Origin of the sequence: Polycladidibacter stylochi (genome assembly GCF_001562055.1) — a bacterium.
Classification (GTDB): Bacteria; Pseudomonadota; Alphaproteobacteria; order Rhizobiales; family Stappiaceae; genus Pseudovibrio; species Pseudovibrio stylochi.
Genome location: NZ_LLWE01000005.1, coordinates 1 through 230,686 on the forward strand (window position 1 = coordinate 1; position 230,686 = coordinate 230,686).

Below are 230,686 nucleotides of genomic sequence, written 5' to 3' on the forward strand. Positions count from 1 at the left end.
AACGATGTTGGACAAGCTCTGGATCCTTTTGGTGAAGAATCCAGCACTCAAACAGATTTAGTCACTCTCAGCAAATGTGTCGTGTACTGTGCATAAAAAGTAAAGGGCAGATTTGTTGTCTGCCCTTTTAAATACCAATACTGCCATTGGTGTTGCTGTATTTTAAAAGCCTATTCAAGCCTAAGCAGGTACAGCCAAAGAACTCCAATTGCCTGTTTCCATTTTGGCTGCCGCGATAACTGCTTGCGTTCTGCTCTCTACCCCCAATTTTTGTAGAATAGCTGAAACATGCGCTTTAACAGTTGCCTCGGAAACGGAAAGTTCGTAGGCAATTTGCTTGTTCAACAAGCCTTGCGAGAGCATCATAAGGACTCTGACTTGCTGTGGCGTTAGGCTGGCCAAACGCTGCGCCATTTTGGTGCCTTCGTCCTCTATTGATAAATCAATATCAGGCGGTGTCCAAACATCTCCAGACAAGACATGAGTGATAGCATCAAATATAACATCAACACCAAGTGATTTTGGAATGAAACCTGAAGCTCCAAATTCGATTGCACTTCGAATTGTTGTTGTATCTTCTGTTCCAGATACAACCACCACAGGCACACCAATATATTGCGCTCGCAAATACATGAGACCGGAAAAACCCCGCATTCCCGGCATCGAAAGATCAAGAAGTATTAAATCAACGTCATCATTTTTATCAAGTGCCTGCGTGACATCTTCAAGCGAAGCAGTCTCGATGATGGAAACGTTATCAAACATTTTTTCAATGGCTTGCCGCATTGCCCCCCGAAATAAGGGGTGATCGTCGGCGATAATGAAACGGTGGGCCGCGCTTTGCACGCTATGCTCCTCCTTTGTTGAGCCGTGTTGAGGCTTATAAGCCAGATATAATTACCAGCACCTCTTACATGGCAAGTTCACATCGCTGTTACGATGTTATCCTCCCCAGGATGTATAATGATTTGCTTACATCCCTTTCGTGTTAAACAATAGGCTGATGCAGCACTTTGACGCAAGAGCTTTGTTTTCGATAAAACCTTATTTTCTAACTTTTCTCCAAAGACTTACACAATTTCTTGCTAATTGCTGCGAAAATTTTCAGTTTCCTCTAAGCATTCTCAATAATTGACAAATATCAAAAATTTAAATTCAACGGATTACTCAAAGACACCTAGGCATTCATTAATATTTTACCGACAAATCACAGATTTATTACTAATAAACCTAAGACATAAAGTAAATTCAAATGATAATACGCAAATGCAATTTTGATTATCTTTGATTAAGAGCCCATTGCTACCAAAGAAATATTTCTTCTGTGAGCGGCGTGTCTGTGTTCTAGTAAATAAAGAGCCTGCCAAATACCAAGTGCCATTTTGCCTTTTACAATAGGGATTTGTAGAGAAACATTCGTAAGTGATGTTTTAATGTGAGCCGGCATATCATCTGGCCCTTCTTGATCGTGGAGCCAAGTATTATTCTCTGGTGCCAATCTGTCTAAGGCATTTTTGAGATCCACCATAACATTGGGATCGGTATTTTCTTGAATGGTTAAAGAGCATGATGTGTGACTAACGAATACGGTCAGCAACCCGGTGGTCAAATCTTGCTTTTTTAGCCAGCGCTCCACTTCATCCGTTAAGTTATACGCGCCTTGTCCAGTGGTATTGAAAGAAAAGCTCCAATGGTATTGTCTTAGCATTAGCCCCTCATTTTATTTATAGGTACTCTACGAAACAGTTGCCGACCTGCCAGTCCATCCACTCCAATTTAATATGTTAGGAGTAAATTCTCGTTTTGCTGCCAGTGTGCTAAACTCATGTATTGCCGGAGTACTGGAGTTATGCCTTATTCGCATCAAATCATCGATATCGATAATGCGACTCGACTAGAAACACTCGATTTCAACAGAAGTATTCGTTTGCAAATGCAAGCGCTACCAGACCAGTGGCAATTTGCGCCTAGTATATTGCGAGAAAGGCGGCTGGAAGGCAGCGGAGCCTTTCAAACTCCGCATTACGATAAGAATGCGAAAACACTTAGGATCTCTGGTAATACGCAGGATATGACACTTCGTTATATACAAAACAATAACACGAATACTAACAATAGCGTACTTATATATATACATGGTGGAGGGTTTGTTTTTGGCGCTGCTGACCTGCAAGATGATCAACTTAACCGGCTGAGCGCCAATGCTGGTGTTGATGTCGTGAGCGTTGACTACAGGCTTGCACCAGAACACCCCTACCCTGCTGGTGCGGATGATTGCGAAGCTGCCGTTCTTTGGGTTTTACAGGAGGGGGCAAGTCAATTTGGCTGGAAACGCTTTGCGTTAAGCGGGGACAGTGCCGGTGCAAACCTGGCATTGGTAACAGCTCTCAGACTGCGCAATGACAAGGCCCTATGCCCATTTGTTGCTTTGGTACTCAATTGTGGCTTTTTTGATCTTAACCTAACACCTTCAGCTCGTAATTGGGGCGATGACAAGCTGATAACCTCCTCGCGAGATTTGCGAATGTATGCAAATCATTATTTAGCGTTGGGAGGCGACCCGTATTTACCAGATACTTCGCCGCTTTATGCCAGGCTACATGAATTGCCGCCAACGCTTTTAACTGTGGGAACCGAGGACCCCTTGTTTGATGATAGCGTATTTTTAGCAAGCAGGTTGAAGGCTGCTGGCTCTCCCGTTTCACTTAATATTTATCCCCATGGGTGCCATCATTTCCAAAGTTTTAATCTAAAGCTTGCAAAGCTTAGTCACCAGAGGATAGATACATTCTTAAGAAACCAAATAAACTCGTCCCTCACCGGGCCGCAATAGCGCTTTGCGCCCTGTTTGGCTTGGCTGCAAGAAGGTAGAAAAATGGCACCGCTCGAGACACTCCTTTCGTTTGTAAACACTTGGGAATGTGATGAAAACGACCATCTCAATGTTCAGTACTACTTTGCTAAGTTTGATGAGGCAGATCGCCAGTTTCGGCAAATGACTGGATTCTCCGAGACGCTTGTCGGCTCTCGCCGTGTGCGACATGTGCGCTATCATGCTGAGTTACGTGCGGCAACACTTGTTAAAGTACGCTCTTATGCTGCTTTTGATGGGCCTCATATGTTTAGCGTTGTCCATGAAATGATCGAGGGCTCCACCGGAGAAATTGCTGCAACTGCAATTGACGGTTATACGCCAAATCCAAGTAGAGCTAAAACGCTCCGCGAACGATTTGAGAAGTTTGAAGCCAACTTGAGCGAACAGGCAACGCCTCGCACTATTAGTGCAAGTCCGTTCAGTGGCAAACCAACAATGGAAGAATTGCTTGGTAATGGTGCTGTTGTCACCAGCCGTGCCAGCGTTTTACCACGTCATCTGGATAGTGAATACCGGGCAGAAGATGCTTTCTACCTTTCCTGTATTAGCGATGCCTCTTCGCACGCCTGGGAACGCACCCCCATGACAATGGCCTGGCTCTATGAAAAAGATTATGGCCGTGTGGCGGTTGAGCAAAAGCTGACCACGCTGAGCCCATTAGCACTGGGTGATATGGTTGCAGTGGTGACCAGCTTTACTGGTGTTCAGGGGAATACTTTCAATCTGCGTCATCATATTTTCGAGACTAAAACCAATCGCTTAGTCGCTGTTTGTGACATGGTGGCACTGGCAATGGATCTGGAAAAACGTAGCATCGTGCCTTTGAGTGAAGAAACCAAGCAACAACTACATGCACTACAAAGCATGTAATTGTTGAATAGATGATTGAACATTTGAGGCCGCCCCAGATTATCAAGGGGCGGCCTCATATTAATTGGTTTAAACTTAGGTAAATATCGTTAAGTAGCTTAACTTGAGTTGGGACTATCTATGCAGCCCAATAGTGCGGCCTAGTCTTTCTTCTTCATTTCTGTAAAGCGCATAATCAACCAAATTGGTATAACGACCAACGCCCCTGCCAACAGGTATTCACCAGCCCATCTGATTGCATCAAAGCCTAAATTATAAATCCGTTGCACAAATTCAACTGCATTTTCTAAAAGATCAAAAGGCGTTAAATCAAGACTGCTGAGTATTATGCCAACCACAAACGAAAGCAAAAGCAAGCGAACGATAGCGCTTACCGGGCTTTCTCCTAAAAAACGGCGTAACCTATTATTGTCCATAGTAAATCCTCAAAGTATCCAGACTACTTCATATATAAGCGCTGTAGCACTTGTTTGAAGTGCCGCAAGCTGTTTTTACTTTTTCTTTTAATAATACTGTTCGTGCTCACCCATAAAAAATAATTGGTAATTTTGTAAGGATTACGACGCAAGGCGCAAGGTTTAGCTTTATCTCTTAGAGTTTCTAACGGGCGGATGAAACCATGCGGCTTCTCGTTTATGTTTTAAGTTTTTTAGTTGTTACAGTTTTCGGATACATGGCAGCTTCTTATTTTCTGCCGCAACGAGTAAGCAACCTGTTGCTCACCGGCTTATACTGGGCTTCTGGTGTCGAAAAAAAACAACTACAAACAGCTATTGGTCCGATTAATTATTTGGAAGGGGGCAGCGTAAAAAACTCTGGTGAAACAATTGTATTTGTTCATGGTCTTTTTGCACGCAAAGAAACCTGGTTGCACATGGCTTCTGCGTTTTCCAGCAAGTACCACATTGTTTTGATTGATCTACCGGGCTTTGGTGATAATCCGCTCTTGCCGGATACAGAATATACCTACCAAAATCAGCTTAAAAATCTCACAGTCGTGCTGGATCGCTTGAATGTGGAGCAGGCTCATATTGCTGCCAGTTCCATGGGAGGGCAGCTAGCTGGTATGCTGGCCGTTCAACAGCCGGCGCGCGTCCTCTCGCTTGCATTTATTGGCAGTCCGGCTGGTGTGCCGACACCCCAACCCAGTGACGCCGAAAACTACCTGAAACAAACAGGAAACTGGCCAATTCTTGCTGGCAATCAGGCGCAATATAAAGCTCGTAACGATTTCTTGCTTTATAAGGAGCCGTTTACTCCCGCTGCAATAGAAAATACATGGATGGCACTGGAGCTCAACCGCGCCGATAACCACAAGCGTATTTTAGAGCTTGTTGCCAGCCAGTTCACCGAGGAAAAACCTCTACTTCAAATAGCAGGTGATATTAAACAGCCCGTACATATTCAGTGGTGCCAGCAAGACCGTATATTCCATCCCTCAGGGGCCAAGCTCTTAAACGACGCTCTTCCAAGAAGTCAGCTCATCATGCTGCAAGAATGCGGACACTTGCCAATGCTCGATAAAGCTGAGGATTCCGCTGCAAGCTATATGGGATTTTTGGCAAATCTAAAAAACACAACTCATAAATAGTGCCTGCGAGTAATTTTGCTTCGCAGGCACGATTGATTTACACTCGCAAAACAGCATCACTTATTAAGCTGGTTGAGTGTGGGCTTTCTGTTCTATTTTGAAGTCGTACGTTCCTTCCGCGTTCATATCGACAACGTATGTCAAACGTTCTGCTACGTTGTTTTGCGCATCAAAGGTGAGAATGTGAGAGCGTGTACCATCAAGCTGGTTGGGATCAATATAGTTTGAAGAGCAAATAATAATCTGGTCGCCGGGCTGGCAGGTTCGCGCAGCAGCACCATTCAAAACGCAGCATTTACTGCCAGCTTCCCCAAAAATAACGTAGGTTGAAATACGTGCGCCGGAATTTTTGTTCCAAATATCAACAAACTCAAGCGGTAAAATGCCAACCAGTGCACAATGTTCTGGGTCCAGCGTAATGGAACCATGATAATTCAGGTTCGCATCCGTCACAGTAATGCCATGCAGCTTTGCATCGACTATTTTCTTCAACTTTTATCTCCATAATCCCGAATATAGGTACTGGTACGAATGAACTACTTAAAACTAACGGAAAGCTCAAGGAAAAGCTGAGCTGTAACGGCTACTAATTCGTATGAATAAAACAAAAAACCACGGAACCTCAGTCCCGTGGTCTGCTGTTGATGATTGTAATTCGCGGTGCGTTAAGCGGCTGCTTCTGCCACTCGTTTTACCGGCGGAAAGCGATCGTAAAACCGCTCATTCTTCTGCGCCATCTCCATCAGCAGCTTACACGGCTTGAACCGTTCACCATGCGCTGCCTCAAACTGTTGACACAGCGCAAGGAAAGCCTTGGTGCCCATACCATCAATGTAGGAAAGCGTACCGCCGGTGTAAGGGGCAAAGCCAAATCCGAGGATCGAGCCCACATCCGCTTCACGCACATCGGTTAGGCAGTTTTCTTCAAACACCCGCACGGTCTCCAGTGCCTGCATTACCAATAGTCGCTGCTTTAAGGTCTCAATGTCAAAAGTATCCGCAGCCTTTGGCGTGCCGGTAACCTCCGGAATTCCCGGCCACAAAGACTTTTCACGGCCCTTGTAATCATAGAAGCCCTTGGTGTTCTTGCGGCCAAAGCGTTCGCGGTTCAGTACCATTTCGTCAAGGATATCATCCAGCGCACTGCGTTCATAGGCATCGCCCATATCCTTGCGCGTAGCCGCGGTAATTTTGTAGGCCAAGTCCAGCGCCACTTCATCGGCAAGTGATAATGGCCCCACAGGCATGCCCGCCATTTTGCCGGCATTCTCCACCATGGCAGCTGGTACGCCGTCGCCCAGCATCAAGATGCCCTCTCGTACATAGGTCATAACCACGCGTGAAGTATAAAAACCGCGGCTGTCATTGACCACAATCGGCGTTTTCTTCACCTTCTTGATATAGTCCAATGCCACGGCCAGTGCTTTATCGCCGGTTTTCTCCCCCATAATCACTTCTACCAGCATCATTTTATCAACCGGAGAGAAGAAATGGATACCAATGAAGTTATCCGGCTGCTTGGAGGCCTTTGCAAGCGAGGTAATCGGCAGGCTGGAAGTGTTCGAGGCATAAATCGCGCCCGTCTTCATATGTGCCTCCGCTTGCTCGGTTACCTGACGCTTGATATCGCGGTCTTCAAACACCGCCTCGATCACCAAATCGCATTCACTAAGCGCGGCATAATCAGTGGTGGGCGCAATCAAGGAGAGCAAATTGTCTTTGGCCTCTATTGTGCTTTTGCCGCGCTTGATCGCCTTATCCATCAGAGTTTCGGAATGTGCTTTGCCCTTGTCGGCGGCCTCTTGCTCGCGGTCCAAAAGCACCACCTCAAGCCCCGCCTTGGCCGAAACAAACGCGATGCCCGCGCCCATAAAACCGGCCCCGAGAATGCCGATTTTCTTCAAGGAGCTTTCCGGAATTGCCGCTGGGCGGCGCGCGCCCTTGTTCAGCTCCTGCATGGAGACAAACAGCGAGCGGATCATCGCCGCCGCTTCCTTGCTCATCAGCACATTGGCAAAGTAACGGCTCTCCACTTGCAGGGCCAAATCCATTGGCAGTTGCAAACCCTCAACAACTGCATGTAACAGGCCGCGTGCGCCAGGGTAGTTGTCTTGTGTCTCGCGCCGGTAAATGGCGTTGGCCGCGGGCCAGAACTGGAAGCCAGAGGGCGAATACACCTTGCCAGTGGGGATTTTGAAACCCTTCTTGTCCCATGGCTTCACCGCATCCACACCTTCTGCCAGCAATGCTTTACCTGCAGCAATAAGACCGTCTTTTGTGTGCACACCATCAATCAAGTTCATGCGCTGGGCTTTTTTGGCATCCAGTGTCTGCCCTTGCAGCAGGAACGTCATACCTGCTTGCAAATCGCCCACCATGCGCATCACCCGCTGGGTGCCGCCTCCCCCGGGAAGAATGCCCACCTTGACCTCAGGTAGGCCCAATTTCAAATCATCCGTGGCAATGCGAGCATGGCAAGATAATGATAATTCAGTACCGCCGCCCATACAAACACCGTTAATCGCGGCCACAAACGGTTTTCCGCAGGTCTCCAGACGGCGGAATACTTGGCTCAGATAGCGCGAGCGCTCAAACAGCTCTTGCGTTGCCGCCTCATTGTCTTGCGCCTGTTTGGCATGAAAATCGGCTAAAAGCCTTTCCAGCATGGTCAGGTCCGCGCCACCGGAAAAGCCGGATTTACCGGAGACCAGCACCACGCCCTTAATGGCCTCATTGGCAGTAACGTTAGCCACTACCTTGTCCAGTTCCGCCATCACCTCCATGGTGAAAACATTCATCGAGCGCTTGGGGCTGTCCCAAGTCAGTGTTGCAAAGCCATCGGCATCGGTTGCAAGCGAGAAGTGTGTGTATGTCATTGCTGTGCTCCTTGCCTTAAACGCGCTCGATAATGGTGGCTGTGCCCATGCCAGCACCAATACACAAGGTCACCAGTGCGGTGGATTTATCCTGCCGCTCCAGCTCGTCCAGAACAGTCCCAAGGATCATAGCCCCCGTAGCTCCCAGCGGATGGCCCATGGCAATTGCCCCGCCGTTCACATTCACCGTGGCAGGGTCCAGCTCGAGCGCCTGCATGTAGCGCAGCACCACAGCGGAAAACGCCTCGTTAATTTCAATCAGATCAATATCGCCAAGGCTCATGCCGCTTTTGGCCAACAGCTTGTGGGTCACATCCACCGGCCCGGTCAGCATCAAGGCAGGATCAGAGCCAATATTGGCAAAGGCCTTGATGCGCGCCCGCGGCTTGAGCCCCGCCGCCGTCCCTGCGCTTTCATTGCCAATCAGCACGGCCGCTGCACCATCTACAATACCCGAGGAATTTCCCGCATGGTGCACATGGCAAACCTTTTCCAGCTCGGGGTGTGCGGCAATCCCCACCGCATCAAAACCACCCATCTGCCCCATCATCTCGAAGGAGGGGTTCAGCCCGGCCAATGATTGCATGTCGGTTTCAGGGCGCATGTGCTCGTCGCGTTCAAGTATGCGCAGCCCGTTCATATCCTTCACAGGTATAACGGAGCGGCCAAACCGCCCGTCTTTCCATGCCGCATCGGCCCGCTGCTGGCTCTGTATCGCATAGGCATCCACATCATCGCGGCTAAAGCCGTATTTGCTGGCAATCAGATCAGCCGAAACGCCTTGCGGCATAAAATAGGAAGGCACCGCCACTTGCGGCTCAATCGGCCATGCACCGCCAGAAGCACCAATGCCAACGCGGCTCATGCTCTCCACTCCGCCAGCAATCACCAGATCGTGTTGTCCGGCCATTACCTGCGCCGCACCGGTGTTCACCGCATCAAGGCCGGAGGCGCAAAAGCGGTTGATCTGCATGCCCGGTACCGAGGTGGCATAACCGGCTGCAAAAGTCGCCGCACGGGCGATATTGCCGCCCGCTTCGCCCACAGGGTCCACACAGCCCAGCACCACATCGTCCACAAGACCGGTATCCAGCCCGTTGCGATCACGCACCGCTTCCAGCGCAACAGCTGCAAGGCGCACGCTAGGCACCTCGTGCAGGGAACCGTCTTTTTTGCCACGCCCGCGCGGGGTGCGCACATGGTCGTAAATAAAGGCATCAGCCATCTATTCCTCCAATGATTAGCCAGCATCACTAATATATGAGTATATGATACCAAGGCCAATCGGCTATTACGTCAATTATTGAGGGGAAGCTGTTTAATGACAGTCCCCTCGAAGATCAAAAAGTGATCATAGAGTGAACAAAATAAGAATTAAGTGTTATCGCCGCATGAGGTGCAGCGGTTGCTTTGTTAAAACGCTTCTGCCTCAAGGCTCATCATAGTTTCACACCCGCTGGATATGCGGGCCAGATGGGCACTGGTTTCCGGCATGGTGCGCTCCATGAAGAATTTGCCAAGGGTGAGCTTGTTGTCCAGCCATTCGGCTTTGCCATTGGCACCAGCCTTGATCTGCTCTTTCGCCGTTACCACAATACGGCCCCACATGTAGCCAAGCGCCACCAGCCCCATTAGGTGCATATAGTCGGTCGAGGCAGCCCCGGCATTATCGGGGTTCTTCATGCCGTTTTGCATGAGCCACATGCTGGCGGCCTGCAAATCTTCCAGCCCTTTACGCAGTGGCTTCATGAAGCTGGTAAATTCTTCGCTCTCCTCATGCTCTTTCAAGAATTTATGTACTTCCTTAAAGAACGCCTGTACCGCACGCCCGCCATTGGCCGGTAATTTTCGGCCCACCAAATCCAGTGCCTGAATGCCGTTGGCACCCTCGTAGATCATGGCAATCCGCGCATCGCGCACAAACTGCTCCATGCCCCATTCGGCTATATAGCCATGCCCGCCATACATTTGTTGCGCCATAACGGCGTTATCAAAGCCCTTGTCGGTCAACACCCCTTTGATAACAGGGGTCAGCAGCGCCATAACATCTTCACTGGCTTGTTTTTGCGCCTCATCTTCGGCCACATGCGAAATATCGCCGTGTAATCCGGCCCAAATGGTCAGCGCCCGTGCCGCTTCATTAAACGAGCGAATGCTCATCAAAACCCGTCGCACATCGGGGTGGACAATAATCGGATCGGCGTTTTTTTCAGGCTCTTTAGCGCCAGTCAGTGCACGCCCTTGCAGCCGTTCACGCGCATAGGTTACGGCGTTTTGATAGGCCACCTCCGATTGGGATAGGCCCTGAATACCCACACCCAGCCGCGCTTCGTTCATCATGGTGAACATGGCACGCAAGCCCTTGTGCGCCTCTCCCACCAAAACGCCTTCAGCTCCATCATAATTCATCACGCAGGTAGAGTTGCCGTGAATGCCCATTTTCTCCTCAATTGAGCCACAAGAAACCCCGTTGGCATCGCCCAAATTCCCGTCCGCATCTACCTTGAATTTTGGGACAAGGAACAGCGAAATCCCCTTGGTGCCCTCAGGTGCGCCCTCGATACGTGCAAGTACAAGGTGCACGATATTTTCGGCCATGTCGTGCTCGCCGGCACTAATGAAGATTTTTGTTCCGGAAATTTTAAAGGTGCCATCGCCATTTGGTACGGCTTTGGTGCGCAGCAAGCCCAAATCCGTACCGCAATGTGGCTCGGTCAGGTTCATGGTGCCGGTCCATTCACCACGCGCCATTTTGGGAATGTAAATCTTCTGGCTGGCTTCATCCGCATGCATCATCAGCGCCGCCATTGCCCCCGCAGTGAGGCCGGGATACATGGCGAATGCCATATTGGCCGAGCACATATACTCGTTCAAAATGTTGGTCATCACCTGGGGCAGACCTTGTCCGCCAAGCGCTTCGGGAATGGAAAGACCACCCCAGCCGCCCTCTGAATAGGCTTGGTATACCGCTTTAAACCCTTCAGGTGTGCTCACACGGCCATCCTCATGGCGGGTACACCCTTGTGTATCGCCCACACGGTTTAACGGTTGCACCTGCTCCTCACAAAACTTGGCCCCCTCACGCAAAATCGCTTCCACCAAATCCGGCGTCGCCTCGCCAAAGCGCGGCAGGTTGGAGTACTTTTCATAGCCAAACACGTCGTTTAGCAAAAACAGCGTATCATCTACAGGTGCACTATATACCGGCATACCAACTCCCTTCCAAACAAAGCAGCGCTCCTCAACACCGCTTATCAATGCTTACGTTTACGCAAACGTCAACATCAATATAGGCATTATTCCCCATACTGGCAAGAGCAGCCATTCAACACCATTGTTTCAAAAATGGCTAAATTCTGCGATATTTTTATTAGTTAGTCGAAAGGCTGATTTTTCCTGACCCTAAGGTAGCAGCCAAGCCCACCAAGGAAACCCGAGACATCAAGGGGGGGAGATTGCTCGTTGTTTAGAGGGCATTGCGTTTGGGTGAGCTCAATCAAAACGGCAAGAATTGGCACCTATTCATAGGATAAGCGCATAGAGTGTAAATGAAAATGCACACTCCGCATGTGTCCTTAATTCTCAAATTTATTGCGAAGACAGGAAAGAAAAATAGCTAAAGAGAAAAACCCTTATGACAGCTTACAAGCGCTCAAGTAGGCACGCAAAGCCGCGTGCCAACAAGTTATTACTGTTAAACACCTTAAGAGGCGTCATCTTCGGCTTCTTTTTGTTTTAAAATGCCGGAAACAATATCAACTGTGCGCGAAAGCTCGCCAATGGCTTGGTCGATATCGCCGCGTTGCTTCTTCAAGGTGTTAATTTGGCCTTCAAACTTTGAAAGCGCAACACGGAGCTGCGTTACCTGCCCGTCGCGCAAGTCGTAAAGGTCTAACATCTCGCGAATTTCCGCCAGTGAAAAACCAACGTTCTTGCCCATCAAAACCAGTTTCAACCGTGCCCGGTCGCGCCGCGTGTAAAGGCGGTTTATGCCGTCACGCTTGGGATTTATCAGCCCCTTATCTTCGTAGAAGCGCAATGTGCGTAGCGTTAAGCCAAATTCCTTTGCCAAATCTCCAATGGAGAAATGCATTTTCTTGGTTGTGTCCGTTTCACTTCCCGCAACCTCCACAAGCTCGTCATTTATTTGCAGAGCTTCACTCATCAGACAAAACCTTCTTCCGTGTATTCTCAATTCGCCAGTATTATCTGGCAATCTGGTGGGCTATTTACATTAGACCCATGTTCTAAGCCGTTAATTTGCACTTTGCATTAAGGCAGAACTGTTCATTTATCATCACAACTAAGTGTAATTTTCTAAGTTCTAAGAGGGGAAACCTATCAAAAAAATAGCATAACACATAGGGTAAATGCATTTCGCAACGTCGTTTCTATGTAAACAAACCCACAAAAACTATTGCAAACGCGTGGATTATCGGGGTGCTTTGCATTTTCCTTCACCTTGGTTAACTCCCTGTTTACCGTAAGCAGTAAAAAAATAGCATAGGTTACATTAAAGCCGGTTTTGCGCGTTATGGGTGATTCGCTTTTGCGAGGGCATCACAGATACCAAAATGCAAGGCTGGCATGTCAAACGAGGTTCAAGGCATGTCCTGGAATACCAAAAGTAAATCAGATCGTGATGCCGAGCTCTTGCTCGATGCGCTGCGCCAAAGTGGTATTCCGGCAAACCAGATACTCAGCTTGCTGTCAAAAGCACCCCACAATGCAGCTGCGCAACAAGGGCTGGCAAATCTTGTAGATACGCATGAGCCAAGTTACCTTGCAGAACAAAATCCGCCAGAACCGCAAGAACAACTCATTCCGCAAGAGCAGCTGAGCCCAATGGAGCAGCTGCGTGCCTCCAGTAGCTCGTACCAGAGTGAAACAACCGAACAGCAGCTGGACGACGTGGCCAAAGCTCTTGGCCGGCTTATGGAGACGCAAGAGAGCACACAAACAGCCGAAGTCAACCGGGCGCAAAGCAGCGAAGAAACGCAATCTGCGCGCATTCACAATGTTTTGTCCGCACTCGAGAGTTTGGATAATCGCATTACATCGCTTGCCGATACACCGCAAACCGAGGCACCTTTGCAAAAACCGATCGACCCTTTGGCAAGGCGTTTGGCAGCACGCAAGCGCACGTTGGCAGAGCAGGCAAAACATCTTTCTGTTGTGGCCCCAAAGGATGCACCGGCACACCCGCAAGCTGAACTGCAAACAATGCACGCTTCACAAAACAATGTTGAAGATCAAATCTCCGCCTTGCGTTCGTTGTTGGCGCAAGAAGCAAGAAAAAATCAGCAAGGTCGTGAGGAAGTCAAGCACGATAACTGGGAAGGCCAGCAAAGCCGCTCAGAGCCTGCGCCAACAGATCCATTAGATACCGCATCACATGGTAGATTGACGGCTTTTGACAAAACAAGAGCAACGCCTGCAAGCGCGCTATTACACCAGCGGGAGCGTGACGACAATCCGGTACTGGTTCAACTGCAAAGCGAGCTGTCCGATGTGCGCCGCCAGTTGGGCCAGCATAATATGGATCAAGCGTTGCAGCAGGTCGAAAACAGTCATGCGCAGATCGTTGCCCGCTTGGAAAAAATGTCCAGCTCGCAAATAGATCAAACGTTGCTCAACACAGTGCAAAGCCGCCTGTTGGATTTGGAGGGGTATTTATCTGCCCTGCCGCGTATGGATCATATGCAAGCACTGGAAAACCGTTTGTTGCATATGGGCGAGCGCTTGGAGCTGGTCTTGCAGCAAGCTGGCCCTTCAGGGCTTGAGAATGTTCGTGCTGACATTGCCAACCTTAAGGAAGTCGTCAACCGCCTCGACCCCAGCCGCATGATTTCCGAGGTCGATCAGCGCATTCGTTTTCTCACCGCACGCATGAACGAGTTAGAGCACTTCACCGCCATGCAGCGCGATATTCAAGCCCGCTTGGGAGAAGTAGAAACACGTTTGCCCGACGCCCAAGCCATGTCGCGCCTCAATGAGCAAATGGATAACATTGCAAATTTGCTCGGCACTTCAGAAGGCACCCAAAACGGCGAGCTTTCACCGCTGGACCGTATCGAAGAGCACCTGCACGCCGTCACCACCCAGTTAACCCGCATCGAAACCACACCGCAGCCCATGCCGGATGTGGAATCGGCTGTCAATAAAATCGATAGGCGGCTGGACGAAATCTGCGATAAAGTCGGTTTTCTTGAGTTGCGCCTCATGAGCGCTCCGGAAAATGGTGAGGCAAGCCAAAAAAGTAATGCTGCACTGATCGCCTTGGAAGAAAAAGTCGTCGTACTTACGCAAAAGCTGGACCAGTCAATCGACACCAATCTGGGCGCACAGGCACTTAGCGAGCTACAAGGCGAAGTGGCAAGCTTGCGCGCGCAGCTGGGCACATTGGCCACACCGCAAGATATCGAAGAGAAAATTCAGCAGCTTGCATCCAGTGTGGCGCAGCCGCAAGCAATTACCGAAGGGGCTTCACTCGATAAGTTGCAAACTCTGGTTACGGATCTGGCAACCACGCTGGATACCACCAACGAGCATATGCTGAAGCTGGGTGTGCTGGATACCTCTGTTGCGCAAATGGGTGCAACCCTTTCAGAGCTGAACCAACAGGTCTCGGTGAATGCCCTGCTGCATCAAGATAACGCTCCAGCTCAATTGCAAGCATCTGCATTGGAACCTGTGGAATCGGCCATCGGCAATTTGCAGCAAGATTTGCACACCCTTATGGAAACCGCCAATAAGGATGAAGCTGCGAACCTTGATCGTTTGGAAGACGTTTTGGGCACCATTACCGAACGTCTGGATGCCTTGGAAAAACATCGCCCGGTTATTGGCTCAAGCCAACTTTCGAAAGATCACGAAAAAGTCACCAGCGATAGCCAGGTGCGCAATATCATTGCAGCACTCTCCAAAGCTGGCAAGAAACACTCCGATAACGCCGATGCCAGCCCTGAGCAAACGCATACGCACGAGAGTACGCCCGCAACGCAATATGCCCAACATGGCGCAGCTGAAACGCAGATGCAGGCGCAAGAGCAAGCGCAATTGCAAGATAAAAAGGCCGAGTTTATTGCTGCAGCGCGTAGGGCAGCACAAGCGGCAACGCAAGAAGTCCGCGAGCAGCAAGCGCAGCATAGTATCGAGCAACAACCTCAAGCCGAAAAGCCGCGTAGGCAGCGCCGCTTGCGCGACTACCTTCAGCAAGCCGAAGAAGAGAGGGCACAAGTTCGCCTTTCTGCTGCATCGCAAAACTATGGCGCACAAAGCACGCCGGCGTTGGAAGAGGAACCACTGGCGCTTGGTGAAGAGCAAATCCTAAAAGAACCGCAGCAGCCTTTGCACAATACAGCGCAAAGAACACGCCCGAATGACCCGCTCAAGACAGCCCGCGAAAATTTGCGCACAGCGCCGGAGCCGGAAGAGAAAAAGAAAACCGGCAAGCGTAAAGCTGTTCTACTGGCCGCAGCTGCCCTTATCATTACCATTGGGGCATTACAGTTCTTTAAAATGAACAGCGGCGATAAGAGTGATGCCGAATTGGCAATATCGCCCAATGCGCAGCCTGTAATTGAAGCCCCGCAAGAGCTGGCCACACCACAAGAGCAGGAGCCGGTGCGTGCTGTTCCGGCAACTGGCACAGTCCCTTTGGAAACCGCCCCGCAAACACAAAGCGATACTCCGGATAATTCAGTTGTTCCTGAAACCAGACGTAGCCCAACTTTACCCGCCAGTGGCGGCGCGGATACAATCAATGACGATCAGATTAATGAAGATGTGGTGAGCCAGAACAGTTTTTGGCAACAGCCAGGAGCATTCCAACCGCAACAATTACCTGCAGCCAATTTGGTTTTTGCCCGTAACGAGCCTGTGAGCACCATAAGCCCGCGTCATGTGAATGCCCTAACTGCGGTGGCAAAAGGCCCGCTCAGTGGCTTTTCCAATGGCCTAGCCTCAGCGCGGCCCGACTTGCTGGCAAGTGCCGATACTATGCCAAATACGCAGGCCACACCAAAACAGGCCGCAACGATTGAGGCGGATAGGCAAGCACGCCAGCAAACAACAGCCGTTCTTCAAGGCGCTGTGAAAGCCGCTACGCCTCGCCAACAGTTTGCCCTTTCGGATCTGCCAAAACAAATCGGTCCGGACACGCTGATAGTTGACGCACGTCAAGGTAACCCGGCGGCTTTGTTCGAGTTGGGCAAGCGCTACACCCAAGGACAGCGTGTTCCGGTGGACCTGAAAAAGGCGGCAAAATACTATTCTTTGGCCGCTAAGGCCGGTTTAGCGCCCGCCCAGTACCGTTATGCGAGCCTACTGGAAAAGGGCGAAGGGGTTCCAAAGAACCTCGCAGAAGCAATGAAATGGTATTTACTGGCAGCCGGACAGGGCAACGTGAAATCCATGCATAACTTGGCTGTGCTTTATGCCAGTGGCACTGGTACCGAACATGCTGGTATCCCTGATTATGTCAAGGCATCCAAGTGGTTCCGTTTATCCGCAAGCCACGGGGTTGCTGATAGCCAATACAATTTGGCTGTATTGTTGGCACGCGGTTTAGGCCAACCACAAGACCTGCAAGCCAGTTACAAGTGGTTTGCGCTTGCAGCTGCATCAGGTGATAATGATGCAAAAACAAAACGTGATGAGTTGGCGCAAGTGCTCACAAAGCAGCAACTTCAAGCCGCAAATGCAACAGTTTCTGTTTTCGTGCCCAAGAAGCCCGAGCAAACAGCAAACACAGTGCCTGTGGATAGCCGTTGGCAAATGGCCCGCAAACCGGCACTGCAAATGAGCACAATTGATATGGTCTATCAGGTGCAACAGCAATTGGCCTCAGGTGGTTACAGTCCTGGTCAGGCCGATGGTATGTTGGGGCCGAAAACCGTAAGGGCAATTCGCCAGTTTCAGCAGCAAATGGGCCTGCCTGAAACCGGAAAAATAGACAGTGCTTTACAAAAAGCGTTACAGCAAGAGCAACTATCACGAAAAAAGCTCGGTTAATTCCCAAGCAATGCATTGACAGGGGCATGGTTTTAGCGCTTAAAACGCCTAGATTATTCTAGGAGTCTCCTGTCAATGTCTCGGGCGGCATATTAGCAAATGCCCACGGCAGACAACGTGCAGGGTGTGCCATACCGTCCGCAACCATTGGTGTTATCTTGCAAATTTATCTACCCATTGCTGAAATACCCATAAATATGTTCATCATCTTCGGTATGGGCGGTACCGTAGGGTTTTTGTCTGGGTTATTTGGCATTGGCGGTGGCTTTCTCCTAACACCTTTACTTATCTTTTCCGGCATTCCCCCGGCAGTTGCCGTTGCAACCGTAACCACGCAGATTGTGGCCTCTTCCTCGTCCGGTGTCATTGCTTACTGGCGCAAGAACGCCATCGATTTTAAACTGGCTTCTGTGTTGTTGTGCTCGGGTGTCATTGGCTCCGCGCTTGGTGTTTGGCTGTTCGGTCTGTTGCAATCGCTTGGTCAGCTGGATCTGGTCATCTCGCTGTCTTACGTTACGTTTTTGGGTACGGTTGGCGCACTGATGTTGGCAGAATCACTCAAGGCCATTATGCGTCGCCGTTCTGGTGAAAAAAGCAGTACGCGTAAACCGGGTCACCATAGTTGGGTGCATGGCCTGCCTTTAAAAATGCGTTTTCGCCGTTCCAAGCTTTACGTCAGTGTTTTTCCGATTTTTGCCATCGGTTCTTCCATTGGCTTTCTCGGCTCAGTTCTGGGTATTGGCGGTGGCTTTATGATGGTGCCCGCCTTGATCTATCTTTTGCATGTGCCAACTTCGATCGTTATTGGCACCTCACTACTGCAAATTTTAGTAACAATGGCCGCGGCAACGGTCATGCACTCGATGAATACCCAAACCGTAGATATTGTATTGGCGCTCACCCTAATGGTTGGTGGGGTTATTGGGGCACAGCTTGGCGCGCGTATCGGGCAAAACCTGCGCGGTGAACATTTGCGCCTGCTTTTGGCCCTGCTGGTTCTTGGTGTGGGTGTTCGCTTCGCAGTAAATCTGGTTTTAAAGCCGGAAGATCGCTATTCAATTATTGCAAAAGCACCAAAGCAACAGCAGCAACACGAGCAAACCACAACGGTGCCTTTAAAAGCGCCATCCAAAGTACCTCTACAAAAAAAGCAGGACCAGGCTAGTTTTTTAAATCCTCGCCAAATTCTGCCTAATCAAGAGGCGTTGCTATGACAAGACGCCAACAGCAAAACGCCGCACAATGGCTTGTTGTATCCTTGGGCTGCTATTGGCTCATGGTGCTGTGTCTGACATCGGCTCAGGCTGAATCGCTTGTTTCAGCCATATCCTCACCAAGCGTGAGCATTACCTCAAACTTTACTGGAACCGACATTTTAGTGTTCGGCGAAGTTAACCGCGACAAAGCCTCGGTTCCGCGCGTAGGCAAACATGAACTTGTTGTTGTTGTCGAAGGCCCCAAAGAGCGTGTCGTCACTTGGCGTAAGGAACGTATTCTGGGGCTTTGGATCAATGCGAACTCTCGCACCTACACCAATGTACCGAGCTTTTACGCCGTTCATACAAGTGGTCCGCTCAGTGATATTGGAACAGAGGAAACCTTAAAACAACAGCGTATTGGCCTGCAAAACCTGCCATTGGCCCCGATCTATGAAAAAGGGCAGGATGTCAGCGAGCGCCAGCTTTTCAAATCAGCCTTAATTCGTAAAAAACAAGAGGCCGATTTATATGCGCAGCGCGAAGGGGCCATTACGTTTTTAAGCCCCACATTGTTTTCCACCACGGTGCCGTTACCCTCCAATATTGCGGTGGGTGAGTACACAATAACAACCTATTTGTATCACGGCAGTGCATTGCTCACCTCGCAAACGCAGCACCTGCATGTGGCAAAAACCGGCTTTGAGCAGCACACCTATGCGTTAGCCCATGAAAAACCGCTTCTCTATGGCTTGGTTGCTGTGTTGTTAGCCTTGTTTACCGGCTGGCTGGCAGGCATGATTTTCCGCAAGGATTAAGAGAAGCATATCCCAGTAACAATGGATGTCGCTTGAAGCTCAAGTTAAGCAAACAACAACGACTAAAGACGACTTGTTTTTTTAATAAAGCCGCATTTAACCCGAGTAGTCACAGCTCGCTTTGTCTCTTTAAACCATTAGGGGTGAGCTGTCGCTTGCCTGTTTATTTGAAATAAGCCCCAAAACGACCTTTTTCCTTTGCTTGCATTGCAAAAGAATCTACCCGTTTTTTAGTTCATCTTTTCACATGCGAACGATTATAAACGAGGATAATTAATAACGTTAGGGTATACAGATACCCCATATTAAAACACTGAAAAAATAGAGGTTTTGCGCAATCTGCCTTGGATAAATCCCAATAAAATGCATGCAGAATTATGTTTTTAAGCAAAAGCTGTTTCCTTTATTCTGCAGGACTGGCAAAATGCGCTTGCTCCGTTTTGGGGAGAGTTTGCGTAAGAGGCGATACAAATGAGTGAACACAGCGAAGCAGAGCAGTTTATTTCCGAGCTTTTTGAAAAATATGCCGACGGCTATGATGATTTCGACTGTGAAGCCATCATATCTTGCTTTGCCTTCCCGACTGTTATTTGGCAGGGGGATAAAGGGCATATCTTTGAAGATGCCGAAGAACTGGCAGAGAATATCGAAGCCCTGTTAGATGTTTTCGACGAAAATGGCGTTACAGAATCCCTTTACGAGTTGACCAACCAGCACATTAGCGGCAACGCTGCCTATGTCTCGCTTGACTGGCAACAGGAAGATGGCGAAGGTGAGCCGGTGTTTGATTTTACCTGTCATTACCAATTGGTCAAACAAGGCGGTCGCTGGGGCATCTGCTCAATCATCAACGAAACCGATTAAATAACGCGAGTGTGCCTGCATGCGGTATGAACCTCATGCGGGCGGAATGAATACTGTTTCATATTGCAAGTTGCATATAATGCAATTTATTAGGCTGATAAAAGCAAGCCATATTTATCTGGATTGATTGCTTTTGCAGTAAATTAAGACCAAAAAGAACCTGAACTCACACGTTTTGCATCACATATTCGCACAGGTTTAACATCCCGGTTTTTAGGGGTAGGCTTGCTGTCGCAAGAAGCCGTCACAAGCTCACATGCTTGTAATTATGAGCTAAGAGGCTAAACTAACGCCACATAAAAAGACGGGCGGGCGAAAAAGCAGCTACACCCACTAAGCGAAAACATTTCAGTTATTTAATGCTATTCTTCCGCGCATTATCTGTCGGAATCACACCCTTCAATTATCTGGAATACAATTTTTTAGAGTTAAACTGGATATGAAAATGACGGTACTTAAAATTTCAAAGCAAATACAATTAGTTACTCTCCTATCACTTATGCTGTTTTTTGTTGGTGGCCCATTGTATGCCTCGGACAGTGAATTAATAATCAAATTCCAAGATTCCGAACGCTATTCCCTGCATAAAGAGGGGAATAAATGGCTGCGTCTTGATAAAAGCACCGGCCTTACCGCCATCTGTCGCCAAGATGATTCTGTGCTGGTATGCCGGCCCAGCGCCGATGCAGCCAAAGCCTATGAGGACGAAATTTTACGCCTTCAAAACGAAAATACGATGCTACGTAACCGTTTAGAGCGAGTACGCCGCGCAGTTCGAGTTCCACAGACTCAAAAGTCATTATTGCCACAAGAAAAACTGGACCGCTTTAGCTCAGATGAAGCAGGTGAGACCGCGATTCAAGATCAGGAATTTGAGCGGGCATTAGATTTTACAGAAAAAGCCTTCCGCCGCTTTTATGACACCCTAAAAGATCTAGACGAGCTTGAAAAATAGAAAAGAATACTCATTGCATTTTTACCAAAATCATTTGTATATAGCCGCGTATTCATTGCGGTTAAGCGCCATATAGCGCGGCACACATTGAGTGCATGCCCTCCTCCAGCCAGTTTTACCAAGCCATTTTATGAGGAATTAATGAGTGACTACGATGGCGAGAATAATTCTACCCTTCCCGCTGCCCACCCCTTGAATACTACCCGTACGTCCTCCCCCACGCGCCGCGAATTTGTGGGCGTGATGGTGCCGATAACACTTGCCTATCTCTCGACCCCGCTACTAGGCTTGGTGGATACGGCAGTGATTGGCCAGCTGGATGATGCGGCAATGCTAGGCGGCTTGGCCGTGGGGGCGCTGATTTTCGATTTTATCGGGGCTTTGTTTTACTTTATGCGGGCCGGAACCACGGCATTAACGGCGCAAGCGGTTGGGGCGGGCAACGGCATTGAGGTGCGTTATGTACTGGTGCGGGCCCTGCTTATTGCTGGCGCGGCGGGGATAATTTGCCTGTTGGTGCAGTGGCCGGTTTTAAGCGCCGGACTATGGCTACTGGGGGGGAGCGATAGCGTGCAGGAAGCGGCGCGCAGCTATTTTAGCCTTCGTTTGTTATCCGCACCGTTTTTTCTGGCCAACTATGCCATATTGGGTTGGCTGCTGGGTCAAGGGCGGGCCAAGAGCGCCTTATTGCTCCAGACCCTCCTAAACGGGCTTAACACTGTATTAAGTATTGCGTTTGTGCTGGTTTTTGATTGGGAAATTACCGGCGTTGCCTTGGCGACTGTATTAAGCGAGGTGGTAACCTTGCTGTTTGGGCTGATGCTGGTAAGAGTAATACAGCCACATCGTATTCCCTTAAAATGGCCGCAAGTCTTGGAGCGTAAGAAAGTCGCCGCGTTGTTTTCGCTCAACCGCGATATTATGCTGCGCTCGTTAAGCATGCTGGTGGCCTTTGGCTTTTTCACCAACCGCAGTGCCGTGCAAGGCGAAGTTATATTGGCAGCCAATGCGGTACTTGACCGTTTTTTCCTGATAGGTGGCTATTTTCTCGATGGGGCGGCCTCGGCAACCGAGCAATTTGTCGGGCGGGCCATTGGCGCTAAAAACAAGGGGATGTTCAAGCGCTCGGTGCATTTGTCGCTGGAATGGGGTTTTATTCTCTCTGGAATTTTAACGGGCGTGTTTATTGTGTTTGGCGTGCCGATTATTCACCTGATGAGCGTGAATAGCGAGGTGCGTCTTGCCGGTGAGACCTATTTGTTATGGGCGGCCCTCACCCCGCTGGTTGGCAATCTGGCTTTCCAGATGGATGGCGTGTTCATTGGAGCGGCATGGTCGCGCGAGATGCGCAATATGATGTTGATCTCGACCACGCTGTTTATTGCTGCAGCGCTTGTTTTGCAGCCTTTGTTCGGCAACCACGGCCTATGGGCAGCGATGCTTTTGTTTTTGGCAATGCGCGGCGGTACCCTGAGCTGGCGCTGTTGGCACCGCACACGCTCGTTATTTACTTAAGCAACCGCGTATTTAGGAGAGCGGTTCATCGGCCCAAGCTTGCATGTTGCTGCCCACGGCCTCTTGCAGGCTGGACAGGCCGTTCTCGATGGTTTTATCAAGCAAATACTGGTTGATATCAGCGACCAAATCCGGCCCCTCGTAGACCATGGCCGAGTAAATTTGCAGCAAGTTCGCTCCGGCACAGATTTTCGTCCACGCGGTCTCGCCCGAGTGGATACCACCAACACCGATTATCGGCATGTCCGGCCCAACAAGGCGGCGCATTTTTGCCAGTACGATGGTGGAGAGGCGGAACAGGGGCTCGCCAGACAGACCGCCTGCCTCTTGCGCCTGCTTTTGGTCTTTTAGCGGCGGACGGGTAATGGTGGTGTTGGAGACGATAAGACCATCGACTTTGAGTTCGAGCGCCACCTGAGCGATATCTTGCAGCCCTTCCTCTGTGACATCCGGGGCGATTTTGAGCAATACCGGCACCTTGCGTTTGCCTTTTGCATGCTCTTCATCACGGGCGGTAAGAACGCGGCTCAACAGCTCGTGCAGCTGGTCTTTGGCTTGCAAATCGCGCAGGCCCGGCGTGTTGGGGGACGAGATATTAACGGCGAAGTAGTCGGCGACATCATTAAAGCGATGAATGCCTTTGACGTAATCGCCACTTCTGTCATCCGAAGTTTTATTGGCGCCGATATTTACGCCGAGAATACCATTGGTTTTGCCGAGTTTCTCCAAACGACGACGCACGACCATGTGGCCATCATTATTAAAACCATAACGGTTGATAACCGCGCGATCTTTGGTGAGGCGAAAGTTACGCGGGCGCTGGTTGCCCTGTTGCGGCTGCGGGGTAAGCGTGCCTACTTCTACATGGCCAAAACCGATTTTGAACAAGGTTTTGGGTACTTCGGCGTTTTTGTCAAAGCCTGCAGCCATACCCACCGGATTTTGAAAGGTTAAGTCACCCAGAGTATAACTAATTGCCTTGTCTTGAATTTGCTTAGGCCAAACGCCAAGGCCGGTACGCAGCATTTTAACGGTGACGGCATGGGAGACTTCGGGGTCGAGAATATGGAGAGATTTCAAGCCGACTTTGTTTAGAGTGCGCATTAACTTCATGAAATGATCTCCGGCAATTGGTGGGTGCCATGAGCAAGGTCATCGATTGGCTTAACCCACAAAACTTTGTTGAGCAATAAATCGGTATACAGGTGCGGGAATAATTCACCACCACGTGCTGGCTCCCACTTTAAATCGGCTTTATCGAATTCACCGGCTTCCACCGCAAACAACAGTAAATCCGTTTGCCCCTTGAAGTGTTTTTCCAAGGTGGCCATGAGCGTTTCTGCCGTTGAGAAGTGAATGAAACCGTCTTCAATATCTACTGGAGAACCTTTAAAGACGCCAAGGCTCTGGGCCTGATGCCACAATGAGCGGGGGGTGATCTTATAGACCAATGCCATGAGCTTACCTTTCAGCGGATACACGTGTCCAACTGAAAGCAGTCTCTTAACGAATGAATGGGCGTTATTGCAAGGGCCTTGTGAGCGAAATTGCATAAAAATGTTATTTTTGTGCAATTTGGTCTTTATGACGCAGTTCTTTGAGCCAATGTTTTAGTCATTTTTGTATTGGTAAACATATTCCATACACACATAAATCAATTACAGTAATAATTAAAGTATAAATTAGGCAAAATACAACAAACAACCAGATCTTTAAAATTTAATATTTCAAGTAAACCAGCTAATCACAAAATAACCATAGTAGTAAATTGATAAATTCGCAAACTTGCAAATAGATTTATTAAGCCAATCGCGGTCACTCATGGTAGGTGTTCGATGCAATATAAAACCGCAATCGCTGTGACAATTACGGGTAGTTTTGTACTTGGAGCGATTGCCGTTTCAGGCCACAATACGCCACAAGCTCTACGACCCAACACAGCGGTTGTTTTTGCACCTACCGCGTTGCCCTCAACCCCATATGTACCTGCAAAACAGTACAAATCAAGCCTTGCTACACCGCTTATGAGCCGCAAGGAAGAACGCGCTCTACGCCTGACACAAAGCCCAGAACAAGAGGGCGATGCTATTGACGAGAAATCTAGCGAACCACAGCAAGAGGGCGATATACCCGCGACATTCAGCATTGTACGCCCTGTGATAACATCTGGTGACACGATTGAGTTTTCTGGAAAAAAAGTTCAACTGGCATTTATCAGCGCACCCGGCCCCGCACTGGTTTGTGAAAAGGGCAATGGGGAAGCAAAACAACATTGGCCTTGCGGAATGGCTGCACGAACAGCACTGCGCGCGTTTGCAGGACGCTTTCGCCTTGAGTGTGAAAGTCTTCGCGGGTCAACCAAAACACAAATACTTGCCCGTTGTAAGAGAGGGCAAATTGACTTGGCCCACTGGCTGGTGGCGCAAGGTTGGGCACATGTTTTAGACAGCGCCTCACAAGACCTGCGGTATCTGGCGGTTAGCGCACACAAGAACAAGCGCGGAATTTGGAAAGAGGACATTCCGAATAGGCAGGATTTGGTGTCTGCCCGTTTAAACGATGTGGACCTCATTTACATGAGCGAAAAAGCCTATGCGCATCCTGCGCAGTTTAATTACCCGGCTAGACAAAAACTACCAAGCCTCACCAGCAGATTAGATGTACAAGCGCAAAAAGGCGCAGATGATTTGAGTGATCGGCGGGTTCGGGTCAGTTATGCGACAGCTTCCAGTTTCGAGTTCGGACAAGTTGAAGAGGCCCCGGAAAGGGCTCCTGTTCATGTGTTGCAAAGTCAAAAAAGATCAAACAAGCAAGCGCGTCAACAAAAACGGCAAAAGAAAGTTGTACGGCAGAATAGTAACTCGCTGTTTATGTTTAATTTAACCGGCTCTCCAGAAGAAAATCGCCGACAACGCAAGCGCCGCCTCGAGCAGCGTTTGCTGCGTTAGTGGTTGCTGCGTTTTCATCAGCCTTTTTGCATTTGCAAGCCCCCGCTTTTGTGAGCAAGACATCAAGACAAGGAAATTTCATGGCGGCTTTTATACTGGGACAATCAAAACGTTTCGGATTAATTCTTGTCTACGGACTATTAGCGCTCATTATGCTTTTCGGTATACCTGGCGCACATAGCCATTCAGTTTCTTTTCAACAATTGCTGTTTTTTGTGTTGGTTTTCGGGGTCATGCTTTGGTGTGCTTTCGGAGTTGTTCGTCAAGCGGATAAACTGGCTGTATTGCTTGGCGAACCATATGGCACCTTAATACTCACACTATCGGTCATTGGCATTGAAGTGTCGTTGATTGTTTCCATTATGTTGACAGGTGATAGCAATGCAGCCGTTGCCCGCGATACCATGACGGCTGTATTGAATATTGTACTTAACGGGATGGTGGGCCTTTCGCTGCTTATGGGAGGGCTTCGCCACGGCGAGCAGCCGTTTAACTCGCAAGGCGCACGATCGTTTCTCTCTGTTTTAATTCCCCTAGCGGTTTTTTCACTCATCTTACCGCGCTATACGCTTTCGACTGGCGATCCAACCTTGTCGCAGCAGCAGCAAGTGGCTTTTGCCATAATCATCATGGCGCTTTATGCGGTTTTTTTAGCTGTACAGACAATCAAGCATCGTAGCTTTTTTACCCAGCCACAACATTATAGCGGAATAGCGGCGAGCTTTGAGAGAAAACAATCGAACACTGAGCAGATGCCACAAAGTATCAACGAGACAACTGCACATGCCCAAAACCCGCAGACGAAGAAGCTGAGAAAGGTTTCCATGCACTCATTGATACTCATCGTATGCATGGTGCCAATTGTTTTGCTTTCAAAAAATCTTGCTGTGTTGGTAGACCTTGGGTTGACGCAATGGTCATTGCCCCCAGCACTTGGCGGTGTTGTGGTTGCACTGCTGGTCCTTAGCCCCGAAGGGCTGAGCAGCTTTCGTGCGGCTTTGGATAACCGCTTACAGCGCTCCGTCAACATATGCTTGGGGTCGGCCTTGGCGACTATTGGTTTAACGGTGCCTGCTGTGTTGTTGTGCGCCTGGGCCTATGACATGCGTATTGTTTTGGGGGTGGATGCCAACGATATGGTATTACTGCTGCTCACACTTGCCATTAGCACCATTACCTTTAGCAGTAGCCGCACCAATATGCTCAATGGTGCGGTACATCTGGTACTCTTTGCGGTGTATTTTGTACTGATATTTATGCCCTGAGGCGTTTACCGGTGGATAGATTATGGACCTTATTCGGCTTCATCCACCTCGTTACTCATCATCAGTTCGGCCACATGTGCTGCCCATGCCTTATTGCCCTCTGGGGATGCATGGATGCCATCGCGGCAAAAACCTTCGGGGCGAATGCCTGGCAGAACGGGCAAGTGGGTGGCTGTGCGCTCGTTGCACATGGTCGAGCCAACCTTATTGATGATCTGACGACGATAATAAAGAACATGCGCTAGATACTTGCTTAGTGCTGGAACGCGCTTGGGCGACATGACATTGGACCAGTAGATCCGCGCAGTCGGGTAGCGCGTGCGCAAGCCATAAAGCAGTCCACCAAAGCTTTTTTTAAAGGCCTTGGCTGTACGATAGTTTTTCAGATCGTTAAAGCCGATAGAAATGTAAATGTGGCTATAATTTTCATCGGGCAGATAAGGGAGTACATAATCGCAAATATCTTTTGAGGTGGCGCTATTGGCCCCTGCTGCACGCCATGTAACCGGTTTTTTGGTGCGCGTATTCAGCTCGATTGCCAGCTGGTTGGTCAGGCCGTTGCGTGTATGATCAAGACCGACACCGGCGACAGAGCTATCTCCTAGCACCAAGAGCTTTATTGGTGCCCCCTGCCCTTCTATATGACCCGAGATGGGGCCTTTGGCTGGTTTGAGCCGTATTTGACGCATGCGGGCTTTTAAGCCCTCTACAATGTAGACGGGAAAAAGTAACCAAGATTTAAACTGCCAAGAAAACATCATAGCCCCCTCAAATGAGGGGGCTAATCAATCACGGTTACAGCTCGCCTGCAAGTGCTTTTGCAATCAATGCGCGAGTTTCTTCGATACCATAAAGTGCTACGAATGAGCCAAAGCGTGGCCCCTTCTCTTGTCCTAACAGCACCTGATAGATAGCCGAGAAGAAGTTTTGTGCCACGCCTGGGCGACCATCCGGCCCTGGTTTCGCGGTGTTTTGATAGCGCTCGATATTGCGGCCAATATCATAGATCGCGTTTTGAATGTCCGCGCCATCGGTATCGGCGGGTAAATCTTTCAAAACCGCGTCCAGCTTTTGCAGCATGTCGCGTTCGACGTCGTCCGCCGGCTTGAACTGTTTGGTTGGTTTGACGAAATCGTCGTAGTAACGAATGGCGTAACCAACCAATTCGTCCAGCATTTTATGGGTTTGCGGAGTTGCACCGGCTGCATAGCGGGAGATGAACGACCACAACACTTCCTTACTATCCGCATTGGAAGCGGAGACAAGGTTGAGCAACATAGCAAACGGTACCGGCATTTCCTCACGTGGAGGATTGCCCGCATGAATATGCCACACCGGGTTCATGAGTTTCTGATCTGCCTTCATGCCCTCGAACTTGGTGAGGAACGTGCAATATTCATCTACCGCCTTCGGGATCACATCAAAGTAGAGTTTTTTCGCGGTTTTCGGCTTTTGGAAGTTGAATAGGGACAGGCTTTGCGGGGAAGCGTAAGTCAGCCACTCTTCCATGGTGAGGCCGTTACCTTTGGACTTAGAGATCTTTTGACCTTTTTCATCCAAGAACAGCTCGTAGTTAAAGCCTTCCGGTGCCGGCTTGCCCAGCGCTTTACAGATTTTGCCCGAGAGATTAACGGAATCGATCAGGTCTTTCCCTGCCATTTCGTAGTCAACACCCAGCGCATACCAACGCATGGCCCAATCGGCCTTCCATTGACATTTCACGTGACCGCCTGTGACCGGCAACTCAACATTCTCACCGGTTTCGGGGTCTTTATACGTAACAGTGCCTTTTTCGACGTTGCGATCGATCATCGGCACCTGAAGGACAACACCGGTGCGTGGGCACACAGGCAGGAACGGCGAATAAGTGGCCTGACGTTCCTCGCCCAAGGTTGGCAAGATGATTTTCATTACCTTGTCGTAGACTGCCAGCATACGCAGCAAGGCATCATCAAATCGGCCGGAGGTGTAGTATTCGGTTGCCGAAGCAAAGTCGTATTCGAAGCCAAAGCGGTCCAGGAACGCTTGTAGTTTTGCATTGTTGGACTGGGCAAAACCTTCGTATTCGCCAAACGGATCTGGCACACGGGTCAGTGGCTTGCCGATATATTGCGCCAACATTTCCTGATTTGGAACATTGGTGGGCACTTTACGAAAGCCGTCCATATCATCGGAAAAACAGATAAGTTTGGTGGCAATTTTATCTTCGCTCAGCAAACGGAACGCGGTGCGCACCATGGTGGTGCGGGCAACCTCGCCAAAGGTGCCCATGTGTGGCAGGCCGGAAGGACCGTAACCTGTTTCGAACACAATCGGGCCATCCTTGGGCGTTTTTTCCAAACGTTTGAGCAGTTTGCGAGCTTCTTCAAAGGGCCAGGCTTTAGAAACCTGTGCCGCCTCAATTAACTCTGGGTTGAGGTCAAGCTTTGGCAAACTGTTCGTATTCATGGTCTTTAACCATCCGGTTTATTAGAATTACTGTTTTGGTTTAAAGCTGCTGCGCTTATATAAAGGCAGGCAATGCAGCGAGCGGAACTTAAAGTTTTCCGGTTGGAACGTCAATCTTTGATATCAAACAGTTCAGCGCCAAATCAGTTTTGTTATCTTGCCTTCTTTATCTACTGACATGCTCTGGATTACACGCATTTCAGCGCTTACAAATATATTGCTTGTGCTATAGTTCTTCATGACCGAAGCTCAAAACAGGATTGCATTATGGATATCACATTAAGTGTTCACGAAGCCCTTATACACGTTATGGTTATGGTTTCGGCTTCTGACAGCACAATGACCGACCCTGAACTACGCACCATCGGCGAGGTTATCTCCGATTTGCCTGTTTTTAGCGGGTTTGATGATAAGAAACTGACCGGCATTACCGAAGATTGCGCCATGCGCATGGCTGCAGAAAACGGACTGCGTCATACACTAGAGTTAATTGCCCGTTCACTGCCTGTAAAGTTTCGTGATACCGCATATGCACTCGGGGTGGAAATTGCTGCAGCAGATTTGAATGTGAAGCAAGAAGAACTACGCATGCTGCAAATGCTGCGCGATACACTTGATTTGGACAAGCTCACAGTGGCGGCCATTGAGCGCGGCGCACAAGCGCGCTACCGTACACTTTAGTGCAAGCCATTGACTTATTACAGAGCGCTCTTCGCAAAGGCGTGGAGCGCTTTTTAGGTCGCTGGCCTACTTAAATTTCAAAGAAGCCCTCTAACTGCTTTAACCTTTTATATTGACGCGTATTCTAACCCGAAAACCGGCTTCCGCTTTTAGAGAAAACGCTCTAATTGACTGTGCGGCGGGCATCTGGCATATCGAGTGAAAAAGCAGGAATGTTCACTGTAAACTGCTCGCCTGTTTCGCTAATCATCGCATAGTTACCAGACATTATGCCCGAGGATGTGGTGAGTGGACAGCCCGAGGTATACTGGTAGGTTTCGCCCGGCTCAATAACCGGCTCTTCGCCAACCACACCAACACCGCGGATTTCTCTTTTGTGGCCATTAGCGTCAACGATAACCCAATGCCGCCGGCACAATTGGACTGCTTCGGGGCTCATGTTTTCAATATCCACCGTATAGGCCCAAAAATACTGATCTTCTGAAGGCTCGGATTCTTCAGAGAGGAAATGGGGCTCAACCGTTACCTTGATGGAGCGGGTGACTTGGCGGTACATTGAACGTCCTTTAATATTTGAGCCGAAGACAGACATGCCTTGTGAACCTGTTGCCATGACTGGCTAACCATTTGTTCGCTTCGAAACTTGCTGAATTACCATAATAATACGCGTGAGCGCCGATATATAGCAAGCAATAGCAAAGCACCAAGCAATAATATTATAATAGGCTGGAAACAAGCAAAACAATACAAACACCACTATTGTTTCAGCACCTTCGGTAAGACCTGCCAAATAGTAAAAGGATTTCTGCCCCTGACTACTCGTAGATAAATTGAGCTCTTTTGCCAAAATGGCAAAGGATAAAAACGCCGCACCATTGAGATAGAAACCTAATAATAGCGCGGCACCGGCAAACGCATTGTCTTGCGGATTGGCAATAATAAACGCAAACGGAATGAGACCATAAAACAGGAAGTCAAAAACAATATCGATAAAGCCACCCAAAGGGTGTGGTGCAGTTTGTTGCTGTTTTGCACGTATACGTGCCACGGGACCATCCAAGCCATCAGCAAGCCTGTTCAGTACGATAAGAATTAGTGCAAGCCAGAAAGTGTGCGTTGCTATGGATATTGAAGCAGCGACAGCCAAGCCCAACCCCAACAGCGAGAGTTGATTTGCAGTAATACGTCTTTGAACAAGCCGGTTTGCAACCACGTTTAAGGGACGGTCAATTATTGGTCGCAAGCGTGCATCAAACATTTTCGGTCCCCGATAGATCATGTTTAGCCGCAGATATGCTACGCGGTATTACCTGCCAATGGTAGTGGGGAATATGTACGGAAGCGTGGCTTGCTTTGCGCGACAATACGCAGCTATTTGACTATTATCGTGGAGAGCTTTGGTGCATTGCTTGACAGTTGCACCTGATTATATCATTTGTGAAAGCCGCAGGCGGGTGTAGCTCAATGGTAGAGCAGAAGCTTCCCAAGCTTAAGACGAGGGTTCGATTCCCTTCACCCGCTCCAATACCATTCAAACCATTCCTTCATTAATCCTTTGCATAGTTAGCATTTGCATGCGTTAGGGCTGCGCGGCTGTTCGCAACCGCGTTACCACAGCCCATCAATGATTAGAATAATTAATCTAACTATTGTAATATATTTACTATGAGTTTTAATGGATTTAGTATGTTAATCGCTTAAATTTTAGCTTTATCTTTATGTTTTTGAGAAAATATTATCCCAGTTGCTTTCTATTAGTGTTTTCATTTGACCAGCAATAATTAGTTGTATTAATCATTGGTGAATAACATTTAATGGACTAGCAAGTAATGAAACTTAAAAATCAATTTATTCAATTACTCATAATTAGTTTGTTTCTCGCTTCTTGTGGTGGCGGTGGCTCAGGTGGAAACAGCGGAACTGCAGGCAGTGGCGGAACCGCAGGTGGTGGGACCACAAGCCCCGGCCCTGTAGGTGGCGGAAGCACAGGTGGTGGCACTACAAGCCCCGGCCCTGCAGGTGGCGGAAGCACAAGTGGTGGCACGACAAGCCCAGGCTCTGTAGGTGGCGGAAGCACAGGTGGTGGGACCACAAGCGCCGGCCCTACTGGTGGCGGAAGCACAAGTAGTGGGACCACAAGCCCCGGCTCTGGGGGGGGGGGAACCGCAAGTGGTGGGACCACAAGTGGGGGAACTGGTGTCATAACTCCGCTGTTACGTGCACACGATGGCACGAGTAGTTATATCAGCGTTGATAGTGTAAGTGCCAGTGCGTTAAACGCGATTACTTCAGACAATGAGTTCCTTAAAGTTGACGATGGTAGACCTTACAGCCACTCGTTTATTCAGGAAAATATCCACTATGCGCACGCGCTTGGCCTCACTGGGAAAGGTAAGAAAATTGCCATACTTGACCCTGGCTTTAAAGAGGACCACCAAGAGCTTGCGGGCAAATCAGAGGTTAAGGGCAAGAATAGTCCTGAATCTCACGGTACGAGTGTGGCCGCTATCGCAGCAGGTAAAAAAGACGGGAAAGGTATGTTAGGTGCGGCTTATGATGCCGAACTTATTTTATTATCCAGCAAAAACAAGCTTACCGATCGCGTTCAATTCGCAATTGACTCTGGTGCTGTTGCCCAAAACAACTCATGGGGCTGGGTCAAGGCTGTTGATGGAAAAGAAGGGTATTACGACGAACTCCTCGCCAAAACGAACAGTGGCCTAACAAGCGGGGAAGCCTATGCAAGTTTAATCAACTTTAGCGACCCCAACCCGAATAAGACTGCTCTCAAATTCGCTGCAATTAACATTGAGAGCTACATCACAAAACTGCGCGAATTTTCGAAACAAGGGGTGATTATTTATGCGCACTCAAATGACGAAAACTTACGTGGTGCGGATTTAAATACCAGCTTACCTCTGTTTTTTGATGGAATTGAAGACAGTTTCATTGCTGTGGTCAATGCATCACCTACAAATAGTAAAGTTACTTGGGTTGATAATCCTGACGGTTCAAAAACCGGCTACCGTGACAGCCGCGTGATTGATGCGAATACAACGCTAAGGCGCCACTCCTCTAAATGTTGGCAAACAGCGCGTTACTGCATTACAGGTAATGGCAATGTAGTCACTGCCAACTGGGATCCCAAAAAACCAACCGTTTTAAATAATTACGCCGGAACTGGAGGTACTTCACACACAGCACCTCAGATAGCTGGAATTGTTGCAATTATGGCGCAAGCATTCCCAACACTGCGTCCTGAGGAGTGGGTTGACCGGATTCTAGCCTCGGCCAACAACCGGTTTAAGAACTTTGTGAAACTTGACTCCGTTGATTTTGGAAATGGCGTTAGTCACGCATATTCAGAGGAATTCGGCCACGGTTTTGTTGATGTAAAAGCCGCACTACTGCCTATTGGTAATGTTGGTTTGGTCCGCAGTGAAATTGCCCGGGGCGACCGGTTGGCCATTGAAAAAGCCAGCATACAAACAAGCGGTGGGCAAATGAATGCTCTTATCAGCCAACTGCGCGGTCAAAAAATGGCTGTATTTGATGCACTGGGAACGGATTTTTATGTTGATGCCATCGCATTACTGGCTGAAAAACAAGGAAAACCGTTAGGCGATAAGCTCGGCAGCTTCATGCAGAGCGCGAAAACGAAACAATCTACACCGCGCTTCAACAGCTTTGCCTTTGCAACCGCCTTGCCTGGTACTCAAGGCAGTAATTGGCAATACGGTGCGGGTGATGCACAAGATATTGCCATGGCCTTTGGCTTCTCTCAGGAGCGTTCAGTGCTCAGTGATGCACCACAAAGCATTTTGGCGTTAGCTGAGAATGGCATAGGTTTTGGAGCGAGTACCAAGCTCGAAAATGGACGTTTTGCCAGCTTTGCACTTAGCGATGCGAGCGTTGCCGGGCATGAAACTTTAGCACTTGGCTTTGCACGCTCATTTGACCTTGACGAAAGCAATAGTCTTTTTTCAGGGGCAAGTTTCAGCTTTTCAGGAAGCGCTGTACATGAGCGCGGCGACTTTCTTGGACTAACACAAGCCACTGACAGCCCGTTCACTTCAACGAGCGGTACATTTGGCGGTGCATTCAACTTGCCAATCGGGTCCTTACAATTTAATGCCAGTGCACAAATCAGTAGCGTTTATGGCCGCGGGAATAGTTTCCTTACACCTCATGGGGCAAGTGTTGCCAGCGCCTACGCGCTGTCGCTTTCCGGCAACGATGTTTTATTTGCAGGCGACAGGCTGAGTTTGAGCTTTACCCAGCCTCTCTATATTGAAAAAGGACAGGCTACTTTCAAAATGGCGGTTGGCCGCACGAAAGAAGGTAAGGTGCTGTTTAAAGACAAAGACTTATCGCTACGCGCTGAAGCACGGCAGTTTGATTTCGGCCTGAACTATCAGGCGGATTTAACTGATGCTACACTCGTGAAGTTTGGAGCGACTCTCAGCTTGAACGAAAGTTATGTGAGCGGAGCAACCGGGGGTGGTGCAATGGCAACATTGGTACACCGCTTTTAGAGTAAAGCACTCACCACTCAAAAGCCCCGCCAATTGCGGGGCTTTTCTTTCTTTCGCGATGCTGAACTATTGCAATTACGAGGTTAGGGACTGCACATTATCTATGGATGCGAGTATATCGTCGTTGGTTATTAGCCCAACAGGTGTCTCGTTTTCCATCACGACCAAAGGAGAAGCCATTTGCTTTTTAAGCGCAATCACTTCTTTTATTTTCGTGGTGGGCAGAACCTCATTTCTCGTTGTGTGATCAACAGCTGCTGTTGGCTGTATGGGGCTCATGATATCGCGCGCTTGTAAAACACAGAGCGGATTCATGTGGGCAACAAACGAACTTACATATTCGTCACAGGGAGATTGCACGATCTGCTGCGGACTTCCTATTTGTACCAGCCGACCACTTTCCATTATGGCAATTCGGTTGCCCAGTTTGGCTGCCTCGTCCAAATCATGGCTCACAAAAATAATGGTTTTGCTCAGCTTTTGCTGCAGTTCGAGTAGCTCATCTTGTAACCTTGCCCTAATGAGGGGATCGAGGGCTGAAAAGGGTTCATCCATTAACAGTAATGGGGCTTGGGTTGCTAGTGCACGCGCCAAACCTACGCGCTGCTGCATGCCCCCCGACAGCTCACTTATGTATTTATCACCCCAACCTTGCAGGCCCACAAGTTCGAGTTGTTCTTCAACCCTCTCGCGGCGTTGTTTCCTGCGCATTCCCGAAAGTTCCAGCGCTAGGGCGATATTATCGCGTACAGTACGCCATGGCAAAAGCCCAAACTGCTGAAACACCATTGCCACATGTTTGCGTCGCAGTTTTTTCAATGTTTGCGCCGAGCAAGTGGCTGGATTTATTTTTTTATCATTATAATGGACTTCGAGTGTTCCGCTTGTTGCTTTATTGAGACCATTGACGGCCCGCAATAAAGATGACTTGCCGGAGCCTGATAACCCCATAAGAACCAGAAGCTCGCCCTGCTCTACATTCAATGAAACATTGTGTACCGCCAGCAACGCCCCTGTTTTTTGGTGTATCTCCTCGCGGCTCAAGCCTTGTGCCAGTAATTCTTTCGCTTTGGCAATATCTCCGCCAAAGAGGATAGAAAGGTTTTCAATGGTTACCAGAGGCTGCGTCATTGGCCTGACTTTCTTTGTGGGCGACGAAAGAAACGGTCCAGTATTATTGCTATGAGAACAATGGAAATACCAACCTCAAAGCCCTTGGCTATATTAACAGTGTTGAGGGCACGCAGAGTGGGCACGCCAAGACCATCGGCACCCACAAGTGCAGAGATAACAACCATAGAAAGGGAAAGCATAATGGTTTGCGTTAAGCCTGCCATTATATTTGGCCGCGCATAGGGCAACTCGATTTTCCATAGGCGCTGCCAATACGTGGCTCCGAAGGCCTCACCTGCTTCCAAAAGTTGTTTTGGTGTTGAGGCAATACCCAATTGCGTTAAGCGTATGGATGCGGGCAATGCAAATACCACGGTTGAAATGAGCCCTGGAACCACACCAAGACCAAACAATATTAGCGTGGGAATAAGGTAAACAAATGTCGGTATGGTTTGCATTAAATCAAGTAGCGGCTGTACCCATGCGTAAAACCTTGGATGATGCGCACAGAAAATACCAGTAGGCACACCTATAAGCATACACACAAAGGTTGCACTCAAAATGAGGGCCAGCGTTTGCGTGGTTTCTTGCCAGTAACCCAGATTAATAATCAGCAAGAGGCTTAGAGCCACAAAAATAGTGAAGCGGATGGACCGGCGCACAATAAAAGCTAAAAGAGAAACGATAGCAACAAAAACAACCGGTGGCGGCGCTTGAAGTAACCACAATACATTATCAATTTGCTTCTCGATTGCTATTGATAGCGTATCAAAAAAAAGCGCCCCGTTATTGGTTAGCCAATCGACAACCCATTTTGCATAATCGCCAATGGGTAGTTTATGCTCGTATAGCCAGTCCACTTACTACCTCGGTTGTTACAGGCTCACTCGTTGTTAACGCGAACCTGCAACTCTGCTGGCAATGGCCAAGACCATTGCAATAATCAATTCAACTCATAGGTTGTTGAATATACACTTACCTACGACTTGCGGTTTCATTACATGCCAAGTGCTTTTTTGACAACCGGCAATGCATCTTCACCTGATTTTGTCTTAACACCACTTAACCATGATGACAGTTGTGCCTCGTTAGCCAAAATCCAGGTTTTTGCTGCTTTTTTGGGAGCTACCCCTTCGTTTAAAATGGCACCCATAATATGGTTTTCCATTGATAGCGAGAATTTAAGCTGCTTTAAAAAACGACCAATATTCGGACAATCTTGCGCCAAGCCCTTGCGAGTATTTGTGTATATATCTGCACCGCCGTAGTTGGGACCAAAAACATCATCACCACCACTTAAGTATTTTAACTCGAACTTGGAGTTCATCGGGTGAGGTTCCCAACCCAAAAAGACGATTGGCTTATTGCGACGCACCGCCCTTGCTACTTGCGAAAGCATGCCGGCTTCAGATGATTCCACCAGTTCAAAATCCGAGAGTGAAAACTTGCCTTCCTCAATCATTTGCAAGATCAGACGGTTGCCATCATTACCCGCTTCAACACCATATATTTTACCGGCTAACTGCTGCTTAAATTTTGCGATATCCGCAAAGCTGTGTAATCCGGCATCATATATATATTTGGGCACGGCCAGAGTGTATTTGGCCCCTTCCAAATTCTTTGTAATGGTCTCGACTGTGCCTTTTTGCCTATATGGGGCAATATCGGCTTCCATTGTTGGCATCCAGTTGCCCAAAAATACATCAATATCATTATTTGCTAATGAGGCGTAGGTAACAGGAACAGATAGCATTTTGGTTTCTGTTTGATAGCCCATTGATTCTAATAGGGTTGTGGCAATCGCGGTTGTTGCAGTTATATCTGTCCAGCCAACATCGGAAAACCGAACGGTTTGGCAACTCTTCGGTGTTTGTGCCAGTAATTGTTGACCTGAAGATAATAATAGAACTGCTGCGGCACAACAAAGCTGCCGAATACCTTTGGCTATACGCATTGCACACCCCTCCTTAATTGTATTTTTTGATGAATACATGTGTTATTCTTATGTAAATACGCATATTTCCTGCATAACTGGCCTTCAACATTACATATTATTCTTACCAGTAAAAGCAAACATGAACAACATATGCCGATAGAGAAAAGCAGTAGCACGTTAATTATGCTATTTCCATAGCATCATTACTTTAAAATGTTGGATATTTGCTTATTTTTTAATTGATTTTATTGATTGATCGTTCAATAAAAGGACAAATAACTTTAACGGAGCCGATTTATGCCACGTGTGGGCCAAGAAGAAGAACGACGTAAATCGATCATTAAAGCAACGATCGAAGCCATTCATGAAAACGGGTTTGCCAAAGTAACAATGGCACAAATTGCTCGAAAAGCAGGCGTTTCAACCGGGTTGCCTCATCATTATTTCGGCTCTAAAACCGGCCTATTTGACGCTACAATGGCCAGCTTACTCCATGAACTGGCTATTGAAATTCGCCGTAACTGCAGCCAGCTTCACAACCCGCAAGAGCGGATTATGATGCTGGTACGCTCCAATTTTTGTGAGGCGCAGTTCAAGCCAGCCGTAATTTCTGCATGGCTGGCTTTTTATGTGGAAGCAAACAGCAGCGCGACCACCAAGCGGTTGTTGCGCATTTACCAGCGTCGTCTCAGATCTAACTTAATGTATGAATATGGCCGCGTTTTGGTACATCGGGATGCGGAAAAGGCCGCATTAGGAACTGCTGCCATGATTGATGGTTTCTGGCTTCAGCAAGCGCTTCATAAAGATAAAACGCTTGAGAGCCGCGCTGAAACCCTAGTTGGTGATTATGTTGACCAGTGTTTTGCGCAACTACAGCATTTGCAACAGGAGGTAAAAGGCTGAAAATTATTCGATTGTTTTCTATAGGTCTCTCCCCTTAATCTACAAGGTATATTCGCTTGGGGATTAAACCTATGCATGATTACATTGATATTTATTGTGAGCGCATTAATGGTGACTTCTGGTCTGAACCCTTGAATGCCATTTCTAACCTATCTTTTATTATTGCCGCATTTTGGGGTATTTATTTGGCGCGGCGCAAAGGCGTTTATGCTTGGCCTGTATGGCTTGCTATTATTTTGAGCGGCCTTATCGGGGTTGGTTCGTTTTTATTCCATAGCTTCGCTAGTAGTGCAGCCGAACTCTCCGATGTCTTGCCTATTTGGACCTTTGTTGTTTGGTATGTGCTCTGTTGTTTCTTATATTTGGGAAACTACAAAATGAACATGAAGCTGATTGCCATACTCATGGGGGCGGGCATTGCCGGTATGGTATTATGGCTGCAACTATCCGGTGCCTTGACCACCAATGGCTATCACCATACGCATCATCCAGCAACTTTATTGAATGGCTCACAACAGTACTTACCTGCTGTTATTTCCCTTTACATTTTTGCCTTTGTTTGCTGGCGGAACTTTGCAAAACTCGCACCAAGCGTCATTACCGCTGCTCTGGTGTTTAGTGTTTCACTGGTTTTCCGGAGCATTGATTTACATAGCTGTTCACATGTTCCCATTGGCACTCATTTTGTTTGGCACTTGCTCAACGGGCTTATGATAGCGCTTTTATTGCATTCACTGGTGATAGCAGCCGCAGACCATTATAAAAAAGGAGCTGTAAATGGCACATAGCCAAGCTCAACCTGATGCCAATGATTTAAAGCGATTTGTTTGGGCGCAGCGGCCTTGTATAAGCAATGTGGAAAGCGAGCTTCGTGCCGGTTTGAAACAAAGCCATTGGATGTGGTTTATTTTTCCGCAATTACGCTCACTGGGGCGCACCCAAACCGCCCTTTATTTTGGTCTTGAAGATTTGCAGGAAGCCCAAAGCTACTATCGATACGACCCGCTTGGAACACGGCTGGTGCATTGTTTTACTCTTGTTCTTGAGCATTGGGACAAATCGGCTATCGAGATCATGGGCAAGGTTGATGCTAAAAAACTACGTTCATGTGCTAGCTTGTTTCATCTCGCGGTGCCCGAGCAACCGCTTTTTCGTCAATGCCTTGATGTTTTTTATGGCGGGGCACTTTGCGAGCGCACCCGAACAGTCCTTGAAGAAGGGGAAGGCTTGGCAACCTAAGCATTCACGTTAATCGTTCACAAAAGCTGTTATATTTTTACCAGTTTGGTTGATAGGCCGTGGGTAGTTTTGCGCCAATGGTGGGGCCTGAACAAGAACTCGAGCAAAGCCCAATAGCACGCTAATGATGTGATAGCCCAATAGAGCGGTATACTTAGAAAATCATAGGCTTTCACAGCAATACCGCGTTTGAGACCGCCTAGAAAAATAGAACTGGCCGCCCCCAGGTAGCCAACAGTGAAGCTGAGTATACCCAAATACAAAAGTGAGTTTTCCAATATATTTAAAGCGCTGCTATCATCCAGATAATATAGCATACCAGCTAAGGAGAGCATGAGCGGCATACCCAAAAGGCACAGTATTCCGCCGAGCATTTGTATTAGAAAAGCCAGCATATTGCGGGTTCCAAGCTGCTTTACAAGTGTTTTCGGTTCGCGCAAATGCACCATGAGTGTTTGCATCCAGCCCTTATGCCAGCGACAGCGCTGATTAAGCCAAGCCTTGATAGTAAGCGGCGCTTCTTCGTAGGTGCTGCTTGCCAGAGTTTGCAGGAAATAGCCTTTACGGGCAAAGCGAACGGCTAAATCAGCATCTTCTGTCACGTTATAAGCATCCCAACCACCGACATCCTCTAGGGCATCACGACGAAAGTGATTTGAAGTTCCTCCTAAGGGGAAAAATAATTTATGACGAGAGAGCCACGGCAACAAAACATCAAAAAGGGCTGCATATTCGAGCGAAAATTGACGCACCAGCCAGCTCTCATGCCAATGGTCGACATGCAAAGCTGCTTGTAGGCATGCGAGGCGTTTGTCTGCCTGCAAAAAGCACAGTGCCGCTTTTTTTAGTTGATCGGGTGCCGGACGGTCTTCGGCATCATAAATTGTAATTAACTGACCACGTGTATAGCGCAGCCCCACCCCAAGAGCACGCGGTTTGGTTCTTGGCTCTCCATTAGGTACAACTTTAATACGCATATGCTGCTGTTTTAGCTTCGACAAAGCTTTGAAAGTTTTCGTGTCGCTTTGCTCGAGTAGGAAAACAATGTCGAGTTTTTCGAGCGGATAGTCTAACTGCCCAAGCGCACGAACCAGCTGACCACAGACAAGATCTTCATTGTAAAGTGGTACCAACACCGAATAAGTGGGCAACTCATGGTTCTTCGGGAGTGTAGCCAGCTCGGGGAAATTGGCCGCATTTCGTTTTCGTCGCATAAACACAGCAGCTAGTTTCATGCAGCCCATCGCAATGGTAAACGCCTTAAGAAAAGCCAATAAAAAATAGCCCAAAGTAAAAACATTGGCGTAATTGAGCATAAGCAGCAATAGAGGCGAGAAGGCCAGAAGCGTTTTTTTTTGACTTTCGGAAATGTATAGGCCCGCACTTTCTTTTGGCGATGAAACAAGGCGTGAAAGACTGGCTTCATTTGCTATTATCAAATCACGTTGATAAGTGCTGGAAACGACGTAAAGCCTATGGTTGTTGGGCAGTTGATCAATCAAATGGGCAAGGTGTTTTAACTGTTCGCCAATGGGTGAAACAGTCCAGACGATGGTATTTGCACGATCAAGCACCGGACAGGCAATAAGCGAACCAATACGCTTACAGGTTGCTTTTTTGTGGCTACTTGTCAGCGCCTTGAAGTTTCCTGGCGCTGCATGGCGCAGTTTTAGGCGCGCTGCTAACACCCAAAAGTAAAGCTGTTCATCAATCAAATTTTGCGAAAAAACAACCGCCTGAATGCTTTTTCTTGACTGTTCAGACAGTTGACGGGCTGCTTCTATTTGCTCTGGCTGCAAGCCACACTGAAGTAAGACTTGTGCCTCAATAACCGAAGGTGATGATGCGGCAAGTATTTTTTGTGTTACCCAACCCGAACTATTTGTGAGGGGCGTTGTGCTCGTGAGTGGTTGTTTTGTTTTGTTAGCACCAGTTTTTTTAAGTGTTTTATTTAAAACCTGCACACTTAACTGGTGCGATACATTTTGGTGCTGCACAGAATTTATAAGTTTATCAATGAATTGACGTGGCCGATGGGGACGTTTGTAATTTGCCTGAGACGTTTTATTTGTATTCACTGATGTGAGGCGCACAGGGTGCCGCGCCTTAAAGGCATAGCTTTTAGCGTGGCGATTGCTTGTGTCCTCATTCACAATAGTTCTCCTAGTCATCAGGGAGATTGTTTAAGCCTTTGCAGTTCGCATCTAGCGTGAACATCTGTTTGCGACTCTGTTTTATTTGCCAATGTTATTATTGCCCTCACTGAGCAATCAATCCGCCAACCTCAATGAGGAATAATTGGGGTATGGGTTGGGCCGGTGCGACTTCTACAGGGTTGAAGTCGCACATAACCTATGAAGCACCTTGGTTATCGGGCCTTTTTGTTTCCTAAATAATTCGGAGTTCTATTCCTTTTGGAAAAGTGTCAGGTTAAAGCTGCTTGTAAACCAATTCGTCAGGCCATTGCTTTATGTTGCCCATCATTAGAGCTAGGTGATCAGCCCCTTGGCTTTCAGGAGCATGTGTTTTGTATAAATTTGTTATGGTCATTAGTTTTCTTGCTTTTATCTTGAGCGGCATAATACCTGTGGCAGCAGATCCCTTGCATGGACTTGATAAGAGCAAACAAACACCTGACACATTACAACAAGGCAAGAAAAGCAACCCCGAGCCCCAAAGCCGCAAGATTGAAACCCGTGGCTTTTTGGGGGAAGGACCCACCGATTTTGAGGTCCCTTCATTTTTCCCAGGACGACAGGCGCGCTCACGACTGGTCTCAAAACCAGAGAAAATACGTTTTCTGGCCAGTGATGATTTTCCGCCTTTCACTTTTCGCGATTCTGAAAAGCGGCTCATGGGATACAATGTGGATTTGGCACGGGCGATCTGCGAAAACTTGGAGGTTGCTTGCAGTTTACAGGTGTTGCCATTTGAAGAGCTCATTGGCGCTCTCGCCCGCGGTGAAGGCGATGCGATAATTGCCGGTGTCGCGATTAACAAAAAAACACTGGAACATTTGAGTTTCTCTGAGGTTTATATGCGTTTTCCGGGGCGGTTTGTGGCGCGAAAAGAGGAAACCTTGCCGCCTAACCCTCGGTTTTTAAAGGGCCAAAAGGTTGGCGTTGTAATCGGCTCGCGGCATGAAGCTTATTTAGAGACCTTCTTTCCAGAAACAGAAATTATCAAAGTCACTTCCGAGAGCGCATTAAAAGAAGCCCTACTGGAAAACAAGGTAAGCCGGATTTTCGGTGATGGTATGCGGTTGGCCTTTTGGCTGGATACGCCTGAAGCACAAGCATGCTGCCATTTTAATGGTGATGCATATATCGACCCTGAGTACTTAAACGGGGGCATGACTATTGCAGTGCAGAAAAAAGACAAACTCACATTGGATGCATTGAACCTTGCACTCTCGCGGTTACAAACCCATGGCGATTTGACCGATTTATATTTAAGATATTTCCCAATTAGTTTCTTTTAGTCGGTACTTTACCTAGTTTTTTAAAGGGAAGGAGCAGCTGGTGCCCCAGTGATTTGGAAGTTGCTTGGTCTATGTAACTCAAGCCTATGGTCATGTGCTGCTGGCCACCTTCCGGTGCGCTTTTATAGGTTGCGAATAACCGGTCCCAAATGGAAAGATTGAAACCGTAATTACTATCGGTTTCCTTCGCTTTTACAGAATGGTGTATCCTATGCATGTCGGGGGTCACAATAACCCAACGCAGCGGATTATCGATCCATTTCGGCAGTGCGATATTGGCATGATTAAACTGCGCGGCAGCGTTTAAGACAATTTCGAAAACAATCACACACCATGGGCTAAGTCCAAGTAGTGTGACAACAGCCACTTTCCATAGCATGGAAAGCATAATCTCCAATGGGTGAAAGCGAAAAGCTGTCGTGACATCAATTGCCTTATCGGCATGGTGCACACGGTGTAAACGCCATAATAACGGCAGCTTATGGCTCGCGAGATGTTGGAACCAAATTGCAAAATCTAATAGGAGTAAGCCTAGCGTAAATGCAACTAGCGGATTAAGCTCAAGCCATTGGAACAGTCCAAACTGCTGTTGTTGCGCCCAGATAGCTGCGGCAACTGCGACTATCGGCATGGTGTAACGCACACAAAGTGCCGATATAACAGTGAGGGAGAGGTTTGTTACCCACCGATTTGGGCGCTGCATGTCATCATGACGGCGGGGCCAAAGACGTTCGATAATGGCAAAAAGAACGAACGCCGCAGCGAAAAAAAACAAACGAATTAGCGGCTCGTTTTCCATTTGCTTCTCCTATTCACGTTAACGCTACGCTTTTATTGCGGGGACAACACTTAACCCATATAGAATTAGCTATGAACCTGCCTCGTTATATAGGCTAAAAGGGGGCATGATGGAATTATTATGGACTAACCCTAAGGATGAAGCTTGCGGAACCTTGGTGCTGGCACATGGTGCGGGTGCTGGACAGGTTTCCAGTTTCATGGAACGTTTTACAAAAGCAGCTTGCGCACAGGGCTTTCGTGTCGCCCGCTTTGAGTTTTCCTACATGGCAAAACGGCGTGAGAGCGGGAAAAAAGCACCGCCACCAAAGGCTGAAAAGCTGATTGGCGAGTATCAGCATGCTTTGCAAAGTGCCCTGACTGAAAGCGAAGGACCTTTACTGCTCGCCGGTAAATCCATGGGCGGACGTATTGCTGCTATGCTGGCCGGGGGCAACTCTTTGCCTAAGCGTGTGCAAGGTGTTGTGTGCCTTGGCTACCCGTTCCATCCGGTTGGCAAAAGCGAGCTTGAAGACTGGCGGTTGCCGCCACTTGCTGCCAGCAATCGCAAACTGTTGATTTTGCAAGGCGAACGCGACCAGTTTGGTAAGAAAGAAGAACTCGAAGGCGTTGAACTGCCCGAACAAGTAGAACTTTGCTATGTGAGTGATGGCAACCACGACTTTGCGCCACGCGGGGCTGTGCCTGCTACACTGGAGAGCAACATTCAGTTTGCTGCCGAGCAAAGCCGGCTGTTCTTTGATCGCCTTTTGGCAGAATAACAACTTTTAAATCCTACAAAAAGCCTGTCACCTCTCCCCCTTCTTCTAAAGGGACCGGAGATGCGGCAGGCTTTTTTGTTTTCTAGCTTTACAAGCAGACTTGATAGCTGCCCAACGAACCAAACGAGCGCTATTTAAAAACGTCTTTAGGATCGAGCTTGTAGGTTTTGCTACAAAAATCACAATTGATTTCAATAATCGGGTCTTGCTGGATTTCCTCGCGATCCTGCTGTGGCAACCCTTTCAACATATTTGTGATTTTCTCTTCAGAGCAGGTGCACTGGTCTTTCAGACTCTGGCTCTCGAATGCCGAAACACCATGTTCGTGGAATAAACGATAGAGTAATTCTTCAACGCTCAGCGCTGGATCTGTCAACTCATCATCTTTCACCGTATCGATGAGCGCGCGGGCTTCCATCCAAGCATCAGCCTCTTCACGCGTGGCTACACTTTGACCCTCTGGTGCATCGCCCGGGTGGATATCTTGCTGGCGCTGGCGATCCTCGGACTTTGGCAGGTATTGCACCATGACACCCCCTGCCCGCCAAGACTGAACGTTTTTACCGCTTTGCTCATCGCGGGTGATGAGCTGAGCCACTCCCAAACGCACGCGGGTTGGAATTTGCTCAGATTGCATGAAGTAGCTGTGGGCCACTTCTTCCAGCGACTTGCCATCCAGAACAACAACACCTTGATAGCGCGGGGTGTTGGCCCCTTGCTCGATGGTGAGCGCCAAATGGCCTTTTCCGAGCAAATCGCTAGGTCTGTAGTCTTTATTCGCTGTGATTTGTGCCAGTTTCTCACTGTCATAACGGGCTGTGGCACGCAGAGCATGGGGAGCATTGAAGTCCACCACCAAAACCGAGACCGCGCCATCGCTTTGGGCTTGCAAGGTCAAGCGGCCTTCGTTTTTGAGCGTACTGCCTAACAAAGAGGTGAGAGCAATTGCCTCTGCCAACAGCTTGTTGACCGCCTCGGGGTATTGATGGCGGAGCAACAGCGACGTTAATTCAGGACCCATTTTGACGACGCGCCCTCGAATATCAAGGGGTTCAACAGCAAAGGGAAGAACGGCGTCATCGCCTGCTGGTTTTGGATCAATCATTATGGGTCCTTTATTTTCATCGTTTTAGTCTTGCGGTAATACCCCCATACACCAAGCCATAATGCCCTTTTGTGCATGCAGGCGGTTTTCCGCTTCATCAAAGACCACCGATTGCGGGCCATCCATAACTTCATTGGTCACTTCTTCACCGCGATGGGCAGGTAAGCAGTGCATGAAAATCGCTTCCTTATCGGCCTGCGCCATCAGCTTTTCGTTCACTTGATAGGCAGCCAGCAAGTTATGGCGATAGGCGGCGTCTTTATCGCCCATCGAAACCCAGCAATCGGTTATGACTGCGTGGCTGTTTTCGACAGCGGCAAACGGGTCTTCAGTAACGTTGACTTTTGCACCAGCTTGACGGGTCTGGTCAACCCAGCTTTGCGGCACCGTCAACTCTTTTGGACTTGCAATGTTAATTTCAAAGTTGAATTTTGCCGCTGCCTGCATCCAAGAATACAAAACGTTGTTGCTATCGCCGACCCAAGACACGGTTTTACCAGAGATAGAACCGCGGTGCTCCTCATAGGTCATGATATCGGCCATAATCTGACAAGGATGCGAAAGCTTTGTTAGACCATTTATTACAGGGACTGTTGCGTATTCGGCCAGCTCTTTCACCTGATCATGATCTAGCATACGGATCATGATAAGATCGACAAAGCGCGATAATACACGGGCCGTATCGGCAATGGACTCGCCACGCCCTAACTGCATTTCACTGCCAGTTAACATCAGGGTTTCGCCGCCCAGTTCGCGCATGCCCACATCGAAGGAAATGCGGGTACGTGTGGAAGGTTGCTCAAAAATCATCGCCAGCACGTTACCTGCCAAAGGTCCCTGCCCTTTAAACACCCCTTTACGGTTTTGTTTAATCTGGCCAGCGCCGCGTAGAATTGTTTTGAGCTCGTTTGAGCTTAAATCGGAAATATCTAGAAAATTATTCTTCATTGTCTGGTCTTTACAATTAGCGGGCTGGGGCGGTTTGTGCTGTCTCAACCCGCTGCGCGGCTTTTTCGGCACATTCGATCAACTGGTCGATCTCATCATTGCTGATGGTCATTGGTGGCATAAAACGTAACACGTTTTCTCCGGCTGGAACCGGTAGTAGCCCTTCTTCGCGCATAGCATTTAAAACATCGGCTGCTGGTGCCTTACACTTGAGGCCAAGCATTAGCCCTTCACCGCGTAACTCTTCAAAGACTTGCGGATAAAGATCCGTCAGACGAGCAAGCTTTTGCTTGAGCAATAAACCTTTAGCCTGCACCTCTTCCAAGAAACCATCTTCGAGAATTTGTTCCAGTACTGCTTTACCAACGGCCATGGCCAGCAAGTTTCCACCAAAAGTGGTGCCATGGGTTCCGGCAATCATCGCCTTGGCAACGTCTTCGGTGGCGAGAAATGCCCCCACAGGAAAACCACCGCCAATACCCTTGGCAATGGCCATCACATCTGGTGTTACCCCTGCCCATTCGTGGGCGAAGAGTTTGCCCGTCCGACCAATACCGCATTGGATTTCATCAAATATCAACAGTACGCCTTTTTCATCACATAGCTGGCGTATTTGGCGCAGTTGCTCTAGTTTGAATGGCTTGATACCGCTTTCACCTTGAATGGGTTCTAACATCACCGCTGCGGTGTTTTCATCAATAGCCGCTTCTAGTGCTGTAAGATCGCCGAAAGGGACCTGCTTGAAACCACCGGCGACGGGGCCAAAGCCTTCCAGATACTTTTCTTGTCCACCAGCTGCGAGAGCTGCCAGCGTACGGCCATGAAACGCCCCTTCGAAGGTGATAATATCAACCCGCCCGGAGTCACCATTCGCGTAGTGATAGCGACGCGCGGTTTTGATTGCCCCTTCTGTGGCCTCGGTGCCTGAATTTGTAAAAAAGACTCTATCGGCAAAAGAATTATTGGTGAGGAGCTGCGCCAGATCCTCTTGCTCTTTAATCTGGTAGACATTGGAGACGTGCCATAGCTTTTCCGCCTGGCTTTGCAGTGCAGCAACCAATTTCGGGTGGGCATGGCCCAAACCGCAAACAGCAATACCTGAGGCGCAGTCGAGATATCGTCGGCCATCAGCCGCAATCAACCAGACACCTTCTCCACGCTCGAACGTTAGTTCCGAACGATTATAGGTCTGAAAGAGCGACGATGACGTCATAATTCTCAACTCCACTTAATATGGGGCAGCTTTGTACCCAAAAGAAAGGAGGCCGCACAAGCGGCCTTGAAACACAGGTATATAACCTAAAATTTCCTTGGATTGTCAATTAAATCCGTGAATATAACTTGAGCTTTCTTCCACAATAACTTTTGTCAATAAGTTCTATAAGCATCATGAATGAGATAAGTTTGAATAATTGAAATGATCAAATATAATTTTTCATTAAGGTAGGATAGGGATAACAAAACTCTGGGTCGTTTTACATTTGTTATATTTTCTTTATCTACCCTTATTTAGTTTAAATGAAATAATTACAACTAACAGTATAATTATTTTGACACTATTCATGGGAGTTATACCCTTTCCGCTATCAATTGAGGCGTAAAACACCGGCAATTCTGGGGAAAACCAGCCTCATCCCCATATGAGTCTTTTCATTGTATTGCCGCGCTGCTTGGGCATATAGTAGGGTCCTTGCTGACTTACATTATCTCGTAGTACTATCACTACGTATTGCCGAACTCTTCGTGGAAGTGGTTTTACTGCCGCAAAGTTACTGAGCTAATTATTTCGGGGGCCTTTATGAGTTGGACTGCTGAGCGTGTGGAGTTATTGACCAAACTGTGGGCTGAGGGCTTAAGCGCGAGCCAGATTGCTGCAGAACTCGGTAATGTTACTCGGAACGCTGTTATCGGCAAAGTTCACAGGCTTGGCTTATCTGGACGTGCAAAATCCGGCGGCAGTGGCGGCGCTGCTAAAGCACGAAAGCAAGCACCGGCCCCAACACCCGCTGCTAGTGTAACCACGACTACACGTGCAAGCGTTAGTGCTCCGACGGCCAGTATTGGCGAGCCTGCTCGCCAAGAAGCCGCTCCGATTAAGCGCATGGCACAGGCACCAGTTTCCGGTGCAACTGCCCTTAAAATCGAGCCTGAACTGCAAGAAAACGAAGAAATAGGCAACCTTCCAGCGCCAGAAATCTTTATTCCCGTTAATGAACGTGCATCAATTCTAACGCTGAATGAGCGCACTTGTAAGTGGCCCATTGGTGACCCCGGAAGCGATGATTTTTATTTCTGCGGCCGTCAATCAGATGGTGGTACACCCTATTGTGCACATCACCGGGCTATCGCTTATCAACCGGTAAATGACCGGCGAAGAGATCGCAAAGCTGCAAGCTAAGCTCACAGTATCCAGTGTGTTTAAGCCCGCGAAGTGCGGGCTTTTATTTTAATGTATTCAGCTAATTATTCGGCATTTACCCAGTATTTAGGCAAACTGGTCGTTAAAGGCGTAACCCGCACCACGTACTGTGCGAATTGGGTCACGCAAATTACCGCGGTTAATTGCTTTGCGTAAACGACCCACATGCACATCTACTGTGCGCTCATCGACATAAACATCATGTCCCCAAACGCCGTCTAATAGTTGTTCACGGGAGAAAACACGCCCTGGTGAGCTCATAAGAAACTCCAGTAACTTGAACTCTGTTGGGCCCAAGTGAATTTCCCGCCCCAAACGGCGCACACGATGGGTTTCCCTATCAAGTTCAATATCACCTGAATTAAGCCTTGTTGATACGGTTTCAGGTTTTGCTCGCCTCAAGATAGCGCGCACCCTTGCCATGAGCTCTGGAATTGAAAATGGCTTGACCACATAATCATCTGCACCAGTGGACAGCCCACGAATTCGCTCAGATTCTTCACCACGCGCCGTGAGCATGATCACCGGTATCAACTCGGTTTCAGACTTGGCACGTATGCGACGACACAGCTCAATACCAGAAATACCCGGTAGCATCCAATCGAGCAGTACTAAATCAGGCTGACTTTCCTTCAATCGTATTTCGGCGTCGTCACCTCGGGCACAAACTTCAACGTCGTAACCTTCGGATTCCAAATTATACTTTAACAGCAGGCTAAGGGGCTCTTCATCCTCAACAACTAAGACTTCTGGCATGTTATGCTCATTTGTTTAATAGTGCCGATGTTTTGCAAGCTTAACTGGCACTAAATTATTGTTTTCTGCAACTATTCTAATTAAGTGGCCTATTATTACTATTTACCGCTATTCAGAGATTTCAATTTCCTCAACCTTCGGGCGGTCCATTGGCAAATGATTACCTGAAACCATGTAGTAAATATTTTCCGCAATATTGGTGGCATGATCGCCAATACGCTCAATGTTTTTGGCACAGAACAAAAGGTGCGCACACATTGTGATATTGCGTGGGTCCTCCATCATATAGGTGAGAAGCTGGCGGAAAATCGAGTTATATAATGCATCAATTTCATTATCGCGATTGTGCACCAACGATACCACTTCCAAATCACCACTTGTGTAAGCATCAAGAACCGCTTTTAGCTGCTCTAGTGCTAAATCAGACATGTGCTCGACGCCAAGTGCCAATTGCTTACAGCTAAATGAACCTTCTATCGCCAGAGTGCGCTTGGAGATATTTTTGGCCATATCCCCAATACGTTCAAGATCGTTCGAGATACGCATGGCGGCTATAACCTCGCGCAGATCACTTGCCATAGGCTGACGGCGGGCAATTACAGAGATACATTGCTCTTCGAGCTGATTTTGCATTTCATCCAAGCGTTTGTCCGCTGCTATTGTTCGCCGGGCAAGCTCGCTATCGGCTCGTAGAAGACCGCTCACGCTGTCCTTTACCAAGGTTTCAGCCAAGCCCCCCATTTCAACAACACGAGCGGCCAGATCTTTCAGTTCTTCACCAAAGGAAGTAACGATATGATCTTTCATTTTTTTCTCCAAGTATTGTTGTTATTAGCCAAAACGACCGGTGATGTAGTCTTGCGTACGCTGGTCTTCCGGGTTGGTGAAAATGTCATTGGTAAAGCCTTCCTCCACCAAAATACCCATATGAAAGAACGCTGTACGCTGCGACACACGCGCTGCCTGCTGCATGGAGTGGGTGACGATTACGATCGTATACTTTTCGCGCAGCTCATCAATCAATTCTTCCACTTTTGCCGTAGCAATGGGATCAAGCGCTGAACAGGGCTCATCCATCAAGATGACCTCGGGAGAAACGGCAATGGCGCGGGCAATACACAAGCGCTGTTGCTGGCCACCAGACAGGCCTGTTCCCGGCTCATCCAAGCGATCTTTTACCTCGTTAAACAAACCGGCACGCTGTAAACTAGTGGCAACGATTTCCTCAAGCTCTGCTTTGTTTTTTGCCAGCCCATGGATACGTGGTCCATAAGCAACATTTTCAAAAATCGACTTGGGAAACGGGTTTGGTTTTTGGAAAACCATACCAACACGAGCACGCAACTCGACTACGTCAATTTTCGGGTCATAAATATCTTCGCTATCGAGCAGAATATCGCCGTCAACATGACAGATATCGATGGTATCATTCATACGGTTCAGACAACGAAGGAAGGTTGATTTTCCGCAGCCGGAAGGGCCGATAAGCGCTGTCACTTCGTTTTGCCGAATGTCCAAGTTTACATCAAACAGTGCTTGCTTGTTTCCATAGTGAACGCAGACATCTTTGCCTTGCATTTTCACCGGTTTGTTTTCTTGCATGTTAATGGCTGCCTGAGCTGTGGCCATGTGGGCACCTTTAATACCTGTTTTTTCTTCTAATACGTCCATAGTCATGAAGTTGCCTCCTGTTACCAGCGACGCTCGAAGCGTTTACGCAGGAAAATCGCAATGGCATTCATTGATACAAGGAATCCGAGCAGAACCATGATCGCTGCCGAGGTTTTTTGCTGGAATGCAGGTTCTGGAAAGTCCGCCCACATAAAGATTTGTACTGGCAAGACAGTTGACGGATCGACTGGCGATACAGGGATATCGACAATGAATGCCACCATGCCAATCATCAACAACGGTGCGGTTTCACCCAGAGCCTGTGCCATACCGATAATAGTACCTGTTAGAATACCTGGCATGGCCAATGGAAGGACATGATGAAATACCGCTTGTAGGCGCGATGCACCAACACCTAAAGCCGCCTCGCGTATTGAGGGGGGAACTGCTTGGATCGCAGCCCTTGAAGCGATGATGATGGTGGGCAATGTCATCAGTGCCAGCACCATACCGCCAACAACGGGTGCCGAACGGGGCAAGCCAAAGACATTAAGGAACACAGCAAGACCAAGTAGACCAAAAACAATAGACGGTACTGCCGCCAAGTTGTTAATGTTCACTTCAATCAGATGTGTCCAGCGATTTTTGGGGGCAAACTCTTCTAGGTAGATTGCAGCGGCAACACCGATAGGGAATGATAATGCCAAGGTGACCAGCATGGTCCAGAACGAGCCAACGACTGCGCCCCAAATACCTGCCATTTCCGGTTCACGGCTGGCTCCACTATTAAAGAATATGGAGTTCCAATGACTTTCGATCGCACCAGCCTGAACAAGATAATCGGTGTATGCTATTTCTTTATCTGAAAATTTGCGCTCTGCTTCCGGCAAAGTCAGCTCTTGAAGTTGCCACTGCCCCTGTGCAGCAGTTGTTTGCGCATTGAAGGGAACCAAAACCTCGCCCGTGACACTGGTTTCGGTTAACCTATTGATTTTAAGGGTACCGCCATTCACGATAACAAAAAATGATGGCAGCTCATGATTAAGTGTTTCTTCAAGCTGTTTGTTAGAAAAGTTATTCAGACGGTCCGAGTAAGCGGTGAGCTTAGCTTTTTGCTGCGATAGTGTGGCTATAACAGCATTGTGCGTAGACCTTAGCTTTTCCAGTTTTTGCGTTTCAATATCTTTGCGATCCAATGGTGCATTTTGCAAAGTGTTTTGTTGCCGCTCAACTCTGCTTGCCGCCAGTTTTTCCGAGTTTTGCAAGTTGTTGACACGGGTTTGAAGCGCGCTGCTTTGTTCTTTCAAATATGCTTCTAAACGACTAAGGGCAACTTTAAAGTCAGGGGCGGAAGATGACAGAGTAAACTCGTCACCATTAGAAATGAAGGATAATTCCCCGCCCGTCTTATGCGCCACACGATCCGTTATCAGGCCTTTGACATAAAGATCAGCGAAATCGGAGAGTGGGACCTCAATCTCACGGGTTTCGCCCAGCAATTCGGGATCAGCCAGGACTTGCCGTTGTAAAATGACATTGCTGCCACCTGAAACGAGGGCATAAAGCGTACGCCTGTTGTTGCGCGAGGCTGCAAATGGCGCTTCTGCTTTAAGAGCATCACGTATAATTTTGTTATAGCTGGCACCGGCCGGGTTTTGCGGGTCAACGCGGTTGGCCGTAAGATCAAGCGGCAGCTTTACATAGTTGTAGGTAAATGCTGGCAAACCACTTGATATAATTGTTGTCATCAGTGCGACCAAGCACAAGGCAGCGAGAGTAATTGCCGCAATGCCGTATGCCCTAAAACGCCATTCCACCCCATAACGTTTTTTCAAACGCTTACGCGCTGCGTCGGTTGTATGCACACGAGATGTATTCATCTCAGGATTCTCATGGGCAATATTAGTCATATTGTTCCCTATATTTTTTCACAACGCGAAGCGCAAAAATGTTGAGAGCAAGCGTGATACAGAACAGTAACAAGCCAAGTGCAAAGGCTGCCAGTGTTTTGGCGCTATCAAACTCCTGATCGCCTACCAGCAGAGTTACAATTTGCACTGTAACGGTGGTTACAGCCTCTAGCGGATTGATAGTCATGTTTGCAGCAAGACCGGCGGCCATAACAACGATCATGGTTTCGCCAATGGCACGAGAAATGGCCAATATCAGCGCAGAGACGATGCCGGGCAATGCAGAAGGCAACACCACTTTCATAATGGTTTCTGATTTGGTTGCTCCAAGGCCTGCAGAACCATCACGAAGGGCTTGAGGCACAGAATTAATCACATCATCTGAAAGAGAGGAGACAAACGGGATAATCATGATACCCATGACCAAACCCGCTGCCAGGGCGGATTCAGATGATACGGAAAGTCCCAAGCTCTCGCCCCACCCGCGAATGAAAGGTGCCACCACTAGCGCAGCAAAGAAGCCGTAAACAACAGTAGGTATACCAGCTAAAATTTCTAAAACTGGTTTTGCAGTAGCGCGAACTTTCGCACTCGCATAATCTGAAAGGTAAATGGCCGAAAGCAAGCCAATGGGCGCCGCAACGAAAATGGCGATTGCTGTAATGAGCAGCGTGCCAACAAGCAGGGGAATTGCACCAAAAATATGTGCATCCGTACTGGCGGCTTCTGCCCCTGCCCCTTCAAACGCGCTTTGCGGGGACCAGTGCATACCAAAGACAAAATCCAGCACCGGCACCTTACGAAAGAACATCAGGCTTTCAAATATCAAGGATAGAACAATGCCGATCGTTGTAAGAATTGCCACTGCGGAGCAGACCATCAAAAGGCCCATGACAGAGCGCTCAACGAAGTGGCGGGCACGCAATGCCGGGTGAATAGATTTATACCCCCAGTAGGCCCCAACCCCAACCATAATAGCAAGAACTAAGCTCTCAACGTATTGGGATGTTTGCTGAATGGAAGCGAAGTGGCGGGCAGCTTCTTCTTTTGCCGCATCTGTGAAGCCCACAATACCGCCGAAGGCGATTGCTTTTGCATCACGAATGAAGGCTTGCAGTTCCGGTTTCGAAAGAACCTCGGCAATATCGCCCATGCGCGAGAGCACGAGTTGCTCCATAATACCGGGCCAAACTAGCAACCATAAAATGATTGTAATAAAAGCTGGACCTGCAGTTAAAATTGCCAGATAGGCACCATGATAACCGGGTCTTGAATGCAGCTTTGAGGGATCTTCGCCTGCCACATGCACAGCCTTTGTACGGCCTAGTAAGTGTGCTGTGATGATTAGGACAAGAAGAATGGCGACGTATGTCCAAAACATTATGTTTGGCCCTTATTATACTGGCCCATCAGCCTTGGGGCATTTAGTAGATAACCGGCCCCTATTGAGGCCGGCTACTTCGTGGTAAATTCTGAAAATTAGAATTTAAGTGGTGTCAAAGCAGCTGAAGACTTAGCAACTTCTGTACGCTTTGCGGAAGGAAGTGGGATCAGGCCTTTATCAGCCAAGTATCCTTCATCACCCCATGTATCTTCGTTGGTGAACTCTGCAAGGTATTCAACAATACCAGGGATAACACCCACGTGCTCTTTCTTGATGTAGAAGTAGAGAGAGCGAGAAACAGGGTAAGAACCATTCGCAATAGCTTCAAATTCTGGTGCTACACCAGCAATTTGTGCACCCTGGATCTTGTCGGCATTTTGGTCAAGGAATGAGAAACCAAAGATACCAACAGCAGCTGGGTTTGCTTCAAGCTTTTGAACGATAAGGTTGTCGTTTTCACCAGCTTCGATGTAAGCGCCATCTTCACGGATTTCGTGACAAGCTTTCTTCTTCAGACCAAGCTCTGCAGCACCTGCCAACTTCTTACAACCGCCTTGCATTGCCAATTCAGCAAATGCATCGCGTGTGCCGGATGTTGGAGGAGGACCGAGTACTTCGATTTTAGAAGCTGGCAAGGATGGGTCAATATCTGACCATTTTTTGTAGGGGTTAGCTACAAGCTTGCCGTCAACTGGAACTTCTTTAGCCAAAGCCAAGAACACTTGATCAAGTGTCAGGTTCAACTTTTCTGCTTTTTTCGAATTGGCCAAAACGATACCATCGAAACCAACAGTTACTTCAACTGGTGTAACACCGTTTTCGTTACACTTAACCAGTTCTTTCTCTTTCATACGGCGAGAAGCATTTGTGATGTCTGGTGTCTTTTCACCAACGCCTTCACAGAAAAGCTTGATACCGCCACCAGAACCTGTGGATTCCACAACTGGTGTTTTGAAGCTTGTCTTCTGGCCAAATTGCTCAGCAACTGCTGTAGCAAATGGGAACACGGTAGAAGAACCAACAATCTGGATTTGGTCACGAGCCTGTGCAGAACCAGCTGCAATAGTGCCAACGAGAGCGAGCGCAGCAACGCTTGCGAGTGCCTTAATTTTCACCTGAAGTCTCCTCGGGAGTCTAGGTCACAAACAATACTAAACCCACAGTCTGTTCCCTGCGAGTTGCTGAAACCTAACCGGTTCACATCATTTTTATATGACGATTCAATTACAGTTTTGTGACAGTTTAAGACACTGATTTTATTGGATTTTTATAAGGATGTTCAAACGAATAAAATTATTTATGACGGGGAATTGTTACAGTAAAAGCAGCACCCTCGCCCGGCTGTGAGTCTATTTCCAGCTTGGCTTTATGGCGCGTAAGGATATGCTTTACTATGGCCAAGCCTAAACCTGTGCCTTTCATTTGCCGACTGGTTGCCACATCCACCCGGTAAAAGCGCTCTGTCAACCTTGGCAGGTGTTCTGGATCAATGCCTGGACCATAATCTTTGACCGTCACTTTAAAGGCTTCGTTAGCACCCGACATATCCTGATTATCCATATGAATATCTATGCGCTTGCCACTTGAGCCATATTTTAAAGCATTTTCTATCAAATTATTAAAAACCTGAACCAGTTCATCCCGTTCCCCTAATATCTCTTGGGGCCTTTCAGGGAGTTCAATGTTAATAGTAACGCCCAGCTCTTCGGCAACGGGCATTAAGGCGTCTACGCTATGTCTAATTATAGTTGGCAGGTCAGCTATGTGACTTGGCTGAACATGGGCGCGCATTTCTATTCGCGAGAGAGATAATAAGTCATCAATCAGCCGGCGCATACGCTCCGCCTGATCTAACATGATTTGCAGGAATTTTTCGCGTGCAGTGGCGTCATCACGTGCTGGTCCCATTATGGTTTCTATAAACCCTGTTAGGGAAGCAAGCGGCGTTCGCAGCTCATGACTGGCGTTGGCGACAAAATCTGCACGCATTCGCTCCAGTCGTTTTGTATCTGTTAAATCGCGAATGGTTACCAAAATTAGCCCCGGCCGCCCTCTTGGGACTGCCATATTGCCATGGCTAACAGACCAGAGCGGTGCAATGTGTGCTTCAAACCATTGCTCGGTTGGCACCTTTTCAGACCAATCAATAATCTCAGCTGGACCTGCATTGCTCACACGATCCAACGCCTCAAGCAATGAGGGCGCACGAATGCGAAATGAAAGAGGATCACCGGCTGTTACGTTGCCAAATAGTTTACGTGCAGCGTGATTGACATATTGTGTCGTGCCTCGGTAGTCCACCACAAAGCAAGGATGTGGCAGCGCGTTTACTGCAGACTTCATTCCCTTATCTACGATTTCATCCGCTTCTTTTCGGCTAACGCCTGAGGGGGGGCGTAACGTGGTGCGGGTTTTCATCCCCCCACCTATTATTAGTATAAAAAGAACTGCAAATGATGAGAAAGCTGCCCAAGTCGGGATGTTATAGGCAAAAGATAACACTAGGAAAATGAATGCAGCAACACCCAACACCAATCTGACATCTATAGATTTTCTATAGACTGTTCGCCTGTTTAACATACTGGCGAAGGATTCATGTGATTTGGATTTATCTACGTTATCTTCTAGCGACATAACTTGAGGATTGCCTATTGCTTGCCCTTAGCGGTGACTCTCGTTGAAATAAAAGGTAGCCGTGTTTTATCAACAGTTGCATGACAAATAAGCGACGAGTTGACAATTTTTGTTTTTTATCCCTTTTTTTTATCGGTCTGATTGGCAATCAACGACAGATAAGGTGAATAATTGTTAAGTTATAACAATAAGTTAAGAGAAATTAGTTATCTCGTTAACGAAAAGAGAATTGGTTAGCTACCTTACAAAAAGCGCCCATTATTTATCCTAGAACTTTCGGAGAATATAGATCTGAATAAACCGTTTCATGAGCTTTGCAAAAGAAAACCCGCCCCAAATGACGGGTCAACTGATTACGGTTCTCATGATTCTTGCGCTTCAAAAGCTTTTTGCAAGTGCTCAAGGCAGTAAGGCCATCCGGCAGGGGATTTCATAGCCTCAAGGTATTCTTGCCAGCCTTCTGCATGTTTTTGAAAATCCCTATGCTTAATCTGAATATGTGTTTTATTGGTATGCTCTTCGAATTCGACACAAACAGTAGAAGCATCATCCATGTTTTCAATGAGTAATCGCATAGGTGAGATTTGCCAGGCTATCGTTAATGAGTGCGCTGGCTGAACATCAATGACATGGCCCCATTTGAGACGGCGGCCATCCTCGATATCCTCATAGCATACACCGCCAGTTTCAAGTTCTATGCCAATTATGCCATCCTCGGAAAACCGGTAGGATTGCGGCCACCAAGCGTCAATTCTCTTCGTGAAAAAGGCAAAAACCTCTTGTATTGTGCCGTTTATTACTATGTCACTAATACAAAAATCTGTTGTTTTTTGGCTTTTTGTCTCTAATGTTGTCATATGCTCAAAGCTCAATAATAATTCATAATCGATACATCATATTATTCAGTATTGAGGTCGGATACAACCAATGAGTTTACTCGGGCAATCTTCGATTGTAAGCGTTGAAACTCGGTGCCAAGACACCTCATACAATCTATCCACCCAACAATCTGAGCTTATCTCATGCCCTCGCCTTAATTGGCCAGTGCAGAATGCTTTTGTTGCCATCGGCGGGTGAGAATGCCGTACCTTGGCGCAAACAACATGGCCAATACTTGCAGGGCACCTGCAGTTACTGCGATCATTCCAGCCGCAGAAACTGAAAAATCATAGCCCAACCATAATGGACCAAATGCTGCAAGGATGTAACCGCCAACTCCACTAAGGAGCGAAACCACCCCTGAAATAAAGAGTTGTGTTGAGAGCTTATCGGTCAACATACGTGCCGTTGCAGCAGGGCATATAAACATGGCAATGACAAGAATTGAGCCAACAGCTGTAAAGGCGGCAACGGCAGCAACAGCTACCATGACTATGAGAAGAAGAGACATTATTTTTGGTGAAAAGCCAAGGGTTGTTGCCAAGAGTGGATCAAAACTTGTGAGCTTAAATTCCTTATAGAAAACTACTATTACAATTAGTATCAGGAGCGTTACGACGAAAAGCTGTTTTACCTCATCTGGAAGCAGCATGAGCTTATGCCAATCCAATAGATCATTTAGCGATGTCGCCTCTAACCAGAGTGCGCTTTCCAAGTTTCCGTATAAGGCATGCTCAACATCAAGGTGCACGCCTGCTGCCCCAGTTTGCTCTAGCAGCACAACTCCCAATGCAAACATTGTTGTGAAAACAACGCCCATTGCCGCGCCTGATTCAATGTTTCCCAAACGGCGAATAAGTTCGATCAACATGACAGAAACAACTGCGGCAGCACCTGCACCTAACATCATCGGTAGTGAACTGGTATTATGCGAGACAAGAAATCCAACCACAATGCCGGGCAGGACCACATGCGATATGGTATCCCCCATCAAAGCTTGTCGCCTCAAGACCAAGAAATTACCCAACAAACCACATGCGAGCGCAGCAAACGTGCCCAACAGAATTGATGGTAAATCATATTGCAGAAAGATTTCCATTTTTACCTCAAGTGGCGTGATCTGGCGGATGATAACTTAACTGGCCGATTAAACAGTGTGTGGCTTCAGGCCTGTTTCCAGCTCGCTAACCACATCATAAGGGAGCACTTCTTCGATCGGCCGCAGTGACCAGTCTTGTAACGAGTGCGCGGCTTCAGGATCGAGCTCTTTAAAGCGGTTCCAGAGCTCTTGATCTCTTGCCATTTTCTGGGCCACCGAAAAGCCGTAGTCAGTCACACGTCCATCACCGCACATGTAACTGTTTTTTATCATAAGTTTGCGTGTTAACGGCTCTAATATCGGCTGACCGTTGGCTATGGTCAGCAACCCTTGCCTTGTATGAACTATTTTTTGGAAGCGGCGATGACGAATGTAGGCAGCCAAAACCCCACGGACAGGTGATAACAAGAGAGAAACAAGGAATAGAAAAAACAAAATGAGGACTATAATGCCCCCTGTCGGTAAGCTCGGCGCTGTAGACGATATTGCCGCGCCAATGTAACTTCCCAAAGCACCAATTGTTGCGGAGATACCAACCAAGACGGGGACACGCTCCGTCCAAAAGCGAGCTGCTACAGGTGGAATAATAGCAAGCGCAACGATTAGCACCAGCCCCACAGTTTTCAAACCGATCACGACCACAGATACCAACAGTATCAGCAGGCTGCGATCGAGCCATTTAACGTTGTAACCACTGGATGCTGCAAAGTTCTCGTCAAAACATAAGAGAGTAAATTCTTTCATGCGCAATACAATGGCAATGCCAACAATCATCGACGCCACAGCTATTGTCACCGCCTCAGAAAACAACATTCCTGATGTTGCCCCTAACAAAAAGCCCTCAAGGCCTGCCTGACCTGCAATACTCATGGACTGTACAATTGTTAGTAAAACCATGCCCAAAGCAAAGAAGGTAGATAGCACTGTTCCGATAGCTGTATCTTCTGTCAGGCGTGTGTGGGTTTTGATCGCATCAACAGCCATAACACCGAGCATGGAACTGAATGCAGCACCTGCAAGAATAAATGGTAACGAGCGACCGTAGCCCCATAATATCTCGCCCAGTATGAAAGCGAGCACAACTCCTGGCAGGGTCGCATGTGAAACGGCATCTGATACGAGGGAGCGCTTGCGCAATAAGATAAAGACGCCGATCGCTCCGCTGGCTGCACCCAGAATTGCAGCACCTATACAGACCAATGCGGTGTTGTAACCAGACGATAACAGAATTGCACTCAAAAATTCTTGCATATTCCTGCCTTCTCCTTCAACAGGATTTTGCTTTCAAGCCTTCAAGCTGCGTTGAAGCCAACCGGCCCCCATATGCTTTTTGAAGGTTTTGCGCGGTGAAGGCGGTTTCTACCGGGCCACTGGCAATATACTGTCCATTTAGCATTAGGATATTGCTGTAATAATCGTTTACGGTTTCCAAGTCATGGTGCACAACCAGTACAGTTTTATCCGCTTCCACCAGTTGGCGCAGAACTTCCACAATGGCTTTTTCAGTTGCAGCATCGACACCGGAAAAAGGCTCATCCATGAGATAGACCTCGGCATCCTGAGCCAAAGAGCGGGCTAGAAAAACACGTTGTTGCTGACCACCAGACAATTGGCCAATCTGCCGGTTTGCAAAGGCTTCCATACCAACTGCCTGCAAAGCTTTTTTTGCTTTTTGGCGGTGGCTTTTACCTGGCCAGCGGAACCAACCAACTTTGCCGTAAAGCCCCATTAAAACAACATCGAGTGCCGTTGCCGGAAAATCCCAATCAACAGCTGAACGTTGTGGTACATATGCAATTTTGTTAAGAGCCGTTTTGACAGGCTGGCCAAACACCTGTGTTTCCCCGGATAGCCTTGGAATTAGCCCTAAAGCTGCTTTCAAAAATGTAGATTTACCAGCGCCATTGGGGCCAATAATCGCGGTCAGCTGCCCTTTCGGGGCTGTGTAAGAGACATTCCACAAAACCGGCTTATTGTGATATGCCACAGTTAAGCCACTAACATGGAAGGGATTATCATCCGGGTTATAAGCACTTACCGGCTCGCCTTGCTGAGCTACCAGTCTTGCTTTTTGTCCGCCCATACGCATGCCCAATTCCCTTCCACTTTTCTTAGCTGTTGGCTTGGCTATATTACTGCAACTGTGAACTCGAGTGATTGACATCTTGTGACAATTTTCCAAGCATTCCTTTTGCCGGAGCTTTGCCACCTAATGCGCGCGCTATGAAGGTCATATTATGATCGATCATTCCTATATATGTGCCTTCATAGGTGTTTGGCGCCCCCATTGCATCAGAAAACAACTCACCACCAATGGTGACTTTGTGCCCCTGTGCTGCCGCACCTTCAATAAGTGCGCGGATATTGCGCTCTGACACGGAAGATTCAACAAAAACAGCGGTGACTTTATTTTCAACCAGCAACTTCACGAGCTGTTCTATACGCTGCAAACCTGCTTCGCTATTGGTCGATATGCCTTGAATGCCAACAACTTTAATATTGAAATCGCGGCCCATATAACTGAACGCATCGTGTGCGGTAACGAGAACGCGCTTCTTTGCAGGAACAGTTGTCATAACTTCGCGGCCATAAGCGACAAGCTGATCAATAGTTTGAAGATAAGCCTGCTCGTTCGCATTAAAGTAAGCTGCTTGTTCTGGGCGTAAATCAATCAGCGCTTTGGTGACGCCATGCACTGCATTTTTCCAGATAGAAGGTGACATCCAAATATGCGGATCAAAGCGATTTTTATAGGTAGGTGAGGAAATACGTTTTGCGACGGGCACTTGTTCACCTATAAAGTAAACCGGCTTTTTCGCCTTTAACTTTAACAGCAAGCCTTCCAGTTGCGCTTCTAGAAACAGGCCATTGGCAAAGATTGCTTCTGCCTTGCCAAGCTTTACCACATCGGAACGCGTTTGCCTGTATGAGTGGGGATCTACGCCTGTGCCTATGATTGCCGTAACAGAGACTTGCTCGCCGCCAACGGCTTTAACCGCATCGGCAACCATGCCAACTGTCGCCACCACGTTTATTGGTTTGCTGGCCATAGCACCTGTTGCAAATGAACTTACTATGAGTGCGCAAAGGAGCATAAAAGAACCGATCGTTCTTCGAGCCGTGTGTATTATTAATTCCCCAATTGCCTTTAACATATCCTAGAATCTCTCTTTTGGAATAATTCTAATCTTACATTTTCTCGTTAACTTGTCAGTAAAAAATTACATCCACACCCTATTGCAAGTCATTCTTAATTGCAACAAAAAAGAGACTCATTCGCGCTTTGAAATATAACCCATTGCTCTTAATAGTATTTCAGTATGGATGACCAAAGAGGCATAAGCGCTTCTTTATACCTATTGTTTGTTTAGGGATGTTGACGGTAAAACACTTCCATGTGTGGGAGGGTAAAATGACTAAACTTCTTTTCGACCAAAACTTCGAACCACGTTATGGACAGGCAGTTTCTGTTCGCGATGGCTTGTTGCGTATTACCTGCAACAATCCTAGTCCTTTAACTTTTCATGGCACCAATAGTTATTTGGTTGGTAAGGATCGTCTGATTTTAGTTGACCCGGGCCCAGTAAATGAACAACATCTTACCGCCCTTTTGGATGCCATTGATGGTCGCCCACTTGATGCTATTTTGATAACGCATTGTCATGTTGACCACTCCCCATTAGCTGTAAAGCTCAAAGAGCTCACCAATGCCCCCATTTGGGGGTGTGCGCAATATAGCCGCGCTCCTGCGTTTGAAGAATTGAGCACGACTATTATGGATGGCAGCAATGATGCCAATTACGCACCTGACAGGGTTTTAGAGGATGGCGAACACCTCACGTTAGCAGGTTCGCGTTTAAAGGTGATCGCCACACCAGGGCATACTATGAATCACCTATGTTTCTCCCTCCTAGACTATGGAGTTATTTTGAGCGGCGATCATGTTATGGGCTGGTCAACTACTGTTGTTGCGCCACCTGATGGCGATATGGCCTCTTATATGGCTTCCCTAAATAAATTGGGCGAACAAGGCGAGCTGCGCTACTTCCCTGCCCATGGCGGAGAGATTCATAGACCTTTATCCTACCTAAAAGCACTCGCAGCTCATAGACGTACGCGGGAAAATGCTATTTTGTCAGCAGTTCAAAATGGCTGCTTTACTGTAAGCCATATAACCGACAAGGTTTACAGCGGCCTAGAAACAAAACTCATTGCTGCAGCAAGTCTAAATGTGCTTGCCCACCTTCAGCATTTATATGATCAAAAACTTATCACTTATGAAGGCCCCATAAGTTTTGATAGTCACTTTCGTGCTTGCGAAAGACCCAGTTAAGTTGAGAGAGCATGCCTAGTTGCTTGGGTTTTCCTGCATGTATAAACAATAGCTATGCTATTGATGAAGACCAGCGCTATGTATATTCCTTTGAAAAACATGCATGCTCTGGGAGACATAATGACTATTGATTTTGATCGGGTTATCGACCGCCGGAACAGCCATTCACTCAAATGGGATGAGCTTGAATCCCGTTACAGCCTTAGCTGTGATGAAGCGTTGCCTATGTGGGTGGCGGATATGGACTTTCGCCCACCTGAAGCCGTAAATGATATGCTTAAGAGCGCTGCTGAACATGGCATTAATGGCTATTACGGTGACAATAATCAGTATGTTGAAGCCATTTGCAATTGGATGCTGCGGCGTCATGACTTTGTTGTTGACCCCAGTTGGATACAGTGGGTTCCCGGTATTGTCGCTGGTTATTCATTTGCTATTCAAGCTTTTTCGAAGCCGGGCGATGGTGTTCTGGTTTTCTCCCCTGTTTACCATGCATTCGGGCGCGCGGTTAAAGCCAATGAGCGCCGGTTAATTGAAAGCGAGCTGGTTGTTCGTGATGGTCAATACCAGATTGACTTCGACAGCCTTGTTTCATTAGTTGATGAAAACACTCGGATCATGTTGCTATGCAGCCCACATAACCCCGGGGGGCGTGTTTGGAGTGAACAAGAATTAAGGAAGATTTGTGAATTCTGCCTTGAGCGGGATATCCTTATAGTGGCCGATGAAATTCATCATGACCTTGTGTTTGATGGCAATAAGCATTACGTCACTGCAAAACTAAGCCCTGAAATCGCTGATAAAACCATTAGCTTTGCTGCGGCCTCGAAAACATTCAATCTGGCAGGTTTTATGACCGGCGCGGCAATAATCAGCAATCCGGATTTACGCAAGGCCTATAAAAAACAACTGGATGCTGCAGGCGTTGGCCCCACCAGGCTAGGTCCTCTCGCAACAGCCGCTGCCTATGATCACGGCGAGGTTTGGCTCGATAAACTGCTTCCCTACTTAAAGGCCAATCAAGAACTACTGTGCGAAGGCATTGAGCGAGTTATACCAGGGGCGAAAGTTATGCGTTTACAGAGCACCTACCTTTCCTGGGTCGACTTCAGCGGCGTAGACTTACCAATGAAAGAAATTATCGAGAGAGTTGAAAGAAAAGCCAAGATTGCATGTAACTATGGTTCAGCATTTGGTAAGGGTGGTGAAAATTATTTACGGTTCAATATTGCTTGCCCTACAAGCTTAATCCATGAAGCTATCAAACGTTTAGAAGTTGAGTTTCAAGACCTTTAAAACGTCACGCTGGAGGCACGAGAGATACTTGTCTCCAGCTCTTGGCGATAGTCTTTTTACCATTTAATAAAAAAACTCACCTAAAGAGAGGTACCGAATCCATCATCAATGGTAAGTACAAATACCAAAATTTGAGCATTAAAATTTTCTAGGTCCCCAAAAAACTAGTGGGATATTACAGATATTACATAAGATTACATAAGATTACATTCTATATCGTGGATTAATGAATTTTATTTACGTAAAATGTATAGAGCTGCCCTTATTTGTGATGTTTATCACAGTCATTTTTTGTGAACTCTATAGCTTAAAAAACATAATAAGAGGATGTTAAGTCCACTGTGCCCAAGAGCCGGTCAACAAGGCTCTATGCTGCATTTGCCCAGAATAATTGCCGCTGCTGCCGTCCCCTCGGTTCGCAGCGGTTTTGTTTTATACACGGCATTTCATTGTTGCGAAGGTTTTAAGCTTGGTAGCGGAACTTCTTCTTTCGGCTGGGAATTTACAGCCCCTTTGCCATTTTTAGTGGGCTCTAGCATGAAACTATCTCCCGTTTCTTGCAGATAACTTTTAGACAGATCTTCTTCGCCCTTGATGCCATAGGACTTGATAAGAACAGTGTCCAGTTCTTCCCAAAAATCACGAATACGCGCCGCATTCGCACCAAGGTCGTGAGAACCAAAACCACTTTTCGAGCGGATATCGATAAGTGAACCCATTTTATCTGGTTGAATGCGAATGGTAACATAATCATGAAAAGAAAAAACAGGCGTGATAACCTCAAAACCCATTGAGCTCGGGGTGACAGAAAGATCAACTGGCAACTCTGCTTGTAAAGCCCAACCGAGCTCGTCGCCTACTTCAAGGGCAGCTGCATGTAATTGATAGGGCGAAATACGAAAACGTCTTGGCACAATATCGGGATAATGTGTTCGTTGAAGAACCGCATGCTCAAGGGTGAGCGCATGGTACGCCCCCATTGGGGTTACCACAGAAGGGGGAGTTGCCAAGTCTGTAGAAACATCATTTATATTCGGGTATTGACGCATGTAAATAAGTGTTCCGACAGGCAAGCAAAGCGTTAACAGAGCATAAGCGAAGCCCATAAACGCGTTGGTAAAACCACGCCCCCCCGCATACCAGAGCCTAATACCCGCAGCGAAGGCAACCAGGCCTGCAATTATCGCAATTATTGAGGCGCCAATTACTAAATCCAACAGGATTTTTGGCGTTATGTACTCCCAGTGTCGCCCCAGTATCGCTAATACTATTATAAAGACAGAAATGACACCTAGGCGGCGACTAACCAGAGCCAGGCGTGACCTCTGATAATTCATCACCAATTTCCGCAAGGTTGTCTCCTAGTTTCAGTGAGCACCAATTGTGCGGCGTAGTAACCGCTTCTGTGCCTACGTTTTGAAAGCTAGGGTAAGTGCCATGGCTTTATGGGCAACCCAAGAATATAGGGGGTGCCCATAATCGATAACCTTCTTAACTAGTTCGTAGAAACCACTCAGTTCCACGTTTTGGGCATTGATCTACAGCGTTAAGCGTCTACGCGCTCCAATAATTTTGAGAACTCAGTTAGCGAGTTGAATAGGTAGTCACATTCACCCTTCAGCTCTTCGGCACTTAAGGCACCTGTCGTCAATGCAACCCGGATCATTCCAGCCTCTTTGGCAGCATGCATGTCGTGTAAACTATCGCCTACCATCGCTATTTCATTGACAGGGATTTTCAGTTGCTCTGCAAATGCCAGAAGTTGACCTGGTGCCGGTTTGCCGCCGAAACCACTGTCGTAGCCTGCAAGAAAGTCAAAATCGTCACGCAGCCCTAAATGTTGCATTTGTTTATGGGCTGACAGTTCTGTTCCATTCGTCGCCATGCCAACAGGGATACCATTTTTCCGGCAGAGCTTGATGATGTCTTCAGTATCAGGAAAAGGGCTAACATACTCAACAGCATAGTCTGCAATGAGGGCTTCTATGCGGGCAAGGAACTCTTCTTTATCGGTGATACCCAACTCATCGGCCCATAAGGCACAATAGTCTTTTGTGCTGTGTGTTAAGATAATGCTGCCATCAAGAAACTTCTTATTATCGTAATCAAAGCCTGAAAGATGAGCGAAACGGCGCAATAGCTCATCCTGTTCACCTGAAATATCCTCCAGGATTTTAGATACAACCGGCCCCCAAGTTTTGTCGAAATGGGTTAGCGTACCGTCACGATCAAAAAGAACTGCACGAATTTTCACTTTTTTCCCTTTTAGCATAAGTTGCTGATCTTTTAATAATGGGGCGTTTACTTCCAGCCTGTTTTAGGCTTCAGATGATGACATTCTTATGTCATATCTCCCTGAGTTATCGAAACAGCATTTTAATTTACCTAGCGTAAATACTTCTATTCTCAAAACCACTATTAATCAAACAAACAGTCATACTGAATAGGTTTAACTTATGTTCCAATGTGGTTAATAATTGTAATATATTGTAAGAGAACAACTCAAACTCGCAGAAATACTGAGACCTGCAATGGAAATATGCCAATAAGGCCCTTATGTCGCAGGTTTTGGCCTTTTATTTTACCCAAAAACGGCGCAAGACATAAATATACCAGATTTTTTGGGAATCTCTTGTAGCGGAATGCACAAGACCTATCTCAATGAAGTATTGGGTAGAAGTTTCTCTAAGGTGCCCCAGAGCACTAACAGTCCCACAAGGAGGGACGACCATGGCATACGAATACATCGACAAACAAAAAAAGCAAACCAAACCAGACTTGGATAAGCTTTACGGGCCGCTTGGTATACAAGCAATCGCAGCAGCCAATCGCTTTTGCGCAAAGACTAAAGACACAAAGAAGCCAGTCATTGATCCTATGTATCCGTTGCCAACTGACTAATATAAAAATCTCATTTGAGAAAATATGAGATTAACAGCGCCTCGCTTACCCTGTTAATTATATGAATAGTAAAGTCTCCAAACTGGAGACTTTACTAGCGTAAATCAGGACAAGATGAAATCAAGGGTAAAGGCGTTTTGTCTGCCATACTCCTGAAGTAACATCTTTAGTCATTACAAATCTATCGTGCAGCCTAAAGGCACGGTCGTTCCAAAATTCAACTTCTATTGGCTCAACACAAAATCCTGTCCAGTATTCCGGCCTTGGAATATCCCCAATAGCATACTTTGCAGAGTATTTAGCAACTTCCTTCTCTAGTGCAAACCGGCTTTCAAGAGGTCTTGATTGTTTTGAGGCCCAGGCTCCAATACGGCTTTTACGTGGCCTAGAGGCAAAATAGGTATCGGCCTCTTGCTGCGTAACTTTATGCGCAATCCCACGTACCCTGACTTGACGCCTTAAAGATTTCCAATGAAAATTTAAAGCAACTTTAGGATTATTTTCTATTTCTTTTCCTTTATTGCTTTCTAAATTCGTATAAAAAGTAAATCCTTCTGGCCCACACCCCTTTAATAACACCATACGAATATTAGGCATACCTTGATCATCTACTGTGGAAAGTGCCATAGCATTTGGATCATTTACCTCTTTTTTCTGTGCATCAACCATCCACTCCTGAAATAATTCATAGGGGGCATTGACTTTTTCGAAGTAATCATTTGTAAACTTATTTTCGGGATTGTTGGTTTGTTGGGTCACGGGCACTCCCCTTTTACTCATGGAATAATTGCGCTGCTTCATTCGCGTTTATAAGAAAGGATAGGCTATCCTATGAATCTCACTGGAGACTCATATAGCAGAAAGCTACGCCTAATCCAGCACTGTACCACTGCTGTACTGCTGGCCATTATATTTGCTGGGTGCTCACAGGTTTCTTTTGATATGGGGGACGACAGTCGTAAGCCCTTAAACCTGACAGGCTCTTTGCCCGAGAATGAAACAGCCAATACAAGTGAGATTGATGGTAGCGATAAACAGGCTATTACCTCAACAATACAAAAAGCGCTGAATAAAAGTCCGATCCCAGCTGCAAACACGGCTTTCGAGCCCTTGGCTTGGTCTAGTACTGAAAGCGGGAATAGCGGCATTATTACCAGTTTGATGAAGCTAAAGGATGAAGGCACGAAAGGGTGCACAGAGTTTGTAACCAGCGCAAATACATATATTGGTGTTAAAGCTTACTCTGGCCGGACTTGTCCTAATACGAATAATCAAATGCGGATTGTCGAGCTGGCTCCTTATGAGCCAACGCATGATGAAGCCTATAAAAACTAGGTGTAATTCTTTCAATCAGTGTTTATACACCTAAACATTTGCACAACTCATAATTGCTACCTACCTAGCGTCACGTTTTTCACAAGTCATTGACTAAAAAGCTTAGGATTGCTGACAATAGGCCAGCTTCACACAAATTGACTTTGTAACTAGACGTAACTGGCTTATGCTAGGTAAAGATTGTGGTGTACTAATACACCTTCGAAAAACCGATGGGATTAAAGAGTACCTATCGGAGATGATGTTCTGTTTTGCTGCGCTGATGGCTTATTACAAGTTAAGCGCTGTTTATTTGATGGATGACAATGAGAGATCCCTATAGCGTACTGGGTGTAAGTAAAAACGCAACAGAAGCAGATATTAAGAAGGCTTTTCGTAAGCTGGCTAAAAAATATCATCCAGACCAAAACGCTGACGACCCGAATGCTAAGGAGCGCTTTGCAGAAGCGAATTCAGCCTATGAAATTTTAGGCGATAAAGAGAAACGGGGACAATTTGATCGGGGCGAGATTGATGCCACCGGCAAACAACAATTCTACGGGCAAGATTTCCCAGGCGGCTTCAATCAGACACGCGGGGGAGCGCGTGGAGGCTTTAACTTCTCACAGGATAGCGGCCCAATGGGTGGCGGTGGGTTTGACGACATTCTCAACGACATCTTAGGGGGATTTTCAGGGCGACGCCGGTCTGCCAGTGCTGGAGCTTCTGGTGCACAAACGCGCCGAGCACAAGCACGCAGCAATGCAAATGAAAAACAAAGTGCTGCTAAAGACGCCAGTTTGATTGCCCGGGTAACACTTGAGGACTTGGTTAACACAGGCAAAGTGCGCGTTAAACTCCCTAGCGGAAAGACTGTCGATGTTAAAATACCTCGTGGTACTGTTGAAGGAGAAAAAATCCGCCTGAAGGGGCAGGGTTTTTCGGCGAATGGCCAAACTGGCGATGCATTGGTTGAAGTTCGTTACGCGGCGCACACGCTATTCAAACCTGATGGGCATGATCTACGAACCGAGCTGCCGATTACACTCTATGAGGCTGTGCTAGGTACAAAAATTCGTATTCCAACATTAGAGGGCGCTGTAAAAATTACAGTCCCGGAAAACACATCGGGTGGCAAAACTATGCGCTTAAAAGGCAAGGGCTTGCCTAAAAAGTCTGGCGGTCAAGGTGACTTGCTTGTGACTTTGCGTATTGCGTTGCCTGAGAAAGCCGATGGAGAACTGGAAAAACTCATGCGTATTTGGCGCGAGCTTAGACCCTACAAAGTTAGGGGATCTGAGTTTGGTTAATTAAACTTCATCGCGTTGGTAAATTGGGAGGCTTGGCCTCCCTTTTGTTTAGCACTCTTCTTGAGCCGTTAGTGGCGCTGGTGGCAGGCTATCATCTGGCACAAAAAAGTCCGGCATTAACGCGGATTTTGGATCGACCCGATAGTGATCGAAATTACTCGTACCATTTTCAGCCAGTAAACTGTCATCAATAAAGAAGTTACCGCTTGTCTCATTGGCTGGTGACGTCAGGATGATATGGGCTGCATCTGCCAATATTTGCGGTGTACGGCTTGCCTTAATCATCTCCTCCCCGCCCAGTAGGTTTTTTACTGCAGCGGTTGCAATAGTTGTTCGCGGCCACAATGCATTTACCGCGATACCTTTAGAGCGCAATTCACCAGCTAAACCCAATACAGCCAAGCTCATACCATATTTTGCTATCGAGTAGGGCGTATGGTTTTTAAACCACTTCTCTTGCATATCCAAAGGGGGAGAAAGCATTAAAATGTGAGGGTTCTGTGCATTTGCAAGATAGGGTAGCGCCAGCTTGGAGCACAGCAATGTACCCCGTGTATTAACTTGATACATTAAATCAAAGCGCTTCATTTCCAGTGCTTGTAATGGGGACAAATTGATCGCACTTGCATTGTTAATCACGATATCTATGCCGCCATAAGTGTCGGCACCAGACTTAAGTGCTTTGGCAACACTTTCCTCATCGCGAACGTCAACAACTACAGGCATTGCCTTGCCGCCTAGCGCCTCCAGTTCTGCAGCTGCGGTATAAATTGTCCCTTCGAGCTTAGGATGCGGCTGCGCTGTTTTTGCTGCTATAATGATATTAGCACCATCTTGTGCAGCACGTTTTGCAATAGCTAGGCCAATACCCCTTGAAGCCCCGGTAATGAAAAGCGTTTTCCCTTTTAATGTTTTGGCTGATTGCATATTACCCTCCCAAGGAAATACTTATTTGACAGTTGACTACGCCCAATGATCGTTACCCATGGATGGTTAGCTCGTATTGCGCTCCATAAACTTCATGAATGCTGCCTGCGCTTCTTGTGAACCAAGTCGCTGTGCAAACAAACGCCCTTCCTCCTCAATACGATGTTCAATATCACCTGAGTTCTGACGTAGTAGATTTCGAGAAATTTCAAGTGCTTCTCGGGGTTTACTTGCAATGGTTGCAGCACAGTCCAGTGCTGTTTCCTCAAGTTTATCACTTTGAACGATTTTATTTATCAGTCCATATTGTAGTGCCTGTTCTGCGCCCCATTGCTCGCCCAAACACAACAGCTCAAACGCCCGTTTATACCCCAACTGCTGCGGCCCTAACTGACTCGAACCCGCTTCTGGAACCAAACCTAAGTCAACAAATGGTGTTTTGAAACTTGCTCCATTAGAAGCAAGGACCATATCGCAATGTAGTAACATTGTTGTGCCAACGCCCACGGCCGGACCATCTACTGCTGCAATTACAGGAAGTTTGCAATTTGGTAGCACCTTTAAAAAACGGCGCACTCCCTCCATCTTAGCGATATCCGAGCTTAATTGCAGAAAGTCCATTATATCATTGCCAGCGGTGAATATGCCGGGAAGCCCCAAAATAACATGGCATCTTATGCCTTCACTTGCTTCTAAAGCTGTTGCAAGGGCTGCATACATATCCACCGTTAGAGCATTTTTCTTTTGCTCTCGATTGATACGAATAAGCTGAACCCGATCCAATACAGAAGTTAATATCATTTCCCCTCCAACGCATTTTATAGCTTTACATACTCAAGAGATGTCAGCACTAGACCAGATCCGATGGATCTAGCATCAAGATAGCCCCTGAAGCTGTTTGAACCGTCGTTGCAAGCGCTCCTACTTCAGGTAATACGCTCTCAGAAAAAATTCTAAGATGATTGGCCCGCTGGTCTTTTTGCGGCACATTGAGCGCTACTGACTTTAAGGCGGTCTGAGCTAAAAGGTGAGCTGATAACGTAATGGCTAACAGCCTTAAAAACGGTGTGGCACCAGCAAGAACCCGCTCATTCTGGCCCTCTTGTTTTGCAGTTTTAATCCAGTCGGCACTGGCTTCTAAATGCCCAAGAGCTTGCTTTAAGCGAACTGCCGCCAAACCGAAGGCTGGTATGTTGTGTTTTATGAGCTGATCACATGTTTGCTCAATTTCATCAAGCAGGCTTTGTAGTGCTGCTCCGTCGGAAAGCGGTAGCTTGCGCATTACCAAATCGATAGACTGGATTGCGTTGGTACCTTCGTAAATGGGCGCAATACGGGCATCACGCAAATGTTGCGCAACGCCAGTTTCTTCAATATATCCCATTCCCCCATGGATCTGAAGCGCCTCAGATGCCACTTCTACTCCCATATCTGTTGCATAGGCTTTGGCAATAGGCGTTAATAGATTTGCTCTTTCACTCCAAAAGCGCTGTTGTTTGTCATCCTTAACCGATTTTGACATATCCAATGCATGTGCGCAGGCGTAGCATATTGCCCGCGCTCCCTGGATTTTAGAGCGCATTAAAACAAGTGAGCGGCGAATATCCGGGTGATATGCAATCGGGCTCATTCCCTGCCCTTGCCAACTAGCAGACTTTCCCTGCTTACGTTCTAGCGCAAATTGTTTTGCTGCTTGCCATGCCCGCTCTGCGATACCGACCCCTTGAATGCCAACAGCCAAACGCGCGTTGTTCATCATGGTGAACATGCACGCAAGACCTTTATTTTCTTCGCCGATGAGCCAGCCTATCGCACCTTCATTTTCACCATAAACCATAGTTGCAGTCGGGGAGGCATGAATGCCCATTTTGTGCTCAAGCCCTGCTACTTTGATGTCATTTTTACTCGCTAGACTGCCGTCATCATTGACCAGAAACTTTGGAACCAAAAACAAGGATATACCGCGGGTACCCGGCGGGGCATCTGGCAAACGAGCAAGTACCAGATGAACGATATTTTCACTCATATCGTGATCGCCGTAGGTGATAAAAATCTTTTGCCCTTTAATTGAATAGGTGCCATCACCTTTTGGCTCAGCCTTACAGCGCAAAGCAGCAAGATCAGAGCCAGCTTGAGGCTCTGTCAAATTCATGGTTCCGGTCCATTGACCTTCAACAAGCTTTTGCAAGTATGTTTGTTTTAAGTATGCACTACCATGCTCTTGTAATGCCTCAATTGCACCAATGGTAAGAGTTGGCGCAAGTGCAAACGCCATGGAAGCGGAGTTCCACATTTCCATCAAAGCTGTTGCAAGTAAATTCGGTAAGCCCTGTCCTCCATAATCAGGCTGACCTGCCAGAGAGCCCCAGCCAGACGCACACCACTGTTTATAGGCTTGCGCCCAGCCTGGGGGCGTGATGACACTGTCACCTTGTAAGCTTGAGGGGTTTTGATCGCCAACTTTATTCAAAGGGGCAATTACATCCTGCGCAAATTTTGCAGCCTCTTCTAGTATGGCCTCAACCAAATCGCTTGAGAGGTCCTCATTTGGCCAATTCGACTGGAGAGCAGAGAAATCAACGGTGTTTTGTAATATAAATGCAATTTCTGAAAGTGGAGCACGGTACATTTTGTCTTCCTTGCCAATCGCGGCTTGACGAAACGCGATTTGCACCGCAAAACGCGCATAAATATCTCCTAGAGATTAGGGTGTATGACGTTTACGTCAACCCTTGGAAGCCTCGCCATTCGTCGGACTATGGAATTGGACCAAATGAAACGCTGGACACTGCCTTGCAATGATAAAACCTTTACAACAAGTGTGGAATTCGCAGAAGTCTGCCAGTTATTAAAGCAAGGGGATTTGGTCGCGCTCCCGACAGAAACGGTTTACGGGCTGGCAGCTGATGCAACCAATGGACAGGCATGTGCACGAATTTATAGTGCTAAAGGACGGCCACAGTTTAACCCATTAATCTCACATGTTGAGGATTTAGGAGCTGCCAGGCAGCACGGGGTATTTAATTTGGCTGCAAATAAACTAGCCGAAGCGTTTTGGCCCGGTCCTTTAACTCTCGTTGTCCCCAAGCTCCCAAACTCACCCGTTAGCGCGTTGGTTACAGCCGGTCTTGATTCAATTGCTTTGCGCGTGCCTAACGCACCTATTATGCAAGCACTTGCTAAATCGTGTGGAGTGCCATTGGCCGCTCCAAGCGCTAACCTATCAGGGAAAATTAGTGGCACTACCGCTGATGATGTTGCTGCGGACCTTTCTGATAGTCTTGCATATTTGATTGATGGCGGCCCGACCAAGGTTGGCATTGAGTCTACAATTGTTTCATTGGTTGGCAGCACCCCTACCCTACTTCGACCAGGCGGTATTTCCCGCGAGGCCATTGAAGCGGTTCTAGATTGCACATTGGCAACAGCAGGACATAATAATAGCGCTCCCTCTGCCCCCGGAATGCTCAGCTCGCATTATGCACCAAACGCTACGCTACGCTTAAATGCGCTTGAGGTTCTCCCCGGTGAAGCCCTGCTTGCTTTTGGCCAAGATTTGCCCGAGAGCGCTCATGTTGCCACCGGTGTCATAAACCTTAGCCCTTCTCGCTGCTTAGAAGAGGCCGCAGCAAATTTATTTTCAGCGTTACGCGCGGCAGACAAACTTGGAACAAACGGTATTGCCGCCATGCCCATTCCGATGGAAGGGCTTGGAGAGGCTATTAACGATCGCTTAAAGCGAGCTGCTGCACCGAGGTAAAAGCCATTATGGTTTTGTGCTATGGTTTGAAGGGAAACAAACCACTTTTCTGCAGATTGAAAAAACTGATTGGGATGACAGCCGCCAATGCCAATAACATGGTAAGCGCAAATGCTGCCTTGATATTATAAGCCGTTATAATGGCCGCAAATACAGGGCTACCAAGTGTTGTACCCAAATTACCGAGCTGCACCCAACCCCAGTCCCCACAGGACAAAAACAAGTAGCCAATTGGTTTTAGTGGATAGTTGATTTGATGACATAATTCCATTCCATGATAAATATTTCAATTGGTGTTCAAAATTTTACGCAACTGATAGTTTTACCTAATAATAAAGATCGCAATAAAAATAAGAATAACGCTTGCATAAATAACACAGTTTTTCAAAAATACATATTGTTATGTCTTAATTTCAATAAAACACAATATAATCACTTGCAATGTATAATAATAAAAATGAAAATTAACTTGTTTCATGAGTGGTTATGTGAAATTTATTTTGCATAACAACGAAACCTCCCCACGGGCAATTACGCTCGCAACTAGGACCGGGGCTGTTTTGAGTTATCCCCGGCCTGTCTTTTCGTCAACTTTCATGATGCACACAACAAAGCGGGCTGGAAATTATCAGCTTTTAAGAATCTCTCTAATCACAGTGGATGATTGACAGTGGTGTTCGTTTGAGAAAAGCTAACTCAACTTTCTCACAAGAGGCCTGTTCCTTTGAGTACACTATTGTTGCATCATTCATCTTACCTGAGCCATTTAACTCCCATCGGCCATCCTGAACGTCCTGATCGCCTGCGGGCTATTGACAGGATTTTAGAAAATGAGCGCTTTCTAATACTGGAGCGCGATACAGCGCCAATTGGACGATTTCAAGATGTGGCAAGGGCACACCGAGCTGATTACATCAATGGCATACACCGGAAAATGCCACGGGACGGCATTATCCAACTTGATCAGGATACGACGCTTTCTCCTGGCAGCTGGGAAGCAGCCATGCGGGCTGTCGGCGGCGCATGCAAGGCTGTTGAAGAGGTGATGGAAGGCAAAGTGACGAATGCGTTCAGTTTATCGCGCCCACCTGGACACCATGCTGAGTCTCAACGATCTATGGGTTTTTGCGTTTTTAATAATGCTGCAATCGCTGCACGCTTTGCACAGGACCATTACGGAGCTGAACGTGTGGTCATCGTTGATATCGACGTCCATCATGGTAACGGAACCCAAGAAATTTTCTGGGCTGACAAGACTGTAATGTATGCCTCAATCCATCAAGGACAACTATACCCGGGTACTGGTGAAAAGAATGAAGAGGGTGAGTTTGGAACAATAGTCAATGCACCTCTCGTGGCAGGTGATGGCGGCGATACCTTTAAAGAAGCTTTTTTACAAAAACTGCTACCTAGGATAAACAATTTCGCGCCGGATCTGGTAATCATTTCTGCTGGTTTCGATGCTCATCAACGTGACCCAATGGGCAGCCTTCGATTGTCCGAGATTGATTTTGCCTGGGTTACACGGCAGTTGATGGAAGTTGCTGACAAACACAGTAATTTGAAACTGGTCTCTCTCCTTGAAGGTGGATATGATTTAGAAGGTCTTGCGCGTTCATGCGCTGCCCATGTAATGACATTGATGGACCATTGAATATTGGGACCGGACAAAACTGGTTCGGCCCCTACCTAGCCTAGGAGCCATTATGCAAGAAACACAGCAAACTTCAAAAACCGAAATCAAGTCGCTTTCGTTTGAAGCTGCAATGGCTGAACTGGAAGCAATTGTTCGTAATCTTGAGCAAGGGAATGTACCGCTTGAGAAAAGTATTGAGCTTTATAGTCGTGGCGACTTACTTCGCCAGCATTGCGATGCACTATTGAAGGCTGCAGAAGCAAAAGTTGAAAAAATACAGCTTAACCAATCTGGTAGTGCTACTGGCGTTACAGAGTTGCCCGACATTTAAAAGTGATATCTTGTAGAAGATGCAAGACTTGTTGCACTCGGCTTCAAGTCTTTCTTTTGGAAATATGTTCCTCTTTGATTAGAAAATTTCTATATAAGCAAAAGACAGCTTATTGATTATTATTTCTTATCTGAAAAAAGATAGTAAACTAAGCTTACGCCTCATTGTTTTATTTTGGCAATATTTTTTCAGCGAAATAATTCAAACTCTGCTACTTGTTAAATAATATTCTTAAATGTATGTGAGCGTTCTATCTGCCCTTAAATGATGAGGAAATTTAAATCGTTGCCAATAGCTGTTTTTAATAGCTCTAGTATTTTGAAGCTATCACATACAGCTCACGCTATTAATGGCGCTTAATATGCTCACATTATTACGAAAATAGAGCTCCTACCTAACAGATCATCCTAATAAAAATATTTTAGTGTCGTTGAATAGGATACTTAACCATTTAACAATTATTAATTTTGTTGCTTTTAGATTTTGAAAAGAATAGTAAAAAATTAGTCAAATTTATTTATAGTTAAAATTTGATAAAAAAAGGGGGCCGCGTAAAGTGCGGCCCCAAGTCGATCACTGTGCACGTGGCCCCATCGACCACGACTTATCACATAAGATGTTTTTTAATCAATTGCATCACCCCATAGGGTGAAACCAATACAATTTCTGATAGAAATTATAAAAAAACCGCATTTTTACCTAAAACAAATCACAGAATAACTATAGTAACCCTATAAATCACTAATTATAAAGCTGGGGCTACCCTGAATAGATACGACTTAGCGATTGCGACATACTCTATCATGTTGTAAGGATCGAGGTTAATTCAGCATTCGCCATACAATGATAAGTGAATTAAAAAGATATGTCTTTGCTTAAACAAATCAATAATCCTGACGATTTAAAAGACCTACCTGAGTGTGAGCTGCAAAAAGTTGCTGACGAAGTTCGCCAGAGTATGGTTGAGGCTGTTTCTGTTACTGGTGGTCACTTGGGGGCCGGTCTTGGGGTTGTCGAGCTGAGCGTTGCCCTTCATTACGTTTTTAACACACCTAAGGACCGCTTGATTTGGGATGTCGGGCATCAAAGTTACCCGCACAAGATACTTACTGGACGCCGCGAGCAAATGACCAGCCTTCGCACAGGCGGCGGGCTTTCAGGTTTTACCAAACGTAGCGAGAGCGAATACGATGCGTTTGGAACCGGACATTCTTCAACCTCTATTTCTGCAGGCCTTGGCATGGCTGTTGGCCGTGATTTGCTTGGTAAAGACAATAATGTGATCGCCGTTATTGGCGATGGGGCATTGTCTGCGGGTATGGCATATGAGGCTATGAATAATGCCGGTGCACAAAAATCGCGTTTGATCGTCATACTCAATGACAACGATATGTCTATTGCACCACCAGTTGGTGCGGTATCAGCTTCTCTTGCCCGCCTTGTATCAGGGAAAACATATACTTCAATCCGTGAAGCTGCCAAGCAGGTTGTAAGAGCTTTACCCAAACCTTTACAAGACAAGGCTGCACTCGCCGAGGAGTTTGCGCGCAGTTTTGTCACTGGTGGTACGTTATTTGAAGAACTTGGTTTTTACTATGTTGGTCCCGTTGACGGGCACAACCTTGACCACTTATTACCGATCTTAAAAAACGTACGAGACGCCGAGGAAGGGCCAATACTGGTTCATGTGGTCACTCAAAAAGGAAAAGGGTATCTTCCTGCAGAAAATGCCAGTAATAAACTGCATGCAGTCGCCAAATTCGATGTGGCAACCGGCGAACAAAACAAACCTGTCTCGAATGCGCCTAGCTATACACGTGTTTTCGCCAACTCATTAATCAAAGAGGCTGAAAAAGACGATAAGATTGTTGCAATCACTGCAGCAATGCCAGATGGGACCGGCCTAGATATTTTCGGAAAACACTTTCCCAAACGTACTTTTGATGTGGGCATTGCAGAGCAACACGCCGTAACATTTGCGGCCGGTTTGGCTTGTGAGGGTCTTAAACCATTTTGTGCAATTTATTCCACCTTCTTGCAACGCGCTTATGATCAGGTGGTTCACGATGTGGCCATACAAAACCTTCCTGTGCGGTTTCCAATTGATCGTGCAGGCCTGGTTGGGGCTGACGGGGCCACACATGCGGGGTCATTTGATGTGGCCTTCTTAAGCTGTTTGCCTAACATGGTTGTCATGGCATGTGGTGATGAGGCTGAGCTCTCGCACATGGTTGCTACAGCTGCAGCTTATGACAGTGGACCAATCGCCTTTCGCTATCCTCGCGGCGAAGGGATGGGGGTTGAAATGCCTGATGAAGGAATGATCCTTCCTATTGGCCGTGGCCGCATTATGCGTGAGGGGCAACATGTTGCCTTGCTATCGTTTGGCGGTCGACTTAAAGAGGCACTTGCAGCTGCCGACATTCTGGATGAACAAGGCTTTTCTACAAGTGTTGTTGATGCGCGCTTTGCAAAACCGCTTGATCGAGATCTCATTTTGCGACTGGCTAAAGAGCACGAAGCACTGATTTGCATTGAAGAAGGCAGTTCTGGAGGCTTTGGTGCTCATGTCCTTCAGCTTCTGGCTGCAGAAGGTGCTCTGGATAAGGGATTAAAAGTCCGCTCTTTGGTACTACCCGACAGCTATCAGGACCATGATAAACCACAGGCAATGTATGCCCATGCAGGTTTAGATGCCAAGTCGATTGCGGCGACTGCAGCTTCAATTCTTACATAAAATCGCACCAAGGGCTGCCCGGTTAAACGGGCAGTTTGACGTCGTTCGCGAGTCCCTAAGATCGTGTTCATCCCCAGAGATTGCGAAAACAGCGAATATTATCAATTATACGTAAAAACTTCTTGCTGAATTGCATTTTCTTATTCATAGAGCCTTTTGTCATTCGACTTCATAAGATTCTCGTTATCACTGAACAAATTACTAGTGATAAGGGACGTCACATTCCCACTTGTCTTCTATGTTATGCTTCAAAGTGCATAGGAGATACCCTTCGTCGCTCTAATGCTGGAATAAAAAAATGGCGGCACTTTTTAGTACAATTGCAGCTCTTCTGATTTCTGTTGTTTTGCTAATTGTTGGTCACGGGCTGACCTCAACCCTTATTCCACTGCGAGCGAGTAGCGCCGGCTTTGGGGATTTGGAAATCGGCTTGGTTTCCTCCAGCTTTTACCTAGGTTATGTCGTTGGTTGTTTTTACGGACCCTATCTAATTTTACGGGCTGGCCATATTCGCACATTTGCAGCCCTCGTCTCCCTTATGTCTGGCGCGGCAATTTTACATCCGGTTATAATCGAACCCATTTCCTGGTCTGTATTTCGGTTTATTACTGGGGCCTGTTTGGCCGGTATCACTTTGGTCGTCGAAAGCTGGCTTAACGAGCGCTCGACCAACGAAAATCGTGGTGCTGTTATGTCAACATATGTTGTGTTGTACCTGAGTGCTACAATGGTTGGGCAGGTCTTACTGCCACAATTTGACCTGATGACATTTATTCCCTTTGTGATTGCATCTGTTCTTGTGAGTGTTGCTGTTGTTCCTGTTGCTTTAACCCGTTCTGCGCAACCGGCCCCCATTGCACTTGTGCATTTTCGCCCTAAAAGACTATATGATACCTCTCCGATTGCGCTGGTAGGCTGCTTGCTTGTTGGGCTTGCCAATGGTGCCTTGTGGATGTTAACGCCGCTCTATGCAACACAAGTTGGTTTTAGCAGTTCACAAGCCGCGTATTTGGCTGCTGCAATAGTTTTTGGAGGCACTTTAGCTCAATGGCCCATTGGCCGACTTTCCGACCGCATTGACCGCCGAGCAATTATTGTTTTTCTGGCCGGATTCTCTTTCGTTTTTGCCGCTTTAATTATGAATTCCCATGCCAATAGCTTTTTAGTATTTGTTTTGCTGTTCACACTGCTCGGAACCGTAACTCAGCCTATTTATGCTATCATTGCTGCGCACGCTTTCGACAGTGCGGACGCTGAAGACTACGTTGAGGTTTCCTCTGGCCTTCTTATGGCATCAGGGCTTGGGTCAATGATTGGCCCGACATTGGCCTCCCTACTCATTGGCAACAAAGGACCACAAGGTCTGTTGTCATGGGTGGCTGCAATCGAAGTTGTTCTATTTATTTATGTACTCTCGCGAATGCTGGTTCGTCCTCCGCTTGAATCAGAGGATAAAACAGACTTCGAGTTGGGTACGACCTCCAGTGTGGGTGCCGCTTTAACGCCTGAGCCACTTGATGTGGATGACCCGAATGTTATTCCTCCCGAAGAGTTTCCAGCCTATGAGACAACAGAGGTTGAAAATGAAATCGAAGAGGAAAAAATACAAGAACTCAAATGAATTAGCATGGTAGCGCCACATAAGACCTTTGAGGAAATTTCTTTGAACAATTACAAGTAATTTCATCCGAACATTGACTTGATGTCTATGGTGTGTACTTTAAATATCGGTAGTTGGGTTATAAAGCATCCTAGGGGAAAAAATGGGTAGGCGTGCAGATTTACTGTATACACTCAGATCTACCCAAGATGTTTTAGCCCTATTACTGATAACTGCGTTTTTAACGCATTTTCTTCTTGTTGAAGGATCACAAATCAAGCCAGCATTCGATATGGCTGGCCATACAATGATATGCAATCCTTCTGGTTCGCACTATCACCAATCAATACCTTTGCGGCAGCGTCACAATAACTGCTGTTGCGACAAAACAATTGGTCCTATCGGCCATTTAAAATTCTTTTTTAGAAGTGGCTATGGTTCACGGTTTGATTTACCCGAGCCGTTTTTGTCCTTATGCGTGGTCCTCTTAATAGGTCTACCACGCTTTCATTTCAAATTAACTGCTTTTCAAAGTCGCGCTCCTCCTTTGTATCGCTAAGTTATTTTTAAAATATGAGTAGCTTATAAACTGTAGGGCTGTGGCCTTGCTGTGCAGCTGCCCATTTAGAGTTATTTGCCTAAGAGCAAATTGTTGATGGCTATTCTCTGATATCCCATGAACTCGAAGCCGTTACAGCAATTTGCATACAAAGAGGACAAAACCATGCGTAAACTACTATTAGCTGTATTCATTTTCGCTGTAGGCATCATTGGTGCCCAATCAAGCTTTGCCGATTCTGGTGAACATAAAGCTACTAAGCTTGGAAACTTAAGTTTTACGGCCCCCTGGACCCGCGCAACCCCTCCTAATGCCCGTGGTGGTGGCGCTTTTGTCATGATTCATAATAATGGAGAGCACACCGATACTCTGGTGTATGCCAGCTCTGATATTGCTAAGAAAACCGAAATACATGAAATGAAGGTTGTCGATGGCATTATGAAAATGCGCCCCTTATTATCTGGTTTGGAGATCAAGGCCGGAGAGAGTGTTGCATTAAAACCCGGCGGTTATCACATCATGTTTATGGGTCTTAAAGGCGGCATCAAAAAGGGTGACACTGTTAATGTGACACTGTCTTTCGCGGAAGCTGGCGATATTACGCTACCGTTTATTGCAGAAAGCATGGGCGCGAAGTCAATGAGCCACAATATGAAAAAAGGCATGAACCATGAGAACCACTAGTGTTATACGCCTTGTGGCATGGGCAGCAATTGTTGCCCTCCTCATTGGTGCAGGTGGAATTTACGGTTATCGCTATTTCAGTCCAGACGGTGGGTCTACTGCATCAACCGCAACAATTGGCGGTGATTTTGAGCTGGTTGATGGCAAGGGAAATCGTTTCACGCAAGCAAATCTATCGGGAAAGCCGTTTTTGATTTTCTTTGGCTTTACATATTGCCCTGACGTTTGCCCAACAACTCTTTCAGATATGCAAGGGTGGATTGAAGATCTGGGTGAGCAAGCCGATGATTTAAACTTTGTGTTTGTCAGCGTTGACCCAGAACGAGATACACCAGAAGTGCTCTCTGACTATGTCTACGCTTTTGATCCGCGTATTATTGCCCTAACAGGAACACCCGAACAGGTTAATAAAATTAAAAAGGCATACAGAGTTTTCTCTCGCAAAGTCATGCTTGAAGACGGTGATTATACAATGGATCATACCGCGGCCGTTTACATGATGTCTGCTAAGCAAAATTTTGTCGGCACAATTCAATATGGTGAAACCCACGAAGAAGCCATGAAGCAAATTAAAGCTTTAATAAAGCAAAGCTGAAATCGTGGATAACACAACAGTTGTGGTGGCATGCTTTTTTGCCACCACAACCGCTCGTTTAATAGACTTACAATTATTGTTGGTAAACTTACTCGATTTATTCAACAAACTTGCACTGACAACTCGGTATTTGTTAAAAATTCGATTGTGTTAAGATGCATATTAGTTATGCACGACTGGCACGAATGAGAAGTTGTTGTTATTAGCCATTAAACGCTCTTGATAATAGGCGTTATCTATAACTAGCAACAGCTAAATGCTCCATGCAAAGCCGGAATACCCTTCGTTATGCGCCTAGATCAATACCTTGTCGAGCGTGGAAAATTTGCCAGCAGGGCTAGAGCGCGTGATGCAATAGTGCGCGGGACGGTTGAGCTAGATGGTGTAATTACAAAAAAGCCCTCACAGAAAGTCTCTGATAATAGCCTTGTGGTTATCAATGATGCCGCTGCACAGTATGTTTCTCGTGCAGCTTTGAAACTCCTCGAAGGCCTACAGTATTTTGCATACTCCCCTAAAGAAAAAATTGCGCTCGATATCGGCGCTTCGACAGGGGGATTTACGCAAGTGTTACTTGAATATGGTGCCGCAAAAGTTCATGCAATTGATGTTGGCCACGATCAATTAGCTGAAAAACTATTGTCTGATCCACGTGTTGCTAGCCAGGAAGGGTTAAATGCGCGTTATTTAACCACTGATGATTTGGGTGGTGAACAACCGCAGTTTTTGGTCAGCGATGTTAGTTTTATCAGCTTAAAGCTCGCATTACCGCCTGCACTTTCTTTGGCCGCAAAGGGCGCAAATGGCCTGTTTCTAGTCAAACCTCAATTTGAAGTGGGCCGGCAGCGGATTGGGAAAAACGGTATTGTTTCAAAAGAGGATGCGCTTGCCGCAGCGCAGGATTTGGAACACTGGTTTGGCCAACAACCTGGCTGGCATGTGGATGGCATTATCCCCTCTCCGATTAAAGGCGGTGATGGTAACAGCGAATTTATTCTTGGGGCACGCAAACTATAAACCAGACCAATACAGCAGCGTTTTATACCTCAAGCGCTGATATTGTTGCTTGTCTCTTAAGTGGGGCTTGTATACACCCATAAGCATGAGTGACCATACACAAAACTATAAAATAAGCCATATGGCCCATAAAGGCGATGGTGTAGCCGTAACGCCAAACGGTGAAGTTTATGTACCCTTTACACTGCCAGGGGAAGTCGTTTCCTTAAAGCTTGAGGGAAAACGTGCGAGACTTGAGCAAATTGTCAGCACCAGTGACGCACGTGTTGCACCCGTATGTGGCCATTTTGGCGTATGTGGTGGCTGCAACTTACAGCACATGAGTGATGAGCTTTATAGCGAGTTCAAGCAGAACCTAGTTCGTGAAGCCCTATTGGACCGCGGTTTGGAATTGCCGCTTGATGGTGTACAAATTTCACCGCGCCATAGTCGCAGACGCGCTGTTTTTACAGCAACACGCGCGGGGCATAAAATTTTACTTGGCTTTCATGAAGCCCGTTCACACAAGCTTGTCGACCTACAAGAATGCCCTGTACTCGATAAGAGAATAGTATCGAGAATTGGCGATATTAAAAAGCTGGCAAGCTTATGTCTGCCGCGAAAGGGGGACGTAAAACTCACTGTTATTGCGAGTGAAACAGGACTTGATATCGCTATTCAAAGTGATGAAAAAACAGCGCATAAGCGGCTTTTAGAATTATCGCAGGCTACCATGGCATTAAATTTTGCCCGTGTTACCTTGAACGGAGAAATGGTTTTAGAAGCCAAGCAGCCCACATTAGCTATGGGGAAAGCCACTGTACCAATTGCTCCTGGCGGCTTTATACAGGCCACGCAACAGGCTGAAGATGCAATGAGCGCATTGGTTATGGAAGGCCTAAGAGGGTGTAAAAATGTTGCTGATTTGTTTTGCGGTGTAGGGACTTTCAGTTTTCATATTGCAGAGAAAGCCAAGGTCTGTGGTTATGAAAGCGATAAAAACGCGCTCAAGGCCTTTGACATGGCAAGACGTCAAGTCAAGGGTTTAAAGTCAATCCATTTTGAGCAGCGAGACCTATTTCGCAGACCATTAACAGCACAAGAACTCTACAATTTCGCCAAGGGTTTTGATGGTGTTGTTTTTGATCCCCCGCGTGCTGGGGCGCATGCACAAGCAAAAGAACTTGCTAAATCTAAAGTTCGCAAGATCGTAGCGATTTCTTGTAATCCTGCGTCTTTAGCCCGTGACCTTAAAGAGTTAATTGATGGCGGATATTCTGTCAAAAAGGTCGTACCGATTGATCAATTTATTTATTCTGCACATGTGGAAGTTGTCGCTTTACTAGAGCGTGTAACTAAAAAATAGTACTTTATATTTTTTTATAGGATATATTTGTGGGGGCAAGTCTATACTTGCCCCTAACTCGCCCAAATTCATGGTTTAATACTAATCTCATATAAATTTAGAAATGAAATAAATCATGATTACATACTAATAAAATAAAATCATCAAAACTAATGTTTATAGCACTGGCAGTTGTCTAGGCTGAACGAGTGCCCGTCATTTTACAGGGAGATGATAATTGCGGAAATGGCTATATTTTAGTCTTGCCATCATATGCTTAGTTTTTGGTTTGCTTACTGTTTGGTTACCCATTCCAACTGGCGTGCCACTATTGGCAGTAGGTACCGTGCTGTTAGTTGCTACAAGTCGTAGTGCTGCACGTTTTATTCGCCGTCGACGTCGTAATTATAAATTACTTGATCGGGCCATTAACTGGATAGAGCAAAGAAGTAGCGGTAAGGTACACAGAATAATAAGGCGCACGCGCCCTCGTCACCGAAAAGGCAAAGCCACATTTAAAAATGATAACGGCTAACACAACTGGGTGTCAGTTAGCTTCGACGCGAACCTGTAACAATAACATGCGGCGCATTTTCACCTGCGCCTTCGCCACTCCAGTCACCATGCCAGTGGTCGACTTTAAGGCCAGCAACTTCGATCAGCTGTGTGATATGGTCCTTGTCTATAAACCGTCTTGTTTTTTCCAGTGTGCAATGGTGTGCGGCCGTATTGTAGTGCGCTTGATAACGCACAACACCTGATGCCTCATGCTTTCGCTCATCTTGCCATATAGCCACCTCGTCGCCCTGTGCAGTTCTGGAGCGGCGTGGTTTTTCAGCTTCGCCCCAAGATGCCCAAGGTTTCGCGTGGGGGTTTTGCATACCTATTGCAAAACGACCTGTCTTTGACAGGTGCAATGCTACTGTTTCCAGTAGCAACATCTGGTCTGTATCTGTTGGTAGTGAATGGAATGCAAGACCGGATACAATCACACGGTCGAAAAGCTGATTTAATCTCAGTGTGCGCATGTCTGCGCCTACCCACGTCACCGCTTTGCTTTTGTGAATCGCTTTTGCAATTTTGTAGGGATTACGATCGACACCAACAACTTGGGTACCCACCTTGCTAATTGCAATTGCAAGATCACCAGTGCCGCAAGCGAGGTTCAATACACGCGCATGCGGTATTGCAGCAAACGTTAGAAGAAAATCATCGTCAACACCCCACCCTTTTTCAAGTGCGGTTATATTTTGTGTCGATTTGGATCCTGCTGTTGACAGGTGCATGGTGCTCGTCCTCCATCCACCGATAAGTTTAGATAAGCAATATTAACGCTTCGTAACAACGGGAACTTGTATTGCCCGAATCGAAAATATTCTCATCCATACACATGAAACAATAATACAACGATATGTTGCAAATGTACATCAATAAGTTCTACCGGAACACTGATAGTTACCCTATGTTACGCGTCTGTATTTATTGATATAATTGATAATAGCCTCTGGGCTGCAGTTAACGTGTGACAATTCGACAACTATTCGACTTCCCCCTGCCCTTCCTGCCGGTGGTGAAGTACGCTTGAGGTCAGCTGCTTTTTTATGCCAACATTTCATCATAGGGATGCGCCACCAGTTTTTAACTTCGCGCGCTATAATTGCTGTTTCAAGATTACATGAGAGCGTTAAGATCAGGCGTTCGAATTTCATAGTTCGAACATAACTGGTTTCAATCGTAGCATTGGTTATATTCAACCAACCAATAAAGCCTAAACGTTCAAGATAGAAGCCATGGCTATTACACCCTACCTGAGGTCTTGGCTCGATCATTGGATAATGCCAGTAGGCAACCAAACTGGCAGGAACAGCGCCAAGTGCCAATAAGGGCAACTCCAGCAGACTGGATAAACAGATGAATAGGATTGCCAAAAACATTGCCGTATAAACGGTAGATCTGCCCTGTTGAATGTTATAGCCACAGGCCAGTTCACGCTCGCTATTCTTATACCCCCTTTCCTTAGAGGGGATAAATGCTTTTTGTCGTTCCTCTGGCAAGGCGTCGTCTCCCAAGCGGTAAACCAAATTTGGGGTTGTTTGGTAAACCAGCTTGGGATGATATCTTTAATAACTCAAGAACAAAGCTTGTGCATTCTAAAACAAATATTACTCATTCATCGTTGTAGAGTTCAGTGGCATCAATTTTCAGGCCAAAACCTTCCAAGCCGATATAATGGCGGTGCCGAGAAGCCAGAACTCGAATGGAATTCACACCCAAGTCTTTAAGTATCTGTGCACCCAGACCGATTTCACGCCAGCCCTCTGCTCGTTCCTGAGCTGACTTATGCTCTTCCAGCTCTGCAGCTTCTAGTCCATCACGGCGGCGGCAAGAGTGTGATGTCACACCAACGGCACCTTCGCGCAGATATACAATGACGCCTTTTTGCTGGTCCGCAAACTTTTTCATAATCTTTTGCAAAGTAGGACTAGGACCAAAAACATCATCCAATATCGATTCCCCATGAAGTCTTACGGGAATATTTTGCCCATCACGGATATCTCCGAAGACCACCGCAAGATGGCCGACACTATCAAATGGTGTGGTATATGTTATTGCTGTGGCGGGGCCATAGGGCGTGGTTATTTGCAGTGTCTCGCCTCGCTCCACAAACGATTCAGTCCGCTGACGCCATGCAATTAGGTCTGCAACTGAAACTGTCTTTAGATTATGGCTTTTAGCAAACTCAGCAACCGCTTCGCCTCTTTTAACCGTGCCATCATCATTGACGAGTTCGGATATAACGCCAACCTCTGGAAGCCCTGTCAGCTTGCAAAGGTCAACAGCTGCTTCGGTGTGGCCTGAGCGAATTAACACCCCGCCCTCTTTGGCGATTAGTGGGAAAACATGCCCTGGGCGGACAAAGTCCCCTGCCCCTGCATTTGGGTTTGCAAGCCCGTGGACTGTTGCGCAACGCTCTTCAGCAGAAATACCGGTGGTTAAACCGGGAGCATAATCAACTGACACTGTAAATGCGGTTGCTAACGGCGCATCATTTTGCGCAACCATTGGCTGAAGCTGCAAGCGTGCCGCAGTTGCCGGCGTCATTGGCGCACAAACAATTCCAGATGTGTGCCGGATTATAAATGCCATTTGCTCCGGTGTTATTTTACTGGCTGCAACGATTAGATCGCCTTCATTTTCACGATCGTCATCATCGGTTACCACAATCATTTCACCAGCTTCGAAAGCCCTCAAAGCTTCGGCAACGCGTGTTTGCGACATATTATATTCTCCACCAACATTCTGTTCTTGTTGTAAGCCCAACATGTCATTGGGCGTTACTTTATCTTGAGTGGCCTTGGCTATTTTTTGCGCCATGTCACGCGAGACCCATGCATGAGGGTCGTTGCAAAGCGCCGTGACAGAGGCAGGCGAAAGCCCAGCACGACGCGCAAAAGCACTTCTACTTTCGTTTTTTTCTTGTAGGTATTCGTTTAAACGCATCGCTTTTCCAATTTGGCCTTAAGCTGGCTCAAATAACCATATAGGTTTAACTGACTGGATATTTATCGCCACTGGAGAGGACAATAACAGCTTTTCAGCGATACTGAAAAAAATATTACATGGCCTCCGCATTTCGTGCGAAGGCCTGTGTTTTAGAGTAATCAGCCAATTTGTGCGCGGTGGCGAAGCAGATGGTCAGCCAAGACGCATGCAACCATTGCCTCAGCTACCGGAACAGCCCTAATCCCCACGCAAGGGTCATGACGTCCTTTCGTACGCACTTCAACATCTTCACCGGATCGGGTAATCGATTTTCTTGGTGTTAAGATTGAAGAGGTTGGTTTCACGGCAAAGCGGATGACAACAGGCGCACCGGAAGAAATCCCGCCCAAAACGCCACCTGCATTGTTTGAAAGGAATACAGGAGCGCCATCCGCACCAACCCGCATTTCATCGGCATTTTCCTCACCTGTCAAAGCAGCGGCTTCAAAACCATTGCCAATCTCAACGCCTTTAACTGCATTGATAGACATAATGGCACTGGCCAAATCCTGATCGAGTTTACCGTAGAGCGGTGCCCCTAGGCCCACAGGTACATTTTCGGCAACGACTTCAAGCACAGCCCCGACTGAAGAGCCGTTTTTGCGTATTTCGTCTAGGTAGCTTTCAAAGAAAACAGCCGCTTCTTTATCGGGGCAAAAAAACGGGTTGTTGTGCACTTCATCCCAAGACCAATTATTCCGATCGATTTTATGAGGCCCCATTTGCACGAGAGCACTACGTATCTTGATTGAGGGAATAACTTTGCGCGCAATTCCCCCCGCAGCAACCCGAGCTGCTGTTTCACGCGCTGAAGAACGGCCGCCACCACGATAATCGCGGATACCATATTTTTGGTCGTAGGTGTAATCCGCATGCCCTGGACGATAGCGCGTTTTTATTTCGCTATAGTCTTTTGACCTTTGGTCTGTATTTTCGATAATCAGCGAGATGGGTGTGCCGGTCGTTTTTTGTAGCCCGTCTTCATCCACCATCACGCCAGACAATATTTCGACTTGATCCGGCTCATTACGCTGAGTGGTGAACTTTGACTGCCCCGGACGGCGTTGATCCAGATAAACCTGCAAATCCTCCGCTTTGATAGGCAGCAAGGGTGGACAACCATCAACCACACAGCCAAGAGCAGGACCGTGACTTTCTCCCCACGTGGTTACACGAAACATTTTTCCAAAGGTATTGTCGGACATGCGCTCGGATCTTTAATCTGTTTTCGAATGTTAAATGCCTTTTGTAGTTACCCCATAGCTCTAGGTCAATTGAGCTTAGGACAAGTCACAGATAACATTTGGGTAGAAAGCATAATATTCTGGTTTTATTCTGTTGTTATGAATGCTCATCACTTATCATTAGATGATTATTGATTTTGCGCCATTTCACCTAAAGCCCCATCATCTTCACTCTTGGCGTTTTCTTCGCTCTCTTCACTAGCGCCTTCATCTGGATCGACTGAAAGTGCCGTATCAACCCAAAAGCCGGTATGGTCTTGCCAAACCCAAAACCGATCCTGAGGAACCTCTAGAACAGGTACTTCATGATCCGGGTGACCACATAATAAGCCGCGTAATGCTCGGAGTACGCCACCATGAGAGACAATTATCATCGGGCGGTGGGTTGTCATCAACCAAGCTTCCACGCGTGATGTCAGCATTTGATAGGACTCCCCCTCAGGAGGGACAAAACCCCACTTGTCTTGCTTTCGTCCTTCAACGTGTTCTGGCCTTGCCTTTGCAATCTCATCAAGGGTTTTTCCCTCGAACGTGCCAAATGTTATTTCCTTGAGCCGATTTTCGATTCTGTATTGGCCCTCAGGTAAAACCATTTTTTCGCGAATGATGTCCATCGTCTGACAAGCACGCTTCATTGGCGAACACAACCACTCGAAATCTGCAGGTAAGCGGCTTGTTTCCTCTAGAAACTCATAGAGCCTTTCGCCAATAGCTTCCGCTTGAAGCTCTCCAGTTTCATTTAATGGAATATCTTGATGACCCTGCATTCGCCCTTCTTTGTTCCAATCGGTTTGGCCGTGGCGAATAAAAATAATTGGCGCTGGGGCCAACCTTGCAGAACGGGTGAGCTTAACTGACATACGATCAATTCCTTTTGCACTTTCCCGCCTCTTAACACCGTGTGTTTTTATGTACTTATTTGTACCGGGTAGTGCCAAGCAGTTATAATTTGCTTCTTACATTAATATAGAGCAACAGATGAAAATAGATTATTTGCATCCTCTAAAGATGAAATAACGTTTTCCCTTTAAAATGTGAACATATTTTTTTGCAGAGCCGCTTATATATAAGCTACTAACCTTCGCAGGGCTTACAAGCTGTTGTCTCGGTTGTAGTGTTAATATGTGCCAACAAGTAAAAAAGCCGCCCTTTCGGGCGGCTTCAATATTACTTTTTCAATTGGTTTAAACTGTCGCAATATCCGGGGCATCTACCGCCTTCATGCCTACAACATGATATCCGGCATCTACGTGTACTGTTTCGCCTGTTGTGGCCGTACTTAAATCGGACAGCAAATAGAGGGCAGAGTTGCCGACTTCTTCAATGGTTACAGTCGCGCGTAGTGGTGCGTTGTATTCATTCCACTTCAAAATATACCGGAAATCGCCAATACCAGATGCTGCCAATGTTTTAATTGGCCCAGCAGATATTGAGTTCACACGTATTTTTTGCGGTCCAAGATCAACAGCCAAATACTTAACCGAAGCTTCAAGCGCAGCCTTTGCAACACCCATTACGTTGTAATTCGGCATTACTTTTTCTGCACCGTAATAAGTGAGGGTCAAAATCGAGCCTCCCTCCGGCATAAGCTTTTCAGCACGTTTGGCGACAGCTGCTAGGGAGTAGCAGGAAATCTCCATGGTTTTGTTAAAATTTTCAACGCTGGTATCAAGGTAGCGCCCTGTCAGCTCGTCCTTATCTGAAAAGGCAACTGCATGAACGACAAAGTCAATTGTCCCCCATTTCTCTTCCAAACCGGAAAAGACAGCATCAATGCTTTCATGGTCTGTCACATCGCAATGACCTGCTAGATGACCATTCAGTTTTTCGGCCAGAGGAGCCACGCGCTTTTTCAGGGCTTCCCCTTGATATGTTAGGGCAATTTCCGCACCTGCATCTGAAAGCGCTTTGGCAATTCCCCACGCGATAGAACGATTGTTGGCAAGACCCATGATTAGGCCACGCTTACCTTCCATCAATCCGCGCGCTTGTGACATATTCTTCTCCTGAGTGAATTCCACTAGACCTGCTACAACAGTTTGAAATTGCTAAGGCCACTGTTGCGCAAGCTGCAAGCCGTCGATAATTAAACTAAAGCCGTTTCACAGGCTATCCTTTGCGACCCAATATCTGATAGTTAGCTATAGATCAATCATCAAGAGAGCATAATGAGTAACGCATACCCAGCTTACGTGAGTGAATTTCAAAAATGTATTGGTGAAAAACACGTTTTACTCAGCCAAAGAGACAAAGCTCCTTATCTCGTTGAATGGCGCGATAAGTTTGATGGTGAGAGTGAGTGCGTGTTGCGACCAGGCAACACTCAGGAAGTTTCAGCACTCGTAAAAATTGCAACTTCATATGGTTTAAAGCTAATCCCACAATCTGGAAATACCGGTCTTGTAGGTGGGCAAATACCACGTCCCGGCAAGAACGAAATTGTTGTTTCTCTCGCCAGGTTAAATAAAATTAGGCAGGTAGATGCAGAGGGTTATTCAATAACTGTCGATGGCGGCGTTACATTACAGACCTTGCAAGAAGCGGCTGAAAAAGCAGGACGCCTGTTTCCACTTTCGCTTGCTTCGCAAGGTAGCTGCCAGATTGCAGGCAACATTGCTTCCAATGCTGGCGGAACGGCAGTTCTTTCCTATGGCAATGCAAGAGACTTGGTCTTAGGGCTTGAAGTTGTGCTTGCCAATGGCGAAATCTGGCACGGATTGCGCACATTGCGAAAAGATAACACCGGTTACGATTTGAAACATTTATTCATTGGATCAGAGGGGACACTTGGAATCATAACGGGGGCCAGCCTCAAATTATTTCCCAAACCTGTATCACAAATCGTTGCATTTTGTGCATTAGATTCGGCCGCAGATTTGTTGCAATTGTTTTCTCTAGCCAAACAGCATGCCGGTTCAATGCTTACCGGATTTGAAATCCTTCCCAAAGTGGGTATGCAATTTGCTGTCACGCACCAAGAGGGGGCAAGGTTACCCTTCCAACACGAACACAACTGGTATGTGCTGTTAGAGCTGTCAGCAACATCAGCTGCTATAGAACTGAATAGTCTAGGAGAAATGATCCTCGCTCAAGCTTTGGAAAGCAGCTTTATTGAAGATGCTGTCTTGGCACAAAACCAAAGTCAGGCAGAAGCCTTTTGGCGTTTGCGCCATGGCATGTCGGAGGTACAGAAGTTTGAAGGGGGATCTATCAAGCATGATGTTTCTGTCCCTGTGGCACACATACCGGTATTTCTTGAGGAAACAATTGAAGCCGTTTCAGCTTTAATACCGGGATGCCGCCCTGTGCCCTTTGGCCACATGGGGGATGGCAATATCCACTTTAATATTAGCCAGCCAATTGGAGCCGATAAGCAAGCCTACCTAGAGCGTTGGGATGAGGTCAACGAGGTGGTACACGGTATTGTGGCCAAGTATGACGGTTCCATATCTGCCGAGCATGGCATAGGTATTCTTAAACGGGATTTGCTCGGACGCGTTAAGAGCAAAACAGAGCTGGATATGATGAAAAGTATCAAGCGAACTCTGGATCCTAGCAATATGTTTAGCCCTGAACGCATCATTACACTAGACGATTAGCTGTTAGGCATCTTGTAGGTTTTTGTTATGCCAACATTTTGCAGGAACTGTTGGTCGTGGCTCACGACCAACAAAGCGCCATCGTAGTTTTTCAGGGCATTTTCCAAAAGCTCTAACGATGGTAAATCCAGATGATTGGCGGGCTCGTCTAGCATTAAGAACTGTACAGGCTGTGGACCTCCCAACAAACATGCGAGGCCCGCGCGTACTTTTTCACCACCACTTAATTCACAAGTCTTCTTGGCTGCCAACTTATTACGAAAACCGAAAGTTGCGAGTGCTTTAAAGGCCTCATGCTCTGTTGCCTCCGGATTTAGCCGTAAATAGTTATTTAACAGTGTTTTTGAGGGGGCTAAATGACCTGCTTCTTGATTGATAAGAGCACGATTGGCGAGCACAAATTCTCGTCCCTTGTAATATCTAAGCTGGTTATCAATTAAACTTAGGAGACTGCTTTTTCCTGAGCCGTTTTTTCCTGTTAAAGCTACTCGCTCTGCTCCAGTAATTTTCAGATCAATTCCCGAAGAAAACCACGCATCCTTCTTAAACCCAAAGGCTGCATTTTGTAACACAAGCACTTTTTGTTTTGACGGTAACTTGCAGGTGACTATTGGAAGATTGATTGGTACGTCGACTGATTTTCGTGATTGAGCATGCTCTAGCTCATTTTGTGCGCTGTCCAGAATGGCATCTTTAACCTTTTGTAAATTAGCGCCTGTTGCTTCACTTTTCCGCTTCATGGCACCTAAAAGAACAGCCGGTTGATCCTTATTTTTGGCCTTTAGCTTTCCTCTTTTGTCTTTTTGAGCCTGACGTTCCAAGTCCCGTTGATGTTGTCGTTTCACTTTTTTTAGCAGTACTTTTTGGGCGGCAATTTTCTGCTCAATACGATTGTTTTCGTCTTGTTTAGCCTTTGTATATTGCGCGTAGGATCCTTTGAAAAAGCTCGCGGTTGCGTTATGCAAATCAATCAAATAATCAAAATGCGAAAGCAATTCCCTATCATGGGTTACGACCAATGCTCCTTTGGTCCAACTGGAAAGTAATTCGACAATAATGCGACGCCCTTCCAAGTCCAGATTATTGGTTGGTTCATCCAAGAGCAAAAAATCAGGGCTTTTCAATAAGGTCCCCGCAAGTGAAGCCCGCATGCGCTCCCCACCTGAAAGGCTCGTTGCCTTGAAATCTAGTGGAAGATTTAAATTCATTTTCGCCAACAGGCTTTGACAATTGGACAGTAAGTTCCAATCGATTGCTGCCAGCTCTTCGGCAGTAGCCTGCCCTACTTCGGCTTTTTGCAGAAGGTTATGATGCGTGCGAAGGCCCAAAAGATCAATGAGCTGTAAATTATCTACATCAAGAAGCTGGCGCATTGCACCAACACTACCTTCAACCGTTATAGTGCCCGAAGTAGGTTGTAGCTCACCAGCAATGAGCTTTAGTAGTGTTGTTTTACCGCAACCATTAGGTCCGATAAGTGCAATGCGCTCATTTTTAATTGAAAAGCTAAGGTTATCGATGATCTTTTTTTGATCTGACCCGTACCAACTGAGGTTGGCGAGCGTTAAGGAGCGCGACATAGCTGAGAGATCCTAAAACAACAAGAGTAAGAATAGCTGTTGCAAGATGGATAATCATCGTTCGCTCCTTTCATAACTTCATATGATCATTCAAACATGTCTGGTATTTTTGTACAAGGGTATTTTCCTATAGAGAGCTGTCTTCACTTGTTTTTTACATAAATTTTTTGAAATGAGTGGCGCATTACTCGAAAAGGTTGAGTTGACGCGCTCTATCGTCCTTATTTTTCCTTTTCGTTTTTGAGCGCTTGAATTGCTGATCCTCCTCCTGATCACGAACAGCTGCTATCAATTCAGCACCATCGTTGTTCTTGTCCAAATACCTATTAGAAACAGGTTCTGGGTAAAAACGCCCTTCAGGTGAGGGTTTAAGTAGTTTTGCAGCTTGTTTTGCCGTGATATCACAGGTGTTCAGCCATTCATCAAAGTGGTCTTGCTCAATAATCGCGGGGGAACGATGGTGAATAAAACGGATATCATCGTTGGCGGGCACAGTTATAATTGCCAGAGTATCAATGTCGCCGCCATCGGGATGTGAATAGGTTTCCCAAAGCCCTGCCATCGCCAGTATCCCATTTTCCCCGTAGTCGGGCGAAGCCTTATGTGCTGAGATATGATAGGCTTGACGCTCATTACAGCCTTTTCTTTTTCTTGCTCGCTCATAAAAGCCGCTTGCCGGTATTAAACAACGACGATGCTTCATTGCATTTTTAAATGCAGGTTTTTCAACGACTGTTTCAGCTCTTGCATTAATAGCTAATGAAAATTCTAAGGGATTGTTAACCCATGCAGGTAAGAATCCCCAGTGCGCAAGCATGGCCTGCCGACGCCCAAAATCTTGCATAACAAACAAAACCGGCTGTTGAGGCAAAATATTGTAGCGTGGTGGAAAATCAATATTGTTTATATATTGGAAGTAGTTATGGACTTCCTCCGCTGGGACTGCAAGACTATAACTTCCACACATGTTGCCACACCTGTTCGTATTTCGTTTAAAGCGAACTATAATTTAAAATGTCCAATCGTTGCTATTGTATTAGCCTGGAGGGTTGAATGAAAGAGTTGCACGCACACATAAGCTTGGCTGACCTGGGTCACGAGCGTCTTGCGTGCGCCAACATAAACCCAACAACAGGCCTTGCCACTGACTACCTTAATCATTTTAACGAAGTTATCATGCTTCTTGAAATGTTGCCCGCTATGCCGGACTGCGTTGAGGATGTGCTTGATTGGAAGCCTAAAAGCTATATCGAACATTTTGAAGATTCTTCATTTTCCGAGCGAGAGCTGGCAATTGAAGCGTATTATGCAGCGCCTTCACACACGCGTGATGCGTTGGAAATGGCCATTCAAGCCGTTGATAAAGAAGTGGGCGATATTCAGTCGGTGTTATGTACAATGGAAGTGACAAACCCTGACTACTTGAGGGAATTACAATACAAGGTAAGCGAGGTCATACAGCCCTTGGTATGCTCTTGTATTGGAATTATCCATGGCCGTGAAAGCAATGCCGCCCCTGTCGAGCAAGATACAATTCAAGCAGACGTCGATGCATTGTTCTCCTGACAGTTTGCTACAGCCAGCTGGCGTTCCAATACGCCGCAAGCGGTTTGGTGTGTCGATTGCATGCTTGGATAGGTTTGAGCGTGTACTACTTATTAAGCGTGCTCATGAACCTGATGCTGGCCTGTGGGCATTTCCTGGCGGAAAATGTGAGAGAGGCGAAAGCTTTTACCAAGCTGGACAGCGCGAACTTTATGAAGAAAGCGGTCTAAGAGCTGGCATGCTGCAAGAGCTCGAAGAGCTTCAATTCCTAACTGACCTTGAGCCAGGTGGACAACAATCAGCTCGCTCTTCACTATTAACTCTTCGCGTCTTTTATTGTTTAAACTTTACAGGCGAAGCCAAAGCCGCAAGCGATGCAGATGATTGTAAGTGGATATCGCTCAAAACAATAATAGATGATGAACAAGTGCGTGAACTTGAGAAAGAAGGGGTTGTTCTTGTTGGGGCTATACGAAATTGTGCCCATAAGCTTCATAGAGTACTCACCTGCATCTGACATTTTGGTATTTATCAATCGTTTCCATATAAGAAAAAAACTGGTCGTAGCAAGATTATACAGCCATCAGCATGGTTTAAGGGTGGCCTTTTAGGGGTAGACACATATGAGAAGTCACCAACTGTTTTCACAAAGGTTAGATGTGGTTTGCAGCACCTCATGTCGTCTTAGGCTCGCCAAGCTGGTTTTGAGCTGTTTGATGGCTATATTTTTTACGGTCAACTTAGCCAGCAGTGCTCCAGTTCAAGAGAATAGCGAAGCAAAACCCGCTACTCAAACGCAAGCTCCCGAGAATAATAGCCCTGTTGAACCTCCCGAATTGAAGAACTCACCTTATGAGCCGCAGCTCATGCGTCTTGCGGAAATAATGGGTGCATTACATTACCTGCGCCCGTTATGTGGCTATAAAGCGGAAGCGGATGAATGGCGAGGAAGAATGCAGGCGCTTTTAGATATGGAGGTGAAGAATGAACTGCGGCGGCGGCGGCTGGTTGAACGGTTTAACCAAAGCTATCGTGGATACGCCAGTGTTTATTCCCAGTGTACCGACTCTGCAAAAGCCGCAACCAAACGGTACATTCGCGAAGGTTATGAAACCAGCCACCTGATTTTAGGTAAGTACAGCCGAAAATAACCCAATTGTTTTTTATACTCGTTTTCCACAGTTTGAATGTAGATGACCCTTGTATAACCGTAGTTTCGGGCTGCTGTTAACCATAAACTATAGAAGTTCTGGACGAGCTTAACAATTCTTTTACCCAAGGGCCCTTGCTCTCCTTTGCCGTGTTAACGTTGAGCCAACAACCATGGAATCAAATGCGCTTTACAATGCGCCTTGTTGGCAAAGGACGACTGCCTAGTATGATCAAAGATCAATTCACCCCATCTGGATTGGATGAAGAAGTTGAGGAAATTGAAGTTACTGATGCAGATATCAGAAGGCTTGCTCTAGGCTTTATCCAAGAAGCATTTGAAGAAGGTATGTCTCACGGGCTTGATTCTGCAGCTCTTTCTCATGCCGCCCTTTTCACGGCAATGATGGATCTGGTCACTCAGTTTGGAGAGGAAGCCGTAACCAAATTTGCCGAAGAGCTCCCCATGCGGGTACAACGTGGTGACTATTCTATCGAGCGCTGCGTCCACTAGTGCGGCAAGTTATTAACGTGTGTTGCCCTATTAATTTTCAAGAGACTCAAATCCATTGAATGTTATTTTGAGTCTCTTACTTTACGCCTGCTTTATTGTGATTCTACGCAATGCTTGCTTAGCCTAGAGTTTCCAAGCCCGCTTCAAAGTAATCTGCTGGCCAAAAACCCAAGAGCGTTGCCGCAACCTTCACAAGTAAAAAGCCTCCAAAGCCTATCAAAATTATCGCTGCAATCCGGTTGATCCAGTCTAGAGTACTGTCATTTACCCGGTGGCGAATTAGCTTTGAAACAAGCATTGATATACTTGCCCACCACAGCAAAGCACCTATAATTACACCAGTTACTAATGTGAGTGCAGCTAGATAGTCTTTATGATCGGGCGCAAGGTGCCCAAGAGAGCCAAAGATAGCTACAAAGCCCAAAATAGCACCCGGGTTCGTTACAGTCATAGCAAAAGCGGCAAAAAAGCCTTTGATGATTGAAGTTCCCGAATTTTGGGCCTGCGATAAATGTAAATGCACGCGTAATGTATTAATCCCGTAGAACAGCAACAAAAGTCCGCCACATAATTGTATTGCTAAGCTATAGCTTTTGATAAACTCGGCAATTGCAGTTACTCCCAAAGCTGCAGCCAAAGCAAACAGCGCATCGGCCGTAACAGCCCCTAATCCAGCAAGAAAACCAGGAATGAAACCCCGATTAACAGCCCGACGAATTGCCATAACATTTACTGGCCCAACCGGTGCAGATGTAACCAGACCAATAATAAAACCAGTCATAATCAGTTCAAAATTCATTTCAACAAGGCCACTTGTGTCCAATTACTCTATTCGTAGGCTGCTTATAATATCTCGTGTTAGCACTTAGCAATCTCCTATAGATATTTTACAGAGAAAGTAAGTTGAGATACATCATATTCATTTGAATTTTATGGTGTTTTACCTAAATTAAGTTGCATTAATTTAACGATACACTGCAATTCGAATCTGAGCTGTGCATAGGCCCAACTATCCCCAGCCTTCGTGTGGCTATGCTCTTCTTTTAGTGTGGTCATTTGCTAGACTGGAATCAGTATTTACATCAATTTTTTGGAGCTGGTTTTATGAACGCACGCCTCTTGCTTATCGGTTTCATTTTTATTTTCAGCTCCTGCGTGGCTCATGCTGCCGTCACCAAGACCCAATCCATTCGTATCACGCCACCTAATGATGGTAGTACCCAAATAAATATTGGCGATAACAACGAGAGTAATACGGACTTTGAAGAGGGTATAGCGCCTACACCACAGGTGATCCCTGAAGTTTTATACGACTTAGACCAACTGCCGGCTCCTGTTGCCGCTTTACGCAATAAACTAATTGCCGTTGCGCGCTCGGGTGATATGGATGCATTGCGGCCGTTGTTTCAAGCCCAAAAAACACCGCCGCAGGTTGCATATGGTGACGTCTATGATCCGGTTGATTACCTAAAAGAAAGCTCCGGAGATGGCGAAGGGCGTGAACTGCTGGCCATCATGCTTGATACACTTGATAGTGGTTATGTTCGTGTATCCGAACCTGGTAAACCCGTAGTATTCGTTTGGCCTTATCATGCGCGCTTTCCTCTGACAAAGCTCAATAGCAAGCAGACAGTGGAAATGTACCGCATTATTACCGCGGCTGATTTTTACGAGATGCAGGATTATGGAATGTGGACCTTCTACCACATAGCAATCGCTGAAGATGGAACGCTAAGAGAGTTCATTGCAGGTGACTGATGCTTAAAGCTCATTCATAGGAGAGCAGGCGCGGCATTTTAAGCTGCGCCTTCCAAGCATAACCACGATAAAGGCTTTGAAAGGCCAGTTCCCCCTCTGTTTGCCCGCGTAAATATAACAGGTCATCTTGTAAGTCTGCTCTGGGTTCAACATGGAATTTATGTAACCAACGAAATAGTAGCGAACGGAATACTTTTGGTAACTCTTCTTGCTGACCAAAGTCCACCAGATGTAAAGCACCACCTGGTTTGACCAGTTTCGTCGCATTTTCAAGGGCGCGTTTCCAAGGGGGAATCATTGATAGTGAGTAAGAAAAAAAGACACGATCAAATGCATCCACGCCAAAGACATCAAAGCAGTTACAGTTAGTCGCATCTGCTTTGGCTAAATGTATTCTATGGGATAAGTTTGCACGTTGGATTTGCTCCTCAGCCTTTTCGAGCATTGCCTCGGATATGTCTAATCCATAAAAAATTGCATTGGGGTACTTTCTAGATGCAGCAATCAAATTCCGACCAGTGCCGCAGCCCAGTTCAAGCGCTGTACCACCATTTGGCACTTCCAGTTCGTTAATGAGTTGATCGCGGCCTAATAAATAGTACTTTCGCGTTATATCGTATATATGGCGTTGATGACGATAAATTGAATCCATTAGTCGGTCGGATGTCATAGGTTGCAACATTAACTGGTCTCGTATTTAAAAAATTGCTGCGCAAACGATTCTTAATAATCAGAGAAAAGATACCTATAAATTCATATATCACTGTCGCGTGTAAATATGAAATCCTCCATATATTGCAGAGCGATCTTCTGCATTTAACTTTTGACTTTCTTCTTCCTCATAATTCCAGCAGGCCAGTATATCTGGTGACAAGCGCCCTGGAAGAATGCTATGAACACCTGCTGTACGAAAGATAACCCGCCCTCCCTTATGGGCTGTTCGGCTCATTTCCGCCCATAAGTCGTTTAGCTGTTCATCCGTCATCCAGTCTTGAGCATCTAAAAGTACAAAGCCATGCATGCTTTGATCGGCTTCCTCAACCAGTTGCTCTTTAAAATTCTTATGTCGGATTTGCACACGGCCAACGCGAGATTTTATTTCTTCATAATGGCTTTGTGATAGGTACGGTGGCAGCGGACCAGAACTTCCTCTTGCCTCTTTTGGTGAGGCTGGCGCGTAGCCACGAGAGAATGCCTGCCAAGCAAAGTAGTTGTCGCTCATTGAGAAGCCACAGGCGAGTTTTTCCAGCCGTCCTTTTAGCACCACAGCCATATCCCCGCCTCCAGAGGCAGCTAGCTCTTCATATTGAGCCGGAGGAATGCCAAGACCGTAGAGCGACATTTTTTTACTTGTTGCCCAGCGGATCAGTCTTTTATCAAAAAGCGGGGCAATAGTCCGGTCAAAAATCGTTCTTTGCTCATCCAGAGTTTTTGCTTTGACGACTTCATTGAGGTTAACACCGTAAAACTTGGCAATCTTATGCGTTAAACCAATAAAGTAACCTAGTAAGCCGTGGTGATATAAGTCGCGGGAAAAAAGCGTTATACGTCGGCGCCCTGTCCAATCCCGGCTTTCCCAGTAGTGACGTGTTTCCTTATCGAGCTTATCTTTTAAATACAGGTGATAAGCTTCAACATTGGCTTTCTCGTGGGCTTCACCGAAGAAGCGATAGAAAGTGCTATAATCGGGTAAGTGTTTGATGGCTGCCAGCTTTAAATGATTCAGCGCGACATGCGCCCTATTTAAATCTACAGCTATAATTTGCTCCGGGTTTGCTGTTAGGTATGACAGCACATTACAGCCACCTGATGCTATTGTGATTATTCTTGAATCAGGTTTTAGTTGTAGGGCTTTCATATCAACTTGGGGGTCCTCCCATATTTGTGGGTAGACCATTCCTTTAAATGCAAACGTAAACGCTCGCTCCAATAGACCACTTGATGTTTTAATTGAGGAGCGGTGTACCGCTTGGCTCAAATTCTTTTTGGATTGCTTTAAAGGCGTCGACACAACCTGCTCCAGAATCTATACCCGGTTAAATATTGGAGCAGAGACCTAATTGACGCAGACGACATACGTATGACATTCAACGCGAACCTAATAAAAATAACGCTCAGATCAATTTTTAAGTTAGGCTGCTAAATATAATCTCTATAATTACATCATACTTAGATCAATTTTCTATTTAAGGTACCTGAGCTCGCGTTGTTATTATACATTGATATGTGTTTGACTATAAAACAATCTTGCTGTTTACGGGTACTTTATGTAGAAGCGCGACACACTGTATTCTAGTCGTTCCTAGCCTTCCTATCGGTTTCATTGGAGTTTATCATGTCCCACATGCATATTGCGAAATTGACTTCCCGTTCTGTGGTAAGCATTTGCGGTGATGATGCACTTGATTTTCTACAGGGGCTTGTTAGCTGCGATGTCATGCCCGCTCAAGAAGCGGGCTTGGCTTATGGTGCTCTGCTTAGCCCGCAAGGAAAAATCGACTTCGATTTTTTCATTCACGCATCAGATGAGAATACGGATCAAGCGCAAAAGTTATTCTTGGACTTACCATCGAGTACCCTTAGTTTGTTCTTGAAGAAAATGCGCCTTTACAAACTACGTGCCAACATCACCATTGAACATTGCCCTGACCTGTTTTGTTTTGCGGCTTGGAATGATGAGCAAACGAGCACGTATGATGAGCTTGGCTTTACCACTGACCCGCGTTTACCAGAAATGGGAGGAAGGCGCATTGGCCCATTGAATGCGGTTGCTACCAATGCAGAAGAACAAGATTACCATGCCCATCGTATTTCTCATTGTGTCGCCGAGGGCGGACAAGATTATAATTTTGGTACCTTTTTCCCTTCAGACGTTGGAATGGATTTACAAAACGGCGTTAGCTACACAAAAGGATGCTTTGTGGGTCAGGAAGTCGTTTCCCGTATGAAACACCGTGGCAGCAACCGACGTCGTTTGCTTGAAGTTGTTACGGCAACACCGCCACTCGCTCAAATGGGGAGCGAAATACTCGCTGGCGAAAAGGCTGTAGCGGTACTGGGTTCTTCCTATCAAACCCAAGGTATCGCTATTGCTCGGCTTGACCGTGTTACTGAGGCATTGCAAAAAAAGCATAGCTTGCATGTCAACCACGTTTCAGTTGCCTTGAGAGTGCCTCATTGGGCAAACTATGATTTGGAAAGTACACTTAGTGAAAAGTGATTGGACGCAGGGTCACTCATTGACGTTTAGTCACCTGTTAAAGAAAATTCAATTTATAGATTACAATCGAGAGCGTTATGGCAGCAGACAGAATAAACAGTCCTCCGCGTGTTTGGCAGCGTATGTTGTCTGGGCGGCGCTTAAACCTGTTAGACCCTTCACCGCTGGACATCGAAATCACCGATATTGCCCAGGGTTTGGCGCGTGTGGCACGCTGGAACGGCCAGACTCAAGGTACACATGCATTTTCTGTTGCCCAACATTGTGTTTTGGTTGAGCACATCGCCAAGCTACTTGTTCCTGAGCTGGAAGCGCGATGGTGTTTGGCTATTTTGTTGCACGATGCTCCTGAATACGTCATTGGTGACATGATTTCCCCCTTCAAGAATGTGATGGGCGGTAATTACAAGGTTGTTGAAACTGCGCTGCATCATGCCATTCATCGGGCTTTTGGCTTACCGCATTCACTCCCAAACAAAATCGACCGCTTAGCAAAACGTGCCGATATTATAAGCGCATATTTCGAGGCTACGTTACTGGCTGGATTTGATGAAAACGAAGCGAAGCAATTGTTTGGCGCTCCTAAAGAGCTGAGTGCAATACAGCAGGAAGAAATGAAGGGCTTGTTTATTTCGCAATCCACAGTAGATGCACAAAGAGCTTTTTTAAATAGATTTCATGCGCTCGCTGCCTGCAGCACATCTGACAAGATCACAAATGAAATTTAACTCGAAAACATCAAGAAAACCCTTAGCGCCCTTAGCATGCAAAGCCAATTAAGAGTATCAAATGAATAAAATATGGGTTTGCCCGCAGCGACACCTTGTAAATACGTTAGAGCTATCGCAAGCATCCGCCGTTATCAGTCTCAGCTCACCCAAAAGTGAGATTATAAGGCCCAAGCTTATATCTGGCGATAAGTTTTTGAGCATACAATTTCATGATATTTCGCAGGCGCGTGATGGCCTTGAGCTTGCCACGCGTGAGCAAATAGAAACACTCATTGACTTTGGCAGGGACCAACTTGCTGCTGGCTCTGTTGTTATTCATTGCTTTGCAGGCATTTCGCGTTCACCTGCAGCTGCATTTCTTTTAAAATGTTGCGTTTGCCCGTTTGAAACAGAAGAGTTTTGGGCTCTGCATATGAGATCTTTATGCAAGAAAGTTACCCCCAACAGACATGTGGTTGAACTGGCAGATCAAATATTGCAACGTGAAGGAAGAATGGTTAAAGCGATTGATGGCATTGGTCGCGGCGCTGACGCTTTTGAAGGCAACGTGTTTTGCCTGTAATGATTGGCTGTTATAGTTATAATCTCGGTAATGCAGGACTAACCCATGATAACCACATGTCAGGACACCATAGAAATAGAGATGGCACCTGAACAAACGCCCTCAATTGAAATTGCGTTGAATGCGGTTATCGTTTCCGTTGTTGATTCCACGCCTTATGTGCTGACACTTCCAGACTTAAAGGGGCGGCCAACTATGGATAGCCTGCCCTCCGGTCCTTTTAACCCTCTGCGGCATCGAACATTCGAGATTGGGCTGCGTGAGTTTGTGCACGCGCAAACCGCATTACCACTTGGTTATGTGGAGCAGCTTTATACGTTTGGTGACAGAGGGCGTTACACCAAAAAAGAAGCCGATGAGCCACATGTCATTTCTGTCGGGTATCTTGCTTTGACACGGCAAACACCGGAATCGCAACAGATGCTTGATCAGCTTGGTGCAAAATGGCGTCCTTGGTATAGCTTCTTTCCGTGGGAAGACTGGCGCGAGGGAAAACCGGAGATCCTCCAAAACCACATAGATCCGCTTTTAAACCAGCTTTGTCGTGATACAAAAACTTCAAATACCGGTGTTAGCGGTTTCAAGCTGAAAGACAGGTACCAACTGTCGTTTGGCGCCGGTGCACTGGATTGGGACGAAGAACGGGTTCTAGACCGTTATGAACTCATGTATGCGCTTGGCGTCGTTCCTGAATCATTGCGCGATGGCCGCACCAGCTTGTCATCACAAGACCATGTTCGTTTTGGCTGCGGCCTACAATTCGACCATAGGCGGATTTTAGCAACGGCACTTTCGCGGTTACGTGCAAAACTCAAATATCGACCGGTTATTTTTGAGTTAATGCCAGACGAGTTTACTCTCACTGACCTGCAAAGAACCGTCGAAGCTATTTCAGGCCATCACCTACACAAGCAAAATTTCCGCCGACTTGTTGAAGTTGGACAATTGGTTGAACCCACCGGAGGCACATCAACGGCCACTGGTGGCCGCCCAGCCGCCCTTTATCGCTTTCGTCGGGATATATTGAAAGAGCGCCCCGCTCCAGGATTACGCGTAAGTCGGAATTAAATTTCGGCCCCTTAAGGCGCACATTGAAATACGATAGCGCTTAGCTTCCGATTAAACTTGCATGGACTTCATTCCAAATCCGCAATGCAATTTCATCGGCAGGGGCATTTCTAGCAAGCATGGCCGACTGTCCAGCCCAAGCCTGAATCCCTTTTATATCGTTTTGCTTTGCAGCCGTACTACGCATTTTACCAGTCAACCCGCGTTGGACTGGATAGGGGCATGGAGTAAGGCCATCTGCCTCTAAAGCATGAACATAGTCTGTGCGGATGCTGCGCCCTAGCCTCCCTGAAAAACCCTTGGTCAATGTCGTATCTTCAGGTCTGGTGGACGCGATTTCGCGCGCCCAAGCCTCTGGGATTCCAGCTTCAGGACATCTCAAAAAACCAGTGCCGATTTGGACAGCCGAGGCACCAAGAGCCAACGCTGCAAAGGTCGTACGCGCATCGGCAATGCCCCCGGCAGCAACCACCGGACAAGATACAACATCAACAACTTGCGGCACTAGAGACAACAGCCCCACACAAACACTTTGTGCTTCTTCTTGTTTAAATGTTGCTCTGTGGCCTCCTGCCTCTGAACCTTGTACAATAATCAAGTCACAACCCGTTTTATTGGCCTGTATGGCCTCCTTTACTGTTGTTACGGTAGCTGAATACAAAATTCCTGCTGATTTGATCCGCGCGATTTGTTGTTGTGAAAACAGGCCCATACTGCTTGAAATTAAAGTTGGTGCTTGTGCCACCATCGCATCGAATTGATCATCAAAATTCGGCGGAGTTAGATTAGCATCCTCATTATCAACCTCTGGCCCCCAATTGGCAAGAAACTCTCTCATCTTTTGTTCTTGGGCGATGTTCCGCTGAGCAGCGGCATCTGGCACCCAGATATTGAGTTGAAGTGCCCCTTTAGATCGGCTTTTGAACGACTGACACCACTGGGTGATTGCCTCTGGCTGCATCAGTATGGTGCCACAAGATGCCATGCCCCCGCTATTGGCGATATTGGCCGACAGCTCTACGGAAGGTACGCCCGCCATCGGTGCCAACCAAATGGGGTGTGTGGTTCCAGTCAGATTACAAGCATTCTTAACCCGAGATCCAATTTGGTTTATAAGCATTTTTACCTCAAATATACTATAATGAAATTACTGGGCTATCTAGGGTTTCTGCGGCATTTACCGGTTATCAATGCATTATAATTACGAATGATAATCTGCGTAGACACTTGGTAGAAATAATAATTACATGCGCTCTAATAGATAGGTATAGTACCGTATTGTCAATTACTAGGGCAGCTGGAGTGTGTTCGCCCTTTGTCAAAAATAATAGTGACTTATGCAGTATTTTGCCAATCTCGCTCTTTCTCTAACCAATGGCTCTTTTAGCTATTCAAATGAAAATTATATCGGCACAATTATCAGTCTTTAATTTTTGATTGTTTATTGGCCTTTTTCTTCAAACCCTCTTGGCTAGCTGTTTCGATAGTGCTGATTCCGCTTGAATTCATTATAGTTTTAATAATTAAGAGTATTTTGCATACCCTTTGGGTATCGATCATTTTTGTTCATTGAAACTATGATTTATTTGCCTGTTTTGAGGATAAAAAAGCAACCTTCGGAACTATCTACGGTAAATAACGGTTAATTTGTCATAGAAGGCAATCTCAGTGTTTGCATTTGGCTTTTTGTCCTCTTAGCTTGATCACATAAATCGTATCTGCATTTGATGCATGGTGTTAAGCGAGTTAACCTATTATCAAGGTTAATAGATAATTATCGCCTGATACACGGCATTAAGGAATGTGACGGGTTTGTGGTCAATCTATGATTTCTTTGAGAAGTTATTGTTTTGATTGCATTTTATGTAATATTTACTGGGGTGTTGGCATTTTGTCGATTTTTAATAATCTGATTATTCGCAGAACATCTCGCCTTTCACATAGATTTGGCTATCTGTTCTTTTTTGGTACATCTATGATGTTTCTTGGCGTGAGCAGTGTTGCTCACCAAAGCCCCCAGGGGGATATTACGCCATCGGCCATTCAAAACCGTTTGCATAATATTTCGCGCAGTGGCTACACCGAAGAAGCTCCTAAGGAAGAACAAACCGTCGTAGCGTTTCGTACAGGTTTTACTTATAATGAACTTACGAAAACAGTTCCGAATTTCCAATATCACTTTACCAAAAGAAGCCCTCGTCAAAACGCGGATAAAGTTTCCGATTTAACTTCGAAAACAACAGTGCCTCTTAAAAAGGCAACAGATTACAAAAATCCTCAACCTTCTAGCGCTGAGCTATCTGTGGCAAATGCCTATGCCCCGCAAGTGCGCCCCAAAGCCAAGGCACCTTTTGAGGCATTATTTAGAGCACAATCGATTCCAGCTGATGCTCACCCGGTTGGCAAGCCTATTCTCACAGCGCAAGACTTGAAAGTTTATGCAAAAACCAACCCGCATTGGTGGTATCTAAAAAGATTGCCGGCATCGGTGAACGACGCCAAACAGCTACGTTGCCTTGCAGAGGCGATTTATTTTGAAGCGCGTAGTGAGCCGAGAAATGGCCAGATTGCAGTGGCACAGGTTGTACTTAATCGCGTGAAAAACCCTGCATATCCCAATAATATTTGTGATGTCGTTTACCAGAACAAGCATCAACTCAACGCATGCCAGTTCTCTTTTGCGTGTGATGGCTACCCTGAGATAATTTATAACCGGAAATCTTGGGCAAAAGCACAAAGACTTGCAAAACTTGCGGCCAACGGAGAAGTGTCTGCCCCATCTGTGGGAGCTGCAACCCACTATCATGCGGTATATGTTAATCCCAAATGGGCCAGCTCAATGAAGAAGCAAAAGCAAATTGGATTACATATTTTTTACAAGACCTATGGTGGCGGCTGGAGCTAGGGCTACTCAATATTTCGTGTCATAGCTCTATCTCGTGGAGCCGCTGGAAATGTTTGCCATGATTGTTTTAGTCGTTCTATCACCTTAGCGACTAGGCGCAAAACCAGATCGAAATGTTGTCGATCTGGTTTTCTTTTTATTTAAAGCAGTTTGCTATTTCAAAGAAGCTCTCTAACTGCTTTAGCCTATTATTTTGACGCGCATTCTTACCCGAAAACCGCTAGGCACTTTTCGGGAATATGCTCTAATTACTAGCCTTCAATGTCGACTATTAGTCGGCCACGTACCTTGCCTTCCAAAATGGCTTTGGCGTATTCAGGGACGTCCTCCAGTTTTATGGTGGTAGAGAGCGCTTCAAGCCTGTTCATATCCAAGTCAGTTAAAAGCCGATCATAAGCTTTTTGCCGCTTTTGCAAGGAAGCTTGCACTGAATCGACCCCCAGCAAGGCCACGCCACGCAAAATAAAGGGCATTACAGTTGTTTGTAAGTCTGCACCTTGCGCCAGACCGCATGCCGCGACAGCACCGCCATATTTCGTGGCTGCAAGCAAATTGGCTAGAGTATGCGAACCTGCAACATCTACAGCCCCCGCCCATTGCTCTTTTGCAAATGGACGCCCTTTTTCGCTTAAACTTGCCCGATCTCTTACTTCACTGGCACCTAATTGTTTTAAAAAGGTTTCCTCCTGCATTCGCCCTGTGAACGCAATCGTTTCGTATCCCAGCTTTGATAGGATTGAAAGAGCTACCGAGCCAACTCCGCCTGATGCGCCGGTTATGGCAATTGGGCCTTTATCCGGTGTAATACCATAATCCTCTAATGCCATAACACATAGCATTGCGGTGTAGCCTGCAGTGCCAATTGCCGCGGCATGGGCCGCGCTCAACCCTTCAGGCCGCTTAATCAGCCATTTTGACTTTAACCTTGCGTACTGAGCAAAGGCACCTGTATGCACTTCACCCACACCAAAGCCGTTCATGATCACTTGATCGCCGTTTTTAAAATCGGGAGATTGTGAACTCACCACTTCGCCAATCACATCGATACCCGGTACCATTGGCGTTTTGCGCAGAACCCCCGGATTCCCAGCCAAGCATAAACCATCTTTATAATTCACTGTTGAGTGGCTTAGTTTCACAACCACATCGCCCTCAGATAAATCATCAAGTGAAATTTCTTTGAATGTTGCCGTTGGTTTTTCATCGGCAAGCTTGTCGATCCATAGAGCTTTAAACTGATCCATTAGATGTCCTTAGTAATGTCTATCGTTCACCAGTCAGCACTTCATGCATTCGTTCAAAAGCTGTTTCGAGGTTCTCTGGCTGGCTGTCTGTTTTCCCGTTATTTAAGTCATAGCCTGCCCAAAACAGATAAAATTCGCAATGGGCATTCTACGCAAAACAAGTCTCAAGCCACTTATATTGGACCGATCGCTACCATTTGTCCCCCTGCTCGATAGTTCTAGTGCCCGTTTACAAAGGTCGTCATGTGTCGTGATAATGCTATTTTGAATAGGTTGTGATTTTGTAAAACTCATAGGGTCATCAAAGCCCCCCCGATAAGTCGGGTAATCTTTTATCTCAAACAATACAACATGTTAGACATTAAGTTGACAGTAAGCGTAATTGTTTACTTGGCAAAGCAGGTGTTTTGGGCCTATATATGCTTTAAATGAGCATAAGTTAGCGACGCGATTGTCGCGTTTTTTTATAGCTCACATATACTCGTATTGAGCATAAGTATCACCTCCCCCTGATCATGGTGATTTTATGCCGGTCCAATTTAAGGAAACGTCATGAGCGCCACAACCGAACAGGTTCAGCAGGATAACCCGCTCACCCCCAAGACTGGCCAAAGTGCTCTGGAGCGTCATGGCCGTCTGGAGTATCCGCCTCTTGAATATACTGCTGAGGTAGCGGAAGCGACTAAAGGGGCCTACGAACACCTAAAAGATTTCATTCCTGAAATGGAATGGGTGTTGCTGGCACCATATGTTTACGCAATCAATAAACTCAAGAAAGAGCGTAACGCAGTCATACTAGCGCACAATTATATGACACCGGATATCTATCATGGTGTTGCTGATATTGTCGGCGACAGTTTGCAGCTTGCAAAAGAAGCCGCTCAAGCGGATGCGGATATCATTATCCAGTGCGGTGTGCATTTTATGGCCGAAACTTCCAAGATTCTTTCTCCCGAGAAAACCGTCTTGATTCCGGACATGGACGCGGGCTGCTCATTGGCCGAGTCTATTACTGGGGCAGATGTACGCCGGCTTCGCGAGGAAAACCCTGGAGTTCCAATTGTCACTTATGTTAATACTTCAGCTGATGTGAAAGCCGAATGTGATATTTGTTGCACCTCTTCCAATGCTGTACAAGTGGTCGAAGCAATGGGGAGTGACCGTGTTCTTTTGGTCCCCGACCAATATCTTGCGGGCAATGTGAATAATCAGACAGATGTGGAAGTGCTCACATATGCTGGCTCATGCGAGGTTCATGAACAGTTCACCCCTGAAGAGTTGCGCGAGTATCGTGAAATCGAACCCGAAGCGAAGATCATTGCCCACCCAGAGTGTCCACCCAATGTGGTTGCGGAGGCAGACTTTGCCGGCTCCACTGCCCATATGATTGACTGGGTTAAAAAGCACCGCCCTAAAAAAGCAATGCTGATTACCGAATGTTCCATGGCCTCAAATATTGCTTCGGAAACACCTGACGTTGAATATGTAAAGCCGTGTAACCTTTGCCCGCATATGAAGCGTATTACGCTTGCCAAGATACTTGATTGTCTTGTTGACATGCGTGGTGAGGTGGTTGTTGACCCTGCGATTGCCGCTCGGGCTCGTCAATCGGTTGAACGAATGATCAACCTTAAAAACTAATTGGTCTCCACAAAAGGCCCGCCTGTGGTAAAACTCCTCTGGTTTACCAGTGAGTGAAGCGCTATAAGCGGGCTTCCGTTTCCATGTTCCTTGAATAGCGTTCCATTAAAAATGTCTAAGTTTGCCAATCACCTTGCACCTACCGTGATACAAAGCGGTGTCGATGACGTTGTGATACTGGGAGGTGGGCTTGCTGGGCTGTTTTGTGCACTCAAACTTGCGCCTCGGCCAGTAACTATTGTGACAAACGCCCCAATTGGTGGCGGCGCTTCTTCTGCATGGGCGCAGGGCGGCATTGCAGCAGCAGTCGCCGATGGTGATAGCCACGAGCAGCATACGGCGGATACGCTGGTTGCTGGCGATGGCATTTGCGAAGAAGCCATTGTTGCAGGGATGACCGCCGAAGCACGCGAGCGAATCCACGATTTGCTATCCTACGGTGTTCCTTTTGATCGTGACCTTGCCGGTAAGCTTGCGCTTTCCCGCGAAGCGGCCCACAGCACGAACCGCGTTGTACGCGTACGTGGCGATATGGCTGGTGCCGCAATAATGGAAGCCTTGTTAAGTGCTGCCAAGGCAACTTCGAGCATTCGTATCATCGAGGGTTATATCGGCTGCCAGTTGCTGCGTGATGGCCGCTATGTAACCGGTATTACTGCTCGGCGGCGTGGCGGTACACAAATGATTACCATCCCGGCAAAAGCCGTTGTTTTGGCTTCTGGCGGTGTTGGTCATTTATATCGCACAACGACCAATCCAATCGAAGCCAATGGGCATGGCTTGGCTATGGCAGCTCGGGCTGGTGCCTTGGTTGCCGATGCTGAGTTCGTTCAATTTCACCCAACTGCACTTGATGTCAATAAAGACCCTGCACCTTTAGCTAGTGAAGCGCTACGCGGTGAAGGTGCACTCCTGGTGGATAATAACGGCAAGCGCTTTATGCCTGCAATCCATCCAGATGCGGAGCTGGCTCCACGCAATGTGGTTGCGCGGGCAATTCACCAGAATATTATTGAAGGGCGTGGTGCTTTCTTGGACTGCCGTGAGGCTTTAGGCAGCCGCTTTGCTGACGAGTTTCCAACGGTTAATGCCGCAGCTCTTGAAGCTGGCTTTGACCCAGCAACAGCACCGCTTCCAATCGCACCTGCTGCACATTATCACATGGGCGGCGTACTCAGTGATGCTAACGGACGCACATCAGTTGATGGCCTTTGGGTTGCGGGAGAGGTAGCCTCTACCGGTGCACATGGCGCCAACCGTTTGGCTTCCAATTCCTTGTTGGAAGCCGTTGTGTTTGCAGCACGAATTGCAGATGACATACAGGGGCTTATGCCAACACCTCGTGTTCACCACTGGGCCGAAATCGACGATGAGGGCGATGCAGATTCGCAACGCAATGTGGCCGAGCGTTCTGTAGTTGATCTCTTGCGCAACACCATGGCTCGATATGTTGGTGTTGAACGCGATGCAGCAGGCTTGAAGCGGGCTTTGGCCCTATTACAGCACAGCGAGCAGTTCTGCCGCCGTGATTCCATTTTTAATATGATACAAACCGCCAAGCTGATTAGTGGTTCGGCGTTGCTGCGCACAGAAAGCCGCGGCGGACACTACCGCGCTGACTACCCTGAAAAAGACCCGAAACAGGCCAAGAGGTCTTATTGCACGCTTTCGGATATCAATGGGTTAGCGCAAGAAGCACTTGCTAGCCCAGAGGGGCAGGCCGCGGTTAAGGAGGCCGATTTTTCATGAGCCAACACATTAAAAACTTGCCTGTTTTACCTGCCATCATGGTCATCGAGGCCGTAAAATCTGCCCTTTTGGAAGACTTGGGCCGCGCTGGCGACATCACCTCAATGGCGACAATTCCTCAAGATGCGAGGGCCAAAGCGCAGCTTGTTTCACGACAACATGGTGTGTTGGCGGGGCAAGCGCTTGGTGAAACGGCTTTTCTTCTTAGCGATGGTGGGCTCGAGGTCAGCTGGCATAAACGGGACGGTGATGTTTTGTCCCCTGGTGATGCAGTTGCTACAATAGAAGGTCCGGCACGTGGTTTGCTTTCTGGTGAGCGCGTTGCCCTTAACTTCCTCGGGCATTTGTCGGGTATCGCCAGTGCAACACACTCTTTTGCCCGCAAAATTGCCCACACCAAGTGTAAAGTTGTTTGCACTCGTAAAACCACACCGGGCCTACGCGCCTTTGAGAAGTATGCCGTGCGTTGCGGTGGTGGCTCTAGTCACCGGTTTGGTTTGGACGATGCTATTCTTATCAAGGATAACCATATTGCTGTTGCTGGCGGCGTCGCGATTGCTATTGAGCGTGCCCGCGACTTTGCCGGTCACTTAGTCAAAATCGAGGTGGAAGTCGATACGTTAGAGCAGCTTAAAGAAGCACTTATCGCGAAACCAGATGTCATCATGTTGGACAATATGGGACCTGAGCAACTTAAAGAAGCCGTAGTGATTAACGAAGGTCAGGCATTATTGGAAGCTTCTGGCGGCATTAATCTAGACACTGTTACTGCAATCGCCGAAAGCGGTGTGGATGTGGTTTCCACCGGCTGGATTACGCATTCGGCTCCGGTTCTTGATTTAGGGCTTGATATCAACATTGATGCGAATAGTTAAAAGACTGGATAAGCTGATTTGATAAAGGCCGTGGCAATTGCCACGGCCTTTTTATCTTCACTACATGTTCGGGTAGTTCGGCCCCCCCTGCCCTTCTGGCACTGTCCATGTGATATTGCTGTTTGGATCTTTAATATCACAGGTCTTACAGTGTACGCAGTTTTGAGCGTTAATCTGGAAGCGGTTTTCGCCGTTTTCTTCCACCCACTCATAAACACCAGCGGGGCAATAACGCGCTGATGGGCCCGCAAACTTATCCAACTCAGATAGTTTTTGAAGCGCTTCATCACGCAGTTTCAAATGGATCGGCTGGTCTTCTTCGTGGTTGGTGTTCGAGAGGAATACCGAGGACAAACGATCAAAGGATATTTTGCCATCCGGTTTGGGATAATTAATCGGCTTGACATCTGCTGCTGGTTTCAAACTCGCGGCATCCGTTTTTCTATGATGCAATGTACCGAACAAGGACACGCCAACCAGCTCTTGTAACCACATATCAAAGCCGCCCATCATCATACCAAGGTAATTACCAAAGCGAGAGAGAAGCGGTTTAACATTGCGCACCAGTTTCAAATCTTTACCAATGGCTCCAGCACGCAAATCGTGGTCGTAGCTATCGAGCTGTTCGCCTGCTTTCTCGGCAACAAGTGCCTCCATGACCTTTTCAGCAGCTAGCTTGCCCGAGTATATGGCGTTATGTGAGCCTTTAATGCGGGGTAGATTCACCAGCCCAGCCGAGCAGCCCATGAGCAAGCCACCGGGGAAAGCCAGTTTCGGGATAGACTGGAAGCCACCTTCTGCTATGGCTCTTGCGCCGTAAGCTATACGCTTGCCGCCCTTAAACAGGTTTTCTATAGCAGGGTGATGCTTGAAACGCTGGAACTCTTCAAATGGTGACAAATACGGGTTTTCGTAGTTCAGGTGGACCACAAACCCAACTGCAACCTGATTATTATCAAGATGATAGAGGAAGGAGCCACCACCGGTTTTACTATCTAACGGCCAGCCCAATGTGTGCTGTACCAAACCTTGCTGGTGCTTTTCCGGCTCCACTTCCCATAGTTCTTTAATGCCAATTCCGAACTTGGGTGTATCGCTATCACGGTCCAAATTGAACTGCTCAATGAGTTGCTTGGCGAGCGATCCGCGTACGCCTTCACCAATCAAGGTGTATTTGCCCACAAGCTCCATGCCGCGCATGTACGTGTCTTTTTGGCTGCCATCTTTAGCAACGCCCATGTCACCTGTGGCGACACCACGTACTTTGCCGTCTTCATCGTACAGGACTTCAGCTGCTGCAAACCCGGGGTAGATTTCGACACCCATAGCTTCGGCTTTTTCGGCCAGCCAGCGGCAAACATTTCCAAGAGATATAATATAGTTGCCATGATTGTTCATCAGGCGAGGCATGGTGAAGTTCGGAATGGAAATGGCTTTTTTCTCGCTCAATAGCAAGAATGTATCCTTATTAACTTTCACATTGAGCGGGACTGTATCGTCCTTGCGCCAATCAGGCAGCAGCTCGTCCAGCGCACATGTATCCATTACAGCACCGGAGAGTATATGGGCTCCAACTTCCGACCCCTTTTCCAGTACTACTACAGAAATGTCTTTTTCCTGCTCTGTTGCCAGTTGTTTAAGCCGTATGGCTGCTGCCAAACCTGCCGGACCTGCCCCAACAATAACAACGTCAAATTCCATAGATTCGCGTGGTGGCAACGTGCCCACATCAGCCATTCGTCTCTCCCTCACCTTTCAGCGCTACCAAAGTTTTGGCAGGCTCCGTCACTGCTTGGTTATTGTCAATTTCAACTGTTTTGTTCTTTGTGTAGAGGAGTGCTTTGCGCAGCGCAATGCGTTTTAAGGCGCAAGTGGCATTGCACAAGGCGCTGCAAAACCTCGCTATTCGTTATAGTCACGCAATTATATGTGACTGTTTAAACAGTTATGAAGGCTTATGTTTGCTTTCTTGATAAAGAACGTAGTATTTTGCTCTCATGTCGTACGAAAATGTCGCAGCAGACGTCCCCTTATCCGCTATGGAAGCGTATCTTGAGTTCTTGGTGAGCTCGGGTGTGGACTGCTGTATTGATGAAACACCGCATGACTGGTTCAGCGAGCCTGCGACAAATAAAACAACGGCAGTCGTGAGCACGCCGGCTCCTACGCCAACGCCGAAAGTTGTCCGCCGTGCTTTTAAAGCTGAAGAGGCAGGACATATTAGTGCTGATGCGAAGGCAACAGCAAAGGCAATTTTGCAGCGACAAAAACAAACGGTACAACAAACGCAAGGAAGCCAAAGCCCGCAAATAGCGGTTTTACCCGACGCAAATGCGGTAACATCTGCTCGTGATACTGCGTTTAAGGCTCACTCGCTTGAAGAACTTAGGCAAAGCATGCTTGAGTTTGAAGGCTGTAATCTTCGCCTCACCGCCTCGAACTTGGTTTTTGGGGATGGTCCTGCACATGCACCGATCATGTTTGTTGGAGAAGCCCCTGGAAAAGAAGAGGACTTAAGCGGTGTGCCATTTGTTGGGCGTTCAGGGCAATTGTTGAATCTAATCCTTAAACGCGCTGGCATAGCGCGTGAACAGGTTTACATTGCCAATGTCGTTCCATGGAGGCCACCGGGCAATCGCACCCCAACGCCACAAGAAACCGAAATTTGCCGCCCATTTATTCAACGGCAGATAGAGTTGGTTGACCCCAAAGTACTCATTTTTCTTGGGGCAGCCTCGGCTTCAGCATTGACTGGATCGCGCGATGGCATTCGCAAATTACGTGGTAAATGGCTGACTTACAAAGCAGGTGCGTTTGAGCGTGATGCTATGGCGATGTACCACCCCGCCTATTTGTTGCGCAGCCCGGCTGAAAAAAAGCTGGTGTGGCGGGACATTTTGAATGTCAAAAACAAATTAGGTTAGTTGCCACTTCGCTACTTGATTATCTCAATTACTGTCCAATATCAAAGTCATCGATTTTGCAGTGCTATCCACCCGATGCTATCGCCTTGCAACAATCGTTTACAAGAGCCAGCCACACAGGAGATTCCCTTGATTAAGAAAATTGCCCGTAAAGTTTTGCCAAAAAAATGGATGGGAGAAGAAACAATTATCCCCGTTGTACGGTTAAAAGGTGTCATCGGGGAAGGTTCTAAAATTAACCCTGGTCTCAATCTGGAAGCGGTCAATGAGCAACTGGAATCAGCATTTGAAAACAAAAGTGCACCAGCAATTGGTATTTTGGTGAACTCTCCTGGTGGCTCGCCTGTGCAATCTCGGCAGATTTATCTTCGCATACGCCAACTTGCCGCACTGCACAATAAACAAGTCCTGGTGTTTGTTGAAGATGTGGCGGCCTCTGGTGGGTATATGATCGCACTCGCCGGGGATGAGATATTCGTTGACCCGGCCTCTATTATCGGTTCCATCGGTGTTGTTTCATCTGGTTTTGGCTTTACAAGCTTGATTGAAAAAATCGGCGTGGAACGTCGGGTTTATACAGCTGGTAAAAAGAAAGTAACCCTTGATCCCTTCGCGCCCGAAGTCGCTGAAGATGTCGAACACTTAAAAACCTTGCAACGTGAAATCCACGACCTGTTTATCACAATGGTCAAAGAGCGGCGCGGCGATGTACTGGCACAAGATGATGATATTTTTTCCGGGCTATTCTGGACCGGTGAGAAAGCCCAACAGCTTGGTCTTGTCGATGGCATTGAGGATGTTTATGGCCTTTTACAAAAGCGATACGGCGATAAAGTGAAGGTAAAGTACGAGGAAGCCAGCAAGGGCTTTATTAGTAAACTTATTGGGGCGCACTCTGAAAAGCTGGATTTGCGAAGCGGTGTTCAGGCAATGCCCGATGCGGCAATACAATCACTTGAAGAACGCACTATCCGCGCTCGCTATGAAATATAAGAGATTGTCTATTTGAAATTATCAAAAGCGTTCCTAGATATCACTAGGTGCTGTTTAGTTATACAGCACAGCCCTTTGGGTGCTTGTTAGGATAAGGAACGCTTTCATGACCGAGACATTTGCAACAATAGCAGCAATCGCTGGTGGTTATGCGGTTTTTAAATATGTGCAACGTGAGGTGCGCTCTTGGAATTTGGGTCTGCGTCCAGTGAAAGCTAAAGCCTATTACCGTTCCTTTGATAATCCTTACCCACAATTGGTGCTGGACCCGCGTAGCGGCAAATACATTGTGCGCAAGTAAAGTAACGGAATACCGCGACCAAAAACCCAAGCCTTTTCACGGAAAAAGCTTGCTTAATGCCACTTAACACGTTTGTGTCCTTGACCTTGTGGCCCACGCATGGCACCTGTCGGCTAAGAGTTATTTGAGAGGTGGCAAAGTACGCAACTTGGCTGCCAGTGTATTCAGGAAGCTGCCCATGACACTTGATGCTGTTTCGGCCAATAACCGCGCCACGACCCCAGCCTATATGGACCCAACTAAGTCGTTTCAAGGCTTATTGCTCACACTGCAACACTTTTGGGCAGACAAGGGCTGTGCCATTTTGCAGCCCTATGACATGGAAGTGGGTGCCGGTACTTTTCATCCGGCGACAACCTTACGTGCACTTGGTCCGCGCCCATGGAAAGCTGCTTATGTACAGTCGTGCCGGCGTCCAACTGATGGGCGCTACGGCGAAAACCCTAACCGCCTTCAACATTATTACCAGTTTCAGGTTATTTTAAAGCCCTCTCCTGAGAATCTTCAGGAACTTTACCTTGAAAGCCTGCGGGCCATTGGCATCGACACCGCCTTGCATGATGTGCGGTTTGTTGAAGATGACTGGGAAAGCCCAACCCTCGGAGCTTGGGGACTTGGCTGGGAATGCTGGTGTGATGGTATGGAAGTCTCACAGTTCACCTATTTCCAGCAGGTTGCCGGTTTTGAGTGTAAACCGGTTTCCGGCGAGTTGACATATGGCTTGGAACGCTTGGCAATGTATGTGCAAGGCGTTGATAATGTTTACGACTTGAACTTCAATGGGCGTGAGGGTGAAGACAAAATCACATATGGTGATGTGTTCTTGCAAGCCGAACAGGAGTTCTCGCGTCATAACTTTGAATATGCAGATACAGAAATGCTGTTCCGTCACTTCAAAGATCATGAAGACGAGTGTAAGCGTTTGCTGGCTTTTAGCGAGAAAGCTAAGGATGAAGCTGGTGATGGCCTACATAAAGTGGTGCTGCCTGCCTATGATCAAGTTAACAAGGCTTCGCACGTTTTCAACCTTTTGGATGCACGCGGGGTGATTTCGGTTACCGAGCGGCAAAGCTATATTTTACGCGTGCGCGAATTGGCCAAAGCTTGCGGTACTGCATTCCTTGAGACCCAATGGGGCGGGAAAGAACCAGTCAGTAAGTAAAAACTGGCCATTATATCTTTCCAAAGCGCCGGCATATGCTGGCGCTTTGTTTATTTGTCTCTGTTAATAGTTCTAATCGCAAGCTGTATAGTAATTCTATACTCGATTAGGTACTTAATAATGACTAGTTATATTCTTCCCTTATATTTTATTAGGTCATTAGCACCAGATTCTTTGTTGGCACCAGTATGCTAGTTTGGTCGGAATTGATTTGCCTATAGCTGATTTGTTTTTCTCCTCGCAGATTAATAGCTATTTCAAAACCTGTAGGCTTTATTTTCGCTGCCATTCGATACTGGAGGTCTTTTAGGTATGGAAAAAGCGCCCCTCAAACAAGAGGCCGTTTTACCAAGGGTTAATTCACCACACAACGCTAAGATAAGTGATGACGGTCTATCGGAGCTGGCCGTTGAGAAGCTAAGTGACAGCGATAAAGTACTTTTAAGGTCTGGCAGCATGCCTTTTTGGCAAGGCATTAAAGAGCTTATGACGAATGGGCATAATCAAAAGCCATGGCCTGCAAGCCTTATTCATAATCTAGGAATTGAGGGGTTACATTTTTGCGAGGGCAATCGTGGTGTTGTTTTAAAGGGAGCGACAACCTTCCCTGTTGGTATGGCGCGCGGTGCAACATTTGATCGGGAATTAGAAAAGCGCATTGGCGAGATCATCGGTTACGAGCTACGCGCAGTGGGTGCGAACGTTTTTGCCGGTGTGTGCGCGAGTATATTGCGCTTTCCACAATGGGGGCGCGCACAGGAGTGTTATGGGGAAGACCCTTACCATGTGGGAGAGATGGCCGCAGCACTTACAGAAGGCGTGCAGCAATATGCAATCGCCACAGCAAAAAACTTTGTGGCGTGCGAATTCGAGACGAGCAAGTTCAAGTGCGATATTAGCATCAGTGACAGGGCCTTACATGAAATATACTTACGCCCCTATAAAAGGGTGATTGAAGCCGGTCTGGGTGCTATTATAACTGGTTACAGCTCGCTCAATGGTGAATGGCTTTGCCAAAATAGCGAGATGATACACGGTATCTTGAAAAAGAAACTTCGCTATGAAGGCCTTGTTATCAGCCCCTTTTTGTTTGGCATACGTGACAGCCTAAAAGCCGCCAATGCAGGGCTTGATTTGGAAATGCCATTTTGCATGCACTACGCCCAAAATTTAGCAACCCACCTTAGGGATGGCAAGCTCGACAAGCGGTTACATGACGACAGTTGCCGGCGCATTGTACGCCAACAGTTACGCCTTAAAACAAACGAGCAATTTGACCGACGTAAATTGGCCTGTAAACAACACCGGACTATTGCGTTAGAAGCGGCTGAAAAATCTATTGTTTTACTTAAAAATGATCACAACATACTGCCCCTGGAAGGGGTTGAGACACTGGCCGTTATAGGCGAATTTGCAGGAACTCCAAACCTTGGCGATAATGGCTCTGCCAAAACACAGCCACGCCATGTTGTAACGCCTCTTGAGGGATTGAAAAATGCATTTCATTTACAAATCGAACTTTGGCAAGATAAAGGGCGTGATTTACAACGGGCAACACAACTGTCACGTAAAGCAGATGCTGTATTACTGGTAGTTGGTAACGGGGCTGAGGATGAGGGAGAACATATACCTACCGATTTGGCCGAGAATTTTTGGCACTTGCTTCCTGAACCACAAAGCCGTGAAGAAAAGTACACAAGGGATGCTTTTCTGCGCACTTTTACCGCAAAAAACAAGGCTCAGCATGCCTGCGGAGATCGAAGGGATCTCTCGCTAAAACCAAGCGATTTACGATTGATTGACCAGGTTTGTGCCGTGAATGAGCGTGTTATTGTTGCCATCATGGGGGGCGGCCCCTTTACTATGACAGAGTGGATCCGCAAACCTGCAGCGGTTTTAATACTATGGTATCCTGGTATGGAAGGGGGGACAGCTTTAGCACGCCTTTTGAAGGGTGCTATCTCGCCAACTGGGAAGCTACCCTTTGCGATTGCGCAGCAACAACAACACTTACCTTGTTTACCCAATAACTTCCGCCAGTTGAGCTATGATATGTGGCATGGATACCGACGCCTTGATAAAGATGGTAACACTCCACTCTTCCCCTTTGGCTATGGGCTTTCTTACAGCAATTTTCGTTACAGCAACCTAGAGATATCCTACCCACCAAGCCAACTTGTCTCTGGAGTAGTAGTTTCTTTCAATCTGGAGAATATTGGCAGTTACGATACCGAGGAAGTTGCTCAGCTGTACACTTCTGCATTAAATTCCAAACTCAGCAGAGCACAACGGGAGCTCAAAGGGTTCAGACGCGTTTTTTTGAAAGCCGGGGAAACAAAACATATTGAAATGTTACTTTTATACAAAGACTTAGCAATTTACGATAGTCATAGTGATGATATGGTCGTGGAGCGTTTGGTTTATGATATCATCGTTGGAGGCTCTAGCCGTGATCCTAATGGACTGCGGGCTCAGCTTAATTTAAACGGTAGCAAGCACAAGCAAACGAGTGAAGCCGCACTTACATAGAACTTCTCGCCGCGGACACAAATATTTTTCAGCAGTACGTACTGGAATATTCGCAATGTAGTGCTTTGATTGATGAGCTATGGTATTTTCTTTTTATGAACATAGCGGTAAAACTCCACAAAATTCCTTCACAGTAGCCTAACAGGGGTGACTTTTAACGGGGACCTTGCTAGGCACTAGACAACACATCTGAATTAAATACGAAATTAAAGGCGCCCTTCTCCATGCCTGATCTTCTACTTGAACTGTTTAGTGAAGAAATTCCTGCCCGTATGCAGCGGCGTGCGGCTGACGACCTCAAAAGCCTTGTCACCAATGCCTTGGTTGAAGCCGGCTTGACCTATGAGGGTGCCAAAGCCTATGCAACGCCACGCCGTCTTGCTCTGCATGTGGCTGGCCTACCTTCGGCCTCAAAAGCAACTCGCGAAGAACGCAAAGGGCCTCGCGTTGGAGCGCCGGAAAAAGCGCTCGCAGGCTTTTTGCGCGGTACTGGGTTGAGCTGTATTGATGAAGCCCAAATCCAAAGCGACCCGAAGAAGGGTGAATTTTATGTTGCGGTCATTGAAAAACCAGGCCGCGATAGTCAAGACATTATTGCCGATATCATGCCTGGCATTATTCGCAGTTTCCCGTGGCCAAAGTCGCAGCGCTGGGGCACAGGTTCATTGAAATGGGTGCGTCCATTACACTCTATTTTGTGCCGGTTTGGGCCTGAAACTGAAGAGCCGGAAGTCATTGAATTCGAAGTGGATGGTATTAAATCTGGAGCAACCACCTACGGTCACCGCTTTATGGCGCCGGATCAATTCGAGGTGCGCCGCCTTGAAGATTATATGGCAAAGCTGGAAGCGCATAAGGTTGTTTTGGATGCAGACCGACGCAAAGATATTATTTTGCATGATGCTAAAAATAGTGCCATGGCGCTTGGTCTAGAGCTGGTTGAAGATGAAGGCCTTTTGGAAGAGGTCGCGGGCTTGAACGAGTGGCCGAGTGTGCTTATCGGTTCCTATGACGAGGCTTTTTTGCAACTTCCTGATGAGGTTATTAAGCTTACCATCAAGGAAAACCAAAAGAATTTTGTCCTGAAAGACCCGAGCACCGGGCGCTTGAGTAACAAGTTTGCATTGACCACGAATATTGAAGCCAGTGATGGCGGCTCTGTGATTATTCGTGGTAACGAAAAAGTTGTGGTCGCACGGCTTTCAGATGCCAAGTTTTTCTGGGAAAGTGATCTTAAAACTCGCCTTGAGGATAGCTTACCAAAACTGGATTCGATTGTGTTCCATGAAAAGCTCGGAACCGTTGGTATGCGGGTACACCGGCTGGTAAGTCTTGCAAGTGAAATAGCACCTTTGGTTCAGGCAGATGTAACCAAAACAGCACGCGCTGCAAAACTGGCAAAAGCTGACCTCGTGAGCGCTACAGTCTATGAATTTACCGAGTTACAGGGGCTAATTGGCCGGTACTTGGCACAAGAACAAGGCGAAGACAACGATGTAGCGCTTGCTATTGAAAATCACTATAAGCCTGCAGGTGCTCACGGTGATATCCCTGCCGCACCTATTTCTATTGCCGTTGCCCTTGCCGACAAGCTGGATGTACTCGCTGGTTTTTGGGCGATTGACGAAAAGCCTACTGGCTCTAAGGATCCATTTGCGCTACGCCGTGCCGCTCTCGGGGTTATCCGACTGATATTGGAAAACGATTTACGTTTACCCCTACGGGATTTGTTGGTGCAGGCACTGCGTCGCAATCTTGCACATATGGCAAGCCACCGCGGTGAAGAGGCTGTTGCCAGCCTACCATTCCTTGGCAAGGGTGATTTTGCTGGCAATGCTGTGCAAGAGTTTTTCAATTTCGTTCGTAATAGTGCCGATAAAGTTCTTGATTCTGTTGCAGAAAAAGTTGGCGAGACATCTTTCGAACATGCCGTTATCGATGACCTGATGGCTTTCTTTGCTGAGCGCTTAAAAGTTGTGATGAAAGAAAAAGGCATTCGTCACGATTTGATTGATGCCGTTTTTGCTCTTGGAGGCCAAAACGATTTGGCACTGTTGGTCAAACGTGCTGAAGCCCTCGGCGCATTGCTGGAAAACGAAAATGGTATCAATCTGCTCGCAGGTTACAAACGTGCTGCGAACATTTTACGCGCTGAAGAAAAGAAGGACGGTGCTGTATTTGACGGTACACCGCTCAAAGAACTATTGAGCGAGAATGCCGAGGTCGTTCTGTTTGAAGCCATTGAACGGGCAAATGCAGAACTGGCACCTCTTTTAGCACAAGAGGATTATGCCGGTGCAATGAATGCGCTCTCGGCACTTCGCGGACCTGTTGATCTGTTCTTTGTTGAGATACATGTGAATGCGGAAGATTCGGGGGTACGCGAGAATCGATTGAAACTACTTTCGCAAATACGCGATGCAGTGCATCAAGTCGCTGATTTCTCCAAGATATCCGGTTAGGTTTATACAGCTAGATCATAGTTTTTTCGGGCAGCAATCGCTGCCCGTTTTTGTTTTAAGCATGTTGTGCTCATTTGTTTTCGCGCTCTTGCTCTTACTTCTTCAATTTAAGCAAACTCTTGCCGTTAGATTGAATTCAATCGGATGGAACACAGCTAATAGGCTATATTGGCACGTTTATAAATAAAATGGAGTAACCAGGCAGGACCAATGAGTAAAAATTGAATATCCTTCAAAAACGATGGTTTTTTCCCTTCGATTTTATGTCCCCAAAACTGCGCTATCCAAGCAATAACAAATAATGATAGTGCAATCTTCCATAGAGAGCCTGGAAAGCTTGCTTCGATGATCGCATTTAAGAGAAGGCAGCCTATGGAAAAAACCAGCATCCCGAGTGCCAATTGCCAAGACAAAACTAAGTAGTAAATAGTAACAGGAATAAGCGCCAGAGTGCACCAATTATTCACAATAGTTTTTTCAATGATTGGAATTGGCAGTGACCATGACAATGCTGTGATACTCCAAAATATTACAGGAACACAAATCCAATGCACTAGTTTATTGGTCTCATCTTGATGACTCTCTCCGTATTCATCTAGTAAATTTTCTAGTTTTCGCATTTTTTATCCCCCCTGCTCTGCATTCAAGTATCCTAATAGAAATAGACAAAAGCCAATCCCTCATTTTCGAGAAAAACTATTAAAGGAGTAAAATAGAAAACGCTAAGTCAGATAATTCTCACATAGTTTTTTACTTATACTTATCTTTTGCAAACCTATAAGTAAATTGATTTTAAATATATAAATACATTTTAACTAATAGGTAAATATATTATTTTGTTTGTTATCAAACTTCAAATCATTTAGTAATTATAACGGTATGGATGATAGGTATGTATTTATGAAATTAAAAATTATTCATAAAAATTTACTAATATTACTAGGCGGTTTACTCTTAATTATTAGTGTAATGCATCCTGTATATGCGCAAGATAAATACGACCCTTTGTTCAAATTATTCGATCCATCTGCCTTAACGGACAAAGAAATCAAATTCTTGCAGTTTGCCTTGAATATTGAGCTTGTTTACAATGGAAATATGGATGGGAAGTGGGACGATGAAACCTCCCATTCACTAAAGCTATTGGCACAAGAACGTTTTGGCTCTGATGCCATGTCGATTGTGGCTGCAAAACTGTATACCAGAACAAAAAACGTTATTACTGAACTTCGTTGGCGCTGGTTCCGCGACAAGGGCATTTACTTTGCAATTCCGCAAAATGGCAGCAAAATAAAGCTGCGGTCACCAGAAAAAACGTTGATTGAGAATGGCTATACTATGCTGCGCATACAAGTAGACATTTCCGATAAAGAGCAAATGCAAGAGATTCACGAAAAGACGCTCGAAGAATTTGGTACTATGGCGCGTCATGAAGAGCAACGTGAAGCAGATAACTGGACTACCAAAATAGAGCTTCCAATAGGCGACATAAGCTATATTAAGTCGCAACTCGTTGATGGAAAATGGAAAACAATCCGAGTGCAATCACCAGCGAGCGGCAAAAACCAGTTTACCGGAATTGTTGCATCCATAAGTTTTTCAAAGCAACCGAACCCATTTAAGGTCCCTAAAGGGTATATGGATCAACTTGCTAAATTATCTGATGAATGGTTCGCTTTGAAAAATGACAGAAGCCGCGTTCTTGAAGTTGCCAAGTTTAAAAACTGTATGACATGTAAATGGTGGTAGTTTTATTGCCCTTTTATGTGTCTTAAAGGAGCGATTACCCCCTTAAGACACATGTATTTCAACTGTTATCGCTCTCTTGATTGGGCATCGACAGCCGATAGTGCTGTCATATTCACAATGCCTCGTGTGGTGACCGACGGGGTTAAGATATGTGCCGGTTTCGCCGCACCCAAAAGGATTGGCCCCACGTGTAATGCACTGGTCATTGCTTTAATGAGGTTAAGCGCGATATTTGCTGCATCCAGGCAAGGAAAGACTAAAAGGTTTGCAGGCCCTTGCAGGCGTGCTTGCGGCATGTAGCGCTTTAAAATATCCATTTTAAGAGCGGCATCGCCATGCATTTCGCCTTCAACCTCTAAGCTAGGGCATTGTTGCCAAAGGTTTTCAAGCGCCTCACGCATCTTCATCGTACCTGGCGTGCTGCGTGAACCAAAGTTTGAATGGGAGAGCAGAGCAACGCGCGGCGTGATACCAAAACGCTTGATTTGGATTGCTGCTTTCTTGGTTATTTCAGTAATTTCATCGGAACACGGGTTTTCATTGACATAAGTATCAGCCAAGAAAAACGCCCCGGAGCTGTTGATCAACAAGGAAAGAGTGGCGAAGTTGGTCACATCTTCCTGTTTGCCAATGATATTGGCAATGTCGCGTAAGTGCTTGTCAAAGCGACCTTCTAACCCAGTTATCAACGCATCTGCCTCGCCGCGCTGGACAGCCAAAGCACCGATAACAGTTGAGTTGGTACGCACCATAGTTCGCGCTGCTTCTGGTGTCACGCCATTGCGCCCAACTAACGTGAACAGTGTATCGACATATTCACGGTATCGGGGGTCATCCTGCGGGTTTACAAATTCAAAATCCTTACCCGGTCTAATTTTCAAACCAAATCGCTCGCAGCGTCTTTCGATTACATCAGGACGGCCGATAAGAATGGGCTGCGCCAGCTTATCTTCAAGCACCACTTGGGCGGCCCTTAGTACGCGCTCGTCCTCACCATCTGCGTAAATAACTGATTTTGTTTCTGTTTTAGCCTGTTGAATAATCGGCTTCATAACAAGGCCGGAACGGAACACAAAACGGTTCAAGCGATCCATATATGCATCAAAGTCAGTAATTGGCCTTGTAGCGACACCTGTTTCCATAGCGGCTTTAGCAACAGCCGGCGCGATACGCAGGATCAAACGGTTATCAAATGGACTTGGGATAAGGTAATCTGGCCCGAAGGTACGGGTGACACCACCATAAGCTTTGGCGACAACATCGGTAGGTTCTTCACGCGCTAAAGCGGCTATGGCCTCTACTGCTGCCAGTTTCATTTCTTCATTAATGCTGGTGGCGCCGCAATCCAATGCACCCCTGAAAATATAGGGGAAGCACAGTACGTTGTTGACTTGATTGGGAAAATCAGAACGGCCCGTACACATCATCACATCATCACGCACTTTTAGCGCTTCTTCCGGCATGATTTCGGGCGTCGGATTGGCGAGAGCCATGAGCAATGGTTTTTTCGCCATTTTGGCAACCATTTCTGATTTCAAAACTCCGGCCGCGGATAAGCCAACGAAAACATCAGCGCCTTCAATGACTTGCGAGAGTGTTCGCTTATCAGTTTTTTGGGCAAAAACTGCTTTCCATTCGTCCATGAGTTCCGGGCGACCTTCATAGACAACACCGTGAATATCCGTAACCCAAATATTTTCAGGTTTAGCACCAAGCGAAACGAGCAGGTTCAAACAGGCCAGTGCAGCAGCACCTGCACCAGAAGCTACTATTTTTACTTGGGAAATATCTTTGCCAGCTAATTCCAAACCGTTACGAACCGCGGCTGCAACGATGATTGCTGTGCCGTGCTGGTCGTCGTGAAACACAGGAATATTCATTTTTTCACGCAGGCGCTTTTCGATTTGGAAGCATTCCGGCGCTTTGATGTCCTCTAGGTTTATCCCCCCGAATGTGGGCTCTAAAACCGAGACGGCATCAACGAATTTGTCGGCGTTTGTTTCGTCTACCTCAATATCGAAAACATCGATACCGGCAAACTTTTTAAACAGGACCGCCTTACCTTCCATGACCGGCTTGGAGGCGAGCGGGCCAATGGCGCCCAAACCGAGTACTGCGGTACCGTTGGAAATTACGGCGACGAGGTTTGAGCGAGCGGTATAGTCCGCTGCTTTTTGCGGGTCATCGGCAATTTCCAAACAAGGAGCAGCAACACCTGGGGAGTAGGCTAAGGCTAAATCCCGTTGGTTTCCTAGTGGTTTGGTCGCTTGTATTTCCAGTTTACCAGGCTTGGGATAGGTGTGGTAGTAGAGCGCGTGATCGTCCAGGTTGCCGTTTGCTTGCTTTGAGTTGTCTGCCATGTGGCCTTCTCGTGGTTTTAATGCCAATGTTCAAATGCCCTAGTGTCCATCAGGTCATTGAATTTAAAGATCGCTGCTTATACCTAGTTCTTAAATTCTTCTTAAGTATAAAATATCAGTGTTCCACCGCGAAATTGGCAAACCCAGCCCAGCTACGTCGGGTTACTTAGTGATATTTCTTAGTTGCAATGCAACATAGCCATATACCAAGTAAAATTTTATTTTATCGCTCATTTAAAGCAATAGACAACACACCACTAGGACTTTTAAAAATTATGAGCTGATGCCTGACAAGAAAGCAAAATTGTTTTTTGAAGCCAAAATTTTTCGGTCTCTTTTGCCTCAAGTTTAAAAGTTCGTTCTTTATTATCTTTTTCAATGGCTTGCATATTAAAGAGACGCGGCTGATTGGGGTGCGCCCTTTTGGTAAGCTTATGACGCCACAACAATATCGTTTCTTGCAGCCTATGCTTTGTCGTAAAGCCCTCTGACTTTAACTGAAAGGCTGCAACTGGTGCTTTATGAAGGCCAACCCTTTGTGCACGCTCGATAAAAGCACACGCATGCTGGTCCCATTCCGGTTCGACAATGACACCGGGCCTCACCACCAATACCCATTGGCTACGCCGTATTCTAGGCAGGGCTGCATATAGTTTTTGTGCTGCTGTGCCTGCCGCCTCTAGATAGATCGCCCCTGCTGCATCTGCGATATGAGCCACCTGCTCATCATCGCTGTTACCAACAACAATAGCCTCACGTATGACACCACGCGCACAGGCTGGCACGAGTGCACTGAGTGTTTCTGGTAGGAATTGATCGTTTTGCCCAGCAGGAATAACTAATGAAATCATGGGGTATGCTTACCATTAGTTTCCGCCCCAATAAACCTTTGAACTTGATTTTTATAATTGTTCGTGCATTGTTCTTTTATTGTTCTTAATTTGGACCTTTTGCATGCCTAGCCTTAGAATTATAGATCGCGTTGCAGTGAAGAACCGCCAAACATTACCTAGTCATGTGGCTTCCGACTGTTCTGATGGTGTGCAGCCTGGAAACCATTTGCCTAAGAATGGTGTTTTGCCTAAAGCGATCAGGCAAAAAGTTGTGCGAGGACGCGGTGCTATCAGCAACCGCTCTAGCAGATTTGAACGCGAGTGCGTGGAACCCTATGATGATGGTTGGCAAAGCCTTGCAGACCTCCCTCCCCTAAAAACAGAGGTTCATCGGGAAAAAGCACGCTCAGTTTTAACCGGCAATGATTCACCTGACATTCCCTTTGAGCGCTCTTTAAACCCTTATCGGGGCTGCGAACATGGTTGCATTTATTGCTATGCGCGCCCGAGCCATAGTTTTTTGGGACATTCGGCGGGACTTGATTTTGAGCAACAGTTATATGCCAAAGACAACGCGGCAGAAATTCTAGAGCACGAATTGGGCAAACCCAAATATCAGCCGAAGCCCATAATGCTTGGTAGCAATACCGACCCCTACCAACCCATTGAAAAAGAACATAAAATTACCCGATCCATATTGGAGGTGCTTTGGAAGTATAAACATCCTGCTTTTATACTGAGCCGTTCTAGAAATATTCTGCGCGATAGCGATATTTTAACGGATATGGCTGCGGCAGGGCTTGTTAAAGTTGGCGTTTCGATAACATCACTCGAAAATAAAACAGCACGTACTTTGGAACCGCGCGCACCGACACCCGCGCGAAGACTTGAGATTATCTCAAAGCTTACCGACTGCGGTATTCCCTGCTCTGTTTTTGTTGCGCCAGTTATCCCCGCAATAACCGACCACGAGATTGAACGGATTATTGGCGCTAGTGTCGAAGCCGGGGCGAGCGGTGCACGCTACATATTATTGCGCTTACCACGCGAGGTGAGCGGCGTGTTTAAGGAGTGGCTGCTTGAGGAGTATCCGGGGAAATATCGTCATGTTATCAGCCTGTTACGTTCGATGCGCGGCGGGAAGGATTACGATAGCGACTGGGGAAAGCGCTTTGTTGGTGAGGGCCCATATGCACTGCAAATTGCCAAGCGGTTTCAATTGGCCTGTAAAAAGCACGGCTTGCAGGGACGCAGTAAACAGCTTGATTGCACGCAATTTATTCGCCCAACCAAGGGCGGCGTGCAACTGAGTTTGTTTTGATCTATTGGCCTCTCCGTACTGGTTTTCAATATAACTCATTGTAATTATTAGATATTATGTATTTGTAAGATTTTATAGTATCTGACAGGCTGGCGCTTTGGTTGAGCAATTATTGAATTATCTGGCCTTGTGTAAACACACAAACACACTGTGGGTGTGCACTTATGGTGCAAAAGTGATGCGTATGTGATGCAAAAGTACTGAGTGAGTGATCAGCCGGCGTCAATGTCGTTTTTTGCCATGTGGTGCTGGAGAACCGTTCATTTCGCGCTCGATTTTTTTTGAGATGTGTTGCAGCACTCATATATCGCGAATGATCCTTGCCATAAATTGTGCGGCAACATTTTGCATGATCCGCGCATATATACCTCCCCAAAATATGTGGCTTGCATTTTCACAGTTTCGAATGAGGTGCGTCTTCCCAGTTGGCAGCTGCTGCTGCCCAACAATGGAGATAGTGATGAAAATGAAATCTCGCCTGCTTACCGTTTTAAGTGCGCTTGGATTTTTTGCCTGCCTTAGCCAAGCAGCTATGGCGACAAATATCTATCGCGGAATAACAGAGGATGGAGAATCATTAGATTTATCGGAGAGTGGTTTTGAATTTGTAGGGGGTACCTTATCCTTCAATACAACACTCGTGAATATTACAAGTGACTGCGCTTTTGCTCTGACAACGACAAATAGCTTTAGCAGTGATAACTCATCACCAATTGACCATGTGGCTGGATTTACAGCGACTTCAGATCAAGACCCGCCAATTGTGCCCGCAGGCCATGTGAGCGTAACGCAAGATAATGCAGGTGCCAATCCGGCAAGAGATTTTGCTGATATAATCGCTACGGCTTATCATGCAGATATCGCATATTTCAACGAAAACCATATTCATGGCGTGAATCTAAGTGATGAGGAATGCCGTGAGAAAGCTAAAAATGTGAACCAATAACCCGTTATCTACTGTTGTGCTCACAACTTCGGATAAAGCTTCGTGCTAGGATCTCGGCGTTGGATTGGCACAAGGCCTTGAAACAGCGGCGGGGATAAATTCAAACTTGGTATCCCCGTCTATGCACTGCTTACTATTTAAGAGCTTTACTGGTTATAGGGGCTTTGAGCAAACTCCCTGAATAAGGGGTTTTCGCATTAAGATTTCTCACAGTTTCGTTTGAGGTGCGTCTTCCCAGTTGGCAACTGTAGTTGCCCAACAATGGAGACAGTGATGAAAATGAAATCTCGCCTACTTACCGTTTTAAGTGCACTAGGCATTTGTGCCTGCCTAAGCCAAGCCGCAATGGCTGAATTTATCTATCGCGGCCTATTGGAAAATAACGGCGTTATCGATTTGCGGCAAAACCGCTTTAATTTTGCTGGCGGTGGATTGTCGTTCAACAAGCAAATGGCGCAAATTCTGGCTGCACCACAAAACTTCAATTGTGCTTTGGTGCTTGATACGACAAATCCTATTCCCAATGTCGGCAACCATTCGACTATAACGAACTTCCCCGGTTTTACGGCTACTTATGATGCCAACCCACCGGCGATACCTGCGGGACATGTGAGTGTTGTTGATGTTCCGCCCGTTGCAAACCCTGCACAACTGTTTGCCAACACAATTGCACAACTGGCGCACCAAAACCCCGATGCCTTTAACGAGCGATTTATCGTAGGCGCACATCAAACTGATGAAGATTGCCATGAAAAGGCCAAGCAGCTAAACCAATAGTTTTTACAGGTATTACGTTGTGAGCTAGCATCAGTGAGCACCTTATACATGGTAGGAGCGAGCTATTTTGCGCTTGCTCTTACCAATATAGTTTCAAAGAGTTGCCCGGTGATTTGTGAGAATTGCAGCTTGCCAAATGACAAGCATTGTTTCATTGAGTTGGCATGACCCATTTTGCAGATAACTTATTTAGCATAGCTTTTCCTGATGATGTGGATATAGCCTTTGAACGCAAACTTAGCTGCCAGTGCACTGACGGGCTGATAGGTATAGACGAGGCTGGACGCGGCCCTTGGGCAGGCCCCGTTGTGGTGGCAGCGGCGAAGCTGGACTATGACAATATGCCGGAGGGGCTGAATGATTCCAAAAAGCTGAGCGAAAAAAAGCGCGATGCTTTGTATGGGGAAATTCTTGAAAAAGCACAGGTGAGCGTTTGTGTGCAATCGCCCAGCACCATTGACAGTTTAAACATTCGTGCGGCCACCTTACAGGGCATGAGCCGCTGTGCGCGGTTTTTAGCTGCTCCTGCCAGTCTGTATTTCATTGATGGTAAAGATGTGCCCCCTCACCTACCCGGTGAAGGCCAAGCGCTCATTAAAGGGGATGGTCGCTGTCTTGCTATTGCGGCAGCTTCGATTGTTGCCAAGGTCACAAGAGACCGGATCATGATGCGGCTTGATAAAGACTATCCGCAGTATGGCTTTGCCAAGCATAAGGGCTATGGCACCAAGGCGCACCGCGAGGCGCTTGAGCGCTTTGGCATTAGCCCGCACCACCGGTTAAGCTTTAGGCCAATGAAAGATATGTGAGCGCTTGTGCGCTGCACAGTATGTTTGGTTATATTTGCGCCAATTTTCTATAATCAGTATTAACCGGTTTTAAGAAGCCGGATAAACTTGATGGCATTTTAGTAATTTTCTTAGGTCGTAGGCGGGAAGTTTCGCTTAGCCTTTATCCAGTTTTCGCTTGCTCTTGAGTAATCCAAAAGACTGGAACTCTAATGATCGGTTATTTACTGGTTGGCACCAACGACCTTAAAGCCTCGTCACATTTTTACGATCAACTGTTTGCTCCCATGTTCGGCAAAAGAGCTATGGAAGTAGAGAGATTTGTTGTTTGGCAATTTGGCAGCCATGACACCTTGTTTGGTGTGACGCCCCCCTATGATGACAAGCCAGCCAGTGTTGGCAATGGTACGATGATTTCGCTCCGTTTGGAAAGCCCTGAAGCGGTTGATAACCAGCATGCCTTGGCATTGAAATTAGGAGCCACATGCTGCGGCGCACCTGGCCCGCGTAACGAAGTTTTTTATGGTGGCTATTTTCGAGACCTGGATGGCAATAAGCTGGTGTTCTACCACGTGAATGCCAAGGGCCGTGAGATGGGTGTGAAACTGTAAACCTGGTGCTTTACAATGACTGGCAGCCGTGATTTCAGCAAGCACTTATATCAGGTGGCAGATATCGGGATTAAAGTTATCATAGCCGGTATTGCTGCTTACACTTCCTATAGTTTTCAACAAAAACAGCATGAGAATAAGCTGACTGAATTGCTGTCATCCATGGTTTATTCGCAAGATCATGAGCGCGCGAAAACCGGTATTGACCTGGCTATTCACCATTATGAGGATGGGGCTATTCCTAAAAGCTTGCTGCTTAGTTACGCCAATTACATTAACTCGCACCGTGAATTGAAAGATACAGCACTGTACACCAACTATAAAATGGAAACAGTTACGCAAGACGACAGGAAGTTTGCCAAGTCGTTAGCCGCGCTTGAACAGCTCTACCCAATGGCTTTTATTGTTTATAGTAGTGATGAATTTGAAGCAAACGACGAAAAAACACGCGAGTTGAGTAATGCGCTGTTTAATTTTGGTATGGTCATGAATCGTAATAGTTTACAATACCCAACGCAAACCATAAATCAAATGACAGCTGATAACGAGATACGCTGTTTTTCACAAAAAGCATGTACCGTTGTCGGGAAAGAGCTGGTTAATTACCTTAGGCGCACGGGCTATAATTTCAGCCTAAAAGACCACAGCAAAAAAGCAAAAAGTGCCCATAACCAGAAGCGCCTGCACCCGCATATGGTTGAAGTGTGGATGGGGGCAAAGGACCAGATGTAAAGTTATGCTCTTGTAAGAGGGGCCGGTTTATGGCGAGAAAACAAGAAAAGCCCCAGCAGGCCGGGGCTTTTAAACACTATAGGTTATCTGCAAGCAGCTTTTAATTTAGCTGTGCTTTAACCTGCTTGATGCTTGCATCAAGTAGTTTGCTGCTGGCTGCCGGGTCTTGCAGGCTTTCTGCAACAACCAACTCAGCCGCTTTGGCCGCAACTTCAGCGGCGTGGGCGGTGACTTCGGCCACTGCATTAGCTTCGGCCTGTGCAATTTTCGATTCCGCATTTGCCGTACGGCGCGCAATCATTTCTGCCAGTGCCTCTTTCGCCTCAACAGACAAACGCTCGGCTTCAACCTTGGCATCGGCAACAATTTGCTCAGCTTCGGCTTCGGCTTCAGTGCGCTTGCGCTGATATTCGGCCAACAGTGTTTGTGCTTCTTCACGCAGCTTGCGGGCACCTTCAAGCTCTTGCTTGATGTTTTCCGCCTGTGCGTCGAGCGACGCTCCCATTTTGGAAGGTACTTTCATGTACCACAGCAGCGCAAGAAACAGGATGAGGCTGACAAATGCCCATGTTGTTGCATCAAACATCGCTCACCCCTTATTTCAGTGCAGCATCAACGGCCTTGGAAACAACAGCTTTCGCTGGTGTTCTGCCACCGATGAGAGCCTTGACAAGCTCGCCAGTTGTATCAGCAGCAATTTCGCCGACCTGATCCATACTTTCGCGCTTGATTTTCTCAATGCGCTCTTCTGCCATGCTCAGCTTCGCGGTCAGTTCTTCCTCTGCCTTATTACGGGCAACTTCAGATTCCGACTTTGCTTTATCGCGGGCATCAGAGGCTAACTTACCAGCATGACGACGGGCATCGGCCAGCGCCTGCTCGTAGGACGCAATGGCGGCATCGGTTTCCTGCTTCAAGCGGGAAGCTTCTGCCATATCCCCTGCAATGCGGTCGCGGCGGTCTTCAAGAATACCACCGATACGCGGTAGAACTACCTTGGCCATCAGGAAGTAGAAGAAGCCAAAAGTAATTGCCAGCCATAACAGCTGTGAGGGAAAAGTTGCGCCGTCAAATGGAGGAAAGTTCGCTTCGGCACCACCGCCATGCGCTACTGTCCCCGTTGATAGCTGTTCGCCATGTGTATTTGACATCACCTTCTCCGTGAAAGCTCTGTGGACCTTTTACTCTTACGAAAGCGGCGGCGCACCTAATAGATGAGGGCACCGCCGACAGTCGAATAGTGTCCCAGTTTCTACCCTAGTGCTTAAACAGCGAAGAGGAGAAGAAGAGCAACCAGGAGTGAGAAGATGCCCAGAGCTTCTGTAACAGCGAAGCCGAGGATAAGACGACCGAACTGACCATCAGCTGCGGATGGGTTGCGCAATGCGCCGGTGAGGAAGTCACCAAAAATACGGCCAAGACCGAGAGCAGCACCACCCATACCCAAACAGGCAAGACCGGCACCAATGAACTTTGCAGCTTCTGCTTCCATGACAAGTGCTCCTAAACTAGCAAATATCGTCGTTGTTGATGGGTCTTTATGACCCGGATACTACAATTTCTCGAATGACCCTTAGTGGCTCGGATGGAGCGCATCTGCAAGGTACATGCAGGTGAGAACTGTAAATACGTAAGCCTGAAGGAAGGCAACCAGAAACTCCAGTGCAGTTAAAGCAACTGTAAGCGCCAGCGGCATAATGGCTGCGCCGATACCCAGTGCACTTGCACTGGCGGTGAGCATAACCACAAAGCCTGCGAAAACCTTCAGAGTGATGTGACCGGCCAGCATGTTTGCGAACAAACGAACGGACAAGCTGACTGGACGAGAAAGGAACGAGATTACTTCAATTGCCGAGACAAGAGGGATCACGCCAGCTGGTACACCGCTTGGCACGAATAGCTTCAAGAAGCCAAACCCGTGTTTGAAGAACCCGTAGACTGTCACTGTACCAATGACAAGCATGGCAAGTGCAAACGTGACAATAATCTGACTGGTTACTGTATAGAAGTAAGGAACCAGACCTAGAAGATTGGCCACGAAGACGAACATAAACAGAGAGAATACCAACGGGAAGAAGCGCATGCCATCGTTACCCGCTGCACCGCGCAGCGTTGAGGCAACAAACTCGTAGCTCATTTCAGCCAAGAGCTGCATACGGCTCGGGACAAGGCCCCGGCGGTTGGTTGATAAAAGCAAGAAGAGCGCGGCGACCGCTACCGTAACCACCATGAACAAAGCGGCATTGGTAAAAGAAAAATCGATGCCAGCAATATTCAGGCTGATGATATCATTAATGTGGAACTGGTGGATCGGATCGATCGCTTTTTCTGGATTTCCTGCCACAGGTCATACCCCTGAAATGCCATTGATGTTGCGCCCAATGCACAACCCAAATTAGTTATCGCGCCGATCGAAATCATTCAATCTGCGTTCTGGCTGGGCAACTTTGCCCGCATCACGCAGCACATTCAAGATTCCGGCGGCAAATCCAAGCAACAAGAAGACAATGAGCCCCCACGGCTTAGTACCAAGCCAACTGTCAATCGCCCAGCCCAGGGCAGCACCCACAAGCACACCTGCCACAAACTCAGAAGAAATCTTCCAGGCCTGTGCCAGTCCCGCACCTGCGCTCGTACCAGCTTTTTCCTCCGTAGACTTTTCAGTCTTAAGATGCTGGTCCAGTTTGGCGCCGAGGCTATCGAGCCGCTTTGACAGTTCAACTTCCTGGTCCGGTTGGCCCTGTTTTAATTGCCTTTTGTCGTTAGACGACATGTTGTCACCTTCTAAACTTAGGCAACGCCCGACAGAGCGCCGTACCATTTCAAAGTCGAGCGCAACATACTGGTAGCTTATTACGCTGTCAAGGTTAGAGCATTTATACGTAAGTAATTGAATTATAAGTATTAATCGAAATTTCCAACAGACTTAATCCATATGTCTGAGACTATACACATTTTTCTAGGTGAAATTACGAGGTTTCTAGGAACTGTTCTGCTGTCTGTAGATCCACGGAAACAAGCTGTGAAACCCCTCGCTCAGCCATTGTAACACCAAAGAGGCGATTCATACGCGCCATAGTTATGGGGTTATGGGTAATAACCGTAAAGCGGGTGTGGGTATTTGCGGCCATTTCTTCCAAAAGAGCGCAGTATCTCTCAACATTTGCATCATCTAACGGCGCGTCAACCTCATCCAAGACACAGATGGGTGCAGGGTTGGTCAGGAACACGGCAAAGATGAGTGCCATAGCCGTTAACGCTTGTTCGCCCCCTGATAACAAGGTCATGGTTTGCGGTTTTTTACCCGGTGGCCTTGCAAAAATTTCCAGCCCCGCGTCTAGCGGGTCCTCTGAATCCACAAGTTTTAATTCTGCCGTCCCACCGCCAAAAAGATGGGTAAAGAGTCTTTGAAAGTGTGCATCAACGCTGTTGAAAGAATTTAATAAGCGCTCACGGGCCTCTTTATTGAGATTCGCGATTCCCACTCGCAGCTTTTTTATTGCCTCGATAAGGTCGTCACGCTCTCCTGTCAGGGTTTCCAGTTGTAAATTGACCTCGGCCATTTCTGTTTCAGCACGCAAATTTACTCCACCCAACCGCTCGCGCTCGTTTTTATATCGTTCCAAGCGCTTCTCGATACCTGTTACATCAGGTAGTGGCGCACCTTCTTTCAACCCCGCTAACTGGAACAACTGGCCAACACCAACCTCAAGCGTTTCTGTGATGCGCTCTTCCGTCTCGACGCGGCGTTGACGGGCGGCGGTCAATCGTTCTTCGGCGCGAATTTTTCGCTCGCGGGCACCAGATAAACCTTCCAGCGCCTCTTTTGCCTTGCGGTCGGCCTCGTGCTGGCGACGCTCGCCTTCACTCAGCGCGGTTTCTGCCAAGCGTTTTTTTTCTTCCGCCTCAGCCACGGCCGATAATAGTGAATGGCGCTTTAATTCAATTTCTTCCGGTGCCTCAAGAAGCATTTCGCGTTCTTCTTGCGCTTCTTGTATACGAACCTCAATGGTTTTGACCTGCTTACCGGCGTTTTGCGTACGTTGCAGCCAGCTTTGGCGCTCTGTTTTTATGGCCTGCTGACGGCGCTGGCGCATGTGCGCTTCATTTTGCAAGTTATCCACCTGCAATCTGGCTGCTGACGCATTTGCTCTGGCAAGAGCTAGTTCTTGTGCAGTTTGTGCAAGAGTTGCCTCCAACTCCTCGGTTGGCGGTAACTCCTCCAAGGCCATATGCAGCTCTTCCAGGTGCTCTTCAGCCTCTGTGCGATCTTCGCCAGCACGTCTTACCTGCTCTTCAAGTGTATTCTTTTTCACAGATAATGCCGTTAAGGCACGCTCTGTTGCTGCCAGCTCTTCTTGCAACTGAACAATTCGCCCTTGGTGCAAGCGCAGCTTTTGCCGTGCAGCCTGCTCATTTTCCTGTGCGGTTTGGCAGGCCGTTACGGCTGCCTCGTGGTGCTCGCTTGCCACTTCCAATGTGGTTTCGAGCGCTTCATAGCTGGCCTCAAGCTCGGCCAAACGGTTGCGTTGTGCCAAGCGCTGTGCAGCTGCGGTTGGCGCATCGGCCTTTATATGCAGTCCATCCCATCGCCACATCTGGCCATCTTTGGCAACGAGACGCTGGCCTGCGGCCAAACTTGTGGCCAAGACCGCACCTTGATCGCTTTCGACCAAACCGATTTGCGCCAAGCGGCGGGCCATTTGCGGTGGGGCTTTAACGAACTGGCTAAGAGCCGTTGCCTTTGCAGGTAAAGGCGCGTCCTTACCTGCTGGAAAAATAACCTGATGAGCTGGCCAGCTTACCGGCGCTTCGACATCGGGAGAGGCTTCCAGATCATCACCCAACACAGCGCCGAGAGCAGTTTCCAACCCGGCTTCAACACTCATATCATCCAGTATAGGACGATAGGCACCATTTGAACTGTGACTTAGTATTTTCCGAAGGGTATCGGCTTCGGTTTGCGCTTGTGACAATGCGGCCTTGGCGACCTGCACCGGTTCGCGGGCTTCTTCTTGAGTTTGGCGGGCCTCAGCAACCGCTGTTTCGTGGGTGAGAACTTCCTCTTCCAGATAGGCCAGCTCTTCTTGCGCCATCTCCAACTCTTCGCGCTTGGCACTGGGGCCATGCGCTCGCTCGATTTCATCAACAATAGCAGCGAGTGTGCCGCTCAGGGCCTTTTCTTGATCATTGTAGCGTGTGATACGCTCGCGCTGCTGACCGACTTGCTGCATGAGCTGTTGGCGTTTGGCGACCATTTGCGCATTTTGTCGATTGAGATCGTTTTGCTTGGCCTCCGCCAACTCCACTTGCTGGCTGGCATCCAAAAGGCTTTGAGATGCCGCTTGCTCTTGTTCACCCATTGATGCTTGTTGCGCTTCAAGCTCTGCCTGCTCTTGTTCCAATGCCTCCAGATAATCGCTATTTTCTTCAAGGAGTGTCTGCTCGCGCTCCATATCGTCTTGCAATTGTTGCAAACGACGGGCGATATCGGCCAAACGCTCGCGCACGCGGCGGTCTTCGGCATCTAACTCGTTGCGCGCGATGACCAAATGCTGAAGGGCAGCACCTGCTGAAGCTGCTTCATCACGCAGTTTGGGCAATTCGTGGGCCATAATCGCCTGCTCTTTAGCAGTTACGGCCTGCAAACCACTGACATTATTCAGCGCTGCTTCGGCTTCGGCGAATAGCTTGCGGGCTTCATCTAATGAGCTATTGGTCTCACTCCAACGCAAATATAAAAGCGTGGCTTCTGTTTGGCGGATGTCAGAGGATAAGTTGCGATAGCGGGTGGCTTGACGGGCCTGTCGCTTGAGACCTTCGAGCTGGCCATCCAACTGGACCAGCACATCTTCCAGTCGCTCCAGATTGCTCTCGGCAGCGCGTAGGCGAATTTCAGCCTCATTACGTCGACTATGCAGGCCGGAAATACCCGCAGCTTCCTCAAGGATTTTACGCCGGGCGGTAGGTTTGGCCGCAATCAACTCGCCAATTTGCCCTTGCCGTACCATTGAGGGCGAGCGTGCCCCTGTCGAGGCATCGGCAAAAAGCAACTGCACATCACGGGCGCGAACATCTTTACCGTTGATTTTGTAGGCGGAACCGGCCTCGCGCTCAATACGACGGGAAATCTCTATCTGGTCGCTATCGTTATAACCGGTGGGGGCATCGCGCTCTTCGTTATCGAGAAAAACAGTGACTTCAGCCGAATTGCGTGCCGGTCGATTGAGAGAGCCGGAGAAAATGACATCATCCATCCCTGAAGCACGCATGTTTTTATAGGAGTTCTCTCCCATCACCCAGCGCAGGGCTTCGACAAGATTGGATTTACCACAACCATTTGGACCGACCACGCCGGTCAGTCCATCGTCCATCACAAATTCCATAGGTTCAACAAAAGACTTGAACCCAACAACTCTCAAGCGCTGAAACTTCATTGGCAAGCCTCCAGCGCCTGATTTGATAGCCTATATTTTTTCAGCATTTGGCAATAAGCGTGTATTGACCCAAACAGCTGTTGCTGTGGGCCCCAAGAATTACAGGTTCTTGTCGATATACTCGCTAATTTGATCAATCGAGAGCGCTCCGCTCACCTTTTCGCCATTAATAAAAAATGTCGGCGTTGAATTAACACCTAATACCTTTGAAGCATGTTCGCGGGTTGCGGTCAGTCCGTCGAGTATCTTCTGATTCGTCAAGCAGCTTTCGACTTCTTTTTCCGATAAACCGATTTGTTTACCCATCTTTAAAAGCGCACCATATGGATTATCGGTAAATGCCCAGTTGCGTTGCTCGTGGAACATGGTGCCTAGTACTGTCAATTGCTTTTCCGGCGCTGAACAACGTACAAGCATGGAACCCGCCGCTGCAACTGTGTCTAACGGAAACTCGCGGAAGATAAAATGGACTTTGCCTGTATCGATATATTTTTCTTTTAGCTTAGCGTAAGTTGTGTTGTGGAACGTGGCACAATGGGAACACGTTAATGAAGCATATTCAACGATCGTTACCGGCGCATTTTTCTCGCCTAGCGCCATGTCACCCAACGGGCTTGGCTGCATCAGCTCTTCTTTTGTTGCAGCTTGGGCTATGGATGTAAATGGCAGCGCAAGGCACAGTCCTGCAGCAAGAACCAATGCTGAAGAACGATTTACGAAAGATCTACGCGTTAAGGTCACGTGCTTTTTCCCAGTATTCGAGTTGCTTTAATATGTGTATGCCAGTGAAGACACTTACACGTCAACTCCAACGAAAATGAGGAGGAAACAAGGCCAGGCGCAAAATATGCTGTGTAAAGCGTTCAAGTTGCGATCACACTTAGGTGATGTTTATTCCCAGCCCCCCCAAAAAAGGCATGGTGCAAAGAAACGCGTATGGAGCACATGCCTGTTTACTTCGTTTTGGGTCTGCTTGCCGTCTCTGGCTGAAAGGCACAGCCTGCTACAGCATCCTTGTTATTTTTTTAGCTCCGCCTCGATGATTTTTACGATTTGATCTGCTTTCAGCGCACCAACATATTTCTTGCCATTAATGAAAAAGGTTGGTGTTGCGCTGACTTCGAACTGCTCATAGGCTCTATCGCGCACTTGTTGGAGCCCATCCAAGATTTCCTGGTTGGTAATTGCCGCCTCCACTTGTGTTTTATTCATGCCCACTTGCTGACCCATTGTAAGAAGCGCGTTATACGGATTGTGGGTGTAGGCCCACTCTCGTTGATGGGCGAACATCATTTCAATGTAGTCACGATATTGTTCGGGCGGTAAAGCGCGTCCAATCATATAGGCAGCACTGGCGACAGCATCCAAGGGAAACTCACGGGTGATGTAATTCACCTTGCCGGTTTTGATGTAGTTTTCTTCAATAAGCGGGAACACCTCACGCGAGAAGAAAGCGCAATGCCCACAAGTAAGTGACGAATACTCTATTATTGTAATGGGGGCATTGGCTGAACCTTGCTGGGCTTCTGGCAGACTACCTGCCTTCAACAGCTCTTGTTGGGAAACTGTTTGCGCATTAGCCAAAGATAGAGCGAGAAAAAAAATAGCGATTGGCAGGGGAATTTTCTTTGCGAGAATTGTTAAAAAGTTACTCCAATTAAACACGGGTACCTCCTGGCAGTGACGCAAGCTCAATAAATTCTTGGAATATGCAGTTGGCGGCATTATCGATACTTCACATGTGAAATGCCTTGATGCTTACCAGTTTATCAGCTGCCAGTTTATAAATAAGTGTGACAAGGGCGCACGAGTGCTTTTTGTCGCGCCCCTAAAACTACGGGGCTGATACGCAATTGATAGAATGCCATTTATTTGCTGGCTAAATTATTGTTCGGAACTCAGTTTTTGTACATAAGTTTGCCTTAATTGCCTTTATGTTGCGATGAAATGCCGATAATGCAATGCCTTGAGACCTTGTTAGAAATGTGGACTATTAGAATGCTGCGAAACTTTAGTGCTCTGTTGTTAGTGGGCGTGATTTCGGCTTGCCAAGCACACCGAGCTGGCGAATATGAAGCTGAACAGGAACAAACCCATAGCCGCCAAGAGACTACGCAGCACGCGACCCTTCGTGAAGAGCAGGATATGCTCTCGCTCGCTGAAACGAACAGTATTGTCGATGTCAAAGCACTGACACGCAGAGCATGGCATGTGAGTGCAGGCGATGCGAGCGGTAGCTGTGCCGTGACATTCTCCCCTCGCCTGTTGTCACGCGATGACACTGCAAAACAGTCAAATACGCAAAATGCTCCCTTGAGCGATGAGGCAGAAAAACAAGAGAAAAAGCAGGTTAAAACCCTTAGAACCAAACCCCAGTCTCAGACGCAGCCTCAGCCTCAGAGCACTAATGCTGTTGCAGCTCTTGAGACAGCTGTTGAACATTTGCGAATTGGCGTACTGGACATGAGGGGATGCAAATCCAAGCAAATTAACGATTTAGCTGGATGGATGGTCAGCGGTGATAAAATTGAGCTGGTTGATCGTGAGCGCAAGGTACAAGCACATGTGCTGATGGAACGGCCTGATTTGTTACTGGGCTATACCAATAGTGGCGTTGATTTGATTTTAAGTCACGAGTAAATGCTATCACGCAAAATCATTGTGCGTTTAGAGAAGCTCACAATGGTTTTGGCTATACCTGCTATCTTTAGATATTACCAGATTTAGCAAGTATGGCTTTGCCCAGTTTTTCCAGTGCCGTGCGAAGACGGTCATCTTCGACATGGGAGACTTTACGCTTCACACGTTCCCGCTCGGCCTCTGATAAATCGCGTAGTTTTTGTGGCTCTTTAACTGGCGTTGGCGGTATATGCTTTTGAATGACTTTGATACGGCCTACGGCATTCCAGCCAAAGAAAACGTTGATGCGTTCACGAACCTGAGGGATTTCATGGGTGAAGAACAAAGCTGTCGGACCGTCGCAGTGCACCAGCAGTGTTGCCGGTTCAGCCTGTTGTTCGGCTTCATCGCTCTTTTGGCGTGGCCAAATGAGTTGCACCGGCTGCACTTTACCCATATAACGCTGACCCACGAGCTCGGGCCACGCTGCCAAGAGGTCAACGGTGGCAAAGCCCCTTTTGCGGGCAGCGGGGGAAATGGTTTTTCCTACAAGCTCGTTTAATTGGTGGCTTGTTTGCATTCCCTCATGAGATCTGGCAGCTGTCTTCATATTTGTTTACCACAACACGGAAATGCGGCACCTCTATGACCTTACGTTTCTATTAGTTCTAAATGAGCCCCTACTTCAGCGGTATCATGAATTACCTAGAATACCTCAACAATTTGGGGGCTAATCTAGATTGGCCCAAATAACAGTATGCAAGATAATAGTCGTTTACTTTATTGGTATGACAGAAATGCACGTGATCTGCCATGGCGAATTCTGCCTAAAGATAAACTTTCTGGTGTAAAACCGAATCCCTACCATGTCTGGCTTTCGGAAATAATGCTGCAGCAAACAACTGTGGCAACCGTTAAGAGCTACTATAAAACCTTCATCAACCGCTGGCCTACACTGCAAGATTTGGCGGCAGCCGACGAAGAAGAGCTCCTAAAAGCTTGGGCCGGACTTGGGTACTACTCCAGAGCGCGGAATCTACATAGATGTGCCAGGGAAGTTACTTTGCAGCACAATGGCAGGTTGCCAAATGATGAGCAGCGACTGTTAAAACTACCGGGTATTGGCCCCTATACAGCAGCTGCAATTACAGCTATTGCGTTTGACGCACATGCAGCAGTTGTTGATGGTAATGTAGAGCGAGTGGTGAGCCGTTATTTTGGTATCGAGGAAGCGTTACCTGCCTCTAAACCATTGATAAAAAAGCATATGCATGCACTCACACCTCAAGATCGCCCTGGGGATTTTGCGCAGGCGATGATGGATTTAGGTGCAACAATTTGCAGCCCGCGCAAGCCTGAATGCACAAAATGCCCTTGGCAAAAAAGCTGTAAAGGCTACTTGAAGGGCATTGCTGAAACACTGCCACGCAAGGCTGCGAAACAAGCAAAACCCGTTCGCTTTGGCGTGGCATTTATTGTTAAATCCGGTGATGGCTCGGTGCTTTTGCGCAAGCGTGGCGATCAAGGTTTGCTCGCTGGAATGAGTGAACCGCTTACCAGCGAATGGTGTGCGGTGGGCTTTGATCGTAAGCTTATACCAAGCAGCGAGATGATTAATGCGCATCACATAAGCATTGTGAATACGTTACCTAAGATGCTCCAAAATGAGCTCGCAGAACCTCTCAAAAATATTGTGGATAAAAATTCTAATAGCGCGATTTGGGAAAAAGTTAATCATAGTTTCACACATTTCCACTGCGTGGTTTTTGTGGGAGCGGTTTGTATTTCGCACAAATTTCCATTGCCCGACGGGTACTGGTGGTCTGCACCCACACAAGTTGATGGTGAAGCTTTGCCTACAATCATGAAAAAGATTGCATCAGCAGGCAGCACTGTTTTGAGCGGCGATACTCGCATTTAAAGCCTGCCATCCAGATGAACCACTGGGGATTAACCACTGGGGATTAACCACTGGGGATTAACCAGGTGGCAGGCTTTTCACTTATGAGAACTTATAGCTCATCGAAGCTTTTATATTACGACCTTTTCCCGACCATCCGCTAAAATAGGAGGGGCGCCACAATTACTGAGCATTTTTTTACCGCTGTTATTGGTCTAAATTCCAATTTTGACCATATGTGCTGTTGCTGAATAACAAGTGGAGTTAGCTTCTTTGATCGCACCTTCTTTATCAAGAAGGAATTCAGCTTTAAGTGAAATTGAGTGCTTGAGTGCTGGGTCGGAATCTGTTTGCTGGCATAGAATTTGATACTCGGTCTCATCTTCAACTTTTGCCAGGTCCTTTTCAAAATAGGCTGTTATTTCCAACTCACCACTATCATTTCTGGAAAAGGCAATCTCAATATCATTTGAAGGTGCGAAACAGATTTTTTGGCCAATTAGCTCGGCGAAAACACCCTGATGACATAACGTAAAAACAGATGCCTGTTCTTCAACAGATAGCTTGTTGAAAAATTCATCCCTACTGGTGACCGTCTCCCCATCAAAACTGAATGCATTCAGACCAAAACGGGGCAGATCTGCATTAAATTGATTGGGAAATGCATTTTTCAGACCTTTTTCAGTCAATGAAGCCATATCGCTTTTCGTCTTGCTTATTTCTTCGCTAAAAGCAGACTTTATTTCATTTGTGTATTTTTCATCTGTTTCCAAGTTCAATTCGAGCAGAACATTACCTTGGTCGGATATCCTGTAGGATTTGCTTAATGCATCTTCATGAACTGTAAAGTTATTACGTATTCCCCCTGTCGCAATTTCAGAGAGCTGCATGAAGGCATCGACTTTTCGGCTGGTTTGTGAACGTGGCGAAACCATATCAAACACCAGTTTCTTGGCCTCTGCCCGATCCGTACCACAAAACCAGTCAACCATTTTATCCCAAAGACGAGAGGCGCTAGAGCCCACATGATCCCTGTCTGTGGACTTTGCAATATTGCGAATATCCGAAGTGTTGATTTCAGTATTGAAGCGGGAGCCAGTGATTGAAATTGATGAGACCATAGCATTGCTTTCTTTGTTTTGCCCAAGTGTCAGACGCCCCCTCAAAATCAATTTATAAAGCCAATAGTTCTTCTGTTTTGAGGAGCAGGTGATATTGAGCTTAAACTAACGCTGCGTATTGATTGTTTCTTTCAACACACAAACACATAAAGGCCGGTATGGATGCACCGGCCTTTTTAAGATCATATTGTATGCGTAATTACTGGAAAGCGGTTTCGGCAAAAGAGCGCAATTTGCGAGAGTGCAGACGCTCGCTTGGCATTTGCCGCAGAATCTGCATGGTTTTTATGCCGATTTCCAAATGCTGTGCCACTTGGCGGCGATAAAAATCGGTCGCCATGCCGGGAAGCTTTAGCTCTCCATGCAATGGTTTATCGGAAACACAAAGCAACGTGCCATAAGGAACACGGAAGCGGAAACCGTTTGCCGCAATGGTGGCGGATTCCATATCCAAAGCAATAGCGCGAGACTGTGAGAAGCGCTGCACCGGTTCGCGGTGGTCGCGCAGCTCCCAATTGCGATTATCGATTGAAGCCACTGTGCCGGTACGCATGACGCTTTTTAGCTCATAGCCTTTGTAGCCTGTTGTTTCGGCCACGGCTTGCTCTAATGCCACTTGCACTTCAGCGAGTGGAGGAATAGGCACCCATGTGGGTAAATCGGCGTCCAACACCTTATCTTCACGCACATAACCATGTGCCAACACATAATCACCCAGTTGCTGGCTGTTGCGCAGCCCAGCGCAGTGCCCCAACATCAACCAAGCGTGCGGCCTTAACACCGCAACGTGATCGGTGATGGTTTTGGCATTAGATGGCCCAACCCCGATATTGACCATGGTGATGCCTGTATTATCCTCGCGTACCAAGTGGTAGGCGGGCATTTGCGGCAAACGATCGAGGGCCACACCTTCTGATGGCTGGCTCTCGCCGGCACGGGTGATAACATTTCCCGGTTCAACAAAAGCCTTGTACCCACTATTCGGGTCTGCCAGCAGCTCCTTTGCCTTTTGAGCAAAGCCATCAATATAAAACTGATAGTTGGTAAACAGGACAAAGTGCTGGAAGTGCTTTGGTGCTGTGGCAGTATAGTGCTGCAGGCGATGCAAGGAATAGTCAATTCGTGGCGCCGTAAATGGAGCTAATGGCTGCGGCCCATCGCCAGCTTCATAAATACCGTTGGCAATCGCATCATCCATCACTGCCAGATCGGGAACATCGAAGACATCGCGCAAGGGGCGGTCCGCGCTGGAGGGAAGCGCACCTTCCACATTCGCACCATCATAAAAGGCAAAGTGCAGTGGTATGGGTATTGTGCTTTCGCCAATCACAACGGGCTGTTCGTGATTGCGCAGGAGCTGCTCCAACTGTTCGATCAAATATTCGCGAAATAAATCCGGTCTTGTGATGGTGGTTGAATAGTGACCCGGACCTGCGACAAAACCATAGGACAAGCGGCTATCAGTGCGGCCGTGGCTGTCGCATTCCAAAGTGATTTGCGGATAAAAGGCGCGTACTTTACTTGATGGCCAATTGCCATTCACGGCATCACGAAATGCGTGGCGTAAAAATTTGGTATTACGATTGAAAATTTCGATGAGGAAGTCTACGGCGGCCTCTGCCTGCGTAAAAGCGCGGGAGGCGACGGGCTCCGGCATTATAACAGCGTTTTGAGCTGTGCGTACGTCGCTATCGGATATAGTCGACACGTGTGATTTCTCCTTCTTCGTGTCGTGATATGTGTGCCGGAACTGTGCGGCTAGGTCAAGTGACAAGTTAATGATAGGGTGAAATATATTTTTATTGATGAATATTATTTCATTCCGTTAGCTTGTCAGTAAACTGTTATCAAATTTTCATTGGGACGACATTTTCAAGAGCTATCAAAACAGAAAACTTGAGGATCGTTTATATGAATAATTTCAAATTATTAGCTGTTATTGCAGCATCATTGCTGTCGACTTTGCCCAGCCTTGCTGCCGAGATTGGGCCACGACCAGCTTTTTTAGTGGACCTGATGGCCGAGGGGCCGCTTAAAGAGAAGCTGACAGCTTGTATTGGTAAGCCTGTTCGTAAAACAGACTTTTCTATTGGGCACCGCGGTGCTGCCATGCAGTTTCCCGAACACACCAAGCAGTCTTATGAAGCGGCCGCGTTGATGGGTGCCGGAATTTTGGAATGTGATGTAACCTTCACCAAGGATCACGAGCTGGTTTGTCGGCATGCACAAAACGATTTGCACACCACAACCAACATTTTAGCGAGCTCACTTGCCAATAAATGCCACAAGCCTTTCCAAGCTGCACAAGGTGACAAAAAGGCCAGTGCCGAATGCCGTAGCGCTGAGTTAACGCTTGAAGAGTTTATGAGCTTGCGCGGTAAAATGGATGCGGCCAATAAAAAGGCGCAGAATGTAGCAGACTATATGAATGGCACCGCACACTGGCGCACAGATTTGTATGCCAATGCTGCGGGCCAATTGATGACACACAAACAAAGCATTGAACTCTTTAAAAAACTCGGTGTGAAATTTACGCCTGAGTTGAAAAAGCCAAGTGTTGCCATGCCACACAATGGTATGAGCCAAGCGGACTACGCGCAAAAAATGATTGATGAGTACAAGGCGGCAGGTGTTGCCCCTGAAGATGTATTTGCTCAATCATTCCAACTTGAAGATGTTTTGTACTGGATTAAAAACGAACCCGAGTTTGGCAAGCAAGCAGTTTATCTGGATGGTCGCTACAATGTGGACGGCTTTGACCCAATGAAACCGGAGAGCTTTTCGCCCAGTATGCAAGAGCTGAAGGATATGGGCGTGAACTACATTGCACCGCCTATGTGGATGCTGGTAGGCCTGCAAGACGGCGAGATCGTTGCAAGCCCTTATGCCAAAGCTGCCAATGCCGCAGGTTTAAAGCTGATTACATGGACCTTAGAGCGCTCTGGCAATATGGAGAATGGCGGCGGCTGGTATTATCAATCAGTCAAACCCACAATAAATTCACAGGGTAAGACTTATGAATTGCTCAATGTTTTGGCGCAGGATGTCGGCGTTGTGGGCGTTTTCTCGGACTGGCCAGCAACAACTTCGTTCTATGCCAGCTGTATGGGTATGAAATAAAATCTATGCGGTTTACCAGAGCTTCAGGCAATCCAATAGTGTTGCCTGAAGTGCTTTTCTTGAGAGTTATACGCTCTAGAAAAATGCTTTGGCGACGGCATTATTTTGAAAAAAAGACGGCGTTGTAGCGAAAAGATCGTTGCTTGGGTCTTCATTCCATTGATATTCGGCATAGCTTGCGGTTTCACGCGCAGCTTCAACGCCTTGCTGTTTGGCTATGACGGCTAATGCCATGTCCATACCAGCGGTAATGCCTGAGGATGTGAAGAATTTGCCATCTTCTACCCAGCGGGCCTTACGTTTCCAGCGTACGCGCTGCGAATGAGCGGCAACCCATGCTAGCGCCTTTTTATTGGAGGTGGCAGCTTTACCATTTAGCACACCTGCCCTAGCCAAAATAGCTGCACCTGTACACACTGACATAACGGTTTCAGCCCCAAGGCACACACGGCAAAGCCAGCGAAGAATTGATCCGCTCTCGCAAGCATCACCCGCTCCTTGTCCGCCTGGTACAAGCACCATGTCGGTTCGGTCAACTTCTTCCAGCGTTATTGACGGTTGTAAAATTATACCCTGTTTACTTATTATAGGCTCCAGCGTTTCCGCCACCAAATAAGTTTTGTATTTAAAGGGTATCATGGCGAACATTTCCAGCGGCCCCACGAGATCGAGCATATCGACGCCTTGATATACCAAAGCATGGACCGTGCGGGCTTCATCATAATTGATTGAATCATACCCCATGATACACTCCTATTCTCAAGTAAGGCACTTTAATAACCACCAAAACAGAGCTACGAACCACCCTGATGGACGCCTTATAAATTCACAATTTTCACCTATACTTGAGTGAAATAAAATATTGTTCGTTTCTACCCCAAGGGCATAGGCACATAAAAGACTTGCGCGAAGCTTTTGCTAATCCAAAAACTATAGAGATTTTATAATATCACAGCAAATTGCAACCTATAGTGTTATTTTTTCATTTAATTTAAACCATAGATTTCAGAAAACTTGTCCGATTCTGCGTCGTTGTTCCAGTAATACTCCGCAAAGCTTGCCACATCCTCTGCCGTTTCTTGACCTAATAGTTTTTCTATTACTGCAAGAGACATATCCATACCGGCCGAAACACCCGAAGATGAGAAAATTTTATCGTCCTCCACCCATCGGGCCTTGGCCTTCCAATTGACTTTATCACTCAACGAACTGACCCATTTAAAGGCCATCTTGTTCGTGGTAGCTTGTTTGCCATCCAGCAGACCTGCGTTAGCCAGTAAAGCTGCCCCAGTGCAGACTGACAGCACTAACTCTGCCTGGCGCGAAAGTTTAACGAGCCACAACAGCAACTTTTTATTTTCACACTCCGTGCGCGTGCCCCGACCTCCAGGTACCAGAAGAATATCTGTAGTGGAAACTTCATAAATTGTTTTATCGGGAATTATTAATGCCCCTTGCTTGGCGCGAACCGGTTCTTTTGTTTGTGCAACCAGCTCAATTAAGAAATTATCGGGCAACATGCCAAATAATTCCATAGGACCAAAAACATCCAGCACCTCAAAATCAGGAAATATAAGTATACTTATTGTTTTAATTGAGCTTTCATTCTGTGGTGTCGTGGTATTATATATTTTTGTCATAATGCCTCAAATTTAAATTTCTAACAATTATTAAATCAACTTGCTGCAACCAAGCAATTATCTATTATAATTTCAAGAGTTCATAATTATGAAGTAAATAATATTATTTATATACTAGTTTCATTCGGCATTTTAATTTGTTTTTATTATGAGTGTATTAGTTAACGCGGAAACTAAAATTTATTGTATGAATCGCGTTTTGAAATGAAGTTTCAAAAAAAAATTTCAAGCACCTAAAGTGCTCTTTTAATGGTTGAGTAACCTTTGCCCTAGGGTTTTCCTAGGCCAAAGATTAATAGGCGTTAACAAAGGGATTCATTTTTCAAAAAGTAAATAAAGCATTGATTCACAAGAGAATAAACGACGATCTTCTTAACCGATGATTTACCATATCCGGTAACCATAAGCTCGAAATTTGCGTGAGGTGCTGCGTCGCAATGAGAGTTATGCGTCAAGGGGTGTCCAATGAGGCACCCCAACAATCAACCGGCCAAGAGTGGCTTGATACAATTATTCGGGGTGATTGCGTGGAAGCAATGAACAAGCTTCCGGCCCATTCGGTGGACCTGGTTTTTGCCGATCCCCCCTACAACCTACAGCTGGGTGGTAATTTACACCGGCCGGACCACTCAAAGGTGGACGCCTGTGATGACCACTGGGACCAGTTCGCCAGCTTCGAGGTATACGACAATTTTACCCGTGACTGGCTAAAGGCTGTCAAACGGGTGCTGAAGCCCAACGGATCATTTTGGGTAATCGGCTCGTACCACAATATTTTCCGTGTGGGCGCGATTATGCAGGACTTGGGCTTTTGGATTAACAACGATGTGATTTGGCTCAAATCCAACCCGATGCCGAACTTCCGTGGCAAAAGGTTTACCAATGCACACGAGACATTGATTTGGGCAACGCCCTCACAAAAAGCCAAGCCGACATTCAATTATGACGCGATGAAAACGTTTAACGACGATTTGCAAATGCGTTCGGATTGGGTGTTGCCGCTGTGTACCGGTCATGAGCGCTTGAAGGATGATCAGGGCGAGAAAGTCCATCCAACACAAAAGCCCGAGAGCTTGCTTTACCGTGTGCTGATGTCGACCTCGAACCCTGGTGATGTGGTCCTTGACCCCTTCTTCGGTACGGGCACCACTGGCGCAGTTGCCAAAAAACTGGGCCGCCACTTTGTTGGCTGCGAGCGGGAAGAGAGTTACATTCAAGCGGCGCAAGCGCGTATTGATAAAGTTACGCCGGCCAATGACGACTTTTTGCAAATGGTCAAGGGCAAGCGGGCCTTGCCACGGGTACCGTTTGGCAACCTGTTGGAAACAGGTTTGCTAAAACCGGGCACTGAGCTGACCGACGCTCGTGGCCGTTTTAAAGCCAAAGTACGTGCGGATGGCTCGTTGATATGCGGTGAGCATGCAGGCTCTATCCATAAAGTCGGCGCTTTGGTGCAAGGGCAACAGGCTTGTAATGGCTGGACATTTTGGCATGTGAAACGCGGAAAGGCCCTAGAGCCGGTGGACGCACTGCGGGCCATTGTGCGCTCGAATATGCCGAGCTAACGCGCTTTAACAGATATAAAAGCAGTACCTGACCACCTACCCTCGCCTCAAAAGCGGGGGTATTTTTTTGGCCATTGTTGATCGTCTCAAGAGAATTAAAAGATATAATCAAAAATATGAGCACAAAGGTAATCTTTAAGTGGAATAATTACAAACTGTCATCGTGAGTACATAGATCACTTTTAGATGAAGTAGCCATTATTAATGGTCGATTTTATTGATCGACTCCCAGCGAAACCTCAGGATAGCTAGGTATATTATGGCTGATAAATCACTTATTGACATGTCATGGGATGAGTTTGACGAGCACCGTGACCCGCGCCCTGCTGATAACCAGTTTGACCAAGTGGTTGAGCGGGCAATTTCCCGCCGTGGTTTCTTAGGCGGTGCGCTCGCTTTTGGTTCAGGCGCAGCAGTCTTTGGCGCTGGCTTGTTCTCCTCAACTTCCATTTCTCGCGCTGACGGTCATGGGAAGTTTACCTTCAAGCCCATTGGCATCGCAACAGATAGCGCGATCCACGTTCCTGAAGGGTATGAAAGCAAAGTCCTGGTGCGATGGGGCGACGCGTTGTGGTCACAAGCCAATAATGCCTACTCTGCCGACAACGGTGTTTCTGTCGATTTCTCCGATAAAGTATTTGGCGAAAATACCGATGGCATGGAGCTGTTCAGCGTTGATGGTAAAGAGATCATCACTGTTAACTCCGAATATGTGAACCCGAAGATCAACCTGCCCGCAGAAGCTGAAGGTACACCTCGCAACGCAGAAGAAGTGCAACTGCTCAAAAACTTGCAGGGTGTGACCGTGATGGAAGTCGCCAACTCCGGCGAGGGCTACGCTGTTGTGGTTGACAGCCCTTATAACCGTCGTATCACTCATGAAACAGAAATGGTTTTGGCAGGCCCGTTGGCCGGACATGCTTTAGTACAGACCAAAGCCGACCCGACTGGTAAGAGCGTTAAAGGCACCATGAATAACTGTGGTTCGGGCAAGACCTTATGGGACACCTACCTGACCTGTGAAGAGAACTTCAACGGCTATTTCGGTGCCAGTGGCGAAATGCCAGAGGGCGAAGGCTACAAGCGCTACGGCATTAAAGGCAAGGGCCGCTATGCCTACGAAAAGTTTGACGAGCGCTACGACATCTCCAAGGAACCAAACGAGCCGCATCGTCACGGCTTTATTACTGAAATCAACCCGCTTGACCCGACCAGCACACCAGTAAAACGCACCGCCCTTGGTCGTTTCAAGCACGAAAACGCTGAGATGGTACACGCAGCCGATGGCCGCGTCGTGGTGTATTTGGGCGATGACGAGCGCGGCGAATATCTCTACCGCTATGTTTCCAATGACAGCTGGGCACCGGGACAATCTCCTGAAGGGTTATTGGACAATGGCCAGCTTTATGCTGCCAAGTTCAACGATGACCAGAGCGGCGAGTGGCTGGCGTTAACACCGGAAGCCACCGGCATGGATGCTGCTTCAATTTTGTGTTTCACCCGTATGGCGGCCTCAAGCGTTGGCGCAACCACAATGGACCGTCCTGAATGGGTTGCTGCCAACCCGCTGAGGGCTGAAGCCTATTGTGCGCTGACCAACAACAAGAACCGTGGCAAAAAGCCGAATGCTGGCGGCGATGATACTACCGTGAATGGCCCGAACCCGCGCAACACCAACAACTATGGGCAGATTTTACGTTGGCGTCCTGCTGATGAAAACCATGCAGCAGACAGCTTTACATGGGACCTTTATGTGATGGCTGGCAACCCAAGCGTCCATAGTGATGCTTATGCGGGTTCAAGCAACATCAATGAAGGCAACATGTTCAACTCACCTGATGGCATGGCGTTTTCTTCCGATGGCAAGCTGTGGATCCAGACCGATGGTAAGGACAGTAACGAGGGCGATTTTGCCGGTATGGGTAACAACCAGATGCTGGTTGGCGACCCGGAAAGCGGTGAAATTGTACGCTTTATGACTGTACCAAAAGGCGCGGAAGTGACCGGCCTTTGCTGGTCTGCGGATAAGAAGGTGGCTTTTGTGGGCGTGCAGCACCCTGGCGGCTCATGGCCTGATGGAGCTGGCAAGCCACGCTCCTCTATCGTTTCGGTTTGGCGGCAAGACGGCAAGACAATCGGCTAGGCCGGATTGCGTAGCCTACTTACGCATTGAACATATCCCCTCGCTTATTATAGCGGGGGGATTTTTATTATCCCTTGTTCTACAGGTTTGTTTCTACACAAAAGCAACAAGAGCTTTACGGCGTTTGCCCACAGATAGGGTAATTTGGTTGCCAGCACCGATATCGCCCTCTGAAATCAACCTTGCCTCTTCCATCACCAAGCGGTTGTTAAGACGCACTGCCCCTGAGAGCACCAGGCGGCGCGCTTCGCTGTTAGAAGATGCAAAACCGGTTTTTACCAGTAGCTCCAACAGCCCCATGCGTTTGGCGAGTGATGCCAGCGAGAGGTAATGGGTTGGTTTGGTATCGCTTGAAACCGTCTGCGAGAACAGTGCGTCGGCTTGCTCGACCGCGGCAGCGGCAGCCTGTGCCCCATGAACGATAATGGTGACAGATGTGGCCAGTGTACGTTTGGCCTCGTTCAGCTCTTCGCCTTGCAGTTTCGCCAAGCGGTTGATTTCGCCCATGGGCAGCTCGGTGAACAGTTTTAAGTAGCGGATGACGTCGTTATCGGCCGTATTGCGCCAGAACTGCCAGAAGTTGAAAGCAGAGAGGCGATCGGAATTAAGCCAAACCGAACCATCTGATGTCTTGCCCATTTTACTACCTGCTGCGGTGGTGAGCAGCGGCAGGGTAAGGCCGTGTAGCTCTAACCCTGCGCGGCGGCCAAGATCAACACCATTGACGATGTTACCCCATTGGTCCGAACCGCCGATTTGCAATTGGCAATCAAAACGCTTGGCCAACTCCACAAAATCTACCGCTTGCAGCATCATGTAGCAAAATTCCAGCACAGAAAGTGGCTGCTGGCTATCAAGGCGGGCGCGAACACTATCAAAAGTGAGCATGCGATTGACGGTAAAGTGGGTGCCGAAATCACGCAGGAATTCCAAGAAGCGGAACTCATCCAGCCACTCGGCATTATCAACAATACTGCCCTCACCCTCGGAAATATCGAAGAGGCGCTCTACAGTGGCGCGGATACCTGCCAGATTGGTGGCGATTTGCGCTTCATCCAACATGGGGCGGCTTTCACTGCGAAAGCTCGGGTCGCCAATGCGGGTGGTACCGCCACCCACAAGAAGAATGGGTTTGTGGCCTGCCTTTTGCAACCAACGCATGGCCATGAGCGGCAACAGGTGACCCACATGCAAGCTGTCTTGTGTGGCATCGAAACCGGCGTAGGCGGTGATAGAACCGGCGGCGAGTTTCTCGTCCAGTGCTTCTAAATTGGTGCATTGGTGCAAAAAGCCACGCTCGATCAAGATCGAAAGAGCCTCGGATTTTGGCTTGAAGCTGCGGGTGGTATCAACGATTGGCATATTCATGTTTTAAAGCTCCTTGGCGCTGCGTAGGAGCCTTAGAAACACTTAAGCCGCCTACGCGGCGGCTTGATGTTCTCGTTTGTTTGCTAAGCAATATCGTGAACGCGGCCGCCTATATGTTGGCTGCGTAATAAAAGTCCATCGCATTGGGGGACTTGATATGGGAATTGCTTTTGATCATGGCTCATAGATGCCGTTGTTTGCGCGTCGATGTCAATATGCATTCACGCTTTTATAGCAGCAAAACTTGGCTTCTATTAGATATCCCATTGTTTTTCCATGACAACTAAATTGTGTGCAGTAAAAAAACTTGGCGATCTTCCCCTAGTTTTGAGGGGCGGCGGGTTTTTCTTTTCATGGCAAACTAATGCCTATTGGTTGTTTGGAGGGCCCTATGATAGTTATGCGCATGCGTGGCGGTTTGGGAAACCAGCTATTTCAATATGCTCTTGGCCGCAAGATTTCTTTGCTTAATGAATGCCCTTTAAAGCTGGATATTAGCCGTTTTGATGAGGGGTACGACCGCAAATTCCTTTTAAAACATTTCGATATTAAAGCTGAAGTGGCTTGCGAGGAGGATTTAGCGCGGGTTTTATGGCCCGCCAAAAAGTTTGGCAAAAGCGTGCGGCGTTTACGCCGTTTCTGGCCTGCCTATCGCATTCATGTTAATGCTGAAAAGCTTTGGAAACAGGATATAGAAGACTTTTACATAGAGGCACCTGGATACGCAGATGGTTTTTTCCAGCAATATTGCCATGCTTCGAGTATACGCCCCATTTTGTTGAGCGAATTGAAACTTCTTGGCCCAATTCAGCCGGAACGAGAAAAGCTGGCGCAAATGGCGGCGGCACAAAACTCTGTTGCCCTACATATTCGGCGTGGCGATTATCTGGATAAAGATGTTTCTAAAGCATTTGGCAATTGCACACTTGATTATTACTTTCGCGCCATGGAGCACATGCAACAACAGCTGGAAGATCCACGTTTTATGGTGTTTTCCGATGATACTGATTGGGCACAACACCACTTGGGCGAGCGACTTGATGTACATATTGTGCAGCTGTTGGAGGACGAGCGCGACTACGAAGATCTGGTGTTAATGAGCCTTTGCAAGCATCATATTATTGCCAATAGCAGTTTTAGCTGGTGGGCCGCATTTTTGAATCAATATACCAAGCAGGAGGTGGTTGCGCCTTCTATCTGGTTTCAAGACGGTAGTATGGAGGAGGATAAGCTTCTCCTGCCCCATTGGGTGCGGCTCTACCCCTATAACTTACCTGATGAAGTAACAGTTATGGCAGAGTGATTGCCCCAATCACTCTGCGTTTTTTTGCCGTTGAAGGTAGCTCTTGAGTTTTTGCTTATGGTCTGCGGTAAGCTGAAAATGCTGATGGGAAACGGATTTGCTGGCAATGAGCGGTGTGTGCTCTACATCCATAATATGAGCTAGCCATAAAAATGCACTTTGAATGTAGTTTTGGGGAAATATCTCGAGCAGCTCACCGCCCGGTTGCATAAAGATCAAATTGGTGAGCGCAGCCCCGTGGGGGGCAATAACGTGCTTGGCCTCGTGGAACAACTTCACCTGCTCGGCATGGGGCAGCTTACCTGATATTATTATTTCATAGCCATGTGCTAGCAGCATAGGATAAATTTCACTCTCGTTTTTAAGCTGCCTGATGCGCGCATCACTTCGCGAGAGATAAAGTTTGCGAAATGGTTTAGTGCTGTAATCTATGGCGTAAGCAGACTTGAAACTATCACTAATCAGCTGGGCACGCTTAAAGCTTACCGGATAGCGAAAAGCGCAGTTATGTATAGAATTCAGCACATAGAGTTGGTCAATAAAACAGGCTGCTGTACTAGCAACCTTGGTAACCACAAGATTTGGCAGTGTTTGCGCTAGAGTTTTAAATAGGTTTTCCTGCACATCATTCAGGTCCTCGCGCACCAAGAGGTACAACGGCTGAGCTTGCGCCATTGCCGACTGCCATTGGTGGCGGTTTTGGAGTAAATACAGCAGGTCAGGCAAGTTATCCATGAGAAAGTGATAGTAGTGGCGGTGACCACTGGCCATACCTAGAAAATTCAATGCCTGACCTTGCAGATATTTTGGTTTTAGCGCTTTAAAGCGAGCGCGGTTCTTTTCGACTGGCTCTAGTTGATGCTTGTGCTTTACAGAAACAGACGCACCGGTGTGACCCAGTACTTTGGCATTTTCAAGCAGCCATAAACGTGTACAACATTGCCCATTCGGGTGGATTTGTCCGCACGTTTTTAATTCCAGCAATGCGTAGTTTTCAAGAAATTCGACTTGTTGCGCAGGTAAAGTCTGCTCGTTTTCGCTCAGGTTCTCATAGGCCAGCACATGATCGTTTTGTGGATCACGGGCATGCGCATAATAGTTAAAATGGTGTGCCAATGACGGACTGATTTTGGCAAACTGTTGCTGAATGCGAAAGCGTATTTGCCGTGATGTTGGGATGAACTGTCGCCATTTGGGAGCCTGCCGCATGATTGCCTCGCCGAAAAACATCTAACTGATCTAATGTTAAGTGTGGCAAGCAAAGTGTAACTGGCAAGACTGCAATAACTACCCTTTACAATTCAGAGGGTTAGCGAAATCGCTCTGGAGCGATTAATATGAAAGCCCGCGCCTTTGAGCGCGAGCCTCCTTGTGTTTTCGAATTAACGCGGCTCTACCTCGGTTGGGCTTGGTGCCGTCCATTTTAGCACCGGCTTGCGTGCGGCCGCCGTTTCATCCAAGCGGCGACGCGGCGCATGGAATGGTGCCCCCTCAAAGCGGCTGGTATTGCCCTGTTTGGCTGACATCACCAAATCGCGCAGGGTGGCGACAAACAGATCCAGCGAAGCACGGCTTTCCGATTCTGTTGGCTCGATGAGCATGGCCCCATGAACGACCAGCGGGAAGTACATGGTCATGGGGTGGTACCCCTCATCGATCATGGCCTTGGCGAAGTCCAGCGTGGTGACACCGGTATCTTTAAGGAAGGTATCGTCGAACAATACTTCGTGCATACATGGCTTTTTACCAAAAGGCAGGCTCATGAGGTCTTGTAGGCCAACGCGTATATAGTTGGCATTGAGCACCGCATCTTCAGAAGCCTGTTGCAGACCATCGGCCCCGTGGGAAAGCATGTAGGCCAGTGCGCGCACAAACATGCCCATTTGCCCGTGGAAAGCAGTCATGCGGCCAAACGGCTGTTCACCCTCTGCCAGCTGGCTAGCATTCTCCACCAGCTCCAAGTCTTTTTCTGTACGGCGAATAAATGGCAATGGCGCGAAAGGTGCCAAACGCTCAGACAGCACCACCGGGCCAGAACCCGGACCACCACCACCATGTGGCGTGGAAAAGGTTTTGTGAATATTGATGTGCATGGCATCAATACCCAAATCACCCGGGCGCGCTTTGCCAACAATGGCATTAAAGTTCGCACCATCACAATAGAAATACGCGCCCGCCTCATGGATGAGATTGGCAATTTCTACCACTTGCGGCTCAAAAAGACCGCATGTGTTCGGATTGGTCAGCATGAGTGCGGCCACTTCGCCTTCGTGCTCTTTGAGCTTATCGGCAACCGCTTGCGGGTCCACAGTACCATCGTCACGGGCAGGAACCGCAACCACTTTATAGCCAATGAGGGCAGCGGTGGCCGGGTTGGTGCCATGGGCGCTTTCGGGCACCAAGACGATTGAGCGCTGTTCGCCGCGTGCTTTTAGAGCTTGCTTGATCGCCATCATGCCGCATTGTTCGCCATGGGCACCGGCTTTCGGGCTCATAGCCACAGCAGAGGTGCCGGTAAGCTGCATGAGCCACTCGGAAAGCATGTCAATCAGCTCGTAAGCACCGCTCGCTGTTGATACCGGCTGTAGTGGATGCAAGTCGGCAAAACCAGCGAGACGAGAAAGCTTTTCGTTAAGGCGCGGGTTGTGCTTCATGGTGCAAGAACCCAGCGGATACAAGCCAGCGTCGATGGCGTAGTTCATGCGCGAGAGGCGCACATAATGGCGCATGGCTTCCGGTTCGGTAAAGGCAGGCAATGCAATATCGCTTTGGCGTTCATGACCGCCAAGGCGCGGGGTGAACTCTTCCGGTTCATCCAGATCAACACCGCAAATGTTCCAATGCCCGAGCTCGAACAAGAGCGGCTCTTCCATATCCAATGCGCGATTACCGGTGAAAGTTGCAGGTTTTTCGATCTGCACAGTACCGGATGGTGCGGAAGGACGGCCTTGGGTGTTCATGCTCATGCCAGCACCTCCTTCAGCGCCGCCACATAGGCGTCGATATCTTCTTGTGTGTTGGTTTCAGTTGCAGCCACGGTAATGAGGTTTGTTAGCTCCGGAGTATCGGGGAGCAAGCGCGAGACCGGTACACCACCAAGCACTCCATTCACCGCCAATGCTTCGATTACATCATTAGCATCGGCGGGTACTTTTATGGTAAACTCGTTGAAGAAGGCACTGTTCAGCACTTCCACACCATCAATTGCGCTTAGCGCATCGGCTAGCTTGATAGCGTTGTGGTGATTAATGCGTGCCAATTTCTTAAGGCCCAAGCCCCCTAACAAGGTCATGTGAATGGAAAAGGCCAAAGCACACAGGCCGGAGTTGGTGCAAATGTTAGAGGTGGCTTTATCGCGGCGAATGTGTTGCTCGCGAGTGGAGAGTGTGAGTACAAAGCCGCGCTTGCCCTCTGCATCTACCGTTTCACCACAAACACGGCCGGGCATATTGCGCAAGTACTTCTGCCTTGTGGCGAACAGGCCCACATAAGGACCTCCGAAGTTCAGCGCATTACCAATGGACTGCCCCTCGCCAACCACGATGTCTGCCCCTTGTGCCCCCGGGCTCTCGATCAGCCCTAGTGAAACCACCTCTGTGAACACAGCAATCAGCAGCGCTTTATGGGCATGGGCTTTTTCCGCAATCGGCTTAAGGTCAATCAGCTGCCCATAGAAGGAGGGCGATTGTACCACCACACAAGAAGTGTCATCATCAATCTGCGCAAGGATATCCTCAGTACCATAGGGGTCTGCCGGTAATGACACAGTAGAAGCACCTGGCAATTGAGCGGAGATACCTTCGATAACCTCACGATATTGCGGATGCAAACCACCTGAGATTACAGCCTTTTTCTTACGGGTGACACGGTGGGCCATGAGGACAGCTTCGGCGGTGCCAGTGGAGCCATCATACATGGAAGCGTTGGCCACATCCATGCCAGTCAGCTGCGCCACTTGAGTTTGGAATTCAAAGAGCGATTGCAGCGTGCCCTGCGTAATCTCTGGTTGATACGGTGTATAGCTGGTGAGAAACTCGGAACGTTGGATAAGGTGATCGACCGTAGCGGGCACATGGTGCTTGTAGGCGCCGGCACCCACGAAGAACGGCTGATCGCCTGCTGCACTGTTTTTTGCAGCCATGCGCGTGAGAAGGCGCTCTACTTCCAGCTCGGTTTTACGTAGTGGCAGACTTTCAATTGCCTTGATACGTTTATCCGCCGGAATATCGGTAAACAGCTCATCAATGCCGTCGATACCGATTTGGGCCATCATTGCGGCGCGGTCGTTATCTGAGAGCGGAAGGTACCGCATGCTTATTTCTCCAGAAGGTTATGGCGCTCGTGCTTTGCGAAAAGCAGACTTTTGAGCGCCTCTCCCCTTAGGCCCAAATGGCCTCGGTTGTTGCTTACTGATTAACTTTGAAAGCCCTAGCAGGCTATCTATCGTTTACAGGCTATCTACAAAGGCTTTGTAGTCGTCTGCATTCATCAGATCATCCAGTTGAGCTTTGTTGTTAAGCTTTAGCTTAAAGAACCAAGCATCACCTTCTGGCTCATCATTGACCTTGGCAGGCTCATCAACCAGCACTTCGTTGCCCTCGACAATTTCGCCATCAAGCGGAGCGTAGACTTCACTGGCTGCCTTCACCGATTCCACAACTGCTGCCTCATCGCCTTTAGCAAGGGTTTTGCCTGTTTCTGGCAGCTCGACAAACACCACATCACCTAACTGGGCCTGTGCGTAATCGGTGATGCCTACAGTGGCGATGTCGCCCTCTACCTTGATCCACTCGTGGTCGTTAGTGAAATAAGTGCTCATGATTGTTCCCTCAAATCTGGAGTTTTTTCGATTGTTTTCATTGTGGGCCAAAGCCCGAATTGCTCTTCGTACAGATTTTTTAACTCGGCTTACGATAGTAGCGCTGCGGCACAAAAGGCATTGCCGTCACTATGGCAGGTAGCGCCTTGCCACGTACAAGAACTTCCAGTTTGGTGCCCTCGACCCCATAGGCTACTGGTACATATCCCATTGCAATTGGTGCGCCCATTGTGGGAGCGAAACCGCCGGATGTGAGTGCGCCGATAACTTTATCTGTCTTTGGCAGAACGATTTCCGCGCCTTCGCGGGCGGGAGCGCGGCCTTCAATTTTCAAGCCCACGCGGATAATTTGCGGGCCATCGGCAAGCTGTTTTTGAATAAGGGCGGCACCTGGAAAACCACCTTGTTCGCGGCGACGCTTTTGCATGCAAAAGGTGATATTACCTTCCACAGGTGTGGTTTTTTCGGTGATGTCGTGGCCATACAAGCAAAGACCCGCCTCAAGACGCAGGCTATCGCGGGCACCAAGGCCAATGGCCTCAACCCGATCATCGGCAAGCAATGCCTTGGCAATGGCTTCTGCCGTACCAGCCTGACATGAAATTTCATAGCCGTCTTCACCGGTATAACCTGAGCGCGAGACATGGATTTTAATACCGTCAAATTCCATTTCCTGCGCCGCCATAAACGCCATTTCAGAGGCTTGCGGGGCGTGAAGGGCCATGACCTCGGCAGCTTTAGGGCCCTGCAGGGCAAGCAGCGCGCGCTCTGGCAGTTCTTCCAGCTTTATGTTTGCCGGTAGTTTGGCACGCAGGTAAGCGAAGTCCTGTTCTTTGCAGGCAGCATTCACGACTATGTACAAGCGGCCGTCGTTTTCTTCGCCTTCGGGACGGGTGACCATAAGGTCGTCAAGTATACCGCCATCATCGTTCAGCAGAACGGTATAGCGCTGACGCCCCGGTTTCAACTCTTTGAAATTTGATGGAACGAGTGCTTCAAGCGCGGCGGCTGTGGTGGCATGGTCTGGCCCCACCAAATAGGCTTGCCCCATATGGGAAACATCAAACAGACCCGCTGCTTCGCGTGTGTGTTGATGTTCTTTCATGATACCGAGCTTGTATTGCACCGGCATGGAATACCCGGCAAATGGCACCATTCGGGCGCCTAGCTCCACATGCAAATCATAGAGCGGGGTAAGGGCGAGAGTCTGGTCTTGTTCGGCCATACAGTGTCCTCAATGGTCAGAGCGCGTTGACGTAAACTTCCCGTTTCCAATTGATATGGTCCAATAGAAATAGAGTTTAACGCGCCCCCTCTGTCCCGAGAACCTGAGAGATTTCCCAGTCGTGTTGCGCAACGACTGGTTACTCCTTCGGCGAGCCACGGCCAGCTTATGCCAGGTGGCTTCTTTCCAGAGTGTTGCTTACCCAGCGGTCCTTTTGCCTGAGAGTTTCCGGGGCGGTTGCTCCTTCGGCGTCTGGGGATTTGCGGCCTCCAGATCTCTCCCGCTAGGGGTTATGGCTTCATTGATTGCGTCGTCAATGAAGTGCAAGGCTTTGGCACACAACAACTACCAAGCCTTTATAAAGCTGGAAGAGCGTTACCAGCCTTAACAGGATTAACCCTTAACCTTTTTTTTAGTTGTCGTCGAATCCAAAAATCAACTTCATACCACCTTCCGTAGGGATGGTTATGTTTTCTTCAACAAGAACCCACGCTTGAGAGGGGGAACCTGCTTCTATGGTCGCATTGACCTTGAAAAGATTTGAATAGACTGGCTTGGATTTTTCATTGGATGATTTAACAACCGCGACGCGAACCGGCAATTGTAACGAGCCACCTTTCCAGCCTGGACCCGGAGTGATGCGCCCGGCTAGTCCGAGTTTAACAACAACTTGCCCTTGGCTGGCTTTACATGTTGCTGCCGAGTCTGAAATGTTTGCCTGATAGAGTAAAGCCGTTTGGTCGCCTTGTTTGCGCCTTGGATATTTTTCCAGAAGCTGTGTTCCTGTTAGGGCTTCCAGCTTGGGGCACTGAACGGGCGGTGCGAAAATCTGCGCCACATCCTCGGGTGTAATTTGTTTTTCAGTTTCAGCAGGCGACGAAGTGTGCTGCGTAAACTCTCCATCAGAGCTTGTTATTCCTCCACAACCAGTCAGAGAGAGAACCAATAAGGAAACAAGTGTTATGATACCATGTTTTTTATGCATACTTCATCCAGTCACGACTTATGAGCCGCGCCCCTTGCTTAACGCTTTGCAAAATCCGTTGCGTCTATAGCAGGCTGTTACACTTTTTACGAGTATAAAACTATAATTAAACTCATAATCTCTTGGTTAAATAAAGTGTAATAGCTACCAGTTTACGCATATTTGTTTTAAATATGCCTCCTTTTTTATATTATTATCAAGCCATAAACTGGCAGACACCTGCTTAAACCTATATCTTTTCAACTTAGCCGGTGCTTTTTATGATAATTGCACATAATCATTGCTGACCATCGCTTCGCCCAAAGCAAACAAGTCGTGTTGCATAGGAAAGGCTTGGGAGTACTGATCCAATCGGATTGCTGATTGTTTTGTTGGCCTTGACACTTGGACCCCTTATCATTCAATAAGCATGACAAGAAAGATACGGGAACAGTTTATGCAAGAAACAAACGGCACTTTACCCCGCCTAGAGCTTAAGCTTTGCGCACCGCGCGGATTTTGTGCCGGTGTTGACCGGGCTATTCAAATTGTAGAGCTGGCATTGCTAAAGTATGGAGCACCTGTGTATGTGCGCCATGAAATTGTTCATAATAAGTACGTTGTTGAGTCGCTACGTAACAAAGGTGCTGTTTTTGTGGAAGAGTTGAACGAGGTGCCAGATGATGGACAACCCGTTATCTTTTCTGCCCATGGCGTGCCGAAAAGCATTCCTGCCGAAGCACAGCGGCGCAACATGTTCTTCCTTGATGCCACTTGCCCTTTGGTTTCTAAAGTCCATAAGGAAGCGATTTTACATGATCGGCGCGAGCGCGAAGTTTTGCTTATCGGTCATGCCGGGCATCCGGAAGTTATTGGTACGATGGGGCAGTTGCCGGAAGGTACTGTGCACCTTATTGAAACCGTAGCTGATGCCAAAAGCTATCAACCACATAGTGACAGGCAGCTGGCATGGATTTCCCAGACCACGCTTTCGGTAGATGACACCAGCGAGATTGTTCGCGTTTTGAAAGAACGCTTTCCCGATATTGCCCAACCCCATAAAGATGACATCTGCTATGCAACTACAAACCGTCAAGAAGCTGTCAAATTTATTGCAAGTCAATGCGATGCTTTAATTGTTGTCGGGGCCCCCAACTCTTCCAACTCACAACGTTTACGCGAAGTGGCCGAGCGTGAAGGCTGTCAAAAAGCTGTCTTGCTGCAAAGGGCCGCAGACATTAACTGGAAAGATTTCGAGGGCATTACCAGCCTTGGTGTGACAGCTGGCGCATCGGCACCTGAAATTCTTGTCGAAGAAATCATTGAAGCTTTCCGCTCACACTTCGATGTCGTTGTTGAAACGATACGAACCGCAACCGAAGACATTTCTTTTAACCTACCTCGCGAATTACGTGAGGGAGTTAGTACTACCGGATAATCATGGCTGTTTATACTGATGTAACCGATGAAGAGCTCAGCGCGTTCATTGCTGACTACAATATTGGCGCGCTGCTTTCCTTTAAAGGTATTGCCGAGGGGGTTGAGAATTCCAACTATCTTGTGCACACCGAACAGGGCAACTTTATTCTTACACTCTACGAAAAGCGTGTGAACCCGCAGGACTTGCCATTCTTTCTAGGATTAATGCAGCACCTTGCCAAAGGGGGATTAAACTGCCCCACACCGCTTGCCAATAGCCATGGAAATATCTTAGGGGAGTTGGCCGGTCGCCCCGCTGCCGTTATCAGCTTTCTCGATGGTATGTGGACACGGCGTCCTAAACAACACCACTGCTTTGAACTGGGCAAGGGTATGGCGCAGATGCACTTGCTGGGAGCTGACTTTGAACTTAAGCGTACCAATGCGCTATCTATTGATGGCTGGGGGCCACTGCTTGAAGACAGCCGCTCGCGCGGTGACGAAGTCAAAACCGGCTTGATCGACGAGCTGGATAGCGAACTACATGATTTACAAGACCAATGGCCAGACAAGCTGCCACAAGGCATAATTCATGCAGATTTGTTTCCGGATAATGTGTTTTTCATTGGCGACAAGCTCTCGGGTCTGATCGATTTCTATTTTGCCTGCAATGATAGCCTTGCTTACGATATTGCCATTTGCCTGAATGCCTGGTGCTTTGAAAGTGATGGCGCTTTTAATGTCACCAAAGCCAAAGCTCTGCTGAACGGCTATAGCAGTGTACGGCCACTAGAGGAGAGCGAGTACGACGCCCTCCCACTCCTTTGCCGTGGGGCAGCGCTACGCTTTTTGCTCACGCGATTGTTTGACTGGCTTAGTGTACCTGAAGGCGCTTTGGTCACCCCCAAAGATCCGCTTGAATATTTGCACAAGTTAAGGTTTCATCGCTCTGTTGTTTCCTCAAGTGCATACGGGCTGGATATATGAGTGACGAAAAGCGCGTCAAAGCGTGGACAGATGGTGCCTGTTCTGGCAATCCCGGCCCCGGTGGCTGGGGTGTTCTGTTGCTTTTTGGTGAACATGAAAAAGAGCTTTGCGGCGGAGAAGCAGGCACAACCAACAATCGGATGGAATTGCAAGCCGCGATTGAAGCTTTGAATGCACTCAAGCGGCCGTGTGCGGTGGACCTTTATACAGATAGCGCTTATGTTAAAAATGGCATCACCCAATGGATGCATAATTGGAAGCGTAAGGGATGGCGCACAGCTTCCAATTCGCCTGTTAAAAATGCCGAGCTATGGCAAGCACTTGATGCTGCAACCAAACGTCATTCCATTAATTGGCATTGGGTGAAAGGTCATGCGGGCATTGAAGAAAATGAGCGCGCGGATGAGTTGGCCCGTCGAGGCATGAAACCTTTCCAGCGAGGTTGAAAGAGCGCAAGGGATGGATAAAAACACCAATAGTATGGTGGATGCCCCTCAAGGGACTATAAAAAAAAGCGTCGTTATCATCGCAAATCCTACCGCGAGTCGCTTTAACCCTGAATGCTTGACAAAAGTCGCGGAGCATTTGCAACAGCACAATTGCAAAGTCAAACTCAAACTTAGCCAACGAACGGGTGAGACAGCAGCACTTTGCCGGACCACAAACGCTGACGTGGTTGTCATTGCTGGTGGTGATGTGAGTTTTAATGAGGCTGCCAGTGCGTTACTGGAGCGCCGCACCAACCCCAAGCTTGCACTTATCCCATTTGGCACTGGCAATACTTTAGGCAACGAGCTCTGCCTGCCACATGATCCCAAAACCATTGCCGATTTGATTGTTGCTGGCAATAGCCAACCACTGTATCACGGCATTGCCAACGGGCGCGCATTTTTTGCTGTGGCTTCTTGCGGCTTTGATGCCGAGATAGTCCACCTCCTGCCCTATCGCCTTAAGCGACGTTTGAAGAAGATTGCTTATTTGGCCTATGCTATCAAGTTAGGGCTCTTTCGCCGATCAACGGAAATAAGCGTTGAAACGGGTGGTGAAACCTACAGGGCAGCATCAGCACTCATTACCAACTGCTCGCATTATGGGGGCGGCTTTACCTTGGTGCGCGAAACAAGCGCAACGAAAAAGGGGCTGGTGATGGTGTTGCTACATAGCAATAGCCTATGGGGATTAACTTGCAGCGCTGCCAAACTCATAACCGGCAAAGTCGCTAAAAGCCCGTTATTTACCATTTTACCAGTAGAACACGTGGTTATTAACTCCAAGCGCCCAACTGCTGTACAGATTGACGGAGAGCCTTATGGCGGCACCCCGCTGCACGTTGAAACCGGGCACGCTACATTGCAAATAATTTGCCCTTAAACCAATATGCTTTCTTCTTGATTTTACAGCGATAAAAAACCCGCAACACCTTAACTTATGTGCTGCGGGTTTTTTGGATGCGTTGTATTCACTTAAAATTACGTCACATGCTCCAACTCTATAATATGGAGAGAATTCTTGTCGTTTGATTGCAGCCAATCAAACGGAACACTCCCCATATGAAAGTTACAAACGGCTTAACGGCTTGAGTGGGCCGCTTGGTCTTTAAGCAGCTTGGTGGCATCAAGCGCGCTCATGGGCTGACCAAAAGTATAGCCTTGGGCATATTCACAACCAAGCTGATACAGCTCAAGTGAGTCCGCATCGGTCTCGGCACCTTCTGCAACTATTTCCATACCTAGGTCGTGCCCCAATTTAACGATGGAATGCAAAATAACAGAGCGCGATGCGTTGGTGCGAGATTGCACAAAGGTGCGGTCAATCTTCAAGGTATCGAACTGGAAGCGTTGCAAATAGCTCAGCGACGAATAACCGGTGCCAAAATCATCCAACGACAAGCCCGCGCCTAAACCTTTCAAGCGCTCAAGTACTTGCACCGAGAATTCGGGGTTTTGCATGATGAGTGATTCTGTCAGTTCCAGCTTTAGCGATCCCGGTGTCAGTGCAGCACGTGATAGCACCGCTTTAACATCTGAAATCAAATCATGACGCAGCAATTGGCGTGATGAAATGTTGATTGACATAAACAACGGCATGGCTTGGCGGTATTCGCGCTGCCATTGCGAGAGTTGTTGAGCCCCCTTGTTCAGCACTAGTAAGCCGATTTCGTTTATCAAACCGTTCTGCTCGGCCACCGGAATAAATTCGGCCGCAGGTATAAGCCCACGTGTGGGGTGCTGCCAACGGGCTAGCGCCTCAAAACCAGCTACTGTTTTATCGGACAAACGCACAATTGGTTGGAAATATACTTGCAATTCGTTCTTTTCCAGTGCGCTGCGCAACTCGCCATCAATGGCCAGAGAATTGCCCACTAAGTGACGCAAGGTAGGACGGAACACCTCAACCCTATCTCCACCCAAACGCTTGGCGTGATTAAGCGCGATTTCCGCATCTCTGATAATTGCAGAGGCTTTTTCTACCTTATCGTCGGATAATGCGGCACCAATAGACGCGGTAAGGAAAATTTCTTGCTCACCAAATTTCACCGGCATACGTACAGCCTTGCGCATTTCGTCAGCAAAGGCGGCAACCTGATTTGCCTCGGTTTCTGACACCAGCAGCACAGCAAAGACGTCTGCGCTCAAACGCGAGAGCGAGTCTTGTGGCTTTAACAAGCGGGACAGTCTTCTTGCCGCAGTGAGCAACATGGAATCGCCTGCGGTTTGCCCAACACTGTCGTTAACCTGCTTGAAGCGGTCCAAATCCAACAGGATGATTGAGAAGCTGCCGGAATTTTCGGCCCGCGTGCGGGTGATAGTTGCATTCAAGCGGTCCATAAACAATTCGCGGTTCGGCAACCCCGTGAGATTGTCGTGCACAGCATCGTGCATCAACCGCTCCTCGGCATTTTTTTGTGAGGTGATATCCAACAGTGTTCCGACACAGCGTATGACCTCGCCATCGCCCCCCAATAGCGGGCGGGCGCGCAACAAGAACCAACGATAGTGGCCATCTTCACCACGCAAACGAAAAACCTGGTTTACACGGCCCCGACGGTGGTCGATCACGGCATCAAGCGTTGCACGAAAGATATCCTTATCTTGCGTATGTAGATACTCTAACCAATCCCGGGCAGAGCCTTGCAGGCTGCCGGTTTTGAGACCAAGGACTTCTTCCAAAACATCACTGGTAAGAATGCGGTCGCGCTCTGTATCCCAGTCCCACAATATATCACCGGAACCAACCATAGCCAGCGAGCGGCGTTCTACTTCTGGCACCGCACCGCTCGAGAATGAGTTTGCAGCAAAAGCGTGCTGAATTACCGTGAAGCTGATGAGCAACACGATTAGTACAATGCCACCGGCAAGCGCAGGCTGAACCAACTCATTCACCAGTGAGCCTTTGGTGGCCATCCACGCGGCGAAAATCCAGACGATAAGCAAGAACCAAGTGGGCACAAGCATTATCGCCCGCTCGAAGCCTTGAATGGCTAAATAAATTATAAGTGTGAAACCCACCAATATTGTGAGTGCCAAGATAATGCGAGAAAAGCCAGCAGCGAGTGCGGGATCCCATAGTGCGACAACGACAAGTGAGGATACAAAGCAAACCACAGTAAGCAACAGGTGTGTTGGCCGGATTTGCCATCGGCTTAAGTTCAAGTAGGCGTATAAAAACAAAATGAGTGATGTTGTTAGCGATATTTCCGCTACAGCACGGAAAAGCTGCTCATCGCCTAACGTACGCCCGAAAATCAGATTCCAGAAACCGAAATCAATGCAAAGGTACAGAAGTACCGACCACGCCATGCTGGCGGTTGCGGGAAAAAGTACGGTTCCTTTCACCACGAACAAGATGGTCAAGAACAGGCAAAGAAGCCCGGCTATGCCTAATACAATTCCATGGAACAACGAGTAGGCGTTAATATTATCCTTATAGGCTTCCGGCTTCCATAAGCGCAATTCTGGCAAGGTGGAGCTTTGTAATTCGGCGACGAAAGTTACCACTGCACCCGGCTCTAGTGTAATGCGAAAAACATCGGCCGCGGTTGAGCGCTCGCGGATTGGCGGGACACCGAGACTTGGTGTAATTGACAGTATCCGCCGCGCTCCAAGGTCGGGATTGAAGACACCGGAGCCTGACATTTTGTAGTATGGCGCAACCAATAGGCGGTCTATTTGCTCATTACTCGGGTTCGATAGGGCAAAAACACCCCATGACTTTGCCTTTCCATCGGTGGAACGCACTTCAATGCGTCTGACAATACCGTTCACATCCGGAGCTGTTGAAACTTGCAGGCTGTCACCGGCCTGAGGATAGAAATCAACGACTGCGGTCATATCAACCGCATCAATATCTTTGGGGGCGACGATCGCCTCTAGTGCCCATGCTTTAGCAAGAAAGGAATATGAAATAAAAAATAGCAGGAACAAAGCTACAAATTGGGGTAAACGCTGCAAGTATCGCTTGGGCAAGGTTGTCTCCTGCATAAACGGCTCTTTCTTTGTCCCTGGCTTGCACAGCCTTAAAAGGGTGCTTTTGCCGAAACGGGCTCAGGTATTTTATTCTGTTGCCCGGCCCGACCTGTGCGGTTTCGAAGCGAGCGTGAAAAATTCGTTTCTTCGGCTATTTTTGCCAAAAGTACATGGTCTTGCCATTGGCCATTGATAAAGAGGAAACTGCGCGCGTAACCCTCGCGCTCAAAGCCGACTCTTTCTAGCAAACCAATAGAGACTTCGTTGGTTGGAATACAATTGGCCTCAACGCGGTGCAAGTGTAATTCCTCAAAAGCAAAGGATATTATGCGTTCAACCGCCTTTTTCATATATCCTTTCCCAGCGTAAGGCTTACCCATCCAGTAGCCAAGGCAGCCGGATTTGCACACCCCGTGGCGTACGTTGGTTAAAGTGATACCGCCCAAGAGCTTTTGTCCAATGCCTTCAAAAATATAGAAGGGATAGGATTGTCCTTGACGATACTCTTGCAGTAACTGCTTGTAACGCCGTTTAAAGCCAACCCTAGATAAGTCATCAACGGGCCACGTGGGTTCCCAGGGTTGTAAAAAATCCCTGCTGATTTCGCGCAGATTTGACCACTTCTCGTAGTCCTTCGGTTGTGGTGCCCGTAATAGCACCCCTTTTCCCGTAAGTTGATAAGGGTGAATTGCTGCTCTGTTTAAAACCACCAATGCCACCAGCCCCTTCTGTTAACGACCCAGTATTACTCTCGCTTTTCGTTGGATGTTAAGTAAGCTCTGTTTAGTTTGCCCCTAGCTGACCTTTTTAGCTCAAAATACGCGCCTCTTTAATACGACTCTCAACTTGTGAAAGCGATAACATAGGCGATTTGGGCCCAACGCTTACCATTGTCGGCTTTTTGCTCAAGAATACCCTTTGCGCAACTTTTTGCACCTGTTCTAGTGATACGGCGTCTACCCTTTGTGTCAGCTCATCGACACACACAACGCGGTCATAAATCATTAATTGCCGTGCAATTTGACCTGCCCGCGCTGCAGGGCTTTCCAAAGCAATCAGTAGACTTGCCTTTATTTGTGCCTTTGCCCGTTGGACTTCTGCATTTGTTATGGTGCGGGTAACATTCACAAGCTCATCAACAATAACCGGCATTAATTCTTCGGTATCTTGCGGTCCTGTTGCTGCATGGATGGCAAATAGCCCACCACCTGTGAATGCCCAGTGAAAAGCGTAGATTGAATAGCAAAGGCCCCTTTGTTCGCGCACTTTTTGAAATAGTCGCGATGACATACCCCCTCCAAGAATAGAGGCCAATATCTGGACGGCATAATAATCCTGGTCGGCATACGAAATGCCCTCAAAGCCCAAGATTACCTGTACTTCTTGCAGATCTTTTTCTAAAAACTTGCTTCCGCCGTGATAGGTGATTTCAGGAACAGCGGTTGGTTTTGTTTGCGAAAGTTTTGTAAATAACTGCTGCGCTTTAGATACAATCTCATCGTGGGATACGGCCCCTGATGCTGACAAAACCATACCTTGAGCCGAATAGCGCCTATCCATATAGTTTCGGATATCTTTCGGCTCAAAGCCTTTTACACGTTGCGGCGTACCGAGGATGGGCCGACCGATTGACTGATCTGGCCAAGCGGTTTCCAATAGCAAATCGAAAGCAACATCTTCGGGTGTATCTTCCGCTGCACCAATTTCTTGCAAGATAACGTGCTTTTCCCGCTCGAGTTCATCTGGATCAAATATGGATTCTTGCAAAATATCTGCCAGAATATCCAGCCCTAAGGGGACATCCTCCGCCATCAGGCGGAGGTAGTAGTTTGTGTGTTCCACGCTTGTCGACGCATTCATTTCACCGCCAACGGCTTCCACTTCCTCGGCGATTTGTAGCGCACTTCTTTTCTTTGTCCCCTTAAAAGCCATATGCTCGAGCAGATGGGTCAACCCATTTTCGGAGGCTTTTTCGGACTGAGAACCTGCACCAACCCAAACACCCAAAGCAGCGGTTTTTAAATGAGGCATGTTATCGGTGACAATAGTCATGCCGTTATCTAAGCGCGTTACACGTGTTGTCATTCATTAGACCCCTGTTGCAACGGCGCGGGCAGTTTTTACAACGTGCTGCTCTATTGCCTCCAACTCCGCAGGTACAACAGTGAATTTTTCCTCACGTTCCATTAAATCCGAGAGGTGCGGTGGCAAGCCTGGTGTCATACCACTGGCCTTAGCAACAGCTTGCGGGAACTTTGCCGGATGTGCTGTTGAGAGTACAACCATTGGCGTTTCAGCTGTGGTAAAGCTTTTGGCCACATGTGCGGCAATCGCCGTGTGTGGGTCCATCAGGTAACCAGAATCGTCAAGAGTTTGTTTAATCGTCGCTTTCGTTTGCTCTTCCGATGCGCGACCGGCAGCAAATAACTTCTTGATTTCATCTAATGTATTTTGTGAAAGCGTGAAAGCACCTGACTGCTTTAAACTCGCCATTTGCCGCTTGACCTCTTCACCATTACGTCCGTTTGCTTCAAACAATAACCGCTCGAAGTTAGACGAAACCTGAATATCCATGGACGGCGCTGTTGTCGGTATTACTGTACTGGTTTCATAGCGGCCTGTTTCTATGGTACGGGCCAAAATATCATTCACATTCGTCGCGATCACCAGTTGCTTAATAGGTAGCCCCATTTTGTAGGCCACATATCCTGCAAAAATATCGCCAAAATTGCCTGTTGGTACAGTGAAGGAGATTTCGCGGTGCGGTGCACCAAGGGCAGCACCGGCAACAAAATAGTAGACCACCTGCGCGACCACACGAGCCCAGTTGATCGAATTCACACCAGAAAGTGATACTTTTTCGCGAAACACCCCGTTGTTGAACAGGTCTTTCAAAATGCCCTGGCAATCATCAAAATTACCCTTCACGGCTAATGCATGTATATTATCTTCTTTGGCAGTGGTCATCTGGCGCTGCTGTACAGGCGAGACGCAGCCTTCTGGAAAGAGGATATAAACATCTGTTCGTTCACGACCACGGAATGCTTCAATCGCGGCTCCACCAGTATCACCCGATGTTGCCCCCACAATGGTTGCCCGCTCATCGTTTTGTGTGAGTACATGGTCCATCATGCGACCCAACAATTGCATGGCAACGTCTTTAAATGCCAGTGTCGGGCCATGAAACAACTCTAAAATAAACGTGTTGGCATCGGTTTGAACCAATGGCGTTACCGCTTTATGTGCAAAACTGTCGTAGGCGGCCTCAATCATATCTTTTAGGTCAGCTTTGCTGATTGAATCGCCAACATACGGGCTTATGACTTCATAAGCTATTTGCGCATAAGTTTTGCCTGAAAAATCCGCAATCTGCTGTTTGGTCAGCTGAGGCCATGTTTTGGGCACATAAAGCCCCCCATCTCGCGCCAAGCCTGTGAGCATTACCTGAGCAAAATCCAACTCTGGTGCTTCTGCGCGCGTGCTTACATACTTCACTGCCAAACCTTTCTCAAATACAATTCAGTGTCACAAACACTTCTGCCCGTTGACCATTCTAGCCAGTGGGGAAAACTCAAACAAAGACCTCATAAAGCCCGAGAAGTTTTTTGCAAAGATGATGCAGCGGCACTCTCAGGCTTGCTCTGATGACCAAGAGGGTCTTGAAATAACAGAGTTAGCCTAAAATTGCACTGTTTTCTTGATGAAAACATTAGCATTTTTGCAAAATCGGATTGTTTCTTGGACGCAAGTTAACCGCCAGTTGTGGCTAAAGCTTGTCATGCGTGTCCGGCATCAGAGGAAAGCATACCTGGTTCGATACCCATTATTTGTAGGGCACGCCCCCATTTATCATGGTCTTGCACCTCAAAAACCAGTGAGGGATCAGCAGCACAAGTTAACCAGCCGTTAGCTTGAATCTCACTCTCCAGCTGTCCGGGTGCCCAGCCAGCATAACCCAATGCTAACAATGCTCTACTCGGTCCGCGCCCTTCAGCCAAAGCACGAAGTATTTCAAGTGTAGCTGTTAAGCAGATGCCATTTTCGATGGGTAGACTAAACCCTTCCAAGAAGAAATCATCGGAATGCAGCACGAAACCTCGCCCTGTATCGACCGGTCCACCTTGATACACCTTCATATTGCGAAGGTCGGGCGGTAACTCGTACTCATCGCCTTCTGGTAGAATATTCAATTGTTTTAGCAATTCGGAAAAATTGATATTATCAACCGGCTGGTTGAGGATAATTCCCATTGCCCCTTCCTCTGAGTGGGCACAAACATAAACAACAGAATGGGCAAATCTGCCATCGTCCATTGAAGGCATTGCAATAAGGTATTGACCTTCCATGTACTGGTTGTTGTCGCCTTCCTGCATACAATGACCTCTTGATTTTGTTTTACTCAAGCATTCGAGAATAGGTTTATCAATTATTCATATCACAAGCGGTATGAGGTGACTCAATCTGTGATAAACCACTGTTAGAAAACACCATAGCATGAACACAATACATTGCAGCCTGTCTGTTTTATGTTCTTTAACAAGAAACAAGCACAATGCGATGTGGGCTAACGGCAAGAGTAAAGCAATGATCCTAAAGAAGTCTCAGTTTCGAGCTCGAAACTTATTATATTTGAGCATTGCTCTTAGCTTACTGATGTTCGCGCCTGCCTCGGCTTCCAACTACAATAGTGAATGGGTGATTTTTGAAGGTGGCGCAGTGCGCTTGTTGCGCGACGATACAGCAAATCCGGCACAAAAGGCTGTTGGAGCCCTTGAGTTTCGACTTGAAGACGGCTGGCATATTTATTGGCGTTATCCCGGCGAAACGGGCTTGCCAACAACTGTTGATTTCTCTGCCTCAACGAACCTAAAGGATTATCACCTGCAATATCCTCCCCCGCAAATTTATAATGACGGCCTGACCCAGTCGCTAATTTATAAGAAAAAGGTAATTTTGCCTATTAGTTGGCTGCGTCAAAACCCCAAACGACCGGCAGTGCTCGATGCTTCAATTGAATTTGGAGTATGTAAGCATATATGTATTCCCGAACACGTCTCCCTTTCACTCGTGATTCCTAGAGTTGACAACCGATCAAGTGAGTGGAAAAAGATTATTGCACAAGCACTCTTGCAAGTTCCAACCCCCATGGCGCGCGGAGATGCGTTTTTAAAATCTGCCAAGAAAGTTGAAGTCGATGGACAAACCCATTGGGATTTCACTTTTGCGCTTGAGCGAACAAGCGGCGCATCCAATATAGCTCGTCATTTGCAGTTATTTATTGACGGTGGTCCATCTGCATATCATGGCATTCCAAAACTCATTGAAACGACTGCCAACACAGCCCGTTTTAGAGTTAATGCCAACGGCTTAAAAGATGGTCGTGTACTGTTTACTCTTGTGAATGGTAAGCATAGTTACCAAGCAAACTACACAATACCGTTAGATGCCTCTCAAAGTAAGTGATGGCTTTCACTATGACGAAATTATTTTTACTCGAAAGTGATTTAGGCTTGTAATATCTCTGCGTTATTGTGAATGCGAAAGAACTCGCATTTTGAGGAGGAAATGATGAGTATTGAAATTGGCGCACATATTCCTGATGTACAGCTAATGGCTGTTACCAATGAGGGCCCCAAAGAGGTTTCCACAAAGGAAATCTTTGCTGGCAAAACCGTTGTACTATTTGCGGTTCCTGGCGCTTTCACACCAACTTGCCATTTAAATCACTTGCCTGGTTATCTTCATAACTACGAGGCGCTCAAAGCCAAAGGTGTCGATGAAATCGCAGTGGTTGCTGTCAATGACGCATTTGTCATGGGTGCTTGGGCCAAGGATACAGATGGACTTGGAAAACTAACCTTTCTAGCTGATGGTAATGGTGATTTTGCCAAGGCTATGGGGCTGGAGTTGGACGGCTCGGGCTTTGGAATGGGGTTGCGTTCGCAACGATATGCCCTTATCGCCAAGGACGGCGTAATTTCAGCTTTGAAAATCGAGGCTTCGCCCGGTGTTGCTGAGAGCTCAACAGCTGAGGCCATTTTGGAGGCTCTATAAAGCAAAACTAAAGCAGTACACTCTATAAACACAGTAGAGAAACTGCTTTAGGCTTTTAGCTATTGTCTTGATAAAGTAGATTAAAGCTATCTTGGTTTACGAGGCGGCGCTTTGTTATTTCCACGTGGGTTTAGCATGGCATTGGGGATAGCACGTCTTGGATTAACATTGGCCTTTTTTCTCTCTATTGCGGCTTTTCTTGCTGCTTCTTCTTCTTGGAAAAACAGATCCTGCTCATCTTCAGGCGATAGCTTATCTCTATTCGCGTAAAACTCTTTTCTAAGGCGCACTAGTAGCGCACCATAAACAGCCAGCAATGTCACTGCCAAGCCAAACCATGTTAACGCATAGGACAGGTGATTGTTGGTAAAGCTCAACCGTGTTTCCCCAGCCTGTGGCAGAGAGCCCGCCTGAGCAGTGTTATCAGTTGCGTCAATTGTATAAGGAGCTGTCGTTTCCCGGTCCAACCCAAGCGCTTCAGCCATTTTCAATGGCTCGCGCACAAACCACTCTTTCTTTTCCAGATCAGCATCAGCAGAGAAAAAAGAAGGCGTTTCCGGGCGGCGTATTAAACCGTTTATGGTTACCTCGCCGCGAATGGGTAATGACGTAAGCCGCGAGCTTAAGTTTTTCTGGTCCATGGGCACAAATCCACGATTGACCAAAACAGCCCAACCTTGATTGGTTATAAATGGCGCGTAAACAAAAAAACCTTGCCCACCTTGCATCCCACGCGGATTACTCAAATTTTCATAGTAATATAATTCACCTAGTAGAAACTGACCGGTCACTTGAACAGGGAGGTAATTGACTTCTGCCATTTCAATAGTGCCCCAATCTTCCGGCCCTGGCGCAAAAACCGGTGAAGATGAGACGCGATACTTGGCTAATTCAATCAGGTTTTCTTTCCAAGACAATCGCTTCATTTGCCAACTGCCTAAAGATATTAACAGGGCAAAAGCAATCACAGTCGAGATATGAAGCCAAAGATATTTGCGTATAAAACCGATATCTTTTTTTTCGTTATCTGGCTCTGGCGGTTTATTTGAGGATGGTGGCATACTCTTCTTTTTGATCTTCTTCTCAGTAGGTGCAACCGCCCATGTCGTATCGTTATCCATATGGGATTCAATCACTGGCTTGCCTCCTTTCTGAGCTTGAATTTTCAACTGACCTAAGGTGAGTTTTTTGATAATTAGTCGAGTTAGATATGGTGTCAACACTTGTGGTAAAGCTTAGCTGTCATGAAAATCATGACAACTTTTCAAACTACGTAAGGGTTCCTAGTAACAATAATAACGTCAAGAGCCTGACGCGTAGCTGAAATCTCTACAGCTTTCATTGTGAAATAATTGTTTTTCGCGATAATATTAATGAAAAACATTGACAAATATTACATTATAGAAGAGCTAATTTGGCTAAAAACGGTTTTAAATTGGCTTTATTGTACGAAAATATCTAATAAATTTAAATGTACTACAAGTTGTGGATGTTTTATTCAGGACACCCACAACCATAGGTTTATGACTAACCACCCCAAACATAAATGGCCGCAAATAGAAAGAGCCAAACTACATCAACAAAGTGCCAATACCATGCTGCAGCCTCAAAACCAAAATGCTTTTGTGGAGTGAACTGGCCTGCACTGGCGCGTAACAAACATACCGCCAAGAAAATTGTACCAACAATTACATGGAAGCCATGGAAGCCTGTGGCCATATAGAAAGTTGCACCATAGATATTATCACTCATCCCAAAAGCTGCGTGGGCATATTCGTAGCCTTGTAAAATTGAAAACAACACGCCTAAGACCACAGTAGAGGCCAAGCCCAACTTCAACCCATCCCTGTCGTTATGGATCAGTGCGTGATGTGCCCATGTTACTGTGGTACCCGATAACAAGAGGATCAATGTATTGATCAGCGGCAAGTGCCAAGGGTCAAAAGTCTCGATACCTTTCGGCGGCCAAACGCCACCGGTTACATCGACACGATCAAACTGGGCCGCTTCATTGACGAACAACGAGGCATCGAAGTACGCCCAAAACCATGCCACGAAGAACATTACCTCACTGGCAATAAACAGGATCATACCATAGCGCAGGTGGAGCGAAACAACGGGTGTATGATGTCCCTCAATAGATTCTTTAATGGTATCACGCCACCAAGCAAACATTGTGTAAAGCACCACAAGAAACCCAATTACAAACAGCCCCCAGCCTGTAAGGTTTAGAGCCGGAATACGTTCGCCTTGTGCATCCGTGAGAAAATAGAAGATCAACTCTTCACCCGCTTGATAGCGCATGAGCGCTATGGCACCGAGAGCAAGAATAAATGTGCCGATTGAAGCCAGAAACGGCCAAGGGCTTGGGTCAATAATATGATAATCGTGATTTTTATGTGATGCCTGTGCCATTATCTCTCCATTTGGCTGACCGCTGCTCCCTATTTTTGTCTCGCGGTGTCAGGTTGAATTCTCACTTCTATAAGCTCTTGGCATTTTGATTTGGTTGGCGTTCGGGTTGTTCAACTTGCATTGCTGTTGCGTCTTGTTTCTTTTTAGTTTGCTGAGCACTCACAGGAAAGAAAGTATACGAGAGCGTTACCTCTTTCAGCTTGTCCAGAGTTTCGTCCTTGTCCATTTCCGGATCGATGTAAAACAGCAGAGGCATTTTCAAGGTTTCACCTGCTTGTAATGGCTGTTCGGTAAAGCAAAAACAATCGATCTTGTTAAAGTACGCGCCCATCTCATTTGGAAAGACGTTGAACGTTGAGGTGCCGGTTGTGGTATTTTCAGCCTGATTGTGCGCAAGATAGTTGACCTCGACCATCTGCCCCAGCTTCACATTGATAGTGCGCAGTTCCGGCTTGAATTGCCAAGGCAGCCCGCCAGCGGTATTGGCATCAAAACGCACCGTTATAATACGCTCACCTATCTGGGTTGCTTGCATATCAACTTGCTGCGGTGTGCCGCCAAAGCCAGTGACTTGGCAAAACAGCCGATATAACGGCACTGCCGCATAAGCCATTGCCACCATAACAACACAAAAACCCAAGCATACCAGCGCGACTTTGTTATTGCGCGCTTGCATTGCCGTTGCCGTTTCCTGTTTTTGTTGCGGGCAGTTTGGCGATATTGTCATGCGTAAAACCGGTTCCTCCTGTAAGCCTACAGCGGCTACTGCCCACTCAAAAAGACATTATGGCCAATCTTCAAAACTGTGATCAGGTAGAAAAGAATGACCAGTGCAGCAAGGCTCAAGCCGATGGCTAGCGAGCGGCTTTTTTGTGCCTTTTTGTGTTTCTCCATAGATAGTTTATTTGTCATCACGGGCTAAACTCCTAGGTTAGTCAGAGCCATAAGCAACAGGCTTGCGAACAGGGCGGATAGGTAGATCAGCGAAAAACGGAATACTGAAACAGCCCTTGTTGTCATGGTGCTTTGGTGACGGGCATTGTATAGCTGCAAGGTTTTAAAGGCGAAGATGCCGCCTAAGACAAATGCCAATAAGCCATAAAGAGGTGAGGCAAACCCGGCCCAGAACGGCGCCATGCCAATGGGCCATAACACTACGGCATAGACAACAATCTGCATACAGGTATTGGGTACACCCGCCACAACAGGCAACATGGGAACTTTGGCACGTTGATAATCTTTGTTTTTAAATAGAGCCAGCGCCCAGAAGTGTGGCGGTGTCCATGCAAAAATGATCAGGAAAAGCAGCGTGCTTTCGAGTGAAACCACACCGGTGACTGCCGCCCACCCCACAACGGGCGGCAATGCACCGGCGGCCCCGCCAATAACAATATTTTGCGGTGTACGGCGCTTTAACCAGATGCTGTAAATTGCCACATAAAAGAAGATGGTAAATGCCAGCAGGAATGCGGCAGTCCAATTGGCGACCAATCCCAACACCAGTACAGAACCGACGGATAAAGAAAGGCCAAAGGCCAGCGCTTCTTGTTTGCTTACCCGCCCTGCAGGAATAGGTCGGTTTTGGGTGCGGGTCATAAGTGCATCGATATCCGCATCCCACCACATATTCAGTGCCCCAGATGCCCCTGCGCCAATGGCGATGCACATAAGGGAGATTGCCTGTAACCCCCAAGGCATATTTGAGGGAGCCAGCACAATGGCGACAAGCGCAGTGAAAACCACCAAAGACATCACCCGCGGCTTTAGCAGGGCTATAAAGTCTGAAGCCTCGGCATAGCTAACGGTTTGCTCGGCTTGATTTTGCCCTGCTAATGCGACTTGCGGATACGCCTTGGGTGCCTGCATTTATCTACTCCCTTAATTACTCTTGATATCTTGACCTTTTTTACTTGCAGCGTGCCACTAGGGCGGCACGCTCGCATTGTGTCGCTATTTAATTTCGGGCAGTGTTTCGAACTGATGGAAAGGCGGCGGAGATGACAAAGTCCATTCCAGTGTCTCGGCCCCCTCGCCCCACGGGTTATCTGTTGCAGGGCGTTTGCGCACAAACGCATCCACCACTCCCCATAGGAAGATTAAAACGGCAAACCCCGAAAGGTATGAGCCCATTGAAGAGACATAGTTCCACCAGTGGAAGGCATCGGGGTAATCGGCGATACGGCGCGGCATGCCATTCAACCCCAAAAAGTGCTGGGGGAAGAACACAAGATTCACGCCAATGAACATAACTGCAAAATGCAATTTGCCGATGGCCTCGGAATACATATAGCCGCTTATTTTCGGGAACCAGTAGTACCATGCCGCAAAAATGGCAAAGACTGCACCTAACGAGAGTACATAGTGGAAATGGGCCACCACATAATAGGTGTCGTGCATCGAGCGATCCAGCCCAGCGTTGGCCAATTGTACACCTGTAACCCCGCCAATGGTGAATAGTAATATAAATCCAACAGCCCAAACCATTGGCGTGTTAAAGCTGATGGAGCCACCCCACATGGTGGCGATCCATGAGAACACTTTAATTCCTGTGGGCACTGCAATGACCATGGTAGCGAATAGGAAATAGGCTTGGGTATCGACCGAAAGCCCCACGGTGAACATATGGTGCGCCCAAACCACGAAGCCAACGACACCAATGGCCACCATGGCATAGGCCATGCCAATATAGCCAAATACCGGTTTGCGTGAGAAGGTGGAAATAATATGCGAAATGATGCCGAAAGCCGGCAGAATAAGGATGTAGACCTCAGGATGACCAAAGAACCAGAACAAGTGCTGGAACAAGATAGGGTCACCACCGCCTGCAGGGTCAAAGAATGTGGTACCGAAATTGCGATCTGTCAGTAGCATGGTAATCGCGCCTGCCAATACCGGCAGAGACAATAACAACAAGAAGGCCGTAACCAATACAGACCATGCAAACAATGGCATTTTATGCAAGCTCATGCCGGGCGCACGCATGTTCAAAATGGTGGTAATGAAGTTGATGGCCCCGAGAATGGAGGAGGCACCAGCAATATGTAGTGAGAGAATGGCAAAGTCCATGGCCGGTCCCGGTTGACCCGAGGTGGATAGTGGGGGGTAAATAGTCCAGCCACCACCAACGCCATACCCCCCTGAAGGCCCCGGAACGAATAGCGAGAGCAACAACAAAATAAACGCTGGCGGCAGTAACCAAAAGGAGATGTTATTCAGGCGCGGGAATGCCATATCCGGCGCGCCGATCATTATGGGAATAAAGTAGTTGGCAAAGCCGCCAATAAGAGCCGGCATCACCATGAAGAAGATCATGATTAAAGCATGTGCCGTGGTGAACACGTTGAACATATGTGCGTCGGCAAAATATTGCATGCCGGGGTCTTGCAGCTCCATGCGCATGGCCACCGACAACGCACCGCCGACAATACCTGCCATAATTGCGAATATGAGATATAAAATTCCGATATCTTTATGATTGGTGGAGTTCACCCAACGCACCCAGCCCTTTGGCCTGTCATGAGCGTGCGTATTGACCTGTAACATAAAACTTGCTCCCTCATTTCACCGCAGCTTTCACGTCGTCCTGCCCTAGCTCTTGGTTGTGTGCTTGATTGCGCCCACTCGCTTCAAAGGCCACGTCTGCCTGCTAAAGCTGCTGCCTTGAGCTATTGCGCTGTGGCAATTGCTAGGTTTTCATTTGTGACTTGCTGCGTTGGCGCTGTGTTGGTGCTCTTATGTGCAATCATCGATGCCAGCAGATCGTTCGCCTCATCAACATCGTTAATGGCCGCTTGCGACCACGCGGCGAATTGCTCTTTGGAAACAACCTGAACAGCGATGGGCATATAAGCATGACGGCTGCCGCAAAGCTCCGAACATTGGCCGTAGTACATGCCTGTCTCACGTGCATGGAACCAAGTTTCATTCAAACGGCCCGGCACTGCATCGACTTTGATACCAAAAGACGGGACAGCAAATGAGTGGATGACATCTGAAGCGGTAACTTGCACCCTTACCGTGGTATCCACCGGAACCACCAGATTGTAGTCGGTTGCCAGCAAACGGGGCAGCTGCTCATCGCTCAGCCCTTTTTCCTGCTTCAAGGCTTCGCGGTCCTCATCCTCCAGCATGCTGCTATCAAGCGCGATTTCTTCAAGACCTTGCTGCGGATACTCGTAGCTCCAGTACCATGAGTGCCCCGTTGCTTTCACCGTGAGGTCATATTCTGGAATGTCCAACTCTTTGTAGAGAAGCCGAAATGATGGAACGGCTAGGACAACAAGTATCAATACTGGCACAACAGTCCACACTACCTCCAATAAGGTATTATGTGAAAAGCGCTTTGGGCTTTTGTTGGTTCGGCGGTTATAACGAAAAATGCAATAAAGAAGTAATCCGGCCACAAAAAGTGTAATGGCTGATACAATGATCAGCGTGAAATCATTAAACCAGCGTATATCATCCATAACCGTTGTGGCTGCGGCCTGCATGCCCAGAGCGCCAGGTGTTGGCTGGCTGGCAAAAGCCGTACCCGTAGGCAGTGCGGCAAAACCGTATGCTAGAAACCGTTTTCGCGATTTTAGGCTATTCAACTTTTGCTGTACCCAAATATCAAATGTGGTCACTCGTTGAGCTCCCTCAGCTAGTGGGCACTGGCTCGTGATATACGCCGCATAACTTATACAGCTACCTATTAGAGCTCTTATTGCCCGTCTCTCCCAGTCCTGCGATATATTAGCACACATAGCGCACATGCGCAGTTATACTTATAAAAAGCGACAATTCGCCGCACCTTATTTTGATTAAAATCAATTATCACTCCATATGACCATAGTTTTTTGGTCTTAGGCAGTGCGCTTAAGGTATTATTGACCAGCTGATTTTCGTAGGTTTATTCAAACAATTGATACGAAGGTCGTAAATACAAACAAATTCCAACAAGAAACTCTCATAATATTTATTCTCTACATTACAGATAGTTTTTTGCAACTAATGCTGTTGTATTGAGGCAAAGACCTTTCAACACACGGTTGTAGTTTTCTTGATTTGGCGATTACAAGAATCGTAAGCTGTGCATTTACAAGATAGCCAAGCTATGGCTTAAGCAACGTCCCAAGATTTTGTGGATTCCCGAGATTATAGGGGAGATAACCTGTAGCTTTGTTTGCTTCGCGCGAATTCAATATATGTCGGAATTTGAAAAGCACTTTTGATTTTGTCACATAAACAATCAGGTCATAAACCAGAGCCATGATACTGCGTGGCAGCCCTCAAATTGGCAATCTGTGTGCTGGTGCAATTTTTTAAGATTTTATTTTCACGGCATATTGCATTTTAAGAGTTTTCGGTTGATAGGATTCGAGTTGAATTTCTTTTTACCACTCTTACGGAGGGCGCGTTTTGAAACACTTGAGCCTCAGTTTTCGCCAACTGGTTATGGGCTTTGCCGCTTTATTGCCATGCCTGCTAACCGCGCCAAGCGTTTACGCTCAAGGTGAGCTTAAAAACGCCTTTCACGACTGGCAAATGCGCTGTGATACGCCGCCGGGTGCACAATCCGAGCAATGCGCCTTAATCCAGAATGTTTCGGCAGAAGATCGCGAGAATGTCGGTCTTTCGGTAATTGTTTTGAAAACAGCTGATAAACAGGGAACGATTTTACGCGTCCTCGCTCCGCTTGGGGTTTTACTGCCATCACAACTCGGATTATTTATTGATTCAAAAGAAATTGGCAGCGCACCGTTTATTCGCTGTTTGCCAAATGGCTGTGTGGCAGAAGTAATGTTACAACAACCATTGCTTGACCAGTTTAAAAAAGGTGAAAGTGCTACCTTTATCATTTTCCAAACACCTGAAGAAGGTATCGGCATACCGATTTCACTTAGTGGTTTCTCTAAGGGTTACGAGAGCCTACCCTAAGAGTTTGCAGTTCACATTATAATCAGTCGTCATGATTAAACGTTAAGGGTCGCAGGGGCGGCCCTTTTTTATTACTTGCGTTCATTATCATGCGCATAAACAGCTATTACTACACACAACCGTCTCTTTCTTATGCTCTTAGGTCGTGGTGTTGCTTGATATTCGTAGGAAAATTAGCCACAAGTGAACGCATATGTTTTTCGAGGAGATAATGGATGTCCAGCTTGCCCGAGAGCCTACTTGATTCAGGTGAACTCAGCCTAGACGAAGCTTTAGAAGTAACCGCAAATGCGCTATCCGGGGCCGACGACGGTGAGCTTTTTGTTGAGTACAGCCAATCTGAAGCTCTGGTTTTTGACAATGGTAAGTTACGCTCCTCATCCTACAATAGTGGACAAGGTTTTGGCTTGCGTAGCGTTTGTGGTGAAGCAACAGGTTATGCCCAGTCTGGCGAGTTATCACTCGCCGCATTAAAGCGAGCTGCTGACGCGGTTTCGTCGGTTAAACTTGGGCATAGTGGCCAGTTATGTGTTGCTCCTGCAAGTGATAACCACAAACTATATAGCAATGAGAACCCTCTAACTAGCCCTGACTTTGCCGAGAAAGTTGAACTGCTAAAGCAAATTGATGCTTATACTCGCGCTAAAGACCCGCGTGTAAAGCAAGTTACAGTTTCCATTTCCGGAAGTTGGCAAAAAATAGAGATTTTGCGTGCTTGCGGGCACCACATTCGTGATATTCGCCCGCTAGTGCGTATTGGTGTTTCTGTTGTTGTTGGCTCTGGAGACAAACAGGAAACCGGTAGCTATGGTATGGGCGGGCGTGAAGGCTTTAGTAAATTCATTGCCACGACATCATGGAAACATGCTGCCGATGAAGCAGTACGCCAAGCTCTTGTAAACCTTGACGCTATCCCAGCTCCTGCAGGTACATTCGATGTTGTACTTGGTAACGGCTGGAACGGTATTTTGCTGCACGAAGCCATTGGTCATGGCCTTGAAGGCGATGCCATTCGCATAAAAACCTCAGCATTTGCTGAACTCATGGGTGAGAAAATCGCCGCTGAGGGGGTGACCATTGTCGATGATGGCACGCTTGACCAACGGCGCGGCTCATTAAACTTTGACGATGAAGGCACGCCCACACAGCGCACCACACTTATAGAAGACGGAAAACTTGTAGGGTTTATGCAAGATCGGCAAAATGCCCGTCTTATGGGGACTTTGAGTACTGGTAACGGACGACGCGAGTCCTATGCCCATGAGCCGATTCCACGTATGACCAACACCGTTATGTTGGGTGGAGACAAAGACCCGCAAGAAATCATCGAAAGTGTTCAAGACGGTGTTTACGCTGTTTCGTTTGGTGGCGGTCAAGTGGATACAACCTCAGGAAAATTTGTGTTCAACTGTACCGAGGCCTATAAAATCGAAGGGGGAAAGGTGAGCGCACCTCTTAAAGGAGCAATGCTCATCGGTAACGGCCCAGATGCACTGACACGTATTTCTATGATTGGTAATGATGAAGCTCTTGATCCGGGGGTTGGGACCTGCGGCAAGCAAGGGCAAGGTGTTCCTGTTGGTGTGGGGCAACCATCATTGCGTATTAATGCCATGACTGTTGGCGGCACAGCCGCTTAAAATACCCAGGCGTGGCTTTCGGCCGGATTTTGATCTCACCCAAACTGACTAAGCCAATTTCAGGCTTCTACTTAATCATGGGTGTGAAAGTCCGGCCAATTGAGAGCAAAGCTTCACTTAAGTGACACGAAGCGCATTACTTCACTTTATATCTTTTCGCGGTTCAAGCTTGCCCACAGTTTAAGGCAGGAGTGTTTTTATATAATGAACGCGCCTGTGCTGTCATACACTGACATAAAAATGAATTGCTCCGACATTATTCAAAGCTCAAACGGCTTTAAACGCATAAGTAGTTTTGCTTTACAGACGGCTATGTTAATTATAGCGCCAATACATGCTTTGTATAAACTTTTGCTGTTTAAACGATACATAATGGAATAATTAATGAGTGAGCCCAATTTGCCCAGTTATCTGGCCGAGACCCTAGCACTATTAAGCGCCTCAGTTATTGCGGTGCCGGTGGCCAAGCGCCTCGGGCTAGGCTCTGTTATCGGCTTTTTAATTGCCGGCATTGCACTTGGTCCTTTCGGCTTCAAACTCTTTCATGACCCCCACGATATTTTACATGTGGCAGAGCTGGGCGTGGTCTTGTTGTTGTTTGTTATCGGTCTTGAATTGGAACCTGCACGCCTTTGGAAAATGAAACGAGATATTTTCGGCCTTGGCAGCAGCCAAGTCATTATTTCCGGATGCCTGCTGGTGGGCTGTACTCTTTTGGCAGGCGCAAGTTTAAACGTCGCTCTGGTTACCGGATTCGGGCTTGCTTTATCTTCAACAGCATTTGCACTGCAAATACTACAGGAACGCGGGCACTTCAGTACGCCGTATGGTCAAAAAGCTTTTGGCATTTTACTTCTACAAGACATGGCTATTGTTCCGCTGTTGGCAATGGTCGCTTTGCTGGCACCACGCCAAAGCGAGACAAACGGTAACGACATACTCTTTATTGTCAGCATTACTGTGGCTGCGGTGGCTTTTGTTTTGCTCAGCGGGCGCTACTTGCTCAATCCGTTTTTTCAGTTGCTCGCACGTAGCAAAGCAAAAGAAATTATGTTGGCCGCAGCCCTGCTTGTTGCCTTGGGTAGCGCCAGCGTTATGCAAATGGTGGGCCTTTCCATGGCCTTGGGCGCATTCCTATCAGGCGTCATGTTGGCCGAAAGCAGTTTTCGCCATTCCCTTGAAGCAGACATCAACCCATTTCGTACCTTGCTCATGGGCCTGTTCTTCATGGGCGTTGGTATGGCACTACAATTAGATGTTGTGGCGAATAACTGGCAACTGGTGTTGTTTGGCGTTCTTGTGCTCATGCTACTTAAAGGCGTGGTGATTTGGGTATTGGCGCGTCTGTTCGGTTCACCCAACTCTGATGCCCTACGAATTGCTGTTACTTTACCCCAAGGGGGAGAGTTTGCATTTGTGCTGTTTTCCTCTGCGGTTTCTACAGGAATTTTAACAGGCGATACCTCTAGTATCCTTACTGCTGTGGTCATTTTGAGTATGCTGTTCACACCATTTGCCAGCTTTCTGCTCGATTTTGCCGCTTCCAAACTTAAAAGAGTTGGAACAAAATCCTCACGCATTGAAAGTTTCGATGATGCTACAGCATCGGTACTGGTCATTGGTTATGGGCGTTTTGGGATGATGGTTTCGCAAATGCTTACGTCAGAGGGCATTGCAGTCACGGCTCTTGATAACCAGCCGGAGCGGATTTCTTACGCCCGCAAATACGGCATCCGGGTATATTATGGAGATGCCACTCGGCCTGATGTGCTCAAAGCCGCAGGCGGAGAAAACGCCAGTCTCATTGCTTTGTGCATCGAAAACGATCAGGTTATGAAACAGGCAATTGCGCTTATTCGTGATTCCTTTCCCAATGTGCCGTTGTTCTGCCGTGCTACCGATCGTGCGCATGCTTTAGAACTGACACGCATGGGGGTTGACTATCAAATCCGCGAAACTTTTGAATCTTCCATTGTGTTTGGTCGAAAAGCACTTGAGCAACTGGGGCTTCCCACGGACCGTATTGAACAGGTCGAGGCAGATGTTCGCCAACGTGATGATAAAAGACTAGAAAAGCAGTTAACCGGCGGTGACTTGGCGGGGGCTGATTACTTGCATATGCAGACACCTCGTGGCGAAAGTGAAGACTAGCTCCTACTCTTTGCCAAGATAGATACGCAAGCTATGTGCTGCAACTCATGCGAACCTGCGTGAGGGTAAACTAATGTGAGGGCTTTATTTACTAGACTTTACGCTTTTCTCTTCATATGCATAAGCAAGTTTCACTAGAAAGACATTGGTTATATGCCCCAAAAGACGTCTCAGTCGAACACCAGTAAAGCTGAAAAAGTAGATAAGAAGGCCAAGTTTACAACCGGATCGACCATGCGTCACGTTGTAACCATGACTTCAACTGGATCAATCGGCCTGGTTGCTATTTTTCTGGTTGATTTCGCCAACCTCTTTTACATCTCGCAACTGGGCATTAATGAGCTGGCCGCGGCCATTGGTTATGCTGGCACGATTTTGTTTTTTAGTACCGCTATCGGGATTGGGCTCTCCATTGCCGCCAGTGCGAATGTCTCGCGCCTTTTGGGAGCAGGAAAAACAGAAAGTGCCCGCTCAATGGCCGGGAGTGCACTGTTATCAACGGTGGTCATAGCACTTGTCATTGCCGCTATTATTTATCCGTACCTACCTGCTATTGTTGCTCTATTGGGCGCTCGGGGTACAACAGCACAATACAGTGTCGATTTCTTGCGCATTGTGATTCCCAGCATGCCGCTTCTTTGTCTTGGTATGAGCCTTTCTGCCCTGCTTAGAGCTGTTGGGGATGCGAAGCAGGCCATGACCTTGACCTTATTAGCCGGTATTACCACTGCCCTGCTCGACCCTATATTTATTTTTGTGTTTGATTTGGGCTTAACAGGGGCGGCGATCGTCTCAATAATCTCGCGCTGCATAATGGTGAGTCTAGGGCTTTATCTGGTTATTTATAAGCATGGTTTGCTCGCATGGCCTCAGAAACGAAATGTTTCGAGCGATATTCAAGCGCTCATGCGCATTGCCTTACCTGCAGTTTTGACCAATGTGGCAACTCCTGTTGGCAATGCATGGGTTACTTCCGAAATTGCTTCCTTTGGCAATGAAGCGGTTGCAGGCTGGGCGATTGTGGGCCGGGTTACACCCGTTGCTTTTGCTGCGCTTTTCGCACTTTCCGGTGCTATAGGACCAATTTTGGGGCAAAACCTTGGCGCACGTTTGTTTAAGCGTTTGAATATGGTACTTTCCGACGCCATCAAGTTCATTATGGCTTATTCTCTAGTTGCCTGGACTGGTTTGTTTTTACTGCAAGACGTATTGGCAAACGCTTTTAATGCTCATGGCCAAGCTTACGATCTACTCAGCTTCTTTTGTAGTTTTGCTGCAGCCGGGTTTATTTTCAACGCCGCGCTTTTTGTCTCCAATGCAGCCTTCAACAATCTTGGATACCCGCTCTATTCCACAGCGTTTAACTGGGCGCGGGCAACGCTTGGAACCATTCCGTTTACAATTATTGGTGCGCGGCTTTACGGCGCTGAGGGCGTATTGGCTGGTCAAGCTATTGGCGGTATTATATTTGGGTTGTTGGCACTGTTTGTATGCCGCAAAACAATTTCATGGATTGAAGCCAAGGACTCAAGCGGAGACTTACCACCACCCCCAAAACAAGGGTATTGGCGCATGGCACTTTCTGCATTCACATCAGGGAAAGGGGCTAGTGCAGGATAAGGACTGGCCTTTTGCTGGTTCTGCCTTTATGTAGGCTCAACATATCTCTTTTGTATGCTAGGTGGCACAATGAATCGTTTTAATAAACCCCAATTACCACAGGAGGCAAAACTGCTTTATCTGGATGCCGACTTTCAAGTCGAATCTCCTGGCAGCTTTGTACGTTGTGCAGTAACGGGCCAAAACATACCGCTTGACGACCTCAAATACTGGAGTGTCTCGCGCCAAGAAGCTTATATTGATACGGATGCAGCCTTCAAGCGCTATCAAGAATGTGGCCAAACACCTTAAGAGCAAACCGCATCTGCTTAACTTGCGCTCCTAGAACCAAAGCGGCGGCCCATGTGCCGCCCTTTTGTATTTCGCCACTTATTTATTGCTATAGAGCTGATTGGGCAACAGGTCGATGGCATCGGCTAACGCTTTCCCATCATCCATTTTCATTTCAATTTCTAGAACTGCAGTTTTAGCCGTCAGTTTTGAAATCATGGTGTCTTCGTTGTGTTTTAAGCGTACAAAATCTTTAGATGTCGTGACTGGCAGTAAATCGTGCTCAAGGGCTGCAAGGTACAAAGCCTCCGCCTCTTCCGTTGAAAAGGGGTGATGGTCGGGGAACTCGATGCGCTGTTTAATTGTTGCACCCGCCTCTTCTACCGAATTGAAGAACTTTTGCGGTCGGCCAATACCTGCGAAAGCCAGCACATCTTCACCATCAATACCACTTGTAAACATTGGTGCGATATGTGCTTGATCTGTTGCTATATTTTTTGCTTTCGCCCGATTGATGACAGCTGCAGAGCGCTTCGCCCCACCAACAGAAATAACGAGATCAGCTTTGGCCATTTGGGCCCACATCGGTGCCCGCAACGGACCGGCTGGTGTGCACAGTCCATTGCCTATGGCGGTTTCGGAATCCACGAGAATAATTGAGAGGTCTTTTTTAAGGGACGGGTTTTGAAAGCCATCATCCATGATAATGATCGTTGCCCCTAGCTGCTCTGCCAGTTTAGCACCCTTGGGTCGGTCTGCGCTTACAATCGTCATGGCTTTTCGGGCCAAGAGTAGCGCTTCGTCACCCACATCAGTATATCGATGGCGCTTTACATCCACTTCTACAGGGCCTTTCAAACGGCCGCCATAACCGCGTAGTAGAAAAGCTGGGTTATGGCCCATTTTGTGCAAATGTTCCCATAACATCAGCGAGAATGGCGTCTTTCCGGTCCCACCAACTGTAAAGTTACCAACGCATATAACGGGGATAAAAGCAGAGGCTCTTGGTGCTTTAAACATACGCAGCCCGGAAATGAGCCCATAAAATAAAGAAAATGGAAATAGCAGGACAGCAGTTAACGAAGGCCATGTCCTCCACCAAAAGTCAGGGGCTTTTTTGAACATCAGCCTCTCCCTTTGCCCTAACAAAGCCCAACAGGTTTTCCAATTCTAGCACAACTTGTTGCAGTCCGCCCCTCCCTTGGGTCACAACTGCTTTTGCATTGTTGCTTTGCTCTTGTATTTGTTCAGGGTGCTGAAGAAAGCGCATGACAGAACTGGCCAGCTGGTCGCTGTTTTGAACCTTTGTCACTGCTGCGTTTTGCGCGAAATCTTCGTATACTTGTGCGAAGTTCTCTATGTGCGGCCCGGTGATAACTGCACAACCCATTTGCGCGGGTTCCATTGGGTTATGGCCACCGATTTCAACCAGTGACCCACCCATGAAAACCATTTTTGAAAGACAAAAGAAAACTCCAAGCTCGCCCAGCGTATCGGCAAAATAGACTTGTGTTGTTGCCGTTATTTTGTCCCCTTGCGCCCGCCGCGCACAGGGAAGCTGTTGTTTGAACTCGTTGAATAGCATCTGGCCGCGCTCAGGGTGGCGCGGCACGATTATTGTAAGTATGTCGGGGTAAACGGCTCTGATTTTCTGGTGAGCATTGATTATTTCCTGCTCTTCTTTGGGATGCGTACTTGCTGCCAACCAGAGGGGGCGGTTGCCAATTTGCGCCTCCAGCTGCGCAAGGCTTCCCGTATCCATATGGAGCTCGTTACTATGGTACTTCAAATTGCCGATTGTTTTGGTACGCTTTGCTCCAAGTTGCGCAAAACGTGCAGCATCCTCGTTTGTTTGTGCGAGTACCAGCGTTACCGACTGAAAGATATCGCGGGTAAGAGATGGTAGTTTGAGCCAGTTGTCGCAAGAGCGCGCCGACATTCGCGCATTAACAATAACAAGGGGAATTTTACGCTGCCGTAACTTAGTAAATGTTAGCGGCCATATTTCCGACTCAACTGTAATGGCGCATTGCGGTTGCCAATAATTGAGGAACCTATCCAGCGCTGCGGGCGTATCATAGGGTACAAACTGGTGAATGACATGCTCGGGTGCGCGTTGCTCGGCTACGCGACTTGAGGTCAATGTGCCGGTGGTGAGTAATACTCCATAACCCATTTCACCAAGGCGGTGAAGAAGGGGGAGAACAGCATTTGTTTCACCAACACTCGCGGCATGAACCCAAACAAGTGGTCCTTGTGGGCGGGTTTGCGAGGCATAGCCAAAACGCTCATTTCGACGGCTACTGTCTTCTTTCCCCTTGCTTACACGATAGCTATATAAGGCATGTAGAAACGGCGGCATTATGTAGCCAAGTGCCTGATAGCAACGCAGGTACATAGATGTCACGCCTTCAAGGCCTTTCTTTTGTTGTACGCGCGCTCATAAGCACGTGCGGTAATATCGTTCATTACGTTTTCTAGCTGTTGGCGTAGTTCTTCCAACTCACTTTCAGTCGCATTTGAAGGCACATTTATCGGCTCAGCGAACGACATGCATATATGGCTGAACGGTAAATTCAAACTGGCTTTATCCCAGCTGTTAAAATCATAGTGCCTGCTTGAGGCAATCGCCATAGGTAAAATGGGGCGGCCAGAGTGCTTTGCAAGCTGAATGATGCCCATGCCCGAAACTCTCGCAGGACCTTTGGGAACATCTGCCGTCATGGCAACGCTTGCCCCCTCTTTCAAGGCGCGCATGGCTTCTATAAAACCGCGTAGTCCACCGCGTTTGCTGATCTGGTGAGCCTTTTGAGCTCCCGAGGCGCGGATAAGCCCTATCCCTAAGCGCTTGGCGGCGACGGCGTTGATTTCTCCATCCGCGCTTTTGGAAACCATCACACGTATTTCCCAGTCTTGTGGGCGGGCAAATGGGGTTAAAAAATGTTGTCCATGCCACATGGACACAACAAAGGGCGTCATATTTTTATGTTGGTCGAGGAAACCCGGCGGATCCATTTCAACGCTGCTTGTTTTACGTACAAGGAGCAAGTAATAGGCCATCATCAGGCCCATGAATTTCAACAATAAAGGGTGACGCCCCAGTTTTTTTAGCATTTTTATCAGTTTTCCTAAGCCGAACAGGCTTTCACAAAAGAAGTTCTTTTGCGATTAGCTTTGTTGGGGATCCAACAAGCGATGCATGTGTACGATAAAATAACGCATTAATGCATTATCTACCGAGCTTTGAGCTTTCGCCTTCCAAGCGGCATGAGCTTCAGTGTAGTTGGGATATATGCCAACAATATCAAGTTTTTCAAGGTCTCTAAAAGTGATATCCGAGATGTCTTCCAATTCACCGCCAAAGACCAGGTGTAACAATTGTTTATTTTCGTGTTCTTGGGTCATATTTCCTCCTGTAAGCCACTTGGAACAACAATCTCATCCTAGGGTTCATCCCTACGGAAAATTCCTTGTAGCCTTTTAAACAGTTTGACAGGAGATGCCACCAGTTCCGGGTGGTTGGTAGACGATTTATTGTAGAGAAGCGCATTGCCCTGTGCATCAACCAGCTGGCCGCCGGCTTCTGCAAGTAGCAAATCCACTGCAGCTAAATCCCAATCACTTGCCCGGGCCTGCGCCATAGCTGCATCCAACCGGCCATCAGCAACCATGGCAAAACGATAGGCTAGTGAGCCAATTTTGGGCTGAAACTGTAAGCTCGCAGCCTTAGCCTTGGGAGAGGACAGCAATCTATCTGGTCCAGAAACTAATGAATTTTCAACGTCTTCCTTTGCGGAGACTTTGATAGGTACATCGTTTTTAAATGCGCCACCTTGCGAAGTGGCTGTAAAAAGCTCATCACGTACCGGGCAATAAACGACACCTGCATAAGGGCGACCATTTTCGACAATGGCCACACTTACACACCATTCGGACTTGTTGAATAAAAACGCTCTTGTGCCATCAATGGGGTCGACCACAAATACCCGCTGCTTTTTCAAACGTTCCGGATTGTCCTCTGATTCTTCCGAGAGCCAACCATAGTCAGGACGGGCTTTTAACAGTGTGTCTTTTAAAAAGCGGTCAACTTCCAAATCGGCAATTGATACAGGTGAGTTGCCCTGCTTGGTCCAACTTTGGGGGTTTTCTCCAAAATAGCGTTTTGCAATCATGCCACCGGCTATGGCAGCATTACGCAACAAGACCAGATCTTTTTCCTTGGTGAATTGATCAATTCCCGGCAATTGTCATTCCTTCCACCGCTAGTGTGGGGGCGGCAACGGCATATCTTTGATCCAAATCGCTTGCCGCTGTCATATTCATAAACATGTCGCGCATATTACTTGCAATGGTGATTTCACTCACCGGATACGCAATTTCCCCGTTCTCGACCCAGAAACCGGAGGCCCCGCGCGAATAATCGCCGGTAACACCATTGGCACCACTGCCAATCATTTCAGTTATCAGCAAGCCACTACCAAAGTGTTGCAATAGCTGCTCACGGCTTAAATCACCTTCGCTTAGCGTAAGGTTTGTGGTGCCAGGAATGGTGGTAGAACCGGAGCGGCGAGCGCGTCCGTTGGGGGTTAAGCCCAACTCACGTGCGCTGGCACTGTCGAGAAGCCATGAGGTTAAGACACCATCCTCGATTAACCGCAGCGTCGGCGCGGCTGTCCCTTCACCATCAAAGGGTGCAGTACCTGCTCCTCTGGGTTTGTAAGGGTTATCGGTGATATTTATAGCTTTGGAAAAAACCTGCTTGCCAAGCTGATCTTTAAGGAAGCTGGTGCCACGGGCGATAGCTGCCCCAGATATGGCGCCGGCAAAATGTCCTAGAAGTGAACTGGCGACGCGCGGGTCGTAAAACACTGGTACTTTACAGGTCTCGAGTTTTCTTGGATTCATGCGCCGGACGGCACGCTCCCCTGCGCTTTGGCCAATCTTCTCCGCGCTATCGAGGTCAGACCAGTACGTGCGCGAATCATAATCATAGTCGCGTTCCATATTGGTCCCCTCGCCTGCAACTGCAACCATGGAGAAGCTGGAACGGGACCGCTGATACGCGCCGACAAAGCCATGCGACGTCGCAAGTACCATGCCTGAAAGTCCCCAACCTGCACTGGCCCCGCCTGATTTGGTGGTACCTTGTACAGCCATACCGGCTTCTTCAGCCCTTAAAGCAACATCTTGCAGCATGGTTGCGCTTACCTCAGTATCGTCTATGAGGTCTAACAGCGGTATTTCTTTCAGCAAGCGGTCTTGATCTGCCAGTCCGGCATAAGGGTCTTGAGGGCTGACTGTTGCCATTTGCACGGCACGCTGTGCAAGCGCTTCAATATCTTCTTCGCGGTTGGTAGATATACTCGCGCTTCGTTGGCCAACAAAGACACGCAAAGATAAGCCATCCCCTTCGGAACGGTCTGTGGTTTCAACTTTACCTTCACGTACGGCGACCGATAAAGATTGCGAGGTTACGGCAACAGCATCAGCCGCATCAGCTCCGGCCTTTTGTGCCGCTTCAACCAAGTGAAGCGCACGGTCCTGCAAGCGACTGTTTTCTATCTGCTGTGTCATTTCCCAACCTCCAATTACAACAGTGGTTTTCTAGGCTGCAAGCGTTGCTTAAGCAAGCATACCTTGAAAAAATATTGCCAAAATAAATGGGTTTGCTGCTATATGGGCATAGTGCCTTGCAACAGACTGTCAGCAAGTAGCCCCAGAAATACGAGAAGACCGAACTTGCTGTTGGATTTAAACAAGCGCAGGCAGTCGTCAGCATTATCAATATTAAGTTGATATATCTGCCAGAGCAGGTGAACTGCCCCCAAAGCCAAGCCCATGAAAGCTGCGTATTTTGCTCCGGCAAGTATATAAGCAGCTGTGAAGCAAAGCAGCGTCAGACTATATAAAATTACCAGTGCAAATTTCGTTTTATCGCCAAACAGCCGCGCCGTTGAACGTACCCCAACGAGCGCATCATCCTCTTTATCCTGATGAGCATAGATGGTGTCATAACCGATGGTCCAGCATATGCCGCCAAGGTAAAGCAAAACGGGTGCAGCGCTTAACGAGCCGGTGAGCGTACTCCATCCCACCAGTGCCCCCCAAGAAAACGCCAGCCCCAAAAATAATTGGGGCCAATTGGTAATGCGCTTCATAAACGGATATAGGGCAACAATAACCAGCGATGAACTGGCAAGAATTATTGTGTAGAGATTGAGCTGGATCAGCACCATTAGGCCAATGAACAATTGAAGCAACATGAATAGCTTTGCATTGCGCAGGCTCACTTGTCCCGATGGTATGGGCCTTGAACGGGTACGCTCGACCTTATCGTCAATATTTTTATCTACCAAGTCGTTGTAGGTGCAACCCGCACCGCGCATGGCCACAGCGCCGATAAAGAACAACAGGGCATAATAGGCATTAGGTAGACCGGCATCTGTTGCTATGGTGGCCAATGTGAGAGACCAAAGACATGGCCAGAGCAATAACCACCAACCTATGGGCCGCTCCCAACGGGCCAAACGGGCATACGGACGCCACTGTTCAGGCAAAACGGTATCAACCCAGTGCCCTTTCACAGCATCAGCTACGGGAGCGTGCGCCGCTTGGGGTGAATTATTGTTGTGGTTATTCGAGTTCGACTTTTCTTCAAAAGGCGTCTGCAAGGGCATTTATTTTCCTGCAAGTTGACCAAATTGTGGGCTTTGTGATCATTTAAGGCGGTTTTAGCAGTTAATTCCTGTTTGCAAAACACGTAAAACACAGCAACCAAGGGAAAGCCCGGTCTCAACCACACAATTTATGGATAGAATTGCCACATGATGTAATCAATAGAGCCTAATTGCCATCGTGTTGATGTGCCGGGGGCGATCAGCGCTATGTGATTATCGCAAAACCTTGCTTGTTGTGGTAATGACAAGGGCTTGTTATCTATTTCATATGTCAGACCATCAATATAGACAGAACTAAGAATTGACAGAGGAATTGCCATTGCCTTGCTGCCTGTGGACTGCAAGTCATCTGCAATTGCTGTAATTGTTTCATCTGTTAAGCGTGATTGCACTAATGAGGAGTATTCGATTAACGGCATGTGCCAGCTGGTTAGTAATGCGATCCGCCCGTCGTATTCCGGCAAATAGATATAACTTGCCAGAGCAAAACCAATTTGAATACGATTAGCAGTGATTAGCCATGCCTGACCAAGTGAAGCGTCAATAAGCAATGTTTGCAAGGCATCATCATAGCTTTTTGTTTGTGGTAGCTGCATTGAAGAACGATATTCCTTCATTAACTGCAAAAAATCTCGCATATTAAATGGTGTTACCTCATTTACTGTGATTTTTATTGGAGTCATCTTGTTTTCTTTTTGTATTCGTTTACCAGCAAGCATGCGTTCCAAAGCATAATTCATGTTTATTAGGACGCTTTTAGTTGGTATTTGTGCCGCACCATGCGCAATATGCGCGACATAGGGTTAACGAGGTCCATTAACAATGAACATTCTTCTGATTGGCTCTGGTGGCCGCGAACATGCTTTGGCTTGGGCGCTGGCAAAATCTCCTGTGCTGAACAAACTTTTTATTGCTCCTGGCAATGCGGGTACCAAGGCTTGCGGTGAGAATGTGGCACTGGATATTGAAGACCACGAAAAAGTTGTCGCTTTTTGCCGAGAAAATTTGGTCAAGCTGGTTGTGGTTGGTCCCGAAGCGCCACTTGTTGATGGTCTTGCCGATAGTTTACGTGCTAACGACTTATTGGTATTTGGCCCATCAAAGGCCGCTGCCCAGCTGGAAGGCTCCAAAGGGTTTACCAAGGACCTGTGCCAACGGGCCAACATTCCAACTGCCGCCTATGGCCGTTTCACTTCAGCCCTTGAGGCAAAAAAATACTTGTCTTCGCAAAGCTATCCCATTGTTATTAAAGCCGATGGGCTGGCAGCCGGTAAAGGGGTTGTGATTGCACAAGATGAAGCGGAAGCTCTTGCCGCAATCGATAATTGCTTTGAAGGCGCATTTGGTTCTGCTGGTGCCGAAGTGGTGATTGAAGCCTTTTTGGATGGTGAAGAAGCCAGCTTCTTTGTACTTACCGATGGCACCAACATCTTGCCGCTTGCTACCGCGCAAGATCACAAGCGTGCCTATGACAATGACGCAGGCCCCAATACTGGTGGCATGGGTGCTTACTCCCCTGCTCCGGTGATGAGCGAGGAGCTCATTCAACAAACCTTGGATACTATTATCAAGCCGACAGTTGAGCAAATGCGTGCAGAAGCTATGCCATTCCAAGGGGTGCTTTATGCAGGGTTGATGATTACTGATAAAGGGCCGGAGCTGATAGAGTATAATGCCCGCTTTGGCGATCCTGAATGTCAGGTGCTGATGCTGCGCCTTAAGTCCGATTTCTTGCCATTGTTGCTTGCTTGCGCCGAAGGTACATTGGACAAGGTAGAAGCAGAGTGGTTTGACGAAACCGCCTTAACAGTCGTTATGGCAAGTCAAGGCTATCCTGGTTCCTATGAAAAAGGAACCGTTATTGACGACTTAGGTAGCGATTTTGCCGATGGCTCAACAATGCTCTTTCATGCGGGCACTTGCGAAAAAGATGGTCAGTTGTTGGCAACCGGCGGGCGCGTTTTGAACATTACAGCACGTGGCGCTACAGTGAGCGAAGCCAAAGAAAAAGCCTATACCCGCTTACAATCGGTTAAATGGGAAAATGGCTTTTACCGTGAGGATATCGGTTGGCGCGCGGTAGAAAGAGAACACAAGAAATAACACCTCCAGGAGGTATAAAGCCGGTCCTTGTGCCCGGCTTTTTTTTTGAGCTATTGTTTAATTTATTGTGCCATATTGAGCAATTACCAAACGTTTCGCGGTGAACTGTAATGAAAAATATACGAGTTGGGTTGGCGTTAAGTGGCGGCGGGGCGCGTGGTCTGGCGCATATTCCTGTTTTTGAAGCCCTTGACGAGATGGGTATAACCCCTGTTGCTATTGCTGGCACATCTATTGGTTCACTATTGGGCGCAGGTTATGCAGCTGGTCTGAGCGGCGATTTTTTGAGGCAATTTATTCTTGATAGTTTCAAAAATAGAAACAGCGTTGCCAGCAAGTTATGGCAATTGCGGCCGCGCACATTCTCTGAGTTGACAAAAATGACGCTCACCCAGGTTAATCCGCAGAGGGTCCTTGAGATTTTCAGTGAGGATTTATTGCCCGAAACCTTTGAGGAGTTAAAGATCCCCTTAATAACAGTTTCCGGTGACTATTATAGTGGCTCCGAGGTTTTGCACCAAAGCGGACCATTACTGCCCGCCATTGCAGGTAGTATTGCTATTCCTTTTCTGTTCAAACCGGTCGCCTATGACAATAATCTCCTTATTGATGGCGGGGTTGTGAACCCGATGCCATTTGATTGTCTGCCTAAGGATTTGGATTTTATACTTGCAGTTGATGTCGTTGGGCGGCCGGCCCGCGATGAAGCCGGCACAGCACCAAGTGGTATAGATTGTGCCGTCGGCGCTATGCAAATACTCATGCAAACAATTGCACGTGAAAAACACCGGGAACGAGCACCGGATTTGGTTATTCGGCCTAAAATCGAGCCTTTCAAAGTTATGGACTTTATGAAAGCCGATCAAATTTTAGCCGCCTGCGATACGCTTCGGGACGAAACTGTATCCTTAGTTAAGCAAAAAATCGGCCTATTAAACGACTAATTGTTTACAATTACTCCAATGAGAAAACTTGAGCGCATATCAATAAATTTTGCGTAATATTTTAATTATATGAATCACTTCTTTATAGTAATAAAGATGACTTTAGGTAAGTTATACTTATATATTCCAAGAATAGATGCGAATTAATATAAAAATTATCCTTCAACATCATCTCCACTAGAAATATTTATTTTTAGCAATCTTTAGTTGTATTCTTGTATGTTATGCTACTAATCTTGGTTTTTGTCAGCGTGGGAACAGCCTCGCCTTTTAAGGTGCGCAATTGTCTCACTTTTTACCAGCACTTTGGCCAGACCAACCGGAGGATCTCCCTTGTCAAAGAAGCTACCGCACAAAGCGTATACCAAACCTGCAGGTGGCTGGGGATCGATTACCAGCGCTGGTGAAACTCTTATTCAAAACACCGATATTTACACCGGCGTCAAAACTCTTTTGAAAACCAACCAGCCCGACGGGGTTGTCTGCCATGGGTGTAGTTGGGGTAAACCCGACGAAACTGGGTATTTTGAATTTTGTGAAAATGGCGTGAAAACGATGGCTTGGGAAACAGCCCGTCGCCAAATACCGGAAAGTTACATTCAGTCCACACCAGTCAGGGTGCTGCAGTCGTTTAGTGATCTGGAGCTTGCACAACTGGGACGGATCACTCAGCCACTGCGCTATAGTCGAAAGAGCGGCGTTTATAATAGTGTTAGCTGGGCGCGGGCATTAAGTGACATTGCGAGTGAATTAAAACAGCTTGCCTCTCCTGACGAAGCTATTTTTTACGCCTCTGGCGATAATAGCAATGAAGCTGCATTTCTCTATCAATTGTTTGGGCGCATGTTTGGCACCAACAATTTCCCTCGCGATGAAAATACACAACTTGAATCAAGCAATAGCGCTTTAAAGGCAGCGATTGGCACAATTAAAGGGACTGTAAACCTAAGCGATTTTGAGCGTACAGACCTAATCTTTATCATTGGCCATAATCCCGGCTCAAGCAGTCCGCGTTTCATGCGTGAACTGCGCAAAGCAGTTAAACGTGGCGTTAAGATTATCAGCATTAATCCGCTTGAGGAGCGTGCTCTACAAGAGTTTGTCGATCCACGCGACCCTTCGGAGTTGTTTTTTAGGCAAAAAACAACAATCTCTAACTATTTTATGAAGGTTAAGAGTGGCGGTGACATGGCGGTAATGCGCGGCATTGCCAAAGCGCTGTTTACCTGGGATTATGAGAGCATGCTTGGCTCTGGCACTTTGGTGCAGGGCTTTCTTGAAAATCACTGTGAAAATTTTGAATATTTCGAACAAGCCGTCAATAAGACCTCGTGGAAAGCTATTGAAGACCAGTCCGGTCTCACGCAGCGACAAATAGAAGAAGCCGCGCGCATTTATACGCAGGCCAACCGCGCTATTTTCTGTTGGGGCAGCGGTGTTACTCAACACAAGCACGGCTATGAAACAGTTCGAGAAATTGTGAACGTTGCCCTATTGCGCGGAAATATAGGAAAAATGGGTGCTGGTCTTTGCCCTATGCGCCATCAAGGCAATGCACAAGGCATAACAAGTATGGGCTTAAGCGAGCAGCCCAACCCACAGCTACTCAAATCATTAGAACGCGTTTTCCGTTTTGAACCCAACACCGATGACGGTGTTAATTCATTTGGAGCACTTAACAAAATGCTCTCGGGTGAAGCTAAAGTCTTCATGGGACTAGGCGGTAACTTTTTATCCTCTCAAGCCGAGCGAAATAGCGCTGTTAAGGCAATGGATAATATGAAGCTCACGGTTCACATTGGATCATCATTGAACCGCACACACCTTCATAATGGCGAAAAAGCTTATATTTTGCCTTGCCTTAACCCTACAGAAATGGATACTCAAAAGGGTGGCGAGCAAATAACGACCTATGAAGACAATCTTTCTGTTGTTCGCGGCTCCACAGGCCCCAACCGCCCCATTGGCGAACTGGTACGCAGCCCAGTTTCCATTATTGCCGGTATTGCCAAAGAAACAGTCGGGCGCACGCAGGTGAACTGGGACCTTCTTTGCACCGATTACGGGCGCATTCGCCAACAAATAGAGCAGGTCTTGCCTGGCTATAAAGAGTTTAACTTTAAAATCCAGCAGGGTCACGGTTATTATCTCAGTAACAGCGCAAGAGACAGGGACTGGCAAACCGCAAGCGGACGGGCCGAGTTTTCCTATGGCGGCTTACCGGAAAAAACCGTTTATCAACAAATGCTGAGTGAACCAGAACCTTGCTTTGTCTTACAGGCGACCAGTTCACACGATCAGCTTGGCCTGCGGATTTTTTCAGAAAATGACCGTTACCGAGGCATTCGCGGCACACGTAAAGTTGTGTTTATGAATCCCAAAGATATCCGTCGGGCAGGTTTGCGAGAAGGCGCCAACGTTGATTTGAAAACTGTTGGTACTGAGGGAGACAGCCATAAAGTCCACGGCTTTACGGTTGTGAGCTACGACTGCCCCGAGGGGTGTGTTGCGGCCTACTACCCCGAGGTGAATGCTTTGGTTCCACTCGATTCCCACGGTGAAGAAAGCCCAACCCCCGCTTTTAAATCAATTCCTGTATCGATCAAAATCAGCGGTGCGTCCTGATCACAGTCCTTGCTTCAAAGCCCAAATGATACCATTCGGGCTTTGAACTCAAACTCAAATTGTTGCTTTTTTGAATTTATTTACTGTGCGCAAACTCTTGCAGGCGCTGCATGTATGGTGCGAGGTCCAGCTTTTGCTCATCAAGCCAGCCATCATCATAAAGCGTATCCAAATACCGCTCACCACTATCACATATCAAGGTCACGATAGAGCCGCGCTGTCCTTTGGTGCGCATTTCTTCTGCTAGGGCTAATGCACCAAAAACGTTGGTCCCTGTTGAACCACCGCATTTACGCCACATAAGCGTTTCCATCCAGCGTATGGTTGCAATACTGGCTGCATCGGGAATATGCATCATGCGGTCAATGACATCTGGCATGAAGGATGGCTCGACACGCGGGCGGCCAATTCCTTCTATTCGCGAACATGCTGAATTAGTCAGTTTAGGGTCGCGCTTATGATAATAGTCGTAGAAAACCGAATTATCCGGATCGACAACGCACAGCTGTGTTGCGGCGTACTCTGCTGAGCGATAGCGAATAAAACGGCCAATGGTTGCTGATGTGCCGCCAGTCCCCGCACTCATGACCACCCAACTTGGTATGGGATAGCGTTCTTGCTTCATCTGAGAAAAGAGCGAATTTGCAATGTTGTTATTACTCCGCCAGTCAGTGGCACGCTCGGCGTAGGTGAACTGATCCATATAATGACCGTTTTGCTGAGCAGTAATTTCCTCGGCCTTATCATAGATGGATAGCGGATCAACCAAGCGTACATCGCCACCAAGTTGCTCGATAGCCTTAACCTTGCGCGGTGCTGTGGATTTGGGTGCAACAGCAATAAATGGGTTACCAATCAAGTTGGCAAAATAGGCTTCCGAGATGGCAGTTGAACCAGAGGAAGCTTCAACAATTAGTGTGTCGCGCTTGATCCAACCATTACAAATACCATAGAGGATAAGCGATCTTGCTAAACGGTGCTTAAGGCTACCGGAAGGATGGGTACTCTCGTCCTTCAAATAAATATCAATACCGGCTTCATTGAGTGTTGGTATGTTCAATTTTAACAGGTGCGTGTCTGCCGAGCGGGTATAGTCCGCTTCAATTTTATGGATAGCTGCAAAAGCCCATTCACGCTCTCGCGCATTAGAAGCAGCAACACCCTCACATTTTTCAATAATCATTTGCGCTCCTTCAGGTTGGTAAGGCTACAGGTGATTGTGTCAATTAACGCAGTTGCTCGCACAATCATCTAATAGTGTATCGCCCACCAGCCATTAGCCAATCAATTGTCCCAGGATCCCCAAAATATCGTGGAGGATCGTCTTTTCTTAAGAAGATATGACAAGCTAGATAACAAACATCATTGATAAAAAGCAAAATACCTAACATTTGTTCTGATAATTAGCTTAACATTGGGACAAACACAAAAGCCATAGGCTATATTTGCTCAAGGAACTATTGCAGGTGGCTAGAAGCGGAAAAGCGTTGCTAGCTCCGTCTTTCTTTGAAAAAGTGTTTCAAAAGCTGCGCACAATCACTTTCGGCAAGTGAGGGGTAAACTTCCGGTTTATGGTGGCAGGTATCGGCACTAAACAGGCGCACACCACTTTCTACCGCACCACCCTTTTTGTCGGCGGCACCATAATAAAGGCGGCGAATACGCGCAAACGATATTGCCGCTGCGCACATTGGGCATGGTTCAAGCGTCACATATAAATCGCAATTATTGAGACGTTGTGAGCGTAGTATCTGACCGGCTTTACGAATGGCCAGCACCTCCGCATGGGCTGTCGGGTCGTTGAATTCCAACGTCCGGTTCCCTTCGGCCGCAATCACTTGGCCATCATGGACAATAACACAGCCGATTGGCACTTCACCGCGTTGCTCGGCCGCTTTGGCTTCGGCCAGAGCACGGTCCATAAACCCACCATTTCGTTTTGCAATCGCGCCCTTTGTCATTTTATCCCAGTTGTCATATTATGCTTCAGTGCATTTCACTTGCGCTTTATAGCCATTTATTGCAAGTGCATCTGCTCTTGTTGGCCATGGCAATTGTGCAAGAGGCGTATTTTAAGCAGAATACCCAAACAAATTTCAGAAAAAAGGCCTATGATTGCTCTCATACCATTTGCGTAGCGCCTCAGCTCTGCTATTAGGCGGTGCTAAGAGTTTTCCATGATCTATTAAAGTACCAAGTTTCGTTAAGAGGGTTACAACACAAATGTCCCTTTGTATGGCAGCAGCGTGTGCGCCTACAAGACGAAGGTTCGAACAGTCAGGCCGATGAACAATGAACAAGAAAATGAATTCCGGTGGAGCGAAGAAGGCTTCATCGCCCAAGAGCAAAAAAAACAACAGTAAAGCTCCTATTAGCGAGCGCCCACTTGTTAGTGGTGAGCGCATTGCCAAGGCCATGGCGCGCGCCGGGCTGTGCTCGCGGCGCGACGCAGAAAGCTGGATTGAAGAGGGGCGGGTTTCGGTAAATGGTGAGGTACTCACCACTCCGGCTTTTACGATAACTGCCCGTGACAAGGTGATGGTTGACGGCGCACCGCTTCCTAAAAAGGAACGGACCCGCCTATGGCTTTACCATAAATCCAAAGGCACCGTGACCACAAATAAAGATCCGGAAGGCCGCACAACTGTTTTTGACAAATTGCCCGATGATATGCCACGCGTTGTCACGATAGGCCGCCTGGACTTTAATACCGAGGGTTTGTTGCTGCTTACCAATGACGGTGGCTTGGCAAGGGTCGTCGAGCTGCCGACAACCGGCTGGTTGCGCCGTTACCGTGTGCGTGCCTTTGGTAAAGTCACTCAAGAACAGCTTAATGCATTGGCAGATGGTGTGGCCATTGACGGTGTCTTATATGGAGCCGTTGAAGCCACGCTCGATAGTGAGCGCGGCGACAATGTATGGCTTACCATTGGCCTGCGCGAAGGAAAAAACCGCGAAGTTAAGAAAATTCTAGAGCATCTCGGGCTTGCCGTGAACCGGTTGATCCGCGTTTCCTTTGGCCCTTTCCAGCTTGGCGATTTGGGTGAAGGTGAAATTCAGGAAATTCGTGGCCGCGTGCTGCGGGATCAACTTGGCGAGCGTTTGGTAAGTGAGGCTGATCTGGATTTTGATGCTCCTGTAATCCACCATATGAATACGAAAGAGGAAAAGCCCAAGCGCGAGCGCAAAAAAAGTGGCGGTGCTGGTGGCGGCTGGATGAGCGCTAAAGAAGCGGCGGCAATTATGCGTGGCTCTTCCAAGAAGGGCGGAAAAACAGAAACCCGCCATGATGAAGAGCGTAAAGTCAGCGTGCGCTCGACACGTCCGCAAGATAGAGACGAAAGCGAGCGTACCTTTAAAGAACGTTCCGGCAATGAAAGCGGTAAACGCTCCTCTGGCTCTTTTGCTCGCAAGCCAGGCGGCCGCGATAGGCTACCTACCCGTTTTGGCAGTAATGAACGCGGCGGTCATACTGGACGCAAACCTATGCGGGTGGTCTCGCCAGATGGCTCTGTTGAGATGTACCAGCCTAAGGTAGAGGATGAGCACAAGCCAAAAGCAGCAAAGCGTGAAGAAGAGCCACGGCGGTTTGGCACGCGCTCCATGCGTGGCGGCTTTGACAGCTTTGGCCGTAAGGCTAGTGAAGAAAGCCAAGAACGTGGTGGTCGAGGTGAGCGCGGCGAACGTGCTGATCGCGGCGGGCGCGGGAATCGCGGTGAACGGCAGGATCGCAGCGGCCAAGAGCCACAGCCAACCCGTAAGTTTGATGATACCAAGCCATGGGAGCGTAAGGACGAACGCCCACGCAAAGGCCCACGCCCTGGTCAGGGCCAAGGTCGGGGCCGGGATAATGACGGCGGTTCGCGCGATGAACGCCCAAGTCGTGGCCCACGTGATGAGCGGGGCAATGGCGGAGAACGGCGTGAGCGGCCACAACGCGGCGAACGTTACGAGCGCGGCGGCGAACGCCCAAGTCGCGGTGAACGACGCGAGGGCAAGCCTGCTGGTCGTGGGGGCTTTGGCGGCGGCAAAGGCAACTTTGATAGTAAGCGCCCACCTCGCTCTGGTAATGGTGGCAAGGGCTTTAAGGGCAAGAGGTAAGCAGTGCGTATTGTAGGGGGACGGTTTCGCGGCAAGCAACTTGCCACGCCCAAAAGTCAGGCAACAAGGCCAACGAGCGACCGGATGCGTGAGACCATGTTTAATGTTCTTGCGCACTCTTTTGATAATCCCGTAGAAGATGCGCGGGTGCTGGACCTTTTTGCCGGCACCGGTGCTTTAGGGCTGGAAGCGCTCAGCCGTGGCGCCAAGTATTGCTGCTTTGTGGAAGAAGCGGTAGAGGCACGCGGGCTCATTCGCCGTAATGTGGAAGCCTTTGGATTAATGGGGGCCACACGCATTTTAAGGCGCGATGCGCTCACTCTCGGCAGTGTGGGTACCATGAAGCCGTTTTCCTTATTGTTTGCCGACCCGCCCTACATGAAGGAGCTGGGTGAAAAGGCGCTTGCTAGCGCTGGCGAAGGTGGCTGGTTACTGGACGGGGCGCTATGTGTTCTGGAAGAAGATGCTAAGGCAAGTGTGCATGTTCCAGTAGGCTTTGAGGTCCTGGACGAGCGACAGGCAGGTGAAAGCCAGTTTATGGTGTTGCGCTGGCATTAATGCCTGTGCCACCCACTCTACACTTAAATATCGCAGACAAATATAGCTAGGCCGCATCCTTAATATGCGGCCTATTTTTTATTGGAATATGCCCCCTGCCCGTGATCGGCATGACAATGGGAAAAATCGGCAAGCGATTTAATAATCCGGCACTCTGCCATTGTGTTTTCATGACAGGCCTGCGTTATTTCGCTCAACTCTTTTTCTAATAGCATTAACTGCGAGATGCGCTGGCGCACTGAGGCCAAGTGAGCACAGGCTATTTCATGGGCTTTATGACAAGAAAGCTGCGGGTTCTCATTGAGCTGCAACAGCTCTGTTACCGCCTCCATTGTAAGCCCGAGCTCACGCGCATGACGTATGAAGCGAAGGCGCTGTAAATCACTTGGTTCATAGCGGCGCTGGTTGCCCTCGGTACGCACCGGTGTTTTTAAAAGCCCCTTTTGCTCATAGTACCTAATTGTCGGTACTTTTATGCCCGTTTCTCGTGAAAGCTCGCCAATTGTCAGCATTTTTCGTTCCAGTTACGATTTAGGCTGAATTGTAGCGCCGATGCTTCTCGCAGTCAAAACCACCCAATCACTCACAACAACGAGAAACTCAACAAAATTTCATTATTTACCGTTATTTATATCTACTTATATTTTACTATATCTATACTTCAGGAAAAATCGAGGCGGTCGAATCATCCTTTCTACAATTCACGCCATCACCTCCATTCCTTAATAAAATATTTATAGTTGAATAACATAGGGTTAACGTCATTTTTAACGATACATACATTCCATTTGTCACTAGTAACTAGGTTTTTGCGAAATCGTTGCAGGAAAGAAACAGGTAGATATGCAAAAATTGTTTCCCTAGGGTTTTTAAAGCAAGCATGTTGCCAAACACAGTATTGAATGCAATCAATCGTGACAGGGAATTCATGTTTTAAATAAAACAAGAGCCTAATTCGAGTATTACTCGAAGGAACTGCGTATTTTTGACGATTAACCTTAAAGGAGTGGGTTCACACCCTGTACAGGAGTACTGACATGCGCCACTTAACGACAAGCGCCGCTGCGCTTATTATGAGTGCCACTCCGGTATTTGCAGCCGATCTTCCTGCACCGGAGCCAATTGAATACGTTCAGATCTGTGATGCCTATGGAAACGGCTATTACTTTATCCCTGGAACGGACACATGCTTACGCATTCGCGGACGGGTTCGTGCTGAATACCGCTGGAACAACTTTGGCGATGAGCCAAACAACTGGACTGACCGCCGTGATCGTTCCACACAAACACGTGCTCGTGGTTACTTGAGAATGGATGCCCGCACACAAACCGAATACGGTTTGCTGCGTGCTTATATCGATCTGTTTGCCACAGTTGATAGTGGTCGGCTTTCACAAACACGTGAAACGACCGAGTTTGACGGTGCTGACCGTGAAATTGTGACAGAAACAAGCGACCCAACAACTGATATGACGCTTGATTATGCGTTTATCCAGTTTGGTGGCATGACAATTGGTAAGACACATAGTTTCTATGACTTCTGGACAGGTTATGCATATGGTGCCATCAACACCGTCGCTTACTCAGATGTTACTCTATGGCTTGCCGGTTACACTTTTGATCTTGGTAATGGCCTATCGTTCTCCATCGCGGCAGAAGATCAGACTTTCCGCCGTGAATCAGTCATAGCCAGAGATGATGAGAATAACATCACTATTGGTTATGGTGGTAACCGTACACCTGATTTGGTTGCAAACTTACGCCTTGACCAAGGTTGGGGTAGTGCCCAGTTGATGGCTGCTGTCCACGAAGTTCGCTACGCCGTTTCATATCCTGATAGTGATGTGGGCTGGGCCGTTGGTGGCGGTGTGGAAGTGTACCTGCCGATCTTTACAGACTTTATGCAAAACACCCAGTTTGCCTTGATGTCCAGCTATGCTCAAGGTGCTATGGGGTACGTGCATAGTGACTGGGGTGTTCGGGTGTTTGACTCCGTCTCTACCGAGAATGCGGATCTTACCACGGATGACGATCTAACAACTGGTTGGTCTGTGGCCGGTGGTTTGTATACCGAGTTTTCGGATGAATGGAACTTTGCCATTCAGGCATCGTATGCAACCGTTAACCCAACACGCATTCAAGACTTTAACCAAACGGATGCTGTAGCAAAAATCGGCTGGACACCAGTACACGGCTTTGAGATCGGTACTGAAATTGCCTACCGGAACCTTGATTTCGATCTACAGGACGGTGATGATGATGACCGGTTTGGTCATGATCTTGATGGCCGCGACATCGTATCCGTACTGGTTCGTGTTCAAAGGGACTTCTGAGGCCACTTAAATCAGAACCCTCCGGTCGCTATTCATTGTAGCGGCCGGGAACTTGGGAGGTGGAGCATGGCTTCCACCTTTTTGTTTGTTACGATCTATTCCACGCATTTAATGATTATGGCACAGGCTGTTACAGCGTTTTATTTGCTGCTCCGCTTCCCTTTTCATAGGTAAATGACTGCCCGGTTCATAATGAATGACGCTGGTGCATTTCTCATTGCAATTTGATCCGTATTGCTGATTGCAGACTTTACGTACGGGTTGTTGTTATTGAAGGGTGTCGATAATTCCCCTTCAATATGTAAACTCGCCTAATCCCGCCCGAACAAACGCTCAATATCGGTCAGCTTTAGCTGCACCCAGGTTGGCCGCCCATGATTACATTGGCCCGACAATGGGGTTTTTTCCATTTCACGCAATAACGCATCCATCTCTTCTGGGCGCATACGGCGGCCCGCCCTTATGGAGCCATGACAGGCCATGGTTGCCGCGACTAGGTCCAGTTTTTCACGCAGGCGGGTAGAGGCTTCCAATTCGGCAAAGTCATCAATGAGATCGGCGATTAATGCCTTAATATTGAGCCTTTTTAATAGGGCTGGTGTTTCTCGCACGGCAATTGCCCCAGGGCCAAAGCGCTCAACGACCAGACCAAGCTCTTCCAACTCTTCTGCCCGCTCCAACAATAGCGAAACCTCATCTTCGGCCAGATCCACTACCTCAGGGATCAATAGCATTTGTCGCGCAATACCACTGGCAGCCAGTGCCGTTTTCAAGCGCTCATAAACCAGACGTTCATGGGCAGCGTGCTGATCGACAATAATCAAGCCATCCTCAGTTTGGGCAATAATATAAGTTTCATGTATTTGCGCCCGCGCTGCACCGAGCGGATTCGCCATAGCCTGTTGCTCATGCGCTGTCGCTTCAAAATCGCGCTCATATGCGCGGGCATCGGCTGAAGGCACTGCGAATTCCTGAGGGGCCGAGACATAGGCAGAAGGGTTTTCGGATTGCCCACCAAAAGATGAGTGGTGTATTTCGCTCGGCTCTTGCGCGGTGGCAATATCATTCGCCGACCAAAGGGGCGCGTTTTCTTCGGCAAAACCATCGGCAGCCTGAGAATGTTCCGGCCGATACTGTGATTGTTGCCAGTTGTAGTTTTGCGCTGTGCTGCGCTCGAAGTTCGGCCTCGCAACGCTATGCCCACTATGAATTTGCAAGGATGGTTGGTATTCGCGCTGCGCCGGTGCCCCGCCCATGGCCTGCATAGCTTTAATGGCAGTTTGCGTGTTGGCGGTTGAGGCTTTATGTCCCGCACTGACAAAGGCATGCCGCAATGAACCGACCAGTAGGCCACGCACCAACTGTGCATCACGAAAACGCACGTCTGCTTTTGCTGGATGAACATTCACATCTACATGGTGGGGATCTAGGTCAATACATAACACAACAACCGGGTGACGATCACGGGCCAAAACATCCGCATACCCCGCTCTTAGAGCCCCGAGTAAGAGCTTATCGCGCACGGGACGACCATTAACGAAGAAAAACTGGTGTAGTGAATTCGCTCGGTGAAACGTGGGCAGCCCTGCAAAGCCGTAGAGCCTCACTCCTTCCCGTTCCGCCTCAATAGGCAAAGCGTTTTTTACAAAATCATCTCCCAGTATCTGCCCAATACGCGCCAAGTGGGCTTTCTCACCTGTACAGGCAGGCAGCTCCAGAGGGCGTCGATCCGCACCGGATAGGGAAAAACGCACCTGCGGATTGGCCAGTGCAATACGCTTTACAACATCGGTAATTGCGGTGGTTTCAGCACGGTCCGATTTTAAAAACTTCAAACGCGCAGGGACTGCGAAGAATAAATCTCGCACCTCAACTTTGGTACCCCGATTAAAACTGGCAGGTTCGACTTCACTATTACGACCGCCCTCCACAGTAATTGACCAACCGCTTTCTTGGTCTTGCGTTCTGGTGGTCATACTGAGGCGAGAAATCGCGCCAATAGATGGTAGCGCTTCGCCACGAAACCCCATACTGCGGATATCCATCAGATCGTTTTCAGGTAACTTGGAGGTGCAATGGCGCCGTACCGCCAACGTCAAGTCCTGCTGTGTCATCCCCTTGCCGTTATCGGTGACACGCATCAAAGTTTTGCCACCAGCTGCGGTAACCACATCAATTCTGTCGGCACCAGCATCAATGGCGTTTTCAACCAGCTCCTTAATCACACTTGCAGGGCGCTCAATGACCTCACCTGCGGCAATGCGATTGATTACTGTATCACTTAGCTGGCGTACGCTCACGTGCTGCTCCCTAATGCTTGCCGTATATATGCTTTTCGATAGTTGTAGCCAGCACACCGTGGTTTTACCAGTATTCGCGCATGATCATGCACCTTTTTAAGCGCCCTGTAGCCCCAGTGCCGCATTAGGTGCGACATAAGCAATAAGTATAGGCGTGCACTCCGGTTTTCATTGCGACTAGGCGCATAAACTGTTATGTGGCTGGCAAGCTATATCTCACCCCGGTTATCCCTGTCATTTTTGACTTAGCAATTATGGATTTTACAGTTCATGATACCAACTGCCTTTTCTCGTAGTCTGTCAGAAGTGGCAGCCCCCTACAGCGCATTGCTGTGTGATGTTTGGGGCGTGCTTCATAATGGTTTGACAGCATACCCGCAAGCTTCCCAAGCACTCGTCAAGTTTCGAGAGGAAACGGGCTCTCCTGTCGTGCTTATCACCAATGCACCTAGAGTAAATACAAAGATAATCGAGCACATTACATCCATGGGGATTCCGCAGGAGGCTTACGACGGTGTTGTTACATCTGGCGATGTGGTTCGATTAGATCTGATTACCAGCGGCTTTACGCGCATCTATCATATTGGACTCGAAAAAAACCACAGTCTTTTTTCCGGTTTGGAGCACCAATTTACTCATTATGATGATGCGGAGATAGTGGTTTGTACCGGTCTAAATGAGCGCGATACTGAAACTCCAGAAAATTACCGTGGCCTATTTGAAAAGTTGATTGCACGCGGTTTAGCGTTTGTTTGCGCCAACCCCGATATTGTGGCCGAACACGGTGACCGCTTGGTTTACTGCGCCGGTGCGCTTGCCCAGCTCTATGCACAAATGGGTGGACGTGTGGTTATTTCAGGGAAACCACATGCGCCAATTTATGACGCGTGCCTCCTAAAACTCAAAGAAATAACAGGTAAAACCTTTAGTAAAAAAGAAGTCTTGACCATTGGTGATGGTCTACCAACGGATATTACCGGCGCCCAAGCCTATGGTCTTGATGCATTATTTGTCTGCAATGGCATTCATGCTGAAGATTTTGGTAGTAACGAAGGATCGGGAGAGGAATTCACGCCCGAATTACACTTGGTACAAGATAAATTACGCCAAGAAGGGTTAAAAGCACGCGCACTTATCCCCCGCCTAATCTAGGCACTATTTCACAGCTTCTCCTAATGGCATTACGTAGGCAGGATTAGCGCTCATATCCTGCCTAGATACACCTTTGGGTTTATTGAGATTCACTTTTCCTATTCGTATGCACCGACTGCAGAAACTGTTCCACTTCGGCAGTGATAACACCTGCCAATTGCTTTTGTACATTCACCGCTTGCTCGACGTGATCACCTTGCTGGCGCGTTTTTGCACTGGTTGATGCTAGAATCTCAACAGAACCGCTCAGCTCCTCTGTAATCTTTGAGGTCTGGGCAATATTTGCTGCGATTTCTTGCGAGGCGACTTGTTGTTGCTCGACTACACTGGCAATATGAGTAGATGTCTCAGAAAGCTCCGTAATACTTTCGGAAATCTGTACAATCGCTGTTGCTGAGCTTTCCGTTTCCCGTTGTATATCGCCAATCTTCTTTTCAATTTCAGCGGTTGCGTTCGAAGTTTGATGGGCTAGCTCTTTCACCTCAGAGGCAACAACAGCAAAGCCCTTCCCCGCCTCTCCTGCACGCGCTGCTTCAATAGTTGCATTTAACGCCAGTAGGTTTGTTTGTTCTGCAATATCTTGAATAAGTGTTACAACCTGAGAGATTTCATTGGCTGATTGGGTAAGCTTAGCGACACGTTCATTCGTTGTTTTGGTTTGTGTGTTCGCCTTGGCTGACATCTCGCTAGCTATTTGCACCTGATTTGCAACCTCACTCACAGAAGCTGCCAGTTCTTCTGCTGCGGAGGCAACAGTATCAACATTTGAAGAAGCTTCACTGGCAGCACTGGCCGCTTGCTGGCTTTGTGCCATGCTATCGACTGCTGTTGCTTGTAGTGTTGTTGCTGCAGATGCCAAGCTTATTGTCGCGCTATCTAATGTTTGTATCTGCTCTGAGATAACAGCATCAAAACCAGCGCATACTTTCTCGATGAATAAACCGCGCTTTACTGTTTTCTCGCGCTCTCCCTCTTGCACTTCAAGTAGCTGGCGTCGGTTACGCTCGTTTTCTACAAATACCTTCATGGCATTTGTCATTGCGCCTATCTCATCCCTGCGCTCAGTGTCATTAATTTCAATATCTCCCTTTCCATCAGCTAACGAATTCATTTGTTTAGAGATATTCAATATTGGTGTAGTCGTTGATCGAACCAAAATGAGACTTAGTAGAGAAATGCCAATTACACCAACACTGAACAACGCTGTAAATAACAATTTATTAATGGCTAGTTTATTCTCTAAATCTACAACATATGAGCCTGTGCCAATTACCCACTCCCAAGGCTCAAAGCCCTGAACCCATGTTATTTTTTCTAGTGGCTCATTCTCACCCGGGCGGTACCAATGGTACTCAACCCGCCCCCCACCGGCTCTTGCAACACTAATATGTTTTTTAATGAAGTAATTATCATAGGCATCTTTTAAGCTTAGCAGGTTCTTGCCTTCGTGCTCTTTATTCGCCGAGATAATAGAGGTCCCGTTGTAGTCAGTTGCAAACACATAGCCATTACCATTATCATAGTTTAAGTTGCGTATCGCTTCTTTTGCACTTTGCTTAGCTTCTGCCGCAGTCAGCAAACCGCTTGCATGTTGCTCATGGTATTTTATTAATATAGAATTCGCTGTCTCTGTTATATGCTGTAAGCCAACAAGCCGTTCGGCCCATAATGTATCTTTCAAGAGATGAAAATAGTAGAAAGATAGACCAAGCATAAAAGTAACACCAAAGACTATTGGAATCATAATCTTTTGTATGAGTTTTAGATTATTGTAAAACATTGTTTTTCCATTACTCTGTTTAGTCAATATCTATTAGCGAATAATGAAATGTGCAATCCAATTGAAAGTAATTAGCATTATCACTTGACCTTAAGTATTTATGAGCAAACTCAAAAAAATAAAGTATATTTTACAGAAGTAGGAAAATACGAATAAATGGGAAAATAAAATTATATACAATAAGGGTTCTCTACCAATATCAATTGGTAAAACAAGCACCGTTATTTTCAAATAAACAACTCATCTACAAGTAGTAATTAAATGTTTTATCTATATAAAAAATATTCTTGCAATAGAAATTAAATATTAAAAATTATTAATTAATTGAAAATCTTTTCCTAAGTAAAGTATTTTCATTAATAATAATAATTAACAGGTTTCAACTGAATAATGGCAAAATACATGATTTCACCTAGTGCATTATGAGAGAAATTTCTCTTAATCAAACGAGCATTACACATGCAAAGTACTTAATATAAAAGCGCATCGTCTGATGCGCCTTCTATAACACTCCATTTTAATCAAGCAAAAAGTTTATCGATTTCTTCTTGCGCAGCCTCTTTCAGCATGGCATCGATTTCGTCTTGCGTCACACCTTCGCCGGCATGTTGTGGGCCATGCAAGATAAGCTCTCGCTTACGGCGCTCTTCTTCGGTTTCATTGAGCGGAGCATCTTCTGTCTCCTGATGATTTAAGCGTAACTGTGATATGAAATTGGTTACACGTTCATCAATAAAGTTAAGCGTACTCACTACCTTAGAAATGCGCTGCCCCGTAATGTCCTGAAAGGCGCAGGACTGGAATATTTCCATTATCTTGTCATTTACCGTTGCCACATAGGCATCATGATCATCGGGGTCAGCGGCCATAATTGCCTCTGCCGCCTCCATAATCGAGTGAGTTGCTTCTTCTGTTGAAGACACAATTGCATCAAGCTCTCGGCCCGCTTCGGGAATCCTGTCATGCTTCATATCTGCCGCTCGCAACTGGCCAATTTCAGCCTTCATGCGCGCAATTTCAGATTCAATTGTAGCAAGTTCCTCAGTCACAGCAGGCTGCACCTGCTCCAGAATTCTGGAAACAGTTGTAGCCATGATCTCTGTCAAGCGCATGACATCGGTGAGCGAGACAGCCGTTGTGCGGGCTCTATTTTCCTCAAGAAACTCGATAACCTTTTGGATTTCAAATTTTTGTCCGTTTGGCATGTCTTGTCTCTTAAATATTATCCAGCTTTACTTAACCTTTAATAGCCATTTTGTTTTGGTGTTTTACAAAACACATAACATAAGGCTTTGTAATGCTGGGCTTTATTGTTATGCGGTATCTTCTAGCTTCAATTGCACCAGAAGAGCCGGTTTTCTTGGTAAGTTTATATTGTTGGCCATAGCTCAAGCATTGGCCAGTCAAGTGCGTGCAAACACTTTTTAGTCGTTGCAGGACACCATCATAAATTCACATAGTATCAAGCTTCGTCAGGCAAACGCACAAGCGTGCGCTGCCTTTCCAAGCATTTATAAATACGGTACTTATTCAGAGAAAACGGCTTCGATTTTGCCTTTAAGTGTCTGGGCATTAAACGGCTTCACAATATAATTGTTTACGCCTGCCTTTTTCGCGGCAATTACGTTTTCAGTTTTGGACTCAGCCGTGACCATGATAAACGGCGTTTTGTTCAAATCAGCGTCTTGGCGAACTTGCTTAAGAAGCTCGTAGCCCGTAACCGGTTCCATGTTCCAGTCAGAGATCACAAGCCCATAGCGACGCTGCTTCATTTTTTCATATGCTTCGGCGCCATCTGCAGCATCGTCGACATCGGTAAAGCCAAGCTGCTTGAGTAGATTGCGAATGATCCGAATCATGGTCTTATAATCATCGACAACCAGGATAGGCATCTGAAGATCAAGGGCCATGTACAACTCCATATTGTTGCCCGGGTAGATACACCACCCAATTGCATTTCCTTGGCCAAGCTCTGCATCGCTGGCAGCAACACAAAGTTCAACCGTTAACCCTGTCATAATTAACTCGTAAACAAAGTACCAGCTAATTTAACCATAATTATTTTTCAGCTTCAAAGAACATTAGGTAGTCCAGAATTACCAGCATAAAGATGACAAAAAATAACTTTTGCTTGGTTTTTCACCAGCATTATTTGCTAGGCTTTAATTGTGTATTTAACACATAAAACAGCTTTCGCTTTTTGCGTATCAATTTGCAGAGTATATTCTTTTCGTTTTTATCCCTCTTAGAAGCTTCATGCGCAGTACTTGCACAATCTCGTTGCAACACCTTTAGTAGTAGAATCGCGTCAGGTCTATACACCCCAAGACTTATCGAGACACTACAGCTAAAAGTTTCGCTGCCGTCTTTTACGATTGATCCCATAGCCGTACTTGGTAAAGCGCGCTGTGACATTCTAATTCGTAGGGGGGAAGATAGGCAGGGCTCCTTGTGTGAAACTTGTGTTTATCACAAATTTTCTTAAGCTTTTAACTCTTCCTAAATAGAATTTCATAATGTTATAAGCATGTTATTAATTTTAATCTAATTTTTCATAACCCTTTTAATAAACGAAAATAAATCGGCTTTATTACCTGTTTGAAGGTATATTTATTATAATGGTCTTTGCACTCGCAGTTCCACAATCAAACAAATAATTGACATCAATAAAAAAAAAATCGCACTAATATTTATCGGTTTTTCGGTGTGCAAAGCTGTTAACAATTCTGGTTCTGCCGGCTAGCTTACAAACTACCCCTAGGTGAGGCAAACACTTACAGCCAAGCAACGCAAATTATGGACGAATAGGTTTTGTGTGCGTTTTATCAGTGCAAAAAATCGGCCTTAGAGTAATATTTGCTGCATTGCCTGCTGTCGACATTTCATTTGTTGTGGGTGCCTTGCGCTTTGCTGCCCATATGCACATGGCTGTGATGTTTGGCTCTTGACGTGAGTTGCGTAAGGCTGCAATTTCTGCCTCGCATAAAGAAGGCGTAGAAGGCATTATCCATGACACAGTGGCACCCCGTATCCCAGAGGTTTCACATAGTTGAAGAACTAGCGCAGTTTCCAGCGCAATTGCGCGGCGGTGTTGTGGCTATTGGAAATTTTGATGGTGTGCATCGTGCCCATCAGGCTATTTTGCAACAAACGCTTCAGCTTGCCCGCACATATAAGGTGCCTGCCCTTGCGCTAAGTTTCGAGCCGCATCCACGCAGCTTCTTTCAGCCCGACAAACCGGTAAGCCGGTTAAGCCCGGCAGCACAAAAGGGCGAGATTATGAAAGCGCTCGGGTTGGATGCTTTAATACAGCTCCCATTTAATGCGCAGCTTGCCAGTTTAAGTGCCGAGGATTTTGTTCGTCAAATACTGGTGGATGCACTGGGCATTACCCATAGTGTTACGGGTTACGACTTTCACTTTGGCAAAGCGCGGCGCGGTACGCCAGAGTTTTTGCGCGGCGCAGGCGCGGCGCAGGGATTTAGCGTTGTCATTGCGCCAGCGGAGCGCGACGAAGGCGGGGCGGTGATTTCGTCCAGCCGCATTCGCGAGGCTTTACGTTGTGGCAATGTTATCGAGGCCAATGCCCTGCTTGGCTATCGTTACTATGTCGACGCTTGCGTACAACATGGCGACAAGCGCGGCCGCCTATTGGGGTATCCTACAGCCAATTTACAAATCGACCCCCACTCAGTCCTTAAAGAAGGTATCTATGCTGTCCGGGTGGCGGTTGATGGGTTGATACACGACGGTGTTGCCAGCTATGGCCGACGGCCGACATTTGTAGATGGCCAGCCACTTTTGGAAGTCCATTTATTCGACTTTGACGGCGACCTTTACGACAAAAACTTGCGCGTTAGTTTTGCCGGTTACTTACGCGGTGAAATGAAGTTTGATGGCCCGGAAGCCTTGATCCAGCAAATGGATTTAGACAGTGCACAAGCGCGGGCGATTTTAGATTCTTTACGCCCCTTAAGCCCATTGGATAACAGCCTGGCCACCCAGTTGCATTTTGAGTAATCTTTGCCCAAAGCTGGCAATTCGGGGCCCTTTCCCGTTAAGTCACAGGTTTTTACATTAGCTTTTGCGCCGATTGCGCGTCTATGCATTTGTTCTGGCATGACAAAGGCTCCAAACTGCTGTAATGGCGAATTTGAACAAAAACCCATTTCCAATAAACAATCGCACGCATTTCATGTGATGCACCAATAAACTGTTACAGCCCATGACCCAGAATATTACCAGGGCGGCGCAAGCCCAAAACACCGCCGTGAAAGGCATGCTCCTCATGCTGCTTGCCATGATGCTGCTGCCGGTTATGGATGGTACGGCCAAGTTTTTGTCTGCCGCTTTGCCTGTGGTGCAAATCTCGTTCGGCCGGTTTTTCTTCCAGTCGCTGATTGCGCTGTTTCTCGGGCTGTTTACCGGGCCGGGCCTGACACAAATATTTCGCGAAGTCACCAGATCGCAATTGCTGCGCGGCGTGTTTTTAGCCGTTTCATCACTATTGTTTTTTACGGCGGTTAAGTACTTACCACTGGCCGATGCCATTGCGACGTTTTTTGTGCAGCCGATGATTTTAACCGTGCTTTCGGCTATTGTGTTGAAAGAGGTGGTGGGCATTCGCCGCTGGTTGGCGGTGTCATTGGGATTGCTCGGGGTGTTGATTGTTATCCAACCGGGCACCAGTGTGTTTAGCCCCTATTCATTATTGCCTTTGGCAGCGGCGACTAGTTTTGCCTGTTATCTTTTGGTCACACGGCGGCTTGCAGGCAGCGCCTCTTTGCTGGGCATACAATTTTCAACCGGCCTTGCAGGCACTTTGATATTGGGTAGCCTGTTGCAGGTCTCTTGCTTTCAAGATATTGGCTTGGGGCAACCGGTGTGGCCCACAGCTTGGCAAACCCTGCTGCTTGTTGTCATGGGTGCGATTTCCGGTCTTGGTCACTTATTGGTGGTGCTGGCGTTTAACCGGGCCCCTGCTTCCCTGCTCGCCCCTATAAACTACATCGAAATCATCAGCGCGACATTATTTGGCTATTTCGTGTTTGGCGAGGTGCCTGCGGCCAGTGTTTGGGTTGGCATGGCCTTTTTGGCAGCAGGGGGCATTTATATTACCCACCGCGAGCATAAGCATGCCAAGCAGCTGGAAAAGCAAGCAGCTGCTGCCGAGGGCTCGCAGGGCATTGCATAGAATTGTTCTATTTCTTAATACGAAATAGAATGTATATTTTGAAAAAATCAGCTCAGGGCACCTTAACTAATAGGTGCCCTAGTTTTTGCGGCCTTAAATACACCGGCTTTTAAAAGTGCTTAATATGTGCTTTGCGCCCTACCGCAAATCATTATCCAGCCTGTACCAACATCATGTTGAATCCCCTCATTTACATAGATTCACATTTTTAAAGCGCTTGTACACCCGCTAATCTATCCACATTGTTGGTGCTTGGAGAAACTCCAATTTGCACGTTACAGGTGTATTGCCTATTTACTCTATGTAAAAAATATCCATTAATTTTAATAGATATAGTTTTTATGTATTCCGCAAACTAAACACTATGTAAAACGTTGATTGATAAATCAGTATGTTGCCGTAAAATCACACGAATATATATGACTATTTCATATTAGATAGTATTTCCCATGTTAAATTGCCAATAGCGCGAACTCTGCTAGTTTCAGCTCTCGAAAGACGGCGGAACTATTTGTTTTCGTATTTGTCTTTTTAAAAGATTTCTTCAAGGCCGCCTCACCTCCAACCTGGGGCAAGCGCCAATTTAGAGACTGAATAAAGGTCAGGATTTATGAACGCTAAACTTATTGCTATGGCCGCTGCTGCTGCAGCCGCTGCTACATCTGCACAAGCTGCAGACCTTCCAACTGCTGCTGAGCCAATTGATTACGTACAAGCATGTGATGCTTTCGGCGCTGGTTTCTTCAAATTGCCAGGTAAAGACACCTGCATTAAGCTTGGTGGTCGTATTCGCGTTAATGTAGAGTCCGAAGACCTTCAGGACAGCAGTGATGACGTTTCCGATTACGAATACTACACAAAAGGGTATTTGTATTTCACCAGCATGACCGACACCGAAATCGGCCTTATCAAAACCTACACTGAATTCACTGCAAAGTTTGACAGTGAAGGCGGCGAAAAAGTTGAAGCTGGTGATACCTACATCCAGTTCAGTCTTGGTTCTGCCGACCTTTCCTTCGGTAAAATGGGCGATGTTTTTGCTGGTTTCACCGGTTATGCCGAAATGGGCGTTGCCAAGCGTCACTGGGCTGACGATGGCTCCTTGCAAGTTCGTTTGGCAGCTCCTTTGGGTAACGGCCTGACAGCAACTGCTGCCTTGATCGATTCCAACAGCCACGATGGTGCTGATGGCAAAGTCGATTTCAACGGTGCGTTGGAGTTGAAGCAAGGCTGGGGTAAAGTTAAAGTTTCTGGTGCTGCGCATCAGAATGCTTACGACGAAACTGGTTACGCTGTTAACGGTAATGCCGAATTCAAGCTGGACCCAATCACCATTGGCTTTGGTGGTCAATATGCCAAAGATGCGCATAAATATGCAGGCGTTGGCTTCAAGAATGATTACGTTCTAGGCGTCATTGAGGGTGAAGACATCACTGTTGACTTCAATAATATTGAATCTACTGTTTACTCTGTAGGTGGTGGTATTAAATTTGCTGCGACTGACGAAATTACCCTAGCCGTTGACGGTTCTTACATGAGCTTTGAAGGCACTGCTGACTTTGATTACAAAGTTGGCGAAAATGATGCATTATCCATTAAAGATGTAGATGTAGATGTAGATGCATTTGGTCTTGACGGTTCTATTGCATATGCACCAGTTGATGGCCTCGTATTGGCTGTTGATGCAGGTTGGGATCGCACTGAAATGACGGCCACTAAGACTGTCGAGGATGAAGGCGGTAATAAGAAAGTGAAAGTTTCCAGCGATGACGACAACTTTAAAGTTGGTGCCCGTGTTCAATACACATTCTAAGTTCGCTTAGAAACGGCATTTACCACAGCTTAACGGCCCGCACTGCGGGCCGTTTTGTTTGCTACTTGCACTTGCGCCAACATCGGGTTAAGCACAGGCAACCTGATGGAAGTTAATTACACATGCGCATTGCAATTACCGGAGCGTTTGGCGCAAGAGGACGAACGCTATTTGATCGAGCAGTGCATTATTCTCGATATCAAGATTTTTCTGGCAACGCTGCTTGGTCGTGGCGTGGGCGACCGGATACGCCGTTAATTATGTGCCATTTGCATGTAAATAGTGTTTTGTCCCAGCGGCTTCAGCCCCTGCATTTTTTTCGCAGATATTCGCGCATAAAGCTTGTTGGCCAACGCCGCTTCACAACCTTATATTTAGGTGATCACCAATTGCAGTATAACTGATAGGCTTTGCACCCTATTTGAGTGCTTTTTGAGCACTTCCTCGTATGTTTTGCGTCTTTTTTCGCATGGGGGTGTTATGGCAGCTTTCTGGGTGAAACCCTTTAACAGTATTTTCAAGAAAACCAAATCTTATCAAGAGCTTAATCAGGAGTGCAATCGTCTTCGTGCGGCCATTTTCACGCTTCAGGGCAAGCCGCTGGTTTTGGATGATGGCAGCCGGTTTTACCTTGAAAACCCGTTGGAAGATTGTATCGAACGCCATATTGCCAGTAAGCACCGCTACTATGAAATCGGCATACTTGAGGATTTAAAAGGTTTCATACCGGAGGGTGCCGTTGTTGTTGATGGCGGTGCCAATATTGGTAACCACAGCATATTCTTTGCTAAGTATATGGATGTAAAGCATATTTATGCCTTTGAGCCCTTGCCGCAAACCTTTAAAAAGCTCCTGCGCAATATTAAGGCCAATGAATTGGATGCGCTGGTTTCTTGCCAGCAAAAGGCGCTTGCAGCCAGTGCCAGTAAACTGGATATCCTACGCTATAGCGCTGAAAACACAGGAGGAACGGCGTTTATAGAAAGTTCGAGCGGAGCTTTTAATGCCGTTGCCCTGGATGCTTATTTTCCTGAGTCGCGGCTGGATTTTCTCAAGATAGATGTTGAAGGCTTTGAAATTGAGGTTTTAAAGGGCGCGCAAGCGGTGATATCGCGGTTTCGCCCTTTGATACTCGTGGAATCGTTTGCCGGGCACAAAGCACAGGTTCACGCGCTTTTACAAGAACTTGGCTATGAAAAACTCAAAGAGTATGACGGCGAGAATCATTTATACAGGGCACTTAGGACGTGAATTGTTTATGGTGATCCTTTTTGTGTCTGGCTTAGCTGGCGAATTTCTTCATTCATGTACAACCTATTGCCTTTTCTATGCTTTTTCGCACTTTGCAACATTGCAGTGGCCACTTGTTGCGCTTTAATGGGGCGGTAGGGTTTTAGCGGCCCGACGAGCAAGGGGCTAACAATATATCCTATTGTTTTTGCTAGGCTTTCTACGCTTCTGAATTCTTTACGCGGCCCTAAAAGTAGTGATGGACGGAAAATGCTGAGAGCCGGAAAGCCGAGCTTTAGTATTTCCTGCTCCAATTCACCCTTTGTTTTCAGATAGATATTTTTTGAATCAGGGTTGGCCCCGATGGATGATACAAGCAGAAAATGCTGTACCCCTTGCTTTCGGGCCAGCTGTGCCAATTCAAAAATTAATGTAAAATCAATAGTATAGAAGTTTTCGTTCGAACCGGCGGTTTTGCGGGTTGTCCCCAATGCGCAGTACACATGCTCGGCGCGCATGAGCGGTTCTAGTGCGGGGATATGGTTGAAATCCACCTGAAATTGCAACAGCCTATCGTTTATTAGCGGTAGTTTTTGCCTTACCAAAGCAATTACCGTTTCATAGCGATTACAGACTAATAGCTCTTGTAGTAGCGCCGTGCCAATAAGCCCGCTTGCCCCCAAAACCAAAGCTGTTTTAACAGTCATTGCACCCCCGCAACTGCCTTATCCCTCATTCAACCCAAAGGTTCACATAGGTTTGCGGCTGCTATCTAGCGTATAAAGGGGGCAAGTCCGTGGCATCCGCTGGTTTTATACGGATAAAATGTGGGTTAGCGCTTTTCCTGTTAATCATAGATAGTTAAACGTCAGGCACATAAAAAAGGGCACCTGCAAGAGGCGCCCTTTTGTTTTAAAGCTTTTGAGAGGCGTGGCTTAGAAGCCCATGCCACCCATGCCGCCCATGCCGCCGTCCATTGGAGGCATTGCTGGGCCTGCGTCTTTCTTCGGCAATTCAGCAACCATTGCTTCGGTTGTGATCAACAGGCCGGAAACGGATGCAGCATCTTGCAGCGCAGTACGAACAACTTTGGTTGGGTCGATGATACCGGCTTCAACCATGTTGACGTATTCTTCGCGCTGAGCGTTAAAGCCGAAGTTGCCGTCGTTGTTTTCCAGAACTTTAGAAACAACGATAGAACCTTCAACACCAGCGTTTTCAACGATCTGACGGATTGGAGCTTCCAGAGCGCGCAGAACGATTTTGATACCAGCTTCGATGTCAGCGTTGTCGGAAGACAGAGCAGCAACAGCAGCTTTGGCACGCAGCAGTGCAGTACCACCACCTGGTACGATACCTTCTTCAACTGCAGCGCGGGTTGCGTTCAGGGCATCGTCGATGCGGTCTTTACGCTCTTTCACTTCGATTTCGGTTGCACCACCAACGCGGATAACAGCAACACCGCCAGCCAGTTTAGCCAGACGCTCTTGAAGTTTTTCACGGTCGTAGTCAGAAGTGGTTTCTTCGATCTGGGCTTTGATCTGAGCAACACGTGCTTCGATGTCGGCTTTATCGCCAGCACCGTCAACAATGGTGGTGTTCTCTTTGGAAATGTTAACTTTTTCCGCAGTACCCAGCATGTCGATGGTGACGTTTTCCAGCTTGATGCCGAGGTCTTCAGAGATCACGGTACCACCTGTGAGGATCGCGATGTCTTCCAGCATTGCCTTACGACGGTCGCCGAAGCCAGGTGCTTTAACAGCAGCGATTTTCAGGCCACCACGCAGCTTGTTTACAACCAGAGTTGCCAGTGCTTCACCTTCAACGTCTTCTGCAATGATCAGCAGTGGACGGGAAGATTGAACAGCGCTTTCAAGGATAGGCAGCATTGGCTGCAGGTTGGAAAGCTTCTTCTCGTGCAGGAGAATGAGTGGCTTTTCAAGGTCAGCAACCATTTTTTCTGTGTTGGTGCAGAAGTATGGCGACAGGTAACCGCGGTCGAACTGCATACCTTCAACAACTTCCAGCTCTGTTTCCAAAGACTTAGCTTCTTCAACAGTGATAACGCCTTCGTTACCAACGCGCTGCATTGCTTCGGCAATGTCTTTACCAACCTGCTCGTCACCGTTTGCAGAGATTGTGCCAACCTGTGCAACTTCTTCAGAAGATGAAATGGACTTGGAACGTGCTGTCAGATCAGCGATAGCAGCAGCAGTTGCCATGTCAACGCCGCGCTTCAGGTCCATTGGGTTCATGCCGGCAGCAACGAACTTTGCGCCTTCTTTAACAATGGCTTGCGCCAAAACTGTTGCAGTGGTTGTACCGTCACCAGCGATGTCGTTGGTTTTAGACGCTACTTCACGCACCATCTGTGCGCCCATGTTTTCGAACTTGTCGTCCAGTTCGATTTCCTTGGCAACAGATACACCGTCTTTGGTGATGCGTGGTGCGCCGAAGGATTTGTCGAGCACAACGTTACGGCCTTTAGGGCCGAGTGTTACTTTTACAGCGTTTGCAAGAATATCAACGCCTTTAAGCATTTTTTCGCGGGCATCAGAGCCGAACTTGACTTCTTTAGCAGCCATGGGTTTGTCTCACTTATTTATTAGGATCAAAGAGTTAGGAAGGAGTTGGCGGGATTAACCCAGCACACCCATGATGTCGGATTCCTTCATGATCAGCAGCTCTTCGCCGTCGATCTTAACTTCGGTGCCAGACCATTTGCCGAACAGTACGCGATCACCAGCTTTAACGTCCAGTGCAATCAGCTCGCCACTGTCTTTGCGTGCACCGCCGCCTACTGCAACGATTTCGCCTTCCTGTGGTTTTTCTTTTGCTGTGTCTGGAATGATGATGCCACCGGCTGTTTTTTCTTCAGACTCGATGCGGCGTACGACAACGCGGTCGTGTAGCGGACGAAACTTCATAAGTTTGGCTCTTTCTCTCATGCGGCGGTGTCCCAACTTAGGCAACACCACAAACGCTCAAGGTTATAAACTATTGAGAGGCTGCACCCCTCAAGGCAATCTTGCCCGAAGGCGTACAGCTTTAGCACTCCCAAAGGCAGAGTGCTAACAACGCAAAAAGATGTAGTAAGGGGCACTGGAACTGTCAAGAAGGAGATTTCGAAAAAAATCCGTTTTTTACAATTTCACCTTGGTGCAATCCATTCGCCACTAAAAACCTCTTCTTTATTACATGGAGAAATAGTTTATCCGAGTTTTTCAACGCGCTAATAAAGTCGTCGATTTGAGCGTTTAGCTGTGTTTTTCAGTGGCCTACGAGAACGATTTAGCGATGACTACAGCTTTCAAAAAATCAGCTCAAAACTAATGGTATACTTTAGTACCAGTTTTACGAAGGGAATAGCTTGAGCACCTATGCTTTTCATAGGCGCTTTACAATAGTGATTTTGATAGATCAATAATTCGGAGCAGCGTGCTTTAGGGCAGCATTTCGAACGGCAAGTCAACAGTTGCGTTTTGGTCCGCATTATCGTCATGCACTGTAATCAGCAAATTGTATTTGCCTTCTGGCAAGCCTTGAAATGCAAAGGTCAAAGAACTTTGATATTCCTTGATTTTGTTTTTCGAGCGAGAGTTTAGATGTGCAAAGCCTTGTTTTTCTGCCAAAATTTGCCCCGATTGGTTGCGAATAGCAAAATCTACCGTCAAGTCAAAGCTGTACCAGTCCGCTTGTTTCTTAAATTTGTAAGCAACTGGCTCTAAATAAACATGAAGCGGCTGTCCTTGTGCAAATTTTGCCGTGTCTACAACTTCATAATTACCATAGGCGTTGGCAGGTCTCTTAACGAACAAGGCCTTCTCAAGTGAAATATTCGATGCAGCCCACGCTTGCTCATAGTTTGATAGAGCTTGCTCTACTGCTATTAATGATGATGCTTTATTATTTTCGACTGCATACGCTGCGGCATTACTAAATAATAACAGCATGGTTGCTGCAACTGCGCGACTATGCATTGGAACATTTGCCATTTACCTACAAACCCTCATAATTCCCGGGCTTCCTTTGGGCCCCCAAGAAATGTTGTCCCCACTCAATATTTCGGCCCTTAATTTTCCTAATATACTGCGTTCAAAACAATCAGCAACAGACAAACGCGCGGCACGGTAAAATCTATTTAAAAAAGTTCGATAGTTTAGATGCCCTTAGCTCAACATTTTTTCTGCCCAAGACTGCTTTTTTCGATAAATCGTAGACGGGCTGATTTCCAGAGCCGCTGCAGCCATGGCAATGTTGCCATCAAATGTTGCCAGTGTTTCTTCAATGATACGTTTTTCTTGAAACCATAAGGGCTCAATCGCTTGGCGCTTGCTGCCTGTAATAAAGATTGGATCTTTAAACTTGGTTCCATTAACAGCGATGGGAGAGATAGCCTGCGTCGTTTTAGTCGTGACGTCAGTAAGGTGATAGTTTACAGAGGTTGGATTTACCGGCGCCTCCAACATCTTAGAAGACTTTGACAACACACCGCTTAACGTTGCCTTTTCGACACGCTCACCATGATTTGTTGCCATTATATTATCAATAACCGTTTCTAACTCACCTAAATTGCCATGCCATGGATGGCTTTCCATCAAGCCTATAGCCTGTCGACTAAAATGCATCGGTCCTTTATTATGCGCAACAGCAGCAGAGTTCAACAGCGCTGTGGCGATTGCTTCAATATCCTCTTGGCGCTCTTTCAAAGCCGGTATTTGTAGCTTATGAGCGCTCAATAACGCATATAATTCGCGATTAAAGTCGCCGGCTTCCAATAGGTTGCGTATGTTTTTAGAAGTTGTGCTGATAATACGTGGTGCGGTTCTTTCATTGCGCATTCTCGGCGCTTGAAGACATTTTAAGAGAACGGATTGGAGATGCGAATCGAGGGTTGCAACCTCTAAGAGTAACAGCGTGCCTGTTGTAACATGGGGTTTTGTATTTGGCTCCTCAGCCACCAAATCGGGTCGCGGCACACTTAAGTGGTAGTTAAGCTCTTGCTCGATGCGCTCTTTTGCAAGTCCGGCACAGTCAATAACGATCAACGGTCGGTCCGATTCTCTAGACCTCTTGTGCAATGTTGTAGCGCATAGCTCTTTTCCCACTGCCTTTTCACCACTAAAAAATACAGTCTTTTTGGCAGTTGCATAGCTATAGAGCTGAGCATCAACAGTTTGCATAATCGTTGATTTACCTAGATAATTCTCATAGGTGACAGTGGTTTTCGTTTGTTCAGCAACTATAGATGCGCCCAGTCCTTTGCCTGAATAACCTGCAAGCTCTACGTTTTGCGGGAAATAGCGCTGCACTAATGGCAGCAGCTTTTTTTCCAAAACTTCAAGATTAAGTGGTTTTGAAAAAAACTCATGGGCTCCTGCCTGCATCGCCTCCATCATGCGCGACATTGAGCCTTGGCGGCTAACTGCAATAACTAATGATTTGGGACTAAGAGAAGCGAATGCAGACATCTGATCCAAGTTTTGCAAGCTGTCTAAATCAATAATCATTAGCTGTGCGTTTGAACAACGCAATTTATCC

The 230,686-nt window shown here is 47.4% G+C and carries 198 protein-coding genes, 1 tRNA gene, 2 pseudogenes and 1 riboswitch (1 of these 202 cut by a window edge); of the genes and pseudogenes, 91 read left to right on the top strand and 110 right to left on the bottom strand.

The annotated features are described in order from the left end of the window. Positions 1–180: 180 nt before the first annotated feature. Both AYK67_RS00085 and AYK67_RS00090 read right to left on the bottom strand, forming a co-directional pair. On the bottom strand, positions 181–846 hold the full coding sequence (locus AYK67_RS00085; RefSeq protein ID WP_068080588.1) for a response regulator transcription factor: 666 nt from the start codon (positions 844–846) through the stop codon (positions 181–183). A 442-nt stretch (positions 847–1,288) separates the two neighbouring features. Then, positions 1,289–1,708, bottom strand: a complete 420-nt coding sequence (locus AYK67_RS00090; RefSeq protein ID WP_068080590.1) for a secondary thiamine-phosphate synthase enzyme YjbQ — start codon at positions 1,706–1,708, stop codon at positions 1,289–1,291. A 141-nt stretch (positions 1,709–1,849) separates the two neighbouring features. Here AYK67_RS00090 and AYK67_RS00095 point away from each other — a divergent pair, with 141 nt between their 5' ends. Then, the gene (locus AYK67_RS00095; protein WP_068080592.1) at positions 1,850–2,833 is read left to right on the top strand and encodes an alpha/beta hydrolase; all 984 of its coding nucleotides are present in this window, start codon (positions 1,850–1,852) and stop codon (positions 2,831–2,833) included. Between the two features lie 42 nt (positions 2,834–2,875). After that, entirely contained in the window at positions 2,876–3,745 is an 870-nt protein-coding gene (locus AYK67_RS00100; RefSeq protein WP_068081237.1) for an acyl-CoA thioesterase, read from the top strand. Positions 3,746–3,885: 140 nt separating this feature from the next. Here AYK67_RS00100 and AYK67_RS00105 read toward each other — a convergent pair whose 3' ends face one another. Beyond that, positions 3,886–4,161, bottom strand: a complete 276-nt coding sequence (locus tag AYK67_RS00105) for a DUF6460 domain-containing protein (protein WP_068080594.1) — start codon at positions 4,159–4,161, stop codon at positions 3,886–3,888. Positions 4,162–4,364: 203 nt separating this feature from the next. Between AYK67_RS00105 and AYK67_RS00110 the strand changes: the two genes are divergently transcribed. Next, positions 4,365–5,336 (top strand): alpha/beta fold hydrolase, encoded by a 972-nt coding sequence (locus AYK67_RS00110; protein ID WP_068080596.1) that lies wholly within the window; start codon positions 4,365–4,367, stop codon positions 5,334–5,336. 63 nt (positions 5,337–5,399) lie between these two features. Here AYK67_RS00110 and panD read toward each other — a convergent pair whose 3' ends face one another. The 5 genes from panD to AYK67_RS00135 all read right to left on the bottom strand — a co-directional run bounded on the left by panD (position 5,400) and on the right by AYK67_RS00135 (position 12,377). Further along, positions 5,400–5,828, bottom strand: coding sequence for an aspartate 1-decarboxylase (gene panD, locus AYK67_RS00115; RefSeq protein WP_068080599.1), 429 nt, complete (start codon positions 5,826–5,828; stop codon positions 5,400–5,402). Between the two features lie 173 nt (positions 5,829–6,001). Beyond that, positions 6,002–8,212, bottom strand: coding sequence for a 3-hydroxyacyl-CoA dehydrogenase NAD-binding domain-containing protein (locus AYK67_RS00120; protein WP_068080602.1), 2,211 nt, complete (start codon positions 8,210–8,212; stop codon positions 6,002–6,004). 16 nt (positions 8,213–8,228) lie between these two features. Then, positions 8,229–9,437 carry an acetyl-CoA C-acetyltransferase gene (locus tag AYK67_RS00125; protein ID WP_068080605.1) on the bottom strand — a complete coding sequence of 403 codons (1,209 nt, stop codon included), beginning with the start codon at positions 9,435–9,437 and terminating at the stop codon, positions 8,229–8,231. Between the two features lie 188 nt (positions 9,438–9,625). Further along, positions 9,626–11,422: an acyl-CoA dehydrogenase C-terminal domain-containing protein gene (locus AYK67_RS00130; protein ID WP_068080608.1), complete on the bottom strand. Its 1,797-nt coding sequence runs from the start codon at positions 11,420–11,422 to the stop codon at positions 9,626–9,628. Between the two features lie 493 nt (positions 11,423–11,915). Further along, entirely contained in the window at positions 11,916–12,377 is a 462-nt protein-coding gene (locus AYK67_RS00135; protein ID WP_068080611.1) for a MerR family transcriptional regulator, read from the bottom strand. Between the two features lie 422 nt (positions 12,378–12,799). Between AYK67_RS00135 and AYK67_RS00140 the strand changes: the two genes are divergently transcribed. The 6 genes from AYK67_RS00140 (at position 12,800) to AYK67_RS00165 (ending at position 22,575) form a co-directional block, all read left to right on the top strand. Then, positions 12,800–17,227 (top strand): peptidoglycan-binding protein, encoded by a 4,428-nt coding sequence (locus tag AYK67_RS00140; protein WP_068080613.1) that lies wholly within the window; start codon positions 12,800–12,802, stop codon positions 17,225–17,227. A gap of 158 nt (positions 17,228–17,385) precedes the next feature. Then, entirely contained in the window at positions 17,386–18,441 is a 1,056-nt protein-coding gene (locus AYK67_RS00145; protein ID WP_082735534.1) for a sulfite exporter TauE/SafE family protein, read from the top strand. Continuing rightward, on the top strand, positions 18,438–19,241 hold the full coding sequence (locus AYK67_RS00150) for a TIGR02186 family protein (RefSeq protein WP_068080616.1): 804 nt from the start codon (positions 18,438–18,440) through the stop codon (positions 19,239–19,241). The genes AYK67_RS00145 and AYK67_RS00150 overlap by 4 nt, the downstream gene beginning before the upstream one ends. Positions 19,242–19,712: 471 nt before the next feature. Beyond that, complete coding sequence (locus tag AYK67_RS00155) at positions 19,713–20,105, top strand: DUF4440 domain-containing protein (protein ID WP_068080619.1); 393 nt, start codon at positions 19,713–19,715, stop codon at positions 20,103–20,105. Between the two features lie 439 nt (positions 20,106–20,544). After that, positions 20,545–21,060: a hypothetical protein gene (locus AYK67_RS00160; protein WP_068080622.1), complete on the top strand. Its 516-nt coding sequence runs from the start codon at positions 20,545–20,547 to the stop codon at positions 21,058–21,060. Positions 21,061–21,201: 141 nt separating this feature from the next. Continuing rightward, positions 21,202–22,575 (top strand): MATE family efflux transporter, encoded by a 1,374-nt coding sequence (locus tag AYK67_RS00165; RefSeq protein WP_082735535.1) that lies wholly within the window; start codon positions 21,202–21,204, stop codon positions 22,573–22,575. 12 nt (positions 22,576–22,587) lie between these two features. Here AYK67_RS00165 and AYK67_RS00170 read toward each other — a convergent pair whose 3' ends face one another. Together AYK67_RS00170 and AYK67_RS00175 are read right to left on the bottom strand one after the other, a co-directional pair. Continuing rightward, positions 22,588–23,688, bottom strand: a complete 1,101-nt coding sequence (locus tag AYK67_RS00170) for a quinone-dependent dihydroorotate dehydrogenase (RefSeq protein ID WP_068080625.1) — start codon at positions 23,686–23,688, stop codon at positions 22,588–22,590. Further along, positions 23,685–24,032 carry a DUF952 domain-containing protein gene (locus tag AYK67_RS00175; protein ID WP_068081241.1) on the bottom strand — a complete coding sequence of 116 codons (348 nt, stop codon included), beginning with the start codon at positions 24,030–24,032 and terminating at the stop codon, positions 23,685–23,687. The genes AYK67_RS00170 and AYK67_RS00175 overlap by 4 nt, the downstream gene beginning before the upstream one ends. A gap of 378 nt (positions 24,033–24,410) precedes the next feature. Between AYK67_RS00175 and AYK67_RS00180 the strand changes: the two genes are divergently transcribed. Together AYK67_RS00180 and AYK67_RS00185 are read left to right on the top strand one after the other, a co-directional pair. After that, positions 24,411–25,523, top strand: a complete 1,113-nt coding sequence (locus tag AYK67_RS00180; RefSeq protein ID WP_068080627.1) for a thermonuclease family protein — start codon at positions 24,411–24,413, stop codon at positions 25,521–25,523. Positions 25,524–25,603: 80 nt separating this feature from the next. Next, positions 25,604–26,788, top strand: coding sequence for a calcium:cation antiporter (locus tag AYK67_RS00185; protein WP_082735570.1), 1,185 nt, complete (start codon positions 25,604–25,606; stop codon positions 26,786–26,788). A 29-nt stretch (positions 26,789–26,817) separates the two neighbouring features. Here the strand turns inward: AYK67_RS00185 and AYK67_RS00190 are convergent, their stop codons facing one another. Both AYK67_RS00190 and AYK67_RS00195 read right to left on the bottom strand, forming a co-directional pair. Continuing rightward, positions 26,818–27,546 carry an SGNH/GDSL hydrolase family protein gene (locus AYK67_RS00190; RefSeq protein WP_206597479.1) on the bottom strand — a complete coding sequence of 243 codons (729 nt, stop codon included), beginning with the start codon at positions 27,544–27,546 and terminating at the stop codon, positions 26,818–26,820. A gap of 37 nt (positions 27,547–27,583) precedes the next feature. Further along, positions 27,584–29,236, bottom strand: a complete 1,653-nt coding sequence (locus AYK67_RS00195; RefSeq protein WP_068080636.1) for a lysine--tRNA ligase — start codon at positions 29,234–29,236, stop codon at positions 27,584–27,586. Between the two features lie 267 nt (positions 29,237–29,503). Here AYK67_RS00195 and AYK67_RS00200 point away from each other — a divergent pair, with 267 nt between their 5' ends. After that, positions 29,504–29,917 carry a tellurite resistance TerB family protein gene (locus tag AYK67_RS00200; protein WP_068080639.1) on the top strand — a complete coding sequence of 138 codons (414 nt, stop codon included), beginning with the start codon at positions 29,504–29,506 and terminating at the stop codon, positions 29,915–29,917. A 163-nt stretch (positions 29,918–30,080) separates the two neighbouring features. Here the strand turns inward: AYK67_RS00200 and apaG are convergent, their stop codons facing one another. Both apaG and AYK67_RS00210 read right to left on the bottom strand, forming a co-directional pair. After that, on the bottom strand, positions 30,081–30,473 hold the full coding sequence (apaG, locus tag AYK67_RS00205) for a Co2+/Mg2+ efflux protein ApaG (protein WP_068081244.1): 393 nt from the start codon (positions 30,471–30,473) through the stop codon (positions 30,081–30,083). A 63-nt stretch (positions 30,474–30,536) separates the two neighbouring features. After that, complete coding sequence (locus tag AYK67_RS00210; protein ID WP_068081247.1) at positions 30,537–31,175, bottom strand: CDP-alcohol phosphatidyltransferase family protein; 639 nt, start codon at positions 31,173–31,175, stop codon at positions 30,537–30,539. Positions 31,176–31,367: 192 nt separating this feature from the next. Between AYK67_RS00210 and AYK67_RS00215 the strand changes: the two genes are divergently transcribed. Beyond that, positions 31,368–31,441: transfer RNA gene (locus tag AYK67_RS00215), tRNA-Gly, on the top strand. 305 nt (positions 31,442–31,746) lie between these two features. After that, on the top strand, positions 31,747–34,452 hold the full coding sequence (locus AYK67_RS00220) for a S8 family serine peptidase (protein ID WP_068080642.1): 2,706 nt from the start codon (positions 31,747–31,749) through the stop codon (positions 34,450–34,452). A 75-nt stretch (positions 34,453–34,527) separates the two neighbouring features. Here the strand turns inward: AYK67_RS00220 and AYK67_RS00225 are convergent, their stop codons facing one another. The 3 genes from AYK67_RS00225 to AYK67_RS00235 form a co-directional block, all read right to left on the bottom strand. Beyond that, positions 34,528–35,583: a quaternary amine ABC transporter ATP-binding protein gene (locus AYK67_RS00225; protein WP_068080645.1), complete on the bottom strand. Its 1,056-nt coding sequence runs from the start codon at positions 35,581–35,583 to the stop codon at positions 34,528–34,530. Beyond that, the gene (choW, locus tag AYK67_RS00230; RefSeq protein ID WP_068080648.1) at positions 35,580–36,425 is read right to left on the bottom strand and encodes a choline ABC transporter permease subunit; all 846 of its coding nucleotides are present in this window, start codon (positions 36,423–36,425) and stop codon (positions 35,580–35,582) included. The genes AYK67_RS00225 and choW overlap by 4 nt, the downstream gene beginning before the upstream one ends. A gap of 137 nt (positions 36,426–36,562) precedes the next feature. Beyond that, a complete protein-coding gene (locus AYK67_RS00235; RefSeq protein WP_068080651.1) occupies positions 36,563–37,519 on the bottom strand; it encodes a choline ABC transporter substrate-binding protein in 957 nt (318 codons plus the stop codon). 279 nt (positions 37,520–37,798) lie between these two features. On the opposite strand from AYK67_RS00235, the gene betI reads away from it, so the two are divergent. The 3 genes from betI to AYK67_RS00250 all read left to right on the top strand — a co-directional run bounded on the left by betI (position 37,799) and on the right by AYK67_RS00250 (position 39,646). Then, positions 37,799–38,407 (top strand): transcriptional regulator BetI, encoded by a 609-nt coding sequence (gene betI, locus AYK67_RS00240; protein ID WP_068080654.1) that lies wholly within the window; start codon positions 37,799–37,801, stop codon positions 38,405–38,407. Between the two features lie 71 nt (positions 38,408–38,478). Continuing rightward, positions 38,479–39,195 (top strand): ceramidase domain-containing protein, encoded by a 717-nt coding sequence (locus AYK67_RS00245; protein ID WP_068080657.1) that lies wholly within the window; start codon positions 38,479–38,481, stop codon positions 39,193–39,195. Beyond that, positions 39,185–39,646 (top strand): DUF1810 domain-containing protein, encoded by a 462-nt coding sequence (locus tag AYK67_RS00250; protein WP_068080661.1) that lies wholly within the window; start codon positions 39,185–39,187, stop codon positions 39,644–39,646. The genes AYK67_RS00245 and AYK67_RS00250 overlap by 11 nt, the downstream gene beginning before the upstream one ends. A 29-nt stretch (positions 39,647–39,675) precedes the next feature. On the opposite strand, the gene AYK67_RS00255 is transcribed toward AYK67_RS00250, so the two are convergent. Then, positions 39,676–41,799: a glycosyltransferase family 2 protein gene (locus AYK67_RS00255; protein ID WP_068080663.1), complete on the bottom strand. Its 2,124-nt coding sequence runs from the start codon at positions 41,797–41,799 to the stop codon at positions 39,676–39,678. Between the two features lie 374 nt (positions 41,800–42,173). Here AYK67_RS00255 and AYK67_RS00260 point away from each other — a divergent pair, with 374 nt between their 5' ends. Then, on the top strand, positions 42,174–43,127 hold the full coding sequence (locus AYK67_RS00260) for a transporter substrate-binding domain-containing protein (protein ID WP_068080664.1): 954 nt from the start codon (positions 42,174–42,176) through the stop codon (positions 43,125–43,127). Here AYK67_RS00260 and AYK67_RS00265 read toward each other — a convergent pair. Further along, positions 43,114–43,926 (bottom strand): sterol desaturase family protein, encoded by an 813-nt coding sequence (locus tag AYK67_RS00265; RefSeq protein ID WP_068080666.1) that lies wholly within the window; start codon positions 43,924–43,926, stop codon positions 43,114–43,116. The two genes, AYK67_RS00260 and AYK67_RS00265, sit on opposite strands and share 14 nt — an antisense overlap. A gap of 109 nt (positions 43,927–44,035) precedes the next feature. Between AYK67_RS00265 and AYK67_RS00270 the strand changes: the two genes are divergently transcribed. Then, entirely contained in the window at positions 44,036–44,686 is a 651-nt protein-coding gene (locus AYK67_RS00270; protein WP_208976171.1) for an alpha/beta family hydrolase, read from the top strand. Positions 44,687–44,816: 130 nt separating this feature from the next. Here AYK67_RS00270 and AYK67_RS00275 read toward each other — a convergent pair whose 3' ends face one another. Genes AYK67_RS00275 through AYK67_RS00285 form a run of 3 tightly spaced genes read right to left on the bottom strand, consistent with a single transcriptional unit; the run spans position 44,817 to position 47,952 of the window. Beyond that, positions 44,817–45,791: an Hsp33 family molecular chaperone gene (locus AYK67_RS00275; protein ID WP_068080672.1), complete on the bottom strand. Its 975-nt coding sequence runs from the start codon at positions 45,789–45,791 to the stop codon at positions 44,817–44,819. 24 nt (positions 45,792–45,815) lie between these two features. Next, positions 45,816–46,739 carry an ornithine carbamoyltransferase gene (gene argF / locus AYK67_RS00280; protein ID WP_068080675.1) on the bottom strand — a complete coding sequence of 308 codons (924 nt, stop codon included), beginning with the start codon at positions 46,737–46,739 and terminating at the stop codon, positions 45,816–45,818. Positions 46,740–46,755: 16 nt separating this feature from the next. Continuing rightward, on the bottom strand, positions 46,756–47,952 hold the full coding sequence (locus AYK67_RS00285) for an aspartate aminotransferase family protein (protein ID WP_068080677.1): 1,197 nt from the start codon (positions 47,950–47,952) through the stop codon (positions 46,756–46,758). Between the two features lie 585 nt (positions 47,953–48,537). On the opposite strand from AYK67_RS00285, the gene AYK67_RS00290 reads away from it, so the two are divergent. Then, positions 48,538–49,137 carry a GcrA family cell cycle regulator gene (locus tag AYK67_RS00290; protein ID WP_068080680.1) on the top strand — a complete coding sequence of 200 codons (600 nt, stop codon included), beginning with the start codon at positions 48,538–48,540 and terminating at the stop codon, positions 49,135–49,137. An 87-nt stretch (positions 49,138–49,224) separates the two neighbouring features. Here AYK67_RS00290 and phoB read toward each other — a convergent pair whose 3' ends face one another. From phoB to AYK67_RS00350, 13 genes and pseudogenes are all read right to left on the bottom strand, one after another. Then, positions 49,225–49,914, bottom strand: coding sequence for a phosphate regulon transcriptional regulator PhoB (gene phoB / locus AYK67_RS00295; RefSeq protein ID WP_068080682.1), 690 nt, complete (start codon positions 49,912–49,914; stop codon positions 49,225–49,227). Positions 49,915–50,022: 108 nt separating this feature from the next. After that, positions 50,023–50,721, bottom strand: coding sequence for a phosphate signaling complex protein PhoU (gene phoU, locus AYK67_RS00300; protein WP_068080685.1), 699 nt, complete (start codon positions 50,719–50,721; stop codon positions 50,023–50,025). Positions 50,722–50,745: 24 nt separating this feature from the next. Beyond that, entirely contained in the window at positions 50,746–51,543 is a 798-nt protein-coding gene (gene pstB / locus AYK67_RS00305) for a phosphate ABC transporter ATP-binding protein PstB (protein WP_068081250.1), read from the bottom strand. A gap of 62 nt (positions 51,544–51,605) precedes the next feature. Continuing rightward, a pseudogene (gene pstA, locus AYK67_RS17730) lies at positions 51,606–52,424 on the bottom strand (phosphate ABC transporter permease PstA); the annotation flags it as partial. Positions 52,425–53,000: 576 nt separating this feature from the next. Continuing rightward, a pseudogene (locus tag AYK67_RS17735) lies at positions 53,001–53,435 on the bottom strand (DUF3333 domain-containing protein); the annotation flags it as partial. Continuing rightward, a complete protein-coding gene (gene pstC / locus AYK67_RS00315) occupies positions 53,428–54,816 on the bottom strand; it encodes a phosphate ABC transporter permease subunit PstC (RefSeq protein WP_068080691.1) in 1,389 nt (462 codons plus the stop codon). The gene pstC and the pseudogene AYK67_RS17735, both read right to left, overlap by 8 nt. Positions 54,817–54,914: 98 nt before the next feature. Further along, positions 54,915–55,934, bottom strand: a complete 1,020-nt coding sequence (locus AYK67_RS00320) for a PstS family phosphate ABC transporter substrate-binding protein (protein ID WP_068080694.1) — start codon at positions 55,932–55,934, stop codon at positions 54,915–54,917. A 178-nt stretch (positions 55,935–56,112) separates the two neighbouring features. Further along, positions 56,113–57,237: an ATP-binding protein gene (locus tag AYK67_RS00325; protein WP_208976172.1), complete on the bottom strand. Its 1,125-nt coding sequence runs from the start codon at positions 57,235–57,237 to the stop codon at positions 56,113–56,115. 578 nt (positions 57,238–57,815) lie between these two features. Next, positions 57,816–58,310 (bottom strand): SRPBCC domain-containing protein, encoded by a 495-nt coding sequence (locus AYK67_RS00330; RefSeq protein WP_068080701.1) that lies wholly within the window; start codon positions 58,308–58,310, stop codon positions 57,816–57,818. A 176-nt stretch (positions 58,311–58,486) separates the two neighbouring features. After that, complete coding sequence (locus tag AYK67_RS00335) at positions 58,487–59,431, bottom strand: metal ABC transporter permease (protein WP_068080704.1); 945 nt, start codon at positions 59,429–59,431, stop codon at positions 58,487–58,489. A 48-nt stretch (positions 59,432–59,479) separates the two neighbouring features. Continuing rightward, the gene (locus AYK67_RS00340; RefSeq protein WP_068080707.1) at positions 59,480–60,682 is read right to left on the bottom strand and encodes a metal ABC transporter permease; all 1,203 of its coding nucleotides are present in this window, start codon (positions 60,680–60,682) and stop codon (positions 59,480–59,482) included. Positions 60,683–60,698: 16 nt separating this feature from the next. Further along, positions 60,699–61,520, bottom strand: a complete 822-nt coding sequence (locus AYK67_RS00345) for a metal ABC transporter ATP-binding protein (RefSeq protein ID WP_082735538.1) — start codon at positions 61,518–61,520, stop codon at positions 60,699–60,701. A gap of 43 nt (positions 61,521–61,563) precedes the next feature. Further along, entirely contained in the window at positions 61,564–62,481 is a 918-nt protein-coding gene (locus tag AYK67_RS00350; protein ID WP_244266852.1) for a metal ABC transporter solute-binding protein, Zn/Mn family, read from the bottom strand. 362 nt (positions 62,482–62,843) lie between these two features. On the opposite strand from AYK67_RS00350, the gene AYK67_RS00355 reads away from it, so the two are divergent. After that, a complete protein-coding gene (locus AYK67_RS00355) occupies positions 62,844–63,764 on the top strand; it encodes an MBL fold metallo-hydrolase (RefSeq protein ID WP_082735541.1) in 921 nt (306 codons plus the stop codon). 120 nt (positions 63,765–63,884) lie between these two features. Then, positions 63,885–65,060 (top strand): MalY/PatB family protein, encoded by a 1,176-nt coding sequence (locus AYK67_RS00360; RefSeq protein ID WP_068081252.1) that lies wholly within the window; start codon positions 63,885–63,887, stop codon positions 65,058–65,060. Between the two features lie 446 nt (positions 65,061–65,506). Here the strand turns inward: AYK67_RS00360 and AYK67_RS00365 are convergent, their stop codons facing one another. Both AYK67_RS00365 and AYK67_RS00370 read right to left on the bottom strand, forming a co-directional pair. Beyond that, on the bottom strand, positions 65,507–66,397 hold the full coding sequence (locus tag AYK67_RS00365) for a DUF1499 domain-containing protein (protein ID WP_082735543.1): 891 nt from the start codon (positions 66,395–66,397) through the stop codon (positions 65,507–65,509). Between the two features lie 209 nt (positions 66,398–66,606). Further along, on the bottom strand, positions 66,607–67,314 hold the full coding sequence (locus tag AYK67_RS00370) for an HAD family hydrolase (protein ID WP_068081255.1): 708 nt from the start codon (positions 67,312–67,314) through the stop codon (positions 66,607–66,609). 476 nt (positions 67,315–67,790) lie between these two features. Between AYK67_RS00370 and AYK67_RS17240 the strand changes: the two genes are divergently transcribed. After that, complete coding sequence (locus tag AYK67_RS17240; RefSeq protein WP_173645086.1) at positions 67,791–67,961, top strand: hypothetical protein; 171 nt, start codon at positions 67,791–67,793, stop codon at positions 67,959–67,961. A gap of 120 nt (positions 67,962–68,081) precedes the next feature. Here AYK67_RS17240 and pdxH read toward each other — a convergent pair whose 3' ends face one another. Next, complete coding sequence (pdxH, locus tag AYK67_RS00375; RefSeq protein WP_274533518.1) at positions 68,082–68,720, bottom strand: pyridoxamine 5'-phosphate oxidase; 639 nt, start codon at positions 68,718–68,720, stop codon at positions 68,082–68,084. A 72-nt stretch (positions 68,721–68,792) separates the two neighbouring features. Between pdxH and AYK67_RS00380 the strand changes: the two genes are divergently transcribed. Continuing rightward, positions 68,793–69,296 carry an RT0821/Lpp0805 family surface protein gene (locus AYK67_RS00380; RefSeq protein ID WP_068080715.1) on the top strand — a complete coding sequence of 168 codons (504 nt, stop codon included), beginning with the start codon at positions 68,793–68,795 and terminating at the stop codon, positions 69,294–69,296. Between the two features lie 305 nt (positions 69,297–69,601). Continuing rightward, the gene (locus AYK67_RS00385) at positions 69,602–70,585 is read left to right on the top strand and encodes a DnaJ C-terminal domain-containing protein (protein ID WP_068080718.1); all 984 of its coding nucleotides are present in this window, start codon (positions 69,602–69,604) and stop codon (positions 70,583–70,585) included. Between the two features lie 48 nt (positions 70,586–70,633). On the opposite strand, the gene AYK67_RS00390 is transcribed toward AYK67_RS00385, so the two are convergent. From AYK67_RS00390 to AYK67_RS00400, 3 genes are all read right to left on the bottom strand, one after another. Then, positions 70,634–71,512, bottom strand: coding sequence for an SDR family oxidoreductase (locus AYK67_RS00390; RefSeq protein ID WP_068080721.1), 879 nt, complete (start codon positions 71,510–71,512; stop codon positions 70,634–70,636). Between the two features lie 66 nt (positions 71,513–71,578). Beyond that, a complete protein-coding gene (locus AYK67_RS00395; RefSeq protein ID WP_068080726.1) occupies positions 71,579–72,313 on the bottom strand; it encodes an enoyl-CoA hydratase-related protein in 735 nt (244 codons plus the stop codon). A gap of 49 nt (positions 72,314–72,362) precedes the next feature. Continuing rightward, the gene (locus tag AYK67_RS00400) at positions 72,363–74,141 is read right to left on the bottom strand and encodes an acyl-CoA dehydrogenase family protein (RefSeq protein WP_068081258.1); all 1,779 of its coding nucleotides are present in this window, start codon (positions 74,139–74,141) and stop codon (positions 72,363–72,365) included. 144 nt (positions 74,142–74,285) lie between these two features. Here AYK67_RS00400 and AYK67_RS00405 point away from each other — a divergent pair, with 144 nt between their 5' ends. The 10 genes from AYK67_RS00405 to AYK67_RS16805 all read left to right on the top strand — a co-directional run bounded on the left by AYK67_RS00405 (position 74,286) and on the right by AYK67_RS16805 (position 86,290). Continuing rightward, the gene (locus AYK67_RS00405) at positions 74,286–75,272 is read left to right on the top strand and encodes an L-threonylcarbamoyladenylate synthase (RefSeq protein ID WP_068081260.1); all 987 of its coding nucleotides are present in this window, start codon (positions 74,286–74,288) and stop codon (positions 75,270–75,272) included. 724 nt (positions 75,273–75,996) lie between these two features. Further along, entirely contained in the window at positions 75,997–76,926 is a 930-nt protein-coding gene (locus AYK67_RS00415) for a histone deacetylase family protein (RefSeq protein ID WP_068080736.1), read from the top strand. A 52-nt stretch (positions 76,927–76,978) separates the two neighbouring features. Further along, on the top strand, positions 76,979–77,239 hold the full coding sequence (locus AYK67_RS00420) for an exodeoxyribonuclease VII small subunit (RefSeq protein ID WP_068080739.1): 261 nt from the start codon (positions 76,979–76,981) through the stop codon (positions 77,237–77,239). Positions 77,240–78,104: 865 nt separating this feature from the next. Continuing rightward, positions 78,105–79,976, top strand: coding sequence for a 1-deoxy-D-xylulose-5-phosphate synthase (dxs, locus tag AYK67_RS00425; protein ID WP_068080741.1), 1,872 nt, complete (start codon positions 78,105–78,107; stop codon positions 79,974–79,976). Between the two features lie 298 nt (positions 79,977–80,274). Continuing rightward, positions 80,275–81,597 (top strand): MFS transporter, encoded by a 1,323-nt coding sequence (locus AYK67_RS00430; protein ID WP_068080742.1) that lies wholly within the window; start codon positions 80,275–80,277, stop codon positions 81,595–81,597. 703 nt (positions 81,598–82,300) lie between these two features. Then, a complete protein-coding gene (locus AYK67_RS00435; protein ID WP_082735571.1) occupies positions 82,301–82,819 on the top strand; it encodes a copper chaperone PCu(A)C in 519 nt (172 codons plus the stop codon). Then, positions 82,806–83,414 (top strand): SCO family protein, encoded by a 609-nt coding sequence (locus AYK67_RS00440; protein WP_068080743.1) that lies wholly within the window; start codon positions 82,806–82,808, stop codon positions 83,412–83,414. Before AYK67_RS00435 ends, AYK67_RS00440 begins: the two co-directional genes overlap by 14 nt. Positions 83,415–83,702: 288 nt before the next feature. Continuing rightward, positions 83,703–84,431 (top strand): TlyA family RNA methyltransferase, encoded by a 729-nt coding sequence (locus AYK67_RS00445; RefSeq protein ID WP_068080744.1) that lies wholly within the window; start codon positions 83,703–83,705, stop codon positions 84,429–84,431. 85 nt (positions 84,432–84,516) lie between these two features. Further along, on the top strand, positions 84,517–85,776 hold the full coding sequence (locus AYK67_RS00450; RefSeq protein WP_068080747.1) for a class I SAM-dependent RNA methyltransferase: 1,260 nt from the start codon (positions 84,517–84,519) through the stop codon (positions 85,774–85,776). 310 nt (positions 85,777–86,086) lie between these two features. After that, entirely contained in the window at positions 86,087–86,290 is a 204-nt protein-coding gene (locus AYK67_RS16805; protein ID WP_208976173.1) for a hypothetical protein, read from the top strand. Between the two features lie 16 nt (positions 86,291–86,306). On the opposite strand, the gene AYK67_RS00455 is transcribed toward AYK67_RS16805, so the two are convergent. The 6 genes from AYK67_RS00455 to fabI form a co-directional block, all read right to left on the bottom strand. Next, positions 86,307–87,041 (bottom strand): class I SAM-dependent methyltransferase, encoded by a 735-nt coding sequence (locus AYK67_RS00455; RefSeq protein ID WP_068080750.1) that lies wholly within the window; start codon positions 87,039–87,041, stop codon positions 86,307–86,309. A 174-nt stretch (positions 87,042–87,215) separates the two neighbouring features. Next, a complete protein-coding gene (locus AYK67_RS00460) occupies positions 87,216–87,809 on the bottom strand; it encodes a hypothetical protein (protein WP_068080752.1) in 594 nt (197 codons plus the stop codon). Between the two features lie 112 nt (positions 87,810–87,921). Further along, positions 87,922–89,256: a 3,4-dihydroxy-2-butanone-4-phosphate synthase gene (ribB, locus tag AYK67_RS00465; protein WP_068080755.1), complete on the bottom strand. Its 1,335-nt coding sequence runs from the start codon at positions 89,254–89,256 to the stop codon at positions 87,922–87,924. Between the two features lie 161 nt (positions 89,257–89,417). Next, entirely contained in the window at positions 89,418–90,503 is a 1,086-nt protein-coding gene (gene aroC, locus AYK67_RS00470) for a chorismate synthase (protein ID WP_068080756.1), read from the bottom strand. A 167-nt stretch (positions 90,504–90,670) separates the two neighbouring features. Next, positions 90,671–91,402, bottom strand: coding sequence for a histidine phosphatase family protein (locus AYK67_RS00475; protein ID WP_082735546.1), 732 nt, complete (start codon positions 91,400–91,402; stop codon positions 90,671–90,673). A gap of 324 nt (positions 91,403–91,726) precedes the next feature. Then, complete coding sequence (gene fabI / locus AYK67_RS00480) at positions 91,727–92,539, bottom strand: enoyl-ACP reductase FabI (RefSeq protein WP_068080757.1); 813 nt, start codon at positions 92,537–92,539, stop codon at positions 91,727–91,729. Between the two features lie 171 nt (positions 92,540–92,710). Between fabI and AYK67_RS00485 the strand changes: the two genes are divergently transcribed. Further along, a complete protein-coding gene (locus tag AYK67_RS00485; protein ID WP_068080758.1) occupies positions 92,711–94,141 on the top strand; it encodes an FAD-binding oxidoreductase in 1,431 nt (476 codons plus the stop codon). Here the strand turns inward: AYK67_RS00485 and AYK67_RS00490 are convergent. Both AYK67_RS00490 and AYK67_RS00495 read right to left on the bottom strand, forming a co-directional pair. Then, positions 94,138–95,721: an ABC-F family ATP-binding cassette domain-containing protein gene (locus AYK67_RS00490; RefSeq protein ID WP_068080759.1), complete on the bottom strand. Its 1,584-nt coding sequence runs from the start codon at positions 95,719–95,721 to the stop codon at positions 94,138–94,140. The genes AYK67_RS00485 and AYK67_RS00490 overlap by 4 nt on opposite strands. Positions 95,722–95,905: 184 nt before the next feature. Beyond that, positions 95,906–96,688 carry an SOS response-associated peptidase gene (locus AYK67_RS00495; RefSeq protein ID WP_068080766.1) on the bottom strand — a complete coding sequence of 261 codons (783 nt, stop codon included), beginning with the start codon at positions 96,686–96,688 and terminating at the stop codon, positions 95,906–95,908. An 86-nt stretch (positions 96,689–96,774) separates the two neighbouring features. Here AYK67_RS00495 and AYK67_RS00500 point away from each other — a divergent pair, with 86 nt between their 5' ends. The 4 genes from AYK67_RS00500 to AYK67_RS00515 all read left to right on the top strand — a co-directional run bounded on the left by AYK67_RS00500 (position 96,775) and on the right by AYK67_RS00515 (position 98,929). After that, positions 96,775–97,287, top strand: coding sequence for a hypothetical protein (locus AYK67_RS00500; protein WP_068080769.1), 513 nt, complete (start codon positions 96,775–96,777; stop codon positions 97,285–97,287). Then, the gene (locus tag AYK67_RS00505) at positions 97,271–97,783 is read left to right on the top strand and encodes an NUDIX domain-containing protein (RefSeq protein ID WP_068080771.1); all 513 of its coding nucleotides are present in this window, start codon (positions 97,271–97,273) and stop codon (positions 97,781–97,783) included. The genes AYK67_RS00500 and AYK67_RS00505 overlap by 17 nt, the downstream gene beginning before the upstream one ends. Positions 97,784–97,982: 199 nt before the next feature. Next, the gene (locus AYK67_RS00510) at positions 97,983–98,417 is read left to right on the top strand and encodes a TIGR02301 family protein (protein ID WP_068080774.1); all 435 of its coding nucleotides are present in this window, start codon (positions 97,983–97,985) and stop codon (positions 98,415–98,417) included. A gap of 227 nt (positions 98,418–98,644) precedes the next feature. Then, complete coding sequence (locus AYK67_RS00515) at positions 98,645–98,929, top strand: hypothetical protein (RefSeq protein WP_068081266.1); 285 nt, start codon at positions 98,645–98,647, stop codon at positions 98,927–98,929. A gap of 118 nt (positions 98,930–99,047) precedes the next feature. Here the strand turns inward: AYK67_RS00515 and AYK67_RS00520 are convergent, their stop codons facing one another. Then, positions 99,048–99,728: a LysE family translocator gene (locus AYK67_RS00520; RefSeq protein ID WP_082735572.1), complete on the bottom strand. Its 681-nt coding sequence runs from the start codon at positions 99,726–99,728 to the stop codon at positions 99,048–99,050. 305 nt (positions 99,729–100,033) lie between these two features. Here AYK67_RS00520 and AYK67_RS00525 point away from each other — a divergent pair, with 305 nt between their 5' ends. Next, entirely contained in the window at positions 100,034–100,687 is a 654-nt protein-coding gene (locus AYK67_RS00525) for a hypothetical protein (protein WP_068080776.1), read from the top strand. A gap of 10 nt (positions 100,688–100,697) precedes the next feature. Here the strand turns inward: AYK67_RS00525 and AYK67_RS00530 are convergent, their stop codons facing one another. Both AYK67_RS00530 and AYK67_RS00535 read right to left on the bottom strand, forming a co-directional pair. Next, entirely contained in the window at positions 100,698–101,369 is a 672-nt protein-coding gene (locus AYK67_RS00530) for a class I SAM-dependent methyltransferase (protein ID WP_068080779.1), read from the bottom strand. Positions 101,370–101,447: 78 nt separating this feature from the next. After that, positions 101,448–102,698, bottom strand: a complete 1,251-nt coding sequence (locus AYK67_RS00535; RefSeq protein ID WP_068080781.1) for a BtaA family protein — start codon at positions 102,696–102,698, stop codon at positions 101,448–101,450. A gap of 324 nt (positions 102,699–103,022) precedes the next feature. Between AYK67_RS00535 and ygfZ the strand changes: the two genes are divergently transcribed. From ygfZ to AYK67_RS00555, 4 genes are all read left to right on the top strand, one after another. Beyond that, positions 103,023–103,907 carry a CAF17-like 4Fe-4S cluster assembly/insertion protein YgfZ gene (ygfZ, locus tag AYK67_RS00540; RefSeq protein WP_068080783.1) on the top strand — a complete coding sequence of 295 codons (885 nt, stop codon included), beginning with the start codon at positions 103,023–103,025 and terminating at the stop codon, positions 103,905–103,907. 77 nt (positions 103,908–103,984) lie between these two features. Beyond that, positions 103,985–104,635 (top strand): YfbR-like 5'-deoxynucleotidase, encoded by a 651-nt coding sequence (locus AYK67_RS00545; protein ID WP_068080786.1) that lies wholly within the window; start codon positions 103,985–103,987, stop codon positions 104,633–104,635. A gap of 61 nt (positions 104,636–104,696) precedes the next feature. Further along, positions 104,697–105,200 carry a tyrosine phosphatase family protein gene (locus AYK67_RS00550; protein ID WP_068080789.1) on the top strand — a complete coding sequence of 168 codons (504 nt, stop codon included), beginning with the start codon at positions 104,697–104,699 and terminating at the stop codon, positions 105,198–105,200. A 45-nt stretch (positions 105,201–105,245) separates the two neighbouring features. Further along, positions 105,246–106,268 (top strand): NUDIX hydrolase, encoded by a 1,023-nt coding sequence (locus AYK67_RS00555; RefSeq protein WP_244266854.1) that lies wholly within the window; start codon positions 105,246–105,248, stop codon positions 106,266–106,268. Between the two features lie 40 nt (positions 106,269–106,308). Here the strand turns inward: AYK67_RS00555 and AYK67_RS00560 are convergent, their stop codons facing one another. Continuing rightward, positions 106,309–107,388 (bottom strand): NAD(P)H-dependent flavin oxidoreductase, encoded by a 1,080-nt coding sequence (locus AYK67_RS00560; protein ID WP_068080793.1) that lies wholly within the window; start codon positions 107,386–107,388, stop codon positions 106,309–106,311. Positions 107,389–108,159: 771 nt separating this feature from the next. Between AYK67_RS00560 and AYK67_RS17740 the strand changes: the two genes are divergently transcribed. Beyond that, positions 108,160–109,173 carry a cell wall hydrolase gene (locus AYK67_RS17740; RefSeq protein ID WP_420800588.1) on the top strand — a complete coding sequence of 338 codons (1,014 nt, stop codon included), beginning with the start codon at positions 108,160–108,162 and terminating at the stop codon, positions 109,171–109,173. 251 nt (positions 109,174–109,424) lie between these two features. Here the strand turns inward: AYK67_RS17740 and acuI are convergent, their stop codons facing one another. Next, entirely contained in the window at positions 109,425–110,417 is a 993-nt protein-coding gene (gene acuI / locus AYK67_RS00570; RefSeq protein WP_068080799.1) for an acrylyl-CoA reductase (NADPH), read from the bottom strand. A 552-nt stretch (positions 110,418–110,969) separates the two neighbouring features. Here acuI and nadA point away from each other — a divergent pair. The 3 genes from nadA (at position 110,970) to nadC (ending at position 114,682) form a co-directional block, all read left to right on the top strand. Beyond that, entirely contained in the window at positions 110,970–112,058 is a 1,089-nt protein-coding gene (gene nadA / locus AYK67_RS00575; protein WP_068080802.1) for a quinolinate synthase NadA, read from the top strand. A 111-nt stretch (positions 112,059–112,169) separates the two neighbouring features. Then, positions 112,170–113,807, top strand: coding sequence for an L-aspartate oxidase (locus AYK67_RS00580; protein ID WP_068080806.1), 1,638 nt, complete (start codon positions 112,170–112,172; stop codon positions 113,805–113,807). After that, entirely contained in the window at positions 113,804–114,682 is an 879-nt protein-coding gene (gene nadC / locus AYK67_RS00585) for a carboxylating nicotinate-nucleotide diphosphorylase (protein ID WP_068080811.1), read from the top strand. The genes AYK67_RS00580 and nadC overlap by 4 nt, the downstream gene beginning before the upstream one ends. Positions 114,683–114,742: 60 nt before the next feature. Here nadC and AYK67_RS00590 read toward each other — a convergent pair whose 3' ends face one another. Then, on the bottom strand, positions 114,743–116,419 hold the full coding sequence (locus tag AYK67_RS00590; RefSeq protein WP_068080814.1) for an electron transfer flavoprotein-ubiquinone oxidoreductase: 1,677 nt from the start codon (positions 116,417–116,419) through the stop codon (positions 114,743–114,745). A gap of 260 nt (positions 116,420–116,679) precedes the next feature. On the opposite strand from AYK67_RS00590, the gene AYK67_RS00595 reads away from it, so the two are divergent. The 6 genes from AYK67_RS00595 (at position 116,680) to glyS (ending at position 125,053) form a co-directional block, all read left to right on the top strand. Beyond that, positions 116,680–117,606 carry a uracil-DNA glycosylase gene (locus AYK67_RS00595; RefSeq protein WP_068080817.1) on the top strand — a complete coding sequence of 309 codons (927 nt, stop codon included), beginning with the start codon at positions 116,680–116,682 and terminating at the stop codon, positions 117,604–117,606. Between the two features lie 129 nt (positions 117,607–117,735). Further along, entirely contained in the window at positions 117,736–118,599 is an 864-nt protein-coding gene (locus AYK67_RS00600; protein WP_068081269.1) for a S49 family peptidase, read from the top strand. Positions 118,600–118,705: 106 nt separating this feature from the next. Continuing rightward, positions 118,706–118,900: a hypothetical protein gene (locus AYK67_RS00605; RefSeq protein ID WP_068080820.1), complete on the top strand. Its 195-nt coding sequence runs from the start codon at positions 118,706–118,708 to the stop codon at positions 118,898–118,900. 229 nt (positions 118,901–119,129) lie between these two features. After that, on the top strand, positions 119,130–120,062 hold the full coding sequence (locus AYK67_RS00610) for a glycine--tRNA ligase subunit alpha (protein WP_068081275.1): 933 nt from the start codon (positions 119,130–119,132) through the stop codon (positions 120,060–120,062). A 312-nt stretch (positions 120,063–120,374) separates the two neighbouring features. Then, positions 120,375–122,591: a beta-glucosidase gene (locus tag AYK67_RS00615; protein WP_068080823.1), complete on the top strand. Its 2,217-nt coding sequence runs from the start codon at positions 120,375–120,377 to the stop codon at positions 122,589–122,591. Positions 122,592–122,815: 224 nt separating this feature from the next. Beyond that, positions 122,816–125,053: a glycine--tRNA ligase subunit beta gene (glyS, locus tag AYK67_RS00620; RefSeq protein ID WP_068080825.1), complete on the top strand. Its 2,238-nt coding sequence runs from the start codon at positions 122,816–122,818 to the stop codon at positions 125,051–125,053. 155 nt (positions 125,054–125,208) lie between these two features. Here the strand turns inward: glyS and AYK67_RS00625 are convergent, their stop codons facing one another. Next, positions 125,209–125,673 (bottom strand): Mpo1 family 2-hydroxy fatty acid dioxygenase, encoded by a 465-nt coding sequence (locus AYK67_RS00625; protein WP_068080827.1) that lies wholly within the window; start codon positions 125,671–125,673, stop codon positions 125,209–125,211. Positions 125,674–125,953: 280 nt separating this feature from the next. Between AYK67_RS00625 and AYK67_RS00630 the strand changes: the two genes are divergently transcribed. Further along, positions 125,954–126,802: a hypothetical protein gene (locus tag AYK67_RS00630; RefSeq protein ID WP_068080829.1), complete on the top strand. Its 849-nt coding sequence runs from the start codon at positions 125,954–125,956 to the stop codon at positions 126,800–126,802. Positions 126,803–126,867: 65 nt separating this feature from the next. Here AYK67_RS00630 and AYK67_RS00635 read toward each other — a convergent pair whose 3' ends face one another. Together AYK67_RS00635 and AYK67_RS00640 are read right to left on the bottom strand one after the other, a co-directional pair. After that, positions 126,868–129,162, bottom strand: a complete 2,295-nt coding sequence (locus AYK67_RS00635) for an NADP-dependent malic enzyme (RefSeq protein WP_068080831.1) — start codon at positions 129,160–129,162, stop codon at positions 126,868–126,870. Between the two features lie 266 nt (positions 129,163–129,428). Further along, the gene (locus tag AYK67_RS00640) at positions 129,429–130,013 is read right to left on the bottom strand and encodes a glycosyltransferase family 2 protein (RefSeq protein WP_068080833.1); all 585 of its coding nucleotides are present in this window, start codon (positions 130,011–130,013) and stop codon (positions 129,429–129,431) included. A gap of 103 nt (positions 130,014–130,116) precedes the next feature. Here AYK67_RS00640 and AYK67_RS00645 point away from each other — a divergent pair, with 103 nt between their 5' ends. The 6 genes from AYK67_RS00645 to AYK67_RS00670 all read left to right on the top strand — a co-directional run bounded on the left by AYK67_RS00645 (position 130,117) and on the right by AYK67_RS00670 (position 135,170). Next, on the top strand, positions 130,117–131,316 hold the full coding sequence (locus AYK67_RS00645) for a PA0069 family radical SAM protein (RefSeq protein ID WP_082735550.1): 1,200 nt from the start codon (positions 130,117–130,119) through the stop codon (positions 131,314–131,316). Positions 131,317–131,776: 460 nt separating this feature from the next. Beyond that, positions 131,777–132,262 carry a hypothetical protein gene (locus tag AYK67_RS17020; protein WP_156453002.1) on the top strand — a complete coding sequence of 162 codons (486 nt, stop codon included), beginning with the start codon at positions 131,777–131,779 and terminating at the stop codon, positions 132,260–132,262. A gap of 273 nt (positions 132,263–132,535) precedes the next feature. Continuing rightward, positions 132,536–133,039: a hypothetical protein gene (locus AYK67_RS17390; RefSeq protein ID WP_208976174.1), complete on the top strand. Its 504-nt coding sequence runs from the start codon at positions 132,536–132,538 to the stop codon at positions 133,037–133,039. Between the two features lie 164 nt (positions 133,040–133,203). Further along, complete coding sequence (locus AYK67_RS00660; RefSeq protein WP_068080835.1) at positions 133,204–133,848, top strand: ribonuclease HII; 645 nt, start codon at positions 133,204–133,206, stop codon at positions 133,846–133,848. A gap of 191 nt (positions 133,849–134,039) precedes the next feature. Then, a complete protein-coding gene (locus AYK67_RS00665; RefSeq protein ID WP_068080836.1) occupies positions 134,040–134,438 on the top strand; it encodes a VOC family protein in 399 nt (132 codons plus the stop codon). 15 nt (positions 134,439–134,453) lie between these two features. Then, positions 134,454–135,170 carry a hypothetical protein gene (locus tag AYK67_RS00670; protein ID WP_068080837.1) on the top strand — a complete coding sequence of 239 codons (717 nt, stop codon included), beginning with the start codon at positions 134,454–134,456 and terminating at the stop codon, positions 135,168–135,170. Positions 135,171–135,270: 100 nt separating this feature from the next. On the opposite strand, the gene AYK67_RS00675 is transcribed toward AYK67_RS00670, so the two are convergent. From AYK67_RS00675 to AYK67_RS00710, 8 genes are all read right to left on the bottom strand, one after another. Beyond that, positions 135,271–135,756, bottom strand: a complete 486-nt coding sequence (locus AYK67_RS00675; protein ID WP_068080840.1) for a F0F1 ATP synthase subunit B family protein — start codon at positions 135,754–135,756, stop codon at positions 135,271–135,273. A 10-nt stretch (positions 135,757–135,766) separates the two neighbouring features. Then, positions 135,767–136,321, bottom strand: a complete 555-nt coding sequence (locus AYK67_RS00680) for a F0F1 ATP synthase subunit B (protein ID WP_068080843.1) — start codon at positions 136,319–136,321, stop codon at positions 135,767–135,769. A gap of 113 nt (positions 136,322–136,434) precedes the next feature. Then, positions 136,435–136,662, bottom strand: a complete 228-nt coding sequence (locus AYK67_RS00685; protein ID WP_068080845.1) for a F0F1 ATP synthase subunit C — start codon at positions 136,660–136,662, stop codon at positions 136,435–136,437. 81 nt (positions 136,663–136,743) lie between these two features. Continuing rightward, a complete protein-coding gene (locus tag AYK67_RS00690) occupies positions 136,744–137,514 on the bottom strand; it encodes a F0F1 ATP synthase subunit A (RefSeq protein ID WP_068080848.1) in 771 nt (256 codons plus the stop codon). Between the two features lie 51 nt (positions 137,515–137,565). After that, complete coding sequence (locus tag AYK67_RS00695; RefSeq protein ID WP_068080850.1) at positions 137,566–137,943, bottom strand: AtpZ/AtpI family protein; 378 nt, start codon at positions 137,941–137,943, stop codon at positions 137,566–137,568. A 196-nt stretch (positions 137,944–138,139) separates the two neighbouring features. Continuing rightward, a complete protein-coding gene (smc, locus tag AYK67_RS00700; protein WP_068080853.1) occupies positions 138,140–141,607 on the bottom strand; it encodes a chromosome segregation protein SMC in 3,468 nt (1,155 codons plus the stop codon). Between the two features lie 99 nt (positions 141,608–141,706). Then, the gene (locus AYK67_RS00705) at positions 141,707–142,348 is read right to left on the bottom strand and encodes a DsbA family protein (RefSeq protein WP_068080855.1); all 642 of its coding nucleotides are present in this window, start codon (positions 142,346–142,348) and stop codon (positions 141,707–141,709) included. Positions 142,349–142,624: 276 nt separating this feature from the next. Then, entirely contained in the window at positions 142,625–143,272 is a 648-nt protein-coding gene (locus AYK67_RS00710) for a DsbA family protein (protein ID WP_206597480.1), read from the bottom strand. A 333-nt stretch (positions 143,273–143,605) separates the two neighbouring features. On the opposite strand from AYK67_RS00710, the gene AYK67_RS00715 reads away from it, so the two are divergent. Continuing rightward, positions 143,606–144,247, top strand: a complete 642-nt coding sequence (locus tag AYK67_RS00715; RefSeq protein ID WP_068080858.1) for a hypothetical protein — start codon at positions 143,606–143,608, stop codon at positions 144,245–144,247. A 67-nt stretch (positions 144,248–144,314) separates the two neighbouring features. Here the strand turns inward: AYK67_RS00715 and AYK67_RS00720 are convergent, their stop codons facing one another. After that, positions 144,315–144,836 (bottom strand): DUF721 domain-containing protein, encoded by a 522-nt coding sequence (locus AYK67_RS00720; RefSeq protein ID WP_082735552.1) that lies wholly within the window; start codon positions 144,834–144,836, stop codon positions 144,315–144,317. Positions 144,837–144,983: 147 nt separating this feature from the next. Here AYK67_RS00720 and mutY point away from each other — a divergent pair, with 147 nt between their 5' ends. Further along, on the top strand, positions 144,984–146,147 hold the full coding sequence (gene mutY, locus AYK67_RS00725) for an A/G-specific adenine glycosylase (protein WP_068080865.1): 1,164 nt from the start codon (positions 144,984–144,986) through the stop codon (positions 146,145–146,147). Positions 146,148–146,341: 194 nt separating this feature from the next. Here the strand turns inward: mutY and AYK67_RS00730 are convergent, their stop codons facing one another. Both AYK67_RS00730 and AYK67_RS00735 read right to left on the bottom strand, forming a co-directional pair. Continuing rightward, a complete protein-coding gene (locus AYK67_RS00730) occupies positions 146,342–147,247 on the bottom strand; it encodes a hypothetical protein (protein ID WP_068080867.1) in 906 nt (301 codons plus the stop codon). A 199-nt stretch (positions 147,248–147,446) separates the two neighbouring features. Continuing rightward, positions 147,447–148,904 (bottom strand): AMP nucleosidase, encoded by a 1,458-nt coding sequence (locus AYK67_RS00735; RefSeq protein ID WP_068081291.1) that lies wholly within the window; start codon positions 148,902–148,904, stop codon positions 147,447–147,449. Between the two features lie 254 nt (positions 148,905–149,158). On the opposite strand from AYK67_RS00735, the gene AYK67_RS00740 reads away from it, so the two are divergent. Next, positions 149,159–150,367, top strand: a complete 1,209-nt coding sequence (locus tag AYK67_RS00740; RefSeq protein WP_068080870.1) for a glycerophosphodiester phosphodiesterase family protein — start codon at positions 149,159–149,161, stop codon at positions 150,365–150,367. A gap of 75 nt (positions 150,368–150,442) precedes the next feature. On the opposite strand, the gene AYK67_RS00745 is transcribed toward AYK67_RS00740, so the two are convergent. Continuing rightward, positions 150,443–151,111, bottom strand: a complete 669-nt coding sequence (locus tag AYK67_RS00745; protein WP_068080873.1) for a DJ-1/PfpI family protein — start codon at positions 151,109–151,111, stop codon at positions 150,443–150,445. Between the two features lie 242 nt (positions 151,112–151,353). Then, on the bottom strand, positions 151,354–152,007 hold the full coding sequence (locus tag AYK67_RS00750) for a DJ-1/PfpI family protein (protein ID WP_068080874.1): 654 nt from the start codon (positions 152,005–152,007) through the stop codon (positions 151,354–151,356). A gap of 446 nt (positions 152,008–152,453) precedes the next feature. Between AYK67_RS00750 and AYK67_RS00755 the strand changes: the two genes are divergently transcribed. Continuing rightward, positions 152,454–153,572 carry a site-specific DNA-methyltransferase gene (locus AYK67_RS00755; RefSeq protein WP_420800590.1) on the top strand — a complete coding sequence of 373 codons (1,119 nt, stop codon included), beginning with the start codon at positions 152,454–152,456 and terminating at the stop codon, positions 153,570–153,572. Positions 153,573–153,831: 259 nt separating this feature from the next. Further along, positions 153,832–155,715 (top strand): PhoX family protein, encoded by a 1,884-nt coding sequence (locus AYK67_RS00760; protein ID WP_068080878.1) that lies wholly within the window; start codon positions 153,832–153,834, stop codon positions 155,713–155,715. 93 nt (positions 155,716–155,808) lie between these two features. Here AYK67_RS00760 and tyrS read toward each other — a convergent pair whose 3' ends face one another. Then, the gene (gene tyrS, locus AYK67_RS00765; RefSeq protein WP_068080883.1) at positions 155,809–157,083 is read right to left on the bottom strand and encodes a tyrosine--tRNA ligase; all 1,275 of its coding nucleotides are present in this window, start codon (positions 157,081–157,083) and stop codon (positions 155,809–155,811) included. A 391-nt stretch (positions 157,084–157,474) separates the two neighbouring features. Here tyrS and AYK67_RS00770 point away from each other — a divergent pair, with 391 nt between their 5' ends. Then, positions 157,475–158,386 (top strand): alpha-1,2-fucosyltransferase, encoded by a 912-nt coding sequence (locus AYK67_RS00770; RefSeq protein ID WP_068080886.1) that lies wholly within the window; start codon positions 157,475–157,477, stop codon positions 158,384–158,386. Between the two features lie 9 nt (positions 158,387–158,395). Here AYK67_RS00770 and AYK67_RS00775 read toward each other — a convergent pair whose 3' ends face one another. The 6 genes from AYK67_RS00775 to AYK67_RS00800 form a co-directional block, all read right to left on the bottom strand. Beyond that, a complete protein-coding gene (locus tag AYK67_RS00775; RefSeq protein WP_162265063.1) occupies positions 158,396–159,595 on the bottom strand; it encodes a glycosyltransferase family 61 protein in 1,200 nt (399 codons plus the stop codon). Positions 159,596–159,768: 173 nt separating this feature from the next. After that, positions 159,769–161,352: an aminomethyl-transferring glycine dehydrogenase subunit GcvPB gene (gcvPB, locus tag AYK67_RS00780; protein ID WP_068080891.1), complete on the bottom strand. Its 1,584-nt coding sequence runs from the start codon at positions 161,350–161,352 to the stop codon at positions 159,769–159,771. Continuing rightward, positions 161,349–162,698: an aminomethyl-transferring glycine dehydrogenase subunit GcvPA gene (gene gcvPA, locus AYK67_RS00785; RefSeq protein ID WP_068080893.1), complete on the bottom strand. Its 1,350-nt coding sequence runs from the start codon at positions 162,696–162,698 to the stop codon at positions 161,349–161,351. Before gcvPA ends, gcvPB begins: the two co-directional genes overlap by 4 nt. Positions 162,699–162,833: 135 nt before the next feature. Beyond that, on the bottom strand, positions 162,834–163,205 hold the full coding sequence (gcvH, locus tag AYK67_RS00790; RefSeq protein ID WP_068080896.1) for a glycine cleavage system protein GcvH: 372 nt from the start codon (positions 163,203–163,205) through the stop codon (positions 162,834–162,836). A gap of 79 nt (positions 163,206–163,284) precedes the next feature. Beyond that, complete coding sequence (gcvT, locus tag AYK67_RS00795; RefSeq protein WP_068080899.1) at positions 163,285–164,430, bottom strand: glycine cleavage system aminomethyltransferase GcvT; 1,146 nt, start codon at positions 164,428–164,430, stop codon at positions 163,285–163,287. Between the two features lie 196 nt (positions 164,431–164,626). Further along, positions 164,627–164,723, bottom strand: a riboswitch (glycine riboswitch). 119 nt (positions 164,724–164,842) lie between these two features. Beyond that, positions 164,843–165,415, bottom strand: coding sequence for a hypothetical protein (locus tag AYK67_RS00800; RefSeq protein ID WP_068080902.1), 573 nt, complete (start codon positions 165,413–165,415; stop codon positions 164,843–164,845). 436 nt (positions 165,416–165,851) lie between these two features. Between AYK67_RS00800 and ispH the strand changes: the two genes are divergently transcribed. The 4 genes from ispH to AYK67_RS00820 are packed head-to-tail and all read left to right on the top strand — an operon-like array spanning position 165,852 to position 169,171. Next, positions 165,852–166,832: a 4-hydroxy-3-methylbut-2-enyl diphosphate reductase gene (gene ispH, locus AYK67_RS00805; RefSeq protein ID WP_082735554.1), complete on the top strand. Its 981-nt coding sequence runs from the start codon at positions 165,852–165,854 to the stop codon at positions 166,830–166,832. A gap of 2 nt (positions 166,833–166,834) precedes the next feature. Then, complete coding sequence (locus AYK67_RS00810) at positions 166,835–167,800, top strand: homoserine kinase (protein ID WP_068080908.1); 966 nt, start codon at positions 166,835–166,837, stop codon at positions 167,798–167,800. Then, positions 167,797–168,246 (top strand): ribonuclease HI, encoded by a 450-nt coding sequence (gene rnhA / locus AYK67_RS00815; RefSeq protein WP_068080910.1) that lies wholly within the window; start codon positions 167,797–167,799, stop codon positions 168,244–168,246. Before AYK67_RS00810 ends, rnhA begins: the two co-directional genes overlap by 4 nt. A gap of 13 nt (positions 168,247–168,259) precedes the next feature. Further along, on the top strand, positions 168,260–169,171 hold the full coding sequence (locus AYK67_RS00820) for a diacylglycerol/lipid kinase family protein (RefSeq protein ID WP_068080911.1): 912 nt from the start codon (positions 168,260–168,262) through the stop codon (positions 169,169–169,171). A gap of 197 nt (positions 169,172–169,368) precedes the next feature. Here AYK67_RS00820 and AYK67_RS00825 read toward each other — a convergent pair whose 3' ends face one another. The 5 genes from AYK67_RS00825 to AYK67_RS00845 all read right to left on the bottom strand — a co-directional run bounded on the left by AYK67_RS00825 (position 169,369) and on the right by AYK67_RS00845 (position 176,639). After that, positions 169,369–172,281, bottom strand: coding sequence for an EAL domain-containing protein (locus AYK67_RS00825; protein ID WP_068080912.1), 2,913 nt, complete (start codon positions 172,279–172,281; stop codon positions 169,369–169,371). Between the two features lie 35 nt (positions 172,282–172,316). Next, positions 172,317–172,976: a GNAT family N-acetyltransferase gene (locus AYK67_RS00830; protein WP_244266855.1), complete on the bottom strand. Its 660-nt coding sequence runs from the start codon at positions 172,974–172,976 to the stop codon at positions 172,317–172,319. A 97-nt stretch (positions 172,977–173,073) separates the two neighbouring features. Beyond that, positions 173,074–174,351 (bottom strand): M16 family metallopeptidase, encoded by a 1,278-nt coding sequence (locus AYK67_RS00835; RefSeq protein WP_068080914.1) that lies wholly within the window; start codon positions 174,349–174,351, stop codon positions 173,074–173,076. A gap of 3 nt (positions 174,352–174,354) precedes the next feature. Continuing rightward, on the bottom strand, positions 174,355–175,761 hold the full coding sequence (gene thrC / locus AYK67_RS00840; RefSeq protein ID WP_068081296.1) for a threonine synthase: 1,407 nt from the start codon (positions 175,759–175,761) through the stop codon (positions 174,355–174,357). A gap of 281 nt (positions 175,762–176,042) precedes the next feature. Continuing rightward, positions 176,043–176,639 carry a YqgE/AlgH family protein gene (locus AYK67_RS00845; RefSeq protein WP_068080921.1) on the bottom strand — a complete coding sequence of 199 codons (597 nt, stop codon included), beginning with the start codon at positions 176,637–176,639 and terminating at the stop codon, positions 176,043–176,045. A 211-nt stretch (positions 176,640–176,850) separates the two neighbouring features. On the opposite strand from AYK67_RS00845, the gene AYK67_RS00850 reads away from it, so the two are divergent. Together AYK67_RS00850 and AYK67_RS00855 are read left to right on the top strand one after the other, a co-directional pair. Continuing rightward, positions 176,851–177,729, top strand: a complete 879-nt coding sequence (locus AYK67_RS00850) for a protein-disulfide reductase DsbD domain-containing protein (protein ID WP_162265064.1) — start codon at positions 176,851–176,853, stop codon at positions 177,727–177,729. Between the two features lie 105 nt (positions 177,730–177,834). Beyond that, positions 177,835–178,320, top strand: coding sequence for a peroxiredoxin (locus AYK67_RS00855; RefSeq protein WP_068080927.1), 486 nt, complete (start codon positions 177,835–177,837; stop codon positions 178,318–178,320). Between the two features lie 86 nt (positions 178,321–178,406). On the opposite strand, the gene AYK67_RS00860 is transcribed toward AYK67_RS00855, so the two are convergent. From AYK67_RS00860 to coxB, 7 genes are all read right to left on the bottom strand, one after another. Continuing rightward, positions 178,407–179,456 carry an SURF1 family protein gene (locus AYK67_RS00860; RefSeq protein WP_156453003.1) on the bottom strand — a complete coding sequence of 350 codons (1,050 nt, stop codon included), beginning with the start codon at positions 179,454–179,456 and terminating at the stop codon, positions 178,407–178,409. 391 nt (positions 179,457–179,847) lie between these two features. Then, the gene (locus AYK67_RS00865; protein ID WP_068080931.1) at positions 179,848–180,735 is read right to left on the bottom strand and encodes a cytochrome c oxidase subunit 3; all 888 of its coding nucleotides are present in this window, start codon (positions 180,733–180,735) and stop codon (positions 179,848–179,850) included. A gap of 67 nt (positions 180,736–180,802) precedes the next feature. Further along, a complete protein-coding gene (locus AYK67_RS00870) occupies positions 180,803–181,462 on the bottom strand; it encodes a cytochrome c oxidase assembly protein (RefSeq protein ID WP_068080932.1) in 660 nt (219 codons plus the stop codon). A gap of 35 nt (positions 181,463–181,497) precedes the next feature. Further along, on the bottom strand, positions 181,498–181,647 hold the full coding sequence (locus AYK67_RS17245; RefSeq protein ID WP_173645088.1) for a hypothetical protein: 150 nt from the start codon (positions 181,645–181,647) through the stop codon (positions 181,498–181,500). A 6-nt stretch (positions 181,648–181,653) separates the two neighbouring features. After that, positions 181,654–182,601 carry a heme o synthase gene (locus tag AYK67_RS00875; protein ID WP_068080937.1) on the bottom strand — a complete coding sequence of 316 codons (948 nt, stop codon included), beginning with the start codon at positions 182,599–182,601 and terminating at the stop codon, positions 181,654–181,656. Between the two features lie 84 nt (positions 182,602–182,685). Next, entirely contained in the window at positions 182,686–184,278 is a 1,593-nt protein-coding gene (gene ctaD / locus AYK67_RS00880) for a cytochrome c oxidase subunit I (RefSeq protein WP_068080940.1), read from the bottom strand. A gap of 122 nt (positions 184,279–184,400) precedes the next feature. Next, positions 184,401–185,360 (bottom strand): cytochrome c oxidase subunit II, encoded by a 960-nt coding sequence (coxB, locus tag AYK67_RS00885; RefSeq protein ID WP_420800589.1) that lies wholly within the window; start codon positions 185,358–185,360, stop codon positions 184,401–184,403. A gap of 811 nt (positions 185,361–186,171) precedes the next feature. Here coxB and AYK67_RS00890 point away from each other — a divergent pair. From AYK67_RS00890 to AYK67_RS00910, 5 genes are all read left to right on the top strand, one after another. Next, positions 186,172–186,654 (top strand): invasion associated locus B family protein, encoded by a 483-nt coding sequence (locus AYK67_RS00890; protein WP_082735558.1) that lies wholly within the window; start codon positions 186,172–186,174, stop codon positions 186,652–186,654. Positions 186,655–186,869: 215 nt separating this feature from the next. Beyond that, complete coding sequence (gene tldD, locus AYK67_RS00895) at positions 186,870–188,294, top strand: metalloprotease TldD (RefSeq protein WP_068080944.1); 1,425 nt, start codon at positions 186,870–186,872, stop codon at positions 188,292–188,294. Positions 188,295–188,678: 384 nt separating this feature from the next. Beyond that, complete coding sequence (locus AYK67_RS00900; RefSeq protein WP_068080946.1) at positions 188,679–190,445, top strand: monovalent cation:proton antiporter-2 (CPA2) family protein; 1,767 nt, start codon at positions 188,679–188,681, stop codon at positions 190,443–190,445. 153 nt (positions 190,446–190,598) lie between these two features. Beyond that, positions 190,599–192,065 (top strand): MATE family efflux transporter, encoded by a 1,467-nt coding sequence (locus AYK67_RS00905; protein WP_208976175.1) that lies wholly within the window; start codon positions 190,599–190,601, stop codon positions 192,063–192,065. Positions 192,066–192,134: 69 nt separating this feature from the next. Next, on the top strand, positions 192,135–192,356 hold the full coding sequence (locus tag AYK67_RS00910; RefSeq protein ID WP_068080947.1) for a DUF2093 domain-containing protein: 222 nt from the start codon (positions 192,135–192,137) through the stop codon (positions 192,354–192,356). A 78-nt stretch (positions 192,357–192,434) separates the two neighbouring features. Here AYK67_RS00910 and lpxK read toward each other — a convergent pair whose 3' ends face one another. From lpxK to AYK67_RS00950, 8 genes are all read right to left on the bottom strand, one after another. After that, positions 192,435–193,460, bottom strand: a complete 1,026-nt coding sequence (gene lpxK / locus AYK67_RS00915; RefSeq protein WP_068080951.1) for a tetraacyldisaccharide 4'-kinase — start codon at positions 193,458–193,460, stop codon at positions 192,435–192,437. Further along, entirely contained in the window at positions 193,441–194,733 is a 1,293-nt protein-coding gene (locus AYK67_RS00920) for a 3-deoxy-D-manno-octulosonic acid transferase (RefSeq protein ID WP_208976176.1), read from the bottom strand. The genes lpxK and AYK67_RS00920 overlap by 20 nt, the downstream gene beginning before the upstream one ends. A gap of 5 nt (positions 194,734–194,738) precedes the next feature. Continuing rightward, the gene (locus AYK67_RS00925; RefSeq protein WP_068080955.1) at positions 194,739–195,449 is read right to left on the bottom strand and encodes a lysophospholipid acyltransferase family protein; all 711 of its coding nucleotides are present in this window, start codon (positions 195,447–195,449) and stop codon (positions 194,739–194,741) included. A 54-nt stretch (positions 195,450–195,503) separates the two neighbouring features. Next, positions 195,504–195,740, bottom strand: a complete 237-nt coding sequence (locus AYK67_RS00930) for a DUF4170 domain-containing protein (protein WP_068080957.1) — start codon at positions 195,738–195,740, stop codon at positions 195,504–195,506. Between the two features lie 38 nt (positions 195,741–195,778). Then, the gene (locus AYK67_RS00935; protein WP_068080960.1) at positions 195,779–196,579 is read right to left on the bottom strand and encodes a 3'(2'),5'-bisphosphate nucleotidase CysQ; all 801 of its coding nucleotides are present in this window, start codon (positions 196,577–196,579) and stop codon (positions 195,779–195,781) included. Beyond that, positions 196,566–197,909, bottom strand: coding sequence for a TldD/PmbA family protein (locus AYK67_RS00940; RefSeq protein ID WP_068080963.1), 1,344 nt, complete (start codon positions 197,907–197,909; stop codon positions 196,566–196,568). Before AYK67_RS00940 ends, AYK67_RS00935 begins: the two co-directional genes overlap by 14 nt. Positions 197,910–198,007: 98 nt before the next feature. After that, a complete protein-coding gene (ubiA, locus tag AYK67_RS00945) occupies positions 198,008–199,012 on the bottom strand; it encodes a 4-hydroxybenzoate octaprenyltransferase (protein WP_082735559.1) in 1,005 nt (334 codons plus the stop codon). Positions 199,013–199,140: 128 nt separating this feature from the next. Beyond that, positions 199,141–199,752 (bottom strand): hypothetical protein, encoded by a 612-nt coding sequence (locus AYK67_RS00950; RefSeq protein WP_068080964.1) that lies wholly within the window; start codon positions 199,750–199,752, stop codon positions 199,141–199,143. Between the two features lie 82 nt (positions 199,753–199,834). Between AYK67_RS00950 and purD the strand changes: the two genes are divergently transcribed. The 3 genes from purD to AYK67_RS00965 all read left to right on the top strand — a co-directional run bounded on the left by purD (position 199,835) and on the right by AYK67_RS00965 (position 204,684). Beyond that, positions 199,835–201,115 (top strand): phosphoribosylamine--glycine ligase, encoded by a 1,281-nt coding sequence (gene purD, locus AYK67_RS00955; RefSeq protein WP_068080965.1) that lies wholly within the window; start codon positions 199,835–199,837, stop codon positions 201,113–201,115. Positions 201,116–201,225: 110 nt separating this feature from the next. After that, positions 201,226–202,059: a patatin-like phospholipase family protein gene (locus AYK67_RS00960; RefSeq protein ID WP_068080967.1), complete on the top strand. Its 834-nt coding sequence runs from the start codon at positions 201,226–201,228 to the stop codon at positions 202,057–202,059. Positions 202,060–202,392: 333 nt separating this feature from the next. Next, positions 202,393–204,684, top strand: a complete 2,292-nt coding sequence (locus tag AYK67_RS00965) for an FdhF/YdeP family oxidoreductase (RefSeq protein WP_068080979.1) — start codon at positions 202,393–202,395, stop codon at positions 204,682–204,684. A 76-nt stretch (positions 204,685–204,760) separates the two neighbouring features. Here AYK67_RS00965 and AYK67_RS00970 read toward each other — a convergent pair whose 3' ends face one another. Both AYK67_RS00970 and AYK67_RS00975 read right to left on the bottom strand, forming a co-directional pair. Beyond that, positions 204,761–205,867 (bottom strand): PLP-dependent cysteine synthase family protein, encoded by a 1,107-nt coding sequence (locus AYK67_RS00970; RefSeq protein WP_068080982.1) that lies wholly within the window; start codon positions 205,865–205,867, stop codon positions 204,761–204,763. 307 nt (positions 205,868–206,174) lie between these two features. Next, positions 206,175–206,645, bottom strand: a complete 471-nt coding sequence (locus AYK67_RS00975) for a nucleoside deaminase (protein ID WP_068080989.1) — start codon at positions 206,643–206,645, stop codon at positions 206,175–206,177. Between the two features lie 331 nt (positions 206,646–206,976). On the opposite strand from AYK67_RS00975, the gene AYK67_RS16810 reads away from it, so the two are divergent. Further along, on the top strand, positions 206,977–208,785 hold the full coding sequence (locus tag AYK67_RS16810) for a pseudouridine synthase (protein WP_156453004.1): 1,809 nt from the start codon (positions 206,977–206,979) through the stop codon (positions 208,783–208,785). Positions 208,786–208,788: 3 nt separating this feature from the next. Next, the gene (gene rsmD / locus AYK67_RS00985) at positions 208,789–209,343 is read left to right on the top strand and encodes a 16S rRNA (guanine(966)-N(2))-methyltransferase RsmD (RefSeq protein ID WP_068080990.1); all 555 of its coding nucleotides are present in this window, start codon (positions 208,789–208,791) and stop codon (positions 209,341–209,343) included. A gap of 71 nt (positions 209,344–209,414) precedes the next feature. Here rsmD and AYK67_RS00990 read toward each other — a convergent pair whose 3' ends face one another. Then, positions 209,415–209,855, bottom strand: coding sequence for a MerR family transcriptional regulator (locus AYK67_RS00990; RefSeq protein WP_068080991.1), 441 nt, complete (start codon positions 209,853–209,855; stop codon positions 209,415–209,417). Between the two features lie 525 nt (positions 209,856–210,380). Between AYK67_RS00990 and AYK67_RS00995 the strand changes: the two genes are divergently transcribed. Next, positions 210,381–211,676, top strand: coding sequence for a porin (locus AYK67_RS00995; RefSeq protein ID WP_068080994.1), 1,296 nt, complete (start codon positions 210,381–210,383; stop codon positions 211,674–211,676). Positions 211,677–211,987: 311 nt separating this feature from the next. Here AYK67_RS00995 and mutL read toward each other — a convergent pair whose 3' ends face one another. Further along, complete coding sequence (gene mutL / locus AYK67_RS01000; protein ID WP_068080997.1) at positions 211,988–213,976, bottom strand: DNA mismatch repair endonuclease MutL; 1,989 nt, start codon at positions 213,974–213,976, stop codon at positions 211,988–211,990. 270 nt (positions 213,977–214,246) lie between these two features. Between mutL and AYK67_RS01005 the strand changes: the two genes are divergently transcribed. After that, complete coding sequence (locus AYK67_RS01005) at positions 214,247–215,128, top strand: TIGR01459 family HAD-type hydrolase (RefSeq protein WP_068081000.1); 882 nt, start codon at positions 214,247–214,249, stop codon at positions 215,126–215,128. A gap of 79 nt (positions 215,129–215,207) precedes the next feature. Here the strand turns inward: AYK67_RS01005 and AYK67_RS01010 are convergent, their stop codons facing one another. The 3 genes from AYK67_RS01010 to AYK67_RS01020 all read right to left on the bottom strand — a co-directional run bounded on the left by AYK67_RS01010 (position 215,208) and on the right by AYK67_RS01020 (position 218,818). Then, positions 215,208–216,908, bottom strand: a complete 1,701-nt coding sequence (locus AYK67_RS01010) for a methyl-accepting chemotaxis protein (RefSeq protein ID WP_068081003.1) — start codon at positions 216,906–216,908, stop codon at positions 215,208–215,210. A 521-nt stretch (positions 216,909–217,429) separates the two neighbouring features. Further along, positions 217,430–218,113 carry a protein phosphatase CheZ gene (locus AYK67_RS01015; protein ID WP_068081007.1) on the bottom strand — a complete coding sequence of 228 codons (684 nt, stop codon included), beginning with the start codon at positions 218,111–218,113 and terminating at the stop codon, positions 217,430–217,432. A gap of 321 nt (positions 218,114–218,434) precedes the next feature. Then, positions 218,435–218,818 (bottom strand): response regulator, encoded by a 384-nt coding sequence (locus tag AYK67_RS01020; RefSeq protein WP_068081306.1) that lies wholly within the window; start codon positions 218,816–218,818, stop codon positions 218,435–218,437. 1,099 nt (positions 218,819–219,917) lie between these two features. On the opposite strand from AYK67_RS01020, the gene AYK67_RS01030 reads away from it, so the two are divergent. The 5 genes from AYK67_RS01030 to AYK67_RS01045 all read left to right on the top strand — a co-directional run bounded on the left by AYK67_RS01030 (position 219,918) and on the right by AYK67_RS01045 (position 225,166). Further along, positions 219,918–220,928, top strand: a complete 1,011-nt coding sequence (locus AYK67_RS01030; protein WP_068081012.1) for a bifunctional riboflavin kinase/FAD synthetase — start codon at positions 219,918–219,920, stop codon at positions 220,926–220,928. A gap of 205 nt (positions 220,929–221,133) precedes the next feature. Continuing rightward, complete coding sequence (locus AYK67_RS01035) at positions 221,134–222,102, top strand: DMT family transporter (RefSeq protein WP_068081015.1); 969 nt, start codon at positions 221,134–221,136, stop codon at positions 222,100–222,102. Between the two features lie 610 nt (positions 222,103–222,712). After that, positions 222,713–223,915 (top strand): porin, encoded by a 1,203-nt coding sequence (locus AYK67_RS01040; RefSeq protein ID WP_068081018.1) that lies wholly within the window; start codon positions 222,713–222,715, stop codon positions 223,913–223,915. Between the two features lie 105 nt (positions 223,916–224,020). Further along, complete coding sequence (locus AYK67_RS17025) at positions 224,021–224,173, top strand: hypothetical protein (RefSeq protein WP_156453005.1); 153 nt, start codon at positions 224,021–224,023, stop codon at positions 224,171–224,173. 222 nt (positions 224,174–224,395) lie between these two features. Further along, positions 224,396–225,166 carry an FkbM family methyltransferase gene (locus tag AYK67_RS01045; protein ID WP_068081021.1) on the top strand — a complete coding sequence of 257 codons (771 nt, stop codon included), beginning with the start codon at positions 224,396–224,398 and terminating at the stop codon, positions 225,164–225,166. 5 nt (positions 225,167–225,171) lie between these two features. On the opposite strand, the gene AYK67_RS01050 is transcribed toward AYK67_RS01045, so the two are convergent. From AYK67_RS01050 to AYK67_RS01070, 5 genes are all read right to left on the bottom strand, one after another. After that, positions 225,172–225,852, bottom strand: coding sequence for an NAD-dependent epimerase/dehydratase family protein (locus AYK67_RS01050; RefSeq protein ID WP_068081022.1), 681 nt, complete (start codon positions 225,850–225,852; stop codon positions 225,172–225,174). 228 nt (positions 225,853–226,080) lie between these two features. After that, on the bottom strand, positions 226,081–227,730 hold the full coding sequence (groL, locus tag AYK67_RS01055) for a chaperonin GroEL (protein WP_068081024.1): 1,650 nt from the start codon (positions 227,728–227,730) through the stop codon (positions 226,081–226,083). A 54-nt stretch (positions 227,731–227,784) separates the two neighbouring features. After that, positions 227,785–228,072, bottom strand: coding sequence for a co-chaperone GroES (groES, locus tag AYK67_RS01060; RefSeq protein ID WP_068081026.1), 288 nt, complete (start codon positions 228,070–228,072; stop codon positions 227,785–227,787). A 516-nt stretch (positions 228,073–228,588) separates the two neighbouring features. Next, complete coding sequence (locus AYK67_RS01065; RefSeq protein ID WP_068081029.1) at positions 228,589–229,140, bottom strand: hypothetical protein; 552 nt, start codon at positions 229,138–229,140, stop codon at positions 228,589–228,591. A gap of 174 nt (positions 229,141–229,314) precedes the next feature. Then, positions 229,315–230,686, bottom strand: partial view of a sigma-54-dependent transcriptional regulator gene (locus tag AYK67_RS01070; protein ID WP_068081031.1) — the 3' portion only. Its footprint extends 152 nt past the window's final position; 1,372 of the gene's 1,524 nt are visible here — the last part of the coding sequence; the start codon falls outside the window, past its right edge; it ends in the stop codon at positions 229,315–229,317.

Coding starts and splice junctions, on each gene's coding strand:
- AYK67_RS00090 (WP_068080590.1), bottom strand. CDS start 1,708: ATGCTAAGACAATACCATTGGAGCTTTTCTTTCAATACCACTGGACAA.
- AYK67_RS00095 (WP_068080592.1), top strand. CDS start 1,850: ATGCCTTATTCGCATCAAATCATCGATATCGATAATGCGACTCGACTA.
- AYK67_RS00100 (WP_068081237.1), top strand. CDS start 2,876: ATGGCACCGCTCGAGACACTCCTTTCGTTTGTAAACACTTGGGAATGT.
- AYK67_RS00105 (WP_068080594.1), bottom strand. CDS start 4,161: ATGGACAATAATAGGTTACGCCGTTTTTTAGGAGAAAGCCCGGTAAGC.
- AYK67_RS00110 (WP_068080596.1), top strand. CDS start 4,365: ATGCGGCTTCTCGTTTATGTTTTAAGTTTTTTAGTTGTTACAGTTTTC.
- AYK67_RS00120 (WP_068080602.1), bottom strand. CDS start 8,212: ATGACATACACACACTTCTCGCTTGCAACCGATGCCGATGGCTTTGCA.
- AYK67_RS00125 (WP_068080605.1), bottom strand. CDS start 9,437: ATGGCTGATGCCTTTATTTACGACCATGTGCGCACCCCGCGCGGGCGT.
- AYK67_RS00130 (WP_068080608.1), bottom strand. CDS start 11,422: ATGCCGGTATATAGTGCACCTGTAGATGATACGCTGTTTTTGCTAAAC.
- AYK67_RS00135 (WP_068080611.1), bottom strand. CDS start 12,377: ATGAGTGAAGCTCTGCAAATAAATGACGAGCTTGTGGAGGTTGCGGGA.
- AYK67_RS00140 (WP_068080613.1), top strand. CDS start 12,800: ATGTCAAACGAGGTTCAAGGCATGTCCTGGAATACCAAAAGTAAATCA.
- AYK67_RS00150 (WP_068080616.1), top strand. CDS start 18,438: ATGACAAGACGCCAACAGCAAAACGCCGCACAATGGCTTGTTGTATCC.
- AYK67_RS00155 (WP_068080619.1), top strand. CDS start 19,713: ATGAGTGAACACAGCGAAGCAGAGCAGTTTATTTCCGAGCTTTTTGAA.
- AYK67_RS00160 (WP_068080622.1), top strand. CDS start 20,545: ATGAAAATGACGGTACTTAAAATTTCAAAGCAAATACAATTAGTTACT.
- AYK67_RS00165 (WP_082735535.1), top strand. CDS start 21,202: ATGAGTGACTACGATGGCGAGAATAATTCTACCCTTCCCGCTGCCCAC.
- AYK67_RS00170 (WP_068080625.1), bottom strand. CDS start 23,688: ATGAAGTTAATGCGCACTCTAAACAAAGTCGGCTTGAAATCTCTCCAT.
- AYK67_RS00175 (WP_068081241.1), bottom strand. CDS start 24,032: ATGGCATTGGTCTATAAGATCACCCCCCGCTCATTGTGGCATCAGGCC.
- AYK67_RS00180 (WP_068080627.1), top strand. CDS start 24,411: ATGCAATATAAAACCGCAATCGCTGTGACAATTACGGGTAGTTTTGTA.
- AYK67_RS00185 (WP_082735570.1), top strand. CDS start 25,604: ATGGCGGCTTTTATACTGGGACAATCAAAACGTTTCGGATTAATTCTT.
- AYK67_RS00190 (WP_206597479.1), bottom strand. CDS start 27,546: ATGTTTTCTTGGCAGTTTAAATCTTGGTTACTTTTTCCCGTCTACATT.
- AYK67_RS00195 (WP_068080636.1), bottom strand. CDS start 29,236: ATGAATACGAACAGTTTGCCAAAGCTTGACCTCAACCCAGAGTTAATT.
- AYK67_RS00200 (WP_068080639.1), top strand. CDS start 29,504: ATGGATATCACATTAAGTGTTCACGAAGCCCTTATACACGTTATGGTT.
- apaG (WP_068081244.1), bottom strand. CDS start 30,473: ATGTACCGCCAAGTCACCCGCTCCATCAAGGTAACGGTTGAGCCCCAT.
- AYK67_RS00210 (WP_068081247.1), bottom strand. CDS start 31,175: ATGTTTGATGCACGCTTGCGACCAATAATTGACCGTCCCTTAAACGTG.
- AYK67_RS00220 (WP_068080642.1), top strand. CDS start 31,747: ATGAAACTTAAAAATCAATTTATTCAATTACTCATAATTAGTTTGTTT.
- AYK67_RS00225 (WP_068080645.1), bottom strand. CDS start 35,583: ATGACGCAGCCTCTGGTAACCATTGAAAACCTTTCTATCCTCTTTGGC.
- AYK67_RS00235 (WP_068080651.1), bottom strand. CDS start 37,519: ATGCGTATAGCCAAAGGTATTCGGCAGCTTTGTTGTGCCGCAGCAGTT.
- betI (WP_068080654.1), top strand. CDS start 37,799: ATGCCACGTGTGGGCCAAGAAGAAGAACGACGTAAATCGATCATTAAA.
- AYK67_RS00245 (WP_068080657.1), top strand. CDS start 38,479: ATGCATGATTACATTGATATTTATTGTGAGCGCATTAATGGTGACTTC.
- AYK67_RS00250 (WP_068080661.1), top strand. CDS start 39,185: ATGGCACATAGCCAAGCTCAACCTGATGCCAATGATTTAAAGCGATTT.
- AYK67_RS00265 (WP_068080666.1), bottom strand. CDS start 43,926: ATGGAAAACGAGCCGCTAATTCGTTTGTTTTTTTTCGCTGCGGCGTTC.
- AYK67_RS00270 (WP_208976171.1), top strand. CDS start 44,036: ATGGAATTATTATGGACTAACCCTAAGGATGAAGCTTGCGGAACCTTG.
- AYK67_RS00275 (WP_068080672.1), bottom strand. CDS start 45,791: ATGATTGATCCAAAACCAGCAGGCGATGACGCCGTTCTTCCCTTTGCT.
- argF (WP_068080675.1), bottom strand. CDS start 46,739: ATGAAGAATAATTTTCTAGATATTTCCGATTTAAGCTCAAACGAGCTC.
- AYK67_RS00285 (WP_068080677.1), bottom strand. CDS start 47,952: ATGACGTCATCGTCGCTCTTTCAGACCTATAATCGTTCGGAACTAACG.
- AYK67_RS00290 (WP_068080680.1), top strand. CDS start 48,538: ATGAGTTGGACTGCTGAGCGTGTGGAGTTATTGACCAAACTGTGGGCT.
- phoB (WP_068080682.1), bottom strand. CDS start 49,914: ATGCCAGAAGTCTTAGTTGTTGAGGATGAAGAGCCCCTTAGCCTGCTG.
- phoU (WP_068080685.1), bottom strand. CDS start 50,721: ATGAAAGATCATATCGTTACTTCCTTTGGTGAAGAACTGAAAGATCTG.
- pstB (WP_068081250.1), bottom strand. CDS start 51,543: ATGGCCACAGCTCAGGCAGCCATTAACATGCAAGAAAACAAACCGGTG.
- pstC (WP_068080691.1), bottom strand. CDS start 54,816: ATGTTTTGGACATACGTCGCCATTCTTCTTGTCCTAATCATCACAGCA.
- AYK67_RS00325 (WP_208976172.1), bottom strand. CDS start 57,237: ATGAAAACCCGCACCACGTTACGCCCCCCCTCAGGCGTTAGCCGAAAA.
- AYK67_RS00330 (WP_068080701.1), bottom strand. CDS start 58,310: ATGACAACATTAGAGACAAAAAGCCAAAAAACAACAGATTTTTGTATT.
- AYK67_RS00335 (WP_068080704.1), bottom strand. CDS start 59,431: ATGGAAATCTTTCTGCAATATGATTTACCATCAATTCTGTTGGGCACG.
- AYK67_RS00340 (WP_068080707.1), bottom strand. CDS start 60,682: ATGCAAGAATTTTTGAGTGCAATTCTGTTATCGTCTGGTTACAACACC.
- AYK67_RS00345 (WP_082735538.1), bottom strand. CDS start 61,520: ATGCGTATGGGCGGACAAAAAGCAAGACTGGTAGCTCAGCAAGGCGAG.
- AYK67_RS00350 (WP_244266852.1), bottom strand. CDS start 62,481: ATGGCCAGCAAACCAATAAACGTGGTGGCGACAGTTGGCATGGTTGCC.
- AYK67_RS00355 (WP_082735541.1), top strand. CDS start 62,844: ATGACTAAACTTCTTTTCGACCAAAACTTCGAACCACGTTATGGACAG.
- AYK67_RS00360 (WP_068081252.1), top strand. CDS start 63,885: ATGACTATTGATTTTGATCGGGTTATCGACCGCCGGAACAGCCATTCA.
- AYK67_RS00365 (WP_082735543.1), bottom strand. CDS start 66,397: ATGAATTATCAGAGGTCACGCCTGGCTCTGGTTAGTCGCCGCCTAGGT.
- AYK67_RS17240 (WP_173645086.1), top strand. CDS start 67,791: ATGGCATACGAATACATCGACAAACAAAAAAAGCAAACCAAACCAGAC.
- AYK67_RS00380 (WP_068080715.1), top strand. CDS start 68,793: ATGAATCTCACTGGAGACTCATATAGCAGAAAGCTACGCCTAATCCAG.
- AYK67_RS00385 (WP_068080718.1), top strand. CDS start 69,602: ATGAGAGATCCCTATAGCGTACTGGGTGTAAGTAAAAACGCAACAGAA.
- AYK67_RS00390 (WP_068080721.1), bottom strand. CDS start 71,512: ATGCAATCAGCCAAAACATTAAAAGGGAAAACGCTTTTCATTACCGGG.
- AYK67_RS00395 (WP_068080726.1), bottom strand. CDS start 72,313: ATGATATTAACTTCTGTATTGGATCGGGTTCAGCTTATTCGTATCAAT.
- AYK67_RS00400 (WP_068081258.1), bottom strand. CDS start 74,141: ATGTACCGTGCTCCACTTTCAGAAATTGCATTTATATTACAAAACACC.
- AYK67_RS00405 (WP_068081260.1), top strand. CDS start 74,286: ATGAAACGCTGGACACTGCCTTGCAATGATAAAACCTTTACAACAAGT.
- AYK67_RS00420 (WP_068080739.1), top strand. CDS start 76,979: ATGCAAGAAACACAGCAAACTTCAAAAACCGAAATCAAGTCGCTTTCG.
- dxs (WP_068080741.1), top strand. CDS start 78,105: ATGTCTTTGCTTAAACAAATCAATAATCCTGACGATTTAAAAGACCTA.
- AYK67_RS00430 (WP_068080742.1), top strand. CDS start 80,275: ATGGCGGCACTTTTTAGTACAATTGCAGCTCTTCTGATTTCTGTTGTT.
- AYK67_RS00435 (WP_082735571.1), top strand. CDS start 82,301: ATGCGTAAACTACTATTAGCTGTATTCATTTTCGCTGTAGGCATCATT.
- AYK67_RS00440 (WP_068080743.1), top strand. CDS start 82,806: ATGAGAACCACTAGTGTTATACGCCTTGTGGCATGGGCAGCAATTGTT.
- AYK67_RS00445 (WP_068080744.1), top strand. CDS start 83,703: ATGCGCCTAGATCAATACCTTGTCGAGCGTGGAAAATTTGCCAGCAGG.
- AYK67_RS00450 (WP_068080747.1), top strand. CDS start 84,517: ATGAGTGACCATACACAAAACTATAAAATAAGCCATATGGCCCATAAA.
- AYK67_RS00455 (WP_068080750.1), bottom strand. CDS start 87,041: ATGCACCTGTCAACAGCAGGATCCAAATCGACACAAAATATAACCGCA.
- ribB (WP_068080755.1), bottom strand. CDS start 89,256: ATGCGTTTAAACGAATACCTACAAGAAAAAAACGAAAGTAGAAGTGCT.
- aroC (WP_068080756.1), bottom strand. CDS start 90,503: ATGTCCGACAATACCTTTGGAAAAATGTTTCGTGTAACCACGTGGGGA.
- AYK67_RS00475 (WP_082735546.1), bottom strand. CDS start 91,402: ATGTCAGTTAAGCTCACCCGTTCTGCAAGGTTGGCCCCAGCGCCAATT.
- fabI (WP_068080757.1), bottom strand. CDS start 92,539: ATGTCACAAGCGCGCGGATTGATGGAAGGTAAGCGTGGCCTAATCATG.
- AYK67_RS00485 (WP_068080758.1), top strand. CDS start 92,711: ATGAGTAACGCATACCCAGCTTACGTGAGTGAATTTCAAAAATGTATT.
- AYK67_RS00490 (WP_068080759.1), bottom strand. CDS start 95,721: ATGTCGCGCTCCTTAACGCTCGCCAACCTCAGTTGGTACGGGTCAGAT.
- AYK67_RS00495 (WP_068080766.1), bottom strand. CDS start 96,688: ATGTGTGGAAGTTATAGTCTTGCAGTCCCAGCGGAGGAAGTCCATAAC.
- AYK67_RS00500 (WP_068080769.1), top strand. CDS start 96,775: ATGAAAGAGTTGCACGCACACATAAGCTTGGCTGACCTGGGTCACGAG.
- AYK67_RS00505 (WP_068080771.1), top strand. CDS start 97,271: ATGCATTGTTCTCCTGACAGTTTGCTACAGCCAGCTGGCGTTCCAATA.
- AYK67_RS00510 (WP_068080774.1), top strand. CDS start 97,983: ATGGCTATATTTTTTACGGTCAACTTAGCCAGCAGTGCTCCAGTTCAA.
- AYK67_RS00515 (WP_068081266.1), top strand. CDS start 98,645: ATGATCAAAGATCAATTCACCCCATCTGGATTGGATGAAGAAGTTGAG.
- AYK67_RS00520 (WP_082735572.1), bottom strand. CDS start 99,728: ATGAATTTTGAACTGATTATGACTGGTTTTATTATTGGTCTGGTTACA.
- AYK67_RS00525 (WP_068080776.1), top strand. CDS start 100,034: ATGAACGCACGCCTCTTGCTTATCGGTTTCATTTTTATTTTCAGCTCC.
- AYK67_RS00530 (WP_068080779.1), bottom strand. CDS start 101,369: ATGTTGCAACCTATGACATCCGACCGACTAATGGATTCAATTTATCGT.
- ygfZ (WP_068080783.1), top strand. CDS start 103,023: ATGTCCCACATGCATATTGCGAAATTGACTTCCCGTTCTGTGGTAAGC.
- AYK67_RS00545 (WP_068080786.1), top strand. CDS start 103,985: ATGGCAGCAGACAGAATAAACAGTCCTCCGCGTGTTTGGCAGCGTATG.
- AYK67_RS00550 (WP_068080789.1), top strand. CDS start 104,697: ATGAATAAAATATGGGTTTGCCCGCAGCGACACCTTGTAAATACGTTA.
- AYK67_RS00555 (WP_244266854.1), top strand. CDS start 105,246: ATGATAACCACATGTCAGGACACCATAGAAATAGAGATGGCACCTGAA.
- AYK67_RS00560 (WP_068080793.1), bottom strand. CDS start 107,388: ATGCTTATAAACCAAATTGGATCTCGGGTTAAGAATGCTTGTAATCTG.
- acuI (WP_068080799.1), bottom strand. CDS start 110,417: ATGGATCAGTTTAAAGCTCTATGGATCGACAAGCTTGCCGATGAAAAA.
- nadA (WP_068080802.1), top strand. CDS start 110,970: ATGAGCGCCACAACCGAACAGGTTCAGCAGGATAACCCGCTCACCCCC.
- AYK67_RS00580 (WP_068080806.1), top strand. CDS start 112,170: ATGTCTAAGTTTGCCAATCACCTTGCACCTACCGTGATACAAAGCGGT.
- nadC (WP_068080811.1), top strand. CDS start 113,804: ATGAGCCAACACATTAAAAACTTGCCTGTTTTACCTGCCATCATGGTC.
- AYK67_RS00590 (WP_068080814.1), bottom strand. CDS start 116,419: ATGGCTGATGTGGGCACGTTGCCACCACGCGAATCTATGGAATTTGAC.
- AYK67_RS00595 (WP_068080817.1), top strand. CDS start 116,680: ATGTCGTACGAAAATGTCGCAGCAGACGTCCCCTTATCCGCTATGGAA.
- AYK67_RS00605 (WP_068080820.1), top strand. CDS start 118,706: ATGACCGAGACATTTGCAACAATAGCAGCAATCGCTGGTGGTTATGCG.
- AYK67_RS00610 (WP_068081275.1), top strand. CDS start 119,130: ATGGACCCAACTAAGTCGTTTCAAGGCTTATTGCTCACACTGCAACAC.
- AYK67_RS00615 (WP_068080823.1), top strand. CDS start 120,375: ATGGAAAAAGCGCCCCTCAAACAAGAGGCCGTTTTACCAAGGGTTAAT.
- glyS (WP_068080825.1), top strand. CDS start 122,816: ATGCCTGATCTTCTACTTGAACTGTTTAGTGAAGAAATTCCTGCCCGT.
- AYK67_RS00625 (WP_068080827.1), bottom strand. CDS start 125,673: ATGCGAAAACTAGAAAATTTACTAGATGAATACGGAGAGAGTCATCAA.
- AYK67_RS00630 (WP_068080829.1), top strand. CDS start 125,954: ATGAAATTAAAAATTATTCATAAAAATTTACTAATATTACTAGGCGGT.
- AYK67_RS00635 (WP_068080831.1), bottom strand. CDS start 129,162: ATGGCAGACAACTCAAAGCAAGCAAACGGCAACCTGGACGATCACGCG.
- AYK67_RS00640 (WP_068080833.1), bottom strand. CDS start 130,013: ATGATTTCATTAGTTATTCCTGCTGGGCAAAACGATCAATTCCTACCA.
- AYK67_RS00645 (WP_082735550.1), top strand. CDS start 130,117: ATGCCTAGCCTTAGAATTATAGATCGCGTTGCAGTGAAGAACCGCCAA.
- AYK67_RS17020 (WP_156453002.1), top strand. CDS start 131,777: ATGAAAATGAAATCTCGCCTGCTTACCGTTTTAAGTGCGCTTGGATTT.
- AYK67_RS17390 (WP_208976174.1), top strand. CDS start 132,536: ATGAAAATGAAATCTCGCCTACTTACCGTTTTAAGTGCACTAGGCATT.
- AYK67_RS00660 (WP_068080835.1), top strand. CDS start 133,204: ATGACCCATTTTGCAGATAACTTATTTAGCATAGCTTTTCCTGATGAT.
- AYK67_RS00665 (WP_068080836.1), top strand. CDS start 134,040: ATGATCGGTTATTTACTGGTTGGCACCAACGACCTTAAAGCCTCGTCA.
- AYK67_RS00670 (WP_068080837.1), top strand. CDS start 134,454: ATGACTGGCAGCCGTGATTTCAGCAAGCACTTATATCAGGTGGCAGAT.
- AYK67_RS00675 (WP_068080840.1), bottom strand. CDS start 135,756: ATGTTTGATGCAACAACATGGGCATTTGTCAGCCTCATCCTGTTTCTT.
- AYK67_RS00680 (WP_068080843.1), bottom strand. CDS start 136,321: ATGTCAAATACACATGGCGAACAGCTATCAACGGGGACAGTAGCGCAT.
- AYK67_RS00685 (WP_068080845.1), bottom strand. CDS start 136,662: ATGGAAGCAGAAGCTGCAAAGTTCATTGGTGCCGGTCTTGCCTGTTTG.
- AYK67_RS00695 (WP_068080850.1), bottom strand. CDS start 137,943: ATGTCGTCTAACGACAAAAGGCAATTAAAACAGGGCCAACCGGACCAG.
- smc (WP_068080853.1), bottom strand. CDS start 141,607: ATGAAGTTTCAGCGCTTGAGAGTTGTTGGGTTCAAGTCTTTTGTTGAA.
- AYK67_RS00715 (WP_068080858.1), top strand. CDS start 143,606: ATGCTGCGAAACTTTAGTGCTCTGTTGTTAGTGGGCGTGATTTCGGCT.
- AYK67_RS00720 (WP_082735552.1), bottom strand. CDS start 144,836: ATGAAGACAGCTGCCAGATCTCATGAGGGAATGCAAACAAGCCACCAA.
- mutY (WP_068080865.1), top strand. CDS start 144,984: ATGCAAGATAATAGTCGTTTACTTTATTGGTATGACAGAAATGCACGT.
- AYK67_RS00730 (WP_068080867.1), bottom strand. CDS start 147,247: ATGGTCTCATCAATTTCAATCACTGGCTCCCGCTTCAATACTGAAATC.
- AYK67_RS00735 (WP_068081291.1), bottom strand. CDS start 148,904: ATGCCGGAGCCCGTCGCCTCCCGCGCTTTTACGCAGGCAGAGGCCGCC.
- AYK67_RS00740 (WP_068080870.1), top strand. CDS start 149,159: ATGAATAATTTCAAATTATTAGCTGTTATTGCAGCATCATTGCTGTCG.
- AYK67_RS00745 (WP_068080873.1), bottom strand. CDS start 151,111: ATGGGGTATGATTCAATCAATTATGATGAAGCCCGCACGGTCCATGCT.
- AYK67_RS00750 (WP_068080874.1), bottom strand. CDS start 152,007: ATGACAAAAATATATAATACCACGACACCACAGAATGAAAGCTCAATT.
- AYK67_RS00755 (WP_420800590.1), top strand. CDS start 152,454: ATGCGTCAAGGGGTGTCCAATGAGGCACCCCAACAATCAACCGGCCAA.
- AYK67_RS00760 (WP_068080878.1), top strand. CDS start 153,832: ATGGCTGATAAATCACTTATTGACATGTCATGGGATGAGTTTGACGAG.
- tyrS (WP_068080883.1), bottom strand. CDS start 157,083: ATGAATATGCCAATCGTTGATACCACCCGCAGCTTCAAGCCAAAATCC.
- AYK67_RS00770 (WP_068080886.1), top strand. CDS start 157,475: ATGATAGTTATGCGCATGCGTGGCGGTTTGGGAAACCAGCTATTTCAA.
- AYK67_RS00775 (WP_162265063.1), bottom strand. CDS start 159,595: ATGCGGCAGGCTCCCAAATGGCGACAGTTCATCCCAACATCACGGCAA.
- gcvPB (WP_068080891.1), bottom strand. CDS start 161,352: ATGAGCATGAACACCCAAGGCCGTCCTTCCGCACCATCCGGTACTGTG.
- gcvPA (WP_068080893.1), bottom strand. CDS start 162,698: ATGCGGTACCTTCCGCTCTCAGATAACGACCGCGCCGCAATGATGGCC.
- gcvH (WP_068080896.1), bottom strand. CDS start 163,205: ATGAGCACTTATTTCACTAACGACCACGAGTGGATCAAGGTAGAGGGC.
- gcvT (WP_068080899.1), bottom strand. CDS start 164,430: ATGGCCGAACAAGACCAGACTCTCGCCCTTACCCCGCTCTATGATTTG.
- AYK67_RS00800 (WP_068080902.1), bottom strand. CDS start 165,415: ATGCATAAAAAACATGGTATCATAACACTTGTTTCCTTATTGGTTCTC.
- ispH (WP_082735554.1), top strand. CDS start 165,852: ATGCAAGAAACAAACGGCACTTTACCCCGCCTAGAGCTTAAGCTTTGC.
- AYK67_RS00810 (WP_068080908.1), top strand. CDS start 166,835: ATGGCTGTTTATACTGATGTAACCGATGAAGAGCTCAGCGCGTTCATT.
- rnhA (WP_068080910.1), top strand. CDS start 167,797: ATGAGTGACGAAAAGCGCGTCAAAGCGTGGACAGATGGTGCCTGTTCT.
- AYK67_RS00820 (WP_068080911.1), top strand. CDS start 168,260: ATGGATAAAAACACCAATAGTATGGTGGATGCCCCTCAAGGGACTATA.
- AYK67_RS00825 (WP_068080912.1), bottom strand. CDS start 172,281: ATGCAGGAGACAACCTTGCCCAAGCGATACTTGCAGCGTTTACCCCAA.
- AYK67_RS00835 (WP_068080914.1), bottom strand. CDS start 174,351: ATGACAACACGTGTAACGCGCTTAGATAACGGCATGACTATTGTCACC.
- AYK67_RS00845 (WP_068080921.1), bottom strand. CDS start 176,639: ATGCAGGAAGGCGACAACAACCAGTACATGGAAGGTCAATACCTTATT.
- AYK67_RS00850 (WP_162265064.1), top strand. CDS start 176,851: ATGATCCTAAAGAAGTCTCAGTTTCGAGCTCGAAACTTATTATATTTG.
- AYK67_RS00855 (WP_068080927.1), top strand. CDS start 177,835: ATGAGTATTGAAATTGGCGCACATATTCCTGATGTACAGCTAATGGCT.
- AYK67_RS00865 (WP_068080931.1), bottom strand. CDS start 180,735: ATGGCACAGGCATCACATAAAAATCACGATTATCATATTATTGACCCA.
- AYK67_RS00870 (WP_068080932.1), bottom strand. CDS start 181,462: ATGACAATATCGCCAAACTGCCCGCAACAAAAACAGGAAACGGCAACG.
- AYK67_RS17245 (WP_173645088.1), bottom strand. CDS start 181,647: ATGACAAATAAACTATCTATGGAGAAACACAAAAAGGCACAAAAAAGC.
- AYK67_RS00875 (WP_068080937.1), bottom strand. CDS start 182,601: ATGCAGGCACCCAAGGCGTATCCGCAAGTCGCATTAGCAGGGCAAAAT.
- ctaD (WP_068080940.1), bottom strand. CDS start 184,278: ATGTTACAGGTCAATACGCACGCTCATGACAGGCCAAAGGGCTGGGTG.
- AYK67_RS00890 (WP_082735558.1), top strand. CDS start 186,172: ATGGGCTTTGCCGCTTTATTGCCATGCCTGCTAACCGCGCCAAGCGTT.
- tldD (WP_068080944.1), top strand. CDS start 186,870: ATGTCCAGCTTGCCCGAGAGCCTACTTGATTCAGGTGAACTCAGCCTA.
- AYK67_RS00900 (WP_068080946.1), top strand. CDS start 188,679: ATGAGTGAGCCCAATTTGCCCAGTTATCTGGCCGAGACCCTAGCACTA.
- AYK67_RS00905 (WP_208976175.1), top strand. CDS start 190,599: ATGCCCCAAAAGACGTCTCAGTCGAACACCAGTAAAGCTGAAAAAGTA.
- AYK67_RS00910 (WP_068080947.1), top strand. CDS start 192,135: ATGAATCGTTTTAATAAACCCCAATTACCACAGGAGGCAAAACTGCTT.
- lpxK (WP_068080951.1), bottom strand. CDS start 193,460: ATGTTCAAAAAAGCCCCTGACTTTTGGTGGAGGACATGGCCTTCGTTA.
- AYK67_RS00920 (WP_208976176.1), bottom strand. CDS start 194,733: ATGTACCTGCGTTGCTATCAGGCACTTGGCTACATAATGCCGCCGTTT.
- AYK67_RS00925 (WP_068080955.1), bottom strand. CDS start 195,449: ATGCTAAAAAAACTGGGGCGTCACCCTTTATTGTTGAAATTCATGGGC.
- AYK67_RS00930 (WP_068080957.1), bottom strand. CDS start 195,740: ATGACCCAAGAACACGAAAATAAACAATTGTTACACCTGGTCTTTGGC.
- AYK67_RS00940 (WP_068080963.1), bottom strand. CDS start 197,909: ATGACACAGCAGATAGAAAACAGTCGCTTGCAGGACCGTGCGCTTCAC.
- ubiA (WP_082735559.1), bottom strand. CDS start 199,012: ATGCCCTTGCAGACGCCTTTTGAAGAAAAGTCGAACTCGAATAACCAC.
- AYK67_RS00950 (WP_068080964.1), bottom strand. CDS start 199,752: ATGAATTATGCTTTGGAACGCATGCTTGCTGGTAAACGAATACAAAAA.
- purD (WP_068080965.1), top strand. CDS start 199,835: ATGAACATTCTTCTGATTGGCTCTGGTGGCCGCGAACATGCTTTGGCT.
- AYK67_RS00960 (WP_068080967.1), top strand. CDS start 201,226: ATGAAAAATATACGAGTTGGGTTGGCGTTAAGTGGCGGCGGGGCGCGT.
- AYK67_RS00970 (WP_068080982.1), bottom strand. CDS start 205,867: ATGATTATTGAAAAATGTGAGGGTGTTGCTGCTTCTAATGCGCGAGAG.
- AYK67_RS00975 (WP_068080989.1), bottom strand. CDS start 206,645: ATGACAAAGGGCGCGATTGCAAAACGAAATGGTGGGTTTATGGACCGT.
- AYK67_RS16810 (WP_156453004.1), top strand. CDS start 206,977: ATGAACAAGAAAATGAATTCCGGTGGAGCGAAGAAGGCTTCATCGCCC.
- AYK67_RS00990 (WP_068080991.1), bottom strand. CDS start 209,855: ATGCTGACAATTGGCGAGCTTTCACGAGAAACGGGCATAAAAGTACCG.
- AYK67_RS00995 (WP_068080994.1), top strand. CDS start 210,381: ATGCGCCACTTAACGACAAGCGCCGCTGCGCTTATTATGAGTGCCACT.
- AYK67_RS01005 (WP_068081000.1), top strand. CDS start 214,247: ATGATACCAACTGCCTTTTCTCGTAGTCTGTCAGAAGTGGCAGCCCCC.
- AYK67_RS01010 (WP_068081003.1), bottom strand. CDS start 216,908: ATGTTTTACAATAATCTAAAACTCATACAAAAGATTATGATTCCAATA.
- AYK67_RS01015 (WP_068081007.1), bottom strand. CDS start 218,113: ATGCCAAACGGACAAAAATTTGAAATCCAAAAGGTTATCGAGTTTCTT.
- AYK67_RS01020 (WP_068081306.1), bottom strand. CDS start 218,818: ATGGCCCTTGATCTTCAGATGCCTATCCTGGTTGTCGATGATTATAAG.
- AYK67_RS01030 (WP_068081012.1), top strand. CDS start 219,918: ATGACACAGTGGCACCCCGTATCCCAGAGGTTTCACATAGTTGAAGAA.
- AYK67_RS01035 (WP_068081015.1), top strand. CDS start 221,134: ATGACCCAGAATATTACCAGGGCGGCGCAAGCCCAAAACACCGCCGTG.
- AYK67_RS01040 (WP_068081018.1), top strand. CDS start 222,713: ATGAACGCTAAACTTATTGCTATGGCCGCTGCTGCTGCAGCCGCTGCT.
- AYK67_RS17025 (WP_156453005.1), top strand. CDS start 224,021: ATGGAAGTTAATTACACATGCGCATTGCAATTACCGGAGCGTTTGGCG.
- AYK67_RS01045 (WP_068081021.1), top strand. CDS start 224,396: ATGGCAGCTTTCTGGGTGAAACCCTTTAACAGTATTTTCAAGAAAACC.
- AYK67_RS01050 (WP_068081022.1), bottom strand. CDS start 225,852: ATGACTGTTAAAACAGCTTTGGTTTTGGGGGCAAGCGGGCTTATTGGC.
- groL (WP_068081024.1), bottom strand. CDS start 227,730: ATGGCTGCTAAAGAAGTCAAGTTCGGCTCTGATGCCCGCGAAAAAATG.
- groES (WP_068081026.1), bottom strand. CDS start 228,072: ATGAAGTTTCGTCCGCTACACGACCGCGTTGTCGTACGCCGCATCGAG.
- AYK67_RS01065 (WP_068081029.1), bottom strand. CDS start 229,140: ATGGCAAATGTTCCAATGCATAGTCGCGCAGTTGCAGCAACCATGCTG.